The following is a 230,686-nucleotide window of genomic DNA, read 5'->3' as shown; positions in this document are numbered from 1 at the left end:
GATGAATTGATTGCAAGAGACGGATCCGGCGTTTCTCATATTAACGGCGTATCCGCCGGCCAAATCGGAGAGCTTTTGTATGCGGTTCAGAAAGAAAAGTGGTACCCGGCTTTCCTTCGTTCGCTCCCTGTCGCCGGTGCAAGCGACAGAATGACGGGAGGCACTCTTCGGAACCGGCTGAAGAATACTCCGGCAGAGGGCAAAATTAAAGCGAAAACCGGGTCACTAACATCAGTCAGTTCGATTGCCGGCTATGCAGACACAAAAACAGGAGATACGCTTATTTTTTCCGTGCTTCAAAACGGGCTGCTTGACGAAGATGACGGAAAAGACATTGAAGACAAAATCGCAGTCGTGCTGGCAAATCAATAAGAAGGGCCGGATCCTTAGAGGGTTCGGCTTTTTTTGATGTCTGTAAAACATTATATTGCGATTATGAATCAATCTTTTCAAAAAGTAATATCGCAATATACTTCCTTTTTTTTACATACTACTTTCTTACTTGTTCACCGATTTTTCATTTTCTAACATGAAACTTCTTTTCAGGAGGCAAAACCTTTTTAAAAGCGCAATTAATTATACATTTTATTCCTTATTATAGTGTTTAAGAACCAGTTTGCAGTGTGCATACATACCGTTTTACATGGTATAAAGATTATAGAAATGAAGAAATGAAGTGAGGAATATATACTATATTCTAAAAAATGTTAGAGAAAATTTAATTTTTTATTGTGATTTCTAAAATATGTTTTAAAATAATGCTTATATGGATGATTTAGTCATATGCTGTCGAAATTTAATTGTAATTATTTCACTTTCTTATCCTCTTAAATTGAAGCGGAGGGATTCCATTGAAGAACACTGTTTATTCTTTAACTCACGCACAAAGAAGAGTGTGGTTTACCGAGCTGCTCGAACCGGGCACAAGTATCTGCAATCTCGCGGCATGCGTCAAATTCAGGGGGGACATTGATTTTGACGTACTGCGCCATGCTTTAGATTTTTCTATCTCGCAAAATGATTCGCTCAGGTTTCAACTGACAGAAGGGGACGGATCAGAACCCCAGCTGTATCTGGCCGGGCATCGGCCGATTTCTCTAGAGACTGTTGATTTTACTCATACTGATAACTCAGAGCGGGACGCATGGATTGACACGCAGACCCGTGTTCCGTTCAAGCTGTTTCATTCACCTCTGTATCAATTTACTCTGCTTGTCATGTCAGACGAAGAAGTTTGGCTTTATTCAAAATTTCACCATATTATCATGGACGGCATCTCGCTCAACCTGCTCGGCAACCAGCTCATTGATATCTACCAAAAGATCATGCGGGGCGAGGATTTAGCTGAACATCACAGGCCTTCCTATCTCAGCTACATGGAAAAAGAACAGCAATACTTACAGTCTTCCCGTTTTCAAAAGGACCGTTCATTTTGGACTGAAACATACCGAACCGTTCCGGAACACCTTTCACTGGCGGAACGAACCTCTCATCTTAGACAAAGCACTGCGGCTTCCAGAGATACAATCACTCTTTCTCACTCCTTAGAACAATCTATCCGGCGTTTTTGCAAAGAAAATAATATCAGCATCATCTCTCTGTTTATGGCTTCGTTATACATATGCATCAGCCGTCTGACGGCTAAAAAAGATATTGCCATCGGCACTTATTATGGAAACCGGGGCTCCAGGCTCGAAAAGGATATGCTCGGCATGTTCGTCAGCACACTGCCGATCAGAATGACGGCAGATCCTGATGCGGAGTTCCTGTCCTTTGTCCGCAGCGTAGGAAAAGAGCAGCTGTCTGTTATGCGGCACCAGAAATATCCTTACAATCTTTTTGTCAATGAATTAAGGCAGGTTCATCACGATCTGCAAAATATCATCGGGATTTCGATGCAATACCAGCCTCTCGCGTGGCATCAGGCGGAGGGCTTCGATTATGAAACGGCGATGTTTTTCAGCGGGCATACGGCAAATGAGCTGTCCATTTTAATTAAGGAGCGGACAGATACGGGATTGATTGAGCTGAATTTTGATTATCAATCCGCTTTATTTACTGAAACATCGATTAAACGGATTCAAACTCATTTGCTGACGATCGTTGAAAATGCCGTTAGAAATCCAAACCGGCTGATTCGGCATATTGATATGGCGGATGAAAAAGAAAAGAAACGGGTGTTAACTGCGTTTAACCGTACAGAAACGGCTGAACCGCCGGCCCCGACGCTTCACGGGCTGTTCACCCGCCGCGCCGCGCTTTCGCCGCATTGTCCGGCGCTTCGTTTTCCCGACGGTATGCTGACGTACGCCGAGCTTGACCGGTACACAGACAGACTCGCTGTTCGGCTCCGCCAAAAAGGCGTCCGCAAAGAAAGCGTGGTCGGTGTGCTCGCTGAACGCTCGCCAGAGATGGTGATTTCAGTGCTTGCCGTGTTAAAAGCGGGCGGCGCCTACGTGCCGCTTGACCCGGAATATCCGGAGGACAGGCTGCGCTATATGCTTGACGACAGCGGCGCCTGTCTCCTGCTTCAACAGTCGGGGTTATCCGTTCCCGGTTTTTCCGGCGAAACGCTAGAAGTGTCTCTTTCTGCCCTTACAGGTGAGGCGGAGACAGGGGCTGTCTCTGACGAAGCGGATGCTGATTCGCTCGCTTATATCATTTATACGTCCGGTTCGACGGGAACACCGAAGGGAGTGGCTGTTGAACACCGTCAAGCCGCCGCCTTTTTATCAGGGATGCAAGGGCAGTTTCCGTTAACGGAAGAGGACATTATCGTGCTGAAATCATCCTTTTCATTCGACGCCTCCATCTGGCAATTGTTTTGGTGGACGATGTCAGGCGCCTCCGTGTATCTGCTTCCGGCCGGCTGGGAGAAAGATCCTGTGCGGATGATTGAAGCGTTTGCCTCAGAAAAGGTGACGACCGCGCATTTTATTCCGGCGATGGTCAACAGCTTTTTAGACGCGCTGGAAACGGAGCCTGAGGAAACAAGAACACGCCTCGGCAGAACCCTGACACGCGTGTTTGCCGGAGGGGAAGCTCTTTCCCCGCTTACGGCTGCCCGGTTTTCCGATCTTCTGCCGGAGACCGTGCTCATTCACGGCTATGGGCCGACGGAAGCGACGGTTGATGCGGCGTTTTACGTCTGTGACCGAAAACGGGACAGCGAACGGACGCGGCTTCCGATCGGAAAACCCGTTCCGGGTGCCCGTCTGTATGTATTAGATAGCGGAGGAGCCATCCAGCCTGCGGGCGTGGCAGGAGAGCTGTACATCGCGGGGACAGGGGTGGCCCGGGGCTATTTGAACCGTCCTGAACTGACGGCGGAACGTTTTCTCGATGATCCGTTTTATCCGGGAGAGCGCATGTATCAGACGGGCGATATCGCACGCTGGACTGAAGACGGGCTTGTCGAATGGCTCGGCCGGTCAGACGGACAGGTGAAAGTCCGCGGCTACCGGATTGAACCGGGAGAAATCGAAGCGGCGATCCGGCGAATTGACGGCATTCGTGAGGCGGCGGTCACCGCCCGGACCGAACACGGCGAAACCGCACTTTACGCCTATATTGAAGGACGAAAAAGCGATGACGTGCGGGCGGAGCTTGCGAAACGTCTTCCGGCCTACATGATGCCGGCTCAGTTTATAGAGATGAGCGAGTGGCCGGTCACACCGAGCGGAAAGCTTGACCGCCGCGCGCTGCCGGCTCCTGACGGAGCGGCAGGCAGACAAGCGTACACCGCCCCGCGGAACGTCACGGAAATGAAGCTTTGCGCCCTTTGGGAAGAGGTGCTGAAAAACGGACCCGTCGGCATCCGGGATCACTTTTTTGAGCGGGGCGGCCATTCGTTAAAAGCGACGGCTCTCGTCTCCCGCATCGCCAAGGAGTTCGGTGTTCAGGTGCCGTTACAGGACATCTTCGCCCGGCCGACGGTGGAAGAGCTCGCTTCGGTTATTCAGGACTTGGAAGAGAGCCCGTATGAAGCGATTCAGCCGGCGAAAACACAGGACACTTATCCGGTGTCTTCGGCGCAGAAACGGATGTATGTGCTCCAACAGCTTGAAGACGGCGGTGTCGGCTACAATATGCCGGCTGTGCTGGAACTGACGGGCCCGCTTGACCGTGTCCGGCTGGAGGAGACGTTCCGGCAGCTTGTGGAGCGGCATGAATCGCTCAGAACGTCCTTTGAAACGGGGCCTGACGGCGAACCGGTGCAGCGCATTCATGACAGCGTGCCGTTTCAGCTCGATGAGGCCGAGTCAGCTGACGCATTCGTCCGGCCGTTTTGTCTGGAGGAAGCGCCGCTCTTCCGTGCGGCCCTCGTGAAAGAATCGGAAGAACACCATCTTTTATTAACGGATATGCATCATATTATTTCTGACGGTGTGTCCGTCAACACCTTGATAAAAGAATTCGGCGAGCTGTACGCAGGCCGTTCGCTTGCGCCGATGCGCCTTCAATATAAAGACTATGCCGTCTGGCAGCGGTCGTTTCAGGAGAAAGAAGGGTATCAGAAGCAGGAAGCGTATTGGCTGAAGCGGCTAGAAGGAGAGCTTCCGGTGCTGGAGCTTCCGGCTGACAAGCCCCGTCCGGCTGTCAGAAGCTTTGCGGGCGGCAGCGTATCGTGCACGCTTGACGCTGAAACGGCATCCGGCCTTCACCGCATCGCCCGGGATCACGGCTCCACTTTGTATATGGTTCTTCTCGCCGCGTACAATACGCTGCTCGCGCGGTTGAGCGGACAGGAAGACATCATCGTCGGCTCGCCGATTGCCGGGCGTCCGCACAAAGACCTTGAACCGATTCTCGGCATGTTCGTCAACACGCTCGCCATCAGAACGGAGCCGAAAGGAGACAAACGGTTTACCGATTATTTGGCGGAAGTCCGCCAGGCGGCGCTTGAGGCGTATGAACATCAGGACTACCCGTTTGAAGAGCTGGTAGAACGGCTCGGCGTGCAGCGGGACATGAGCCGCAATCCGCTGTTTGACGCGATGTTTATTCTTCAGAATATGGAGCGGGAGGAGATAAATCTGGCCGGTCTGAAGGCGTCACGATCAGAGCATACCGAACATGATGTATCAAGTTTTGACCTGACCTTATCAGCGGCTGAATCCGATGGAAACATCCGCTTTGAGATGGAATTCAGCACCGAGCTTTTTATGAAAGAAACGATTGAACGCTGGATGGGCCACTTACTGAATCTCTTGCGCCATGTTGCCGCCGAACCGGAAGTCACACTATCGAAAGCTGACATTTTGGATGAAGAAGAAAAACAAAAGTTACTGATTGAGTTTAATAACACACAAACTGAATTCATGGAAAAACACAAACTGTTTCACCAGTTGTTTGAAGAGAAAGCAGAAGAAACGCCTCATCAGACCGCTGTTATTGAAGGAGCACAACAGATCAGCTATTCGCAGCTTAATGAGCGGGCAAATCGGCTTGCGCGAACATTACACAAAAATGGATTCGGTCCGGGAAAAAGAGCAGCTATATTGGCAAACCGTTCGATTGAAGCGATCGTCAGTGTTCTTGCCGTCATGAAATCAGGAGGGGCGTATATACCGGTTGACTCCCATTATCCTGAGGAACGGATTCGCTATTTATTAAAAGACAGCGCGGCATCCGTCTTGATGGTGCAGTCAGAATACAAAGAACTTGCTTCACAGCTGACGGATCACAATCTATTTCTCATTCAGCTTGATCATGAAGATCAATACGATATTTCTGCAAAGAATATTCAGCCGGCAGCGTCACCGGATGATACCGCATATATCATATATACTTCGGGAACAACGGGAACGCCGAAGGGAGTCGAAGTCAGAAATCGCAGCTTTACGCATGCAGCACTTGCATGGCGCAGGATTTATGAGCTTGATCTTATACCGGTCAGAGTGCTGCAGATGGCGAGTTTCTCATTTGATGTATTTTCAGGGGATCTTGCACGCGCCCTGCTGAACGGGGGAACGCTTGTCATTTGTCCGGATGACGTCCGGCTTGAGCCGCAACAGCTTTATCGGCTCATTGATCAGCACCGTATCACGTTTATGGAGTCGACACCCGCGCTGATTGTTCCGTTTATGGAATATATATACCGCCGGAAACTCGCGCTGCAAAGCGTAAAAATACTGGTACTTGGTTCAGATATGATCAAGTCGCAAGATTTTTATACGCTTCATGAACGCTTTGGGAAAGAAATGCGGATCATTAACAGCTACGGTGTAACAGAAGCGACAATTGATTCTTCGTATTATGAAGCCGGAATGAGCGAAGAGCCGCGGGAAGATGATGTGCCGATCGGTGTTCCGCTTCCGAATGTGCAAATGTACGTCTTAAACAAAGACAAACAGGTCCAGCCGATCGGCGTTTTCGGAGAGCTGTATATCGGAGGCGCCGGCGTCGCCAAAGGATATTGGGGACAGCCTGAGCTGACAGAGGACGCATTCAGTGACCCGTTACAAACGGGAGAAACACTTTACAGAACCGGAGATCAGGCTTGCTGGCTGCCGGATGGAACTCTTCGTTTTCAAGGGCGGATTGATAAGCAGGTGAAGATCAGGGGATACAGAATTGAGACGGGAGAAATAGAAAGTGTGCTTTTGAAACACGATCAAGTCAAAGAAGCGGCTGTTACCGTGATGAAAGATGCCGAAGGACAAGCCCGGTTAGCGGCATACATCGTTCCTAAAGAGGCCGATATCTCATCACTCCGCCAGTCTCTTATGCAGGAGCTTCCGGCTTATATGATGCCGTCTCATATTATCGGTTTAAACAGCATGCCCCTGACACTGAACGGCAAACTTGATAAATCGGCATTGCCGGCAGAAGAGATACATTCATCACAGGCATTTGTCGCGCCCGGCGATGAAAAACAGGCGATGTTATGCCGGATTTGGGAAGATGTGCTTCATATTCAGAAAGCGGGAATTCATCACTCTTTCTTTGAGCTTGGGGGAGATTCCATTAAGGCGCTTCAAGTGTCAGCCCGACTCGCCGGAGAAGGCTGGAACATGTCGATCCGCGATTTGTTTCAGTTCCCGACGATTGCAGAACTCGCGAAACACCTCACGCCGGCTGTTGCAACGGCTGATCAGGGCCCGATAGAAGGAAGCGCTCCGCTGACACCGATCCAGCAGAGATTTTTTGAGGAGCCGGGTGCATTTGAGCTTCATTATAACCAATCAGTCATGCTGTGCAGTGAAGAAAGCCTCGAAATAGATGCGCTGTATCAGGCGGTTTGCGCGCTGACAGAACATCATGATGCGCTGCGAATGACTTTCACTGAAAATGAGCATGGGGAAGTTGTTCAATATAACCGCGGAATCACAGAGCAGCATGAAGAAATCTTTACGCTTAACGTCATAGATCTTTCAGAAGAAACACAGCCGGAAAAACGGATAGCCGCTGAGGAAAAAGAAATACAGCAGGCTATGCGCCTTGATCAAGGCCCTCTGCTTCATCTCGGAGTGTTCAGGCTGAAAGAAGCCGACCATCTGCTTATCACGATTCATCACCTTATCACGGACGGCGTGTCATGGAGGATATTGCTTGAAGATCTGCAGACAGCTTATCAGCAGGCATTGGACGGCAAACAAATCGAACTGCCGCCGAAAAGCGATTCTTATATAAAGTATGCTGAAGAGCTTTTTGACATTTCCAAGAGCAAAGTATTGCTGGAGGAAGCCGCATACTGGGACAGCGTGATGTCTGGTGAAACAGCGCCGCTGCCGAAAATAACTGATGAAAACGCCGGACGATTGCAGGAAAACGCGCGCACTGCATCGTGGATATTAAGCAGCGAAGTCACGAAGCAGCTGCTGTTGGAAACACAGCAGGCATACGGAACGGATGTTCATGAATTGCTTTTAACGGCGCTTGGAATGGCGCTTCATGAGTGGACGGGTTCCGAACAGATGCTTATCAGCACTGAAGGACACGGACGGCAAGGGCATATTCCTGACATTGATATGTCAAGAACGGCAGGCTGGTTTACATCTGTTTACCCGGTGCTTTTGGATATAAGAGTGCCGGACGGCTCAGGCGAAAAAACCGCGCACCGCATAAAGACGGTAAAAGACATGATGAGACGGGTTCCTCATCACGGAACCGGCTACGGGCTGCTGAGATATTCGCGAAACATTCTTTATAAAGACCCAGAAATAAGCTTTAACTATCTCGGTGCGTTTGACGGTCTTGAGGGGACGCTGAAGATGTCACCCTTCAAGCCGCAGCATGATATAGCATCCGGGCGCATCCGCGAGTTTGATCTGGATATTAACGCGATGGTGGCGGCCGGGCAACTGGAGGTAAAAGCCGTTTATACCGATGTATTTGCACCGGGGGCAATCGAGTTCTTCATGAATCGTTTCCATACTCACCTCGAGGACATCATCGCCCATTGTTCCGGCAAGAAAGAGCGGGAAAAAACATTAACGGATTACAGCCATACAGAATTGACCGCTCAAGCACTATCAAGCATTGAAGATCTCGTAAAAGGACTTTAATTTCATAAAAAGGTGTGTGGCATTCGTGACACAAGCGACAGAAATTCAAGATATTTACCCTTTATCATATATGCAGGAAGGCATGCTGTTTCATTCGCTTCTGGATTCCGGATCAAACGCATATGTCGAGCAGATTTCGTTTACAGTCAGCGGGGATTTATGCATTGATACATTCCAAAAAAGTCTGGATATGCTTGTCAGCCGTTATGATATTTTCAGAACGATTTTCATAAAAGAAGTGCCTGACCTTGAAGGGCCGCAGCAGGTTGTCCTTTCACGCCGTGACACTGCCGTACAGACTGAGAACATTTCAGACTATTCGGAAGAACGGCAGCAAAGCATCATTGACGAATTTAAGGAAAACGACCGGCATAAGGGGTTTGATCTGCAAAAAGGCCCCTTAATGCGCCTGACTCTTTTTCAAACGGGAGAAAACCGCCATACATGCGTTTGGACTCATCATCACATTATGATGGACGGCTGGAGCTTGGGCATTGTACTGAAAGATTTCTTCAGCATGTATTATGCGATCCGGAACGGGCGGCCTGTAAACCTCGGCAGTCCGGCTCCTTACAGCACTTATATCAAATGGCTCCGAAGCCGGAATAAAGAAGAGACGTCAGCGTTCTGGTCGCGCTGCTTGGAAGATTACGGAGAAACCGTTTCCGTTCCGCAAACGAAGAATAAGCCGGCGCAAAACGGTTATGTATCTGAGCATTTTCAATTTTCCCTTGAGCCTGAAACCGTGCAAAAACTGACAGACATTGCCCGAGGCATCGGGGTCACGCTGAATACTATATTTACGGGCATTTGGGGTCTGCTTCTCCATCGTTACAACGGGACTGAAGATGCCGTCTTCGGTTCAGTTGTTTCCGGCAGGCCGTCAGCTATCAGCGGCATTGAATCCATGGCCGGACTGTTTATCAATACCGTGCCGGTAAGGGTGCGCGCGGCTGGTGATATGACTTTTTCTTCTCTTCTCAAAAAGGTGCAAAAAGAGTCACTCGCTGCGGAAGAGCACAGCTATTATCCGCTTTATGACATCCAAAACGAGAGCGGTCTGCAAAAAGATCTCTTGAACCATATCCTTGTCTTTGAAAATTATCCGGTTCAGATGCAGGCTGCGGTAAACGGCTGGCAGCAAACGGAAAGCAGTGCGCTCTCACTTGAAAACTTTTCGATGGCGGAAGAAACCAATTACGATCTTAACGTCGTCATCGTTCCGGGAGAAGAGTTTTATGTAAAATTCAGCTACAATGCGGGCATCTACGATCGGGAAGACATGAAACGGATCAAAGGGCATATTCTGGAGGTCATCTCCTGTGTAACGGAAGATCCGGACAGGCTTTTATCAAGCATCAGTCTCGTACCTCCGGAGGAAGAAGCCCTGATTCATTCGTTTAACGAAACGAACCGTCCGTACCCTGAGACAACCGTTCATGGGCTGTTTGAAGAACAGGCGGCAAAAACGCCTGACCAAGAGGCGTTGAGATATAACGGGGTAAGCTGGAGCTACAAAAAATTAAATCAGCGGGCGAATCAGATTGCCCATGCGTTAAGGGAAAAAGGCGCCCGTTCCGATCAGATCACCGCTGTTATGCTGCGCCGATCAATGAGTACAGTTGCCGCTCTGCTCGGAATTTGGAAGTCGGGCAGCGCCTATATGCCGATTGATGCGGAATTTCCGCCTGAACGGATTTCATTTTTACTGAGAGACAGTGAAGCCTCACTGCTCGTGACTGAAAAAGACCTGCTCCCCCTCATTCCGCCCCATTTCAAGGGCAGCGTCGTCATCATGGAGGAAACGGTTTCTCAGCAGACCGCACCGCTTCCGCCGGTGTCTGACAGCGGAAATTGGGCGTATGTCATTTACACCTCCGGAACGACAGGCCGGCCGAAAGGGGTGCTTGTACCACACAAAGCGATCAGCAATACATTGCAATGGCGGCGTGAAGAATACGGGATGACAGGAGGAGACATAGCGCTTCATCTTTTTTCATACGTATTTGACGGGTCATTAACGAGTCTTTTCACTCCGCTTCTGTCGGGCGCCTGTGTACTGTTAACTGATGAAGATGATGCGAAAGACGTCCTTTCAATAAAACAGAAAATCGCCCGCCACGGAGTGAGCCATCTTCTGATCGTTCCGTCTCTGTATCGCGTTCTGCTTGATTCGCTGACGAAAAAGGATGCGCAGACGCTTCGGGCGGTGACATTTGCCGGGGAAGCGGCCACCCCTGATATCGTGGAAGCGAGCCGCAACATATGCCCGAATGCCGAGCTGCTGAATGAATACGGCCCGACGGAAAACAGTGTGGCCACGACGATTCTGCGCAACCTGCAAAAAAGCAGCCGGATTACGATCGGGCGCCCGATTGCCAACACTTCTGTCTATATGATGCACGGAGATCGGCTGCAGCCGGTCGGAGCCGTCGGTGAACTGTGTATTTCCGGAAAAGGTCTGGCGGACGGATATTTTCAGCAAAAAGAGCTGACGGACAAAGTCTTTACCCCTCATCCGTTTCGTAAAGGTGAACGGCTGTACAGAACGGGAGATGCAGCCCGATTTTTACCGGACGGAACGATTGAATATATGGGACGCTTTGACGATCAGGTGAAGGTAAGAGGTTACAGAATTGAATTGGGAGAAATCGAAACGGCACTCAGAAGTCTGTCCGGGGTAAAAGAGGCGGCAGTCACCGTGCGCAGAACGGCGGACGGGGAACAGGAGCTTGCAGCTTATGTCGTACTGGAAAACGCGGGTGTGACATTTGATCCTCATGCCGAATTGGCCGGGAGATTACCTGCTTATATGATCCCGGGAAGCTTTACCAAATTGACGGAAATGCCGCTGTCTGTGAGCGGAAAACTTGACCGGGCCGCACTTCCTGAGCCGAAAGAAGCCGAGAGAACCGGTGATTATCAAGCTCCGCGCACAATGCTTGAGACTGAGCTGCTGTCTATTTGGCAAGAAGTGCTGAAACGGGAACACATCAGTATGAGAGATGATTTCTTCCAAATCGGCGGACAGTCGCTGAAAGCCGCGTCGCTTGTTTCAAACATACATAAACGGCTGCAAATTGAACTTGCCGTCCGCCATGTTTTTGAACATCCGACCATCGAGAGCATGGCCCGCTTCCTAGAACAGAGGAAAAGAGGAGAATATGCAGAAATCACGCCTGCGGAGGCAAAGGACTTGTACCCGCTATCTTTTGCGCAAAAAAGGCTCTATGCCCTTCATCAGCTTGCGGCGGACAGCACGGGCTATCATATGCCCGCTTGTCTGGAGCTGAGCGGCAGACTCAACCGGGATCGTCTGCACGAAGCCTTTTCAGCGCTGTTACAAAGGCATGAAGCGTTACGCACATCATTTGTTTTACGAAACGGGGAGCCGATGCAGCACATACATTCACATGTCGATCTCGATCTCACAGAGATTCACATGCCATCCGGGACACTTCTTCAAGAGACAATGGAAACTTTCGTCAAGCCGTTTGACGTGGAAAAAGCGCCGCTTTTGAGAGTGACTTTAGCCAAAGCCACTGAAGAACGTCATTTTCTGCTGCTTGATATGCATCATCTTATCGCAGACGGTGTGTCAATGAGCGTTCTGATTCAAGAATTGACGGATTTGTACAGAGGGAAAGAGCTGCGGCCGTTAAAACTTCAGTACAAAGATTTTTCCGTCTGGCAGCATGAGCGGTTCGCCGCTGAAGAATTCAAAAGACATGAGCGGTATTGGCTGGATGCGATCGGGGAAAACATTCCCGTTCTTGATCTGCCGCTCGATAAAAAGCGCCCGCAGCTTCCTGATTTCAGCGGGTCCGTTGTACGAACGCGCCTTCAAAAAGAAACGGCGGAGAATTTGCGCCGGCTTATGGATGAGACGGGTTCGACGCTGTATATGATTCTTTTGGCAGGCTACTCCTTGTTCCTTTCTAAATTGAGCGGGCAGGAAGACATTATCGTCGGTTCACCTGCGGCCGGCAGAAGCCGCGCTGAGCTTGATGGGGTCATCGGCATGTTTGTAAATACCGTGGCAATGAGAAGCAGGCCGAAAGGGGATAAGACATTCCGCGCTTATTTAGAAGAGGTGAAAATGCTTGCCCTCGGCGCAGCCGAACATCAGGACTTCCCGTTTGAGGAACTTGCCCAAAAGCTTGATACACACCGGGAAGTCAATCGCAATCCGCTGTTTGATGCCATGCTCGTTTTGCAAAACAGTGATGATTTCAAAGTGAACCTTCCGGGCTTATCCGTTTCTTCACATGCAGTGAAACATGACATTTCAAAATTCGACTTGACGCTTCATGCCGAGGAACAGCCGGACGGCTCACTGGATTTTCATTTTGAATACAGTACCGCGTTGTTTGAAAAAGATACGATCGAACGGTGGGCCGGTCATTTTAAAGAGCTTTTAGGACAAATCGCATCGGATGATGAGCGGAAGCTGTCTGACATTCATTTGCTGGATAAAAACGAGCGGCAGATGCTTCTTCAAGCGGAAAATCAAACAGCTGAGTATCCGAGGCATGAGACGATCGTCAGTTTATTTGAAGCACAGGCGGAAAAAATGCCGGATCAAATTGCAGCCGTTATGTCCGATGAGCGTCTCACATACCGCGAGCTCAATGAAAAGGCGGATCGAATCGCCGATATGCTGTCGGAAAACGGCATCCGCTCCGGACAGATTGTCGGAATTATGACCGAACGATCCCCGGATATGCTGATTGGGATTCTCGGTATTTTAAAAGCGGGAGGGGCTTATCTGCCGATTGATCCTGACTATCCGGACGAGCGGATTTCATTTATGCTGACTGACAGCGGCGCGCGTGTTCTGTTGACGCAATCGGGTCTTGGGATATCCGGAATGGACGGGCTGCCGGTATTATACATTGATAAGCCTGAATCCGTTTCAGCAGACAGAACGAAAGAAATGATAACGCCTGAACAGCCGGCTTACGTGATTTACACATCGGGCACAACCGGAAAACCGAAAGGCGTTATGACGGAACACCGCAATGTCATCAGCCTTATCACACATAGAGGACTGCCGTTTGATTTCGGCTCTGGAGACGTTTGGACGCTGTTCCACTCCTATTGCTTTGATTTTTCTGTCTGGGAAATATTCGGCGCGCTCTTATACGGCGGAAAGGTAGTTATCGTGCCGAAAGAAACTGCCCGTGATCCGCATTTGTACCGGCAGCTGCTGCAAAGTGAAGGCGTAACGGTGCTGAACCAAACGCCGACGGCTTTTTCCGGACTCATTCATGAAGAGGCCGGGCATACGGACAAGCTGAAGCTTCGATATGTCATTTTCGGCGGAGAAGCGCTTCAGCCCGGCATGCTGAAAAGCTGGAAAGAGAAGTACCCGGAGACGGAGCTTGTTAATATGTACGGCATTACGGAAACCACGGTTCACGTCACATGCAAAAAACTGAAGATGGATGATATTGAGAGAAATAAAAGCAATATCGGCAGACCGCTGGAAACCCTTCATGCTTTTGTCATGGACGCCTATATGAATCCGCAGCCGATCGGAATTCCAGGTGAGCTTTATATCGGCGGGGAAGGCGTCGCGAGGGGATATGTAAACAGGGATGATTTAACCGCCTCCCGGTTCATCACGAATCCGCACAATACCGGCATGCGGCTCTACCGGACGGGCGATATTGCCAAAAGACTCTCAAATGGCGAGCTGGAATATGTCGGGCGGAAAGATGCGCAAGTAAAAGTCAGAGGCCACAGAATTGAGCTGGGAGAAATAAAATCAGCGCTGCAGGAGCTTTCCTTCGTGAAAGAGGCCGCCGTGATCACACGTGCTGATCAGCACGGTCAGCACTCCATTTACGCATACGCGGTCTTACACGGGAATGAAAAAATAAAAGAAGCAGAGGTTCAGGCCTCTCTCAGAGCTTTTCTGCCGGAATATATGATTCCCGCACGCTTGATAGAGCTTGATGAACTGCCTTTGACGGCGAATGGGAAGCTGGACGAGAAGGCACTCCCGCAGCCTGAATTAAATGAAAGCCTTGGAGATGATATCAGCCTGAGAAATGAAACTGAAGAAATGATGGCTGACATCTGGGAAGAACTCTTAGGTGTTGAAGGACTCGGCCCCAATGCTCATTTCTTCCATCTCGGCGGGGATTCGATTAAAGCGCTGCAAGTATGTGCGAGGCTGAAACAGCAGGGCTATGAAACGACCGTCCGCGAGCTGTTCGAGCATCAGACACTGGGAGAAGTGTCGATGCGGCTCCGGAAAGTCCGCCGCGTGATTGATCAGTCTCCCGTCACGGGAGACGTGCCGCTGACGCCGATCCAGCACTGGTTCTTTTCGCAATCATTGCCGCATGATCATTTTAATCAGTCTGTTATGCTCCGCAGTGCGGACAGAATCAATGAATCTGCTATGAGAAAAGCGCTGGCACAGCTCGCGGTTCATCATGACGCATTACGGATGGTATGCGGCACGCAAAACGGATCGGTGATTCAATATAACAGAGCGGAAAACCTTTCTGAAGAAGAACTCTTTACGTTTGAAACGCATGACGTAAGAGAGAAAGGTTCATTACAAGAGGAGCACGCCGCAATTGAACAGGCGGCCGCCCGTATTCAAACTTCCATTCGGCTGGAGACGGGTCCGCTCGTAGCTGTCGGCTTATTTCATGCCGCTGATGGCGATCATCTGCTGCTTTCCATTCATCACCTTGTCATTGACGGAGTGTCATGGAGGATTTTATTTGAAGATCTCACCGCGTGCTACAGGCAGGCGCTCGAAGGAAAAGAAACCGCGCTTCCGGCGAAAACCGATTCCTATCAGACTTACGCAAAGCAAATCTCTGATTATGCAAAAAGCCGCCGGCTGTTACAGGAAGCAGACTACTGGTCCGAAAGAGAAAAAGCGGCGGTCAAACCGCTTCCGAAAGATGCCCGCATCTCTTCCAATCTTCTGAAAGATACAGATGTGATGACCGTTACATTGACAAAACAGGAGACCGAGCAGCTGTTAACGGAAGCGAACAGAGCATACACAACAGAGACGGGCGAATTATTGCTTGCCGCGTTAAGTCTTGCGCTGAACAGATGGACCGGAAACGAGGCATTCAAAATCAGCATAGAAGGCCACGGAAGGGAAGAGCACCTGGAGCATCTTGATATCAGCAGAACCATCGGCTGGTTTACGTCAATTTATCCGGTATTGGTTGACGCAAGTTTTCAAGATCAGCCTGATGACGGTGAGCGTCTCGGTTATCACATTAAGCGGACAAAAGACATGATGCGCCGCATACCGCATAAAGGAGCGGGATACGGGGTGCTGAAATATATAAGCAAACTCTGGGGAGAGACTGAATCTGATTCTCCTGAAATCAGTTTTAACTATCTGGGACAGTTTGACCGGGAAATCCGTTCCAGCGGCTTCGGTGTTTCTCCCGTAAAAGCGGGAAATGAAGTCAGCCCAGACTGGGAACGCCCGTACACACTTGATATCAGCGGCTCCGTATCGTCGGAATGTCTCAGCATGCATGTCGTGTACAACCGTTTTCAGTATCAAAAAGAAACGATTGAAGTTTTGACGGGATATTTTCATACCTTTCTCAAGCAGATCATCACGCATTGCACAGGCAAAGAGGAGCGTGAATGGAGCGCCGCTGATTTCAGTGACGAGGAGTTAACGCTGGAAGATCTGAATGACATTATGGGAGCCGTCAACAAACTATAGAAAAGGAGTGGCGCAATGGGGCAGCAACCGGAAATACAAGATATATATCCTTTGTCTTTTATGCAGGAGGGCATGCTTTTTCATTCTCTGTTGGATCATGACTCAAGAGCCTACTTCGAACAAGCGGTGTTTACGATCAGCGGACAGCTTGACCGGGAACGATTCCAAAAAAGTATAGATGCTGTTTTTGAACGATACGATATTTTCCGTACGACATTTATTCATAAGAATGTGGCGAAGCCCCGCCAAGTCGTGTTGAAAAACAGGCCGAGCCGCGTTCAGTTTCATGATATTTCTCATTTGGACGAGAAGGCGCAAGACAAATATGCCGACCGGTTCAGAAAAGAAGATAAAGATAAAGGCTTTGATTTGCAATCAGATCCTCTCATGAGAGTCTCCATTTTGAAAAAAGCGCCTGAACGCTATGTTTGTATATGGAGCCATCATCATATTGTCATGGATGGCTGGTGCTTCGGAATTGTCATGAAGGAATTTCTGATGATCTATCAATCTCTGGGAGACGGACGGCTTCCGTCTCTCGAGCCTGTTCAGCCATATGGGAAGTATATTAAATGGCTCATGAAGCAGGATCGTAAAGAAGCCGAGATTTTTTGGAAAACGAGACTTGCCGATCTTGAGCAATCGGCGTCTCTTCCGAAAAAATCCGCGGAACCAAACGGCGAACTTGAGCAGGCGGTTTTCACCATTTCTGAAGAGCAGACAAATGAGCTGAAGAACATTGCGGCAAGGGCTGGAGCAACGCTGAATACAGTGTTCCAGGCACTGTGGGGCATTTTGCTGCAGCGTGTCAGCCGCTGTGATGATGCCGTTTTCGGTTCTGTCATTTCCGGCCGGCCGTCGGATCTCGCAGGCGTGGAAAAAATGGTGGGACTGTTTATTAATACGATTCCCGTACGGGTGAAAAGCGGTTCATTTTCTTTTCTGGAGCTTGTCAGGCATTTGCAGCAGGAGACGCTGCAAGCAGAAGCTTACAGCTATTATCCGCTGTATGACATTCAGGCGCAAAGCCCTCTGAAGCAAGCGCTGTTTGACCATATTATCGTGTTTGAAAATGTGCCGGCCCAGCGTGAAATTGAAAATGTGAGTCAGGCCGGTTCATTTGATTTTGCGGTAGAGGATTTCACGATGGAAGAAGTCACAAACTACGGATGCAGCATAAAGGTGATTCCGGGAAATTCTCTTTATATCCGCTTAAACTTTGATACCGGTATATACGATCGTGTTTTTATGAAGAATATTGAAACATTTTTACGGCATATGGTGAACTCAGTCATTTCCGACCCTGAAATCGGCGCTTCCGAGATCGCATTGCTGGATGCGTGTGAAGCCAGAAGTATGATGGATGCATTTAACCATACAGAAGCGGTTGAACCGCCGGCCCCGACGCTTCACGGGCTGTTTACCCGCCGCGCCGCGCTTTCGCCGCATCGTCCGGCGCTCCGTTTTCCGGGCGGTATGCTGACGTACGCCGAGCTCGATCAGTACACGGACAGGCTTGCCGTCCGGCTCCGACAAAAAGGCGTCCGCAAAGAAAGCATGATCGGTGTGCTCGCTGAACGCTCGCCAGAGATGGTGATTTCAGTGCTTGCCGTGTTAAAAGCAGGCGGCGCCTACGTGCCGCTTGACCCGGAATATCCGGAGGACAGGCTGCACTATATGCTTGACGACAGCGGCGCCTGTCTCCTGCTTCAACAGTCGGGGTTATCCGTTCCCGGTTTTTCCGGCGAAACGCTAGAAGTGTCTCTTTCTGCCCTTACAGGTGAGGCGGAGACAGGGGCTGTCTCTGACGAAGCGGATGCTGATTCGCTCGCTTATATCATTTATACGTCCGGTTCGACGGGAACACCGAAGGGAGTGGCTGTTGAACACCGTCAAGCCGCCGCCTTTTTATCAGGGATGCAAGGGCAGTTTCCGTTAACGGAAGAGGATATTATCGTGCTGAAATCATCCTTTTCATTCGACGCCTCCATCTGGCAATTGTTTTGGTGGACGATGTCAGGCGCCTCCGTGTATCTGCTTCCGGCCGGCTGGGAGAAAGATCCTGTGCGGATGATTGAAGCGTTTGCCTCAGAAAAGGTGACGACCGCACATTTTATTCCGGCGATGGTCAACAGCTTTTTAGACGCGCTGGAAACTGAGCCAGCAGAAACAAGAACACGCCTCGGCAGAACACTGACACGCGTGTTTGCCGGAGGGGAAGCTCTTTCCCCGCTTACGGCTGCCCGGTTTGCCGATCTTCTGCCGGAGACCGTGCTTATTCACGGCTACGGGCCGACGGAAGCGACGGTCGATGCGGCCTTTTACGTCTGTGATCGAAAACGGGACAGCGGACGGACGCGGCTTCCGATCGGAAAACCCGTTCCTGGTGCCCGTCTGTATGTATTAGATAGCGGAGGAGCCATCCAGCCTGCGGGCGTGGCAGGAGAGCTGTACATCGCGGGGACCGGCGTGGCCCGGGGCTATCTGAACCGCCCTGAGCTGACGGAGGAGCGCTTTCTCGATGATCCGTTTTATCCGGGAGAACGTATGTATCAGACGGGCGATATCGCACGCTGGACAGAAGACGGCCTTGTCGAATGGCTCGGGCGTTCAGACGGACAAGTGAAAGTCCGCGGCTACCGGATTGAACCGGGGGAGATCGAAGCGGCGATCCGGCGCATTGACGGCATTCGTGAGGCGGCGGTCACTGCCCGGACCGAACACGGCGAGACCGCACTTTACGCCTATATTGAAGGACGAAAAAGCGATGACGTGCGGGCGGAGCTTGCGGCACGCCTTCCGGCCTACATGATGCCGGCTCAGTTTATAGAGATGAGCGAGTGGCCGGTCACACCGAGCGGAAAGCTTGACCGCCGCGCGCTGCCGGCTCCCGGCGGAGCGGCAGACAGACAGGTGTACACCGCACCGCGGAACGTCACGGAAATGAAGCTTTGCGCCCTTTGGGAAGAGGTGCTGAAAAACGGACCCGTCGGCATCCGGGATCACTTTTTTGAGCGGGGCGGCCATTCGTTAAAAGCGACGGCTCTCGTCTCCCGCATCGCCAAAGAATTCGGTGTTCAGGTGCCGTTACAGGACATCTTCGCCCGGCCGACGGTGGAAGAGCTCGCTTCGGTTATTCAGGACTTGGAAGAGAGCCCGTATGAAGCGATTCAGCCTGCGCAAACACAAGATACCTACCCGGTGTCTTCGGCGCAGAAACGGATGTATGTGCTCCAGCAGCTTGAAGACGGCGGTGTCGGCTACAATATGCCGGCTGTGCTGGAACTGACGGGCCCGCTTGACCGCGGCCGGCTGGAGGAGACGTTCCGGCAGCTTGTGGAGCGGCACGAATCGCTTAGAACGTCCTTTGAAACGGGGCCTGACGGCGAACCGGTGCAGCGCATCCATGACAGCGTACCGTTTCAGCTCGATGAGGCCGAGTCAGCAGACGCATTCGTCCGGCCGTTTTGTCTGGAGGAAGCGCCGCTCTTCCGTGCGGCCCTCGTGAAAGAATCGGACGAACGCCATCTTTTATTAACGGATATGCATCATATTATTTCCGATGGTGTGTCCGTCAACACCTTGATTAAAGAATTCGGCGAGCTGTACGCAGGCCGTTCGCTTGCGCCGATGCGCCTTCAATATAAAGACTATGCCGTCTGGCAGCGGTCGTTTCAGCAGAAAGAAGGGTATCAGAAGCAGGAAGCGTATTGGCTGAAGCGGCTAGAAGGAGAGCTTCCGGTGCTTGAGCTTCCGGCTGACAAGCCCCGTCCGGCTGTCAGAAGCTTTGCGGGCGGCAGCGTATCGTGCACGCTTGACGCTGAAACGGCATCCGGCCTTCACCGCATCGCCCGGGATCACGGCTCCACTTTGTATATGGTTCTTCTCGCCGCGTACAATACGTTACTCGCGCGATTGAGCGGGCAGGAAGACATCATCGTCGGCTCGCCGATTGCCGGGCGTCCGCACAAAGACCTTGAACCGATTCTCGGCATGTTCGTCAACACGCTGGCCATCAGAACGGAGCCGAAGGGGGACAAACGGTTTACCGATTATTTGGCGGAAGTCCGCCAGGCCGCACTGGAAGCGTATGAACATCAGGACTATCCGTTTGAAGAGCTGGTGGAACGGCTCGGCGTGCAGCGGGACACAAGCCGTAATCCGCTGTTTGACGTGATGTTTGTGCTCCAAAATATGGAGCGTGAATCCCTGAATTTAAATGAGCTGCATTTGACTCAAGCTGCGGGTACAAGTCATAAAACCGCAAAGTTTGATGCCACGCTTTACGCGGCGGAAGGGTCTGACGGTTCCATCAGCTTTGATTTTGAATTCAATACAGATATCTATCAAAAACAGACAATCGAAAAATGGCTTTCTTACTTTACCCGAATTCTTACAAAAGTAATTGAAGACCAAACAATACCGCTTGGTGACATTCACGTACTGGATGATGCTGAAACAAATCGCGTCATTTATCAGTTTAATCAGACGAAAAGCGATTACCCAAGACACGAAACCATCAGCCGTTTATTTGAGCGTCAGGCTGAAGAAACCCCCGATGCCCGGGCAGTTGTTTATGATGGACAAATCTTGACATACCGTGAGCTGAACGAACGGGCTAACAGAATAGCGGCGGCTCTCCGATCAAATGGCGTCGGTCCGGAAAGTGTTGTCGCCTTATTAACCGGACGCACAACAGAGCTTGCTTCCGGAATCCTCGGAATATTAAAAGCGGGAGGCGCCTACTTGCCTATCGGTGACGATGTGCCTCGGGAACGGGGTGAATGGATGCTTAAAGACTGTAAAGCTGATATTCTTCTCCAATCTGATAAACTTGACGGTCTGCCGCTTTCAGGAAAACGTTTATTCATAGAGGATATTCAAACAAAGGCCGGCTTGAGTTCGGAAAATCCCGAACCGCTCGGCGGACCTGAATCGTTGGCCTACATGATTTATACGTCCGGGTCAACAGGTGCGCCAAAAGGCGTCATGATTGAACAGCGAAGCGTGATCCGCCTTGTGAAAAACAGCAATTATATTGATTTTACGCCGGAAGACAGACTGTTGTTTACTTCATCATTAGGATTTGATGTAACGACATTTGAAATATTCGGTCCGCTTTTAAACGGCGCTTCTTTATATGTAAGTGACCAGGAAACCTATCTCGACTCTGATGTTCTGGACACATTTATACAGCAAAACGGCATTACGACACTGTGGCTGACATCGTCTTTGTTCAATCATCTATCAGAACAAAATGAATACGTGTTTTCCGGATTATCCCGATTGATTATCGGCGGGGAAGCACTGTCCCCAAGTCATGTAAACCGGGTTCGGAATGCGCTGCCGTATCTCTCGGTATGGAATGGATACGGGCCGACTGAAAACACGACGTTCTCGACTTGCTTTTTGATTGAACAATCATACGATCATTCAATCCCGATCGGCCGCCCTGTCGGAAATTCAACCGCATATATCATAAACAGCAGGGGAACACCGCAGCCGATCGGCGTCATCGGTGAATTATGCACAGGCGGAGACGGTGTGGCAAGAGGATATTTCGGCCGCCCTGAGCTGACGGAAGAAAAATTTGTCCCTAATCCTTTTGTTCCCGGAGAACGGATGTACCGCACCGGGGATTTAGCCCGCTGGCTGCCGGACGGAACGATTGAATATGCCGGACGGATGGATGATCAAGTGAAAATCCGCGGTTATCGGGTCGAGCTGGGAGAGATTGAAGCCGCACTGAGGAGCCTGGACGGCGTGAAAGAAGCTGCCGTGTCAGTCAGAACCGGGCAGTCCGGCAATAAAGAACTGATCGCATATATGAGTCTGCAGGCGGACATGGATACAGAAAAAGCGCGTTCTTTACTTTCTCGGCAACTGCCGAATTACATGGTTCCGGCCTATATGATGGAACTTGAGAAGCTGCCGCTTACGCCGAACGGTAAATTGGATCGGAAAAATCTGCCCGAACCGGAGCTCGCGCTTCAAACCGCGTACACAGCTCCCCGCAATGAGCTTGAAGAACAGCTTTCCGTGATCTGGCAGGAAGTGCTCGGCACAAAACAAGTCGGGATTGAGGATTCATTTTTTGAGTTGGGCGGCGATTCAATCAAAGCGCTGCAAGTTGCCGCACGGCTCGGACGCTATGGGTGGAAAATGACGGCAAGTGACTTATTCCGGCATCCGTCCATTAAGGAACTCGCGCCTCTTATCCGGAAAGCGGAAAGAGTCATCGATCAGCGGCCGGTGGAAGGAGACATACCTTGGACACCCGTTCAGCACTGGTTTTTATCACAGCGGATGGAAAACAGAAATCATTTCAATCAGTCTGTCATGATGTTCAGCTCTGACGCATTGCATAAACAGCCGCTCAAACAAGCTTTGGAGCATCTTGTCATTCATCATGATGCACTCCGGATCACCGTCAGTTCAGAAAACGAAAGTATCAGACAAATCAATCACGGTATTCAAAAAGATGAACTGTACAGCTTGGACATTTGGGATCTGTCTGAGACAGATACTTGGGAAAGAGAAATAGAAGATGAAGTGGCTGCGCTCCAACAGCGGATGGATATTGAAAAAGGGCCGTTATTAAAAGCCGGATGGTTCAAAACCCGGTCAGGGGATTATTTATTCATCACCGTACATCACCTGGCGGTTGACGGAGTGTCATGGCGTATTCTGCTGGAGGATTTATCTGCCGCTTACACTCAAGCCGTAAAAGGTCAGCCGGTCCAGCTTCCGCCAAAGACCGATTCGTTTAAGCAATACGCCGTAAGGCTTTCAGAATACGCAAAAAGCAGCAAGCTGATGCGTGAAGAAGAATATTGGCGTTTTATTGAAGAGGAAACAGCCGCCGAACTTCCTTATGAAAAACCGCAGTATCAGACGGGAGCCGACAGCATTCGGCAAACGGTAAGCTTTACGCTTACAGAAGAAGAAACGTCCGTTTTGCTTCAGCAGGTCAACCGGGCCTACCATACCGATACGCAAGATATTCTTCTGACTGCCGCAGCTTTGGCTTTACGGGACTGGACAGGGGGCGGCAGACTGCGCATCGCGATGGAAGGGCACGGGAGAGAGCACATCATGCCGGAGCTCGACATCAGCCGCACCGTAGGCTGGTTTACCTCCATGTACCCGGTGCTCATTGACTTGAACACAGCAGGCGCTGAGCTTGGAACGGCTGTAAAAACGGTCAAAGACACACTCGGAAGAATACCGGATAAAGGAATAGGCTACGGCATTTTAAAATACATGACACCGTCTGAACAAAAAACAATCCGCTTCAGACAAGCGCCTGAAATCAGCTTTAACTATTTAGGGCAATTCAATGATACAGAAGATCAGCACACATTCAGTTTATCTGGTCTTGCGAGCGGACACGACATCACGCCGACATGGCAGCGGGAACAAGCGGTGGAAATGAGCGCGATGGCCGCACAACATAAACTGCACTTCAGTTTGAGCTATCCGCCGAGCCGCTTCCGCAAAGAAACGATGGAACAGCTGCTGCAAACCTTACAGCAATATTTGCGTGATATTATGGCGCACTGCACCGGCAAAGAGGAAGCAGAAAAAACCGTTAGTGATTTTAGCAGCAAAACGTTAACATCTGATGATTTGGACAGCATAGCGAGTTTTGTCGAGGAACTGTAGAAAAAGGCGACGGGGAGATTATAACATGACAAAAAAGAATGCAATTCAGGATATTTATCCGCTGTCTTATATGCAGGAAGGAATGCTTTTTCATTCCCTCCTGCAAAAGGAATCACAAGCTTACGCCGAGCAGGCCTCTTTTTCAATAACAGGGAAGGTTGACACCCGCGTGTTTGAAGAGAGCGTTCATGCCCTTTTCGAAAGACATGATATTTTCAGAACGATCTTTATCAGCCAGAACGTGTCAGTGCCGCAGCAGGTCGTATTAAAAGAGCGGAACGTCAGCATCATTGAGGAAAATCTCACCAATTTAAACAAGGCTGATCAAATCAAGCATATTGAAGAAGCCAAACGAAGAGACCGAAAGAAAGGATTTCACCTGCAAAAAGACATGCTGATGCGGGTGACGCTGCTTCAAACCGGAGAATGTGAATATACGTGCATTTGGAGTTTTCATCACATTATTATGGATGGCTGGTGTCTCGGGATCGTGCTGAAAGAGTTCTTCCAGATATATGCCTCGCGGCTTCGCCGGACACCGTTAACGCTTGAGCCTGCTGTGCCGTACGGGACCTACATCAAGTGGCTGATGGAGCAAGATAAAGAAAAAGCCGCTTCGTACTGGGAGCGATACCTTGAAGGCTTTGAGCAGCAGACTGTTCTGCCGAAGCAGAAAAAAGCCGGCGAAAGCAGACAAGAGGAAGTGACGTTTTCCTTTTCAAAAGAGGACACGGCTAAGCTGAAAGATCTGGCCGTGAAAGAAGAGGTCACGCTGAGCACCATTTTCCACACGCTCTGGGGCATTTTGCTTCAGGCGTATAACCAGACAGAAGATGCGGTTTTTGGTTCTGTAATTTCCGGAAGGCCGTCTGAAATCGAAGGCATCGAGCGAATGATCGGCCTGTTCATTAATACCGTGCCTGTCCGGATCAGCGGGGCGGACATCCCGTTTCAAAAGCTGATCAAAAACGTGCAAAAGGACGCTTTGAAAGGACAGGCATACAGCTATCATCCGCTTTATGATATACAGGCGAATTCACAGGTAAAACAAGGCTTAATTGACCATATTCTCGTCTTTGAGAATTATCCGGTTGAACAGGAGCTTGATGTACTGAACAGCAAGGGGGACACGAAAGACCTTTTTCACATCCATGATTTCAGCATGGAAGACGAAACCAATTACAGTTTTTATCTTATGGTGGCGCCGGGTGACGAGATTCATTTGAAAATGAGATACGATTCAAGCGTGTATGACCGCCAATTTATCGAAAATATCAAAGGTCATTTGACACATATCGTTTCCCAGATTCTCGACAAACCTGATATCACGCCGGATAAGCTTGTAATCATCACTCCTGAGGAAAAAGAGCAGCTGCTTGCTCCGATTTCTGAAGAAACTGATAAGCCTGAGTATGACACGATTCATGCGATGTTTGAACGGCAGGCCGCACAAACGCCGGATCAAATCGCGATCCGGTATGAAGGCGGGTCAGTGACGTACAAAGAGCTGAATGAATCGGCTAATAAGCTGGCCCGTCTGCTGCAAAAACGCGGATTAAAGCGGGAGGAGCCGGTAGGCGTCATGCTCGGCCGTTCCCCTTCTTTAGCGGCGGCCGTTCTCGGTATTTTAAAAGCGGGCGGCGCCTTTGTCCCGATAGATCCCGGCAGTCCAAAGGAGCGTATCCGATATGTTATTGAAAACAGCGGCTGCATCCATGTTGTAACAGAGCGGCATCAGTCACTCCCCGCGGGACAAACGCTGCAGGTTACATATATAGAAGAGGCCGGGACGGAAGCGGACGGAAGCAATGTGCAATCCATTAATACGGCGGACGACCTCCTTTATATGATTTATACATCCGGTACGACAGGGAAACCGAAGGGCGTACTGCTCGAACATAAAAATATGGCCAACCTTCTTTCTGACCAATTGACGAACACAGACATTGATTTTTGCACAAATGTGCTGCAGTACGCATCTTTGGCGTTTGACGTCTGCTATCAGGAGTTATTTTCAGTACTCTTAAGCGGCGGCACCCTTTGTATCGTGCCCGAATCAATCAAACGGGATGTTTCTCAGCTGTATTCGTTTATCGATCAGCACAAAACAGAGGTGGTGTTTTTCCCGACTGCGTTTGTCAAGATGCTTTTCAATGAAGAAGGTTATGCACAGTCTTTTCCCCGCTGTGTGAAGCATGTCATTACGGCCGGGGAGCAGCTGACTATCTCACGTTTGTTCAGGCAGACGCTCCGTTTACACGGTATGCATTTGCATAATCATTACGGCCCGTCAGAAACCCATGTGGTTTCAACGTATACGATTTCTCCGGGAGATGACATACCTGAACATCCGCCGATCGGGAAACCGATCCATCATAACAAGATGTATATTCTCAGCAAAAACAGACAGCTTCAGCCTCTCGGAATTGCGGGAGAATTGTATATTTCCGGAGTGAATACAGGAAGAGGCTATGTGAACAATCCGGCGCTGACCGAAGAGAAATTTTTGCCGGATCCGTTCAGAACGGGCGCCGTCATGTACCGGACCGGAGATTTGGCAAGACTGCGTGCGGACGGCCAAATTGAATACATCGGCCGGACAGATGATCAAGTGAAGATCAGAGGGTACCGGATTGAACCAAAGGAAATTGAAACCGTCCTGGCAAATCATCATGCCGTGAAAGAAGCTGCCGTGCTGATTCAAACGAATGAGTCGGGCGAAAATGAATTATGCGCCTACTGCAGCGTCTCACAAGCGACTGATCCTTCTCAGCTGCGAAGTGATTTGGCCAAGGAGCTGCCTGATTATATGATTCCGGTCAAATGGGCTTTCGTTGACGCGATTCCGCTCACTGGAAACGGCAAAGTCGATCAGCGGGCCCTTCCGGAAGCTTCGGCGTACGCAGCGGGCCGTCGATATACAGCTCCACGGAATGTGACCGAGCTGAAGCTTACCCGCATATGGGAAGAAGTGCTTCAAACCGGCCCGATCGGCGTTCACGATCACTTTTTCGAGCTTGGCGGCCATTCATTAAAGGCGACGGCACTCGTTGCAAAAATAGCTAAAGAGTGCAGCGTGCAAATCCCGCTGAGTGATGTCTTCAGCTATCCGACTGTAGAAGAACTCGCCAAAATCATCGGTGAAGCAGAAGAGAATCCGTTCGCATCCATAGAAAAGACAGAAACAAAAGAAACTTATCCCGTCTCATCCGCTCAAAAACGGATGTATGTCCTTCACCAGCTTGAAAATGGCGGTGTCAGCTATAACATTCCAGCCGTATTAGAAATGAAGGGGCCGTTTGACCGAGACAGGATGGAAGCCGTGTTCAAGGAGCTGATCCGGCGGCATGAACCGCTCAGAACGTCCTTTGAAGAAAAAAACGGCCGGCCTGTGCAGAGGATTCATGATGAAGTGCCGTTTGCATTTACAAAAGAACAATCAGCCGAAGCGTTTATCCGGCCGTTCGATCTCGGTAAAGCGCCTCTTTTCCGGGCGGGATTTGTCCAAATAGAAAAAGACCGGCATCTGCTTTTAGCTGACATGCATCATATTATTTCAGACGGCGTATCCGTCAATCTTTTGATACGTGAATTCAGTGAGCTGTATGCCGAGAGAAGTCTGCCGCCGTTACGGATTCAATACAAAGATTATGCCGTCTGGCAGCAATCATTTATGGCGGGCGCCGCATATCGGAAACAAGAGGAGTACTGGCTGAACCGGCTTGCCGGGGAGATTCCCGTGCTTGAATTGCCGGCTGATAAGCCGCGTCCCCCGGTGCGGAGCTTTTCCGGTGACCGGGTGTCATTTGTCATCAGCGAAAAACATACAGCACAGTTGAAAAAGCTGGCGAAAGAAAACAAATGCACACTTTATATGACGCTGCTCGGTGTGTACACGGTTCTGTTAGCCCGTTTAAGCGGACAGGAAGATATGATTGTCGGGTCTCCGATTGCAGGAAGGCCTCATGCCGACCTTGACGCCGTTCTGGGCATGTTTGTCAATACGCTCGCTTTCAGGACGCGTCCCGACGGAAGCATGACGTTCAAAGAATATTTAAAGGAAATTCGCCAAACAGCGCTTGAGGCTTACGAACATCAGGATTACCCGTTAGAAGAGCTCGTCGATAAGCTCGGTGTGCCGCGGGACATGTCCCGAAATCCGCTGTTTGACACAACATTTGCGCTGCAAAATATGGAACAGCAGAAGCTAAGGGCAGCCGGACTTGAACTGCAGCCGGCAGACGTCAGCCTGCCGATTTCTAAATTTGACTTATCGCTGTACATCTCCGAAAACGCCGGTGAATTGTACTGCCAGTTTGAATACAGTACCGATTTGTTTGAGAGAAAAACGATTCGAAAATGGGCGGAATTTTTCACGACACTTGCCGAAAACGCCGCAGCTGATCCGGGTTTGGAATTAGACGATATTTCTGTTTTGTCAGAAAAAGAAGAAGTGTCTCTGCTTCAAGAATTCAGCCCCTTGCAGAAAACGGCGTTTCCGCTTCATCAGCCTCTTCATGATCTGCTGGAACAACAGGCGGAAAAAACGCCGGACCGTCCGGCGATTTTAACTGATGACATTTCGATTACGTATCAGGAGCTGAACGAAAGAGCGAATGAGCTTGCGCACCGGCTGATCAAGCGGGGAATAAGGCTGGAGGATAAAACTGCCATTATGGGCCGGCGTTCTCCTGACATGCTGATCGGCATTTACGCTGTCTTAAAAGCAGGCGGTGCATATCTGCCGATTGATCCGGATTATCCGGAAGAGCGGATTCGCTTTTTACTGAAAGACAGCGGCGTGAAATTCTTACTGGCAGAACCAGAACTTTTCGCACCAGATCTTTTTGAGGGAGAAACGATCTCTCTGAAAAGCGGGCAAACAGGAAACCCGGAAGCTGCGGCCAACCCCAATGTTCCGGTGAAACCTGATTCATTGGCTTATATCATCTATACATCCGGTTCTACGGGACGCCCAAAAGGCGTGCAGGTTGAACATCAGTCAGCCGTAAACTTTTTATACTCGCTGCAAACGCGTTATGGATTAAATGATTCCGACACCATTCTGCATAAAACATCATACTCTTTCGATGCTTCGATTTGGGAGCTGTTTTGGTGGCCGATCGCGGGAGCTTCTGTTTTTCTCCTTCCGCAAGGCGGCGAGAAAGACCCTGAAATGATACTGAACGCATTGGAGAAAAACCGCATAACGGCAGCTCATTTTGTGCCATCCATGCTTCATGCTTTCTTGGAATATATAAATTTCAGAAAACAGCCGATCAAAAAGACCTGCTTGAAAAGGGTTTTTTCCGGCGGCGAACAATTGGGCCCGCACTTGGTTTCCCGTTTTTATGACCTTCTGCCGGGAACGGAATTGACAAATTCCTACGGTCCGACGGAAGCGACGGTAGAAGCGGCGTACTTTGATTTGCCGCAAGGAAAGGAATTTCACAATGTTCCGATCGGCATTTCCGGACATAACATGCGGCTGTATATTTTAAATCAAAAGAGACAGCTTCTGCCGCCGGGCTGTATCGGAGAGCTGTATATCGCGGGGACAGGCGTGGCCCGGGGCTATCTGAACCGGCCTGAGCTGACGGAGGAGCGCTTTCTCGATGATCCGTTTTATCCGGGAGAACGCATGTATCAGACGGGTGATATCGCACGCTGGACAGAAGACGGCCTTGTTGAATGGCTCGGGCGTTCAGACGGACAAGTGAAAGTCCGCGGCTACCGGATTGAACCGGGGGAGATCGAAGCGGCGATCCGGCGCATCGACGGCATTCGTGAGGCGGCGGTCACCGCCCGGACCGAACACGGCGAAACCGCACTTTACGCCTATATTGAAGGACGAAAAAGCGATGACGTGCGGGCGGAGCTTGCGGCACGCCTTCCGGCCTACATGATGCCGGCTCAGTTTATAGAGATGAGCGAATGGCCGGTCACGCCGAGCGGAAAGCTTGACCGCCGCGCGCTGCCGGCTCCCGGCAGATCGGCAGACAGACGGGCGTACACAGCCCCGCGGAACGTCACGGAAATGAAGCTTTGCGCTCTTTGGGAAGAGGTGCTGAAAAACGGACCCGTCGGCATCCGGGATCACTTTTTTGAGCGGGGCGGCCATTCGTTAAAAGCGACGGCTCTCGTATCCCGCATCGCCAAGGAGTTCGGTGTTCAGGTGCCGTTACAGGACATCTTCGCCCGGCCGACGGTGGAAGAGCTCGCTTCGGTTATTCAGGAATTGGAAGAGAGCCCGTATGAAGCGATTCAGCCTGCGCAAACACAAGATACCTACCCGGTGTCTTCGGCGCAGAAACGGATGTATGTGCTCCAGCAGCTTGAAGACGGCGGTGTCGGCTACAATATGCCGGCTGTGCTGGAACTGACGGGCCCGCTTGACCGTGTCCGGCTGGAGGAGACGTTCCGGCAGCTTGTGGAGCGGCACGAGTCGCTCAGAACGTCCTTTGAAACGGGGCCTGACGGCGAACCGGTGCAGCGCATCCATGACAGCGTGCCGTTTAAGCTCGATGAGGCCGAGTCAGCTGACGCATTCGTCCGGCCGTTTTGTCTGGAGGAAGCGCCGCTCTTCCGTGCGGCCCTCGTGAAAGAATCGGACGAACGCCATCTTTTGTTAACGGATATGCATCATATTATTTCTGACGGTGTGTCCGTCAACACCTTGATTAAAGAATTCGGCGAGCTGTACGCAGGCCGTTCGCTTGCGCCGATGCGCCTTCAATATAAAGACTATGCCGTCTGGCAGCGGTCGTTTCAGGAGAAAGAAGGGTATCAGAAGCAGGAAGCGTATTGGCTAAAGCGGCTAGAAGGAGAGCTTCCGGTGCTTGAGCTTCCGGCTGACAAGCCCCGTCCGGCTGTCAGAAGCTTTGCGGGCGGCAGCGTATCGTGCACGCTTGATGCTGAAACGGCATTCGGCCTTCACCGCATCGCCCGGGATCACGGCTCCACTTTGTATATGGTGCTTCTCGCCGCGTACAATACGTTACTCGCGAGATTGAGCGGGCAGGAAGACATCATCGTCGGCTCGCCGATTGCCGGGCGTCCGCACAAAGACCTTGAACCGATTCTCGGCATGTTCGTCAACACGCTCGCCATCAGAACGGAGCCGAAAGGGGACAAACGGTTCACCGATTACTTGGCGGAAGTCCGCCAGGCGGCGCTTGAGGCGTATGAACATCAGGACTATCCGTTTGAAGAGCTGGTGGAACGGCTCGGCGTGCAGCGGGACACAAGCCGTAATCCGCTGTTTGATGCCATGCTTGTCGTTCAGAATATGGAGCATGAGGAATTGCTGTTGGACGGTTTGCATATTCAGCCTGCGGACGTGTCCCGTCCGGTTTCCAAATTTGATGTCACTTTGCAGGCTTCTGAAGGCGGGGGACAGATTCATTTTCTGTTTGAATATGCGGCGTCTTTATTCCGGAAAGAAACGATGCAGCGCTGGGCTTCCCACTTTATGACGATGCTTGAACACATTGTCCGTGAACCGGAAACTTCTATACAAGCGATCAGCATGCTGACTGCTCCGGAACGGGACCGAATTCTTTCGGACTTTAACGGCACGGCGGATAAACAGCTGCCTGAAAAAACAGTTCATGAACTGTTCATCACCCAGGCGCGAAAAACACCGGATGCGGCAGCCCTTATCAGCGGGGAAAGGTTGGTCACATATAAAGAATTAGATGAATGGTCGAATAAAATCGCCAGAGCTCTGCAAAAACGGCAGATCGGACCGGATGCCGCCGTCGGCATTGTAATACCAAGATCACCGGAACAAGTCGCCGCAGTCTTCGGGGTTTGGAAAGCCGGGGGCGCCTACGTCCCGATAGATCCTGAATATCCGGAGGAACGCAAGCAATATATCATCTCAGACAGCGGCACAGCGCTTCTCCTTACCGTACACGGCGCAATAGACCAAGTGCCTGATCATTTTAAAGGTGAAGTGCTCGCACTGGAGGATATCCAAGAACAAGACGCATCACCGGTTCAGCCATTATCAGCACCGGAAGATTTGGCTTACATCATTTACACGTCCGGGACGACAGGCAGGCCGAAAGGGGTTATGGTCGAACATCGTTCCGTCAGCCAAACCCTTCAATGGCGAAGCGGATTTTATGATCTGAATGAGAAAGATACGGTTCTTCAGCTTTTTTCATTTTCCTTTGACGGTTTTGTAACAAGTATGTTCACACCGCTGATTTCAGGTGCGAAGGCGGCCGTTCCAGCTGAAGATGAAGCAAGAGATATTCTTGCCATTAAACACTATCTTGCATCTTACCGCATCACTCATATGATCATTGTTCCCGTACTGTACCGTACACTGCTTGACGTACTGGAGCCGGGGGATGCAGAGTCTCTCAGAATTACCACATTAGCTGGAGAAGCTGTCGACCAAAACATTATCAGCCGCAGTTTATCAGTTTGTCCTCACACGGAGCTTGCCAATGAGTACGGCCCGACGGAAAACAGCGTCGCCACTACAGCGGCAAGACATATAGAACAAAGTGAGAACATTACGATCGGCCGTCCGATTGAGCATTCACACGTTTATATTTTAAACGGGGATCACCCGCAGCCGATCGGTGTAACGGGAGAACTTTGCATTTCGGGTTCCGGCCTTGCAAGAGGGTACCGCAATCTTCCTAAGCAAACGGCCCAAGCCTTTGTCCAAGATCCGTTCCACAAGAACCGGCGCATGTACCGCACGGGCGATCTGGCAAAATGGCTGCCGGACGGCACGCTGCAATATATCGGCCGAATGGACGAGCAAGTCAAAATCAGAGGCTACCGGGTGGAACTGAAAGAAATTGAATCAGCCTTAACAGGCATAAAAGGTGTCAAGGAAGCAGCCGTTACCGCTCTGTCCGCATCAGCAGGCCAAACGGAACTATGCGCTTATATCGTGACAGAAGAAGGAACAGAAAGTGAAACCGTGCAACAGGCACTCAGAAATGAAATGCCCGCTTATATGGTGCCGGCGTTCTTTGAAACACTTGAAGCCCTGCCTGTCACACCGAACGGGAAGCTTGACCGCCGCGCGCTTCCTGAGCCGCGGAAAAAAGCGCACACCGGACGGGCATTTACGGAGCCTGAAAGCGACTTGGAAAAAGAGCTTTCCGCGATTTGGAGCGAAGTGCTCGGAACTGAAAACATTGCCGCGGATCAATCATTTTTTGAACTGGGCGGCGATTCCATCAAAGCCCTGCAAGTATCAGCCCGATTACATCAGGCAGGAAAACAGATCGCCGTAAAAGATATTTTCAGCCGGCCGACAATTAGAGAGCTGGCTCCTTATGTCCGTACAGAGCGGCAGCCGGTCAGCCAAGCTCCCGCAGAAGGAGAAGTGAAGTGGTCGCCGGTTCACAAATGGTTCTTCACACAAGACATGAAGGAAGCAAATCATTTTAACCAGTCCGTCATGCTGACGAGAACAAATTCAATAGATGAAGAGGCTCTGAGGAAAACGTTAAAAGCCATTACCGTTCATCATGATGCCTTGCGCCTTGTCTGCAAAAAAGACGAAGAGAAAGGTCTTCTCCTCTTCAACAGACCGGCTGACCTCGCAGATGAGCAGCTTTACAACCTGACCATATTAGAAACGGAAGGCGATGAGCATGAGAAGGAACGTGTTATAAAACGCCGCGTCGCAGAGCTTCAGAGAAACATGGATTTGGAGAACGGGCCGTTGGTACAGGCGGGGCTGTTCCGATCTGAAGCAGAAGATTACTTGTTTCTGACCGTCCATCATCTCGCTGTCGACGGGATATCATGGCGGATTTTATTGGAAGACTTGGCTTCTGCTTATGAGCAGGCCGCCTCTGGTCAGGAAATCAAACTCCCTCCGAAAACCATGTCATTCAAAACATATACGGAGCAGCTGGCCGATTATGCCGAAAGCAGACAGCTTCTTCAGCAGGCGGAGTATTGGCGGGAGATTGAACACTATGAAACAGAAAGTCTTCCTTACGAGCAGGCAGATCTATCTCAAACTCCTGCAAAAAAACGGAACACGGTATCCTTCACTCTGACAGAAAGTGAAACGGACGCCCTGTTGAAAGATGTGCACAGCGCCTACAATACGGATACGCAAGATGTGCTGTTGGCTTCCGCCGTGCTTGCCGTTCAAAAGTGGTCGCCGCGGCACGCTTTGAAAATCGCCCTTGAAGGACACGGACGCCAATCGGAGCAGGCAGGTGCGGACATCAGCAGGACAGTGGGGTGGTTCACTTCCATTTACCCGGTGCTTGTCCGGAGCGGAGTTTATGAACCTCTTGAAGAATATGAAATTCGCACATTGAAAACCGTTAAAGACACATTGCGGCGCATTCCGGATAAAGGGAACGGATACGGCGTCCTCAAATATTTAACACCGCCGAAGCTTGCCGGGATGACTTTCGGGAAAGCACCGGAGATCAGCTTTAATTATCTCGGACAATTCGATGCGCCCGGCCGGAATTCGGCAGAAACGGAACAGCCTGACGCGTTTCAGTTTTCTCCTTTGGGAGGCGGAGATGATGTCACAGATACATGGAAACGGGAGCAGTCACTTGAAATCAGCGCGATTGCGGCAAAAGGCCGGATGACCGTCAGCATTTCCTATGAAACGGAACGCTTCCGGCAAGGTACGATCGAACGGCTGTCCGAAAGCTGCCGGTATTATCTCCTGAAACTGTCGGAACACTGCCTCAGCAAAACCGATACGGAGAAGACCGTCAGTGATTTTGATGATCGGGAGCTGACTGAGGAAGCATTGCAGGATATTGCCGACTTACTCAGCTTCCACTAAACCGAGCGGGAGGAACACATGGACAAAACAAAAAATATCCAAAATATTTATCCCCTCAGCCGAATGCAGGAAGGAATGCTTTTTCATTCCTTTCTGCAAAAGGAGGGGGCTGCATATATCGAGCAATCCGTCTTCACCATAAAAGGCCGGCTTCGTCCGGAATTGTTTGAGCAAAGCGTACAGTCTGTCATCAGCCGTCACGATATTTTCAGAACGGTTTTTTTACCTCATGTCGCTCAGCTGAACGGCCCCCGCCAAGTCGTGCTGCGTGAGCGGGAATTCCGGCTGCACCGCGAAGATCTTACACATTTGGATGAAGCGGAACAGAGCGCCTACTTACAGCGATTTAAGGAACGTGACCGCTTAAAAGGCTTTGACTTGCAAAAGGATATGCTGATGCGTGTGTCTTTGTTTAAAACGGCTGACGAAAAATATGTATGCGTCTGGAGCCACCATCACATCCTTATGGACGGCTGGTGCCTCGGCATCGTCCTTCAGGAATTCATGCATATGTACCGGGCGATTGAATCAGGCTCACCCGTCACACTGGCGCCCGCAAAGCCTTACAGCACGTATATTACATGGCTGACTGATCAGGACAAAGACGCGGCTTCTGAGTATTGGAAAGGATATTTAGCAGGCTGCGAGACACCCTCAGGACTCCCGAAAATATCGGCCCGTCCCCAGGAAAAAGGCTACCGTAAGAAAGAGCTCCTGTTTTCTTTAGATCAAAATCTGACAGACAGGCTGAAAACCATCGCCAAAGAAGAGGGCGCTACGCTCGCGGTTCTTATGCAGACTGTATGGGGCCTGATGCTGCAGCGCTACAACCGGATGGACGATGCCGTATTCGGCGCCGTCGTATCAGGGCGGCCTTCCGTCATTGACGGCGTGGAAAGCATGATCGGGCTGTTTATCAATACCGTGCCGGTACGCATTAAAACGGGTGACGAAAGCTTTAGAGAACTGCTGGGCCGCAGCCAGAAAGAAATGCTTGATTCAGAGGCGTTCAGTTATCATCCGCTTGCTGACATCCAATCTCAGACTGAGCTGAAACAGGATTTAATCGACCATATCATCGTGTTTGAAAATTATCCGATTCAGCAGCAGATGAGAGACGCGGAAAAGGAATCGGATGCACCGTTCCGGATCGGGAATGTCAATGTTTCGGAACAATCGGGCTACGATTTTAACCTCATCATAGCGCCCGGCGATGAGCTGATCATCAAATTCAGCTACAATGCGAACGTTTATGACGAAGTATGGATAGAGAGCGTAAAAGGACACTTGGAAGAAGCGCTGCGCGGCGCCGCCTTCAATCCCGATGTTCCCGCTGATCGGCTTCCGATGCTCGGACAAAAGGAAAAATCAAGAATAATCGGCGAATTTAATGACACGAAAACAATTTATGAAAGAGACGAAAGCATCATCAGCCTGTTCAGCCGACAGGTGAAGAAAACCCCGGATCATCAGGCGCTTCACGCCGGCGGGCTGACGATGACGTACCGGGAGCTCGATGAACGGTCAACTGCGTTCGCCCGCATCCTGCTGGAAAACGGTTTGGCGCCAAAAGGAATTGCCGGGATTCTTGCCGAACGCTCACCGGAATTTATCATCGCTGTTCTCGCTGTATTGAAAGCGGGAGGGACGTACCTTCCGCTCGATGCAGAACTGCCATCCGACAGGATCGCCGATATGCTCACTGAGAGCGGAGCACAGCTGTTAACGGTACAAAAAGGGATTGAGACTGACGTTGACTTTTCTCACATCATCTCTATCCCGGCTGCAGCTGAAAAACAAACAGCTGAGGCGGGAAAACTGAATACCGTAACGTCACCTGAGGACCTTGCCTATATTATGTATACATCCGGTTCAACAGGAAAACCGAAGGGCGTGATGATTTCCAACCGCAACGTCGTATCGCTCGTGTCAAACAGCAATTACACGTCAGCCGGCACGACGGACCGTCTCATTCTGACAGGGTCCATCGGTTTTGACGCAGTGACGTTTGAAATCTTCGGAGCGCTATTGAACGGAGCGTGCCTTCATGTGGTTGACCGCACGACAATGCTTGCCCCTGAGAGGTTCGGCAATTATCTTTGTTCCAATCGTATTACGATTCTGTTTTTGACGACGGCGCTCTTTAACCAGTTTGCCCAGGCGGATCCGGAGATGTTTTCCGGATTGCACACCTTATATGTCGGCGGAGAAGCATTGTCCCCGGCGCTCATCAATAAGGTCAGACACCGCTGTCCGAATCTCAGCCTTTATAACATATACGGGCCGACGGAAAATACGACATTTTCTACCTTTTACGAAATCAGGCACGATTTTTCTCAGCCGATCCCAATCGGAAAACCGATCAGCAATTCAACCGCGTATATCATTGATAAAAATGGCGGACTTGCGCCGATCGGCGTGCCCGGTGAGCTTTGTGTCGGCGGGGACGGGGTTGCCAAAGGCTATTTAAACAGGCCTGATTTAACAAGTGAAGCGTTTGTCAGCCATCCGGTTCATCCTGAAGAAAAGATCTACAGAACAGGGGATTTGGCACACTGGCTGCCTGATGGAAGCATCGGATACATCAGCCGTATCGACCGTCAATTCAAGATTCGCGGGAAGCGTATCGAGCCGGCCGAAATTGAAGCGCGGCTGACTGAAATTGATGGAATCAGGGAAGCGGCAGTCATCGTGTCAGACGAAGGACAAGAAGCAACCCTTTGTGCGTATTATACAGGCGCACATGCTGAAGAAAGAGCCATTCGATCCCTATTGGCCAGGTCGCTTCCCGACTATATGATTCCGCAGTATGTGATGAAGCTTGACCGTATGCCGCTTACCGCAAACGGCAAAGTGGACCGCCGCGGGCTGCCTGCGCCGGACCGGAAAAAAGCTTCATCAAAAGCCGTTCCGCCACGAAACTGGGTAGAGCGTGAGCTGATCGACATTTGGACGCCGATCCTCGGCTGCGGAGAGCTGGGCATACAGGATGACTTCTTTGAGCTGGGCGGCCATTCTTTGAAAGCATTGCAAGTGATTCATCAGCTGAAGACCAGGCAGCAGATGGACGTCCCGATTGAAATGATATTTGAATATCCGACAATTGAACAATTGGCTGAAAAGCTGTATTCAAACACACTGTCAGAAGCTGCCGAACAGCATATCAGCAGACTGAATCAGCCGAAAGGCCGCAATCTTTTCTGTTTTCCGCCAATCTCAGGTTTCGGCATTTTCTTTAAAGATCTGGCGGCGGCATTAAATGGACGGGCTGCTGTGTACGGTTTTAACTTTATTGAAGAAGACAGCAGAATGGAACAATACATTGATAAAATGCTGGAAATCCAGCCGGAAGGCCCTTATATCCTCTTCGGATATTCGGCAGGCGGCAATACGGCATTCGAGGCTGCAAAAGCGATGGAAAAGCGAGGCTTAGAAATCAGCGACGTCATTATCGCAGACGCGTACAGAAAGCTTGACGCACTGCCGCAGCAGCCAACAAACGCAACAGCCGAAAATGTCCCGGAAGCCGTCAGGGAAGCGGTCATCAGAAAAACAGAGCGCTATCAAACGTACTGGGCGGAACTGATAAATGACGGCCAAATCGCGGCAAACCTCCATTTTATCGAGGCCGGCTTAAAGGAAGAGCACAATGCTGAGTCTGAGCCGAAAAAATGGGAAGGCGCCACAACGGGACTCTACCAGGAATATCAGGGCGAGGGAGCCCATAAAGATATGTTTGAACCCGCCTTTGCACAGCAAAATGCTGAGGTCATACTGGACATCATTGCAAACAGCGGAAGACGCTTGGCGCGGAATCTGTAACATCCGGCAGAATGACTGAAGAAGACAAAGGGCAAGATAGGGGAATCAAACTCAGTTTTTTTGGAGGCTTTGAGATGACGAACCTATCTTGGCTTACGTATGTAATGATTATTCTTGCCAGCTACCGGCTGACCCATTTGATCGTATTTGATAAGATTACGGAATTCATAAGAAAACCCTTTATAAAGCAAGAAAAAACCGTCGATCAAAACGGGCGCGCCGTCCAAAAAAAAGTCCCTTCCTCCGCATTCGGTTATATGCTGCAATGTTATTGGTGTGCGGGCATCTGGTGCGCCATATTAATTGGCATCTGCTATTTGGTCTGGCCCCGCTATGCACATCCGGTTATTTTCATTTTGTCCATTGCCGGAGCGCAGGCCATTCTTGAAACATGCGTCGGCGTCGGAACGAAGGTCATTGACGTGCTCGCCGCCATAAAACATAAAAAGTCCTGAAGCGTGTTGATTCGCTTTAGGACTTTTTTCTTTCCCTTTTAGGCTGAGAGGAGCAAAGCAGGCTTTCTGATTCACCGCCCGGAATGCTTCGGAATACCGTAAAGCAGAGAGGGGGAAAAACATGAAAAGCTGCCGTTTTAGCATGATATGGTTTTTGGCCGTTGTACTGACAGCCGGCATCTTTACGTTCTCAGCATCCGCACAAGCAAGCGGCACTCAGCCGGAGAGAGAAATGAGAGCCGTCTGGATCGCGTCTGTCACTAATATCGACTGGCCCTCTAAAAAAGGGCTGTCACCGGAAGAGCAAAAAAGAGAATACAGCAAGCTGCTGGATGACGTTCAGGAGATGGGGATGAACGCCGTTATCGTCCAAATTAAGCCTGCGGCTGATGCTTTTTATCCATCAGATTACGGGCCTTGGTCAGAGTATCTGACAGGAACACAAGGCAAAAATCCCGGCTACGACCCGCTTGCTTTTTTAGTTGAAGAGACACATAAACGGAATCTTGAATTTCACGCTTGGTTCAATCCTTACCGGATCACGATGAATCACACAAATTTGAATGCGCTTTCAGACGATCATCCCGCGCGTTCTCATCCGGACTGGGTCGCTGCATACGGAAAACAGCTGTACTATAATCCTGGAATTCCGGAAGTAAGACAATTTATAACGGATGGAATCAAAGAAGTGGTCAGCCGTTATGACATTGATGCGGTTCATATGGATGATTATTTTTATCCTTATAAAATTGCCGGACAGGAATTCCCCGATCAGGCGGAATACGAACGGTACGGAAAAGCTCACTTTGCATCAATTGATGACTGGCGCAGGGATAACGTCAACCGGCTTGTAAAAGAAATCAACCTAACCATCAAACGAGAAAAACCTTATGTCAAATTCGGAATCAGCCCGTTCGGCGTATGGAGAAATGCCGCAGATGACCCGACAGGCTCCGAAACGGCCGCCGGGGTGCGGAACTACGATGACTTATATGCTGATACAAGAGAATGGATCCAAAAAGGATACATTGATTACATCGCACCGCAAATTTACTGGAGTATCGGATTTAAAGCGGCGGCATATGACGTCTTAGCAGATTGGTGGGGAAAAGAAGTGAATAATCGGCCGGTGCATTTATATATCGGGCAGGCAGCTTATAAAATCAACAACAATGCTGATCCGGCATGGGCCGACCCGGGGGAATACGGAAGACAGATTACGCTAAACAGGGGATCAGCTTGGATTAAAGGAAGCATGCATTTCAGTTTAAAGGATTTAAACCGAAATCCGCTCGATGTAAAAAACCGTTTGATCAAAGACATGTACAGCCGGCTCGCATTAATTCCCGAGATGCCTTGGCTCGGACATTCCGCTTTAAAAAAACCGTCTGTCAAACGGGCGGAGAAGAACGCTTCAGGCCATACACTCTATATCGAAGATGCGAAATCCAACGGTAAAAAAACGGCTTATTACGCCATTTACCGCGCAGAAAAGGGAAAGCAGCCTTATTTAGTGGATACAGTCAGAAAAACATTGTCACGGACTCAGACATTTTCAGATACTGATATTCGGGCGAAAGAAGCCTGCACCTATATCGTTACTTCCGTTGACAGGCTTCACCATGAGAGCCGTCCCTCCGCAAAACGGACGATTAAATAGCCATTATTAATAAAACTGACAGTTGCCGCGCTGTCAGTTTTTTTGCGATGGATGAGTCCGAATGTTCAGACTTTATTTGGATGGAATGAATAAAGACCCCCATTAATAAAATGTAGAAAGCAGCAGAAGGAGGAAGGTTAATGAATTTTCAACTGACAAAAGAACAACAGATGGTGCGCGAAATGGTCAGAGATTTCGCCAAAAATGAAATTGCCCCGAAAGCCCATGAGGTTGATCAATCAGCCGTCTTCCCGATAGACACATTTAAAAAAATAGGCGAACTCGGGCTGCTCGGAATTCCGTTTCCGGAAGAATACGGCGGGGCGGGCGGTGACACCATTTCATATGCAGCAGCGGTTGAAGAAATCGGAAAAGCCTGCGGCAGCACGGGGCTGAGCTACGCGGCAGCCGTGTCACTCGGCGCAAGCCCATTATACTATTTCGGTACTGAACAGCAAAAGCAAGAACATCTTATTCCGCTTGCTTCGGGAAAAGCGCTCGGATCATTCGGGCTGACAGAGCCGAATGCCGGTTCAGATGCCGGCGGTACCCAGACAAAAGCCGAGAAAAAGGACCATGACTATGTGATAAACGGAGAAAAATGCTGGATCACAAACGCAAATTACGCCCGCACGGTCATTGTCACCGCCGTTACGGGAAAGAACTCCGCCGGAAAACCGATCATTTCAGCTCTCATCGTCCCGACAGACACACCGGGATTTACGATCACAAATCCGTACGACAAGATGGGTGTGAGAGGGTCGGATACGGCCGAGCTTGTGCTGGAGGATGTCAGGGTGCCTGCCGATAACCTGCTCGGTGATCCTGAAAAAGGTTTTAAACAATTTTTATATACATTAGACGGCGGGCGGATCTCGATTGCGGCACTGGCTGTCGGTATCGCTCAAGGCGCACTGGAGGCGTCCCTGTCATATGCGAAGGAACGCAAGCAGTTCGGCAGTCCGATATCGTCATTTCAAGCCATTCAATTTAAGCTGGCCGATATGGCGATGGAAATTGACCTTGCCAGACAAATGGTGCTTAAAGCGGCATGGCTGAAGGATCAAAACCTGCCATTTACGAAAGAAGCGGCATTCGCCAAGCTTTATGCTTCAGAAATGGCCGTCAGAACCTGCCTTCAGGCCATCCAAATTCATGGCGGTTCCGGTTATATGAAGGAATGCGGTGTCGAACGTATGCTTCGTGACGCAAAGCTGATGGAGATTGGAGAAGGAACGTCAGAAATTCAAAGAATGGTCATCGCAAGACAGCTTTTGAAGTGAAATGAAAACGTTTACTAAGACAGGGATGGAAGGGGGCAGGTCATATGGCTGAACTTATCCATTTAACAGCCGGAAAGCTGCTTGAGCGGACCGCGGAGCTTTTTCCGGATCATGAAGCGGTTGTTTACCCTGAGCGCGGCCTTCGTTATACGTATGCCGAGTTTGACCGGTTATGCCGGCAAACCGCAAAAGGGCTGATGAAACTGGGAATTGAAAAAGGAGATCATGTGGCCATATGGGCATCCAACATACCGGAATGGCTCGCGGCGCAATTTGCAACGGCGAAAATCGGCGCCGTTCTGGTCACCATCAATACAAATTTTCAAATCGCAGAACTCGATTACCTGCTGGCGCATTCAGACGTCTCGGCCCTGATAATCATGGATTCCTACCGGCAGACATCTTATGTTGAGATGGTGAATAAGCTGATTCCGGAGCTGAAAACTTGTGAGCACGGCAGGCTGCGTTCGAAACGTTACCCCTTTTTACGGACGGTGTTATATATCGGTGATAAAAGCCCGCCCGGGATGCACCGCTGGGATTCTTTGCTGAAGGAAGGCGAAGCTTTAACGGATGCAGCGCTTGACGGAAGGATGGACAGCCTGAAAAAGGATGATTGCATTCATATGCAATATACATCAGGTACGACCGGATTTCCGAAAGGCGTCATGCTCTCACATTTTAATATCGTAAATAACGCGGCCAATATCGCAGAATGCATGAAGCTTACTTCAAGTGACCGTTTATGTATTCCCGTGCCGTTTTTCCACTGCTTCGGGTGTGTGCTCGGCGTGCTGGCATGTGTTTCCGCGGGTGCGGCGATGATTCCGATCGAACAGTTTTCTCCGCCGGCCGTTCTGAAAACGGTGGAGCAAGAAGCCTGCACGGCTCTGCACGGTGTACCGACGATGTTTATCGCCCTCCTAAATGACAGCCGTTTTTCTGAATATGATCTTTCCCACGTCCGAACCGGGATTATGGCAGGCTCGCCATGCCCGGCGGAAGTCATGAGAGAAGTGATCGGCAAAATGGGGATGACCGGCATTACCATTGCCTACGGACAGACCGAAGCATCACCTGTCATTACGCAGACAAGAACGGATGATTCATTTGAAAGAAGAGTGGAAACAGCGGGGCGCGCGCTTCCCCATATCGAAGTCAGAATCGTTCGGCCCGGAACATCCGGAGAAGCCGCCCGGGGCGAACAAGGAGAGCTCTGCACCCGCGGATATCATGTCATGAAAGGTTACTATAAAAATCAAGAAGCGACCGAAGAAGCGATAGACAAGGACGGCTGGCTGCATACCGGTGATTTGGCTGTCATGGACGAGGACGGGTACTGCAAAATCACGGGCCGTCTGAAAGACATGCTGATCAGGGGCGGCGAAAATATCTATCCGCGCGAAATTGAGGAAATGTTATATCGGCATCCCGCAGTGGCAGACGTTCAGGTCGTCGGCGTGCCTGATCCGAAATACGGAGAAGAGGCCGCGGCGTGGGTCAGGCTCAAAGACGGACAAACCGCTTCCGCAGAAGACATCAGAACCTTTTGCAAAGAACATATCGCCCGCTATAAAGTCCCCAGGTATGTTTTGTTTACAGATGAATATCCAATGACAGCCTCAGGAAAAATTCAGAAATTCAAGCTGCGGGGAAAAACGATTGAAGAGCTCAAATTAACTTAATGAAAAAGGAGTGCTTCACATTTGTTTAAAAAAGTCCTGATTGCCAACAGAGGAGAAATCGCCTTAAGAATTATCCGCACCTGCAAACGCCTCGGCATCCCCTCGGCAGCTGTGTATTCAGAAGCCGACCGGGACGCGCTGCATGTAAAAGAGGCTGATGAGGCCTATCCGATCGGTAAATCGAGAGTAAATGAAAGCTATTTACATATCGACAGAATCATAGAAGCCGCCAAATCCGCCGGAGCGGACGCCATTCATCCGGGCTACGGGCTGCTGTCAGAAAACAGCCTGTTCGCCGAACGCTGCCGGAAGGAACAAATCACATTTATCGGCCCGCCCGGTGATATCATCGCCAAGATGGGCAGCAAGATAGAAGCCCGAAAAACGATGCAAAAAGCAAAGGTCCCGATTGTTCCCGGTGTTTCAGAGCCATTGCCCGATGTTCACTCCGCCTTAGCCGAAGCCCGTGCCATCGGCTTTCCGGTCATGCTGAAAGCGTCTGCAGGGGGAGGCGGAATCGGCATGCAGATCGTACATTCAGAAGAAGAGCTGGCCAAAGCGTTCGAAGGCAATCAAAAGCGGGCCGCGTCCTTTTTTGGAGACGGCGCAATGTATATGGAAAAGGTCATTGAAAATGCCCGTCATATTGAAATTCAGATTCTCGCAGATTCTTTCGGAAACACCGTTCATCTGTTTGAACGTGACTGTTCAGTACAAAGGCGCCACCAAAAAGTGATAGAAGAAGCGCCGTCGCCGTTTGTTGACGATGAATTAAGACAAAGACTCGGTGAAACCGCCGTTAAAGCCGCTAAATCGATCGGCTACCAAAATGCAGGCACAATAGAATTTCTCGTCGACCAAAAGAAACAAATCTATTTTTTAGAGATGAACACAAGACTGCAGGTGGAGCATCCGGTGACAGAAGAAATTACAGGACTGGATCTTGTGGAAGAACAGCTGAAAATCGCCGCCGGGCAGGTGCTGACTTTCTCGCAGAAAGATATCAACCACCGCGGTCATGCGATAGAAGTGCGGATCTATGCGGAAGATCCGGTCACCTTTTACCCGTCACCCGGTGCCATCTCGTCTTTTTCCGTTTTAAGACACCCGTCAGTGCGACACGAATGCGCCGTCGAAAAGGGAAGCGTCATTTCTCCGTTTTACGATCCGATGATTGCTAAAATGATCGTCACGGCGAATACGAGAAAACAAGCCATTGAACAACTGAAAACCGCCCTTGGCGAATATCATGTAGAAGGGATTAAAACCAACATTCCGCTGCTGACAAAAATTGCCCATTCAGAAGTGTTTGAAAAGGGTGAGGCAACAACCGGTTTTTTACAAACAATGAACGAGGGGGCGTCAAAATGAGCGTCATAAAAATTCAGATGGCGGGAAACCTGTGGAAAATTCATGTGAAGCCCGGTGATGTCATTGAAGAAGGACAGGAAGTGGCCATCTTGGAATCTATGAAAATGGAAATTCCGATTATCGCTGATGCAGCGGGTACGGTGAAAGAAGTGAAAAAATCAGAAGGTGATTTCACTGATGAAGGAGAGGTCCTGATTGAACTTCAATAAAACGGGAGGTGCAGCATGAACTGTCCGAAACATGTCCGCATCAATGAAGTAGGACCGCGTGACGGCTTGCAGAATGAATCGGCGTGGGTGGATACAGAAGATAAGATTGAGTGGATCAATATGCTGTCAAAAACAGGACTTCCCTATATCGAAGTGACATCATTCGTGCATCCGAGATGGATTCCGGCTCTTCGTGACAGCCTGGACGTCGCAAAAGGCATTGCCAGATCTGAACATACGGTCTACGCGGCTCTCGTTCCGAACCTCATCGGACTGGAGCATGCTGCAGAAGGCGGAATCGATCAGGCCTGTGTATTTTTATCTGCAAGCGAAACCCATAACCAAAAAAACGTAAACAAACCGATTGACCGGACCGTTCAAGAGCTCAGGCGGGTTATTACTGAAGCAAAAGCTGAAAAAATGGCGACGAGAGCTTATCTGTCTACTGTGTTCGGCTGTCCGTACGAACAGAACGTGCCGGTCGAACAAGTCATCCGCCTGTCAGACACCCTGCTCGAAATGGATGTTGATGAAATATCGCTCGGCGACACAATCGGCGCGGCAAACCCCTTGCAGGTCATAGCCGTGCTTGAAGCCCTTTTGCCGAGAATTCCCGCCTCAAAAATCGCACTCCATTTCCATGATACAAGAGGAACGGCTCTAGCGAATATCATTCCCGCTCTTGATATGGGGATTACATCCTTCGATACTTCCTCAGGCGGGCTTGGCGGCTGTCCGTATGCTCCGGGATCAGCAGGAAACGCCGCCACAGAAGACGTCATTTATATGCTCGAACAAATGGGGATTGATACCGGGACGGACATGAATAAACTTCTTTATGCCGCCGGCTGGATCGCGGATAAAATAGGCAAAGATCTGCCAAGCAGAAACCTGCAGGCATTCAGAACGAAATGAGAAAGGAGAAGCCATGGGAGATTGCGTCTTGTATTCCGTCTGTCAAGGAACGATCGGTCTGATCACGCTGAACCGCCCGCATGCGGCCAACTCACTGTCTTCAGAAATGATTGATCATTTACAGCGTGTGATTGAAGACATCAAAAACTCGCCATCCATTCGCTGTGTCATTCTCACCGGCTCCGGAAACACATTTTGCGCCGGCGCTGATTTAAAAGAGAGAGCGGGGATGAATCATGAACAAGTTAAGCAAAGCGTCAGGCGTATCGGTGAAACGGCTGCATCCATTGAAGCTCTCCCGCAGCCGGTCATTGCAGCGCTGAACGGAACCGCTGTCGGAGGAGGCCTTGAACTCGCTCTCGCCTGCGATATCAGAACAGCCGTCAGCCGGGCGGGCCTCGGCCTTCCTGAAACAGGGCTTGCAATCATTCCCGGGGCGGGCGGAACGCAGAGACTGCCCCGGCTTATCGGCCCCGGCGCGGCAAAAGAATTGATCTATACCGGCCGAAGGCTTTCTGCCGAAGAGGGAAAAGACATGAAGCTGATCGAGCATGTTTGTGAAGCCGATGAACTTATGGAAAAAGCAAAAGCACTGGCCGGCCGCATCGCCGCTAATGGGCCGATCGCCGTCAGACAAGCAAAATCCGCGATAAACAAGGGTCTGGAGACAGATCTCAATACAGGGCTCGAAATCGAACGAAAAGCATATGAACAAGTCATCCCCACACTTGACAGAGAAGAGGGCCTGCGCGCTTTTAAAGAAAAAAGACCCCCTGAATACAAAGGAAAATAAAACATGGAGGGACTCGGATGGATTACGAAAAAGAACGGCAGACACGCAGCAAAACGATTGAAAAGGGAGGAGCCGCGAAATATCACGCAAGCAATGAAAAGAAGGGGAAACTTTTTGTAAGAGACAGGCTGAAGCTTTTATTCGATGACGGCATATCCGTTGAAGACGCTTTTTTCGCCGAGTGCATGTCAGACGGACTGCCGGCTGACGGGGTCGTTACCGGGATCGGAACCATCGGCGGCAGAACCGTTTGTGTGATGGCAAATGACTCAACCGTAAAGGCGGGCTCGTGGGGCGCGAAAACGGTGGAAAAAATCATCCGCATTCAGGAGACAGCGGAGAAGCTTCAGTGTCCGCTCTTGTACTTAGTCGATTCCGCAGGTGCGAGAATTACGGATCAGGTCGACATGTTCCCGGGCAGAAGGGGAGCCGGCCGCATCTTTTATAATCAAGTAAAGCTGTCGGGCCGCATTCCGCAAATCTGTTTATTGTTCGGTCCTTCCGCTGCAGGCGGCGCTTACATTCCGGCCTTTTGCGACATTGTCATTATGGTCGAAGGCAATGCATCCATGTACTTAGGTTCCCCGCGCATGGCAGAAATGGTGATCGGCGAGAAAGTATCGCTTGAAGAAATGGGCGGCGCCCGTATGCATTGTTCCGTATCAGGCTGCGGTGATCTCCTCGCCCCGACGGAACAGGAAGCAATCTTGATGGCGCAGACATATCTCAGCTACTTTCCGGCAAATTATACTGAAAAAGCGCCCGTCAACAAATCTAAGAACCCGAAAGCTTTTGAAAAACCGCTCTCAGATGTCATCCCGGCACATCAAAACGCACCGTTCAACATGATGGATTTAATTGAACGTGTTATTGATGAAGACTCATTTTTTGAGATCAAACCGTTATTTGCGCAGGAATTAATAACGGGGCTTGCGCGGATTCACGGACAGCCGGTCGGCATTATCGCCAATCAGCCGCGTGTCAAAGGCGGAGTTTTATTTCTCGATTCGGCGGATAAAGCCGCAAAATTTATCGCTTTGTGCGACGCATTCCATATTCCGCTTCTGTTTTTAGCAGACATTCCCGGATTCATGATCGGAACGAAGGTTGAGCAGGCGGGCATCATCAGGCATGGCGCAAAAATGATCTCCGCAATGGCGGAAGCGACTGTTCCGAAGCTTTCCGTTATCGTCAGAAAAGCCTACGGTGCCGGATTATACGCGATGGCGGGGCCTGCTTTTGAACCGGACTGCTGTTTAGCGCTTCCGACTGCGCAAATTGCCGTAATGGGTCCTGAAGCAGCGGTGAATGCGGTCTACGCAAACAAAATCAGCGAGCTGGCCCCTGAAGAAAGGCCGGCTTTTATTCAAGAAAAGCGTGATGAATATAAGGAAGACATTAACCTTTACCGGCTTGCCTCTGAAATGGTGATTGACGGCATTGTTCCTGCTGATTCCTTGCGGGAAGAACTCAATAAACGCCTCACTGCTTACATGTCCAAACAACTGACATTCACACACCGGAAACACCCCGTATACCCGGTATAAATAAAAAAAGACTGCATAGATCCGGCTCGGCAGCCGTTCTTATGCAGTCTTTTTTCACAGTCTTGATCTCATTTTCTTCACAACAAAATAAACAACAATAAATACGAGAGCCAATATAATGATCGGAGTTGTATACATTCCGGCATAGCTGTCTACGTCTTTCCACTGTCCCCCGAGCTGATACCCGAGATAAACGAAAATGACAGACCACGGAATAATGGCAAGCGTCGTCAATATGACAAACTTGGAAAGAGGCATTTTCGCAAGGCCGGCCGGGATGGAGATCGCATGTCTGACGACCGGGATAAAACGCGCCGAGAACACAACGCCGGCGCCGTAACGGCGAAACCAGTTTTCCGCAACATCAACATGATGCTTTTTCAGAAGTAAGTACTTGCCGTACTTGTCCAAAAACGGCCGTCCCCCATAACGGGCGATCCAGTAAATAAAGCACTGCGCGATCGTTCCCCCGATCACACCGGCGACAATGGCGCCGATAAAGCTGATCGTGCCTTCTGACACCATATAGCCTCCGTAAGCCAGAACGATTTCACTCGGAATGATTTCGATCATTAATCCGAGCGCAATCCCTAAATAGCCCATACTTGTCAGCCAGGATAATATTTCATTAATAAAATTGCCCACACTGTTCACAACCTCTTTATCTTTTTACCCAATTATATGACTGATTGACAAGCAAAATGGTTACAAATTATTTTTTAACGCACGATTTCTTCAGATTCTCTTTTTAACACCTCTTCTAAATAAGCTAAAAGTTTCGGTCTCATTTCTTCCCGCAGAAGCCCGATCTCCGTGCCGGCCTTAAAACAGCCGAACTTATCTCCTATATCAAACCGGCTTCCTTCAAGCTCCCGCGCGTAAATGCTTCGGGTGCGGCATACTTCGCGCAGCGCGTCTGTCAATTGGATTTCGCTGCCCGCGCCTCTTCCGATCGTCTTCAGCGCTTTAAAAATGGCAGGGGTTAATATGTAACGACCCAACACGGCAATATGAGAGGGCGCCTTTTCAACGGCCGGTTTCTCAATCAGATCCTCAACCCGGTACACATGACCGCTCTGCCGCCCCGTCTGTATAATACCATATTTGCTGACATCAGCAGGATCGACGGGCTGTACGCCGATCGTTTCTGTGCCGTGTTGGTTATAGACGTCTATGAGCTGTGAAAGAGCGGGAGTGTCAGATACCATAATATCATCACCTAAGAGAACGGCAAAAGGCTCATCTCCGATAAAATGCTCCGCACACAGCACCGCATGGCCTAGTCCGAGCGGTTCTTTCTGACGGATGTAATGAATATTGGCCAAATCGGCAATCCGCTGCATTTCCTTCAGCGTCTCTGACTTGCCTTTTTCCTCAAGATTGAATTCCAACTCCGCCGACCGGTCAAAATGATCTTCAATCGAGCGTTTGTTTCTCCCTGTAATAATCAGTATATCTTCAATTCCTGACGCTGCGGCCTCTTCGACAATATATTGGATTGCCGGTTTGTCGACGATCGGCAGCATTTCTTTCGGCTGCGCCTTTGTCGCCGGCAGAAATCTCGTTCCTAAACCCGCTGCGGGGATGACCGCTTTTCTCACTTTTTTTCTCATCCATCTTCACTCCTGATCCTGTATGTTTTTCAGCGAATCTCCAAATACCCAGATTCGGTTTCCGATAAAATTCATCATCATTCCGCCGATAGTGGCGGCGAGCTTACTCACCAAAAGCGAACAGCCGCCTTTTTGAAACGCGTACAGCAGCAAAAAGGTGATTCCCGACGCGGCAAGATTAATGATGAGAAAGCGCACGATCTCTTTCCCGCCAGCCTTGCGCTTTACACGAAACGTCCACTTCCGGTTCCACACATAGCTGTTGATGATCCCTGCCGAATAGGAGCAGATCTGCGCCGGCAGATAGGGGACATGGCAAGCGGTGAGAAGAAAGAAGACACCAAAATCGATCAGCGTATTGCCGGCGCCCACGGTGCAAAAACGGCCTGCTGTCTTTACTTTTTCTTTCAGCATAACGGCATCCGGTTTTGACCTCCCTTCATAAGTAAGATGCGGATCGCTGTCCTATTTGTTGATATGGATTACTTTAGCGGACAGTGTTGAATAAACAATTACTAAAATATGAACAAAACATGAAAACGTAATGAGGCTTTGTAAAACCCATTAAGTTAACAGTTTTATAGTTTAGGTTGACATATTACGTGCAAGACACTAATATTCTGTATGAGTGTTAACCTTTTATTATTTTGGTTAACATTAAATTTCGAAATAAAAGAAAGGAGGGAAATTTTCATGCGGGAAGAGACCTATTACAGCGTCAGAATGAGAGCTTCCCGAAACGCCCCCCATGAGCAGGGCGGAAAACATATTTCCGGCGGAGAACGGCTCATCACTTACAGCGGTTTACAGGAAGCGGTAGATGGCTTATTACATAAAGGCTTCTCACATTCAAGAGGGATACCTGATTTTATGCAGATTCAGCTTGAAAGCGTTCATGAACCGATCGAAACGATCCGCCCTTTGCCGGTTGCCCTCCATCAAACAGACACGCCGGAAAAAGGACAAGCAATTGCCCGCAAGCTTCTGCAAAAGGCGGGGATTCCTCCGCACATGATAGAGAAAGCGTACGAAAACATTACGGAATATGCAGAAGCAAGAGGAGCGGTCCTGTTTGATATCCGGGCAGGAAAACGCATTGACGGCAGAGGAAATAGAGGTGTGCGGGTATCCCGAGTGGATTGGCCGTCACATGATTTTCAAAAATGGGCTTTTACTCACAACATGCCGGAAAATTCACGAATAAAAGAAGCACATGCCATCGCGGCAAAAGTTTGCGCACATCCGGGAATTATTGCCGAATTGTGCTGGTCAGATGACCCTGATTACATAACAGGCTACGTTGCCGCAAAGAAGCTGGGATATCAGCGGATTGCCAAGATGAAGAATGCCGGAGATGAAAGGGGATGCCGGGTTTTCTTTACTGATGGCTCCATAGATACGGAGAGCTGTATCCATTTTTTAGAGAAGCAGCCTGTATTCATTCAGCGGGAGGAGAACATATGAAACAATCAATGATTGAAAAAAGCAAACAGCATCTTTGGCTGCCTTTCACACAAATGAAAGATTACGATGAAGATCCGTTAATCATTGAAAGCGGAAACGGGATCATGCTGAAAGACATCAGCGGCAAAGAATATTATGACGGCTTTTCTTCAGTATGGCTCAATGTACACGGCCACCGCAAAAAAGAAATGGATGAAGCGATTCAAAAACAGCTTGAAAAAATCGCTCATTCGACTTTGCTGGGTATGACAAACGTTCCCGCAACAGAACTTGCGGAGATGCTGACGGGCATCACACCGGAAAAGCTGACGCGCGTTTTTTACTCCGACAGCGGAGCGGAAGCAATGGAAATCGCTCTGAAAATGGCCTTTCAATACTGGAAAAACGTAGGGAGACCTAAGAAGCAGACGTTTATTTCGATGCAGAACGGCTATCACGGCGATACGATCGGAGCCGTCAGCGTCGGCTCCATTGAACTCTTCCACCATGTGTACGGCCCGCTGATGTTTGAAAGCTACAAAGCCCCGATTCCTTATGTATACAGATCTGAAAGCGGCGACCCCATACAGTGCCGGGATGAATGCCTTCACGCGCTCGAACAGCTGCTTGCAAAACACCACGAAGAGATTGCCGCACTTACGATTGAATCGATGGTGCAAGGCGCATCCGGGATGATCGTCATGCCTGAAGGCTTTCTGGCAGGCGTACGAAAGCTGTGTACGGCATATGCTGTGTTAATGATCGTTGACGAAGTGGCGACGGGGTTCGGCCGCACCGGAAAAATGTTTGCCTGCGAGCATGAAAATGTCCAGCCGGACTTGATGGCGGCAGGGAAAGGCATTACGGGAGGCTATTTGCCGATCGCTGTGACGTTTGCCACAGAAGCCATTTATGAAGCCTTCTACGATGACTACGACAAAATGAAAACATTTTTCCACGGCCATTCCTATACAGGAAATCAGCTTGGCTGTGCCGCGGCAATTGAAAATCTGCGTTTATTCGAATCAGAGCGCATCGTTGAACGAGTCGCCGAAAAATCAAAAACGGCTGCGAAATTTCTTCATGATCTGAAGCAGCTTCCTCATGTCGGCGATGTCCGCCAGCTCGGTTTGATGTGCGGCATAGAGCTTGTGCAGGATAAGGGGACAAAACAGCCTTATCCGCCTGAAAAGCGGATGGGATACAAGGTGTCCTTGAAAATGAGAGAGCTGGGTATGCTGACACGGCCGCTCGGTGACGTCATCGCCTTTCTTCCGCCGCTCGCCAGCACAACCGACCAGTTACAAGCCATGATCTCCATTATGAAAAAAGCGATAGCCGAGGTGACCGGCCGTGGATTTTGACGGATGGCTCCTCAAAAGGCTCGATGCGGTGAAAAGAGACGGGCTGTATCGGACGCTGCGAACACAGGAAACCGCTCTTAAAACCAAGGGGCAAAAGCGGCAGACCTGGGCGTCCAATGACTATTTAGGCCTGTCAAAAGATGAACGGCTGATCACAGCCGCGCAAACAGCGCTGAGCCGGTTCGGAGCGGGAAGCGGCGGCTCACGGTTAACGACAGGAAATACTGTGTGGCACGAAAAACTTGAACAAACAATCGCGGACTTTAAACAGACGGAAGCGGCTTTATTATTTTCAAGCGGTTACTTGGCGAATATCGGCGTGCTTGCCTCACTGCCTCAAAAAGGCGATGTCATTTTAAGCGATCAACTGAACCATGCGAGCATTGTTGACGGCTGCCGTTTATCAAAAGCGGAAACCATCGTGTACCGCCATATTGATATGGATGATCTTGAGAAAAAACTTGCCTCCATCCAGACGCGGAACCGCCGCTTTATCGTCACAGACGGCGTTTTCAGCATGGACGGCACAATTGCGCCTCTTGACCGCATAATGGCGCTTGCAAAGCAGTACCAGGCATTTGTGATAGCAGATGACGCGCATGCAACCGGTGTACTCGGGGAAAACGGCGGAGGAACCAGTGACTATTTCGGTGTTTGTCCTGATGTTGTCATCGGCACATTAAGCAAAGCTGTAGGAACGGAAGGCGGTTTTGCCGCGGGATCAAACATTTTCATTGATTTTTTGCTGAATCAGGCGAGGACGTTTATTTTTCAGACGGCCCTCCCTCCGTCAATTTGTGCGGCTTCGCATACGGCATTTGACCTCATATCAGATATGCACGATACGCGCCGTGAGCTGCAGTCGTCTGTCAAAAAGATAAAAACGCGTCTGGCCGATATGGGCTTTATCGTAAGAGGCGGGGATACACCGATTATCCCCGTTATCATCGGTGATGCAAAAACAGCGGTTTCAGCCGCTGCGCTGCTTGAGAAAAAGGGAATCTGCGCCCCGGCCATCCGCCCGCCCGCCGTTCCGGAAGGCGAAAGCAGAATCAGGCTGACCGTTACGGCGGATCGCAGCTTACAGGACATAGACGAGCTGACAGAAGCATTTGATTCCATTAGAAAAGAGCTGAATATAAACAAATGAGAAGTTTTTTTGTCACAGGAACAGATACCGGCGTCGGAAAAACCATCGTTTCTTGCGGACTTGCCGCGGCATTCAGGCAGAAACAGGCGGATATCGGAGTGTTTAAGCCGTTTTTAAGCGGCGTGCCGCGGACTCATCCGGAAAGTGACACCTCGCTGTTGAAAAACATGTCACAAACCGCACTGTCTCATGAAGAAATCACGCCATTTGAATGGAAAGAGCCGCTTGCGCCGTACACGGCCGCCATGCTTGAGGGGAAATCCGTGAGCATGGATGAAGTCATGGCCCACTGGAGTAAGATCAAAAATCGTCATGAGTGTTTCATCGTCGAGGGGGCAGGCGGCATTTCCGTTCCGCTTGGTGAAAATTACTTAGTCAGTGATTTGATAAAAGCCTTGGAATTACCGGCAGTGATTGTCGCCAGGCCTGATCTCGGAACCATCAATCACACATATTTAACCGTTGAATATGCGAAAAACATGGGAATAGAGGTTCTCGGCATTATGATCAACGGCGTAAAGAGCCGGCCGGGGCTGGACGAGAAGACAAACCCGAGCATGATTGAAACATTATGCAAAGTTCCGATTTTGGGAATCACACCGAAGCTGGATCTCGTTTCACCGGAAAACATTCAACACATGATTGAGAAACATATAGATGTTTCCTCTTTCATGAATCTGACACAAATGGGGAGATAAACATGAATCAATGGATGGATCTTGCAGAGAGAGTGCTGGACGGGGCGGAAGTAACGAATCAAGAAGCGCTGGCCATTTTAAATTGTCCTGATGAGGATCTTTTATTGCTGATGCATGCCGCTTTTCATATCAGAAAACGATTTTACGGAAAAAAAGTAAAGCTGAATATGATTATGAATGCAAAATCAGGCCTGTGTCCGGAAAATTGCGGGTACTGTTCACAATCTTCAATATCAAAAGCGCCGATCGAGTCTTATCGGATGGTGGATAAGCATATATTGCTTAAGGGGGCAAAACGCGCCCATGACCTGAATATAGGGACATACTGCATCGTCGCCAGCGGGCGGGGACCGTCGAACAGAGAAGTAGATCAAGTTGTTGATGCTGTCAAAGAAATTAAAGAAACGTACGGTTTAAAAATCTGCGCATGCCTCGGTCTGCTGAAGCCGGAACAGGCAGAGCGGCTGAAACAGGCAGGAGTAGACCGGTACAATCATAACATCAATACATCACAAAGGAATCACTCAAACATTACGACCTCCCACACGTATGACGACAGGGTCAATACGGTGGAAACGGCGAAACAATCGGGGATGTCGCCTTGTTCGGGTGTCATCGTCGGCATGAAAGAAACGAAACAGGACGTCATTGATATGGCGAACAGCTTAAAAGCGCTTGACGCCGACAGCATCCCGGTTAATTTTCTGCATGCGATTGACGGAACTCCGTTAGAAGGGGTAAGCGAATTACATCCGGTGTATTGCCTGAAAGTGCTGGCCTTGTTCCGTTTTATCAATCCGTCAAAAGAAATCCGTATCTCAGGAGGCCGGGAAGTCAACCTTCGTTCGCTGCAGCCGCTGGGACTTTACGCCGCAAATTCGATTTTCGTCGGAGATTACTTAACGACAGCAGGGCAGCATGAAACAGAGGATCATCAAATGCTCCATGATTTAGGGTTTGAAGTCGAATCCGTTGAAGAAATGAAAGCCGGCCTGCAATCCGCCTGCAATACGGAGGTATAAGATGACGGCTGGCCTATCAAGTGCACATCCGTCTCTCCATGCGGATTCGGATTTTTGGAATGACCCTTACCCGTTTTATGAAAAACTGCGATCCATTGATCCTGTTTATAAAGGAACCGTATTAAAACATCCGGGCTGGTATGTCACCGGGTACAAAGAGGCGGCATCGATTCTGAAAGACACCCGATTTAAAAACCGCATTCCTCTTCCGGAAGCTTCAACGAAATATCAAAATCTATCGCATATCCAGCACGATATGCTGTTATTTAAAAATCAATCAGACCATAAGCGGATGCGGATGCTTATAGGTAAAGAATTTACCGCAAAGACGGCGGAATCACTTCGCCCCTGTATAAAAGAAACGGTTCATGACTTGTTGGATCAAATCCAAAACAAAAAAACCGCAGACCTTGTTTCAGAGTTTGCCTTTCCATTGGCAAGCCTCATCATTGCGGAGATACTCGGAGTGCCGAAAGAGGAGAGATATCAATTCAGACAATGGACGGCAGACGTCATTCAGGCCATTGATCTTACCCGGTCAAGAAAGACGTTAGTCAGAGCAAGCGACACCGCAGGCAGGCTGACTGCATATTTCAGAGATTTGATTCACGAGCGGAAAGCACATCCTCAGGAAGACTTAATCAGCAGGTTTATCATGGGGAAACAGCTTTCAAAAGACGAAGTGCTCGCGACATGTATCTTACTTGTCATAGCCGGACACGAGACGACGGTAAACCTCATGAGCAACGGTGTGTTTACTTTATTGAAACACCCTGAACAGCTTAGCGCACTGAGAGAAAACCCCTCGCTTATTGAAACTGCTGTCGAGGAATGTCTGCGCTACGACAGCCCCGCGCAGCTGACGGCACGCACCGCTTCAGAAGACTGTGAAATAAATGGAAAAACCATAAAAAAAGGAGAGCAGGTATACATCTTTTTAGGAGCAGCCAATCGCGATCCAAGCATATTCGATCAGCCTCATAAAATGGACATCCAAAGAAAACCGAATCCGCATCTTGCATTCGGAAAGAACGCCCATTTTTGCATAGGCTCCTCATTAGCGCGCATCGAAGCACAAATTGCAATTCTCACACTGTTTGAGCGGATGCCTAAGCTTCGGCTGGCCGCACACCGCCTTGAATACCGCAAGCTCATTGGTTTTAGGTCGCTCAAAGAGCTTCCGGTTGTCCTTGGCTGAATGACCATGCAGGAGGGCCGGATTTTATCGGTTCCTCTTGCAGGAAATAAATGAAAGAAAAAAGAATACATATTTATAAAGCAAAAATCCTCTCTGATCCATCTCACTATCCCTAAAAAAACTCACTGCTCAGCCAATCAATATCATGAAGCAAGGGTCTCCTTTTTTTCGCCAAAACGGAAAATTCACCGTGATGCACATTTTTTCAGCCTCAGAAACTGTGCAAAACCGGCATGTTTTTTGCTTTATTTTCTCGATTTTTGTAAGCGCTTACTAATTTTGAGCAGAAAAGAGGGGGATTTGTGGACATTGTTATTATTTTATTGGCATTAGGCATGCTGATGTTTGCGGCTTACCGGGGCTTTTCAGTCATTTTATTCGCCCCGATTTGTGCGCTGTTTGCCGTGCTTCTTACAGATCCAAGCTTCGTACTTCCTTTCTTCTCGAATATATTTATGGAGAAGATGGTAGGATTTATTAAGCTGTATTTTCCCGTATTTCTTTTAGGGGCCGTTTTTGGCAAGGTTGTTGAAATATCCGGGCTCGCCGAGTCGATTGCAAAAACAATCGTCAGGCTTGTGGGAGCAAAAAGAGCCATTCTCGCCATCGTCTTAATGGGTGCGATTTTAACGTACAGCGGCGTCAGTCTCTTCGTAGCGGTGTTTGCCATTTATCCGTTTGCTAAAAACCTATTTATTAAAGCTGATATTCCCAAGCGTCTGATACCCGGTACGATTGCATTGGGCGCCTTTACTTTTACAATGGATGCGCTTCCCGGCACACCGCAAATTCAAAATGTCATTCCGACAGCTTTTTTTAAAACAAACATTTATGCCGCTCCCTGGCTCGGACTGATTGGTGCAGCATTTGTGCTTACGGCCGGAATGATTTATTTAGAATCACGGCGCAAAAAAGCGGCCAATGCCGGAGAAGGCTATGCTGGATTTCAATCTGAAGTTTCCGCTGCAGAGGAATCCTCAGGTCTGGCTAATGAAAAACATACGCCTGTTTTACCGCAGGAGGCAGAACCCAGCCCCGCGCGGCAAGTGCTCGCCTTTGTTCCGCTTATCCTTGTGGGAGTCATGAACAAATGCTTCACGATGTGGCTCCCGCATTGGTACCCTGACGGATTTGATTTTGCGCAGCTCGGTTTAGAAGCGTTCGGGAAGATTGACCTTTCCTCCGTCACTGCGATCTGGTCAGTAGAACTCGCACTATTCATCGGAATCATGACAACGATTTTGTTCGATTGGAAAAAAGTGCTCTTCAATTTGAAAGAAGGACTGAATGAGGGCATCGGGGGTGCCTTGCTGGCGTCGATGAATACAGGAGCCGAATACGGATTTGGCGGCATCATTGCGGCGCTTCCCGGCTTTAAAATGGTCAGCAGCGGCATATCGCAGACGTTTACTGATCCGCTCGTCAACGGAGCGGTGACGACCACTGCGCTTGCCGGGATTACAGGATCGGCATCAGGAGGAATGGGCATCGCTTTAAGCACGATGTCAGCAGCGTATACAGAAGCAATCAATACATTCCACATCCCGCCGGAGGTCATGCACCGGGTGATTTCGATGGCCTCCGGCGGGATGGACACTCTTCCGCATAATGGCGCCGTCATTACGCTGCTCGCGGTCACCGGGTTGACCCACCGCCAATCCTACAAGGATATCTTTGCCATTACCGTCATTAAAACAGCCGCTGTGTTTGTCATCATCGCCATTTACAGTCTGACGGGCCTTGTGTAGCCAAAACAGAAAGGGGAAACGAATATGGGAAAAGGAAAAGTGATGGACTCTTATAAAGATGCTGCTGCACTGATCAAGGACGGAGACACCCTCATCGCAGGAGGCTTCGGCCTGTGCGGCATTCCGGAACAATTAATTCTCGCGATCAGGGACAGCGGCGTGAAAAACTTGACCGTTGTCAGTAATAACTGCGGTGTTGATGATTGGGGGTTAGGCCTCTTGCTTGCAAACCGGCAGATCAAAAAAATGGTCGCATCCTATGTCGGAGAAAACAAAACCTTTGAACGGCAGTTTTTAAGCGGAGAGCTGGAAGTCGAATTGGTGCCCCAAGGAACGCTCGCAGAAAGAATTCGCGCGGGAGGGGCGGGCATTCCGGCGTTTTATACACCTGCGGGCGTCGGAACATCAGTAGCCGAGGGAAAAGAACATAAGACATTTGACGGGCGCACCTATCTTCTGGAGAAAGGGATTACAGGGAACGCCGCCATCGTAAAGGCCTGGAAAGCCGATCCTCTGGGCAACCTGATGTTCAGAAAGACGGCGAGAAATTTCAATCCGCTCGCTGCAATGGCAGGCAAAGTGACGATTGCAGAGGCTGAAGAAATCGTCGATGCCGGAGAGCTTGATCCCGATCAAATTCATACGCCGGGTATTTTTGTGCAGCACGTGCTGCTTGGCGGGATTCATGAAAAACGGATTGAACGCCGCACCGTCCGGCAAGCATGATAAAGGAGGCTGACAGAATGAGAGATAGCAGAAAACGAATGATCAAACGGGCTGTAAAGGAAATAAAGGACGGAATGAATGTGAACTTGGGGATAGGGATGCCGACGCTTGTAGCCAATGAGATACCGAATGATTATAACGTCCTGCTTCAGTCTGAAAACGGCTTGCTCGGGATCGGGCCTTATCCGGCGGAAGGAATGGAGGACCCCGATCTGATCAATGCGGGAAAAGAAACCATTACCGAGGTAAAGGGAGCCTCGTATTTTGACAGTGCCGAATCCTTTGCCATGATTCGCGGCGGCCACATTGATGTAGCGATTCTCGGCGGGATGGAAGTGTCCGAACGGGGAGATTTGGCGAACTGGATGATCCCCGGAAAAATGATCAAAGGAATGGGCGGCGCCATGGACCTGGTGCACGGAGCAAAACGGATTATTGTCATTATGGAGCATGTTAATAAATATGGGGAATCTAAAGTGAGAACGGAATGTACGCTGCCTTTAACCGGCAGGCAGGTGGTCGATCGGCTGATCACAGATTTGGCTGTATTCGATTTTCATGATGGCCGTATGACGCTCACCGAACTGCAGGAAGGTGTAACAATGGAGGAGGTCTTTGAGAAAACAGAAGGTCATTTTACTGTCAGCCAGTCGTTAAAAAACGGGGTCAGACCAAAATGAGGAGGTGCCGCCATGGATTCATTGCTTATTGAAAAAACAGCCGTTGTAACAGGAGCAGCCGGAGGAATCGGGCTTGAAATTGCAAGAGAATTCGCCCGTGAAGGAGCAGCCGTCATCATCTCTGATGTAAACGAACAAGCGGGGAAAGAAGCGGCGGCAGGACTTAAAGATGAAGGCTGTGAAGCAGTCAGCATCACATGCGATGTAACAAATGAAAAGCAAGTGGCCGACATGCTGCAGACGGTCGAGAAACAATTCGGACGTCTCGATATCCTTGTGAATAATGCGGGCATTCAGCATGTCGCGCCCATCGAGGAATTTCCCACCGAACAGTTTGAACGGCTCATTCGTGTCATGCTGACTGCGCCATTTATCGCAATGAAGCATGCATTCCCCATTATGAAAAAACAGCAATTCGGTCGAATCATTAATATGGCGTCTGTCAACGGGCTGATCGGTTTTCACGGGAAAGCGGCATATAACAGCGCCAAGCACGGCGTCATCGGTTTAACGAAAGTCGGCGCACTTGAAGGCGCGGCTGACGGCATTACCGTCAATGCGCTTTGTCCGGGATATGTGGACACTCAGCTTGTCCGCAATCAGTTAAAGGACATTTCCGCAACAAGGAATGTACCGTACGAGCGGGTGCTTGAGGACGTCATCTTTCCGCTCGTTCCCCAAAAACGGCTGCTGTCAGTGAAGGAAATCGCTGATTACGCTGTATTTTTGGCCAGCGACAAAGCAAAAGGGGTTACAGGTCAGGCCGTAGTCATGGATGGCGGGTATACCGCTCAATAGTTCTTATATTTTTTTAAAAACAGCCGCTCTGAACGGCTGTTTTTTTATGCCTGAAAAACTTGTTCACTCAATAGGCCGATTTACTGCCCAACCGGTATCCGGGCTGGGTCATTCACATGTTCTGCGGCGTATTTTGTCCTTGCAGATTTTTCTCATCCAGATCCATTTCTGCGCCGCATTTATAATCAAGCGCCATCAGTTTACAATCCTTCACAGATATACAAATGAATTTTTACAATAAACATAAAATATGTAATTTCTGACACAATAATGCCAATAGCCCTAAAACATATGAAACATGAAGAGCGCGACCTAAGTGATGAAGAGCCGGTAACAGGCTCCACTCCGGCTTTTCATCATCTCTCTTTAAGACTGATTTTCGGTGAAACCCCATGTTTTATTTTATGAATAAATATATCTAATTCGTTTGTAAAATCGAACAATAACTCCTCCGAAAGTATTCTATACACATTTGTTATAATCATGCTAGGATGTTAGATAAAGGGATAATTTGTAGGATATTGTATTTCTGTTCAATATGATCGGAGGAATCTCATGAACAATCTTGCCTTTTTATTTCCTGGACAAGGGTCTCAATTTGTAGGAATGGGCAAACAATTTTGGAATGATTTTGTGCTCGCAAAGAGATTGTTTGAAGAAGCGAGCGATGCGATCTCCTTGGATGTAAAAAAACTGTGTTTTAACGGAGATATGAATGAATTGACAAAGACAATGAACGCGCAGCCCGCTATTTTAACGGTCAGTGTTATTGCTTTTCAAGTGTATATGCAGGAAATAGGGGTGAAGCCCCGCTTCCTGGCAGGCCATAGCTTAGGTGAATATTCAGCGCTTGTCTGTGCCGGCGCCCTTTCTTTTCAGGATGCCGTTACACTTGTAAGGCAGCGGGGAATTCTTATGCAAAATGCGGATCCTCAGCAGCAGGGGACGATGGCCGCCGTGACTCACCTCTCTCTTCAAACGTTGCAGGAAATATGTTCGAAAGTGTCGACGGAAGACTTTCCGGCAGGAGTAGCCTGCATGAATTCAGAACAGCAGCATGTGATTTCCGGACACCGGCAAGCTGTGGAACGTGTCATCAAGATGGCGGAGGAAAAGGGAGCGGCATACACTTATTTGAATGTCAGTGCGCCTTTTCACAGTTCGCTGATACGATCAGCATCTGAACAATTCCAGACTGTATTACACCGGTATTCCTTCCGGGATGCCGCATGGCCGATCATTTCAAATGTCACTGCACGCCCTTACAGCAGCGGAAATTCGATCAGCGAACATCTCGAGCAGCACATGACGATGCCGGTAAGATGGACGGAATCGATGCATTACTTGCTTTTACACGGAGTGACGGAAGTCATCGAAATGGGTCCGAACAATGTCTTAGCCGGTCTGCTGAGAAAAACAACGAATCACATTGTACCTTATCCCTTAGGACAGACATCTGATGTTCACTTGCTTTCCAATTCAGCAGAAAGAAAGAAACATATTGTCCGTTTACGCAAAAAACAACTGAATAAATTGATGATTCAATCCGTCATTGCGCGAAATTACAACAAGGATTCAGCGGCTTATTCCAATATGACGACGGCATTATTTACGCAAATCCAAGAGCTGAAAGAGAGAATGGAAAGACATGAAAATGAGCTCTCAGAACAAGAGCTCGAACATTCGATCCATTTATGCAAATTAATTTGCGAGGCTAAACAGCTTCCGGATTGGGAAGAATTGCGGATTTTAAAATAAAGCGCCCAGGAGGGGACCTATGTATACCAGTCAATTCCAAACCTTAGTAGATGTCATTCGGGAAAGAAGCAATATCTCTGACCGCGGGATCCGTTTTATCGAATCCGATAAAAACGAGACGGTTGTCTCTTATCGCCAATTGTTTGAAGAGGCGCAAGGGTATCTTGGCTATTTACAGCATATCGGCATTCAGCCGAAGCAGGAAATCGTATTTCAAATCCAAGAAAACAAATCATTTGTCGTTGCTTTTTGGGCTTGTATATTAGGAGGAATGATCCCGGTGCCGGTCAGTATCGGAGAAGATGATGACCATAAGCTGAAGGTCTGGCGCATTTGGAACATATTAAATCACCCGTTTCTGATTGCCTCTGAAAAAGTATTGGACAAAATAAAGAAATACGCTGCAGAACACGATTTACAGGATTTCCATCATCAATTAAACGAAAAATCTGACATCATTCAAGATCAAACCTACGATTACCCCGCTTCGTTTTATGAACCTGATGCGGATGAACTCGCCTTTATCCAATTTTCTTCAGGATCGACAGGAGATCCAAAAGGAGTCATGTTAACGCATCACAACTTAATACATAACACGTGCGCCATTGGGAATGCCCTAGCCGTTCATTCGAAAGACTCTTTCTTATCATGGATGCCTTTAACGCATGATATGGGGCTCATCGCCTGCCACCTTGTTCCCTTCATAACCGGAATCAATCAAAATCTAATGCCTACAGAATTATTTATTCGCAGACCTATTCTTTGGATGAAAAAAGCTCATGAACATAAAGCCAGTATTCTATCCTCTCCAAATTTCGGGTACAACTACTTCCTTAAATTTCTGAAAAACGAACCAGACTGGGATTTATCCCACATCAAGGTCATCGCAAACGGTGCAGAACCGATATTGCCGGAGCTATGTGACGAATTTTTGAAAAGATGCGCAGCATTCAATCTGAAAAGATCCGCCATTTTGAATGTTTACGGTTTAGCGGAAGCTTCGGTCGGCGCAGCATTCTCTAAATTAGGTAAAGAATTCGTTCCCGTTTATTTGCATCGTGACTATTTAAATCTTGGTGAAAGAGCTGTAAAAGTAAGCAAAGAGGATCAAAATTGCGCTTCATTCGTCGAAGTGGGACAACCTATTGACTATTGTCAGCTTCGGATCTCCGATGGAGCAAATGAAAGAGTAGAAGACGGAATCATCGGCCATATCCAGATCAAAGGAGACAATGTGACACAAGGGTATTATAACAACCCCGAGAGTACGGAAAAAGCGCTGACTTCTGACGGCTGGGTAAAAACGGGGGACCTCGGATTCATTAGTGAAAGTGGTAACTTAGTCGTAACCGGAAGAGAAAAGGACATTATTTTCGTGAACGGAAAAAATATCTACCCGCACGATATTGAACGGGTCGCGATTGAAATGGAAGAGGTTGACTTAGGAAGAGTTGCCGCCTGCGGTGTATATGATCAAAAGACACAAAGCGGAGAAATCGTGCTCTTTGTTGTTTACAAAAAATCACCTGAAAAATTCGCACCGCTTGTCAAAGAGATAAAAAAGCATTTGCTCAAGCGGGGCGGCTGGAGCATAAAAGAAGTCCTTCCGATCCGAAAACTCCCTAAAACAACCAGCGGAAAGGTTAAACGCTACGAACTTGCCAGACAGTATGAGGCAGGGAATTTTTCAACAGAGTCTGCCGCTATCAATGAATGTTTGGAGAGCAGCCCGGAAACATCCGGACAGACTCCCATTCATGAAATTGAAACGGAATTACTGTCTATCTTTTCCGATGTGCTCAATGGGAAAAAGGTTCACCTCGCTGACAGTTATTTTGATATGGGAGCAAATTCATTACAGTTATCGCAGATTGCCGAGCGCATAGAACAGAAATTCGGACGCGAGCTTGCTGTTTCAGATCTCTTTACGTATCCTTCTATCACTGATTTAGCGGCATATCTGTCTGAAAGCCGGGCTGAAATCAAGCAGGACGCGGCAGAAAAACCAAGCCATGTGACACCGAAAGATATCGCCATTATCGGGATGTCGCTCAATGTCCCTGGAGCATCAACGAAAAGTGATTTTTGGAATCTGCTTGAAAAAGGTGAGCACAGCATTCGAGAATACCCTGCATCCCGGCTGAAAGATGCGGCGGATTATTTAAAGTCCATCCAAAGCGAAATCAATGAGAATCAGTTTGTGAAGGGCGGCTATTTAGATGAAATCGACCGCTTTGATTACTCGTTTTTCGGTTTAGCTCCTAAAACGGCTCAGTTTATGGACCCTAACCAAAGACTGTTTTTGCAGTCTGTATGGCATGCGATTGAAGATGCGGGCTATGCCGGCGGCAGCATGAACGGGAGCCGTGTCGGGGTATATGCAGGGTACTCGAAGGTGGGCTACGATTATGAACGTCTCCTTTCTGCGAATTATCCGGAGGAGCTTCATCAATATATCGTGGGCAATCTCCCTTCCGTGTTAGCCAGCCGAATCGCTTATTTCCTAAATTTAAAAGGGCCGGCGGTCACAGTGGATACGGCATGCTCCTCATCGCTTGCCGCGGTTCATATGGCATGTAAATCTTTAATATCCGGCGATTGTGAAATGGCTCTTGCCGGCGGTATCCGGACATCGCTCTTGCCGATCTGTATCGGACTTGATATGGAATCTTCGGACGGGTACACGAAAACGTTCAGCAAAGATTCAGACGGTACTGGCACAGGTGAAGGCGCGGCCGCAGTCCTGCTAAAACCTCTGCAGGATGCTGTTCGCGACGGAGACCATATTTACGGCGTAATCAAGGGAAGCGCGCTGAATCAAGACGGAACAACCGCCGGGATTACAGCACCGAATCCGGCAGCTCAGACTGAGGTCATTGAGACGGCTTGGAAAGACGCGGGCATTGCCCCTGAAACACTGTCTTTCATCGAAGCGCATGGCACCGGAACGAAGCTCGGCGATCCGGTTGAATTTAACGGGCTTTGTAAAGCGTTTGAAAAGTATACGGCAAAAAAACAATTTTGTGCGATTGGTTCTGTTAAATCGAACATCGGTCATTTGTTTGAAGCGGCAGGCATCGTCGGGCTGATCAAATCTGTCCTCATGCTGAATCACAAGAAAAATCCGCCGTTAGTGCACTTTAATGAACCTAATCCGCTCATTCATTTTCACTCTTCACCATTTTACGTAAACCAGGAAGCTGCAGCGTTCACATCCGGTGAAGAGCCGCTGCGAGGCGGAGTCAGCTCATTTGGCTTTAGCGGGACGAACGCTCATGTGGTATTGGAAGAATATATTTCTCAAAGTAAGTATGCGCCCGAGGATGAACATGGGCCGCACCTATTTGTTTTATCCGCTCATACTGAAAAATCACTCTATGAACTCGCACAGCAGTACCGGCAATATGTATCGGATGACAGCCAAGCTTCATTAAAGTCCATTTGCTATACAGCCAGTACGGGCAGGGCTCATTTGGATCATGGCATTGCCATGATTGTATCCGGTAAACAAGAACTATCGGATAAGCTGACCAGCCTGATTCAGGGAGACAGAAACCTTCCCGGTGTATACATCGGCTACAAGAATATGAAGGAAATGCTGCCCGCTCATAAAGAAGAGCTGAATCAACAAGCAGCCGCACTGATTAAGCAGCGTTTACGTACGCAAGATGAACGGATCATATGGCTGCATCGCGCCGCCGAATTATTTGTGCAAGGAGCCGTTATCGATTGGCGCGCGCTTTATTCCGGTGAAACTGTACAAAAGACGCCATTGCCCCTGTATCCGTTTGAACGGAGCCGATGCTGGGCTGAAGCTGACCAATTGCGCTTAAACGAGGACGAAAAGAGAGGAGAAGCGGCATTGAATATCAATCAATCGAAGTCGCACATTGAATCCTTCCTGAAAACTGTAATCAGCAATGCTTCGGGGATCAGAGCGGAGGAACTCGATCTGAATGCTCATTTTATCGGGCTCGGAATGGATTCTATCATGCTGTCACAGGTCAAAAAAGCCATCGCGGACGAATTTGGGGCAGACATCCCGATGGATCGTTTTTTTGATACGATGAACAACCTTCAAAGTGTCATAGATTACTTGGCTGAGACCGTTCCATCGTCCTTTGCATCCGCTCCGCCTCAAGAGAATGTTCCGGCGCAGGAAATGCAGGTCATTTCAGAAGCACAGTCTGAATCGGATCGCAGAGAAGGTCATCAAGAGCATATGCTCGAAAAAATAATCACTTCTCAGAATCAATTAATTCAGGATACCTTGCAAGCTCAATTAAATAGCTTTAATTTGTTGAGAAACAGCGGACATCATTCCGATGAGAAAGAATACGCTAAAGCGCAAGAGAAATCAATTCCTTCTGTCCAGCAGGGGCCTCCGGCCGTCACTGCAGAAAAGAAAGCGGCTCAAGAAGCGAAACCCTATGTTCCTTTCCAGCCTCAGAACCTGCATGAACAGGGACACTATACCGCACGGCAAAAACAATACTTAGAAGATTTCATCAAGAAATACGCAGATAAAACGAAAGGTTCCAAACAATATACGGACAACACCCGATTTGCTCATGCAAACAACCGCAACTTGTCCAGCTTCCGTTCATATTGGAAGGAAATCGTATACCCGATTATCGCCGAACGTTCTGACGGTTCTAAAATGTGGGATATTGACGGAAATGAATATATCGATGTCACCATGGGATTCGGGGTTAACCTTTTCGGGCATCATCCTTCCTTTATTACACAGGTTATCGATGATTCAGCCCGTTCATCATTGCCTCCGCTCGGCCCGATGTCAGATGTCGCCGGTGAAGTTGCCGACCGGATCCGCACATGTACCGGGGTGGAAAGGGTCGCTTTCTATAATTCCGGAACAGAGGCCGTCATGGTTGCCCTGCGTTTGGCGCGGGCGGCAACAGGAAGAAAGAAAGTCGTGGCGTTCTCGGGATCTTATCACGGCACGTTTGACGGCGTATTAGGGGTTGCCGGCACAAAAGGCGGAGCTGCGTCTGCGAATCCGCTGGCTCCGGGTATACTGCAGAGCTTTATGGATGATTTGATTATTTTACATTACAACAATCCCGATTCGCTGGACGTGATCCGCAGTCTTGGTGATGAATTGGCAGCCGTACTGGTGGAACCGGTACAAAGCCGCAGACCGGATTTGCAGCCGCGGGCATTTTTGAAAGAATTGCGGGCGATCACGCAGCAATCCGGAACAGCTCTGATTATGGATGAAATTATTACCGGATTTCGGATCGGTCTCGGCGGCGCACAGGAATGGTTCGGCATTCAGGCTGATTTAGTGACCTACGGAAAAATCATCGGCGGCGGACAGCCGTTAGGGGTAGTTGCCGGAAAAGCTGAGTTCATGAATGCGATCGACGGGGGTACCTGGCAGTATGGGGACGATTCCTACCCGCAAGACGAGGCGAAACGCACGTTTGTGGCCGGCACCTTCAATACTCATCCGCTTACCATGAGAATGTCATTAGCCGTCCTTCGTCATTTACAAACCGAGGGAGAACATCTGTATGAGCAGCTGAATCAAAAAACAGCCTACTTGGTCGATGAGCTGAATCGCTGCTTCGAACAAGCGCAAGTGCCTATCCGCATGGTTCGATTCGGTTCTTTATTCCGGTTTGTCTCATCGCTTGATAATGACTTGTTCTTTTACCATCTCAACTATAAAGGTGTCTATGTGTGGGAAGGACGCAACTGCTTCTTGTCCGTCGCGCATACCGCAGATGATATCGAAAATATTATTCAAGCGGTGAAAGACACGGTGGAGGATCTTCGCCGAGGCGGATTTATTCCGGAAGGCCCGGATTCCCCTGATGGCGGAGGCCGTAAAAAGTCCGGGACGCGCGAGCTTTCACCTGAACAAAAGCAGTTGGTTATGGCATCCCATTACGGGAATGAAGCTTCCGCCGCTTTAAACCAGTCCATTATGCTGAAAGTGGAGGGCGAACTGCAGCATACGCCATTAAAACAAGCCGTCCGGCATATCGTTGACCGTCATGAAGCTTTACGTACGGTGATTCATCCCGATGACGAGGTACAGCAAGTGCAGGAACGGATGAATATAGAAATACCAGTCATTGATTTTACCGGTCACCCGCATGAACATCGGGAGTCGGAAATTCAAAAATGGCTGACAGAAGATGCCAAGCGGCCGTTGCATTTCCATGAACAAAAGCCTTTGTTTAGAATCCATGTGCTTACTGCGGCTCACAATGAACATCTGATTGTGCTCACGTTCCATCATATCATTGCCGATGGATGGTCAATCGCCGTTTTTGTTCAAGAACTGGAGAGCAACTACGCGGCAATTGTACAAGGAAAGCCGATTTCACCGAAAGAGGCAGATGTTTCGTTTCGCCAATACTTAGACTGGCAGCAGGTACAGATTGACAGCGGCCATTATGAAGAAGGGGTCCGGTATTGGCGGCGTCATTTCTCTGAACCGATACAGCAGCCAATTCTGCCGAGCGCAGCTTCTGTCCGTTATCCGAACGGGTATGAGGGAGACCGGTGTACCGTCAGGCTTGGACGGCCATTGAGCGAGGCTTTAAGGTCATTAAGCATTCAGATGAAAAATAGCGTATTTGTGACGATGCTGGGTGCATTTCATCTTTTTCTGCACCGGCTTACCAAACAGTCAGGCCTTGTGATCGGGGTCCCCGCAGCAGGTCAATCGCATATGAAACAGCATGATCTGATTGGAAATTGCGTCAATATGATTCCGGTGAAGAACACGTCTTCTTCAGAAAGCACTTTATCCGGTTATCTTGGCAGTATGAAAGAAAGCGTGAATCTTGCAATGCAGCACCAAGCCGTCCCGATGACACTGGTGGCCAGAGAGCTTCCGCACGATCAAGTGCCGGATATGCGTATTATCTTTAATTTAGACAGGCCTTTTCGAAAGCTGCATTTCGGAAAGGCGGAAGCGGAGCCCGTTGCATACCCGGTAAAATGCACCCTGTATGATTTATTTCTTAACATAACAGACGCGCATCAAGAATATGTTCTTGATTTCGACTTTAATACGAACGTCATCAGTCCGGAAATCATGAAAAAGTGGGGAGCGGGTTTTACAAAATTGCTGCAAAAAATGGTTGAGGGAGATTCAATCCCTCTTGACGCCATGATGCTGTTTTCCGATGAAGAACAGCATGATTTACAAGCACTTTATGCCGAACACCAGAAGCGGGTCTCTTCAATAGGAAGCAATACAGCAAATTTCACTGAAGCCTACGAGGCGCCGGTAAATGAAACGGAGCGGCAGCTGGCGCGGATTTGGGAGGAACTTTTCGGCCTTGAACGGGTCGGCAGATCAGATCGCTTCCTGGCTCTGGGAGGAAACTCGCTCCAGGCGACGCTTATGCTTTCCAAAGTTCAGAAGACATTTCATCAAAAGGTTTCCATCGGACAATTTTTCAATCACCAGACTGTTAAGGAATTAGCACATTTCATTCAGAACGAAACAAAAGTCGTGCACCTCCCGATGAAGGCTGCCGAGAAAAAAGCGTATTACCCGACATCGCCGGCGCAGCAAAGAGTATATTTCCTGCACCAACTGGAACCGGATCAGCTGGCGCAAAATATGTTCGGCCAAATATCAATAACAGGGAAGTACGATGAGCAAGCCCTGATCTCATCTCTTCAACAAGTGATGCAGCGGCACGAAGCGTTTCGCACGTATTTCGACATTATAGATGGCGATATCGTTCAGAAACTTGAAAACGAAGTTGATTTTAACGTTCATGTCCGGACAATGAGCCGGGACGAATTTGATGCCTATTCAGACCGGTTTGTAAAACCGTTCCGCCTGGACCAAGCTCCGTTAGTTCGTGCGGAGCTGATCAAGATTGAAAACGAGCAGGCCGAACTGCTCATCGATATGCATCATATCATTTCGGACGGTTATTCCGTCAACATCCTTACAAATGAATTGCTGGCTTTATATCATCAGAAACCACTACCAGACATTGAATTTGAATATAAAGATTTCGCAGAATGGCAAAACCAACGGCTGAATGAGGATGCCATGAAGCGGCAGGAGACATATTGGCTGGAACAATTTCAAGACGAAATTCCCATCCTTGACCTGCCGACAGACGGCTCAAAAGCGGCAGAACGGTCTTCTGAGGGACAGCGTGTGACATGCTCCTTACAGCCGGATGTCATCCGCTCGCTTCAAGATTTGGCGCAAAAGGCGGAAACCACTCTCTATACGGTGCTTCTGGCCGCCTATAATGTGCTGCTTCATAAATATACGGGACAAGAAGACATTGTCGTTGGCACGCCTGCTTCAGGAAGAAATCATCCGGATATCGAAAAGATCATCGGTATTTTCATACAAACCATTGGAATCCGGACGAAGCCGCACGCCAATAGAACGTTTACGGATTATCTGGAAGAAGTAAAGCGGCAGACGCTTGACGCTTTCGAAAACCAAGACTATCCATTCGATCGGCTTGTGGAGAAATTAAATGTGCAACGGGAAACAACCGGACAGTCTATGTTTAACACGATGTTTGTGTTTCAAAACATTGAATTTCATGAAATCCGGCACAATGAATGTACATTTAAAGTGAAAGAACGAAATCCAGGGGTCTCTTTGTATGATTTGATGCTCACGATCGAAGATGCCGGTCAACAGATAGAGATGCATTTTGATTATAAACCGGGACGATTCACAAAAGACACCATTGAACAGATCACCAAACACTATACTGCCATTTTAAACAGTCTTGTTGAGCAGCCGGAGATGACATTGTCTTCCGTTCCTATGCTGTCTGAAACCGAACGGCATCAACTGCTGACGGAGTGTAATGGCACAAAGACGCCGTATCCGCATAACGAAACAGTAACCCGATGGTTTGAAATGCAAGCGGAACAGAGTCCCGATCATAAAGCCGTTATTTTTGGCAATGAGCGGTATACGTACAGACAGCTCAATGAACGGGCGAACCGATTGGCGCGGACGTTACGGACAAAAGGCGTACAAGCGGATCAATTCGTTGCCATCATCTGCCCGCATCGGATCGAACTGATTGTCGGAATTTTGGCTGTTCTGAAAGCCGGCGGCGCATACGTGCCCATTGATCCTGAATATCCGGAAGATCGGATCCAATATATGCTGAGAGATTCAAGGGCGGAGGTTGTGTTGACACAGCGCAGCCTGCTGGATCAATTACCGTATGATGGTGACGTTGTGCTTTTGGATGAGGAAAACTCATACCATGAGGATCACTCGAATCTTGAATCGGACAGCGATGCGCATGATTTGGCCTACATGATCTATACGTCAGGTTCCACGGGAAATCCAAAAGGTGTCCTCATTGAGCATCAGGGACTGGCTGATTATATTTGGTGGGCGAAAGAGGTTTATGTAAGAGGTGAGAAAACCAACTTCCCATTATACTCTTCCATCTCTTTCGATCTGACTGTGACCTCGATATTTACACCGCTGGTTACGGGAAATACCATCATTGTCTTTGACGGCGAAGACAAAAGCGCTGTGCTTTCTGAGATTATGCGGGACTCAAGAATAGACATGATCAAATTGACCCCGGCACATCTGCACGTCATCAAGGAGATGAATATCGCTGGCGGCACGGCAATACGGAAAATGATTGTCGGCGGAGAAAATTTAAGCACCCGTCTGGCCAAAAGTGTCAGCGAGCAGTTTAAAGGCCGGCTGGACATTTTCAATGAATACGGACCGACGGAAGCTGTCGTCGGATGTATGATTTATCACTTCGACGCAGAACGGGACAAGCGGGAATTTGTACCGATCGGCACTCCGGCTGCCAACACGGATATTTATGTGGCCGATGCAAGCAGAAACCTGGTTCCGATCGGGGTAATCGGCGAAATATATATCAGCGGACCGGGTGTTGCCAGAGGGTATTGGAACCGTCCGGATTTAACGGCAGAGAAATTTGTTGAAAACCCGTATGTCCCGGGAGCGAAGATGTACAAATCAGGGGATTTGGCTAAGCGGTTGAAGGACGGAAATCTTGTATATATCGGACGCGTTGATGAACAAGTCAAAATCAGGGGATACCGAATCGAGCTTGGTGAAATTGAAGCAGCAATGCATAACGCGGAAGCGGTGCAAAAAGCCGCAGTTACGGTGAAAGAAGAAGAAGACGGCTTAAAACAATTATGCGCGTATTACGTAAGCGACAAGCCTATAGCGGCTGCGCAGCTTAGGGAACAATTGTCATCGGAGCTTCCAGACTACATGGTTCCGTCCTATTTTGTCCATCTGGAGCATATGCCGTTAACGTCCAATGGGAAAATAAACCGCAAGGCACTGCCAGCACCAGAAGCGAGTCTTCAGCTGACAGCTGAATATGTTCCGCCGGGTAATGAGACGGAATCCAAACTGACAGATTTATGGAAGGAAGTGCTCGGAATAAGCCATGCGGGGATCAAACATAATTTCTTTGATCTCGGAGGCAACTCCATTCGAGCGGCTGCCTTAGCCGCCAGAATTCACAAAGAGCTGGATGTGAATCTGTCTCTCAAAGACATATTCAAGTTTCCTACCATTGAACAATTGGCTGACAAGGCGTTACACATGGACAAAAATCGATATGTACCGATTCCGGCTGCAAAGGAAATGCCATATTATCCGGTTTCTTCAGCTCAGAGGCGGATGTATTTGTTAAGTCACACAGAAGGCGGCGAGCTGACTTACAATATGACGGGTGCCATGAATGTGGAAGGGACGATCGATCCCGAACGGTTAAACGCCGCTTTCCGAAAATTAATCGCGCGTCATGAAGCGTTGCGGACCAGCTTTGATTTATATGAAGGCGAGCCGGCACAGCGTATTCATCAGAACGTCGACTTTACGATAGAACGGATTCAAGCAAGCGAAGAAGAAGCGGAAGACCGTGTGCTGGATTTCATCAAAGCGTTTGACTTAGCCAAACCGCCGCTGATGCGGGCCGGACTGATTGAAATTGAACCTGCGCGGCACGTGCTTGTGGTTGATATGCATCATATCATTTCTGACGGCGTGTCCGTCAATATTCTGATGAAAGATTTAAGCCGAATCTACGAGGGGAACGAACCGGACCCGCTCTCTATTCAATATAAAGACTTTGCAGTTTGGCAGCAATCGGACATTCAGAAACGGAACATCAAGAGCCAGGAAGCGTATTGGCTGGATCAGTTTCACGGTGATATTCCTGTACTGGATATGCCTGCGGATTATGAGAGACCTGCCATACGCGATTACGAAGGCGAATCATTTGAATTTCTTATACCAGAACACTTGAAACAGCGTTTAAGCCAAATGGAAGAAGACACAGGAGCAACACTGTATATGATTTTATTGGCAGCCTATACGATTCTTTTATCCAAATACAGCGGACAAGAAGATATTATCGTAGGAACGCCATCTGCCGGGCGGACTCATTTGGATGTAGAGCCGGTCGTGGGAATGTTCGTCAATACGTTAGTCATTCGCAATCACCCGGCGGGCCGTAAAACATTTGATGCCTACTTAAACGAAGTAAAAGAAAACATGCTGAACGCCTATAAAAATCAAGACTATCCGTTGGAAGAATTAATTCAGCATCTGCATCTTCCAAAAGATTCAAGCCGCAATCCTTTATTCGATACGATGTTTGTGCTGCAAAATCTCGATCATGCTGAATTGACTTTCGATTCTCTTCAACTCAAGCCGTATCCATTTCATCATCCGGTTGCGAAATTCGATTTGACCTTGTCGATTCAGGCGGACCGCGACAACTATCACGGACTGTTTGAATATTCGAAAAAACTGTTTAAGAAAAGCAGAATCGAGGTTTTATCAAACGACTACTTACACATCCTATCGGCGATTTTGGAACAGCCAAGCATTCTAATCGAACATATCGGATTGAGCGGCAGCAATGAGGAAGAAGAGAACGCGCTTGATTCTATTCAATTGAACTTTTAGGGAAAAGCATTATTTCTTTAAATTATATAAAATGAGGTGCTCCAATGTCGGTATTTAAAAACCAAGAAACGTACTGGGAAAACCTGTTTGATGAAGAAGACGGACTAAGCGCATTCCCTTACTTTAAAGCAGCGGATAAAGCGTCGTTGGCCCGTACCGGCTACCAGGAAAAATGCATCTGCCGTTCCTTATCTCCGGAAGTATCTCAAAGAATCATGACAATGGCGAATCATTCCGATATGGCGGCCTATCTGATTTTATTGGCGGGTATTGAATGCTTGTTATATAAATATACGGATCAAACGAGCCTGATTCTTGGCATTCCGACGGTATCGAAGCAAAAAGCCGGCCAGTCAGCCGTTAACAACATTGTCCTCTTAAAAAATACGCTTTCAAACGAGAGTACATTTAAAACCGTATTCGGACAGCTGAAAGAAGCCGTTAATGATTCTCTGAAAAATCAAAACCTGCCGTTTAGAAAAATGGTTCAGCATCTGAGCGTGCAATACAATGACGAGCATCTGCCGTTGATTCATACCGTCGTTTCGCTTAACGAAATTCATTCCTTGCAATTTAAAGAAGATACTGCAGCCGATACGCTGTTTCACTTTGATTTGGAGAACAACGGGATTCATTTGAAGCTTTTTTATAACGGCAACCTGTACGATGAGCGCTATATCAATCAAATTGTATCCCATTTGGATCAGCTGCTGTCTGTGATCCTGTTTCAGCCTCAAGCCGCGATCCATACGGCAGAGATCTTACCGGAAGCGGAAAAACAGAAGCTATTGTTTGATTTTAACGATACCGTCAGAGATTTCTCCGGGAGCAGAACAGTCTATCAATTATTTGAAGAGCAAACAGAAAGAACACCTGAGCATGCGGCCGTCAAGTTTAAAAACGACCATTTGACGTACAGGGAACTGAATGAGAAGGCGAACCGTTTGGCAAGAACATTGCGTAATTGCGGGGTTCAACCTGATACGTTAGTCGCCATTCTCGCCGATCGTTCATTAGAGATGATCGTATCCATTATAGCCGTTTGGAAGGCAGGGGGCGCTTATGTGCCCCTGGATCCTGAATATCCAAAAGAGCGGCTTCAATATTTGCTTCATGATGCGGATGCAGACGTTCTCCTTGTTCAGCGTCATTTAAAAAACAGTCTCACCTTTGACGGCCCGGTGATTGATTTGAATGATGAAACATCATACCATGCCGATAGCTCATTGTTATCACCAGTAGCGGGACACAGCCATTTAGCCTATGTCATTTATACGTCGGGTACAACAGGAAAGCCGAAAGGAGTCATGGTTGAACACGGCGGCATTGTGAATTCGCTCCAATGGAAGAAGGCGTTTTTTAAGCATTCTCCGGCGGATCGCGTGCTTGTCTTGTACCCGTATGTTTTTGATGCGTTCATTTTAAATTTCTTCGGCCCGCTCATCTCGGGGGCAACTTTGCACCTATTGCCTAATGAAGAGAATAAAGAAACTTTCGCCATTCAAAATGCCATAAAACAAGAGAGAATTACTCATTTCTCAACTTCTCCCCGTCTTCTGAAAACGATGATCGAACAGATGAACACAGAGGACTTCATCCATGTTCAGCATGTTGTTGTAGGCGGTGAGCAGCTGGAAACAGATACAGTTGAGAAGCTGCATTCTCTGCAGCCTCGCATTCGGATCAATAATGAATACGGACCGACAGAAAACAGCGTGGTATCTACATTTCACCCTGTTCAGTCCGCTGATGAACAGATCACAATCGGCAGCCCGGTGGCCAACCATCAAGCTTATATTTTAGGAGCGCACCATCAAATCCAGCCGATCGGCGTACCGGGAGAGCTGTATGTCGGAGGAGCGGGAGTGGCCCGCGGCTACCTCAATCGTCCTGAATTGACGGAGGAAAAATTTGTGGAGCATCTGCATGTCCCTAGTCAAAAGATGTATAAAACGGGTGATCTCGCCAGATGGCTGCCGGATGGAAGAATCGAATATTTAGGGCGGATTGATCATCAAGTGAAAATTCGCGGCTACCGGATTGAGATCGGCGAGGTAGAGGCAGCCATGTTCAATCTGGAAAACGTTCGTGAAGCCGCAGTCGTCGCGCGGGAAGACGCAGACGGGGCCAAACAATTGTATGCCTATTATGTCGGCGGGCCTTCTTTGACCGCTGCGCAGTTCAGAAAAGAATTATCCCGGGAACTGCCGAATTATATGATTCCCTCCCGCTTTATCCCATTGGAACGCATTCCGCTCACTTCCAATGGGAAGATTGATCTGAAAGCTTTGCCTGCTGCTGACGAAAATACGCGGGCGGAATACGAATACATAGCCCCGCGGAACACAATAGAAGAACTGCTGGCGTCTATCTGGCAAGAAGTATTAGGGGCAGAACGTATAGGAATTCTGGATAATTTCTTTGATTTTGGCGGAGATTCGATTAAGTCAATTCAGGTGTCATCCAGATTGTATCAAGCCGGATACAAGGTTGATATGAAGCATTTGTTTAAACACCCCTCGATTGCTGAACTTAGTCAGTTTGTAGCGCCGGTCAGCAGGGTGGCTGATCAAGGAGAAGTGAATGGCGGAACCAAGCTGACCCCGATTCAGCATTGGTTTTTTGAACAAAACATGCCGCATGCACACCATTACAATCAGGCCGTCATGTTATATTCGGCGGAAAGCTTTAAAGAGGCTCCGCTTCGCCGGACGATGGAACAGATCGCGTCGCATCACGATGCCTTGAGGATGATTTTTGAAAAAACGCCGGATGGATACGCTCCGCGAATTACAGGAACAGATGAAAGTGAACTATACCATCTGGAAGTGATGAATTATAAAGGGGAAACCGATCCGGCTCAAGCGATTGCCGATAAAGCGAATGAGATTCAAAGCAGCATGGTATTAGACAAAGGGCCATTGATGAAGCTCGGTTTGTTCCAATGTCCGGACGGAGATCATTTGCTGATTGCAATTCATCATTTGCTGATTGACGGAGTATCCTGGCGTATTTTGCTCGAAGATTTTGCAAGCGGTTATGAGCAGGCAGAACGCGGACAAACGATCCAGCTCCCGCAAAAAACAGATTCGTTTCCATTCTGGGCCGATCAATTGTCCAAATATGCGGCGGAAACCGACATGAAAGAGGAGATTGCTTATTGGACTGAGCTTTCAAGCATAAAGCCTCAGCCATTGCCTAAGGACACTATCAGCGAAGGATCGTTATTAAGTGACAGCGAAGAAGTGACGATTCAATGGACAAAAGAGGAAACGGAGCAATTATTAAAACAAGCGAACCGCGCCTACAACACGGATATCAACGATCTGCTGCTGACTTCGTTAGGGCTGGCTGTTCACAAGTGGACAGGCACGGAAGACATTGTCGTGAATTTGGAAGGCCACGGGAGAGAACCGATTATTCCGGATGCTGACATTTCCCGCACGATAGGATGGTTCACAAGCCAGTACCCTGTCGTCCTGAGGATGGAAGCCGGAAAAGACCTGTCGCAGCGGATCAAGATCGTAAAAGAAGGGCTGCGCCGCATCCCTGATAAAGGAATGAATTACAGCATCATCAAATATATATCCGGGCATCCGGAAGCCGACAGCCTGCAGCTGAATCCGGAGATATCGTTTAACTATTTGGGACAATTTGACCAAGACCTGAAGCATCAGGCTTTGCGCATATCGCCATATTCCACAGGGTTATCGATGAACGAAAACCAAGAGAGAACGGCCGTGCTTGATTTGAACGGCATGATTGCCGAAGGGACATTATCACTGACACTGAGCTACAGCAGCAAACAATACGAAAGATCTACTATGGCGCAATTTGCCCAAGGGTTGAAAGAAAGTCTGCAAGAAGTCATTGCGCATTGCGTAAGCCGGCAGCAGACTTCTCTCACACCAAGTGACATCCTGTTAAAAGATATCTCAATCGACGAACTGGAACAGCTTTTGGAGCAGACGCGTGAATTAGGCGAAGCGGAAAATATTTATCCATTAACGCCGATGCAGAAGGGCATGCTGTTTCACAGCTTATTTGATCCGAATTCAGGTGCTTATTTTCAGCAAACGATGTTTGATCTGCATGGAGATCTGGAGATTGATTCATTTTCAAAAAGCTTGGACGGCTTATCGCAAAAATATGATATTTTCCGCACGAATTTTTACAGAGGCTGGAAGGATCAGCCGCTCCAAATTATATTCAAAACGAAAAAAATCGGTTTTCAATTCAATGACATACGAGAGATGAAGGAATCACAAAAAGAAGCGATGATTCAGCAGTATGCCAGAGAAGATAAGATGCGGGGGTTCGACTTAGAAAAAGGCGCGTTAATGCGGCTATTCATCCTTCGTACGGATGAAAAGACATACCGTTTTATCTGGAGCTTCCACCATATTTTGATGGACGGCTGGTGCCTGCCGCTGATTACAAAAGAAATATTCGAGAATTACTTTGCCTTGCTTCAGCAAAAGCAGCCTGAACAATCATCAATTACTCCGTACAGTCAATATATTGAATGGCTCGGCCGGCAAGATGCGAAAAAGGCCACGGCTTATTGGGATCAATACTTGGAGGGATATGAGGAGCAAACCGGCCTTCCTAAGGATCACCATGCAGCGGAAGACGGACGATACGTTCCTGAAAAAGTGACGTGTGACATAAGCTCCGATCTCACTTCGAAAATGAAGCGGACGGCAGGCCAGCATCATGTCACGCTGAACACGCTGCTGCAGACGGCATGGGCGGTTTTGCTGCAGAAATATAACCGCAGCCGGGACGTTGTGTTTGGAAGTGTTGTATCCGGAAGACCTGCTGGAATTCCAAACGTGGAAACCATGATCGGCTTATTCATTAACACCATTCCCGTCCGGTTCCGGTGTGAAGCCGGAACAACGTTTGCCGAGCTTATGAAAGAGGCGCAAGAAAGGGCTGTAGCGTCTCAACAATTTGAGACGCACCCGCTGTACGATATTCAAGCGCGTACAACGCAAAAACAAGATTTAATTACACATTTAATGATATTCGAAAATTATCCGGTTGATCAGTATATGGAAAGCATAGGCCGCCAGAACGGAACATCCATCACGATCTCCAACGTACAAATGGAAGAACAGACCAACTACGATTTTAATTTGACCGTTATACCGGGCGACGAGATGACCATCTCTTTTGAATACAATGCAAATGTGTATGATCGGGCAAGCATAGAGCGGGTTCGGGAACATTTCATGCAAATCCTGCAACAAGTCGTGACAAATGCGGATATCCGGGTGGATCAAGCGGAATTGTTAACGGAAGGCGAAAGAAGAACCCTTCTGCAGACGCTTAACGACACGGCCGCGCCGTTTCCGCAGACGCCGGTTCATCAATTATTTGAAGAGCAATCGCAGCGTACGCCCGATCAAGCAGCCGTCATTGATAAGGACAGGCAGCTCACGTACGGAGAGCTCAATAAGCGGGCCAACCGACTGGCGCGAACGTTAAGAGCGAAAGGAGTCCAGACGGATCAGCCTGTAGCCATCATCACAAGAAACAGCATCGAATCGGTGGTCGGAATCCTTGCCGTTTTAAAATCAGGCGGAGCCTATGTCCCTATAGATCCGGAATATCCGCAAGACCGCATCCGGTATATGCTGGATGACTCCCAAGCCGGAATCGTTTTAATGCAGCGGGACGTCAGGAAACAGCTCGCCTACGAAGGCGTCACGGTTTTACTTGATGATGAAAGTTCTTATCACCAAGATGGCTCTGACCTTGCTCCGATAAATGATGTGAGCCATTTGGCATATGTCATTTATACGTCAGGTTCCACAGGCCGGCCAAAAGGCGTACTAATCGAGCACCGAGGCTTGACCAATTATATTTGGTGGGCGAAAGAGGTTTATGTAAAAGGCGAGAAAGCCAACTTCCCATTGTATTCGTCAATTTCTTTTGATCTGACGGTGACTTCTATTTTCACGCCGCTTGTCACAGGAAATGCAATCATCGTCTATGACGGAGAAGATAAAACAGCTCTGCTTGAATCGATTGTGCGGGACCCGAGGGTGGATATCATTAAATTGACTCCGGCCCATTTGCAGGTTTTGAAAGAAATGAACATTGCCGATCAAACGGCTGTCCGAAGAATGATTGTGGGCGGGGAAAACTTAAGCACCCGGTTAGCCCGCAGCATTCATGAACAGTTCGAAGGCCGGGTTGAAATATGCAATGAGTACGGACCGACGGAAACCGTTGTCGGCTGCATGATTTACCGTTATGATGCCGCAAAGGACAGACGGGAATCGGTACCGATCGGAACCGCTGCGGCAAACACGAGCATTTACGTTCTTGATGAGAATATGAAACCCGCACCGATCGGAGTGCCGGGAGAAATCTATATCAGCGGCGCCGGTGTGGCAAGAGGATATTTGAACCGTCCCGAATTAACGGCAGAGAAATTTGTCGATGACCCATTTGAACCCGGAGCGAAGATGTATAAGACCGGAGATTTGGCGAAGTGGCTGGCGGACGGAAACATTGAATATGCGGGCAGAATAGATGAACAAGTGAAAATCAGAGGCTATCGTATCGAATTAGGCGAGATCGAGGCGGCACTGCTTCAAGAAGAAGCGATCAAGGAAGCTGTCGTTACAGCCAGAGAGGATGTCCACGGGTTTAAACAATTGTGTGCATATTATGTAAGCGGCGGGCAAACAACGGCTGCCCGGCTCCGGAAACAATTGTCTCATACCCTTGCAAGTTATATGGTTCCGGCTTATTTTATCGAGCTTGATGAAATGCCTTTAACTTCTAACGGAAAAATAAACAAAAAAGGGCTGCCGGCTCCGGATTTCGAGCTGCAGGACAGAGCAGAGTATAAAGCTCCCCGAACAAAAGCGGAAGAAATATTAGTTTCTGCCTGGGAATCGGTATTAGGCGCTGAAAACGTCAGTATTCTTGATAATTTCTTTGACCTTGGCGGAGATTCCATTAAATCCATTCAAGTATCCTCCAGATTAAATCAGCAAGGATACAAAATGGAAATCAAAGACTTGTTTCAATATGCAACAATTGCAGAATTGAGTCCGCATATCAAGCAGAATCTGCGTATAGCCGATCAAGGTGAGGTCAAAGGAAAAGTCAGCCTGACTCCTATTCAGCATTGGTTCTTTGATCACATAACGACAGATCAGCATTATTATAATCAAGCCGTCATGCTGCATGCGCCGGAAGGTTTTCAGGAAACGCAGCTTCGTCAAACCCTGCAAAAGCTTGCTGAACATCACGATGCGCTCCGCATGACGTTCCGGACTACGGAAAATGGCTGCGAGGCACAGAATGAAGAAATCGCCCAAAGCGGACTGTACCGCTTAGAAGTCCTGAATCTGAAAGAAGATTCCGATCCGGGACGGACAATTGAAGCCAAAGCTGATGAGATACAAAGCAGTATGCGTTTAAGTGATGGGCCGTTAATGAAAGCCGGGTTGTTTCAATGCGCAAATGGAGATCATCTGCTCATTGCCATCCATCATTTGATTATAGACGGGATTTCATGGCGCATTTTACTGGAAGATATCGTTAGCGGCTACAAGCAAGCCGAGAACGGGCGAGTGATTCAACTGCCGCAAAAAACAGACTCTTTCCAATTATGGGCTAAGAGACTTTCAGAATATGCGCAAAGTGAAACCATAAAACAGGAACAGGAATATTGGACAAAGATCGAACAAACCGAAGTCAAACCGCTGCCTAAAGATTTTCATGAAACCCATACAACTGCAAAAGACAGTGAAACAGCAACTGTGGAATGGACGAAAGAGGAAACGGAGCTGCTATTAAAACAAGCGAATCGCGCTTATAACACGGAAATAAACGATTTGCTCTTAACTTCTCTGGGTCTTTCCATATCGCATTGGTCAGGACTGGAACAAATTCCGATTCATTTAGAGGGACACGGCCGAGAACAGATTATACAAGATATAGATATCTCCCGCACGGTCGGGTGGTTTACAAGTCTGTATCCGGTTGTGCTGCACGCGCATCCGGGCAAAGAGATCTCTGATTATATCAAGACGACCAAAGAAGGATTGCGCCAAATTCCGCATAAAGGGATCGGATATGGAATAGCAAGGTACTTAAGCGGCGGAATGCCATCGAAACTCAATCCTGAGATCAGCTTTAACTACCTGGGACAGTTTGACCAAGATTTACAGCAGCATGGGGTTCAATTATCTTCTTATTCTTGCGGTTCAGACTCAAGCGGAGATCAAGAAAGACCGTATGTATTGAATATAAACGGAATGATCACCGACGGCCGGCTGAAGCTTACGATCAGCTACAGCAGCAAACAGTACGCAAAAGAAACGATCATGCGGTTATCGGAAACGATTCAAAGCCGCCTGCGGACAATCATTACGCATTGCGTCCATAAAGAACAATCGGAACTGACGCCAAGCGATATTTTGTTAAAAGGCATGTCCATTGACGAATTGGATCAGCTCCTCATTCAACTGCCGCATGCAGGTGAGGTTAAAAACGTGTATCCGCTCACTCCGATGCAGAAAGGAATGCTCTTCCACAGCCTGCTGGACGAGGCCTCAAGTTCTTATTTTGAACAAGCATCGTTCGATTTGCAGGGAGAGTTAAAGATTGATTGGTTTAAAGCAAGCCTTGAACGATTATTTGAAACATACGCCGTACTCAGAACCCGTTTTTACAGCGGCTGGAACGATACTCCTTTACAAATTGTCTATAAAACGCAAACACCGCAAATTCATTTTGCAGATTTGCGTGACATAGAGGAGCACCTGCGAGAGGATGCAATCGCAGCCTATCAAAGAGAAGATAAGGCAAAAGGATTTGACTTGGCTCGGGATCCGCTGATGCGCATAGCGATTTTCCGTATGGAAGACCGCAAATATCATTTGATTTGGAGCTTCCATCATATTGTGATGGATGGCTGGTGCCTGTCTCTTATCACGAAGGAAGTGTTTGATCATTATCGCGCCTTACAGGAAGGCAGGGAACCAGAACCGTCATCGGCAGCTCCTTACAGCGACTATATCGAGTGGCTTGACCGCCAAGATCAGGGAGCGGCAAAGCGGTACTGGAGCGGGTATCTTGAAGGATATACAGGTGAAACCACGCTTCTTCATAAAATAGAGCAGCATGAACAAAAAGAATACGCCTATGCCAATGTGATCTGCCGATTTGATCACGAACAGACAAAACAATTACAGCAGATCGCAAATCAGCATCAGGTTACATTAAACACGTTGATCCAAACGTTATGGGGAGTTTTATTACAGAAATACAGCGGGTCAGCAGACGTTGTCTTCGGCAGTGTCGTGTCGGGAAGGCCGGCGGAAATTCCTGATGTAGAACAGATGATCGGCCTGTTCATCAATACCATTCCGGTTCGCATCCGCTGCGATGAGGACAGCACTTTTGCTGATACGATGCAAATGGTTCAACAAAACGCTCTGGCTTCCCAATCATACGATACCTATCCTTTATACGAAATTCAGGCCCAAACGGAACAAAAGCAAAACTTAATTGATCATATACTGATCTTTGAAAATTATCCGATAGAGCAGCAAGTCGAAAAGGGCCATGATGCTGCGGATTTAAATATCGTGAATTTCCATATAGAAGAACATACCCATTACGATTTTAATGTAGTTGTCATCCCTGGCGAACAACTCACCGTTCATTTTGATTTCAACCAAAATGAATATGGACAATCAGAGGCAGAGCGGATTCGCGGACATTTTGAACAGCTCATTCACCAAATTTTGCAGCAGCCGTCTGTCAAAATAGAAGAAATGGAACTTCTGACGCAGCAAGAAAAAGAACAGCTGCACAGCCGTTTTCAGTCTAACGAAATGCATTACCCACGTGAACAAACGATTCATCAGCTGTTCGAGGAACAAACACTCCGGACGCCGGACCATGAGGCGGTTATATTCGAGGAGCAGCGTATGACATACCTTGAGTTAAATGAACGGGCCAATCAACTAGCACGCACTTTACGAGCTGAAGGCCTACAGGCCGACCAGCTTGTTGCGATCATGACTGAGCGTTCTCTAGAAATGATGGTCGGGATTTATGCAATCCTGAAAGCGGGCGGCGCTTATGTGCCAATCGACCCGGATTACCCGGATGAACGCATCCGCTACATCCTTGAAGATTCAGGAGCGACCCTGCTGCTGTCACAGCGTCACGTGAAAGAACGGGTTGCTTTTGCAGGAACGGTCATCGATCTCGATGATACTTCCGTTTACGATGATGACGTTTCTAACTTGGAGCCGCTGTCCCGTGCGGACGATAGGGCATATGTAATTTACACGTCCGGATCGACCGGCAAGCCCAAGGGGGTTATGGTTGAACATCGTCCGGTTATAAACCGGTTGATGTGGATGCAAAAGGCTTATCCGATCGGCAGCGGCGATACGATTTTACAAAAGACAGCGATCACCTTCGACGTCTCGGTATGGGAGCTGTTCTGGTGGGCTTTGACCGGTGCGAAGGTGTGCCTGCTTCCGCTCGGCGGAGAGAAAGACCCCGAAGTGATTTGGAACACAATAGAAGAGCAAAGTATCACGACAATGCATTTCGTCCCGGCGATGCTGCACGCCTTCCTGAAGTTTGCGGAAGCACAGACGGCGAGCGTACAGACAAGCAAGCTGCGTACGTTGCGGCAAGTGTTTGCAAGCGGCGAGGCTTTAATGCCGGCACATACGGCAAGATTCCATAGCCTTATTACGCCTATGAACGGCGCCCGACTGATCAACCTGTACGGCCCGACGGAAGCAACGGTCGATGTGTCGTACTTCAACTGCGAAGCGAACCAAGCGTATGCATCGGTGCCGATCGGCAAGCCGATCTCGAATATACAGCTGTATATGATGGCACCGGGATCAATGCGTCTACAGCCAGTCGGAGTACCGGGAGAGCTTTGCATCGCAGGCGACGGACTGGCGAGGGGGTACCTGAACCGTCCGGAGCTGACTGCGGAGAAGTTCGTGGATCATCCGTTCGAACCCGGCAAACGGATGTACCGGACGGGCGATCTGGCGAGATGGCTGCCGGACGGTAACATCGAATATTTGGGCCGGATCGATCATCAGGTGAAAATTCGAGGATACAGGATCGAACTCGGCGAGGTGGAAGCTCAGCTCTTAAAGATAGAGTATGTACAGGAAGCAGTAGTCACCGCTCTTGAAGACGGAGCCGGAGAAAAGCAGCTATGCGCATACTTTTCAGCGAACACCGAGCTGATGGTGAGCGAGCTGCGAATAGCGCTGTCGCAGGAACTGCCGGGGTATATGATCCCGTCGTACTTTATCCAACTAGAGCGTTTGCCGCTCACGGCAAACGGAAAAGTCGACCGCAAAGCATTGCCAGCACCAGAAGGAGGCGTGCAAACAGGGGGCGAATACGTTGCTCCCCGTACAGCGGCGGAAGCGCAGGTGGCGCATATCTGGAAAGAGGTGCTTGGACTTCCGCGTATCGGCGTGAAAGATAACTTCTTCGACATCGGCGGTCACTCGCTGCGGGCAACGACTCTGACGGCGAAGCTGCACAAAGAGATGGGGGTCAGCCTGCCGCTGCGGGAAGTGTTCCGGTCGCCAACAATTGAAGAAATGGCAGAAACGATTACCGGAATGAAACACACAGCATATACATCTATCCCGGCCGTTGACGCAAAAGAATACTATGCCGTCTCCTCGGCGCAAAAACGGCTGTACATTTTGAATCAGCTGAAAGGCGGAGAGCTGAGCTACAACATGCCGAGTGTCATGAGGGCCGATGGAGCTCTGGATCGGGAACTTGTCGAGAAGGCGATCTGCAAGCTGATTCAGCGCCATGAAACGCTGCGTACCGGCTTTGAACTGATAGATGGAGAACCGGTGCAGCGGATCTATGACGACGTCCGATTTGCAGTGGAATTCACTCAGGCGAAAGAAGAACAGGCGGAAGCCCTCGTTCATGGGTTTGTGCGGGCATTTGACTTGGAGAAAGCACCGCTGCTGCGGGTAGGACTGATCGAGCTTGCAAAAGACCGCCATTTGCTGCTGTTTGACATGCATCATATCATTTCAGACGGCGTATCTATCAAGAATTTGATTGAAGAGTTCGTTTCATTATATGAAGGAAAAGAGTTGCCGCCATTGCGGATTCAATATAAAGATTATGCGGCGTGGCAGCTGGCGGATATGCAAAGCGAACGCATGAAGCAGCAGGAAGCATATTGGCTGGATGTGTTCAGCGGAGAGGTTCCGGTGCTGGATATGCCAACCGACTACGGAAGACCGGCTGCGCGGAGCTTTGAAGGAGGACAAATCGAGTTTGTTATCGGACCGGAGCTGACGGAACAGCTGAAAGGCTTGGCGGTGAAGAGCGAAAGCACGCTGTACATGGTGCTGCTGGCTGCTTATACAACCATGCTTGCCAAATACAGCGGGCAAGAAGACATCGTAGTAGGGAGCCCGATTGCCGGAAGAACCCATTCGGATTTGGAAAGCTTAATCGGCATGTTCGTGGGCACGCTGGCGATACGAACGAAACCGATCGGGGAAAAAACATTCCGGGAGTACGTGCAGGAAGTCAAAGAGCATACATTAAAAGCGTACGAAAACCAGGAGTATCCATTCGACGAACTGGTGGACAAGCTGAATGTGTCCCGGGATTTCAGCCGCCATCCGCTGTTTGACACGATGTTCATATGGCAAAACACAGAACGGGGAGAATTGAGCCTCGATGATGTGCGTTTTACCCCTTATCCGGACAACCATGTGATGGCGAAGTTCGACCTGACGTTCCAAGCGGCAGAAAATGAAGACGGGATTACAGGTATGATCAGTTACGCGGCAGCGCTGTACAAGCAGGAAACTGCGGAACGCATGGCAAAGCACTTTATCCAATTGATAGAGGCGATTGCGAATGATCCGCAGGCGCCGCTTTCATCGCTGGAGATGATCACCGCGAAGGAGAAAGAGCAGATTGTGGAGAGATGGGGCCAACCGGCGATAGACTGCCCAAGGGACAAAACAATTCACCAATTGTTCGAGGAGCAGGCGGAGCGTACGCCGGAACTTACGGCCGCAGTTTACGAGAAAAGCCGATTCACATACCGTGAGCTGAATGAGCGGGCCAACCGCCTGGCGCGGATTTTAAGAAGCGAAGGCGTGCAGCCTGACCAGCCTGTCGGTATTCTGGCAGAACGTTCTCTGGAAATGATCGTGGGGATTATGGCGATCCTGAAAGCCGGGGGCGCGTATGTGCCGATGGATCCGGACAGCCCGCAGGAACGCATCCGCTATATTCTGGAGGATTCAGGAGCAAAGGTTCTGCTGGCACAGCCCCATTTACAAGATCGTGTATCCTTTGCCGGAGAGATTTTACTGCTGAATGACGAACGAATGAACAGCGGGGATGGCTCGAATCTGGTGACGGCAGCCGGACCGGATCACTTGGCGTATGTGATTTACACATCAGGCACAACCGGCAAGCCAAAAGGCACGCTGATTGAGCATCGCCAGGTACTTCATTTGATGGAGGGGCTCCGCGGACAAGTGTACGGTGCTTATGATTCGGGATTGCGTGTGTCTCTGTTGGCACCGTACTATTTCGACGCATCGGTCAAGCAAATTTTCGCGGCACTGTTAGGGGGACATGCACTGTATATCGTCCCTAAAGCATCAGTATCAGACGGTTATGCCTTGTCAAACTATTATCGCACCCACCGCATTGACGTCACAGACGGAACACCGTCACATTTGCAATTGCTTATCGCTGCAGACAGCCTTCATGGGGTAACGATCCGGCACATGCTTATTGGAGGAGAGGCGCTCCCGCAGGCGACAGTGGCGCAATTGCTTGAATTGTTCGCTTCGAACGGGTCATCAATGCCGCTCATAACCAATGTATACGGTCCGACGGAAACTTGCGTGGATGCATCGGTCTTCCATATCGTACCGGAGACATTGGCATCCGCTGACGACGGCGGCTACGTGCCGATCGGCAAGCCGCTGGGCAACAACCGTGTGTATATTGTTGATTCCCATGACCGGATGCTGCCTATAGGTGTAAAGGGTGAGCTGTGCATCGCCGGAAACGGAGTAGGACGAGGGTATCTGAACTTGCCTGAATTAACGGGTGAAAAGTTTGTAGCCGATCCGTTTGTAATCGGAGAGCGGATGTATAAAACAGGCGATCTTGCCCGTTACCTGCCGGATGGAAACATTGAATATGCCGGAAGAAAGGATCATCAGGTGAAAATTCGCGGTTACCGGATCGAACTTGGCGAGGTGGAAGCCGCTCTTCTCAACATCGAGCATGTACAAGAAGCGGTGATCCTGGCCAGAGAAAATGCAGAGGGACAAAGCGATTTGTATGCCTATTTTACAGGGGAGAAGTCACTGCCGATCAATCAGCTTAAAGAAAAACTCTCCGATCAAATACCAGGCTACATGGTTCCTTCATACCTGATGCAACTGGAACAAATGCCGTTAACCTCCAATGGAAAAGTGAATCGCAGCGCGTTACCGCTGCCTGAAGCAGGCTTGCAGACCGGGATTGACTATGTTGCTCCAAGGACAAAACCGGAAGAGCAGCTGGTTCACATCTGGAAAGAAGTATTGAAGTTAGAACAAGTCGGCGTCAAAGATAACTTTTTCGATCTCGGCGGGCATTCGTTACGGGGGATGACGCTCGTTACCAAGATCCATAAGCAATTCAGCAAAAGCATTTCATTGAGAGAAGTGTTTCAATACCCGACGGTTGAAGAAATGGCGAGGGTCATTGCAGGCGCGGAAACCGGCGGACCGGATGAAATCCCTGTTGCAGAAGCCAAAGATGTTTATCCTGTATCTTCCGTACAAAAGATGGTTTACCTGTCTACACAAATTGAAGGCGGAGAACTAAGTTACAACATGCCGGGAATTTTGACATTGGAAGGCAGGATCGATATGAATCGTTTACAATCTGCGTTCCAAAGTCTGATCCAGCGCCATGAATCGCTACGAACCGGATTTGAAATGGTTCGGGGAGAGCTGGTGCAGGTGATCAAGCCGCAGGCGGATTTCTCTATAGAAAGGTACAAAGCAGCTGATGAGCAGGTCGAGGAGCTGTTCCGCAATTTCGTGCGGCCTTTCGATCTCAGTCAGGCTCCATTGCTTCGGGCCGGACTCATCGAATTAGAACAGGACAGACATGTTTTCATGTTTGACATGCATCATATCGTTTCAGACGGCGCTTCTATGAATATTTTCGTTGAAGAACTGATTCAATTGTATGACGGCAAAGAATTAACCCCGCTCCGGATTCAATACAAAGATTACACTGTATGGCAGCAGCAGGCGGAGCAGAGGGAACGCATCAAAAGGCAGGAGAACTATTGGCTGAATGTATTTCATGAGGAACTCCCGCCATTTGAACTGCCGAAAGATTTTGCCAGACCGCGAATTCGAAGCTTTGAAGGCAAGCGATACAATTTCGCTCTCGATGAGACTGTGGTCCAGGGGATTAAACAGATGGAAGAATTGACCGGATCGACCGCTTACATGATCTTGCTGTCAGCCTATAACATACTGCTGGCTAAATACAGCGGTCAGGAAGATATCGTCGTCGGTACGCCTATTGCGGGAAGAATGCATGAAGATTTACAGCATATTATCGGGATGTTTGTGAATACGCTGGCCATCCGTACGGCTCCGGCTGGAGAAAAGACCTTTATGGATTATGTAACGGAAACAAAAGAAACGATGCTGAAAGCTTATGAAAATCAAGAATATCCTTTTGAAGAATTAGTTGAGAAACTGGGAGTGAAACGGGACTTAAGCCGTAATCCGTTATTCGATACGATGTTTGTTCTGCAAAATACGGAACAAACGGATATCGAATTGGACTCTCTCGCGGTCAGACCATATGAACAAACAAATACGGCGGCCAAATTTGATTTACAGCTGACTTTCGTGATGAATCCGCACGAGATTCAAGGAAGCTTTGAGTACTGCACGAAGCTGTTTAAACAGAAAACCATCGCTACGCTGAGCAAGGATTACGCCATGATTCTGTCGGCGATCATAAAAGACCCATCGATTCCTTTAAAAGAAATTCAATTAAGTGAGAAAGTAAATAAAAGTGAACACTTTGCAAGCGAAATCGAATTGAATTTCTAAAAAAGGCCGGTACCGGCTGTCCCCGGCATGATGTTTTTACGGGGACAGCGGTCAGCCGGCTAAAACTCACTGGAGGGATATTAATGTCAGAATTCAAGCAACAGGAGTTGTTCTGGAGCAGCATGTTCGATGCGGAAGATCGTCCCAGTGCAATCCCTTCGTTTCAAATGTCGGACTCAACAATAGAGCACGATGCGCCGAGTGCACCCAACCGGATTCACAGTTCATTGAGCTCCGATGTATCCCTGCGCATCATGAAAATGACGAATAAATCGCCAATGGCCGTTTATATGGTTCTCCTGGTCGGAATCGAGTGTCTTTTGTACAAATATACGGGGGAAGAGGGCGTTATTGTAGGTGTACCGACCTTTGAAGACGAAACCGATGAAGACCTTCGTTTAGATCAAGTCATGTTAATCAAACAAAACATAAATGCTGACAGCACATTTAAATCCATATTTAATGAATTCAAGCATACGCTGAACGGAGCCATCTTAAATCAGCACGTTCCTTTCGATAAAATGGCCGGTCCATTAAATCTGAACTACGATTCAAATCATTTGCCAATGATCCATACGATCGTATCACTAGATCAGCTTCATCCCATTCGTTTTATAGAAACGGCTGCTGCTGATACGTTATTTCAGTTTTCCATCGAAAATGATTCGATTCATTTAAAGTTAACTTATAATGAACAAGCTTATGATCGCCAGTATATGATGCAAGTGATCGAACATGTAAACCGGGTCTTTTCAAGTTTGTTATTCCAACCCGACCTTATGATCCGACAGCTTAATATTCTGTCAGACTCAGAGACAAATCAACTCATCGCCTATAATCAAACGGCTGCAGAGTATCCAACAGAAAAAACGATTCATCAATTTTTGGAGGAACAAGCGGAACGCACCCCTGATCAAACGGCTGTTGTCTACGAGGATAGCCGTCTGACGTACCGGGAATTGAATGAAAAGGCGAATCAACTCGCTCGGACACTGCAATCTGAAGGCGTGCAGCCGGATCAGCCGGTCGGGATTATGGCCGAACGCTCCCTGGAAATGATTGTAGGGATCTTCGGGATCTTGAAAGCCGGCGGGGCGTATGTACCGATTGACCCGGGCTATCCCGAGGAACGCGTTCGATACATATTGAAGGATTCGGATACGACGTTGTTACTGGTGCAGAATCAATCGCGAGAGAGAGTACCTTTTACGGGAAAAGTGCTGGATATGAAAGATCCGCACAACTTTTGTGAAGACGGGTCGAATGTAGAGCCGGCTGCTGGTCCGGATCATCTGGCCTATGTTATTTATACATCGGGTTCAACGGGCAAGCCGAAAGGGGTTATGGTTGAGCACCGGTCGGTCATCAATCGGCTGGTGTGGATGCAGGAAAAATACCCTCTGGATGAGCGGGATGTGATTCTGCAAAAAACTGCGATCACCTTTGATGTATCAGTGTGGGAACTGTTCTGGTGGACGCTGGCAGGTTCTAAACTGGTGCTGCTGCCAAGCGGAGGAGAAAAGAATCCCGAGCTGATTTTAGATACAATTGCACAAAAAGGCGTCAGCACAATGCATTTTGTACCGGCGATGCTGCATGCCTTCCTGGAATCCATGGATCAGAAGCCAAGCGGGATGTTGAAACAAAAATTAGCGTCATTAAGACATGTGTTTGCAAGCGGTGAGGCTTTGAAGCCTGTACATGTCGCAGGCTTCAAACGCATCATCATGTCGGTGAGCCAGGCTCAAATCATCAATTTGTACGGACCGACTGAGGCAACAATTGATGTATCATACTTTGATTGCCAGATGGAAGAAACATATGCAACGATTCCGATAGGCAAACCGATTTCCAACATTCAATTGTATATATTACATGCTGATTTGGAACATATGCAGCCGATCGGTGTGGCGGGAGAACTGTGCATAGCGGGCGATGGGCTTGCAAGGGGCTACTTGAATCGTCCCGAACTGACGGCCGAGAAGTTTGTAAACCATCCGATTGCATCAGGAGAACGGATATACCGGACGGGAGACTTGGCAAGATGGCTGCCGGACGGCAATATCGAGTATTTGGGCCGGATTGATCACCAGGTGAAAATCCGCGGTTACCGCATTGAAATCGGCGAAGTCGAAGGCGCTTTTTTTCAGCTGCCGGCGATCAAAGAAGCCATCGTCATCGCCCGGGAAATCGATGGGGAAACATCCTTGTGCGCCTATTATACCGCACAACATGCTTTAACTGCAGGCGAGCTCCGTGAAGAGCTGTCCCGGCAGCTTCCATCCTATATGATACCTGCGTATTTCGTTCAGCTGGAAGAGATGCCGCTTACTTTCAACGGGAAAATAGACCGTAAATCCCTTCCTTCTCCAAGAGAGAATCTTACAGGTATGAACTATGAAGCTCCTCGAACAGAACTGGAAAAAATACTGGCCGCGGTGTGGGAGTCGGTCTTAGGCTTAGAACGGGTCGGAATCTCAGATCATTTCTTCGAATTGGGGGGCGATTCCATTAAGTCGATTCAAGTGTCCTCAAGATTATACCAAGCCGGGTATAAGTTTGAAATCAAACACTTGTTTAAATACCCAACCATCTCCGAGCTTGTTCCATACGTAGAGCCGGCAACCCGAATCGCAGAACAAGGAGAAATCAAAGGCCGTGCGCTGCTGACACCGATTCAGCATTGGTTTTTCGACCAGAAATACCCGGAATTACACCATTACAATCAAGCGATTATGCTTTATTGGAAAGAGGGACTGGATGAATCCAAGCTTCGGGAAGTCATGAAGAAGATCACAGAGCATCACGATGCTTTGCGCATGGTCTATGTTCCGACAGAAGATGGATATGAAGCCCGAAATCGGGGGATCGATGAAGGTGATCTGTTCAGCCTTGAAGTGATCTCATTACGCGAAGAAAAAAATGTGTCCCAGACGATAGAAACCATTTCCAATGAGATTCAGCAATCCATTCATTTAGCCGAAGGACCGCTCATGAAACTGGGATTGGTCCGGTGTCAAGAGGGAGATCATTTGCTGATTGCGGTTCATCATCTGGTCATCGACGGCGTATCGTGGAGGATTTTACTTGAGGATATAGCGGCAGCTTATGAGCAGCTTCAAAACGGCGAAGCGATCCGGCTTCCGAAGAAAACGGACTCTTATCTGTTATGGGCTGAACAGTTGAATCGTTATGCAGAAAGTCAGGAATTCGAAGTGGAAAATCAATACTGGTTCAGACAGAAACATAATCCGCAACATACATTGCCAAAGGACAATGGACAGGAGACCGGTCTGGCCAAAGACAAGGAAACGGTCATTGTTCAATGGACCGTCGAGGAAACCGAACGTTTATTAAAAAACGCTCACAGGGCTTATTCGACCGATATGAACGATTTATTACTGACCGGTCTGGGAATTGCTGTTCATCGTTGGACCGGATATGAAGACATTCTCATTCACCTTGAAGGACACGGCAGAGAGTCTATCATTCCGGATCTCGATATTTCGCGTACGGTGGGATGGTTCACAAGCCTATATCCGGTTTCGCTTCAAATCAAAGCTGATCAGGATATCCCGGAGCGGATTAAAACAGTGAAAGAAAATTTGCGTCAGATCCCCCAAAAAGGAATAGGTTACGGCCTGATCAAATATTTGTCCGATCACCCGAAGGCGAATGAATGGACCAGACATCCGGAAATACGTTTCAATTATTTGGGTCAATTTGATCAAGATGTCCGGAACGGCAGGATGGAAGTATCCCCTTACTCAAGCGGGAAAACAGCCAGTGACAATCGCCCCTTGACCTATACACTTGATATCAACGGCATGATTTCAGAAGGCCGATTGTCGCTGGCCATCAGCTATAGCAGTAAACAATATCAAAGAGAAACAATGGAAGCCTGTGCCGATCTCTTAAAAAGCAGCCTGCAGCAAGTCATCGCACATTGTGATGCTCAAGATCAAATTCACCTGACGCCAAGCGACATTTCGTTAAAAGGTATAACGATCGGTGAACTGGATCAATTTGTGCAGCAAACGAGTCATCTCGGTGACATTGAAAATATATACCCATTAACCCCGATGCAGAAAGGAATGTTGTTCCACAGCTTGATTGATTCGGCTTCCGAAGCTTACTTTGAACAAGCCGCTTTTGATCTGAAAGGTTTCTTGGATATCGATGCATTCAGGATGAGTTTAGCGCATCTGGCCGAAAAATATGACATTCTTCGGACTCTTTTTTATACAGAATGGAAAGATCAGCCTTTGCAGATTGTATTCCGGCAAAAGCCGATTGAAACGGCCGTTGAAGATATTCGCAGCATGAACAGTCATCAGCGCAGCGAGTTTATTGCCGATTTTGCTAGAAGAGATAAGGCGCGGGGATTCAATCTCACCCAGGATGCTTTAATGCGCGTATCGATCCTGCGGACAGAGGAAGACCAAGCGCGATTGATATGGAGCTTTCATCATATTTTAATGGATGGCTGGTGTTTGCCTCTTGTTACGAAAGAAGTGTTTGAAACCTATTATGCGATACTCGAGCAAAGGCAGCTGAAGCGGGGAGCCGTCACTCCATACAGCCGATATATCGAATGGCTCGATCAACAAGATCACAAGCAGGCGTCAGCCTATTGGCGTAATTACTTGGAAGGTTATGAAGGGCAAACTGTTTTGTTACAAGAACAATCTTCCGGCCAGACGAACCAGACGAAAGGATACGAAAAAGGAGAGCATACGTTTCATTTAGGAAAGCAGCTCTCAGACGAAATCAAACGGGCCGCAAGCCGCCAGCAAGTCACCGTCAATACATGGATACAAACCGCATGGGGCTTATTGCTGCAAAGATATAACGGAAGTCAGGATGTCGTCTTCGGCACGGTCGTATCCGGCAGACCGGCAGAAATTCCGGGAATTGAAACCATGGTCGGTTTATTTATCAATACCATTCCCGTACGTATTCATACGCAGCCTGAAATGACAGCTGCACAAGTATTGAAAGTGAACCAGGAGCAGGCACTGGCTTCTCAAAAATATGATACATTTCCGTTGTATGACATTCAGGCTCAAACTGAGCAAAAGCAGCAGTTGATCAATCATATTATGGTATTTGAGAATTACCCGGTTGAGAAACAAATAGAACATATGAAGCAGGATGACAACGCATTAGACATTCTCGATTTTCATATGGAAGAACATACACATTACGACTTTACTTTTATCGTGATGCCGGATGGAGAAATTGACATTCGTTTTGTATACAACCGCGATGTTTATGATCAAGCAAGTGTCGAACGGATGCAGACGCATTTCATGCAAATCATGAAGCAAATGGCGGACGATCAGGAAGTTCGCGTTCAAGACCTTGATATCGTAACAGCGGATGAGCGATCGCGTCTGATAGATAAGTTCAACGATACGGCGGCTGAGTATCCAAAGGAAAAGACGATTCATCAATTGTTTGAAGAACAAGCGGAGCGAACGCCGGAGCAAGCAGCGATTGTTTTTGAAGATAAGAAGCTGACATATCGGGTAGTAAATGAACGCGCCAATCAGCTGGCCCGAACCTTGGTTGCCAAAGGACTTCAGGCCGAGGAGCTTGTCGGCATTATGGCGGAGCGTTCACCGGAGATGGTGATAGGCATCCTTGCTATTTTGAAAGCCGGGGGCGTTTACGTACCGATCGATCCGGATTATCCGAAAGAACGCATCCATTATATGCTTGAGGATTCTAACGTCTCTATCTTATTATTGCAACATCATCTTCTGGAAGGTACCGATTATCAAAGTCATACTGTCTTCCTTGACGATCCGTCATCATACGACGCCGAACCATCTAATCTCAATCTGAGCGTGATGCCAAATCAATTAGCCTACGTGATTTATACATCAGGAACTACGGGGAATCCGAAAGGCACGCTCATTGAACATAAAAACGTGGTTCGTCTGTTATTTAACAACAAAAATGTTTTTGATTTTAACGCATCGGACACTTGGACTTTGTTTCATTCCTTCTGCTTTGATTTTTCAGTATGGGAAATGTACGGAGCGCTGCTGTATGGAGGCAAATTAGTGATTGTTCCGAAACAAATAGCCAAAAACCCGGAAAGGTATTTACAATTGTTAAAATCGGAAGCTGTGACCATTTTAAATCAAACGCCAAGTTATTTTTATCAACTGATGCAGGAGGAGAGAGCAGATCCCCAATCCAATTTAAACATCCGAAAAATCATATTTGGCGGAGAGGCGTTAAATCCATCCTTCTTGAAAGACTGGAAGCTTAAATATCCTTTAACACAATTAATCAATATGTACGGCATCACCGAAACCACCGTTCATGTCACATATAAAGAAATCACGGAACGGGAAATCAACGAGGGCAGAAGCAACATCGGACAACCTATTCCTACTCTGCAAGCGTATATTTTGGACGAATATCAACGCATTCAGGTCATGGGCATACCGGGCGAGCTCTATGTGGCAGGAGAGGGACTGGCCAGAGGATATTTGAACCGCCCGGAATTAACGGCTGAGAAATTTGTTGAACACCCGTTTGCCGCAGGCGAAAAAATGTACAAAACGGGAGATGTCGCCCGATGGCTGCCTGACGGCAATATCGAGTATTTGGGAAGAATTGATCATCAGGTGAAAATCCGGGGCTACCGGATTGAAATTGGCGAGGTCGAAGCGGCTTTATTGCAATCGGAATCTGTCAAAGAAGCGGTCGTCATCGCGATTGAAGAAGAGGGCTCAAAGCAGCTGTGCGCCTACTTGTCAGGAGACGATTCATTAAATACGGCGCAGCTGAAGCGTCATTTACTGAACAAACTGCCCGCTTATATGATACCGGCTTACTTTGTTCAAATGGAGAAGATGCCGATAACCGCAAATGGAAAAATCGATCGAAAAGCTTTGCCGGCTCCTGAGGGAAATAGGCTCACCGGAACCGAATACGAAGCGCCCGGAACGTTAATTGAAAAGCAGCTGGCCGAGATATGGAAGAACATTTTAGCTCTCAATGACCCGGGAATTAAAGATAACTTCTTTGACGTTGGCGGCCATTCGCTCAAAGTATTGCAAGTTATTCATCAAATCAACGACCGTATGGGAATCAAAATGCATTATCAAGCCGTATACGATTTTCCTACCATCGAAACAATGGCACGCGCCATTCAAGCGGCAGTTTTCGAGTCCAAGACGGATAACGTATTCGTCAAGATGAATCAGAACGGTTCAATCCCTTTGTTCTGTTTCCCGCCTTTAATCGGGTACGGGCTGGTCTATAATGAAATGGCGAAAAGACTAGACGGCCGCTGCACCGTCTATGCCGCTGATTTCTTAGAAGAGCCGTCTTACGAGCAAGAGATAGTCGACCGGTATGCAGAAAGCATGATAGGCATTCAGGAACAAGGGCCTTTTGTTTTACTCGGTTACTCCTCGGGGTCGAATTTGGCTTTTGAGGTTGCCAAAGCCTTGGAGAAGCGCGGACGCATCGTATCGGACATTATGATGCTTGATTCTAAAAGAGCCGTTTCGGTGAATTATTTTTCGGAAGAGGAAACCGAAGAGATCATTCATCGGAATCTGGATATCATTCCGGATTATTACAGAGAATTATTAACCATTCCTTCCATTAAGGTTAAAATCAGAAGCTATCTCACATATCACAATAAACTGATCAATTCCGGCGCGGTGAACGCCAACATTCATCATTTTCTATGCGGCGAGTTGACCGATAGAGGATGGAAGCAATCAACCGCACAGCATTACCTTGAGTACAAATTAAAAGGAGACCATGTGACGATCTTTGACCCTCACAATATTGAAGAAAATACGGATACAATTCGATCTCTTATCAAAAGGATTGAAGAACGGCATCATCACGGACTTGTTCTTGAAGAACAACTGTCAATAGGATCGTTTGCTGGCGACACGAAGTTTGACAAAATGTAAGTGATTCAGGGCAAAATGCCGCTGACTGCAATCGGCGGCATTTTTCATAAAAGAGGGTCAGATATTTGCAACGTTTTCACTCTGAAAATCATTCATTTTACGCATTCTTCATGACCTGTTGTTATCATATTTTTTAAAAACCTAATATGCGGAAACAGGAGGATGTTAAGCTGATGAAAAAGTGCAGTGTATGTTTATTGATTCTTGCTTTATTATTGAGCTGTTTACCTGGGGAATATGCGAATGCGGTAAGCACTCCAATTGCAAAACATGTTGGGAATTCAAATCCGCTTATCGACCATCATCTGGGCGCAGATCCGTTTGCGCTGACCTATAACGGAAGAGTCTACATCTATATGTCAAGCGATGACTATGAATATAACAGTGACGGATCAATTAAGGATAATTCATTTGCCAATTTGAATAAAATATCCGTCATATCTTCAGCGGATATGGTGAACTGGACAGATCACGGAGCGATTCCCGCAGCGGGTGCCAATGGGGTGAATGGCGGCCGGGGGATTGCCAAATGGGCAGGAGCATCATGGGCCCCGTCAGCCGCGGTGAAAAAGATCAACGGTAAGGATAAATTTTTCCTTTATTTCGCAAACGGCGGCGGAGGTATCGGGGTTCTCACCGCAGACAGCCCGACCGGCCCATGGACAGATCCGATCGGAAAACCGCTGGTGACGCCAAGTACACCAGGAATGTCCGGTGTTGTATGGCTTTTTGATCCGGCAGTATTCGTAGATGATGACGGTACCGGTTACCTATATGCCGGCGGAGGCGTTCCGGGCGGTTCAAATCCCACACAGGGGCAATGGGCCAATCCTAAAACAGCAAGAGTCATGAAATTAGGGCCTGATATGACCAGTGTTGCCGGAAGTGCATCTACGATTGATGCGCCTTTTATGTTTGAAGATTCGGGAATGCATAAGTATAACGGAAAATATTACTATTCCTATTGTATCAATTTCGGGGGCTCACACCCGGCCGATAAACCTCCAGGTGAGATCGGCTACATGACCAGCTCAAGTCCTATGAATTCTTTTTCGTATAGAGGGCACTTTCTGAAAAATCCGGGAGCATTTTTCGGAGGCGGCGGAAACAATCACCATGCTGTTTTCAATTTTAAAAACGAGTGGTATGTGGTGTATCATACTCAAACTGTCAGCTCCGCTCTTTACGGGGCCGGCAAAGGATACCGTTCTCCCCATATAAATAAGCTTGTGCATAATCCTGATGGCTCCCTGCAAGAGGTAGAGGCAAATTTTGCAGGTGTCAAACAGCTATCCAACTTGAATCCATATCACCGGGTAGAAGCGGAAACGTTTGCCTGGAACGGACGGATTTTGACCGAGAATTCCTCTGCACCCGGCGGGCCGGTCAATAATCAACATGTCACAAACATTCATAACGGAGACTGGATTGCTGTTGGAAATGCAGACTTCGGGTCAGGCGGTGCAAGGACGTTTAAAGCAAATGTAGCGTCCGCTCTTGGCGGAAAAATAGAAGTGCGACTAGACAGTGCAAACGGTAAGCTTGTCGGAACCTTGAATGTCCCTTCCACAGGCGGAACGCAATCCTGGAGAGAAATAGAAACTGCGGTAAGCGGCGCATCCGGTGTTCACAACGTATTCTTTGTATTTACCGGAACTGGTACAGGAAACTTGTTTAATGTTGATTACTGGCAGTTTACACAAAGATAAGCAAAGGTACGTTTTCTAAGTCTATAAAAGACAAATGAAGGAGAGGAAAAAAATGATGTCGAGCGTAAAAAAAACAATTTGTGTATTATTGGTATGTTTCACAATGCTGTCCGTCATGCTGTTAGGACCGGGAGTTACTGAAGTTTCAGCAGCAAGTGATGCAACAGTTAATATATCTGCAGAAAGACAAGTGATTCGCGGTTTTGGAGGAATGAACCACCCGGCTTGGATTGGAGACTTGACTGCGGCTCAACGGGAGACCGCTTTTGGCAATGGGCAGAATCAGTTAGGTTTTTCGGTCTTAAGAATTCATGTAGATGAAAATAGAAATAATTGGTACAAAGAAGTGGAGACTGCAAAGAGTGCGATCAAACATGGAGCAATCGTTTTTGCTTCCCCTTGGAATCCGCCAAACGATATGGTTGAGACTTTCAATCATAATGGTGACACATCAGCTAAGCGGCTGAGATACGATAAGTACGCTGCATACGCGCAGCATCTTAACGATTTCGTTAATTTCATGAAGAGTAATGGTGTGAATCTGTATGCGATTTCTATGCAGAACGAGCCTGATTACGCTCACGAATGGACATGGTGGACGCCTCAAGAAATCCTGCGTTTCATGAGAGAGAATGCCGGTTCCATTAATGCCCGTGTGATTGCGCCGGAATCATTTCAATACCTGAAAAATATATCGGACCCCATTTTGAACGATCCGCAGGCGCTTAGGAATATGGATATCCTCGGAACCCACCTGTACGGCACTCAGGTCAGTCAGTTTCCTTATCCTCTTTTCAAACAAAAAGGAGCGGGGAAGGACCTTTGGATGACGGAAGTATACTATCCGAACAGTGACAACAATTCAGCGGATCGCTGGCCTGAGGCTTTAGGTGTTTCAGAGCATATTCATCATTCAATGGTAGAGGGAGATTTTCAAGCTTATGTGTGGTGGTACATCCGCAGATCATACGGCCCTATGAAAGAAGATGGGATGATCAGCAAACGCGGATACAATATGGCTCATTTCTCAAAATTTGTGCGCCCTGGCTATGTAAGGATTGATGCAACGAAAAATCCTGAACCGAATGTTTACGTGTCAGCCTATAAAGGAGACAATAAAGTCGTGATTGTTGCCATTAATAAAAATAACACAGGGGTCAACCAAAACTTCGTGTTGCAGAATGGGTCTGCTTCGCAAGTATCCAGATGGATCACGAGCAGCAGCAGCAATCTTCAACCTGGAACGGATCTCAAAGTAACGGATAATCATTTTTGGGCCCATCTGCCGGCTCAAAGCGTGACAACATTTGTTGTAAAGCGTTAAAGGCATCAGCATTGCATTAAGCCAATTTTCTTACTCGAAAAAGAAAATTGGCTTATTTTCTGTGGGAGAGAAGTGTTGATTTTTTAACGATACACTGACATTGGGTATAATAATGACAATGACTTCAAGGAGTGATCAATATATGTCACGGCTTCACAGCAAAGTATTAATCATAGACGATGAAAAAGAAATTTCGGAACTGATCAAAACCGTATTAATAAGAGAGGGCATTGATCGCGTAGTGACCGCTTCAACTGCCCGTGACGGATTGGCTCAATTTCATCAAGAAAATCCCGATCTTGTGATATTGGATATCATGCTGCCAGACGGTGAAGGCTATGATATCTGCAAGCAAATAAGGGACATTTCACACATTCCTATCATCTTTTTGTCTGCAAAGGGGGAGGAAACGGATAAAATTGTAGGACTTGCCATCGGCGGGGACGACTACATTACAAAACCTTTCAGCCCTAAAGAAGTCGCATACCGGGTCAAAGCGCAGCTGAGACGGGTCTCTTACTTACAGCCTTCTCAAACCGGAACCGTGATAAAAAAAGGGCCATTTGAATTAAACCAACAACAAGCCGAGCTCACCAAAAATGGAGCGGCTATTGAGTTAACACCTAAAGAACTTATGCTTATGACCTATTTTCTGCAGCATCCCAATCGGGTGATCAGTAAAGAAACACTCTATCAAGCTGTATGGGGAGAAGACTTTTTCGGTTCTGACAACACGGTGATGGTTCATATACGCAGGCTCCGTGAGAAAATAGAAACTGTCCCATCAAAACCAGAATTTCTCGTCACTGTGAAAGGGTTAGGCTACAAATTTGTTGTAAAGGATGCGTAGGGATGAATTGGCGATTAACAGGCAGATACATGGTATCTGTCATCATAGTGACCATCATTACAGTCTTCATTAATTTATTTATTTTTATGTTTTGGCTCGTTTTCCAGGCGAACACCCAACATGACGAAGAAAGTACACCGGAAACTTTCACAAGATCATTCGGACAATATGTCACGTTATCGAACAATGGTATCACAGTAAACAAAGAGGGCCAAAAAGCTTTAAAAGAGCAGAATGCATGGATTCAAATATTAGATGAAAACGGACAGGATGTTTATCATGATAGAGAACCTAAAGGACTGAAGAAAAAATATACGCCTATTGAAATTGTAAATTTACATAAATATAAGGATGAACAATTATTATCAACCATTTACGCCGGCGGAAAAAAAGTAAACGGCAAGGAGTACAGTTACTTTATAGGGTTTAAAAATCCCTCTCTCGGAAAATTTGCCCTCTCATATGATACCAAGGAATTTGTGACGAAGTTCAATGCAGGAACCATCATATTATTATCAATAGATGCATTAATCGCGTTACTCATTGGCTATCTATTCAGCCGGCAGCTCACAAAACCGCTCGGCCGTGTCATTCAAGGAATCCAGCGGTTAGCTAATGGAGATTATACGATCAAAATGAAATCCAAAGGCATTTATAAAGATGTGTTCTATAATGTCAATCACTTATCGGAACAACTATCTTTAAGCAAAAAAGAAAAAGATAAATTAGAGCAAATGCGTGAAGAGTGGATCAGTCATATTTCTCATGACATTAAAACACCATTAGCATCTATTCAAGGCTATGCAGAAATCATCAAAGATCCGAATTATCATCTCACAGTCGAACAGATCAGAGATTACGCCCGGATCATTGAGAGTAAATCCCTCTATATGAAAGATGTGATGGAAGATTTAAATTTAACGACAAGGCTGAAAAACAACGATGTGATGTTAAATAAAGAACGGGTAAACCTTGTATCGCTTCTGCGGGAAACGTTAATTGATATTTTAAACGATTCCAGATATGCGGATAAGTCCATTGAGCTTCAAACGAACCTGGAAAAGCTGATGCTGGACCTTGATGCGATATTGATTCGGAGAGCGGTCACGAATCTCATTTTAAATGCCCTCGTTCACAATGATCCCGATGTGAAGATCGTTGTACAGCTTGAACAAAAAGAACGAACTCATGTGACAATTAAGGACAACGGCAAAGGGATAGAAGAAGAGGAGCTGGAAAAAGTGTTTGATCGCTATTACAGGGGGACAAATACAGGAACGACGCATGCAGGCTCTGGTCTTGGAATGGCCATAGCAAAGGATGTTATCCAAAAGCACGGAGGGGACATCACCATTCACAGCACCGCGGGAGAAGGGACAACGATAGATATACAATTATCATAATGGCTATACAAAAAACGGTTCTGCTGATTAATAACAGAACCGTTTTTTCCTATTATTCCGAAAACACTTTGATTCCTTTGACAATGTTCCAAATGAAAAAATAGATCGCCACAAGGAATGTAACAGCATAAGTCGCAAGCAGGAAAGGCCCGGCATGTCTGATATCATTCATACCAAGTAAACCTGAAGCGATGATGCCAATTCCAAAAATCAAATAAGGAATCAGATGCGTCCATAAAGATTTTTTCGCATGATCTTTCACATCGTCCCGGCTTAAGAAATAGACGATAATCGGAAACAGAAACGGTGCAAAAAATATACTGAAGTAACATAATGAAGACAAAATTTTATTTTCTCTCAAACCTTTTCACCTCTATGATTTATTGAAGGGGGAATTCTTCTGGCTGAAGCCCACACTGAAGTACAATCTTATTGTACAACTCCAACCTTAACCCGTATTAATCCGAACCTTACATCAACCTTAAATTAACAAGGACGGGCAAGGGCTCGTCTTTTTACAGCAATCATAAGATTCAATGCCATATTGAGACTCATCATATTTAGCGCGACTACGTTGGAAATACATTTAATTTTTCGATTCGATTGAAAAATAACGTGTAAAGTCCCGATTCAGTCCAGTTTTCTTTGTTCTATATGTGTCAGGTGTGTCTTATTCAATAGAGATAGAGCAAATTGACAGGCTTTTAAACCTCCCGAAAACAAGAAATTAGGTTGATAGACAATCACGAGAAAGATTTTTACAATGAGTTCGAGCTCATAAGAAGCGAAGAGCCAAAATGATGCGAAGGAGGAAAAGATCAGATATGAAACGGTCAATTTCTATTTTTATTACGTGTTTATTGATTACGGTATTGACAATGGGCGGCTTGCCGGCTTCGCCGGCATCTGCAGCAGGGACAAAAATGCCAGCAGCCAAGAATGGTCAGCTTAGCATAAAAGGAACACAGCTCGTAAACCGAGACGGCAAAGCGGTACAATTGAAAGGGATCAGTTCACATGGACTGCAATGGTATGGCGATTTCGTCAATAAAGACAGCTTAAAATGGCTGAGAGACGATTGGGGCATAACCGTTTTCCGCGCGGCGATGTATACGGCAGATGGCGGTTATATTGATAATCCGTCCGTGAAAAATAAAGTAAAAGAAGCGGTTGAAGCGGCAAAAGAACTTGGGATATATGTCATCATTGACTGGCATATCTTAAATGACGGCAACCCAAACCAACATAAAGAGAAGGCAAAAGAATTTTTTAAGGAAATGTCAAGTCTTTACGGAAACACGCCAAACGTCATTTATGAAATTGCAAACGAACCAAACGGTGATGTGAACTGGAAGCGTGATATTAAACCGTATGCGGAAGACGTGATTTCCGCTATCCGCAAAAATGATCCAGACAACATCATCATTGTCGGAACCGGTACATGGAGCCAAGATGTGAATGATGCTGCCGATGACCAGCTAAAAGATGCAAACGTCATGTACGCGCTTCATTTTTATGCCGGCACACACGGCCAATCTTTACAGGATAAAGCAAACTATGCACTCAGCAAAGGAGCGCCTATTTTCGTGACGGAATGGGGAACAAGCGACGCGTCTGGAAATGGCGGTGTATTCCTTGACCAGTCGCGGGAATGGCTGAATTATCTCGACAGCAAGAACATCAGCTGGGTGAACTGGAATCTTTCTGATAAGCAGGAATCATCTTCGGCTTTAAAGCCGGGAGCATCTAAAACAGGCGGCTGGCCGCTTACAGATTTAACTGCTTCAGGAACATTCGTAAGAGAAAACATTCGCGGCAGCAAAGATTCAACGAAGGACGCCCCTGAAACGCCAGCACAAGATAACCCCGCACAGGAAAAAGGCATTTCCGTACAATACAAAGCAGGGGATGGGAGCGTGAACAGCAACCAAATCCGCCCGCAGCTTCACATAAAAAATAACGGCAATGCGACGGTTGATTTAAAAGATGTCACTGCCCGTTACTGGTATAACGCGAAAAACAAAGGCCAAAACTATGACTGTGACTACGCGCAGATTGGATGCGGCAATCTGATCCACAAATTTGTGGCGCTGCATAAACCTAAGCAAGGTGCAGATACCTATCTGGAACTGGGGTTTAAAACAGGAACGCTGTCACCGGGAGCAAGCACAGGGAATATTCAGCTTCGTCTTCACAATGATGACTGGAGTAATTATGCACAAAGCGGCGATTATTCCTTTTTTCAATCAAATACGTTTAAAACAACGAAAAAAATTACATTATATCATCAAGGAAAACTGATTTGGGGAACAGAACCCAATTAGTTAAGCTTTAGGCGGACATCAGCAACGATGTCCGCTTTTATCATCTTAAACAGCAATACATGGAGGTTTACGTGACGGAGTAGATATGATTCACTGAACATATAATGTAATCGTTTCACAGTTTTGAAAAGCGTTTATCGCGCAATGTATGTATTTCACATCCGCCACTTTTATTACTTAAGGGGGAACAAGAGAATGAAAAGGTATGACGCATTTCCAGAGCCAATTGGCGGCTATACTGTCGGCCGCACCCAAATGGATTTTGAGTACACGGCATCAGATCATACAAAAAGAGAACTGACGGCGTTTGTGTACTATCCGTCCGACAGCAGCGAAGGGAAGACTACATCAACGTACATGTTTCCTGAAGTCTGCGAAATGCTTGATGAGCAGCCGATTCTCACTGCGTTGAAGGATGCTTACTCTATAGATATCAAGACCCAATGTTACGACGACCTTGCTCTCTCCGGGAAAGAAAAGCGTTATCCGGTGTTATTCTATGTTTGCGGCGGAGGCGGTTCTCCAGAATGGGGCACAGTGATCTGTACAGACTTGGCAAGCATGGGATATGTGGCGGTAAGCATCGGCCATCAGAATAGCACGATGTATAAGCGTAAAGATGGGCGCCTGTTTAATGTATCAAAGGATTTTTCTGCTGCCATTTTGGCGTTTTCTGAAGATCCGGAGATGCTGGCGTTGGCTGGTAAGATGGAGATGCGTCCTGACGATGAAACTGCCATTGAGATGTGCCATAACGTGTTTACACTGCCGATTCTTGGCAAGTTAACAAAGTATTGTGAATTACAGGCGGAAGATGTAAGGTATGCAGCCGATTATCTTGTCAAACTGGACTCTGGAGAGCTGAATTCCATCTTTGCGGAGCGTTCGGCCTTCAGGGCAGCGACCTTAAGAAACCCTTTTTGCTGCTGTTTTCTGAACCGAACTATAACATGAATGCGATCATTGGCGCTAACAATAGCATGGATACCTATTATTTCTCTGTTGATCGTGCTGCGCATTTAGATTACTGTGACATCGTGTTTACCAGTGTGAATGAGGAACTTAGAGGCGAACGGGATGCCACGGAGATGCGAAATCTTGTTACAGACTATACGAAGAACTTTTTTGATCATTACATCCTGCAGAAAGCTGCAAGTGTGGAAAGTCTGGCATACGATGGCGTGAACTTAAGACCAGCAACAAGTGACATAACCGATGAAAATACTCAAACTGAAAAACCTTTATGACCAATTTAATTTATTAAGGACGTAGAGGTTTTTTAATATTACCTTACAAAAAGGGGATGCTGTTAGAATATGGATTCGCTTTTATATTCTCTTTATAATTTCTAGTTTACATAATATATATTCTAGGAAGTTATACAGAGGAATGAATTATAAGTCTCATAAAACAAGTATACTTTAGTTATTGAGACAAAGAAGAGAAATTTATAACTGCAATAATCGCACATTGTGTTATTGCAGTTAGCGTTACACGTATAAAAATGTTTACAGCGTTAGTTTTGATTCAGCTGAAATAAAACCTAACGCAAATCGCAAGCTTGAACAGCCGCCAGCCAGAGCACTGCCGCGAAATAAAATCCGGCTCTGAGCCCAGCCAATCATTAAAAAATCCCGCAACAAAGGTCCCCCGAAAATACCGAGTGCATAAAGCGCCTGGTATGCCCCATCGATGTTGCTCTCATGCCCGCCGGAACAGACTCAATCGACATTCCAATATGCCGTCGTGAAGCCAAACATTGCCGTAAAAATCATGCCATGGGCTAAAATGGACAAAAACAAGATTTTCAGCAGGGACATCTGCCCGGCTGCCTTCATCATGCCGCTCAATGGATCTTTGCATGAGAAAAAGCCGCCTGATAAACAGACGGCTCTGCAGCTTAATATTTGCTTCGATTACCTGCGGAAGCGTGAGTGATCCGATAATGCACAGTTAAAAATTTCAGTCCGAACAGCCACATATGATGAACGGCCTTCAGGCTTGTTTCGCTCTGGGCTGAAATAAGAAATGTCTCTGCCAGCGGAAGATGACACGTTCCCCATTTCGTCTGGAGATAAATCCCTTCATCACCCGCTCCGCTTTTTCGCCGTCTGCTTGTCAAAACAAGATTCTGCTTACGTGCATAAGGCTTTAAAATGCCCGTCATTTGGCCGTACGGCAGCGGAAGAGAGATATTCATGTACCCTTCCCCTTTTGCCCTGTACGCTGAATACAGCGCAGTAAAAACGGTTTCCTGCTTTTCATTTGTTCTGATCCACGCACGGACATTTTTTCTGCCGTCTTTGTCAGAGTCAACTCCTATAATGTCACTGTGCATGATATACCAATCCGGATTCATGGACAGATGAATCTGCCCCGCTCTTCTGCTGAACGGCTCGTACACGCGCGCGAACGGACGAAACCATCCGCTCCACGTCACTTTTGCCATGATGTCATAATCAATTGTCTCTTCATAAAAGGAAATAACGGCCGGCGCCAGCTTTTCAGTTGAAAAGTCTTCAGAATGCAGTTCTCTCAGCTGATCCTGAAGGCCGGTATAATGGATGTCATTTGCTGCATGAATGTCAGTCAAAAAATCTTTGCCTATCGGTCCCTTCCCGTAAATTCTGCTGAACGTTCTTTCACTGTTCTCATCGAACGGTCTAGGATTTTCTATTCTCCACCCCGCCAAAGCCGGCAGGATAACGCCGAATGCATTGACGGCCCCGTGAATCCAAATCATCTGGCTGATCGTGAGCGTTGCCTCCTCGCGGTAGACACCGTACGAATATATCAAAGAAAAAGCAATTGTGATCATTAACACAGCCGAAGAACTCCTGATCAAGATCCTGCCTGTTTTCGTAACAAACGGCGCCTTAAAGACGAGATATGCATTTACATACAGACCCGCCAGGTACAGAGCGACAGCAATCACATCAAGTGTCTTTGAAAATGTAATCCCCAAGGCAATAAGGACCGGCGAAATCAAAATAATGACCGTGCTCCACCGGTAAAGTACGCGTTTCTCCCGTATGATCCTGCCGAGCAATCCGTTAAAGATCGGAATGAGAAAAGCGGAATAGTGAAAGTGCACCGCCGTCAGCAGAACGATAAGCGGGCCGAAATTCATGACGGGAATCTCAAGAACATATGCGAAGAACCAGAATCCGCCCCCGGCCAAATAAATGAAACCCGCCATAACAGACATCTCTTCTGTTCTGTGAATATTTGTTTTCATCAGCCGCCGGACAGCATACAGTGCCAGTCCAAGCGTATAAATGAGCCACACAAAGGCAAAAAAACTGAAGCCTGTGACAAGCGCAAGCGCCGCACCTATAGCGGCAACAGGATAACTCCGTAACAACACATTCTCTAAGGTCTTTGACGGCCGAAAAGCAAAGCAGAATACAGCGGGAACGAAAAAAAGTATGGATAATAAAACAAACGTCTCAGCAGCTGATATATACGGAGCTTCAGCCGCCGCAAATCCCAAAAAGCTAATCACGCTGACCATGAGATGACGCTTCAGCATGTTTCTCCCTCTGTTTCCCGGAAAGTCCCCCGGTAAGAGAAAAGCGTGCCGAGTATCCGGTTTTTCACATGAACCTTTATGCTGAAGCAATTCATTTCCTCATCATAAGCCTCATAAACGGTTGAATTCCCGCACAGCCATGCCGGAAGCGGGATTTTCTTTCCGCCTATCAGGAGCCACTGCCTTCCGGATGTAATAACAAGCCCTCCGTCTGAAGACGCTTCTAAATGCAGTTCAGACAGTAGGATGTGAGGTTTGCCGAAGTAATCAAGAATTCTGTTTTCCCGCTCATCATATTCCATGACCGCATCAAAAAAACGCGTTTTGCCTTTAAAGAAAAAGGTACGATTCCATTCCACGCCATTTTGCCTGTTTTTGTTTTCGATAGTGAAAGGGATATCGTTTCCCCTCTCTGAGAAAAAACATCTGAAAAAAACACCGGTCTTTAAAAGCATTCTGACAAGAAAAGAACCTCCCTTTATTTCTGACATAACGCCTTCTCCGCAAAACGTGCGTGATCTGTCAAATCTGTACCGTTTCTGCAGCATCGGGTGCAGTGATTGATAATGAGTAATCGCTTTTTCATACATTGAATCCGTCATTTCACTTCTCTCTTTCGTTTTGTATGCCAGGCGCTCGGCAGCTTGAGCTTAAGAATCATGCCGGCTATCGTAAGGACTCCTAAAGAGATCAAGAATCCGCCGCCGGAATATAACAGTGCCGTTATACAAAAGAAGACTGACTGCCCGGCGTGAATCAGCCACTTTCTCCGCATGGGAAGCAGCCATAATACCCCTAACCCTGTCTCCAGCGCTCCCCTCACGATCTCTGCATCGGCACAGCCATCATGAAATCCTTGAAAAAACCAATACAGACTGAATACGAGACACATACAGACATAGACAAATCCGAAACGGACTGATATCTTCGGATGTCTGTTTTGTTCTATCCAAAGCCGCAACGCATCAAAGCTCCATGCGGTAGCCCAGCTTAGCAGAGGACGAAATAAAAACCGGTCTATCCAACTTCCCGGCAGACCGCGGGCCGTTTCATATTGATATTGAGTCAAAAATGAGGTTTGTCCGTTATCCCGCTCTATATACTTCCAGTAGCCCCTGCCTTCTTTTATAAGTGACAGCGGATGATCAGAGACAAAAGCGAGCGAAGACACTCTTTCTGACGAGCGAGGCCTTATGTCACCTATTGATTCGCCTGTGCCGGATACCTTCAGCCCAAAACCGATTCGTGTTTCATATAGAAATCTCTGCGGTTCATCTGGCAGCCTATGAAGATATGTAATGTCAGAAAAACGCAGATCCCATTCCTTATGAAGATGCGGGTTTTGCGTATATTCCCAAAGCGTTTCTATATCAGATGCAATATTGATTTCGACATATATCGGCTTCTGTTTCATGCCCCCTCCTCTTCCCTTCTTTTGTAAACAATTCCTATATTATCATAGGAACAGATCAAGCGGCAGAACGAAAAGGCCATCCCGTTATCGGCAGGACAGCCTCAGTGGCTTTGATGACTTACGAATAAGGTATCGTATCTTTTTTATCTTCAGAAGCGGTTTGAATGATAATCGGGCGCACGAAACGGATTACCGCAGCCGAGGCCAAAACGGCTAATCCGCCTGCAAGCAAAAACGCCCCTGAGAATGATCCGCTTTTATCCGCGATAAAGCCGGTTAAAGCAGGCCCGATAATACCGGCCGTGTTTGCAAGAAAATGCATAAAGCCGCCGACTGACCCGACATTCCTTTGATCAACCACATCGTGAATCACCGCCCAATAGATAGAGCCCGTTATATATAAAAAGAAGACTGATAAAGCAACGAGAATAACGGCACTTACGGTAGTGGTAACAAGTCCGGCAAATCCGATCAGTACAGTGGAAGCGAACAGGCAAGTGACAAGAATGACTTTCCGTGAGAACAAAACCCCTTTTCCGGCGGTTTTTTTGTATACATAATCAGAAATCATTCCGCCTGCCGCCAAACCGATAAATCCAAGAATCCAGGGAATAACAGTCACCACGCTCATAAATTCAACACTTAAACCGCGTTCTTTCACCAGATAGCTCGGAAACCATGTTAAGAAGAAAAATAAGATGTAATTGTAGGCGAAAAAGGCAAAAGCCGTGAAGAGAACCGTTTTTTGTTTCAAATAAAAGGTCATCGGGATATGCTGCTCATGCGATTGAACCGCCGCTTTCATTGCCGGGGCGTCTTCCGTCTGTGCCGGCCGTTCTTTGACAAATTTAAACCAGATAAACGCCCAGACTAAACCCACGATCATGATCAGGACAAAGGAAACCTTCCAGCTGAATGCCACAGCAATCATCCCGACAATCGGGCCGGAAATCGCTCCGCCGAGCGGCGTGCCGCTGTTTGTCAGGCCGATGACCGTGGCGCGCTGAGACGGAGGAAACCAATTGTTGACCATTTTGCTTATGGCAGCCGACAGCGGCCCCTCGCCCATACCGAATAAAACACGGATAATCAAAAGACTTACAAATCCGAAAGCAAGCGCAACCGCCCCGCTGAAAAGAGACCAAACGATCATCGCCGTACACAATGTCAATTTAGCCCCGTACCGGTCAGATGCAACACCGCCGAGAAAGTTAAACACAGCGTATCCGACAGAAAAACTGCTGAAAATCAGCCCCATTTGGGTTGCAGACAATGTGAGATCCTGCTGTATGAACGGCGCTGCAATAGACAGCGCTGAGCGGTCTAAATAGTTAATCACCCCGGCTGAAAATAAAAGAAGAATAATAGGGAATCTATCCTTTGAGAACATAAAATCCCTCCCTCTTATTTCATAATATTCAGATATTTAAATTGCCGGAGTAAACCGGTTTATGCAATGAAACCGGTTATCCGGATTGCCTTGCGAGAAGCGCCGGTTTATAGCGGTGAATCCGTTTTTCACCGCTATCTTTTTCTTGTATCTGGCGAAGAAGAAGGCTTCCCGCTTTTCGCGCCATTTCTGCCGCAGGCTGGACGATCGTCGTAATCGGAGGAGTAAAAAACCCCGCAAAAGGAACTTCATCAATTCCGATGACGGCTGCCTTATCAGGAATTGTCATATCATGCTCCTTCATATACTTCAGCACCTCAACAAGAACAATATCGTTTGCCGCCAATATCGCTTTCGGAGGCTCCTGAAGGGAGAACAGCTCTGACAAAACATTGGAAATATCAGCCGCATTGGCTGTTTTGATATATTCGTTCCGCACCATCATTCCGTTGCGGTCAAGCGCCTTTTTATACCCTTCAATCCTTTCTACCCTCGGACTGATTTCCCGAATAATGGACGTCGTAATAATCGCGATTCTCTTAATGCCGCTCTCGATAAACCGGTCAACGGCAAGACCGGCTGCATGATGGTTATCAAGCATCACTGTCGGAATCCCGAGTTCTTCAATGGTTCTGTCCATAAACACAACCGGAAACGTATCGCGTTTCATCTTTTCATATAAAGAGAGATTTTCGCCCGTCGGAAAAATAATAATTCCGTCCACCTGCTTGGCCCTGAGCATTTCAATATATCTCTTTTCTTTTTCCGGTTCATCATCCGCATTGCAGACAATAATATGAAATCCTTGTTCATGAAAATAGTCTTCAACCGCCCTGATGACCTGAGTGGAAAAGGTGTGAAGAATATTAGCCACCACCACACCTACCGTAAATGTTGATTTCTGTTTTAAGCTGCGGGCGACGAAATTCGGCTGATAGTTCAGCTCTTGAATGGCCGCTTCTATTTTTTGTTTCGTTTTCTCGCTCATATAGTCATAGCGCTGATTTAAAAATTGAGATACGGTGCTTTTAGATACGTTTGCATATTTCGCCACATCAGAAATTGTAATGGTTTTCATAGACTCATCCCCGTCTGTCTTCATTTTTCACTAGTATAAGTCAGAAGTAAATCGTTTACAATCTGACAGGGACATGGATTCTGTCACACTCCGGAATAAGCCATAAAACCTCCGTCGACGGGAACGGTGACCCCGGTGACAAAGCCTGAGCATGAATCATCCGAAAGCCACAGGAGCGTTCCCAGAAGGTCTTCCGGTTTCCCGAAACGTTTCATCGGTGTATGTGCCATAATCTTATTGGATCGGTCTGTCAGACTTCCATCTTCCTGTAATAACAACTCACGGTTTTGCGCAGTCAAAAAGAAACCCGGAGCGATGGCATTCACCCGCAGCCCTTTTTTTGCGAAATGAACAGCCATCCACATCGTAAAATTCTGAACCGCCGCCTTAGCCGCGCTGTAGGCAGGCACCTTTGTCATCGGTGTATACGCGCTCATAGAAGAAACATTAATAATCGCGGGATATTCCGCCTTCAAAAGGTCTTTTCCAAACACTTGCGATGCCAGAAATGCACCGGTAAAGTTGCTTGAAAATACGCTGAAAAATCCCGTTTCGTCCATATCAAAAAATGATGGGCTCTGCTCATCCTCTTCATACGTCTCACTGGCAGTGATCGCATCCGGGTGGTTTCCCCCGGCTCCGTTAATTAAAAGATTGACAGAACCGAACCGGCTGATAATCTCGTCTTTTGCCTTTTCGAGCGAATCACGGGCTGAAACATCAGCCGGTACAGAAACCGCGGTTCCTCCAGCGTCAGCAATCTCGCCCGCCGCACGCTCTGCTTTATCAGCATTCCGGCTGACGATCGCAATTTTCATCCCCTGCCGTGAAAGCTCCTTTGCCATTGCTGAACAGAGAACACCGCTCCCGCCTGTTATGACAGCGGTTCTTCCTGATAAACGTTCATGAATCGGTCTCATCCTTCCACCTCTTTCTCATGAGACGAGAACGCATCCCACAGTCCGTTCAAGTACATAATTCCTAAGGCACGATCATATAAACCATAGCCCGGCCGGCATTGTTCGCCCCAGATATGACGGCCGTGATCAGGCCGTACATATCCTTTGTAGCCTTGGCCGTGCAATTCTTTTACCACACCGGTAATGTCAATGGACCCATCACTGGTAAGATGCGAAGTTTCCGTAAAATCACCGTTATCACAGATTTTCACATTTCGTATATGGGCAAACGGCGCAGCTCCCGCATAGTGTTTGGCGATCTTCACCATATCATTGGCGGGATCCGCTCCCATCGAACCCGTGCACAACGTAATACAGTTGGCGGGTGAATCTGAAATCTCTCGCAGCTTTTCATAACTTTTCTCACCGGTGATAATACGGGGCAGGCCAAAAATTGACCAGGGCGGATCATCCGGATGAATGGCCATTTGAATGCCGTGTTCCTCCGCTACAGGAAGGATTTCATGTAAAAAGAATTCTAGATTGGCCCAAAGCTGTTTTTCACCGACCGTTTGATAGGCCTCAAACAGTTCCTTGATCCGGGCCATTTTCTCCGGCTCCCACCCGGGAAGCGTCAAATCAGAAGATTTCTCAACCGTGCGGATCAGTTCCTCCGGAGGCAGACTTTCCACTTTCGCTTTTTCAAAAAACAAAGCGGTTGACCCATCCTCCAGCGCGCGGAACATATCGGTACGCGTCCAGTCAAATATCGGCATGAAATTGTAACAGATGACTTTCACGCCGAATTCGGACAGATTGCGAATGGTCTGTTTATAGTGTTCGATATATTGTCCGCGTTCTTCATGGCCGAGTTTAATGGCTTCATGAACATTCACGCTTTCCACGACCTCTGCATGAAACCCATAGGATTGAATGAATCTGACTTCCGCTTCAATGTCCTCCTTTTCCCATACTTCGCCCGCGGGCTTCTGGTGAAGAGCCCAGACGATGCCTTTGACCCCGGGAATTTGTCTGACATGTTCAAGAGTCACCGTATCATTACCTTGGCCATACCAGCGAAACGTGATATTCATGTTACACCCCCGTATATTCGTTTTTTCGGCAGACGTATTCTTTGCTGAGGGATACGGCAGCTTCATAGCCGCCCTTTTGATATGCTTTTATCAAGTCACTTCCCACTCCGACCGCGACCGCTCCGGCAGAAAGCCAGTCATTCATGCTGTTTAATGAGATACCCCCGGTCGGCATAATGCGGACATTCGGCAGAGGGCCATTGACCGACTTGATAAATGAGGGATTAAACGAATTAGCGGGGAACAGCTTTACCACATCACATCCGGCTTCGAGCGCCAAAGCCATATCAGACACGCTCATGCATCCCGGAAGATACGGTACGCTGTACTGGTTGCATAGAGATGCTATCTCTTTTACAAAATGAGAGCTGACGATAAATGAGGCGCCTGATAAAATGGCGTGTCTCGCTGTTTCGGTATCCATTACAGAACCGGCTCCAAGAAGAATATCTTGATGCCGGAGTTCCTTAAAGACATCTTCCACTTCAGGAGTTGTGTATGTAAGCTCAATGGCGCTGATACCTCCTGAAATGGCCGCTTTTGAAACTTCAAGCGCCTCTTGGCTGTTTTGTCCCCTTATGACAGCCACCACTTGTGCATGCAGAAGTTTTTCGTAAATGGCGTACTTAGGCAGCATTCTCGCTCCTCCTTTAATCAAACGTAATGATTGCTTTTCCCACCTTGCCCGGGTGCTGTTCGATCAACTGAAATGCTTGATGGACGTCATCTGCTGAAAATGTATGTGTAATAAGACCGCCGTGCGTTAACAGGCCTTTATTCAGTAAGTCTGTAATGTACGGAAACTGATTCGTCTGCAATCTTGAACCGGTGATCGTGACTTCCTTTTTTGTGATCGGAAGCTGAGAAATGCCGGCAGTCCTCTCATCAAAACCTAGCACAACCACATGACCGGCCGGAGACACCGCGTCAATGGACGTTTCAAACGTTGAGGGGAGACAGACAGCATCAATGACGACATTGGCGCCTTCATTTTTTGTCCATTCGTTCACCCGCAAAACGGGATCTTCTTTTTGCGCGTTGACAGTAACGTCCGCACCGTTTTTTTCAGCGAATGCTAAGCGTTCATCATTCAAGTCGGTTATCATGACGGAAGCGCCTTTGAACTTTGCCATTTTTAATATGCAGATTCCGATTGGCCCCGCTCCTTGAATCAAAACGGTATCTTCCTTCTCGACGCTGCCTCTCCAAACGGCCTGGGCGCCGATCGTATATGGTTCTGCCATGACCGCCTCCTCCCAGGGCAGATCGGGCGAAACGGCATACAGCTGCTTTTCCGGAAGCACGATATATTCCCGCATCCCGCCATCTTCATGAACGCCGAACACCGAAAGCGCTTTGCAGACGTTCGGACGTCCTTTCCGGCAGGCATAGCATGTTCCGCAATAAGATATCGGTTCAATCACTACCCGGTCACCCGGCTTGAAACGCCGGACATGAGAACCGGTCTTTGCGACTTCCCCTGTGACTTCATGTCCGATTACTCTCGGCAGGGACGCTAACGGATTTGTCCCATGATAAATATGCAAATCTGATCCGCAAATTCCGACCCGCTTCACCTTGACAAGAACATCATCCGCGTGGAGAACTGACGGTTTCTCACATTCGGTCACCATCAGATCAAATGCTTTCCGTACTTGAACCGCTTTCATTTTTTCACCCGCTTTTTAAGTTGTGCTTGCTACCGTTCAATCACAGTCTCTTTGTTTACGAATGACAGAACCTCTTCTAGGCAGGGAAGCCCTTCATTGTCACCGGAAACTGTGGTGACGAGCGCACCGACTGCATTTGCAAACTCCAGACGTTTTTCCGGTTCAAAACCATGCAGATAACTGTACAGGTAGCCGGCATTAAAGCCGTCACCCGCTCCTACCGTGTCGACAGGCGCAACCGGGAAAGCCTCTTTGTGAACCCACTTATGATCATGATACAGCGCAGAACCTGCTTCACCGTCTTTTATGACAAGCTGACTGATTGAATAGCTCTCTGCAAACCGGGCTAATGCTTCATTTTCTCCTATACCTGTCAGCTGTTTCATTTCGTCCCGGCCCGCCAGAAGAATATCAGTATGCGGAAAGATTTGATGAAATGCCGCACGCGCCTCCTCAATCGTCCACAGCTTCAGCCTGATATTCGGATCAAAAGATACGGGAATCTTTCTTGCTTTGGCGATGGAAAGCACCCTTTCAGCAATTTCAAGGTTTTTCTTATCAAGCGCGAGGAACACACCGGTAAGATGAACGATGTGAATGCCGTCAAACATATTCTCTGTTATATCTTCCGGTGCAAGAGTCAGAATTGGTGAATTGAAACGATAATAAAACGTCTTGCCTGAACCGTCATTTCTGATCTCTTTGACATTTAAAGATGTAGGAAAGCCTTCAACAAAGGAGACGTCAGTCACATCAATTCCTTCTCCTTTGGCAAACTGATAAATCACTCTGCCGAACTCATCCTTCCCCAGTCTGCTGACCCACTTTGAGTGCAGGTTCAATCTGGCGCATGCAATCGCAAAATTCAGTTCAGCTCCTCCTGCTTTTCGTTCAAAATGGGTAACAAAACGCAAAGGTCCTGTGCTTGCGGGATTTAAGGTGATCATCGCATCACCGATCGTAAAAATGCCATAATCAGAAGCCACATCAATACTCCTTTCCTTTAAGACTAAATCGGTTTGGTAAACCGGTTTAGTTAAACTTTATATGAAAGCCCTTACATACACAAGAGAAAAATACAATAAATTCAAAAAAATCTGTTTTCAGTAAAAGTAACCCGGTTTTTCACATAAAAAACCCCTCACAACAAAATGTAAGGGGTTTTTTTGAAAATTGTATGCATGTTTCCTCAGTTAGCAGTCTTACGTTCAGGGCTTGTACCTTCTTCTTCCGCCCATGTTTCAATATGCTGGAGCTCCGGGGTATTCTCGGCTTTGAATACAGGATCAAGACCTTTTTTGCGCTGAGCGGCATAATCCTTATAGATCTTGTAGGCTACATTACTCAGCAGTAAGATTGCCACTAAGTTAATGAGAGCCAAGAGTCCCATAAACAAGTTTGCCATGTCCCAGACGATCTGGAAGTCAGCCAAACATCCGTATACCACCATCACTACGACGAATACGCGGTAAATATTAAGCCAAGTTTTGCTTGTTTTAATAAATTCGATATTCGTTTCACCATAGTAATAGTTGCCGACGACTGAGCTGAATGCGAATAAAAACATCGCAATCGCAATAAATGTCGGCGCCCATCCGCCGAGATGGTGCTGCAGTGCGGCTTGCGTCACTTGGATGCCGTCGCCTTTAGGCGTAAAGCTGTACAATAAAATGATAAAAGCAGTCGATGTACAAACGATAAACGTATCAAAGAACACGCCGAGGGTCTGAATTAATCCCTGCTTAGCCGGATGCGACACATGTGCAGCTGCTGCGGCATTCGGCGCGCTTCCCATTCCCGCTTCGTTTGAAAACAGGCCGCGCTGCGCTCCGATAATAATGATGCTTCCTAAGCTTCCGCCGACGATCTGCTCAAAACCGAACGCATTTTTCACAATCGTAACAAGCAGCTCAGGTACCGCCGAGATATTTACAATCACGACATACAGCGCGATCAGGATATACATTCCCGCCATAACCGGAACGATTAATTGCGAGACGGAAACAACACGCTTCAGACCGCCGAATATAATGAAAGCCGTTAATACAGCTAAAATGATAGCGATAACTGTTTTATTCACATGGAATGCTTCGTCAAACGCCACAGAAATCGTATTTGACTGCACGGCGTTAAAGATAAGTCCGAAAGAAACGGTAATCAATACGGCGAATAAAATACCGAGCCAGCGGGCGCCCAGACCCTTTGCCATGTAATATGCCGGACCGCCGCGGAATTCGTCACCGGAACGCACTTTATACAGCTGCGCCAAAGTGCTTTCCACAAAGCTGGAAGCCATACCGACAATCGCTACGATCCACATCCAAAATACTGCGCCGGGACCGCCTGTTGCAATCGCCAGCGCGACGCCGGTCAAGTTTCCGGTTCCGACACGAGAAGCGGCTGAGATAAAGAATGCCTGCATTGAAGACACTCCTTTATTTCCTTGCGGCTTCTCCCCGACGATTCTGAACATTTCAAAAAAGTACTGGAATTGAATAAAGCGAAAACGGAACGTAAAGTACAATCCGATCCCGACTAAAATATAAACAAGATACTTCCAAATAAAATCATTTGGAACATTTATGATTTCACTGATGAAAGCCTCCATGTTTAACCTCCCTTTTACATATCTTTTACTGTCATTTTTGCTGCATATGTTAGATCTTTTAACACAACGGGTATTATTATATCACAACAACAGTGGTTGAGAAGTTTTTTTAAGAAAATGTTTCGGTTTCTTCATCACATCTTTTGCTGTCATGCCCCGTTTTTTATCTTACAGCCCGAAAAATGTTGTCACGTCATAAGGAATGCGTGCATATCATAACAAATAGGTCTTTAAGAAAAAAGAGATGAAAAGATGGATGGAATGGTATATACTTAACCAGGATAATAATTTTTTAAATTTAATAAATGTGTTTACTTTACATTTAAATTAGGGTATTATAATAAAAATATTCAGACTTATGAAGGGAGGAGAACATTTGAAAAAAATCTTGTTTTTAAAAGCTTCTATTTTATTTTTAGCGATTGCAAGCTTTCATTTGCTCTCCATTCCCCATGCGTTTGATACCGCTCATCATTTTAAAGCGGTAGCCGACCAGCAGGAAATGCACGAAATGAAGGCCGGCCAAAATGCTGATGATGAGAAAAAATCGCTGACGGGCTCATATATCTTGACGGCGCTTTTTGCCGCTTCTGTCTCACTGATCGTGATATCAGACAGGAGACGCCCCGCTTCCCGGAGAAGACAGCGAAAGAAAAGCTTTTTAATCGCTAAATTTTATCAGTCCTCGTATTTCGATGAGCTTCATGTTCAACATCGCCTATCTATGTAACATAAAATGAGGAGGTTGTTAAACATGTTGTTTATCTTACGAATGGTGATTTTAGGGTTGTTTTCATTCACTGCATTGAATTTATTTGTATGGCAGGGAATCGAAGTCATTCACGCTATCACTGACTTATTCGGCAGCCATGAAAGCTAAATAGTAAAACCTCCGCTCAATGAGCGGAGGTTTTTTATTTTAATTTTACTCTCAAACATCGTATGCAGGGATACGCCATACATCTGTTACCGGCCCTGTCTCATCTTCATCGGTAAAGAAGGAGCCGTTGCTGTATCGGTCATTCGACCGCAAGGACTTCACGGCGATTTCGATTCTCTCGCCTTTTTCTGTTTCCGCAGCGATCATGTCGGCTAAAGCGCACGCGAATACGCCGACTGCCCGATGCGGGTTCTTTTTAAGCTCTCGCAGCATGATGACACCGCGTTTCGCCCTGGATGTTTTTTCGAATTCAGATAGGTTCATCCGTTTGATCGCTCCCCGCTGTGTGACAAGGACGAGCGAATCTGTTTCATGCAGAATTTGCCCTGATACGACGGTATCACCGTCTTTTAAATTTATGCCCTTTACGCCGGCCGCACGGGCACCGACTACATTTACTTCATCTTCACCGAACCATAAACCGTACCCGAGACGGGTGGCGATAAACAGCTGGCTGCCGCCGTCTGTGACATGAACATCAATCAGCTCATCATCCCCTTTGAGGTTAAGGGCAACAAGCGCTTTCGAGTAACGCTGCGCTTTGTAATGCGTCATTTCAGTTCTCTTCACCATACCGTTTTTCGTCATGAACAATAAATATGAAGATGGATCAAATTCTTTTACCGGTATAGCTTTCACGATGGTTTCATCACGGTCAATCGTGATGATGTTCGTTACGTGCTGCCCCATGTCTTTCCACCTGATATCGGGAAGCTGGTGAACCGGACAATAAACATAGCTTCCCTTATTGGTAAAGAGCAGAAGAACATCCGTTGTATTCATTTCGAATTGGTGAATCAGCCTGTCAGTATCCTTCATACCGAAATCCTGGCCGTTAGAAGCAGCAAATGACCGCTGGCTTGTTCGTTTTACATAGCCGTCTTTTGTGACTGTCACATATACGTCCTCAGAGGCAACCATGACTTCAAGGTTGATTTTAATTTCCTCAATCTTTTCTTCGATGACAGACCGTCTGCTGTCAGCATAGGTCTTTTTCAATTTTTTCAGGCTGCTTGTAATGACTTTTAACAGCTTTTTATCATGACTTAAAATGGCTTCGAGCTCCTGAATTTTCTTGCTGAGCTCTTCCGCTTCCTCTTTTAGCGCCGTAATATCCGTGTTTGTCAGACGATACAGCTGCAAGGATACGATCGCTTCGGCCTGCGGCTCCGTAAATGCGAATTTAGAAATTAAGTTTTGTTTCGCATCTTTCTTGTCGCTGCTTGCCCGGATGACCGCTATGACCTCATCTAACACAGACAGCGCCTTCATCAGTCCTTCAACGATGTGATGCCGCTCTTTTGCTTTTTGCAATTCAAAGACGGAGCGGTTTGTCACCACTTCCTTCTGATGGGAAATATACGCATCCAGGATGGCCGTAAGACTCATCAGCATCGGCCGGCGGTTATGTATGGCGACCATATTAAAGTTATATGTTGTCTGCAGATCAGTGTTTTTATATAAGAAATTCAGGATGCCTTTTGCATCGGCTTCTTTCTTTAACTCAACGACCACCCGGAGCCCTGTGCGGTCAGTTTCATCCCTGACTTCAGAAATGCCTTCGACTTTTTTGTCTATGCGGTATTCGTCCATTTTCTTAACGAGATTGGCTTTGTTTACTTCAAACGGAATTTCTGTAATGACGATTTGCTCCCGTCCGCCTCTTACGGATTCGACTTCAGCCTTGCCGCGGATAATAATTTTGCCTTTACCGGTTTCATAAGCCTTCCGAATGCCATCGACTCCTTGAATAATGCCTCCTGTCGGAAAGTCAGGCCCTTTAATCACCTGCATCAAGTCATCGACGGTGCAATCCGGAGATTCAATCCGTTTAATGACGGCATCAATGACCTCACCCAGATGATGAGGGGGAATATCAGTCGCATAGCCCGCTGAAATCCCGGTTGATCCGTTGACAAGCAAGTTAGGGAACATGGCGGGCAAAACAACCGGCTCTTTACTGGTGTCATCAAAGTTCGGAACGAATTCAACCGTATTTTTATCAATATCACGCAAAAGCTCTGACGCGATAGAAGATAATCTCGCTTCCGTATAACGCATGGCAGCCGGCGGATCACCGTCAATGCTTCCGTTATTGCCGTGCATCTCAATCAGCACATTCCGCACTTTCCAATCCTGGCTCATCCGCACCATCGCTTCATAAACGGAGCTGTCACCGTGCGGATGATAATTACCGATAACGTTTCCGACCGTTTTCGCCGCTTTACGGAAATTTTTATCGAATGTATTTCCGTCTGCGTGCATGGCGTATAAAATTCTCCGCTGCACCGGCTTTAAACCGTCACGAGCGTCGGGCAGCGCCCTGTCTTGAATAATGTATTTACTGTAGCGTCCGAAACGGTCGCCGATTACTTCTTCTAACGGTAAATCATGAAATAATTCTGGCTGTGCCACTATTAAACCTCCTCAGCGACCGACAAGTTTTCATTTTCCAAAATATTGCTTTCCTCATCTAATCCGAAGGCAACATTCTTTTCAATCCATTTTCTTCTCGGTTCTACTTTGTCTCCCATTAATGTCGTTACACGGCGCTCTACCCGTGCCGCATCGTCGATTTTGACTCTGACGAGCGTTCGCGATTCGGGATTCATCGTCGTTTCCCAGAGCTGGTCTGCGTTCATTTCTCCCAGTCCTTTATAGCGCTGGATGGTATACCCTTTGCCGACTTTCTTTAAAACGCCGTCCATTTCTTCGTCGGACCAAGCATATTCAATAATCTCTTTCTTGCCGCTTCCTTTGCTCACTTTGTAAAGAGGCGGAAGGGCGATGAAGACTTTTCCGTGCTCGATTAAAGGTTTCATATAGCGGTAGAAAAACGTTAACAGCAAGACTTGAATGTGCGCGCCGTCGGTATCCGCGTCCGTCATGATGATGATCTTGTCATAGTTGATGTCGTCTATATCAAAATCTGCGCCGACACCGCCGCCGATCGCATGAATAATCGTATTGATTTCTTCATTTTTGAAGATGTCTGCAAGCTTTGCTTTCTCTGTATTGATGACCTTTCCGCGAAGGGGCAGCACGGCTTGGAATTTCCGGTCTCTTCCCTGTTTTGCAGAACCTCCCGCAGAGTCTCCCTCCACAAGATACAATTCATTCTTCGCCGGATTTCTGGAACCGGCCGGTGTAAGTTTTCCGCTCAGCGTCGCTTCTGATTTTTTGCGCTTTTTGCCGCTTCTCGCTTCTTCTCTCGCTTTACGGGCCGCTTCACGGGCCTGACTTGCTTTAATCGCTTTTTTGACAAGCAGGGTTGCCGTATCGCGGTTTTCTTCCAAGAAATAAGCAAGATTCTCAGAAATGACGGCATCCGCGGCGGATCTCGCCTCACTTGTGCCGAGCTTCCCTTTCGTCTGGCCTTCAAATTGCAGCAGTTCCTCCGGGATACGCACGGAAATGATTGCGGACAAACCTTCCCTGATATCGGCGCCTTCAAGGTTCTTGTCTTTCTCTTTTAAAAGGGCGACCTTTCGCGCATACTCGTTAAACGCTCTTGTCATTGCCGTTTTGGCTCCTGATTCGTGGGTGCCGCCGTCCTTTGTTCTGACGTTATTAACGAATGACAGCATATTTTCTGAATACCCGTCATTAAACTGAAACGCGAAATCGACTTCAATATCATGATGCTCGCCTTCAAAGGAAACGACTTCGCATAAAGCGTCTTTTTCCTCGTTTAAATAAGCGACAAATGCTTCAATTCCGTTCTCATAATAAAATACTTCTTTTACGCCGTTCCGTTCATCAATTAATTCTATTTTCAAACCTTTTAACAAGAAAGCCGATTCGCGCAGACGTTCTGACAGCGTGTCAAAATTATAAACCGTTGCGCTGAACATTGACGGATCAGGTTTAAAATGGGTAAGCGTTCCCGTTTTTTTGGTCGTTCCGATTTTTTCAAGTGAAGTCACGGGCTTGCCGCCGTTTTCAAACCGCTGTTTATAAACATATCCGTCACGCTCAATAGTAACTGTCAGCCACTCCGATAATGCGTTTACGACAGATGCGCCGACACCATGCAGACCGCCGCTTGTTTTATAGCCGCCCTGTCCGAATTTCCCCCCGGCATGCAGCACGGTGAAAATAACTTCCGGCGTCGGCTTTCCGAGCTTATGCATCCCGGTCGGCATTCCGCGTCCTCTGTCCTGTACAGAGATGCTGTTGTCCTTATGTATCGTTACGATAATATGATCTCCGTAGCCGGCAAGAACTTCATCGACGGAATTGTCGACGATCTCATATACCAGATGGTGCAGGCCGCGTGCGTCCGTCGAACCGATGTACATTCCCGGTCGTTTTCTGACGGCTTCCAGGCCTTCAAGCACCTGTATGGCATCTTCGTTGTAATCAAATTGCTGTTTTCTAGCCAAACGTACAAACCCCTTTCAAAAAACCTGCTCTTAATCATTCTCTTTTTTAAATGTTTTCATGTCTTTGTTTTTCAGTATGCGCAAGCTTCGGTCCAATTCTCCTCGGACTCACAATTATAACCAATATGCTTGATTTCGCAACATATTTAAGCGAATGGCTCGTTTTTTTAGGCCGCAAGACATACATTCGAACGGCTTTTCATCTTTTTGGTGCCCTTTTCGGCAGATAAGAACATGAGTTCGCTTTCTATTATATAGCTTTATGCCGGCCATCGCAAACAGACTGCAAACCCCTGTATAAAGGGGTTTCTAAAAAAGCTGTTCATGCTTTATTGTATCTGTTTCATCATCATACGCAAAGAGTATTCTTTCAATAAAAAAGCAAAAACCCCTGATTTGCCAAGGATTTTTGCCTTTTTTGTTCCTATTTTATAACAGCGCGGGCGACTTTTATACATAAATCCATAACAGCCGTCCGTCCTTTGTCTGTAATCATGCGATACGCTTCTTCATTTGCAAGGCCCTGCTGCGCCCAAAAAACGGGAGCGTCCGTCTGTAAAAATTCTTCAGCAACGCCGGGAAGCTGCTCAGAGCGTCTGAACACATTCACGATATCAATCGGCCCCTCCACGTCTTTTAATGAAGCAACGGCTTTAACGCCAAGCGCCTCATCAATCGTTGGGTTGACGGGAATAATTTCATACCCTTCATCCTGCATCGCTTTGGAAACCATGTAAGAAGTCCGGTCGGGACGGTCTGACAGCCCGACGACTGCGATCCGTTTGCTCCGGTCCAGAATTTCTTTAATCTCTGATTTTGAAGGATTTTGCATCTTTACCATCTCCTTTTGATATATTGTACATGACCGCTTCGCCGGAATCAAAAAAAGCGCTTTGTCAGCTTAATTCTCAAAAAACTTGTCATCAGACGGTAACAACTCGTGTTAAAATAGAGTGAAGGGACATTGAAAAGGAGAAATGTAGATGTTGATTGCTTTATTGATTATTTTGGCCTATGTAATAGGCAGCATCCCGTCAGGTTTAGTCGTAGGCAAACTTGCGAAAGGGATCGATATTAGAGAACACGGAAGCGGCAATTTGGGCGCTACAAATGCTTTTCGCACGCTTGGCGTTAAAGCGGGATCTGTCGTCGTCGCAGCCGATATTTTAAAAGGCACCCTGGCCGCAGCGCTCCCATATTTACTGCACGTCCCCATTCATCCTCTTCTCGCAGGGGTGGCAGCAGTGATCGGCCATGTATTCCCGGTGTTCGCAAAGTTTAAAGGAGGCAAAGCCGTAGCCACATCAGGGGGCGTCCTGCTGTTTTATGCTCCGCTGTTATTCGTTACGATGGTTGCAGTATTTTTCGTATTTTTATTCCTTACGAAATTTGTTTCTCTGTCTTCAATGTTAACAGGGATTTATACGATTATTTACTGTCTGTTTGTAAAAGACCCTTATTTATTAATCGTAGTGACGCTCTTGACCGCGTTTGTTATCTACAGACACAGGGCAAACATCAAACGGATTATAAACAAAACAGAACCGAAGATCAAATGGTTTTGATGAAACTTCAATTTTGACATCAAAATGCCATATGCGTTTATAATAGAGATAATTTCTTTATATGAGAAACAAAAAGGGAGTGTTCCGGATGAACATGAAAGTAACGAAAGGCGCGCTGGATTGGTACAAAGAAGAGCTCGATCTGGAAACAGGCGACCATGTCCGTTTCTTTGTCCGTTACGGGGGATGCAGCAACGTTCAGAAAGGCTTTTCTCTCGGCATTTTAAAAGACCGGCCGATGAACATCGGCACCAGCACGGAAGTTGAAGGCATTACCTTTTTTATTGAAGAAAGCGACTTATGGTACTTTGATAATCACGATTTGTCAGTCACATATTCAGATCAGGCAGAAGAGCCGGTATTTGATTACGTGTAAAAAAAAGAACGCAGCGGATGCGTTCTTTTTTTTACAGCCTGAACCTTTTGAGATGATCAGTCAGACGTTCTTTTTCTAATATGCTTCTTTGCGTTTCTCCGAGCAGGTCAAAGTGGGGAAATTCATTTTTATGGTGAATCCACTCCGGCTTCAGCCCGTACTCCGCTCCCCATCTGATCAGTTTATTGAGATCGCTTGAACCGGCCTTCGTCACGGTCTTAGCCTCCGGAAAGCGGTCGTCCAGCCAGTAATGCGTTAAAAAAGCGATTTTCCCTTCCGATACATCCCGCTTCCATCTTTCCAGTTCCTTACGCGTAATTCCAAATGCCATAACTGCAGCCGCTCCTTATTTTTTTGCCTTTTCGTAAGTGGCATGCCAATCAGGAAAAGCCTTGCGAAACTGAATCGGTTTGAAGCTCTCTTTATCAACGCATATATGAGAGGATGTCGCTTTGATGGCAAGTTCTTGATCCGGATTATAGATGTGGTAGCCGTAAACGGTTTTAAATCCGTTATATTCTTCAATCCAAGTATGTACGACAGCCGTTTCTCCGTAGCGGAGCGGCTTTTTATAAGAAATGCTGATATCCAATACAGGGGACAGCACTCCTCTATCTTCCATATCTTTGTAAAGGAATCCGAGTTCCTTAATCAGCGCCGTTCTGCCGACCTCCATCCAGACTAAGTAATTGGCATGATAGACGATGCCCATTTGATCTGTTTCCGCATAACGCACTTCTATTTCTTTTTTTGACACATGCAACGTTCTCTGCTCCCTTTTTATCAGATTAGCCCCATTTTATCACAACGAGCCTGAAAGAGAAAAAAACCAGGTTTCCCTGGTTTTTATTATGATTGATAGCCGTTTTCTCTTGCAGCCGATTCATCCTGAATTTCACTGCGGAACGATTCAATGCTTTCATTGCGTCTGGCATTCTTTTCTTGAATGCGCTGTTTTTCCTCATCTGTCGCAAATTCCATTGATTCTTTCGCTTCTTCTATATTTTCAATTGTATTCTGCACCATATCCTGCAGCTTTTCAACGTTATCGGAACGGTCATCCGGATTCGGTTTTTGATCATTGTTTGTCATAATGTCTGCTCTCCTTTGATGATGTTATTCGCCTTTCGTCTGCATGACAATCGGATGTCCGTTTGACTTGTCATGAAACTTTTCCCCTTTATTGCGTTTATATTTAACGGGTTTTGTCCCTAAGTGGCTCGGAGCGTATTGCGGCTGGCCGTCTTTCTTGTTTATGCCCATGTTCATCCCTCCTTAAGAGTATATTTTGCAAAAGGAGGTGTAAACATGACTGCAAATTAAAGGTTATTTTTGTTTGAACCGCTGCTCCAGCTTTTCTTCAAGCTGATTCAAATATTCCGTATTGGTCATCAGCTCACGTTTATTTTCCATAACCAATTCATGAAAAGAACGTTTTCGCATTTTTTTCAATCTTCTCACCTCCGTGTTTTCATTCATTTTTTCCAATTTTTCAAAACCTAAGCCCTTTACAATAAAAAAACTGAACCTCTATTTGAGATCCAGTTTTTCTTTCATTTCTTTTTTTGTCATCGTGCCTACGCGAATGTGCTGAATGGTTCCTTTTTCGTCTAATATGTATGTTGTCGGATAAGAAAGCACGTTGAAATCCCCGTTAATTCCGCTTTTGTCAATCAGAATAGGAAAGGTCAGCTGATAATGATCAGCAAATGATTTCACAGCCTGTATATTTTTTTCAGAGGATGTAAAATTAACGGCTGCTACCGCAATATCAGGATATTCTTTCTGCAGCTCCTGCATATCGGGCATTTCCATTCTGCACGGCTTGCACCACGTCGCCCAGAAATTGAGGAGCACTTTTTTTCCTTTATAATCAGAAAGGGAGATACTTTTTCCTGACAATGTATCAAGTGTAAAGTCAGGGGCTTTCATCCCTTCTTCTGTCCCTTCTTTCGGACTTTTTTGCACAGAATAAATATTCCAGCCCGCATACACTAACAACCCGATAAGTAACATTCCGCCCAGCCATTTCGCAAGCATCTTAAGGCCTCCCGCATAAAAAGAGAGAAAGCAGACTGCTTTCTCTCCTTTGTTCATTCTGCTACTGTTTCATTTTATCGCGAAGCACCATTTGTAAAATGCCGCCGTGGCGATAGTAATCAATTTCCACTTCACTGTCAAAACGGACAACGACTTCAAACGTTTTTACCGTACCGTCTTCACTGATTGCTCTGACAGTCAGCAAGTCGCGCGGACGTACAGATTCATCAACATCCACCTCAATGACTTCCTTACCGGTTAAGCCGAGTGTATCCGCGTTTTCACCCTGTTTGAACTGGAGCGGCAGCACACCCATGAAGACGAGGTTGCTTCTGTGAATTCTTTCAAAGCTTTCGGCAATAACTGTTCTGATGCCGAGCAGGTTTGTTCCTTTTGCAGCCCAGTCACGTGAAGAGCCCATTCCGTAATCTTTTCCGGCCAGGACAACAAGACCCGTTTTATCTTCTTTATACCGCATGCAGGCATCATAAATAGATGTCACTTCCCCGGTAGGCCAATGTGTTGTGTAGCCACCTTCTGTACCCGGTGCGATTTGGTTTTTAATGCGGATATTGGCGAATGTTCCTCTCATCATGACTTCATGGTTTCCGCGGCGTGAGCCGTAAGAGTTAAAGTCACGAGGAGAAACGCCTTTTTCCTGCAGGTATTTGCCCGCCGGTGTGTCTTTTCCGATCGCTCCGGCCGGAGAAATGTGGTCAGTCGTCACGGAATCGCCGAATTTGCCGACAACGCGAAGTCCTCTTAAAGGCTCAACTTTTCCCGGCTCTACAGACATTTCCTCAAAGAACGGCGGGTTTTGAATGTAAGTGGAATCCTGGTCCCACTTATACAGCGCTTCATCCGTCGTTTCGATTTCGTTCCAGCGCTGGTTGTCATCAAATACCGTTTCATACTCTTTGCGGAATAATTCCGGCGTAACAGTCTGTTTGACGAGAGAATTGATTTCATCCATGGACGGCCAGATGTCATCGAAATAAACATTTTGTCCGTCATTTCCGACACCGATCGGATCCGTTTTCAGGTTGATGTTTACAGTTCCTGCCAACGCGTATGCGACAACAAGCGGCGGTGACGCAAGGTAGTTTCCTTTGACAAGCGGATGGATCCGGCCTTCAAAGTTTCTGTTACCCGACAGGACAGAAGTGATCAGGAGATCATTTTTAGCAACCGCTTCTTCAATCTCTGGAGAAAGCGGGCCGGAGTTCCCGATACATGTCGTACAGCCATACCCTACAAGGTTAAAGCCGAGCTCCTTCATGTAAGGAAGCAGGCCTGAGTTGACTAAGTATCCAGTAACAACCTTAGACCCCGGTGCAAGTGAAGTTTTCACATAATTCGGCACTTTCAATCCTAATTCTACCGCTTTTTTGGCTACCAATCCGGCACCGATTAATACATAAGGGTTTGATGTATTCGTACAGCTTGTAATAGCAGCGATTGCAATCGCCCCTGTTTTCATAACCGCATCTTCACCGCTGTTAAGTTTAAATGAAATTTCTTTGTTCTCTTCAGCAGCATCCGCTCCGAACCCTTGGTTTCCGGCCGGGCTGACAAGATGTTTTTTAAACGTTTCCTGCATAACGGAAAGCGGGATTAAATCCTGCGGACGTTTCGGGCCTGAAAGGTTCGCTTCGATTTTAGACAGATCAATTTCCACAACGTCTGTAAAAATCGGCTCTTCCGCGTCAGGCGTATAGAATAAACCGTTGCTGCGGCAGTATGCTTCCACAACATCGATCTGCTCTTCTTCACGGCCGGTCAGACGCAGGTAAGAAAGTGCTTCCTCGTCAACCGGGAAGAATCCGCAAGTCGCTCCGTATTCCGGCGCCATATTGGCAATAGTCGCCCGATCCGCAAGCGGAAGCTCAGCAACACCAGGACCGAAGAATTCAACAAATTTATTGACTACGCCTTTTTCACGCAGCACTTGAGTGACTTTCAGCGCCAAGTCAGTCGCCGTCGTTCCGTTAGGCAATTTCCCGACAAGTTTCGCGCCGATGACCTCAGGAACAGGGAAATATGAAGGCTGGCCGAGCATTCCCGCTTCCGCCTCAATCCCGCCGACACCCCAGCCGAGAACGCCGATTCCGTTAATCATTGTTGTATGGGAATCAGTTCCCACCAAAGTATCAGGATAGGTCACAAGTTCTCCGTCTTCCTCTTTCGTATGGACAACACTTGCCAAAAACTCAAGGTTTACCTGGTGAACGATACCTGTTGCAGGCGGAACGGCCTGATAATTGTTAAACGCTTTCTTTGCCCAGCTTAAAAATTTATAACGTTCTGCATTTCTTTCGAATTCTAAGTCCATATTAATGGCTAACGCGTCTTCCGTACCGGCTTTGTCGACTTGTACGGAGTGGTCAATGACCAGGTCAACCGGAATTTCAGGATTGATTTTATCAGGGTCTCCGCCGACAGAGGCCATGGCTTTTCTTAAAGATGCCAGGTCAACTACGGCCGGAACGCCGGTAAAGTCCTGTAGAATAACCCGTGACGGTTTAAACGGCACATCGATATCTTTTAATTCAGCAGTACCCCATCTTGCCAAATTTTCAACATGTTCTTTTGTAATGACGCGTCCGTCTACCTGACGCAAAACGGATTCCAAAAGAACCTTAATAGAATAAGGAAGTTTTGAAACATTGCCGACCCCTGCGTCTTCCAATGCTTTTAATGAATAGTAGTTGTATGTTTTCCCATTTGAAGAAAATGTTTTTCTTGCTTGGAAAACGTCTTGTGTTGCGACTTTTTGCTGATTTGTCATTCTCCAAAATCCCCCTTCAATGATCAAGATCGTTCTTTAGATGAATGTTCACATTCCATCACAATTTTCTCACAATTTCATCTTAGTATAAAATCATACATAAGTAAATATCAATGTTTTTATTAAATACAATAAGATCGTCTTATCAGTATGATTTTCGGTAAATTTTGTCCGATTTTCCGCCTCATACAACGGGCTGTAAAGAGCCATATTAATGTTGAGGTGATGATCATGGTAAAACGGAAAGCCAATCATGTAATTAACGGCATGAATGATGCGAAAAGCCAAGGCAAAGGCGCGGGTTATATAGAAAATGACCAGCTCGTCCTGACGGAAGAAGAACGGCAGAACAATAAAAAAAGAAAAACAAACCAATAGCCGGAACACCTTAAAAAGGAGGCTTTAACATGACAAATAAAAACACAAGTAAAGATATGCATAAAAATGCTCCGAAGGGCCATAACCCCGGCCAGCCGGAACCGCTGAGCGGAAGCAAAAAAGTGAAAAACCGCAACCATACAAGACAAAAACATAATACAAGCCACGATATGTAAAACAGACCCCGGTGTCTGTTTTTTTGTGCCATTCACCCATTTAAAGCTTCTGCATACGTTATAGCAAGGCTTTTTAATATGGAGGAATGCTTCCATGAATCACTCAAAAAACGCTGAAGAATTTGATGATACGGAAGAATGGCTGCGGCAGTTTTACGATGACCCGTATGCTTGGTATGACGAGACGCTGCCGATCGATCTATATGAAACAAGCCGTCAATATATCATTGAAGCCGACCTGACGGCGCTGAAGCAGGTGCAGGCGATCACCGTCACTCTTTCGGGAAATGAGTTTATGCTCTCTGTTAAAACGCTTGAACGGACATTAAACAAACAAATGGTGCTTCCTTTTTATCTGAATGACAAACATATTTTCACTGATTTCACCAACCATATTCTGACCGTCTCCATGAACAAGGAGCCAAATGAGACTCCTGCCTCTTTTTCCTTTCAATTTCCTCTATAACATAAAAAAGCCGCTTTCATCCCTCAATGGAAGCGGCTTTTTTGTCCGGTCATATCAGTCATATACCCTAAAAGTGAATCTCCCATGGCCAAATAGCAGAATCACTATACGATAGAATATGTTCTAGCAACCGGAATGACTGGACATCTATCATTTTTTCTATTCTTTTTTTCATGTGTTCTTCTATTCTGTCTTCGTTTACAATATGGTTAAAGTAAGGAGGAGATAGAACAATGCTAGAAGGCTGGTTTATGTGGTTTATTTTATTTTGGGTCATCGTGATGATCGGATTGCTGTCTATCGGCGGGTTTTTTATGTTTCGAAAATTTTTAAAACGCTTACCGAAAGAAGACGGCCGGTCAGAACTGGATTGGCAGGACTATTATATTGAAAAAAGCAGGCACTTATGGAATGCGGGTGACAAGGCGTTTTTGGATGAATTGGTCGCTCCCGTGCCGGAGCTCTTTCGGGATGTAGCCAAAGCGAAAATCGCCGGAAAAATCGGTGAACTTTCCTTAGCGGAGGAAGCTGAACAAATAAACCGTGATTTAATCATCAGGGGTTACATACTCGCCACTCCTAAGCGTGATCATCAATTTTTAAAAAAGCATCTTCGCGAAAAACAGATTGATCTTACTCCTTATCAAGCCCTGCTCAAATAAAAAACCTTTCCGGCGGACGGAAAGGTTTTAATTCATCTGAATATCAGCGGTCTTCAGTTCATTAGAAAGTTTGCGGTAAGACATAAACATCGCGATGCGCCACGGGACAATCATTCCGAAAGCCAGAATCCAAAACATTCCGCTTAAAGCTCCGTAATCAATCGTCGTGCTCAAAATAGATTTCATAGCGATTCTGATAACCAGCAAACCAATCAGGATAAACACAAACGCTTTTGACCGTTTTAAATAGATTTCATTATTTTTAATCTCAAATTTAGATGTTTTAATCAGAAAAATAGAGAAGATCACGCCCAGCGTAATGGCCTCCAAAAATTCTTCGCCCGTCACTCTGAAAATCGGAAAAAGGAACATAAGCGCTCCCGTACTCATGAAAATCGGCGGGAGAATTATTTTTTTAGGTGAAGCGGGCTTGTCGGAGGCTTTAATCCTGACGATCATCACGGAAATTGCCATGGCCGCTGCAATAACGGATGAAATTATAATCATCATCTTTATCATTCCTTTGCTTGCACGGAGTTTGATACTATATACTATACTCCAAAAACATAAAAAAAACCAATTTGAAAAGAGAACACGTTTACGTTCCCGTTACCCGGCCTACGGCCTCCAGCACTTTAGATGCTTCAAACGGTTTAACGATAAAGTCTTTAGCGCCTAATTCAATCGCTTCCAGAACGATCCGCTGCTGCCGCATGGCGGTGCACATGATGATCCGGGCTTTCGGGTCAAAAGCTAAAATATCCTGCAGCGCCTGTATACCGTTTTTGACCGGCATGGTAATATCCATTGTCACCAGGTCGGGACGGATTTTTTGATATACTGCCAGGGCTTCCTCGCCGTCAGCCGCTTCCCCGGCCACTGTGTAATTTGCCGATTCCAGAATCTCTCTGATTTTCACCCTCATGAACTTGGCGTCATCTACAACTAAAACTCGTGTCATATTCCCCTCCACATATTTAACATTAACTAGTCTTATTGTACCAAAAACGAAAGGGTATATAATAGTTCAAAAGTTATTAATCCGTTACAGACCCGTAAATCCTCCGAAAAGATTTGACAGAACGATCAGAATGTAGCTCATCCAGTTAAAAAACAGCATAACTCCGATCAGAATCATAAGAATGCCGCCGATTTTCATGATAAGCAGCTGATGCTTGCGAATCCAATTCATTCTGGTAATAAAAAATGAAAGAACAAGAAAAGGAATCGCAAAACCGAGAACATATAAAAACATATACGGCACTGCTGAAGAAGGATTTGTATTTGCCAGCGAAAACACGGCTCCTAAAATAGGCCCGCTGCACGGCGACCATCCGGCTGCAAACGCAAGACCGATCAGAACCGAACCGATAAACCCCTCCGGACGGCGCTTAAAGTGAATGCGCCGCTCTTTCATCATGAATTTCGGCTGAAACACACCGGCAGTAATCAGCCCGAAAAGGATCAGCATGATAGCGCCAAACTGGCGGATCGCTTCATGATATTGGGTAAAAAAACTGCCGATAAACGAAGTTCCATATCCCAATGCGATAAAAATCACGGAGAAACCAAGCAAAAAACAAAGTGTATGCACGAGGCCGCGCTTTTGCAGCATCACCTTTTCTGTTTTCACCTCGTCCATACTGACACCAGTTATGTAAGATAAAAAGGCGGGGTACAGCGGCAGACAGCATGGAGAAATGAAAGACAGAAATCCGGCCCCAAACGTCAGAAAGTAATTAAAACTCACGATGACACACTCCCTTCGAGTTATGACAAAATCATTTCATTTTTTTAACACTTTCCCGAGAAGGATTACTTTTTATAGAAAAAGCTTATATAATTTAATTTGACATCGAGATATTATACTCCTTCTTATTTGAAAAACAGTATAAATGTGGATATAATAATAGCGACTCAGGTGAAAGATTTATGTATGAAAGGATATATCCCTGTGATTAGAGAGCATCTATTAAATGAAATTGAAAAAAAACGGGCAGAGCTGCTTAAAATCGTCATGACAAACGGAATGACATCAAACATTACGATAGAACTCAGCCAGGAGCTTGACCACCTTCTCATACAATACCAAAAAGAACTGCACACCGGCAGTTGGGGTGAAACATGACGCCAAAATAAAAAACCCTCTCCGGGTTTTTTATTTTTATAACCATGTATCTCTATATCATAATCTGTACGTATTATTTCGCTTGATTATTCATGGCTTTCATCATTTGATTAATTTTCTTTTGAGAAGGTTTCATTCCCATTTGCATCATCATCATGCGTAACATTTGTTCATTAATAGGCGGATTCTTTTTCAAATAGCTCATCATATATTTACGAGCAATAAAAAACCCGAGTGCAACACCTATGAGCAATGCGACAACGCCCACTAGGATGCCAACCCATAAAGTCATTTTATTTCCTCCTTCATGTTGTCTAGTTTAAAGTGTACTAAACCAAAGGCTATTATACAACATTTACATCTCTTTTTCCTCGTTTTTAGACAAAATTTCTTTCTCTGACCGGATTTAACCACCCGTAGCGCCGTGTCTTGAAATCCATTGCAAGAAAACAGGGGCTGATTTTACGCAGAATCTCAAAGAAAATCGTTTCCGCCTCATAATCTCCCGAAGCCGCAATCTCAATTAAACTGTCTTTCATCATGAAGGTGGCGCGGCCCTTTTCTCCGGGCAGTGTAAGCCGGTAAATGGAATCCAAACGGCTGTAACTCATTCGGTTTAAATGCAGCTGGAGCCGCTGATGCATATGTATCACCGGAATCGGTTCCGTTATATATTGAACTTGCTTTTCTGTCATTTGATATTCCTGGGGTGTCAGATCTGTCCAATGATAGTCTCGAAACAACTCAAACATAGCCGTTTCCCGCCCGAAGTAGTGGTTCGCAAACTCATCCTTTATCAGGTGCGTATAGTAATGACGTTCCATTTCCTCATCCCCTTTTAGAGCGCTTCGTTATTGCTTTCTATTATACAAAAGGAGAAAAGAAAGAATTGTCTATTACTGTTACGCCGCCCCTTCTATTTTTGTCGCATAAACAGGAAAAAGAGGATGATTTGACTCATCCTCTTTTGTCTCGTTATTTGTTTAGAAGTTTTTTCACGCGGTCAACTACGTTTTCTGCAGTAAACCCGTATTCTTTCATAATTGTTTCTCCCGGAGCTGAAGCACCGAAACGGTCAATTGCGAGAACGTCTCCTTCAAGACCGGTAAATTTGCCCCATCCGAAGCTTGAACCCATTTCGATCGCAAGACGTTTCGTCACATTCGGAGGAAGCACGCTGTTTTTGTACTCAGCCGATTGTTTTTCAAAGCGGTCCCAGCTCGGCATGCTGACTACAGATACGTGAATGTTTTCTTCAGCCAGTTTCGCTTGAGCTTCGATCGCAAGTCCGACTTCAGAACCTGTCGCTAAAAGAAGAGCGGCCGGTGATTCCGTTTGGGCTTTGGAAACGATATAAGCCCCTTTTTCCACGCCCGCATACGCTTCTTCAGCCTGCTGATCAATCGTCGGCAGGTTTTGGCGTGTCAATACAAGAGCTGTCGGATGATCTTGGCTTTGAACGGCAACCTTCCATGCAGCTGCGGTTTCATTTCCGTCAGCAGGTCTGATCACAGATAGGTTAGGAAGTGCGCGTAAAGAAGCAAGCTGCTCAATCGGTTCGTGAGTCGGCCCGTCTTCTCCTACGGCAATACTGTCATGCGTGAATACATAAGTGACAGGGAGTCCCATCAATGATGCCAGACGAATGGCAGGTCTTAAATAATCAGAGAATACAAAGAATGTGCCGCCAAATACGCGGAGGCCGCCGTGAAGCGCCATTCCGTTTAATGCAGCGCCCATCGCAAATTCACGGACACCGAACCAGAAGTTTTTCCCGGCGTAGTCTTTGGCCGTGAAGTCTCCTCCATTTTTGATTGTCGTTTTATTTGAACCCGCAAGGTCAGCAGATCCCCCGACAAAGAAAGGAATTTTCTTGGCGATCCCGTTCAGCACCTCACCTGAAGATGCGCGGGAAGCAAGGCTGCTGCCTTTTTCATAAACGGGAACTTCCTGATCCCAGTCTTTAGGAAGCTCGCCTTTTATGCCGAGTGACAGCTGTTCAGCAAGTTCAGGATATTTTTCTTTATAAGCCGCGAACAGTTCATTCCATTCCTGTTCTTTTTTCGAGCCGGCTTCTTTTACAGCTTGATTGAAATGCCCGTATACTTCTTCCGGAACATAAAAATCTTCTTCAAACGTCCAAGCATACGCTTCTTTTGTCAGCTTGCTCTCTTCTAGTCCTAACGGAGCACCGTGGACGCCGGATGTGCCCGCGCGGTTTGGAGAACCGAAACCGATCGTGGTTTTCACTTCAATCAAAGTCGGTTTTTTATCATTCTGGCGCGCTTTTTCAATGGCAGCCGTCAATTCAGCGATGTTGTTTCCGTCCTCAACATAAAGAACTTCCCAGTTCATTGCTTCAAAACGCTGCTTTACATTTTCAGAGAAAGAGCGGTCTAAATCGCCGTCTAAGGAAATGTCATTAGAATCGTATAATACGATCAGGCGGCCTAATTCAAGATGGCCTGCAAGAGAAGCGGCTTCGGAAGAAATGCCTTCCATTAAATCGCCGTCTCCGCAAATACTGTATGTATAATGATCAACTACGTTGAATGAATCACGGTTATATGTCTCAGCCAGATGGCATTCTGCAATTGCCATTCCCACTGCCATTGCAATACCCTGTCCAAGCGGCCCGGTCGTTGCGTCTACTCCGGCTGTATGCCCGAACTCCGGATGTCCCGGTGTTTTGCTTCCCCATTGACGGAACTGTTTCAAGTCTTCAATGCTGAGGTCATATCCGCTTAAATGCAGCATGCTGTATAAAAGCATTGAACCGTGGCCTGCTGATAAAACAAAGCGGTCGCGGTTAAACCAGCCCGGATTCTGCGGATTTACATTCATAAATTTCGTCCACAGCGTGTATGCCATCGGAGCGGCTCCCATCGGCATGCCCGGGTGTCCGGAATTCGCTTTTTCAATTGCGTCTATAGATAGTGTACGAATGGTGGCAACTGATTTCTTTTCAATTGTATCCATTATAATCCCCTTCCTTATTGTTGTACCTTTTCATCATAAAGCGATGCTGACTTTTTCTCAACTCTTTCAGCTTAAATTTGAGATAAACTTGTTGAAAATTGTCGTAAAGCACATCCTGATATTAGTATATACGAAAAAAGAATACGTATTGCCGTATTCTTTCTGTTTAGTGAAGATTATTTTTCTGTTGTTCTCTTTTTAATTTTTCAGGGGTGACATCGTTGCCTTCCGGATCAATCACTTTTACGCTCTTTAACGTATTTTTCATTGAGGAGCGGAATCCTTTCAAATACTCCTGGCGAAGCTTTTGCTGTTCAGCTTTTTCCTCATCCGTTATCGTGTTTGATTTAGCTTTTTGAGCCAATTCGTTAATTCTTGCGATTTTTTCTTTAGAAATCATAATAAGCTCCTTTGGTGCGTGTTGATTATATACTACTAAAACGCAGTCTTTTTTACAACTGATGCGCGTCAGCTGCCTTCTGTGTCTGCGGTATATTCCTGAAACCGCCGGTGAACCGTGGCTTTGGACACGTCATAGCCGAATCCTCTTAGGGTCGCTGCGATTTCTGCAAAGGTAAGCTTGTTGGCTCTCAGCCTGATAATTTCCGAAACCGGAACCTCTTTTTTTTCTTTTCCGCTGTTTTCATGTCTGTTTTTCAGATTCCGTTCAGGTTTGTAGCCGTTTTTCACGGCTCTTTTCATTCCCCGCCGGATTTTCATATTGTGAATTTTCCTTTGATATTCCTCAACAATACTGACGATTTCAAGTACCATCGAATCAGCTTCGGAAAGCTCCAGTTCACCTTTATGAGCCGTCGTATATATCTTTACGTTCTCCCTGTAAATACAATGCAAAAGCGCAATCTTGGCGTTTCCTCTTCCCAATCTCGTTTCGTCCTGCACCAATATCGCGTCAATATGTGATTTTTTAATTTCATCAAGCATTTCAAATACTCCGTCGCGATCCATTTCATAACCGCTGGCTTTCTCAGAAATGACTTTCACGACTTCCATGCCGTTTGCAGCAGCGATCTCACTGAGCTCTTCTTCCTGTCTTTTTAATGACGTTTGCTGCTGTTCTTTGTTTGTGCTTACGCGGGCATAAATGAGCGCCTTCATTTCTCTCTTTCCTCTCTAATTGACAATGGCCAGCTGATATACGGCCGGATGCTTCTTCTTAACCGGAAGAATAAGTTCGTCTCCGGGCTTTATATCAGCAGTTTGGAGATGATTATTCTCCGTCACCCACTCAATGAAATCTTCTTTATTAATGTGTTTCTTTTCTGCTACATGATCCGCAAGTGACCAGAGTGTATCGCCGTCCTGAACCTTTATTTTAACATATTGGCTGAGGGACTGATCATTTCCCGCACATGAGACAAGTAAAATAGCGGCACTTAAAATCGCAGTAAACAGCCCGACAAATATGATAGATTCTTTCGCCATGTAAATAACCTCCGATAAGAATGTTTGTTCGCTTTTTATATCTTTCAGTATATACGAACAAATGTTTCTGTCAATCGTTTTTTTCGAACCTATGTTTGTACTGTCAGGAAAATCATGCTATAATCTACTTAAAATCGACGTTTTGAGGTGCGAAATATGACGAAGCTATCAAAAAGGCAGCTTGATATCCTGCGTTTTATTAAAGAAGAGGTAAAAACGAAAGGATATCCGCCTTCTGTAAGAGAGATAGGAGAAGCAGTAGGACTGGCTTCCAGTTCAACCGTGCACGGCCATTTGGCGCGGCTGGAGACAAAAGGCCTGATCAGACGGGACCCTACTAAACCGAGGGCGATTGAGGTATTGGATGAAGAAGAAGTCCATATTCCGAAAAGCCAGGTCGTAAACGTTCCGGTCATCGGGAAAGTGACGGCGGGTATTCCGATTACGGCTGTTGAAAATATCGACGAGTATTTTCCGCTTCCTGACCGGATGGTTCCTCCGGGCGAACATGTCTTTATGTTAGAAATCATGGGAGAAAGTATGATTGACGCCGGCATTTTTGACAAAGATTACGTCATTGTCAAACAGCAGAACACGGCCAATAACGGAGAAATCGTCGTAGCTATGACCGAAGATGATGAAGCGACGGTTAAGCGCTTCTATAAAGAAGACAATTATGTGCGGCTGCAGCCGGAAAATCCGACGATGGAGCCGATTATCCTGCAAAACGTAAGCATTTTGGGGAAAGTGATCGGCGTATTCAGAGCCGTCCATTAATTCTATTAAACTTCATTTATCGTAAAAAACCCCTTACAGAGGGGTTTTTTTGCATAAAAAAAGCAGATTCGCCCTGGCTTAAGAAACGAACCTGCTAAGGAGGAAAAACTTACATTCTTATTATCCGACATCACACTTTTGAAGTCAACTAATAATGTTTCCCTCAAGAAACTTTTCATCCATTTTTCAACTTTTTATATATTTGTGCGTGATGAATTTGTTTTTTTATCTTTTCTTTGGGCGGGTACGTCAAAAATTTATGTATGAATATTTAGTACATAGTGCAATAAGTTAAATATAAATATAAAAAAACCCGCTGCCTTTAGCGAGTATCTATTTTCAATCAAAATGATAATATTCTACACCGTAAAACCCTTTAATATAGACGGGACCACAGACGTTTGAAGAACTTTCAACCAGAATCCTGTATTTGTGATACGGATCAATTGATTTTTTATCCTGGGCACTGAGGTTTAGCCAGCTGCCGCTGTAGTTTTTAGAACTTAATGTATAAAAATTTCCGTTCAGCGCCATCCGCTGGAGTTTCATGCTTAAACCGCACGAAGAGTTGTTCATTATGGTGAACTTATAGCCTAAAAAATAATCGTCGGCAGCTACAGTCCCCGGATTTTCAATATGAAACTCTTTTGCGTTTCCCTCCAAAGTGAAGCTTGTTTTTGATCCGAATTCAGTGGTAGCCGCTTTAGCTGAGTGTATTCCGCTAAAACATAATAAAAAAACAGCAATACATATCCAGTATTTTTTCATTTGCATCCCCCTTTTTACATATTTTAACTTGTGAATCCTGTGATGTCTATTCACATTTTACTTTATAACCACTATATACCAGTTTAAAAATTTGCGGATTGCTTACAATGAAGACTAAACGAAATAACGAAGGTGGTTCAAATGAAACACGTAATTGCTTTCGCTTCTAAAACGGCGCTCACACTTGCTTTACTGTACATTGTTCTGGATCTTATGTACCAAGTAACCTTTTTAAACGTTCTGTTTATTACAGTGATCTTAAGTTTAATCACTTATTTTGCGGGTGATTGCATGATTCTGCCGAGAACAAGCAATTTCACAGCCGTTGCAGCTGATTTCGGAATTTCATTCATTATATTATGGATATTCCTGATGAACATTGGCGGGTTTAATGTCTCTCCTGCCGCGGCATCGGTTATCTCTGCACTTTGCATTTCTGTTTTTGAGGCATTTTTTCACCGGTATTTGCAGCAATATGTACTTCCCGAAGATTATCAGGACACAACAGAGACGGATAGCACGCTATGGAGCTATCAAACCGAGGCGTCTGAAGAATTAGTGCCGGAAAAAGACCCTCAGGAAAAAACATAAAAAGGAGGCAATCGCCTCCTTCTCTATTTACTTTTGCTTCTGATCGTCCAGCGGCAGCTGCAGCAGTGAGTCTGTGCCTGTCGCTTTCGGCGTTTTTCCGTCCCATTTTTCAATCCATTTATATTTGATCATTTCATCGGACATTGATTTCTTTATGATTTCGTTATAGTCAGCGATCCCTTCCGCTTCAATTTTTTTCTTTTTCGCTTCGGCTTCGGCTATTTTAATTTCAGTTTGTGTCCGTTCAAGTTCCTGTGAAGACTTCACCCTTGCATCGATGGCTTCCTGTGTGGCTTTATCCGGCTTTGGTACGCCAAGCGTCAGATCATCAATTAAAAATCCAAGACTCTTCATATCATCAGCAAATCTCTTTTGAACATCGGCAGCGGCTTCTGCAGATTTTTGCCCGTATGTGTCAATAACCGAGTATTTGCTGATTGATTTTCGCGCCGCATCCCACAGCCTTGTTTTTAAATATGTATTTTCGATCGTTTCCACATCTACCGCCCCGAATTTGTTAAACAGATCGACTACTTTATCAGGCTGCACGACATAGTTGTAAGCGATATCCATTTCAATATTTTTACCGTCAGAGGTTGCCACTTTTATATTTTCATTATTCACTGTCTGCATACGCACCGGGTATTCCGTTACTTTATTAAATAATCCGACTAAGTGCCAGCCTTGGTCCAATGTGTCGGATTTTACCCCGCCATTCGGTGAGTATACAACCCCGACATAACCGTTCGGTATTTTTTCAATGAATAGTGACGCTGTGACGCCCGCAATTAAAAGGGCTGCACCTATAATCACACCGCCGAGAATTTTTTTTGTGTTTCCGCGCTTATTTTCGCTCATGCTGATCTTCTTCCTCCCATGACTTTTTTAATTTTTTGGCTCCGCTTCCCACTTGTTTAAAGATTGGACTAAGCATCAGCCATAAACCGAATCCGATGATGACAAGAAGAATGATAGACCCGATCATCACTTTCATTTGCCCACCTCTTTTCTTTCATCCTGTCAATTATGTATACGATCTTAAGAACTTAAAGTTTCATAAATTTCAAAAGAAAAAGCCCCGCCGACAAAATAGGCGTGCTTATTAATAATTGTCACTGATAAAATCAGAAATCGTTTTTGTGAATTGATAAAAGGTCTTATTTTGTGTGGATGCTCTGCTTTTCAGCGTAAAAGTGTCAAATAGTGATGTTCTGAAGCCGGTGCTCATTTCGATTTGGATACTCAATCCGGATGAAGATTGATTGGCAAGGTTGTTCGGACTGACGCCTGCATATTTATCATTTATACCAAGAAGAACGGCAGGATACCCGTGCCGTTTCAGCACATCGGTCAAAAGTTCGGCTCGTTCTCTGTCTGTACCGCCGATTTTTATCTTTTTATCATCACTGCCGTAACCGTGCAATGAAATGACATTAGAGTGCTCTTTCACCATTTGCACGGCCTTAGGTTCATCGAAATGCGAACTTGTCAAATGCAGAGCCGCATTACCGGCTGATTTTAACCCTTCAAATAAATATAAACTCCGGTTTTCGGCAATTTCTCTGGCTAACTCACTGGTCCCCGGCTCTATGCCTCCGCCGTGTATAGCTAATATGAGGACAGAAGGGTCATGCTCCCGCGTTGAAATGGAAAAATCGGAAGGATCTTCATTCAGCTTTAATTCCTCGAAACTGCCGTAAATATCTGAAGCGGCATCAGCCCGAAAGAACGGCAGAAGCAAAAACGGTAAAATTAAAACTAAAATTCCTTTTTTGGTTATTGATGGCATTTGTATGTTTATGTTACAATACAAATGCTTCAGCCTTTGAAGCGAACGGCAGAACAGGGTGACTTTGGACGGTTTCTTCTGCTCTGCCTCTTTGCCAGCTGCTTTACGGTCTACTCTTCTAACCCTTTTTTCCATAACATCATCCTTTCTTTTGTTTACACTTTTGTCACAATATTATATACGTTGGACAAAACCTCCGTTCATCTTGAAGAATAAAAACATCAAAACAACCTCTATCCTTTAACCTAAGAAAGTCTTTCTGTTCAAAGAGACGGAAAGCTTAAATGATAAAAATGAAACCCTTCTCCTTAGTTTTGTTTGATTTCCCAATTTAAGAATCCCCGAAACAAATTGAATGTAACTGTTGTTTCCATAAAAAAAGACTGCTGTTAAGCAGTCTTTTTTTTCGTTTTATTTCGTGCCTGTTGATCCCAGTCCGCCCCGGTCATTGTTTCCGAGTTTGTCTACTTCGATCAGCTCCACTTCAGGCATTTTCTTCATGATTCTGAATTGGCAGATCCGCTCCCCCTTGGAAATGTCGGTATCCCGAAGAGCGAATGCAGGAAAAAACCAGAAGTCATTGTCGCCTTTATATGATTCATCAATGACTCCCATTGAATTTGTCTGAATGATACCGAAATGCTTATATGTACTTGAACGCGGAACGACATGCGCCTCGTATCCTTCCGGCAGTTCCATCGCAACTCCAAGCGGGATAAGTTTGAATTCACCTTTTTTGAATGTTATATCTTCAGCTGCCCGCAGGTCAATCCAATCGCCCTGTTCAATTTTACTGATTCTCGTTTGCGTATCATCTGAATATTTAATTTTGATTTGTAAAGTCATGTTCGCTGCTCCTTTTACTTCCCTATTTCAGTCGTATTGATGACCAATCCGTGCCCCATTATACCATTTAACTGATAAGAATGTTGATTTTGGTGTATATGCAGCCGAAGAGGAAGCACGGCGAAGACAATGAGAATAAACCTAAAATGAGGACCCCTCCTATCAGTTTTTTCCTCCATTTTCACATGACAGTTTCAATTACAATAATGTAAAGCTTTATATCCTTCTTTCAACAGAGCTTTTTTTAAATTTCACCTTGGTTTCAAAAGGAATTTCGTTCTGAATAAAGAATTTGAAGAATAAGCGCTTAAAAGGGCGCGCGATTCTTTTCTGTCCCTTTCCTCAGGCGCTTATATCAAAAGAAAGAGGTGTCTTTAGAATGGTTCAATTTAAAAACTTTCCTGATCCGTCTTTAAACGCCCCATTGCAGTCTCGCCCTGCACAGCCCTCTGAATTGGAGCATCTCAAAGCAAGGATGCAGAATTTTATTAAGCATTCCGCAACGGATGATAATCTTGAGATCGCAGATGCCCGGGTGACGGCGGAAGGAATGGTCACCTCACTTTTAAAAGAACGGCTTGATACAGAATACGAAATGCTTATGAATAAAATCACCCGGGAAGTGAATGTGGAGGATTACGGAGCGGTCCCTGACGGCCGGGACAATACAGAAGCCTTTCGGAAAGCGATCGGGAACGGCCGGGTCAAAGTAAATGTTCCCGCAGGAGAATTTTTGGTTCAAGGGATAAAACTCCCCTCATGGACTACTATTTCCGGTGAGGGACAAGGGATTACCGTGCTTAAGCTTCATGAGGACACTCCCGCATACGAATGGGTCATTACTAACGATGATTACGAAAATGGAAACCGTAATATTTTTGTCCAGAACATGACTTTAGACTGGAATCCTGATCGTCAATGCGGAGTCAGGAACCCCGGAGGACAGTTTTCCAGCTGTTTAACGTTTGCTAATGTGCAATACGGCTGGATTAAGAATGTTGAAACGGTTAACGCGGGTCTGCATGGTATAGATATTACATCTCCGACTTACGATCATTTGCCTGAAACAGAATGGACGAAAGACGGCTGCCGTTATATATGGATTGATAACTGTGTGGCATACGGCGCCGGAGACGACGGCATTACCACCCATTACAGCGAATATATTTTCATTTCCAACTGCCATTCCGGAAACCCCCGCGGCACAGAGCATGCTGAGGGCAGCGCAAACTCGAACGGCATTGAAATTGACGACGGCTCTAAACATGTGTGGCTTTTAAATAACTATACGAGCGGAAATATCCGCGGGATTGAGGTAAAGGCGCACAGCCTGTGGCCGGCTTCTCAAAATGTTCATATTATCGGTCATGTTTCGTATCGTGATGTACGTTCATTTGATATTCGTCATATCGGCCATCATCAGGCCTCAGATCCCGAAAGCACGACGGCTTATGATGTTACTTTAACCGATTGCACCGCGATTGAACCGGTATTCAATGCTCTCTATGACGGTGTGACCCCGAGGGCGCTGGTCATCTCTGCCTATAAAAACGTTAATGTAAACGGATTCACAGCTATTGGTGATCCCTCATACGACTATGGCGGGAATCCAGTCGTGGCTCTTCAATACCGCAGTCAAAATATTACGATCAACGGCATTAAAATACGCGGCTTTACACAAGCCGGGGTTGACATCAATATATCCGGCGGATCTAATAAAACCGATTATGTTAAAATTTTAAATTTTGATATATACAAGTCTTCTCCTAAAGGCATCTCAATCGGCGGAGGCCAATATAACGTAAATATTATGAACGGCACGATGATCGGAGACGGCGGTTCCGTCGGAATTACGTCCCCTAACAGTCAGGCTGTCATTCTCGGGGTGCAAGCGGAAGGTTACAGCGCGGCCGCATCTATAAAAGGACAGACTTATGAGCAGATCCCCGTCAATTTAAAGGGAGGCGCACAGCTCGCGACCAGCTCCGGTTTTGCATTCAACCCGACAAGCGCCGTTATTGCGGGAACAGGCGATATTACGGCCAGGGGTGACAGAAATGCGATCATCAGCTCTTCCGGAGGTTCAAGTTCTGAAGGTTCAAGGGCATTTATCGCCGCTTCAAACAATGTCCATATTACGGGCGGCAAAGTCTCCAGAACGATTCTGTCATCAGAAAGCATTACATTGGAAGAACCATACACGGTTGCCGGAGGGCATCAGTCCATCAAATGGAAACTGGATTCAGCGGGCGGCCACGGTACGTTCGCCGGAGCTGTCACCTCTTCCCTGTCAGGGTACGGAGAATATTTTGAAAGTGTAACCGGCCAGACGATTTCCGCCGGGACGATCGTCACAGTGAAAGGCGAAAAAATTGAACCGGCTCACGTCGGAGATTATATGCTCGGCGTCATTTCAGAAACAGCCGCTTTTATCTCAGGAGCCGCAAGCTTCGGATGGCAAAACCGCTTTTTGACAAATGAGTTCGGCGGTTTCATATACGAAAATGTGACTGACGAAGAAACAGGAGAAACGGTACGCGTACCGAAACAAAACCCGGACTGCAGTCCGGCTCTTGAAGCTCACTATGAAGCACGCGCGGCCAGAGACGAATGGCATATTGTCGGACTCAACGGCCGGCATTACGTACGGGTCGACAGTACGGTCAGCCCGGGAGATTATATCACGGCTCATAACGGAATCGGGACTAAAGCCGCGGAAGGCTGGAAGGTATTGAAACTGACGGCCTTATACAGTGCTGAAAAAGGGTACGGCATTGCAATTGCGGTTATCAAATAGGGTCTCAATATCAGGATCATCTCCTCTCTTTTCTATCGGGCGGGTATGATCCTGTTTTTTATACCGAATGAAATGCCTCTTTTTCAGCATACCGTTTCATTTGTCCAAGCCATCCATGCTTTCTGTCATAGAATACTACCGTCAGATGAAAAAAGGAGGAATATGAGTATGGATATGGGTATGGATATGGGTATGGATATGGGTATGAACGGACATTATGATCACCAGCCAAAGCAGCCTAAACAAAAGAAGAAACAAGGTAAAAAGCATCTTGATTATGATTACATCGTTGTTTATAAAAGAAAATGCAAAAAATGTAAAAAATGCTGCTGACTTGACATATCCACACTTTTTACACCCGGTAAACCCCGGGTGTTTTTCTTATTATGGCGTTTCTCCGGGCTATTTTCACCCAAAATCCGGTCATTCTATCACAATACATAAAAAGACTCTATTATTTTCTTCCCTTTTCGCCTGATTAAAAGTATTTCATTTACAGAAAACAACATAAATAGAATGACATGACTTTTGAGAAAATCTGCTCTTTGCTTGGTCAATTTTTCTGCGATACCATGAATTTGCAACAATTTTTAAAAATTTCCTCAGGAGGTCATAGACATGAAAATCGCCAGAACAATAGTCGGATCATGCTTAGCTTTATCTCTAACAATTCCTTTCACAGCCAGTGCCTCAGCAGCCAGTCAGTCTGAACACCCGAATGCGCCTCACGTTTCACCCGTTGCAAATCCGTTAGAAAGTAAATTATCCCAAACAGCAGGCCAAAACGTAAAAGCAGCAGGTGTTGATGCCGGGCTGAACGTAAACGTAGATGTTCTCGGAATCGCAGATCGCATAGCTGAAGCAGTTAAGTCAGACCAAAACCGAACCGGCTGGGTAAAAAATGTCATGGAAACAACATTTTACGCATCAGGACAGAAGTACAACGTCATGGTGTTCAATTTAAATCAAGAATATGAAGACCGCTTTAACGGCGTTCAATTTTACGGATCAGCCGTTTATGACGGCATTACTTACGGAATCTGGGTCTTCGAAGACGGTTCCTTTGATAACAAAGGAGACGGGGGCTGGATCAATTGGGCATTCAGAGGATGGTTCGATCGTGATAATCAGCATATTGAATTCCACAGACCTTAATTCAGAGAAAACTTGCGGCAGCGCCCGCAAGTTTTTATTTTGATAACGGGATACTGTACATTTTTCACCGTTATAACGACTATACTTGAAGTGCGGGCTCCGATCGCAGCCCCGGTAAAGTCTTTCAAAGTGAGGGTATACCATGTCAAAGTCTTTAAAAATAGTGTTGTGGAGCATATTGGTTTTCATTATCTTGTTAGTGATGATCGGAATCGTTTCTTACAATCAAACTCCGTCTGCAGAAAGCGCAGCAAAAAGAATGCTTTACAGCGTCTAATCAATTTTAAGCCTTCATCGGCTTTTTTTATTTACCGCAGAACACTTGAAGTTCTTCTGTTTAGATCGTTACGTTCCCATTCGGAATGGAGTATACGCGTATATCACCAGGCAGTCCGTTTTGATACATGGTTCCGATTATGCCTTTCGCATCTTTTTTCTCTATTCCTCATCACATCCACTTTTTTCATGCTACTGCTCTTGAAACCAACCAATCATTTCTTCAGCCTGTTCCGTTGAATCAAAAGGGTCCAATCCTAATAGCGTGTGTTACATTTTCATTTTTAAAAAAACAAGCCAACTGCGCATCCTCTTCGCAACTGCTCAATATATGAGCCTATCCATTTCTATTACAGGAAGCAGTACGATTCCTGCTTACACTCATTTTAACGGATGGCCATGTGGAGGAAATATAGACTAAATAACCTTTTTTCAAAAAGTAAACTAGCATCCCTATCAAACTTTTCATTTCGGCATAGTATGTATTAATCCTCTTTAGGAGGTGAGATTATATGGGATTCTCAGGTGGTTATGGTAGCTCCTTTGCGTTAATCGTGGTGCTATTCATTTTATTAATCATCGTTGGGGCTTCTTTCCTCGGCGGTTATTAAGAATCCTCTTACCTCCGCATCCATGTCAGCAGCACCTCCATGATCGTACGGCGCCATAAATGAAATGTTTATGGCGCTCTGCTGTTTTTCCCCTTTTCATTCTCACATTAAAACTAAAAAGATCGGCCGATGAATCAACATGCAGCCGATCAGTAATTCATAGATTATTGTGTAAGATTTACATCGATGACGTTATAGAAGGCATTGGAAGTATCCGCAACGTCCCATACCCCCAAAATGACATGATACCCGCTTCGATCAGTCGGCACAAAAATCTTATGAGTCAGATTCGTATCTGCCTTGGAACCGTCGTGGTTTACCGTTCCGATTAATTCAAATTCATCTCTTGACAAAGGTTTATTCGGATTCCAGTTTTTCTTGGTGATATAATAGTGCCACTTTGATGTCGCATGAGGAGCCGTGTAGTACCAAGTAAAGGTGTTAAAACCGCCGCGGATGTTTTGTTTTACCCAATAATCTGCAGTCTGCTTGTCTAAACCGAAGTCAATTTGTCCCGATCCCCCATTTGCAGACGCAATTCTTCCATCCGGCGGACCTGCAGCCGGAAATCCTTTCGGCCCTTCTACAGACTGAGGATTATCAATGACGGAGCCATATTTCTGCGCAGCGGCCGTCCAGCCCAATGTTTGTTTCTCTAAAGCTCCCATGTACGCTCTGCTGACGGGCTCTTTTATATACCCGTGCGCAGATGCATCACTTGAATAGAAAGCGCCTCCAATCCCAAGAGTAACAGTTAAAACTGCAGCTTTGACTAAACCCTTCATTACTGCATCATCCTCCCTCTTTTGTTAATAAAAACCTTTCGGTATATACACTTCACGATAGAGGATGAAATGACCTTCCTTTTCTTGATAGGAAAAAGCAATGAGGTTCGCGCTTTCCCCTTTGTTTTTTATAATCATAAAGAAAAAGCCGAGCCGATTCTGTTGTCGAATCCGCGATTGCCAAAAACCGGCCCGCCCCTTTTGCTCAGAACTTCATTCGCTGGATTTGCCGGTTTCTTTTCGGATAACCGGTGCTACTTCCGCTGCTAATCGTTCGATGTTTTCCGCGGCTTTTTTAAACGGCATACCTCCTATATCGATTTGCGCGAGAAATCGCTGATGCCCGAACAACTCGTATTGATGCATGATTTTTTCAATGATCTGCTGTGAACTTCCCACAAATAAAGCTGTTTCTTTTCCGGACGCCCGCTCAAAATCTTCCTTCGTTAAAGGCTCATCGATCCCGTGATATGAATGAACGTGAGACCAGTAATTTGAATGATACGGGTAAAATTCTTGTATTGCCTGTTCATTCGTTTTTGAAATGAACATATGTCCGGTTACGGCAACCTTCCCATTTTCCGGAGGATGACCGGCTTTAGAAGCTGCTTCCCGATATTTCTCAACAAGCGGCTTAGATGACATCGGATCACCGCTCAGTACAGCTAATGCCAAGCCCGCACCTGCACGCCCGGCCCGTTCTGCGCTTTCCGGAGTCCCCGAAACACCTAACCATAGCGGAATGCTTCCGCGAAAAGGCCGAGGAGAAATTTCTGCCTCGCGCAGCGGCGGCCGGTAACGTCCTTTCCAGGTAACTGATTCTTCCCCCGAATTTAATTTTAAAAAAAGGTCAATGTGTTCTTCAAACAGTTCTTTATAATAGCCTACGTCATAACCGAAAAGAGGAAACGAGTCTAAAAATGCGCCCCGTCCCGCAATGATTTCCGCCCGGCCGTCTGAAATCAGATCAAGCGTTGCAAAATCCTCAAATAAACGGACAGGATCTGCGGTGGATAATACAGTCGTGGCACTGGTCAGCTTAATATTTTCAGTGATCTGTGAAATCGCTGATAAGATGGCCGGCGGCGAAGATACCGCATAATCAAGACGATGATGCTCGCCTACACCGAATACATCAAGCCCTGCGTCGTCAGCCAGTTTCGCCAGCTTCATCAATTCATCTATCCGCTGCTTTGCGCTGACTGTTTTCCCTGTCAGAGGATCGGGATATAATTCTGCAAATGAATAAATTCCAATTTCCATACAATCACGGTGTTCAGCCCTCACATTTCTCTCCTCCTGCACTGTGTAAAAAAGCTTTTATGTTATTCTATTCAGCCGTTTTATAAATAGGAATTCATTCAAAATAAATACAGAAGCTTAACATGCAGAAGGCCGATATAAGAGGAAAAAAAGTTTCTGGCGCCCTTCATTCTGCCCATTATACTCATGCAGCCGGACTAGGCAAGAACAAAGCCGGCACAAGCGGATTCGAATTCATGTGTTCATTTTCAGTCCAATTCAATCCAATCGTGATATTGATCATAAAGCTTTCGTATTCTTCCGGCATCAAGAGCGATGACTTCACACCCTCTGTCATCATACAGAAAGAAAATAATATCTTTTGTCATATTCACAAAGAAAACATCGGGATACCCAACGGAACAGCCCCCGAACCTTGGCTTCAGCGGAAAATCTTCGTGGACGGCTGCCTTAAGTAATTGAGGAATACGCAGATCTTTCCGTTTACATAATAAAGAAAACTGCTGCATTTCATATTCTTCTGCCATCTTCTTCAAATGGACAGGGGCAGGTCTTCAACTGGATCCGATATAAATCATCCTTACACTTTAGAAACGGCTGATAAACCTTTAATTTTCTCGCGTGATTACCTTGAGTTTTGTGCTTATATACGTTGGCAACAAGGAACATGTCATCACTATGTTCAAACAGCTCATTGAAAAGTGCGGCGGTTTGATGATGAACAAGCTGAAAATACTCAAGATTCAAAGCACCGCTTTCATTAAATTGATACATATTGCCGCCGAGAGAAAAATGAATTCCCACGTCCCATTGATGATAAATGCCGGGCACTAATTTTAAAGTCGGAAACCTTTCCTTCAGATAATCATTTATTTTCATTCAAACATCTCACTTTCCGTTTCCCGCTCCAGAGACAGAAGAAGCCGAAAACATTCCGCTTATTTCTTTTTCACCCTTGTAATATTATTCCGATTGGAATACAATGAAATAGAACACTGTGAACCCCATTGGTCAGGGTGGATGCTGGTCACATTCATCCTGATCCTTTCTTTTACACAAGATCGCCCCAACTTTGAACCCCTCCGTTTCCAACCTTATTCATTGATGTTACATATATTTCAATGGTATTATTTTCTTATACATAAGCATCAAGAGGTGTCAGCTTTGAACAGCATCAGAAGATGAAGAGAATATTTCCGGTCTCACCGTAAAATAGGTTGCCTCTGACCTGCTTTTCACATTTTGATTATCAACCACTTTTCCATCCTCAAGCGCTTCTTTAAATGCATCAAAATGAATTGAACATTGCTGATTCGATTACTTCCCGCTCCTTCTGTCGTTAAACTGCAAAATGTCCATCACAATCATCCTCTCTCTAATTTTACAACATTGCTATAATGATTTTCATGTTTTTCCCAACCTTCAGGCTGAATCTTTTTGATCGTTACTAGGTAACCTAAATACAAAAAAACCTGCTTTCAGCAGGGTTTTTTCAGTAAAGGAGAGGTTATTTCCCCACAAATTCTATTAACTATGTTTTTGTTTTAACCATTCTTTCTTTAGCAATGCGTATTGGTATGTGTTTTCATATTTAGGTGTTCCATCCTCGTGTGCAGTAAATGAAATAAATTCAAGAAAATAACCTTCTTTACGCATTCCTAATCTCTCACATAGTTTTTGTGACCTGCAGTTATCATCTTCAACATATGCATAAAGCCTTCTTGCTTCTTTTTGCATAAAGAGATACTCAAAGAAAGCCTTCGCACTTTCACTTGCGTATCCCATCCCTTCAAAACGGGCATTAAAATTCCAACAAACGGAATAGGTATCTGGCTCTTCTTTTAAATAAAATAGTTCTCCGACTAGATCATTACTGTCTTTTAAACAAACTGCAATATAAGAGTCATCTCGGCTTCTTTTTTGAACGTTTACGGCAGCTTCTTCTAACGTAGATATTCTGTCATCAAGAAAGCAATTCACTCTCGGATGTGCCGAATATTCCAACAGACCTTGCGCATCTTTCTCGGTAAAATTTCTTAAAATTAAGCGATGGGTTTCAATTTTTTGCATTTGCAGTCTCCTGTTTCATTGTTATCGACCTTTGAAAAGAACTTCTTCGTTTGTTGAAGAACTTATCACAATCTATTTTTACTATAATGATGGGTGTTATCATCTTTGTCAAAAACAATAATCATTCATTTGCCGCCCGCAATGTAAAGTACTGAACAATTTTCCTGAAAAACCCTCAGTATCGAATATAGAAACGAGCAATAGTAATAAAACAAAGTTAAGCCATTAAAAGCTTATTCAGTATTTTTTCAAACTTATTTACGCTCATCATCTCATGAGTGAGAAATGTCCCATTATAAAACACGCTGAAAGTCGTCCAAACTGCCGGGGATTTTTGCGCCATATCTTTTGACGTTATTCTCAGGGCCTGAAAATGAAGCCCTTTCTTTTCAGTCAGTTCCTTTAAATCCTTTAACACTCCGACTGCAAATGGGCATTGAGCTGTATAAAATATTATGATTCCCTCATCATTAACGGAATTACTTTTCACCTGTTTTTTAAATACAGGAGGATGTGCATGTTCCTTCCACGTCAGTGACACCAACTGAAAATAGGGTTCTGCTTCATCTTGCACAGCAAATCCCATATGCTCGAAGAAATGCTTATCACTTAAATAAGGGAGTTTTTTCTTCCCCACTATATGAACTATCCCATCCATACCGCGGGATTTTGCATCTGACACACATTTTTCTAACAAGTGTTTCGCATGTCCGTTATTCTTATATTTACCTGAGACCCAAAGGCAATTAATAAACATAAAATTAGGTGCGCTTACCGGGACCCACGCTTCTTCTGCAGGTAAATATTCAATAAAAATTTTGGCCCGTTCGTTTAGGCGGTAGAACACCAAGCCATCACTCATCCGATCTTTGAGCCAGCTCTTCTTTTCATTTACCGCATCCTCATATTGTTTCGTACCTAACGCACAGCAAATATGATTGTCATCAATATTGTCCCTAGTCAACTCAATGTATTCCATTTTTCCTCACCCGCTTTCTTTTGGGAACATCAGCTTTACTTCCGGTGAACATTGTAATTTCTCAGAAATATAGAGTCCCAGTACCAATATATGAACGCAGCAGCAATGCTCATTATGTAATAAATGAAACTTCTGAAAACCGTGAAATCAATTGGCGGATTACCTATGTGCCAGAACAAGAACACAGCTAAAAAAGCGACTGCGGTATAAATGAAAAGATGAACCAAACTAAACTTTTTAGGCTTCTTTCTTAGCCATAGTTGCACAGGAACAGCAAACAAAAGGTAAGTAATCAATGCGTAAAAAGCAATGATAACTACAGTAACTAATGCAATTGGCACAAAACCCGAGTATACAAACATATATATCCCGAAAATCAAACCATACGACAAACTTGAAAAAGCCAATGTGTAGGTATAGCTCTTTAATCTTGTTGAATTCAGCTTCAAGTCACCGCCCCGTTCATTTACTTCGCACTTACAATATCGTAGTTTTATTGTCTATTTGTCTGTTTTAATCACTATTTGACATTCAATTTTATAATCTGTTTCTCCTGTTTCAATCTTTGTATCATCGCGGTTAACTTTATATTTCCCTCCATACAAACTTGCTGATATCGGGTGACTTATACCACTCTTTAACTGATCGTAAATGTATTTCTTGCCTTCTTGAAAATTCTTTCGAGGAACATGTCCTACTTTGCAATCATTTACATAGACAGCTATAGCTTCCGGATCGTACTTGTTGTTCTCTTCTAACCGCAATTCACAATTTGAGAAAAGGGAATTATGATAAATAAATATCGGCTCATCAAAAGTTGATTCTAGAATCTCTTTATTTGTCATACCATCATATTTTTCATCGAAGAAAAAGCTGTCTTCATCCTCCGTCTTGATGGCTTTCTTAATATCTTTTTGATAGTGTGATGTTCCTGCAACCTTAAAGTCTATATACTCGAAAAATGCACAATTTTCTTCATATTTCCTTGAGAAGCCTGTCTCTTGAATCAAGATTGGGAAATTTTCTTTTTTCGATACCATCTCTGTTTCGTTATTAACGCCAACAGTGTTCATATTATTATTTTTATTCTCATTTTGTTCATTTTTAACTTTGTTCTTGAAAAAGTTGAGTATACCCAAATGTACCCCTCCATTTGAAATAAAAGATTGGTTTAATCAAAAAACTCATCATCAATAAAATCATTTTCTCTTGCAAGTTTATTCGAATCCTTTTTAAAAAACCTTTGCTTCAATTTTTCTTTAACTGTTAATTTTTTGTTTTTGTCCTGGCATATATGACATATATAATCTCCGTTGTTTGATAAATGAATAAGTAATTTATCGACACCTGACCTTTTGCAGATACACATCCTGTGCTGACCATCACTAAACGAAATATGACCGCAAGCATTTACGCTTGCATATATTCCTGAATGTTTTTTATGCATGTCCGGTTTTATGTAGTGCGCAGCCAATCTTCTGCATTTTAATGCATATTCATGCTCTTCGCCTTCTAAAGCTTTAAATTCCTTATCAGTTAAATCTAAGGAGCACTTTCCTGTTCTAACTTTATAACAGTCATGTTTACTTAGCCTAAAATAAAAAGAATGTTTCGTAGGATTTATTAACTGATCCAACCTGATCCCCTTCTCTTTAAAAGAATGATTTTATGCAACTCCTTAAAATTTGTATTTCGTTACTTTTATTGTAACTTTAGTATACTATGATTACTTTTAATTATCAGTATACCCATAAAAAAGGTCAAGGAAATACCTTGACTGTATATCGCTCACCAATCTGCATCCGGCTCATCGTGTTCGAATCCGTAAAAGTCTTTAATCCACACGTCTCCGCAGCCTGCTTCTTTTGTGATCAATAAGTAATGATTTCTGTTTGCATCACCATTCACCTTATCAGCCGTGCTCAAGTTCAAATGATTACCCGTAAAATTCTTTTCACTAAAGGTAAAATCATATCCTGCCAGTGTAATTCTCTGCAGTGCAAGTCAAATATCTATAGAAAGATTATGACCACAAAAGCAAAGCATTCTGTGCATTTGGAGATGACAAACCCCCATTTATACACCATTCGGATGACAAATCATCCGTAGAATCCTCCCTGCATAGCTCCCTCAATTTTTGTAGAGACACTTGTCCGCAAAAAAATGTAAGGGTTTTCAAAAGAAGAGCAGTGTGCTAAATTGTAAGATAAGTAAAAATTTTCTGCGAATATTTGAAAGGGGTGTATGATTTGAAAGCTGTAGTAGCAACAAAAGACAAAAGTATAGCGATCGTACAAAAAGAATTACGTCCTTTGCGACATGGTGAAGCCAAAGTTAAGATGGAATACTGCGGTGTATGTCATACTGACTTGCATGTTAAAAATGCTGATTTCGGGGATGTTACTGGCGTCACTTTAGGTCATGAGGGAATAGGCATTGTGACTGAGATTGGTGAAGGCGTAACAAGCCTGAAAAAAGGTGACCGCGTCTCTATTGCCTGGATGTTTGAAAGCTGCGGCTGCTGTGAATATTGCTTAACTGGCCGGGAAACCTTGTGCCGGGATGTAAAAAATGCCGGATATACAGTTGACGGCGCAATGGCTGAAGAAGCAATCGTAGCGGTTGATTATGCAATAAAGGTGCCGGAAAATTTAGATCCCGCAGCAGCAAGCAGCATTACTTGTGCAGGTGTAACAACTTATAAAGCGGTTAAAGTCAGTGAAATTAAACCAGGTCAATGGATCGGTGTATTTGGAGTCGGCGGTTTAGGCAACTTGGCTGTTCAATATGCAAAAAACGTCTTTAACGCTAAAGTGATTGCTTTCGACATTAGCGATGAAAAATTGAATTTTGCTAAGAGCTTAGGCGCTGATGCGGTTGTAAACAGTTTAAACGAAGACCCCGTCGCTAAGGCAAAAGAAGTGACTAACGATTTAGGGCTTGATGCTGTGGTCATCACGGCTGTCTCTAAAACCCCTTTCAATCAAGCGATTGATGTTGTAAAAGCAGGAGCCCGTGTAGTCGCAGTCGGTTTACCGGTGGACAAAATGGATTTAGATATTCCCCGTCTCGTGTTAGATGGAATTCAGGTAGTAGGTTCATTAGTAGGTACCAGAGAAGACCTGAAGGAAGCTTTTCAATTTGCTGCGGACGGTAAAGTTGTACCTAAAGTGACAAAGCGCCCGATCGAAGATGTGAATGATATTTTTGAAGAAATGGAGCAAGGTAAAGTGACCGGCCGCATGGTTATCGATTTTACTTCCTAATCATTAAGGCTGCCGGGAATGATACGGCAGCCTTTAATCTCTATTCTTGCTCAGCGCCCCACCCAGACTGAATAAGACTTTGTCATTTAGTTCAGAAAAGAAACTTTACAGACCATTCGGCGGACATACATTTTGCAAGTACTGCCTGGACTAACCCTGATACCAATATAATTCCAGGTCATTCATTGCCGAAGCGTAGCTGTTATGAGGAAACCCACCAGAGGTTCCTCATAACACTAAAAACCTACTCACTGCACTTTTTACAGCAGACCTTATCAGAGTGTTTGCTTAACACTTTGTCCATTCTACCCACAGGCATCTTCTTCTCACTCGGAAGTGTAAGATAAGCTGTTATCTCATCCCCTGATTTTAATGTTTTTCCGCAGATAGAGCATTTTAACTCAGTATTAAAGAAATTTTTTAATCCCATTCAGAAGCCTCCTTATTTACCTTTATAAAGTAATACGTTAATGCTTTATAAAAGTTTCACGTTAAAGAAATACTCCTTGCCTGGGAATATACTTCGTTTCAGTTGATCCGCAGCCGCCCTGGTCATCGTTATACCTCACTCAATCAGGCAGCTTCTTCCTTATATCCTCTACGACACTAAATGCGGGGAAAACGTTCATTCAAGAATTCAGCGTTAACCAAAAAGGAGAATACATCCTGAAATATGATAGCGGCACCGGTGATAGTGTCGATGGTTTCTTTAGATCTGTTGAGATCTAAATTCCGTTAGGAAAGTCGGCAGTTTTGCCGACTTTCTTTTCCAAGCATTCTGCAGAAATAAAAGTAAAGTGTCGAATAAACATATGACCTTTTTGAAACGGAAACTTTATCTGCACCACAAACCCGCAAGCAGCCTCCTTGTATCGTACCTTCTGTCCCTTTGTGATTTGTTTTGATTTGTCGTATACTGCGCTTGCCCGGGAAATGATGAATATTTTCGTTAACTATAATTTCCCTGTACCTCTTCGTATGTGGCTCTGCATGATGAAGTAACTTCATGGCTCACCACTTTCATACACAGTTTTATTGCATGTTGAGCCATATCCCTCCTCTTTAAACAGCAACCCGTCCCATCCATTTCTCTCTTTCCATTATTTCATATTCTTAGAAGCTCTTCATTTTAGGCTTAATATCCATTTTTTCTTATTTAGACTTAAATCTATGTCGAAATTTATCGTCCGGCATATTATGTACTATCCTAACAACAGGAGGTGGCAATAATATGGGGAACTACGGTGGAAATTACGGTGGAAGTTCTTTCGTATTGATCGTTGTGCTGTTCATTTTGTTAATCATTGTAGGTGCTGCATTCCTTTTCTAGCACATTGACGATTTATATTCGTCTCCCAAACATTGCATCCCTTAGTTCGGACAGACGCCATAAGAAGTTTTATGGCGTTTTTACTTTTTAAAAAAATCTATCTAAGATAAACATTTTTTATTTTCACTCTGGTAAGCGGGAGAGTTTTCTCCCCTGCCTGCGCCAATATTGCCGCTATGAAGAATAAGGCGAACAATTCAATTCAGAATAAAGACTTGTTCATGAACAAAACCCCTAAATAGTTGTTAAAAAACTAAGGCATTTTTAATTCATCAGGATTACAGAGGCTGTGAACTTAAAAAGGATATTACTCACCTTTATAAAATTGTCATCGTTAGATTTAGTCACTGAATCTTTTTTGTAAGGGTCCGCCCACAAAATGCGGTGTTCTCACATTAAATCATTTTCACATAAAAAACCGGATTCCTCTTCTGAAAGGTTCCGGCTTTTCTTTTTGTTCGGTATTTGTCAGTTAATATGCGGGAAATAGCTGGTGACGTGCACACACCCGCTATTATAATATTTCAATAGAGCCTTCTGTTCCATGAACGCGGATTCGCTGCCCATCTTTTATCAATTGGGTTGCATTTTCAACTCCAACAACTGCAGGTAAGCCGTATTCACGCGCGATAACCGCTCCATGGGTCATCAGTCCGCCAACTTCAGTGACCAGGCCTTTTATGGACACAAACAATGGTGTCCAGCTGGGATCAGTATAGGGGGTAACTAATATATCCCCATCTTCCAAATCGGCATCTTCCATGTTTAAAATAACCCGTGCCCGGCCCTCTATGACTCCCGAGGAAACGGGCAGCCCGGCAATCGCTCCGGCCGGGAGATTTTCTCGTTTGTACTCGCCTGTAACGATTTCACCGTCAGACGTGATAACACGCGGCGGAGATAGTTTTTCATATACTTTGTACTCGCCTTTTCGTGTGCTGATGATTTGGTAATCCAATTTATTTGTGCGTACGACTTCCTGAAGTTCTTCAAAAGTGAGATAGTATATGTCTTCTTTTTCATGAATAACCCCCGCTTTTGCGAGTTGTTCGGCTTCTTTCAGTAAAGCCTGCTTATAAACGAAGTAGCGGCTGATCATGCCGTATTTTGGATATTCTCTGAATCCGCTGAAGTTCCGGATGATTTGGATCATTCGTTTAGTTTCTCTGGCTTTTTGTTCACCGTCCGGTAATTGCTTCAATCGGTCTAATAACTCTTGTTCTTTCTTCAACGCCTCCTGCCGCCCCTGCTCAAATTTCCGCTGGCTGGCATTTGGCTCAAAGTTTTTGAGATTATTAAGAATCATAGGGACAAGTGCAATTGGTTTTTCGCTCCATCGAGTTCTTGTGATATCAATTTCTCCGGCACATCGCATTCCGTACTTGTTGAGATAAGCATAGATAGCGTCATGGGTTTCCCGCCCGCCTTCAAACTTCACCAGCCCATCCAAAAAGTGATCATCTTTTACATTCTCTAAATAGGCAATTACTTCTGGATAAGGACGGATCACATCGGCGACGTCCAATAGCGCAAGCCCCATTTCTGAAGTAATATTATGGGGTACAGATTGAGAAAGCGTATCTGCTGCGTTTTTTTCACCTAACCACTCGTTCATTTTTTCGTTAATCCATGATGAAGCATCCATTGCAGTTCGAATCAGCACCGAACTTTTTGGATTAAATAAAATATTCTTTAATTCCTGGATATCTTCCAAAATAAAACGAAATAAATCAGATCCTGATTTCGTCTGGATGTTTTGTTTTAACTCTTCTATCGATGCCTGACTGCTCTTAATCAAATCAGAAACAATTGCCGGATCGTTTTCAGCTTGATCCGGCATATCTGCATTGCCTTTGCCGGGAATCGGCGCCGTTTTATCATGTATCGGCTTAATGAAATCATGCCGCTCTATTATGGTCATAAGTGCGTCTTTTAAGAGCGGATCGTGCTGCCCCATGCCTTTTAAGAAAACTTCTCTGACATTAGGGGATGCCAGTTGATGTGTGACATCAACGAATAGCCTTCCGCCGGCTTTACGCATGGGTGCAGCAGTCGTCAACAGAAAAAAAGACAATCCAAGGGGTTTTATGGGATCCGTCATCATTTGCTGATGACCGACAGAGATATAGACGTGATTTTCTTGATCGTTCGCTTCAGGAACGGGGTATAACGTTGTGATCGGACGACTTTGGACAATATAAAAAGTATCGCGGTCCAAACACCATTCGATATCTAGCGGCTGGCCGAAATGAGCTTCGATCTGTCTCCCGATACGTGTCAGCTGTAAAATTTGTTCATCAGTCAGTGTTTGAATCTTTTGCTGGTCAAGAGCGATCTCCTGTGTTTCTGTTCCGCCTTCTTTTCGTCCATAGATAGCCAATTTTTTAGTTTCTATTCTCTTATCGACGATTTGCCCGTCCTGTACTTTATAACAATCGGCAGAGACTAAGCCGGAGACAAGTGCTTCACCAAGTCCAAAACCGGCATCAATGGATAGCAGCTTTCGGTTTCCGGTCATCGGATCAGCGGTAAATAAAATCCCCGAAGCCTGAGGGAACACCATCCTTTGGATGATAACGGATAAATAAACTTGGCTGTGATCAAATCCATTTTGCATACGGTAAATGACCGCGCGATCCGTAAATAGGGACGCCCAACATTTACTGATATGCTGCAAGATCGCATCGAGGCCGGTAATATTTAAATAGGTGTCTTGTTGACCGGCAAAAGAGGCATGCGGTAAATCCTCAGCTGTCGCACTGGAACGTACGGCATAGGCATGTTCTTCGCCGAACCGGGAGAGATGGCAAGCGACTGCTTTGACTACATCTGAAGGAATTTCTGCTTCCATAATGGTTTGCCGGATTTTTTTGCTGACTTCACTAATTTGATTGCGATTCTCCGCTTTCAGCATGGTCAGTTGATCCAACAGCGCTTGTAACGTTTCGTTTTGTTCAATGGCTTTTTGATATCCTGCGGTTGTGACACAAAATCCTTCCGGTACTTGTATTCCTTGAATTTTTGATAATTCCCCTAAATGTAACCCTTTTCCTCCAATGAGCAAAGGCTGTGTTTTTTCAATTTCGTGAATGCCGAGAACCAAAGAACTCATTCTATATCTCCCCTTCAAAAAAATTTGACAAGAGCTTTTCAGCATGATATAATCATAATATAAGATGGATAACTATGACCTTTCACACAAAAAGCGTGCGTGTTCTGATTATATCACCGTGTCTGTTTTTGTGCAATATAAAAAGAACCTGGCCAATTTGGCGAGGTTCTTTCTTCATTTTCTAAGGAACTCCTGAAGTTGAGTCCCTTCACGCAATGTGAGGGGATTATTTGTGTGTATACTTCTCAATTCATCGTCATATGAGTTTAGACTGATGCAGTCACAACTTACAAGAATGCTTATCAGTTTCCTTCAATAGCTAACACATTTGAAGTTACATTAGCGCTGCCGTTGCTTTGATATCCCTCAACTGACCTCCTGAAAATTAGGTTTGTCGAAATCTCTTTAAAGCTGTATTGAGATCTTTTGTGTGAGCGTAAATGTTCTTATACAACTCGAATAATGTTTTATATTTTTGAACATTTTGTTCTTTTGGATAAAATGCAGCTGCTTCATGAATGAACTGCTCTGCACATTCTTCAAGAGAGTCAAACCACCCGCTTCCGAAGGCGGCTAACATCGCAGCCCCCATGGCCGGACCTTGTTCATTTTCTAACTTAACCACCCTCGTATTGAAAATATCAGCCTGCATTTGAAGCCACGTTTCATTTTTAGCTCCCCCGCCAATAGAGACAACCGTATCAACTGATTTTCCCGCTTCGCGGAATAGCTCAATTGATTCATATAAAGAGAATGTGATGCCTTCCATTATCGCCCTCAAAAAGTGCTCTCTTTTATGGGCTCCGTCCATTCCGATCAAGCTTCCCCGAATAGATGAATCAGCATGCGGCGTTCTTTCACCGACCAAGTAAGGAGTGTACAGCAGTCCATTTGCTCCTATCGGAACAGATTCCACGCCCTGCAATAATTGTTCAAACGATTCGTTCGGCGCAAACGTTCTTTTAAACCAGTCCAAACTGTACCCTGCAGCGAGCGTAACTCCCATCGTATAAAAAGAATCCTTCTTTCCATGATTAAAAAAGTGCACTTTCCCTTTAAAGTCCCTTTCTTTGTCTTCTTCACAGGAAAGTATGACTCCTGACGTCCCGATACTGCATAATGTTTTTCCCGAAGAAAGAATACCGGCTCCGACAGCACCGCAAGCATTATCTGCTCCCCCAGCGTATACTTTTGTTTTTTCGAGCAGCCCTGTCTTCGCCGCAACGCTCGGAAGCAGCGATCCTACACAGTCATGGGATTCAACCAGCGGAGGACAAATTTCTGCTGAAATACCAAATTGATTGCAAATCTCATCGCTCCACTCTTTGCGGGTCATATGTAAAAGTAACGTTCCTGCCGCATCGGAGTATTCGGTGTGAACGGCGCCGGTCATGCGGAATCTCACATAGTCTTTCGGAAGCAGAAAAACAGCGGTTTTGTTAAAAAATTCAGGCTCATGTTCCTTTACCCATAACATTTTAGGTAATGTAAACCCTTCAAGGACACGATTTTTTGTGATATCAAGCAGATGATCGCCAAATGTCTCGGTTATCCTGCTGCATTGAGGCGCCGTTCTGGTATCATTCCAAAGAATCGCATGACGCAGCACCTGCCGATCTTGGTCAAGCAGGACTAACCCATGCATTTGTCCTGAATAGCTTATTCCGTCAATATCCTTAGCTTGAACGTTGGATTTAGAAACCAACTCAGCCAATGCTTCAATTGTTTGCTGCACCCAGTCTTCAGGATTTTGCTCACTATACCCCGCCTTCTCTTGGATGAGCGGATAACTTTTGGACGCTTCTGCACAAACCTTGCCGTTTTGATTGACTAAAATGGTTTTAACGGCACTCGTTCCAAGGTCTATTCCAATGACATACTTCATTTTTTCACTCCTTCCTCTCTAAATAGATCCCCATTGAAATGACCCGCCATAACAGTAACTTCATGACGGGCAATTGGGAACTTGGCTGCCTGCATCTTTTTACAGCGGGATCTGGAACTTCTTTTTTCATTTGTTATACCTGTAAAATGTATTGGTTTAATATCGCTTTTAACCGTTCCTGTCTCCCTGATTCGTTTTTAATTGGCTGATTGTTCAGCGCATATTGCTCAAGCGTCTTGAAATCAGCTCTTCCTTCTGCAATTTCAAGGCCAATCCCTTCAGTAAAGCTGCGGTAACGGTGTTGAATCACATCTTCAAACACACGATCTTCGATTAACTTGTGTGCGGCTTTCAATCCTCTTGCAAATGTATCCATCCCTGCAACATGGGCATATAGTAAATCATCAGGCTCAAAAGAAGATCTCCTGACCTTTGCGTCAAAGTTTAATCCTCCGCTTCCAAGACCGCCATTTTGCAGGATTTCGTACATTGCTAATGTCGCAGAATATAAATCTGTCGGAAATTCATCTGTGTCCCAGCCTAAAAGCGGATCACCCTGATTCGCGTCAACAGAGCCGAGAAGGCCATGCACTCTCGCCATGCGTAATTCATGTTCGAATGTATGCCCGGCTAATGTGGCATGATTGGCTTCGAGATTTAATTTAAAATGATTGTCTAAGCCGTATTGCTTTAAAAAGGCAATGGTTGTTGCTGCGTCCGTATCATATTGATGGGTGGTCGGCTCTTTTGGTTTTGGTTCAATCAAAAACTGCCCTGTATACCCGATTTCCTTCGCATAATCCACTGCCATATGCATAAATCTGGCCATATTATCAAGCTCAAATTTTAAATCTGTATTTAACAAAGTTTCGTACCCTTCACGTCCGCCCCAAAATACATAGTTCTCAGCGCCAAGCTCTTTTGCTGTTTCTAATCCTTTTTTTACTTGGGCTGCGGCATACGCAAATACATCTGCATTACAAGAAGTCGCGGCACCATGGACGAAACGGGGATTCGTGAACATATTTGCAGTATTCCATAATAGCTTAACGCCGCTTGTTCTCATGTAGTCTTTTATCATGTCCACGATTATATCCAGATTTTGATTCGTCTCTTTTAACGTACTTCCTTCCGGTGCGATATCCCGGTCATGAAAAGCAAAAAATGGCGCATCCAGTTTTTCAAACATCTCAAACGCTGCATCTACCCTCGCTCTCGCCAGATCCATGCCTTTATAGTGATCCCACGGTCTCTGCATCGTAGCTGCGCCAAACATATCTGTGCCGTAAGCGGTAAATGTATGCCAATAGGCAATAGAAAACCGCAAATGCTCTTTCATTGTCTTTCCGCCGATTACTTCTTGAGGATTATAATATTTAAATGCTAAAGGATTAGTGGAATCTTTCCCTTCGTAAATCACTTTGTTTACGCTTTCAAAATAGCCGACTGAACCAGAATGAGATTGAACCATGTGATTTCCCCCTTAAAATAAATTTACATTGTATATTAGTTTGTTGTCTAAACAAACTAACTTATTTTCATCTTATATAACCTCATCCGTATTTTCAATATTTTTTAGTTTTTTATGAACACATTCGCTATAATAAAGGTACGTTTCGCTATGTACTTTGTTTCATATTGAACACACAAAAATTTCAACTTAATTTAAAGGTTATACAAATGGAGTGGATGAAGTGGATATCGCAGATCAAACCTTTGTCAAAAAAGTAAATCAAAAGTTATTATTAAAAGAAATCCTTAAAAACTCACCTATTTCAAGAGCAAAATTATCTGAAATGACCGGATTAAATAAATCGACTGTTTCATCACAGGTAAACACGTTAATGAAAGAAAATCTTGTATTTGAAATCGGTCAGGGACAATCAAGCGGCGGCAGAAGACCTGTCATGCTTGTTTTTAATAAAAAGGCAGGATACTCCGTAGGAATAGATGTAGGTGTGGATTATATTAACGGCATTTTAACAGACCTTGAAGGGACAATTGTTCTTGATCAACACCACCATTTAGAATGCAATTCTCCAGAAATAACGAAAGACATTTTAATAGATATGATTCATCACTTTATTACACATATGCCACAATCTCCGTACGAGCTTATTGGTATAGGGATATGCGTGCCCGGGCTAATTGATGATAATCAAAAAATTGTTTTCACTCCGAACTCCAATTGGAGAAATATTGACTTAAAACCTTTCATCCAAGAGAAGTTCAATGTGCCTGTTTTTATTGAAAATGAGGCAAATGCCGGCGCATATGGAGAAAAAGTATTCGGCGCTGCAAAAAATCACGATAACATGATTTATGCAAGCATCAGTACTGGAATAGGAATCGGTGTTATTATCGACAACCATTTATATAGAGGGGTAAGCGGATTCTCTGGAGAAATGGGACATATGACAATAGACTTTAATGGTCCGAAATGCAGCTGCGGAAACCGAGGTTGCTGGGAATTGTATGCTTCAGAAAAGGCTTTATTAACATCTCTTCAGACGAAAGAGAAAAAAGTGTCCACTCAAGATATCATAGACCTCGCCCACCTGAATGATATTGAAACTTTACATGTGTTACAGAATTTTGGATTCTATTTAGGAATAGGCCTTACCAATATTTTGAATACATTCAATCCACAAGCCATCATTTTAAGAAACAGCATAATAGAATCGCATCCTATAGTTTTAAATTCAATTAAAAGCGAAGTGTCGTCCAGGGTTTATTCCCAATTGGGCAATAGCTATGAATTATTACCATCTTTCTTAGGAAAAAACGCACCCGCGTTAGGAATGTCCTCCATTGTTATTGATCATTTTCTTGATATGGTTAATCATTAAGTTTTACGCTGTTTTTTTAGTTTTTGTTATTTTTCATACTGAACAGGAGTCTTTCTGAAGGGATTTTTCACATAGGACACGATATGAAAAAGGAGTTCTAAAATAGAAGCTCCTTTTTCTTGTGCACATTATTTTTCTTTATAACGAAAATATCTGAAGTCGGCCGGAATATGATTACCGCTCGTATCTTGGCATTGCATCCCTACAAAAGCTCCTGTAAAGAATCCCCCGCCTCGGATATAATCATCTGATAATTTTTTCGATTCCAATGCAATGTCGATTTTGTGCCAATCTTCTTTGTTAAATGAATAGAAATAATAATATTTTTCGTTTTCAATATTCACTTTTAAATAGACATACTTGACTTCACGGGGAATTACAATTTTATTTTTTAACGGTTGTGAAAAAGAAAAGTTATCACATATCGTTAAATCAAGAATACGGCCAAGTTCTTCATCATGCGTGACTTGAAGAGCCGTCCAGTTCTCTGTATTGTAATAGTTCACCAAACCAGCGGCTTGCTGAAAATTTTCCGGATAAAACGCAACAGCCGTTTCCGCTTCAAAATGGAGACTTTGCCAGCGTCTGGCTACAAATGCCTGAGTAAACGTCGAAGTTAAGGATTCATGGCCATATAATCGTAAATGATTTGGCGCTTGAGTTAATGAACCTAATTTCTCCGTAAAAGGGATTCTTAATGTTTGAAAATTAATATTTAATGCTGCATCCTCAAATTCATCAACTTCCGGATACGTGTCTTCAAACATTGTTTCAGGTATAGAAGGTGCATCTACTTCCAAGCTCCCTTCTTTTCCGCCTTCTACATAAGGCCAGCCATCTTTCCAATAGAGCTTTTGAATAGCTGTTTCTCTGCCCAAAGGACAATAACCTCGCTGCTGAAAAATTGAATCATCGTCCGGATGAATAGGACGTCCCGTTAAATGAGCTAAATACCACTCATCTGTATGTGTTTGTACAATAGATGCATGCCCGCATTTTTGCAATGGGTTTTCCGGCGCATGCCATGACGTTAAGATTGGATTATCGGGATGAACTTCATATGGCCCCTCGATATTTGCAGAACGGGCAATTGTAGCAGCGTGTTCGAACCGCGTTCCTCCTTCTGCGGTTAATAAATAATAATAGTTCCCGATATGATAAAGGTGCGGCGCTTCCGTCAGCTTTCTTTCAGTTCCTTTAAATATCACTTTCGGTTTACCGATCAGTTTTTGCTCCTTATCAGAATATTCCTGCATGACAATGCCTCCAAAGGAGTGCCGATCAATACGCTGATCCCATAACATATTTAATAAATATTTTTTCCCATCCGTATCGTGGAACAAAGAAGCATCAAAACCCGAGCTGTTTAATGTGATCGGCTCCCCCCAATCACCATCAATCGTGTCACAAGTCACTAAATAATTGTGGCAATCTTTCCAGGCGCCATCTACGACCTTAACATCCGTATAGATAAGCCAAAACTTTCCGTCGCTGTAACTTAAACATGGCGCCCAGACCCCGCCTGAATTAGGATTTCCTTTCATGTCTAATTGCGAAACTCTCTGTAATGGATGTGCAACTAAGTGCCAATTGACTAAATCTTTTGAATGGTGTATCTGGACTCCCGGAAACCACTCAAATGTAGATACAGCGATATAATAATCCTCTCCCACCCTGCAAATACTCGGATCGGGGTTGAATCCTTTAAGTACTGGATTGATAATCTTCATTTTGAACTCCTCCTCAGCTATTTTCTGTTGACTCATCATGTTTTAAGCTTTGAAATCGTCAATATGATCCAAATAAACTTTGTCTCTATTCTCTAATTCTCGAACCATGTTTTTATATTTTTTCTCATCTAAGTTATAGAAATTAATATCAATCATGGCCAGAACCAGTAAGAACACGGGAATAATGGTTGCTGTAATTAAAATTCCCGTCAATGCCTCCGGCGTTTGCACCTGATTTGCCACATATCCAAACTGATCTAGAACCAAACCCGGTACAACCCCTCCCAAGGCCATGCCAAATTTAAAGAAAAATCCGATAATAGCGTATATGAGACCGCCCATTCTTTTCCCGGTCTTATACTCTCCATATTCGATTGTTTCAGGAATAAGCGCCCACATATATCCCCCGGCAGTGAGACTTCCTGCAGCGGCCAGCAATCGAAAGGAAAGTATCAGGAATACATTACTTGGCGGAACAAACAGTAAAGCTAAGAGGCCGATCATATTCAGTAATAATGCATAGTTTAGTAATTTCTTCTTCCCTAATAATTGATGAAGCTTTGGAATAAACGGTAAAATGACCAAAGCAGGCAAACTTCCCAACAAACCGTACCACTTCACTAAATCCGCTCTTTCTAAATTATACGTTACGTAATAGATGCCAACCGAATTACTGATTGAATTCACTCCAAAAATAATAATAAAGAAAATACTTAATACAACTAGAGGCCGATTAACACGAAATTGCTCAAATATATCCGATAATTTAATTTTTTCTTCAGATTTTTGAAGCGTGACACGCTCTTTTGTGCTTTTAAAACAAAAGATTAAAAGGCACCCGCCTATAACTCCCATAATACCCATGGTTAGCTGCCAGCCAAGAGATTCGCTGCCGGAAGTATCGCTTAAATAAGCAGCCAGCAAGGGAACAAAAAATGCAACGACAAGTCCCCCAAGATTCGCAAATAACATACGGACAGACGTTATACTAACAACTTCTTGATTATTTCGGGTCATTGCAGAGGTTAACGCGCCATATGGCACGTTTATCATTGTGTATGTAAGCGACAAGCCGACATAGGTGATATAAGCATATATTAATTTCCCCATATCCGAAAAATCCGGGGTTGTAAAACAGAGTATTGCCAATATGACAAATGGAAAAGCTCCGAATAAAAGATACGGTCTGAAGCGCCCAAACCTGCTATTTGTTCTGTCAACTATTGTTCCGATAAAAGGATCAGCGAGAGCGTCGATGATTCTAACCACTAAAAACATCGTACCGGCTGTTGCTGCCGGTAAACCAAATATATCTGTATAGAAGAACAAAAGATAAGTAGACACTGTTGCATAAATTAAATTACATGCAAAATCTCCAGACGCATATCCAACTTTTTCAACCATGCTGATCTTCTTTACATTTTCACTGAGCATGATTTCCTCCCCTTTTCGATCCTTTACATAAGGAACATTATGAAATGGTATAACATTTCTTCAATTTTATCGGCCAGTGAAGGCTTTATAAAAGCGCTTTCAAAAAAATGATAGCGATTTACTTTCACAGAGCATTTTCATCATAGTGAACAGGATAAAAGCTTGGCTTTCACTTTTTATATACCTCCAATTAAATCGAGCCTCTTATCCCCCTCCCATTTAAGACCTTTACATGATGGGCAATTAAAGTGGTTTTATTAGTTTGTTGATCGAACAAACTAACTTGATTTCATATTATAAAATCTTTTCTGCTTTTTCAACTCTTTTTTCAGAGAATTTAAAACCGACCAAAGGACGTACCATGTTGTAATTGCCGGCTGCTTCGACAGACGTTAAGTAAAAACCCCATGTGTCACCTGACTGATTTATTAAATGATAAGCACTTCCATCATCTTTTGTTTAGTAAAACTTATTAAGAAACATGCACTTGAAAAAATGCGAATCATATATAAGTGATATCCCGTTTAATTGGTTGAGGAGGATATTATGAAACCTATGCTGCCTTTTGAAAAATATTTTGGTGATTTAGAACTGGTTTATGCATTTTATGGAGCTATGCCTACCGGTGTTACTGTCTCAGAAACCGGTCGTATATTCATTTGTTTTCCGAAATGGGGAGACGATGTTAAATTTACGGTTGCGGAAATAATTGGGGATAAATTGCAGCCTTATCCTGATTTACAAACCAATTTGGTTAACCCTGAGAATATCAAAATGACTTTCATCAGTGTCCAAAGTGTAGTTGCTGATGGAAGAGGAACGCTTTGGATACTAGATACAGCGGCGCCCAATTTTTCTGAACCAATTAAAGGCGGGGCAAAATTAGTCGCTGTTGATTTAAAAACCAATACAATCAGAAGAGTGTATACCTTTACAGAAGATGTTGTCCTTCCAACAACTTACCTGAATGATGTCCGATTTGATTTTCGTGTTGGAACTGCAGGTTATGCCTATATAACGGATTCTTCTTCCAAAGGACCAGGAGCTATTATCGTCGTTGATTTAGAAACCGGAAACGCATTTAGACGGTTAAATGGAGCAAATCCAACTTCACCGGATTCCTCTTTTATACCGAAAGTAGAAGGCAAAATTTTGATGAATCGTAACAGGGATGGTTCAACTTCCCCATTTAGGCTGGCATCCGACGGTATTGCGATCTCTCCTGACGGAAAGGTATTATTTTTTTGTCCCCTGACCAGCCGCCATTTGTTCTCTATCTCAACAGAAGCCCTGAGAGATAGAAATATATCGGACATGGATTTACTTTATTATGTGGCGTATTGGGGAGAAAAAGGCGCGTCTGATGGAATGATTACAGATGCAAAAGGAGCCGTTTATGCCGGAGATTATGAGAACAATAGTATTCGAAAGATGCTGCCGAATGGCACAATGGAAACGATCGCACATGATCCGAGAATTTTATGGCCGGATACTTTTTCGATTGGTCCGGATGGATACTTATACGTCATCGTGAACCAATTACATCGGCAAGCTAGATTTCATTATGGAGAAGACTTACGACAGAAACCTTATAGTTTACTTCGTATCAAAATTGATGAATTTCCTGCTCCTGCTTTTTGAAAATAAAAATGGCCGGTTCAATTTTAGAGCATAATTGGCTTCATGTAGCCTTCATCCTAAACCGAATAAGGGATTACAATTAATACGTGGCCTCAATTATGGAGTTAGATTCATAACTTCAATTTTTTTTGGTCATATTTTGGTCAAGGACCAAAATATCGACCTCTTAATCTTATGACAAAATCAAAAAATCCCCTGACACCAATAGTGCCAAGGGATTGAGCGATTAATACTGAGACATGTACTGTTCGCGCTCCCAAGGGTGAACTTGCGTGCGGAACATATCCCATTCGATTTCTTTTGCTTCGATGAAGTGTTCGAACAGGTGCTCGCCGAGCGCTGCAACCATGACTTCGTTTGATTTGAATTCGTCGAGAGCTTCCGCCAGTGTCGCCGGAAGATCTACGATGCCGTTTTCCATGCGCTCTTCTTTGCTCATGACGTAGATGTTGCGGTCAATCGGAGCCGGTGCTTCAAGTTTGTTTTTGATTCCGTCAAGGCCTGCTGCAAGCAATACGCTTAACGCCAAGTACGGGTTTGCCGCCGGGTCTACGCTGCGGACTTCAACACGCGTGCTGATGCCGCGGGAAGCCGGGATACGGATCAGCGGGCTTCTGTTTTGTGCGCTCCATGCCACGTAGCAAGGTGCTTCATAGCCCGGAACAAGGCGTTTGTAAGAGTTCACTGTCGGGTTTGTGACAGCCGTAAAGCTTGTCGCGTGTTTTACGATACCGGCAATGAAATGTTTTGCTGTTTCACTCAGCTGAAGATCAGCGTCTTTATCAAAGAATGCGTTAACGTTATCTTTAAAGAGTGATAGGTTGCAGTGCATACCGGAACCGTTTACGCCGAACAGCGGTTTTGGCATGAATGTCGCATGCAGACCGTGTTTGCGGGCGATCGTTTTGACAACCAGTTTGAAAGTTTGGATGTCGTCACAAGAACGGATGGCACCGGCATATTTAAAATCGATTTCGTGCTGACCCGGAGCAACTTCATGGTGAGATGCTTCGATTTCAAAGCCCATTTCTTCAAGCTCAAGCACGATATCGCGGCGGCAGTTTTCTCCCAAGTCAGTCGGAGCCAGGTCGAAGTATCCGCCTTTATCGTTCAATTCAAGCGTCGGTTCGCCTTTTTCATCTAATTTAAACAGGAAGAATTCAGGCTCAGGTCCAAGATTGAAATCGCTGAAACCGAGTTCTTTCATTTCTTTCAGAATCCGTTTGAGGTTGTTACGCGGGTCACCTTCGAACGGCGTGCCGTCCGGATTGTAAATGTCACAGATGAAGCGTGCTACTTTACCTTTTTCAGCCGTCCACGGGAAGATTACAAAAGTGTTCAGATCAGGATATAAGTACATATCAGACTCTTCGATACGGACGAAACCTTCGATGGAAGAACCGTCGAACATGCATTTATTATCAAGTGCTTTTTCAAGCTGGCTCACAGGAATTTCCACGTTTTTAATCGTTCCGAGAATGTCTGTGAATTGAAGGCGGATATACTTTACGTTTTCCTCATTTACTAATTTTACGATGTCTTCTCTTGTGTACTTTGCCATTTCGTAAAACTCCTCCTCTAAAAGGTAAATGTATATAGCAAAACAGTTGCTAACGGATTAATGAAAGAATCGGGACATGTCACCTTGGCGGAAAGTATTTCCCCGCTGGAAACGGCCTGCCTGCATCAGTTCGTTTTTCAGAAGCTTTCTGAGTTCGTCATCAGACAGATTGTGCTTCATCGGTTTGGCGGTTTTTTCGGATTTTTCTTCCGGTTCGGCAGATGCCTTATCCAGAATTTGTTTGATCCCCGCCATATTGACGCCTTGTTCAATCAGATTTTTGATTTCTAACAGTTTATCTACATCATGGAATGAAAATAATCGTCTATTTCCTTCGCTTCTCGCTGGAAATATCAATCCATTTTCCTCATAATATCGAATTTGCCGGGCAGAAAGTTCTGTTAACTGCATGACAATCCCAATTGGAAATAAAGGCATTGAGCGGCGAATGTTATCACTCATCTCAATTTCCTCCTTTTCTTATCTTAGTCTCATTATAGGTGATGTTATATTTTGTGTCAATACAATGTGAGGAATCTTAACATCGAATTCTTTGAAAATTGCAACCGGCCTAAATCAGCTCTTTTTCCATTAAAGCATTTACGGCGCTGCAAATCGCATTTTTCACGTGCGCGTAGGTTAATCCTCCTTGGACATACGCGACATAAGGCGGTCTGATAGGTCCATCTGCTGATAATTCAATGCTTGCTCCCTGTACGAAAGTGCCCGCTGCCATAATGACATCGTCTTCATATCCCGGCATATAGCTCGGATAAGGCGTCACATGCGCATTAATCGGTGAAGCATATTGTATCGCCTGGCAAAAAGCGATCATCTTATCAGGGTCCTGAAACTCAACTGACTGAATCAGATCCGTTCTCGGCGCATTCCATGCAGGGTTTGACGTAAAGCCGAGCTTTTCAAGAAAACGGGCGGTAAATACCGCTCCCTTCAAGCTTTGCGCCACTACATGCGGAGCGAGAAAGAAACCTTGATACATTTCCTGCAGTGAATAAAGCGAAGCCCCGGCTTCACTTCCGATTCCCGGGGAGGTCATCCGGTAAGAGCAGGCCTCAATCCACTTGGCTTTCCCTACAAGATAGCCGCCCGTTTTAGCAAGGCCGCCGCCCGGGTTTTTAATCAGGGAGCCGGCCATAAGATCCGCTCCGACGTGGCAGGGTTCCCGCTCTTCTGCAAATTCTCCGTAGCAATTGTCCACAAAAACAATGACATCTTCTTTGATTTCCTTTACGAAACGAATCATCTCTTCAATTTCATTTATTCTGAAAGACGGACGATTCGCATATCCTTTTGAACGCTGGATGCCGATCACTTTTGTATTCGGTTGGATTGCAGCCCGGACTGCTTCAAAGTCCACTCTGCCTTCTGATGTTAAATCGACTGCATTGTATCCGATTTGAAATTCCTTAAGCGAGCCTGAATACTCCCCGCCTCTTACTCCGACGATTTCCTCGAGTGTATCGTAAGGCTTGCCTGTGATATAAAGCAATTCGTCCCCGGGTCTCAGCACGCCGAAGAGCGCGATTGAAATCGCATGCGTACCGGAAATGATTTGCGGCCGCACAAGTCCCGCCTCTCCTCCGAACACATCAGCATAGATCTTCTCCAGTGTATCTCGTCCGATATCATCATAACCGTATCCGGTTGAAGGCGTAAAATGCGTATCGCTTACTTTATGTTTTCTGTAGCTTTGCAGGACTCTCCATTCATTCCGTTCACTGATTTCTTCTATTCTTTTATGAACGGCGGAGATTTCCGCTTCTGTTTCTTCGGCGGTTTTTTGTAAAAGAGCGCCGTGGGTCAGTGTGTCAAACATGTTGTGTATACCTTCCTTACATGAATTTCTTCAATTCTCCGAGTATGCTTTGTTCTTCCTGTACATAACCTGAGACTTCGTAGCGTTCATTTTCTTCATTAAAATAAAGACTGTCGATCATGGTCTCTGATTTGATGCGTGACATCAATTTGCCTTCGGCGGCAGGCACATGAACTTCATACGGCGTCATCAGCTCCCGGCGCAAATAAGCTTCGATTTCCGCTTTTAGTTTCGCTTCATCCCCGGCGATTCGGGCGCTGATCATGATGTGGCCTTCTCCCGCTGTCGGGATGAAGTCAGGAAGTGTCTCATCACGTTTGTTATAAGCGGTCAGCACCGGAATATCATCTGCCTCAAGCTCTTTTAACAGTCCGAGGACAGTCTGTTCATGCCCGGCATAATCTTCATTGGATGAATCAATGACATGAATGATCAAGTCTGCTTCCTTCACTTCCTCAAGCGTTGAACGGAAAGCGGCAATCAGCGTCGTCGGCAGATCCTGAATGAAGCCGACCGTATCAGACAAAAGGACGCTGTAGCCGCTTGGGAGTGCCATCTTTCTCGTCATCGGATCAAGTGTTGCAAACAGCAGATCTTCTTCATAGCTGTCTGAGCTTGTTAATTGATTGAACCACGTTGATTTTCCTGCATTGGTATAACCGACGAGTGCAGCCTGAAGCACGCCGTTCTTTTTGCGTCTTTCCCGATAACGGCTTCTGTGGCGGATAACCGTTGACAGCTGCACGTTAATTTCGTGTATGCGGTTTCTAATGTGGCGCCGGTCTGTTTCAAGCTTTGTCTCACCGGGCCCTCTCGTCCCGATTCCGCCGCCTTGTCTTGAGAGATTGATTCCTTGTCCGCTCAGACGCGGCAGCGCGTATTGAAGCTGGGCCAATTCGATCTGAAGCTTTCCTTCTCTCGTCTTCGCCCTTTTTGCGAATATATCCAAAATAAGCTGCGTGCGGTCGATGATCTTCGCTTCAATTGCAGTGGCGAGTGATTTAAGCTGGCTCGGTGACAGTTCATCATTAAAAATAACCAGATCCGCTTCAAGCTCTTCACACAGCGCCTTCAGCTCGTCTACTTTCCCCTTGCCTATGTATGTAGCGGCATCCGCTCTGTTCCGTTTTTGCGTAATCCGGGTCAGCACCGTTCCGTCAGCCGTTTTTGTCAATGAAGCAAGCTCTTCCATGGAATGTTCAAAGTGCTCATCTGTCATGTGCGGAAGCTGGCAGCCGACCAAAATGACCGTTTCTTTTTTTCCTTCCTGTTCGTTCAAATGGATGTTCCTTTCTGTGTCGTATTGGGCAGTAGTACTATCATACCAAACCCGCAGGGCGTATACCACACATCCGGCGGGTTTTAAAGAGAGAAATAAAAAATAGACCCCTCAGACCGGCTGAGAGGTCTATTCGTGAGCTGCCGCCTCATCTTTTATAAGTAAATCCTGGCTCTTGATCGTCATTAAATCGTTTTTTAAGTATTGGTCTCCCATTAAAAGCCTCATGGCCTGAGCGCGGATTGATTTTTCAATCACGTTTCTGACAAAGCGCCCGTTGCTGAATTTAATGGGGCTTGTCGTGCTTTTTACTGTCATTAAGTAATCTTTTAACTTCCACTCGGCTTCCTGGCTTAATTGATACTCCCGCTCTGCTATCATGCGCTTTGCGATGTCCATCAGCTGAGTGACAGAGTAATCCGGAAAATCGATGCTGATAGGGAAACGCGATTGCAGGCCGGGATTTAATGACAGGAAATGTGTCATTTCTCTCGAGTACCCTGCCAGGATCAGAATAAATTCATGCTGTTTGTCTTCCATATGTTTGACAAGCGTATCAATCGCCTCTTTACCGAAATCCTTTTCTCCGCCTCTTGCAAGTGAGTATGCTTCATCAATGAATAAAATACCCCCAAGCGATTTTTTAATCAGATCTCTCGTTTTTTGCGCCGTGTGTCCGATGTATTCACCGACGAGATCGGCACGTTCCGCTTCGATCAGATGTCCTTTGGAAAGAACGTTCATTTCGAAGAAAAGCTTGCCGATCAGTCTCGCGACGGTGGTTTTCCCTGTGCCTGGGTTCCCTTTGAACATCATATGAAGAGCTTGTTTTCCGACTTTCAGCCCTTGTTCGGCCCGTTTTTGGTTGACGAATATCCAAGCGTAAATTTCTTTAATGTTGCGTTTCATTTCTTCCATACCCACTAATGTGTTCATTTCTTTTTCAATTTCTTTCAGAATGCTGTGCTTGGCTTCATTTTTTTGCAGGGCGGCCTGATATTCCGCCTCAGCTTCTGCATTTGTCAGCACTTGCTTTTGGCCATTAAGAATGATGTTAATTTGTCCGTTATTTTTATAGGTTACAGCGCGCTCCAACATGCTCACCTCTCTGTTCTCTCTTTATCTTACTCATGATGAAGAGGTTCGGTGACATCCGCCTATCATCATGAGGCCCGTTTTCCTCTTTATCTGTCACTTTTTCCGTTCTCTTCGGGAATGATGTTGAATCCTGCGCTTTCCCGAGAAATATTTTTCATTTCTTATTGTATTCAGCAGAAACGGGAGGACAAACCATTTATTTTTATTTTCCGGGAAATGTTGGGTGTATCTCTCATTTTTTTCATGAATGACAGCCGTACAAGCACCTTTTGAACATCATCATATGCTGTAATGAGGTGATGGAGAATGGTTAAAATTTTTATAGACCCCGGTCATGGCGGAACTGATTCAGGTGCAACCGGAAACGGACTTCAGGAAAAAGCGGTCACGCTGGAGATCGCACTGGCTTTGCGCACGATTCTGACGAATGAGTATGAAGGAGTTTCTGTCACGATGAGCAGGACAAGCGATAAGACGGTCAGCCTGACGGAAAGAACGGATGCCGCCAACAGCTGGGGCGCAGATTATTTTTTATCCATTCATATTAACTCAGGAGGCGGAACCGGATTCGAAAGCTATATTTACCCCGGTGTCGGAGCGCCGACCTCGACTTACCAATCAGCCGTCCACACGCAAGTAATTCAAGCATCGGGTTTTAATGACCGCGGAAAAAAAACAGCCAACTTCCATGTGCTGCGGGAGACAAGTATGCCGGCGATTTTGACGGAGAATGGTTTTGTTGATACGTCAGCTGATGCAAACAAACTGAAAACAGCCAGTTTTATTGAAAGCCTTGCAAGAGGACATGCCAAGGGCTTGGAGCAAGCTTTCGGTCTAAAAAAAAAGGCTGACTTATATAAAGTGCAAATCGGCGCATTCAACGTGAAAGCAAATGCTGATGCGCTTGCCGCAGACGCGGTGTCTAAAGGTTTTGACGCGATTGTGCTTCCAAAAGGAGGCTTCTTCAAAGTGCAGATCGGCGCATTCTCTTCCAGAGATTATGCTGAAGCGTTGGCAGCGCGGGCCGAAAAAGCCGGATTTGATGCCTTCATTGTGCAAGACTAAATGAAAAAACCCCTGCTCTCCCTTTTTTGGGACGAACGGGGGTTTTTTGTTATTGAAGTATATCGGCGACAAACTGAGACCAAGCTTCAAGACGCTGATACACATTTTCCTCTTTCAGTTCGCTCAGTTTCATCCAGCGCCCGGCGATTTGATCTTTTTCTTTCACTTCGACTTGTGCTGCAGGCGCTAACTGGAGCGCAGAAAGAATGCCGATATGCACCTTCCCTACATCGTTTTCATCATCATTGATCAAGCCGAGTGTGACAATGTTTTGTTTGTCCTCCTCGCGAATGTACAGTTCTTCCGCCAGCTCCCGGTCGGTGTTCTGTTTCAGCACTTCCGAAAATGAAGCCGCCCCTTCCATAGGGTTCATGTGTCCGCCGAAGCCGAGAGAAAGCTTATTATGGAGGCGCGATTCCCCTCCGCCCGCGAGCCGCTCATACACAAACACCTCATCATCACGGCGGATGACGACATACGGAATCGGCTGTTTAAATCGCGGGTCCTCTTCCGCGTCGCCTCTTCTGATTTCAAAAAAATGCGCCTCAATTTGAGCCATAATTTTTATGATACGTTCATCCTCGCTGTTGACTCCCTGAAATGTCAGCATTTCGTTTTGAAAGACGTCACTCCGCGGTGCAGCCAAGATGATTTCATCCATTTTATTCATGCCCGTTCCTCCTGTCTTACCTCTCCATTCAAGCCAAAAGAGCAGATATTATATCTGCTCTTCGTCTTGGCCAAAATAAAAATCTTCGTCCTTAATCGGTTCTACGGTCGCCTTTTTGTAGCCGTTCCCTTTCATGGAGAAGAAATCATGTGATTTTGTTTTGGTGTTTAATCCGTTTAATACGATCGGATTAATATCCTCTTCTTCAAAGTAAGGATCGAACCCTAAGTTCATCAAAGCTTTATTGGCGTTATAGCGGATGAATTTCTTTACGTCATGAGACAGCCCGACTTGGTCGTAGAGATCCTCTGTATATTCAAGCTCATTGTGATAAAGCTCTTCTAAAAGCTCAACCGCAAATTCGCGAAGTTCCGCTTTTTTCGCTTCTGTTTGTTTATTGTATATTTCCTGTGCCAGCAGTCCGACATATACACCGTGGATCGCTTCATCACGAAGAATCAGGTTGATGATCTCACCGCTTTGCATCAGTTTTCCCTGTCCGTAGAAATATAACGGATAATAGAAACCGCTGTAGAAAAGGAAGCTTTCTAAGTAAACCGATGCGACCATCGCTTTAAACAGTGAAATTTCATCATCTTTTTGAATGGCTTTGTAAAGCCCGACAATCATTTGCGCTTTTTTCTGCAAATATTTATTTTGTTTAACCCATTCAAATACTTCGTTGATCGTTTCAGTCGGAGCAAGCGTCATAAAAATATTTGAATATGATTTTGCGTGCACCGCGTTTTCCATCATCGCCATGAAATTAAGAACCGCTTTTCGCTGATGGCCCTCGACGTGCTCGGCCACAATCGGCATGCCTGTGTTCCCCTGCTCTGTATCAAGCAGTGTCAGGCCGGCGAGCACCTTCATGTACGTATCCTGCTCATTTTTACCCAAATACTTCCAAGTAAGAAGATCGCCGTTTAATGCGATCTCTTCCGGAAGCCAAAACTGCTTTACGTTTTGGTTGTAAAACATTTGGGTGAAATCATCTTCATGCTTTGACCAGTTTGCTGCGTCATAAATTTTTGTCACTGTTAACTCTCCTTTAATCAAACGACACAAGAAAGACAGCTGTCCTGCCCGGTATCTTTCGTTCTTGCATAGTAAATGGTTTTGATGCCTCTATGGTGGGCATACAGATCAATACGGTTCAGATCACGAGTTGTCATCGTATCTTTCAAAAACAGGGTAAAGCTGATTCCCTGATCGATATGCTGCTGGATTGTCGCGATCATATCCACCACTTTGAACATGTCCATATCATAAGCTTCTTTGTAGAAGAACCAGTTATTAGACGCTAACCCCGGCATCGGGTAATACGTTTTTGAATTTCCGTATGTTCTTTCTTCGATCCGTTCCATGATCGGCATAACGGACGCCGTGCTGGATTGGACGTAGGAAATGGAGCCTGTCGGCGCGATGCACAGTCTGTAGCTGTGGTACATGCCGTTTTCAGCGACAAACGCCTTCAGCTCTTTCCAGTCTTCGATTGTCGGGATGTGCATGCCTTCAAAGAGCGCAGCGATTTTTTCGTATGCCGGTGAGAACTCTTTTTCGATGTATTTATTGAAATATTCTCCCGTTGCATAAGTGGAGCCTTCATAATGCTCAAACGTTTCGCCTTTTTCTTTCGCAAGCTCAGCTGAACGCTGGATGGAATAAAAGTTCACCATCATAAAGAACGTATTCGCGAAATCTCTTGCTTCCGGGCTTTCATAAGCGATGCCGTTTTGGGCCAGGTAGCCGTGAAGGTTCATGGCGCCTAAACCGATCGACTTCATCGCTTTGTTCGCGCGTCTGACTGCCGGCGCGTTGCGGATATCCGTCGTCTCAGATACATGAGTCAGGGAATCCGTCGCGAGTTTCACCGTGCGCTCAATCGATTTATGTTTCATGACATTCAGTATATTTAATGAACCAAGGTTGCAGGAAATGTCCAAGCCGATTTCGTCTTCCTCGTCATAATCTGTGTAAGCCGAAACCTGTGACGCCTGAAGCACTTCAGAGCAAAGGTTCGAGAATTTCACTTTTGATACGTGGTTATTCGCATGCTCTTTGTTTACGTTGTCCTGGAACATAATGTATGGATAACCTGACTCAGAACGGAGAACGGCAAGCTTTTCAAGCAATTTGCGCGCATTCACTTTTTCTTTTTTGACACGCGGGTTGTCGACAAGTTCCTCATACATCGCCGTCATGTCCATCTCATCCATATGCTGGCCGTATTCTTTATAAATCGTGTGCGGATAGAATACATAAGCCGCTTTGTCCTCACGTGCAAGCTCAACGAACTTATCCGGAATGACGACACCGATAGAAAGCGTTTTGACACGCACATCTTCATCCGCAGAAATCTTTTTCGTATCAAGAAAGTCATTGATATCGCGGTGGAAAATGTTTAAGTACGCCGCGCCAGAGCCTTGTCTTTGCCCCATTTGGTCAGCGTAACGGAACGCGTTATCAAGAAGCTTCATGACGCCTACAACGCCTTTTGTGGCATTCTCAACATCTTTAATCGCTTCACCTTTCGCGCGGAGCTTGGACAGATTAAGAGAAACCCCGCCGCCCAATTTAGACAGCTGCATGGAAATATCGATCGCCCGTGAAATATCGTTTAAGGAATCATTGACTTCGAGCAAGAAACAGCTCACAAGTTCTCCGCGGCGTTTTCTGCCGGCATTCAAAAATGTCGGTGTGCTTGGCTGATATTCCTGATTGATCATCAAGTTCACATATTCTTTTGCTTTCTCAGTGTCGCCGTTTGCGAAGAACAGCGCGACGATTGAGATCCGGTCCTCATAACGCTCGAGGATTTTTTTCTTGTCATTCGTTTTCAAAGCATAGTCATTATAGAATTTAAACGCACTCATGAAGGAAGGAAAACGAAACTTCTTAGCGTAAGCTGTCTTAAACACTTCTTTAATGTCTTCAAAAGAATAAAGGCTTAAGAATTCCTCTTCGTAGTATTGGTTTTCAATCAAATAATCCAGCTTCTCTTTTAAATCGTGAAAGAAAACTGTGTTTTGATTGATATAGTCTACAAAATAGCTATGTACAGCCTCTTTATCTTTATCAAACTGGAATTTTCCATCTTGTTGGATCATGATTTCGTTATTTAACTGGATCCATTTTGGCACTTGATTTTGTGACAACTCTTTCTACCTCCTGAGTAAACAATTCAACGTCTTTAGATGTGCCGCTGAGTTCAAATTTGTGCAAGATCGGCACCTGATATTGTCTAGAGATGGTATCGGCGCTTTTTGCAAAGTTATCGCCCCATACTTTGTTGCCGCTCGCAGCGACTCCTAATAAGAGATGGGCGTATTTTTCGAGAAATGATTGTGTTGATGCCGGTACCTGACCGAAGTTTGTCGTGTAGGTGACCAAAACAAACGGAGTGTCCACGTGGTCCGTTTCGTCCACCTTGCGGATCAGCTGAAAGTCTGTTTTATTCACAAAACGCTGAACATTCCCTGTCTTTGAATCAAATATGATTTGAACCATACTTATCACGACCTATCAAAAATAATGAATCTCTTAACACTATATATAGTATACTAACCTCTGAGAAAAACACAACATATTGAGATCGATTTATAAAAAATTCATATTTTTGAAAGAGCGGACTTTGGCTCCGGCCCGATTAACGCCCAAAAAAGAGAGCAGAACGAGAATCATCTCTCATCCTACTCAAGGTGTCATGTGTAAGCCGATGTCTATCATAACATGAAAAAAAACTGCTTAGTAGTCTAGACTTTTATTCTTATTTTTTGTAAGAATCACATTTTTTTTCGCTTTCAACGGTTTCTTCAATCTCCACATCAGCACCGATTTCTTTCAGTACGGCTTTCAGAGCGCTTGTGATGGAAGCCTCTCTGATCAGTTCTTTGCCGTCAACGATGATGCTGGTTCCATATTCATAGCAGGAATCATCTTCACAAGTTTCTTCCCAATGGTTGATTATCACCTTGTGTTTCAATCGTCTCACCCTCTGCATGATCAATGTCAGTACTTAGTGTAGCTTGTGCGGCCCGCTTTGTAAATTCGAACGCTTGTGAAATTTATTCAAGCTCATCCAGCGCCGTTTCTTTTTTCAGTTCGATTTTATTCGTTTTTTCATCGTAGCGGTATATTTTTAAGTAACCGTCCTCGACAATGCCGAAACGATTATGTTCCAGCTGCACCATGCCTTCTGTCTGCGATTCGGCATCCGCCAAGCCGCCGTCATCATCCGTCACCACCGTCTCGTGATTGCTGCAAGCTCCAAACAGCAAAAAAACAGCGATCCAAACGAGCGTAATCCTGATTCTTCTCAGTTCATTTTCACTTTCGAACACGATTTTCCGTACCCCCTTTTATCTTTCCGATATACGGCCTGCAATATACAGACGCGCATAGAAAAAGACCATTGTTCATGGTCTTTGTCAAAAAGTCTATTCAAGCTCAAGCTGGACGTTTTTTTGCGGGGCGAACGTGGAGATGGCATGTTTATAAATAAGCTGCTGCTTCCCCTCCGTTTCGAGCAAAACGGTAAAGTTGTCAAAGCCTTTTACCTGGCCGCGAAGCTGAAAGCCGTTGAGTAAAAACACCGTGACGAACGTATTGTCTTTTCGGATTTGATTCAAAAACTGATCTTGAATATTAATCGGTTTCATGTTTCGTCCTCCTTGGTTCTCAATACAATACTGTTTCGATTAAATTTCCAGTTTTCCTGCTATGCACTCGAAAATTTCCTTTTTTTTCTGCTCAATATCAACAGGCGGCGTCATATCTGTCCATGAAACGGGCATTTTATTGCGAAACCAGGTCAGCTGGCGTTTCGCATATCGCCTTGAATTTTGTTTTAATTGCTCCACAGCCTGAGGGAGCGGCACTTTTCCATCAAGATATTCATACAGCTCTTTATAGCCGATTGCCTGAATCGATTGGCTGTCCCGGATATTCATATCATACAGCCGCTTTACTTCGTCAAGAAGGCCGGTTTCCAGCATCAGGTCAACGCGCTCGTTAATCCGGCCGTACAGCACTCCTCTGTCCATTGTAAGACCGATAAGAACCGCATTGTAAAGCAGCTCCCGTTTTTGGGTTTTAAGATGCTCTGACATTGTTTTTCCCGATACATGCAGGATTTCGAGCGCGCGGATGACTCTTCGCGTATTGTTTTGATGAATGGCTGCCGCCGCTTCCGGGTCGGCTGCCGCAAGCTTGGCATGAAGCGCTTCTGCCCCTTCTTCAGCCGCCAGTTTCTCCATGCGCTCCCGGAATACAGGGTCGCCGGAGTTTTCCGTGAACGTATAGTCATACAGCACGGACTGAATGTACAGACCAGTCCCCCCGACAATCATCGGCAGCTTTCCTCTACCGGCAATCTCGGTGATTTTTCCCCTTACCATTTTCTGATAATCCGCCGTTGAAAAAGTGTCGGACGGCTCCAAAATATCAATCAGGTGATGCGGCACGCCTTCTGTCTCTTCTTCGGTGACTTTGGCCGTTCCGATGTCCATCCCTTTATATACCTGCATGGAATCTCCGCTGATGATTTCCGCATTCAGCATTTTCGCGAGTCCGATGCTTAGTTTTGTTTTTCCGACTGCCGTCGGTCCGACGAGTATGACGACAGGCTGTTTTTTATTTTTCAATATGTATCACTCTCTTTTATAAATCTCCCCCTAATTATAGCATTCATTTCTTCAGGCACCTATCCATTTTGCCCTTTTTCCTGAGCGCTAAACATCCGCTACCACCCGATCGGCTCGTTTCCGACAACCTCTCTCGTTTTTCCTTTGAGCGTATGGCGGTGCGTTTTCCGTCCTTTCTCCCGTGGATCGTAAACGACGCCGCCGTGCTGGATCTGAATCGGCTCATTGTAGGCGGCAAAGGTGGTCTCTGAAAGCTCATGGTAATGTGTTCCGTCAACCCTCGGGATGGCAGGGCCGGAAATGCCGTAATACCTATGAAAATGGCCGTTTTCAAACGAGGTGATGCCCGTATAGAAATGTGTATGCTCATCTGTATTGCTGCCGTTCTCCGGCTGCGAAAAGCCTTCGATCACATGGTAATGCCCCTGCACTACATCCGTAACAGCCCGGTATGCGTGTGTGTGCGGAGGTTTTTTTGACCAATCGGACTGATACAGGCCCACAAAAGATCACTCCTTTATTTTTTGATAAACGCCCAATCAAAAATTGGTGGGCTGAATACTCTGTTATCATCTCAAATTTATTCTTGGAGGTACCTAAATTATGAATGAAGAATACACATACGAAGCAGATAGTGATATGAGACAGTTTGGACGGCCCGGATTTGGGTTTGGACGGCCGGGCTTCGGGTTCGGGCGTCCCGGATTCGGATTCGGCTTCGGGCGGCCGGGTTTTGGTTTTGGCCGGCCTTGGTTTGGCCGCCCTTGGTTTGGCGGGTTCGGACGGCCGTTTGGTTTTTACGGCGGACCGTTTGTCGGAGGGCTTGTCGGGGGGCTTGTCGGAAGCGCTTTGTTCAATCCGTATTTGTACGGAGGTTACGGCTACCCTTACTATCCGTATTACTACTAAGACAATCAAAAAGGGCTCCTTTCAGGGGCCTTTTTATATAGGCCTAATGTCTTGACTTGGCGGGCAAAGTTCGGATATTATTTTATTTTACTGCCTTAAACAAAAGGCATAAGGATTATGATGAGAGGGGGATTTGATATGATTCTGGGTTATATCTTCCTCACAATTGCTATTTTATCAGAGTCAATCGGCGCGGCCATGCTGAAGGTCTCCCGCGGATTTACGCGGTTTTTGCCGAGCGCGCTTGTAGTGGCAGGCTATTCATTGGCCTTTTATATGCTTTCACTGACACTGAATCTCATTCCGCTCAGCTTATCCTATGCAACATGGAGCGGAGCCGGAACGGTGCTCGCATCCATTATCGGAGCGAAATGGTTTCATGAAAAACTGGACAAGCAGGCCGTCATCGGACTTGTATTCTTATTGGCCGGTGTCATTCTGATGAATTGGTAGAAAGGAGAAGCATGATATGAAAGGATTACTCTGCCTGGCATTAGCCATTGTATCAGAAGTGTTTGGAAGCACGATGCTGAAGCTGTCGGACGGTTTTACGCACTTATGGCCCGCTCTCGGCGTCATTGCCGGAATCGGAGCCTCTTTTATGTTTTTGAGCTTCTCTTTGAAAAGCCTTGATTTATCCGCCGCATACGCGACATGGTCAGGTGTCGGCACGGCTTTAACGGCAATTGTCGGCTTTTTTGTTTTTAAGGAAGCCATGACAGCCAAAATGATGATCGGGCTTATTTTTGTCATCACGGGCGTCATCCTGCTGAACCGTTCCAAGTCTCAAAAAGCTAAAAAAAATCAAACGGCCCGGAGCTGACCGTTTGAACTCGTCAAGCGCGGGCAGCTTTTACTTCAACCTCAAGCTCCATCTCCACGTTTCCTTGGATCGCTCGTGAAATCATACAGGAGGACTCCGCTTTTTGCGCTAACTTCCTGGCGAGCGTAAAGTCCGTTTCGGCTGCATCCGGCTTTAATAATATAAACGGGCGGTGAATGATTTTCTGGTACGTGAACACACCGTTCGTGACGTCTACAATTCCTTCAGATTCCATATGTAGATCTTCTTTATCCAGACCGCTTCTTTCCATCATCGCCGCAAGCGTTATAATATAACAGGTCGCGGCCGCTCCAAGCAGCATTTCATCAGGATTTGTGCCTTCTCCGGGTCCGTCCATTTCCTTAGGAATGGACACAGCCGTTTCCAGCCGGCCGCTTTTAATATCGCCGACGTCATTGCGATTTCCGGGCCAATTTGCTTTTAAATAAAAGTGATGTTTTGCCAAGGGACAAACCTCCTTTTTTTTCAGTTTACTCACCTTTCACTGGTTTGTCTTTTTTTAAGCTCACGAATACTCTTGATTGATCACTCTTTTTATCGTACGGACAAACCGGTAAAATTCCTCCGTTTTTGTGAATTCCCTTTCGCGGTAATCAAAATTATCAAAAAACGCTTCCCGCTGTTCTCTGCTGATCTCAAGCTGTATACTCAGCCCGGTTTGCGCCTGGTTATTGATATTTTCGGTGTCAACCCCGGCCAGACCGGTTTTTGAGGTTGCCAATTCTGCAGGAAATCCGTTTCGTTTGAGAGCTCTCACCAATTTTTTCGCCCGCTTCCGGTCGCTTCCTCCGACAAGAGTATTTTTCTCGTCGCCTTTATAACCGTGAACTGCGATAACATAATGGTGCTGCTTAATGCTTTCGACTGCTGAAGGCTCATCGAACTTGGTGCTCGTAATATGAAGAGTCTGGTTATCATGCGCTTTTAATCCCTCAAACAGGTAGGTTGAATAATCATCCCTGAAAGAGCGGACGATCTCGCTCACCCCGCCCTCAATTCTCCCTCCGTGCGGCGACATGATCAATACGGGGCTCCCCTTTCGCTTATTGTATGATATATGATAATCATCGGGGTCTTCATGTTCAGCCAGATCTTTAAAATCTGTGTATGTATCAGAAGAATTCGAGGGATCAGGGTCTGACGCATAATGAGCACATCTTATTAGTAAGACCATTGCTACGATAATGATGACATTAAGTAAAATTCTTTTCATCAGCTCTCCTTCTTTGCTCCTTTCTGAAAAATGAAATATTCATTATATGGATTTTTGTCAATAGGTCTTATCTTAACATTCTATTAACATTATCATCAGTGAAAAACTTCCCGGTTTCGAAAAATCAATGGATTGTCACGGTTCAAGCGCTCAAATGCCGAGCATCAGTGAAAAAAGGTTGAGAGAGGGCAAAAAAAAAGGGAGGAACGCCCGAATTTTCAGGGGCGGGAGATTCACGGCCGGAAACGGACGGCATCAAGAATACGCTTTTAAAAATGAATATCCGCCTCCCGAAGCAAATGCACAGGACAGAATGGAGCCCGTCAAAAAAGTTCTCATCTGCCTTTTTGTACAGCAAAATGCCGTTACAGCCCGCTCATCCCCTTTTTTTATCATAATGGTCCGTTTTGAAACGGAGCCGTCTTTTTTCATATATATAATATCAATCGGAAGCTGTTTTTCCAAGGAATGTCCCAATATTATGTTCATGTGTATACCTCCTTCCGCCGGATTCATCATAAACGAACAAATGTTCCGATCCAACTCGATTTCTTCTCCTGAAAAAGCCGCAAGTAACCAGCTCTCCTGAAGGACAAACAAACTGACCGAACATACGGCCTGTTCATATGGTATAGAGAGAATCGCCAGAATGGGAGGAAAAGTATATATGTTTGGTTACTCAATGGTACAAATGGTGCGGTCAAATGCTCATAAGCTGGACTGGCCGCTCAGAGAAAACGTATTACAGTTATATAAACCTTTCAAATGGACACCTTGCTTTTTGCACAATTTTTTCGAAAAAAAGGTGAAAAACAGAAAGAAAATGTCAGTCATCATTGAATTTGAAGAGGGCTGCCATGAATCCGGTTTTCACAGCACAGGACAGGTCTTATCAAAAGAAAAACGCTGCACTATAAAAAAGCAGTTTCAAACAATCAATTGCTGCAGCGCCGAAGTCACTCCGTCCGCCCTTCACATGCTTCTTTCGCAATGCCGGGATATCCGTAAAATCTATTTAAACCGTGAAGTAAAAGCTCTCCTTGATACGGCAGCTGAATCGTCTCATGCAAAAGAAGTGACCCGTAACGGCACCGTATTAACAGGAAAAGGCATAACCGTCGCCGTTATTGATACCGGAATCTACCAGCATCCCGATTTAGAAGGCAGGATTATCGGATTTGCGGACTTTGTCAACCAAAAGACAGAACCGTATGATGACAACGGGCACGGCACCCATTGCGCCGGTGTTATCGCAAGCAGCGGCGCTTCATCTTCGGGTAAATATCAGGGGCCGGCGCCGGAAGCCGATCTGATCGGAGTCAAGGTTTTAAACAAATCAGGATCAGGAACCTTGGCTGATATCATTGAAGGTGTGGAATGGTGCATACAATATAATAAAGAACACACAAAGAATCCGATCAGAATCATCAGCATGTCACTGGGCGGAGATGCGCTCAGATATGATAAAGAAACGGACGACCCGCTCGTCAAGGCCGTTGAAGAGGCATGGAATGAAGGAATCGTCGTCTGCGTCGCCGCGGGCAACTCCGGTCCGGAAGCTCAAACGATTTCAAGCCCCGGTGTCAGCGAGAAGGTCATCACGGTAGGCGCCTATGATGACAATGATACAGCCAGCAATGAGGACGATACGGTCGCTTCTTTCTCAAGCCGCGGCCCGACGGTGTACAGAAAAGAGAAGCCTGACATTCTTGCGCCCGGGGTCGATATCGTATCTCTCCGTTCTCCGCGTTCATATCTTGACAAATTACAGAAATCAAACCGAGTAGGCTCCTTGTATTTCAGTCTTTCGGGCACGTCCATGGCCACTCCGATCTGTGCGGGCATCGCCGCCTTAATCCTTCAGCAAAACCCGCAGCTTTCGCCTGACGAAGTGAAAACATTGATCAAACAAAGTCCGGATCAATGGACAAATGAAGATCCGAACATTTACGGAGCGGGCGCAGTGAACGCCGAAAACGCCGTGCCGAAAGAGTAACCTTTTTATCATGAGAACGGGGTCGTCTGCACCGGCAGATGACTCCGTTTTTCAGGTGAATAGATGAAACATTTATAATGAAGGAACTCGGAACAGGTCAGAACCGGCTGTCAGAAAAAAAGATCAATGCAAGGCAGTGTATTTCTAAAAAAATAGGGAATAAGTATGGTGTAGATAAAAGGAGGAATCACAATGGCACTTACAAACACCGAATTGTCTGAATGGCTGCAAAAACAGATCGGACAAACGCTTGATATCAGAAAAGGAGAGCTGACAGACAGCCGAAACGAGATTTCTGATATGGATCAGATCATGCTTCACCTTGATGATGTTCTCGTCCGCCGGACAAACCATCCCGATGACTATGTAGCGGATGAAGAACTCGTCTTAAAAGGGCACGGCACAACCTATACGGAGGAAGGAAATGTCCCGCTTCCCCAAGATGCGTATGAAATTCCTCTGCTCGGCGACATTACCATCCAAAAGGAGCAAGACGGATTAAAGGTACATACAGATCGGGCCGTGTATACAATCGGGACCCGGAAAGAGCAATAAAAAGAAAAAACGCCCTGAATCAGCGGCGTTTTTTTATTGGTTTTTTTCTTCAGAATATCCGTGGAACATCGTGAATGCGCAAAGCATAATGCCTAAAATAATGATAATCGGGAGCCAGATCACGGCAAACTTATAATCCGGTTCGGCAAAAGCGCCTATGACCGCCCCAAAGCAATACAGAACCAAGGCAAGCGCGCGCAATACAGCATCTCTCGTAAACTGCTTCCGCTTGTCCGCTTTGTAAAACCTTGCGGTGAGATCTTCAAAAAAATTAGCGAGCGTTCCCGTTAATACGGTCGTGGAAATCCCCGCTACACCAAGTTTTCTCGCGGCTGTCGTCTGCATTCCCATTGCGAAGCTGAGCAGCATAATCAGCACATAAACAGAAATGGCATCTGCAAAAAAGCAAGAGAACAAAGCAAACAGCAGCAAAACAGCTCCTTCAATAGCTAAAGCGGCAGTTACCGCAGGGGGCCAGAATGATTTCTTTTTATTGCCCACAAGCAAGGCCGCGGCAATAACGCCGGCAATAAATCCGATTAACGAGGTTAACGATTTGAGTACGGCAAGGTGCCATGAGTTGCCGATCGCCAGGCCGAACAGAACGATATTCCCCGTCATATTGGCGGTAAAGATATGTCCCAGGCTTAAATAACCGATCACATCCACAATTCCCGCTGTTAAACAAAGAAGTAAAAGTGCAATATTTCGGTATGTAGTCACTGTCAATGTGATCCAATCCTTTCTTATGCTGATTCCAACATATAAGTTTACTCTTCGCCATTTCATATGTCCAGCCGGCGCGCCGCTTTTTCAAAGCATAAAAAAAACTCCGGCGAACCGGAGAAGTTACTGAACGATAAATAATACTCTCGTGCCGTCGGAATAGCCGCTCATTTGATTTCCAACCCATGAACCGGCCCCGCGGTTATCCGACGGGGTTACATATCTGATATCAGCCCCCGCCCCGCCTTCTGTGCAGACTGCCATGGGCCATTCATCACGGTCAAACCCGGGCTTTGTCGGAATTCCTTTCAATGATTCTTTCCTTCTATTCTCCGCTCCGCCCCGATCAATTGTACAAATCTCAGAATGACCTGCCGAAATGGCGTCTTTTATATGATTTCCCGTCTCTGGATATTTTGACAGCGGGAAATACAGCACCTGATCGTATCGGGATGCGGCACGAGCAGCACTGTCCGAATGGATGCCGGCGCCCGTAAGGCCGAACTGAAGAGAGATCACCAAAAGCAGACTTGCCGCCCATTTCATAAACGCATTCATTCACATCCTCCTTAAGAAGTTGATATGAAGCGTAAATATGTATATTAGCCGGATTTAACACACATGATGAATTGGCAAAAAAAGTTTGCTGTTTTGTTGATAATTAACGAAAATGGCGGCTTTACGATTTATCTATTGAACCGGCTTCTGTTTCCTTATATATTTTAGACATACTTATGAGCCGTTGTGATCAGTGTCTTCGGCAGATAAAAGGAGGAATGCCGTCCGGTCGGCAGGCACCGGCTGTTGGTTATGTCTTTTCAAAAACATGAAGGCGGGGAAATCCAGATGGAAAAAACAATGTTTCACCCACACTCACCCGAGTTTCACGAAGACCCTTTTGCGGTTTTAAGCAGATTCAGAGAGCAGGACCCCATACATAAATTCGAACTGCAGCGTTTCGGAGGCACCTTTCCGGCATGGCTCATCACGCGTTATGATGATTGTATGGCGTTTTTAAAAGACGGCAGAATTACGAGAGATGTAAGACGGGTCATGCCGAAGGAGCTGATCGCAAAGCTGAATGTCAGCGAAGATATCGATTTTGTCTCAGAGCATATGCTGGCAAAAGACCCTCCGGATCATTCACGTCTTCGATCTTTGGTGCATCAGGGGTTCACTCCCCGGATGATTGAGCAGCTTCGCACCGGGATAGAGCAGATCACAGAAGAGCTGCTGGATGAAATGGAAACAAAAGCAGACCCTGATATTATGAGAGATTTCGCGGCACCCCTTCCGTTTATCGTCATTTCCGAGCTGCTCGGAATTCCGAAAGAGGACCGCGCCAAATTTCAAGTGTGGACTAACGCGATGGTTGACACGTCAGAAAGCGGACAAGATGCGACCAACCAGGCTCTCAAAGAATTTAAACAATATATGAAAACACTGATCGAAGATAAAAGAAAACATCCGGCTGAAGATCTGACAACCAAGCTTATTTACGCTGAAGAGGACGGCCAAAAGCTGAGTGAATCAGAGCTGTATTCCATGCTGTTTTTGTTAGTCGTTGCCGGGCTTGAAACAACGGTTAACCTTCTCGGCTCCGGCACCCTGGCGCTTCTTCTGCACAAAGACCAGATGGAGAAGATAAAGCGGCAGCCCGAAAATATCCAGACGGCGGTCGAAGAGCTTTTGCGGTATACCTCTCCCGTCATCATGATGGCGAATCGATGGGCGCTTGAAGATTTCACCTATAAAGATGTTTCTATTAAAAAAGGCGATATGATATTTATCGGCATCGGTTCAGCCAATCGGGACCCGGAATATTTCGATGATCCTGATACATTAAATATAGCGAGAACACCGAACCGTCATATCTCTTTTGGATTCGGCATTCATTTTTGTCTCGGGGCTCCGCTCGCCCGGATGGAAGCATCCATTGCCTTTACTTCGCTTTTAAAACGGTTCCCGAATATAGAGCTGAAAGGCGCGCCCGAGGATGTAACATGGAGAAAAAACGTGTTTTTGAGAGGGCTTGAAACATTGCCTGTCAGATTTTAATATCGCCCCCTGTTTATCGGGGGTTTTTTTAATGTCTTATAAACAGGAAATCAATATAATAGTGAATATTTAGTACATAATGAATTTAGTTCTATGTATAAAAAAAACGGCCGGATTGCTCCGGCCGTTCTCTATTACCGTTTTACCAACTCATTTGTTTCGTCCAGCTTTTTTCTGAAAGATTTAAGGAAATTTGCGCTTATCGTTCCTTTGTTTGCGTACAGTTTTTCGCAGAATGCCTTAATGGCGTTTTGCGGCTTTGGTTCCGACAGCATTGTGACATGATTGGAGGAGTGGACGTCCAGCAGGTGAAAGTGTTTCATCTGGTGTTCCCATTCTTTCCAATACGCATCATGGTCTAACGGAATTTGTTCTTCTTCTGCTGTCAGATAACGTTCAAGATCTCCGAGGAACAAACCGCTTTTATTACGGAAGTAGTAGCATTGCAGCGCTTCCGGATGAGGCAGCGGCTTCATGTCATACTCTTCCATTCCGTAAGCGAGCTGCGTCTTCATCATTTGCTCCAGCTGCATCCGGATCGCTTCTTCGGATTTTGGCAGACCGCGCTTTTTGGCAAGGCCGATCAATTCTTTCAATACTTCTTCTTCCTCAGCCTGGACGGTAATGTCTTCTCTGCTGATTAATGCCTCTTCAAGGTTTTCAGGCTTAAGATATGCCGTAAGCATCGTATTGATCGTTTGCAGCATGACTGACTTAACAGATGGTTTTCTTTCTTTCCATTTTTCACTGTACGGGGTGTCGATCATGACGGCGCTTTTTACTGTATGACCTTCCTCCTGCAAGAGGCGCGCGGTTTCATATGCAAGCATTCCGCCCAAGGAATATCCGCCGAGGTCATAAGGGCCTTTCGGCTGTACCGCTTGGATGATTCTCATATAAGAAGCGGCCGTCTCTTCGATTCCTTGCAGCGGCTCTTTCCCTGTCAAACCTCTTGCCTGGATGCCGTAAAAAGGACGCTGACTCTTTTTGGCGAATGGCTGGTATGCTTCAACGCCTCCTGTTCCGCCGTGAAACCAAAAAACAGGACGGCCTTTTTCTCTTTCATTCAGCTTGACGAGTTCGGGAAAATTCCGGCCCGCCTCATGCGGTTGGTTCGTTTTTAACAGCATGCCGATCTCCTGAAGAGTGCTGCATTTCTGAAGAGCTTCCAGACTGATGCGGCTGTCTCCGTCCTCAAGTTTTTTCAGCAGCTGAATACAGGAGATTGAATCGAATCCGTATTCAGTCAGCGGCTTATTTTGATCAATTTCCGCTGCCTTCATCCCCAAAATGTCAGCCACAATGTCAGCTGCGCTCTCGCGGCGGAGCTGAGGGTCCTGGGAAACCGGTGCAAGGCTGATCTCTTCTGGCTGACCGCCGTTCCAATACTTGTGGTGTTCAAAAGGATATGTCGGAAGCGGCACTCTTTGAACAGATTTGCCTTGGTGGAGTCTGTCCCACGGTATATCCGCTCCTTTCACCCAGCAAAATGCAAGCTTTTCCAGATTGTTTTCAGCCAACAGCGTCTCCGTGACGACTGTACCGAGAGTCCCTTCCAGTAAAACGCCGATATCTCCTGATCCAGTCTGCTGACTGCCTGTAAAGAAGCTTTTCATTCCATTGCTTTCTTCGGAAAATGCTCTGTACTCTTTCAGTTTTTCCAGCAATTCATCTTGATTGCGGGCAACGAGTGCCAAGCGGCAGTTCATCGCCTCACGGCCGGTCTGAAGCGTATAAGCAATATCCCGCAATGACGGAGTATCTCCAGTTTGCACAAAATCAGCCAGCTGACCTGCGGCCGCCTTAAGACGCCCTTCGCTCTTAGCAGAAAGCACGATAAGCTGCGGGTCATGCTCAGATTCTTTGTCTTTATGGCTCGGGCTGTACTGTTCCAAGACGACATGCGCATTCATGCCGCCGAAGCCATAGCTGTTAATTGCGGCCCGGCGCGGGATCGGTCTGCCCGTATGGTCGGTGAGCTGTGTCCATTCCTGATTGTCTTCGGTGAAACGGAAGCGGCTTTTTTGAATAGCCATTTGCTCATTTGCAGATGTAAATCCGGGAATGCCCGGGATGGTATGATGCTTCATGGCCATCGCTACTTTTATAAGGGCGGCCAGTCCGGAAGCGAGTTCGCCGTGCCCGATGCAAGGTTTCACGGTGCTGATATAACAAGGCGTGCTTTCCTCTTGATTTGCAGACTCGCCGTAACCCGCTTTGATTGCATTAAACTCCAGCGCATCTGCCATTTCGGAGGCAATGCCGTGCGCTTCAATATAAGTGACGGTTTGCGGATCAACATCGGTGTCTTCGTACGCTTTTTTCATCGCGGCCTTCATTCCCGCCGGATTCGGTGCGTGAAGCGACATGCCTTTACCGCCGTGAGACACTCCTGTTCCTTTAATGACCATGTGAATATGATCGCCGTCTTCAATTGCCGCCTCAAGCGGTTTGATGATGATCACGCCCGCCCCTTCGCTTCTGACAAAGCCATCGGCATCTTTTTGGAACGATTTCGCCCGGCCGTTTTTGCTTAAATATCCCATTGAGTCAAAACCGATAAAACCTTTCGGCGATTGCAGAATATTGGCGGCGCCCACGACAGCCTGCTCACATTCGTTATGACGGATTGATTGAACCGCCCTGTGCAATGCCACCAGCGTTGACGTGCAGGCAGCCTCGTAATATTCACTCGGTCCTTGTAAATTCAAGGCATATGATATCCTGTTCGGAATGATGGACGGAATGGCTGTTCCATTGTTCGGATCGCTGTTGCCCGCGGCAACGAAAACGCCTGTCGTCCTGCTTGATAATGCCTTATTTGTCAGGCCCGCATCCTCCATTGCCTTCCATGTATGCATCAAAAGCAGATACTGCTCCGGCCCCATTTGTGATGCCTCTTTAGGAGAAATTCCGAAAAAGAGCGGGTCAAATTCGCCGACACCGTCAATAAAACCGCCCCATCTGAGACTCGTGTCATTCTCATCGCCGGCGTAACGGCGCCAGTCCCACCGGTCCGCCGGAATTTCGGTAATACAGTGATCCCCGTTTACGATGTGCCCCCAAAAAGACTGGATATCCGGGGATTGCGGAAACTGAGCTGACATACCGATAATCGCGATTCCTTGCTTGACATCGGCGTTATCACAAGGCGTATGCTGTTTCTTCGGTAAAGTGCGCTCTTCTGTTTCCGTGACCCCGGCCTCTTCTGAATGCTTATTATCGGCAAACAATTGAGAAAACTTGCTCTCATATGCTGACGCGAAGTGGCGGGTCAGCTCCTCCGCCGTCGGATACTCGAAAAACAATGTTGGATTCACATCGATGTCCGCCTCTTGGCCGATCTCTTTTGTCAGCCCGATCAGACTCGCTGAATCAAGTCCCAATTCCATGATATTCGCTTCAGAACGAAGAGAGGACGCGGGTTCATCCATCATCTTGGCGAGCTTGCCAAGGACGTAGCTGCGGATATCATCTGTCAGACTGCCGGCAGAAATCGGTGCTCCCGCATTCTTAACAGCCGTTCGGGCCGGCTGATTCATCTGTTCCGTTTTCGGGCGGAACCGTTTCAGGGCATAGCCTTCAAAACGCATCACCACTTCCGATCGGCTGCTGATGACATCTGCGTTAATCAGAATCATTTCCCCCGTTTGTTTGGCCAGCTTGATGTGCAGCCAGCAATCGGTAAGATTTTCCGGGCTGCTGAAGGTGACGGAATTAATGCCGAACGGCAGATAGCTTTCCGCCTCTGTTTGGTCCAATAAAGAAAGCGAGGCCAAGTAAGCACTGTTGGCGATTAATGGATTTATGGCATAATGATGCGCTTGTTGTGAGTCGCTATTGTTCAGGTTCACTTTCGCTAAAACGGCATCAGTGCCTTTGTACAGGCGGGTGATCGTTTTAAATTCTTCTCCCCACACGACGGTTCCCGTTCCATCTCCGTATAACTCATCTATCCGGCCCACTTCCCGGTATGAGCGCTGAATGGCCGCCAGATCCGCGTGCTGCTTTTGAAACGGATACGGGCTGCACTCGGCATACGCCGCTATGCTCCAATCAGGAGACGTGCGGCTGCGGTGCATTATGCTCAGTTCAAATCCATCCCCGTTTTGTTTCGATTCTGTTTTCAGCTCGATGCGATCGCCTTTTTTTACGGTAATGGGGCTGACGTAATTCAGTTTTTTAATATGTCCTCCCTCTGCTTCAGGAAAAAGATCACAAAAATGATCGACTGCCAGACTGTTATATGTAGCGCCGACGAGTACCGGTTCTCCGCTGAATTGATGCCCTTTCACGTATGGGTCGTCATCACTGTATACCGCCTGAACGCCGGCAGCGTTTTCTGATTCACCGAAATGAAAAGAAGTCCCGTGGTCAAAAGCGTAGGCCGGCAGATGAACGGCGTGCTCTTGCTGCAACTGATCAAACGTGATATTCTCTCCTTTTTCCCATTGCCGCGCACGCCGGCCGATATCAGAATCGGAGAAATTGAGATTCCGCTGATCCATGCGGTAAGCGGCCAGTTTTTCCGACAGTTCCTGAACGGAAGCAGCCGTAAATGCCGCCCGATACTCCGGATGATGCGTTCTTTTTTGCAGCGCGGATGCGATGGCGGCCGGATGAAGAGATGGCGTCTTTTCTAAAAAGGCCGCCAGTCTCTCAAGATAGGCTTCAAAACTCCATTTTGTTTTCGCTGACACAGGGAAAATATATTCCTCATTGCCGTGACGGGCATGATTAGAATTCGGATTGATATATTCTTCTACGATGAGATTTGCATATGCCCCGCCTGCCCCGAAGGAATTGATCATGCTTCTCCGCGGTATGATGTCTCCCGTCTCGGCATCCTTCAGACGCTCCCAATACTCGGTTTTCTCCTGCAGGTAAAAGGCCGTTTGTTCAAGCGCGATATTCGGATTTTGCGGTTTTGCATTAATGGTTGGAACTAATGTTTCCCGCTCCATTTGCAGCAGCACTTTCGCGAGCTGGGACATCCCGGAGGCCGCCTCTAAATGGCCGAGATTTGACTTGACGGATCCAAGCGCGCAAAATCGTTTTTTATCGGTATATTGCGAGAACGCGTTTGTCAGGGCAATGACCTCAATCGGATCTCCCAATACAGAGCCGTTTGCCGCTGATTCAACATAACTGATTGTTTCCGGATTGATTCCGGCCTTGTCAATGGAAGCCGCCATGAGCTTCGCCTGCTGTTTCGGATCCGGAGCCGTGTACATCTGCCTTCCGCCGCTATGGCACAACGCGCTGCTTTTAATGACCCCGTAAATATGGTCTTTGTCGGCAACCGCTTTGGAGAGCGGCTTCAAGAGCACTGCTCCGACTCCCTCTCCCGGCATCAGACCCGTGCCGGTTCCGAAGCTTTTGCTTTCACTTCCCTGCTCAAGCAAATTCGCCCGATCAAGCGCATCATATTTAGACGGTTCAAGCGTGAGATTGACCCCTCCGGCAATCGCCATGGAACAGCTGTTAAGCTTCAGGCTTTCACAGGCGAGATGAATGGCGCTCAGTGAGCTGGAGCATGCGGTCGTAACGCCCATGCTCGGACCCGTTAAATTGAAAAAGTGGGAAATGCGGTTGGCGATATGCCAATCCCCTCCGTTAGAGCTGAGCGCAGCTTTTTCCAATGACGGGATATTCCAGAAATATTGATTGTACATACTGCCCATAAATACACCGATTCCGCTGTCTGATTCCTGCCATTCGTTTACTCTTTCTAACGAGTAGCCGCCGTTTTCAAATGTTTCCCATACGGTTTCAAGGCTTAGACGGAGCTCAGGCGTCATCTCCATCACATGGTCTTCCCGGATGTCAAACAAGTGATGGTCAAAAGCGTCAATATGCTGCAGAAATCCGCCGTACCGTGTTTTGCCTTCTTCTTTTCGTGTTTCTTTTGCCATCGTTTTCAGAAGACCGGACTTCCATCTGTTTTCCGGAGCTTCCGTAATACAGCTGTCTCCGGCTTTTAAATGCTCCCACAGCTCATCGAGGGTTTCAGACTCGGGATAGCGGCCGCTGATGCCGATAATGGCAATGTCGTCACGATCTGAGCGATTATCGGTGACGTTTTCTGTTTCCGGCTTTGGCGCTTTTGGCTCTTTTTGTTCAGTGATAAATCGCCGCGTTTCCGTGACAAGCGGCACCGGTTCATTCATTGCAGGTTCCGGATGCTCCGTTTCAGGAGGCGCTTGATCGGCTCCGAATGCCTGTTGCAGCTTATCCGGGTAAGTTTCCAGCAAATACTCGGCAAGTTCTTTCGTATTCGTGTGTTCAAATAAGACCGTTTTCGGCAGCTCGCCCGTCAATGTTTCCAGTTCACGGATAAAATTCACCTGCAAAATGGAGTCGATGCCGTATTTTTCAAAGCTGGTTTCCGGCTGAATGCGCTCGGGAGCAAGCTTTATGGACTTGGCTAACGTTTCTTTTATGAATTGCACCGTCCGGTCTGTGACTGAGAAAGACGGTTCTGTGAAATCAGCCGGCTCTTTGGAAGCCGCAATTTCTTCAACCGCCTGCGCGTCCGGCTGCTTTTGCCTGATGACGCCGTCGCTTTCTGCCGCCACGATCTGCTGGCCGAGGTGATGTGACGATTCCGCCATAAATGTAACGTACCGATATCCCTCGCTTTCCAGCGCAGACTGCCACGCTTCAGGATACAGCCCAGGGCATCCGGGAATACGCAGTTTGGCGTCTTCATACAGCCACCAGCCTTCCAAAAGACCGAATGTCAGATGAGAATAAACCGAATGGCTGCTGATCTCATTTAATAGCAAAATCCCATTCTTTTTAAGCACCGCTTTGGCATTGCGAAGTGTCCGCCGAATATTTTTTGTCGCGTGAAGCACATTTGCCGCAATGACCGCGTCATATGCGCCCGCCTCTATACCCTGCAAAGCCGGGGGCTCTTCCACATTAAACCGCTTATAAGTCAAATACGGATTGTCGGGACCGTATTCTTTTTCAGCATGCATGAAAAAGGCCTTTGACAGATCGGTGTAGCAATATTCTTTCACATGAGGTTTGACCTCTTTTAATCTTTTGAAAACGGCCGCGCTCGTCCCGCCCGTCCCCGCTCCGATCTCTAATATCCGGATTTCCGCGTTCGGGTCTTCTTTCAGGCGTTCTTCAATGAAAGCCGTCAATGTGTCAGCGAGCACCTCATTAAAGTAGTCTGCCGTTTCATTGTTTTTATAGATTCCTTCAACCAATTCCATTGAGGAATCAGGAAACAGAACATCAGTGGCAGAAACTCTGCCGGATAAAATATCCGGCAAAGCTCTGAGAGCGGTCTCCACTAAGATGATCATCGCCCGTTTGCTGCTGTCCTTGAGTAAAGGAGCTTTCTTTTCATCCCATTCTTGCCACAGAACGTCCGCACGCTCTATCGGACCCGTTAACACATACGTACTGCCAGACTGTTTCAAAAAGCCTTTTTGCACCAAGATAGAGATGCTTTCTTCCAGCCACCTGCCGTAAAACCCCTGCATGACAGGCTGCGTTTCGTTTTCCGTAAAAAATCCGACAGATTTCAGCTGGCCTGCCAATAGTTTGTAAAGAAGATCTTCAGTGTTTTGCAAAGCCGTCCCCTCCTTAACTCAATTGTTGTACATGTCTTGTTACTTTAGGCTGATAGCTTCGCAGTTTTTGCATCGCCGAGCCGTGATGTTCAGGGTATACTTCTATCATTTCTTCCGGTTTTTCCTCCGGCTCTTCCGCCTGTTTCATCATGACGAACTGATTCAATGGGCCGCCGAGCAATCGTTCAAGCGCCGCCATTGCTTCGGGCGCTTCAATTGATCCGACTCCCGCCTGTTTCATCCGTTCTTGATAATCGGCAGATGATACGATTCCGACACTGCCCCAGTAGCTCCAATTCATCACTGCCGCCGAATACGGCCGGACTTGAGCCAAATGAGCGGCAAAGGCATCTTTGAAACTGCACCCGGCAGCATAATTGCTTTGTCCGGCCGCTCGTGCAAATGATTGAACAGATGAGAAGAACAAAGCAAAGTCCAGCGGCTCATTTTGGAACACGCGGGCCATATTCACGCTGACATTGACTTTTGCAGCGAGCACGCTTTTCAAACGGCTTTCCGGCATATTCGCCAGGCTCTGATCCTCTAAAACAATTGCGGAATGGATGATTCCGTTAATTTGCGGGTGCGTGCGTTTGATCGTTTCATACGCCCGTGTGAGCTCAACCGGATTTGCCGCGTCAGCTTCAATATAAATCGGCGCAGGCCCGAATTGGCTGAGTCTGTCGATTTTTTCCTGGATGGCGCTGTTATGTTTTCGTCTGCCGATCCAAACGACTCGCGCCTGATACGTTTTCACGGCATATTCGCTCCATGCCTCGCCGATGCCCCCCGCGCCGCCGATGACGACATAAACGCCGCCTTTTTGGTAAGCGGGCCGGCTTGACACCGGCTGCTGTACAGGAATAAGGCGCTGTTTGTACCAGTGATTGTTCCGGTACGCCCAAGTGTTGCCTTGCTCATCAAACGGCGCTGAGAACAGCTCCGCCTTTGAAACATCTTCCGGACATCCGGCATCAATCAGCCGTGTTTGCCAGTTCGGATACTCTTTTGCGAGCGAACCGATCAAACCGTGAATGCCTGCATGAGCCGGATCAATGATGTCCGCCGGCTGTACGGACTGTGTTTTTATTGTGACTGCAGTCAAGCTGATTCGCTTGCCTCCGTATCCTAAAGCAAGCATCGCCTTAATCACTCTGTACATCTGGATGACGCCCGCATCTTGAGCTTTCACCATGTCATCAGCGCTGTGAAAAGGAGCGATCCATACGATATGCCCGAAAGACCCTCTTGCTTTCAGTTCAGCCGCAACAGCCTCTATTTCATCCTCCGGGTTGATATGAAGCCGTTTCGCAGAAGGATGATGCAATTGAAAAGCCGTGCTTTCCTCATCCCCTGCGATAAAGACAACCTCTTCCGTCTTATATGCCGGGCTTGGGTCACGGAATTCCGCAAGATCCCATACCGGAGCCAGAAGGTTTGCTCCATTTAATGATGTTTCCGGCGCCGGGCCTTCCATCATTCTGGAAGAAATCCCTTTAATCCTGACACAGACGCGGCCTGTCTCATCGCATAAGTCAATGTCCAGCCGCTGTATTTTTTCATCCGTTCCCCGGGAGCTGACATACGCCCACATGCTTGTCGTGCACTGGCTGAAAATGTCCAGTTCCTCAAGGGCGAACGGCAGTGACAGCTGGTTATCATCTGCGTGAAGCTTCAGTCCGATTGTCGCTTGCAGAGCTGAATCAAGCATACACGGGTGAAGAACGTATTGATCTGCCGTTTCTTCGAGGAAGGAAGGCAGACGGAGCTCAGCTAATGCTTGATTGCTTCCGATATGAATGTGCTGAATTCCTTGTTGTCCGGGACCGTAGTCAATGCCGATTTTGCTGAATAAGCCGTAACACTGTTCAGAAGTCAGCATACTGCGGCCGCATTGAGCTTTCAGTGCGCCTATATCACGGTGCGGAGCCTCACCGGCGCTGAGAATGCCGGCAGCCCCCTGACAGTGTATCTGCCTGCCGCTTGCTTCTGTTTGTGAATCCGTGTAAATGTCATACACGATTTCACCGTTTTCCCTCGGAATCAGGCTGATTTGCGCTTCAATCGGGCGGGTTCCCGCTTCGATCGGCCGAACCCAAACGATGTTTTTCAGACGGATGACAGACGGAACTTCCTTTTGCCCTTTGACTGCCTGAGCAACCGCCGCCCTGGCCATTTCCAAGTAGGCAACGCCCGGCATAACCGGCTTGCCTTTAATAAGGTGATCGGTGAAAATCGTCTCTTGTCCCGTAAATTCGGATCGGTACCGCTGCTCTGTTAAATCCGATACATTCTCGTGAAGCAGCGGGTGCAGCACCCGCGCCGTCGGCACAGCTTGCGGTTTTTCTGCTTTCGGCCGGTTGTCCGTGATCCAGTACCGCTCTTTCGCAAACGGGTAAGCAGGAAGACTCATCCGTTGGGGCTTGATATCAGAATATAAGCCGTCCCATTTGATATCCGCGCCCTGCACCCATAATTCCGCAAGCTTGTCATTCTCCCGGCGGCTTATCAGCTCTTCGATATCCGCTTCGCCGTTTGCGCCTGCCAGAATGGATTTCAGCGGGGTTTTACCCGCTTTTCCTTTATAAATGCCCGCTTTGTCATAACGTCCTTTCGCACAGCTCTTTAGCTTGTCCCGCAGTTCTTCGGCCGAGGAAGCGATAATGGCCGCTCTTTCTTCCATCGCATCACGTCCCTGCTGAAGCGTGTAAGCAACATCGGCAAGATCCGCATCCGTAAAAGAAGCTTGCGCCAGCTGCTGCGCCTGTTCCTGCAGACGTTCTTCTTCTTTGGCCGACAGCACAAAGATTTGAGGGTGTGTGAAAACAGCTGTTTTTCTTTCTTCCTTCGGGATATATTCTTCAATGACGACATGGGCGTTTACGCCGCCGATGCCGAAAGAACTGATTCCCGCACGGCGCGGCAGATGATTGCCGTTTTCGTCTTTCAATGCCGTCCATTCTCTTTTTTCCTGTACGATGTAAAACGGACTGTCTTTCAGTTTGATATACGGGTTGATGACCTCGCTGTGGAGGCTTTTTGCAAGTGTTTTATGCTTCATCTGCATCAGCACTTTGATCACACCCGCGACACCGGCTGCCAGTGACAGGTGGCCGATATTGGTTTTAGCCGATCCCAGACCGCAGTGACTCGCGTAAACGGCGGGATCGCCTGTTTTTTCGTACAGCTTTTGAAAGGCGGATTTCAGGCCGTTGATTTCGACCGGATCGCCAAGCTCCGTTCCGGTTCCGTGCGCTTCTATATAAGTGACGGTTCTGGGATCAATGCCTGCTTTGTCATAAGCCGTTCTGACGACTTCCGCCTGGGCTTTCGGATTCGGTGTCGTCAAGGAGTTCGCGCGTCCGCCGTGGTTGACCGCGCTGCCTTTAATGACGCCGTAGATATGATCGCCCGCTTTTTCCGCTTCTGACAGCTTTTTCAAAAACAGAATTCCGGCACCTTCACTGACGGCAAATCCGTCCGCCCTGTCGGAGAACGTTTTGCATTTCCCTTCTTTGCTCAGCGCACCCGCTTTGTCATAAGCGATGTGGCCTTGCGGTGTGACGACAGTATTCACGCCGCCGGCGATCGCCATCTCGCAGTTCCCGTTTTCAATGGCGCATACGGCGTGATGAATCGCGACCAGCGAGCTGGAACAAGCCGTGTCGATCGGTTCACTCGGCCCGTGCAGATTGAGCATATAGCTGACGCGGTTCGGCCCTGCTGACGGACTCATATTTGCGGCTGACGCACCGCCGATATCCAGATCGGAAAACAGTGAGCCGTATCCGGTATTCCCCGTGCCGATATACAGGCCTGTTTTCGTGCCGGAAAGGCTTTTAGCGGAATATCCCGCATCTTCTATCGCCTTCCACGCATACATCATTAACAAGCGCTGCTGGGGATCCATCTGTTCGGCTTCCAGCGGTGAAATTCCGAAGAACAGCGGATCAAATTCCGCAACTCCGTCAATAAACCCGCCCCACTTTACATTTGTTTTGTTGGCTTCATTAAGCGGGTCACCGTAATACTCCCGCCAGTCCCAGCGATCCGCCGGCACCTCTGTTATACAGTCTTTTCCCTCTTCTAAATTGCGCCAATACTCATCAATATTTGCGGCCTTCGGAAACACTCCGCTCATGCCGACAATGGCGATCGGTTCCGGTTTATGTTCAGCCGCAGTCTGAACAGGCTGTACGGCAGTTTTTGCAAATCGTTTGTTCCCTGCCAGTCTGATGCCGCCATCATCTGTTACGCCGCTTTGTTTTTCTTCTTTCGGCTGTGTGCTGCCGGCAAATTGCGTTTGATAGTCTTCTGCTAAATGATGCGCCAAGGCTTGAATCGTCGCATATTCAAAAAATACGGTCGGTGTCAGATCAAGCTGATAAGTGTCATTCAGCTTGTTCGCGAATTCCGTCAGCGTAATGGAATCAAATCCGTATTGATTGAACTCCAATTCGATATCGATTTCTTCAATGTTTATTTTCAGAAGTCCGGAAACTTCTTTTGCCAGCAATTCCTGAAGTTTGGCCGTCAGGTCTTTCGGCGCAGGTGTTTCTTCCGTTTTCTTAACCGGTGCAAAAGCGGCTGCGGGAGTCTTTTGAAGCAGTTTTTCCCGCATTACGGCGCGGTTGCCTTCCATAACGAGCACGCTTGTTTTCCCCGTGCTCCATGCTTTGTAAAGAGCTTCTATTCCGGTTTCAGTGCGCATCGGCGTTACACCGGTTCTTTTTTCGGTGAGCTTCGCCATTTCTTCATTGACTTGCATTCCGCCGTCTTTCCAAAGCGGCCAATTGATTGACAATGTGTGACCGTGGCGGTACATTGCCGTAACCAGCGCGTTGCGGTATGCCGCATAGCTGTCCATAAATGCGTTTGCCGCCGCATAATCCGCCTGTCCCGCATTCCCGGTGACACCGGAAATGGATGAGAAAACGATGAAAAAGTCCAGCGCTAAATGCTCGGTTGCTTCATCAAGGTTGACAAATCCGTCCGTTTTAGGAGCCAATACACTGTAAAACTCTTCGGTTGTTTTCTTTGCGATATATTGATCTTTCATCACACCCGCGCTATGAATGATGCCGTGAAGGCCGCCATATTCCGTTTCAATTGTTTTGACCAGGTCTGCCGCAGTTTGAGCGTTTGTTACGTCAGCCTGTTTGTATTCCGCTTTTGCTCCGAGTGATTCAAGCGATTGCAGCTGCTTCCGCTGATTCTCGCTTAATGCGGAACGGCCTGTCAAAACCAGCGTCGGCTCTTTGACTTTCCGGGCGATTTCTTTTGCGAAAATAAAGCCGAGGCCCCCGGCTCCTCCGGTAATGAGATAAATCCCTCCGTCGTTCCACGGAATGCGTATTTTGCCGCCGGACACGGCCGTTTCTTTGACATCTGCGCTGTATCGGATGCCGTTTTCATATTTGATATGGCTGTCATCAGCCCTTGTTTTATTTTCTCTGATGATGTCTGTGATTCTGCCGTTTTCCGCTGGTTCTATTTCAATCAGCTGGGTTTTCAGTTTTTTATGTTCCAGGCCGGCTGTTTTTAACAGAGCTGAAATCCCTGAGAGCAGCTGATGCTTATCTGTTTTAGAGAGAACCGTCTGGATAAGGACGTCTCCTTCCGTCTCTTCCTTCAGCAGTTTTTGCAGCGTCTCCAATATCCGTCCTGTATAATCACGGAAGCGCGCCGCCGCTTTCCCGTGCGGGGAGGCCATTTCAATACATTCAGCTCCCGCGGCTTCAACCGCTTGCTTTAGTCCGGCGTCTGTGTCACAAAGCATTACGATATGCCGGGCAAAAACCGGTTCCGTTTGAGCAGCAGTTTCATCGCTTCGGGTCCATACCGGCTCAAGCATGAGCGTTTCCGGAGCTTTTTCTTTTTTCTCAGGTTCTTTTTCAGCTGTTCTGAATGACAAACCTTTCAGCCTTACGCACACCTTGCCGTTTTCATCACAAATATCAAGATCGCGTTTTTCAACCTGGCCGGCTTTGTGGTCTTCAGAAAGTCTGGCGTATACCCACATCTCGGCAGCGCATGCGCTGAATACTTCAAGCTCCTGAACCGCAAACGGAAGCATCAGTTGTTCATCATTTGTTCCGGTTAATATGCTTGATGCCTGCAATGCAGAGTCCATTAAGCCCGGATGCATGACATACTCCTGTACCGTGTCCGCACAAGCCGCGTCAAGAGACAGTCTGCCCAATACGAAATCATCACCTGTATAAATCGCTTTGACACCCCGGAAAGCCGGGCCGTAATCAAAACCGATTTTGCGGTACATATCGTACACTTCATCTGCAGAAAACGGTGTCTCGGCGGATTGTGATCTCAGTTTTTGAAGATCAATGACCGGAGCCTTTGCGTCAGGGCGGACTGATACTGCCCCTTGGCTGTAAACGGACGGCTGATCTGTTTCCCGGCCGCAGTAAATGTCGAATTGAACGTCATTTGCCGTTTCGGGAATGAGACGGATGTTGACATGAACCGGCTCGTCTTCAATGGTAATCGGCCGCACCCAAACCGTATTCTTAAGCTTGACGCTTCCTTGTCCGGCCGGAACTTCAGATGCCTGTTCCATTGCTGCGCGCGCCATTTCAAGATGTGCCACACCCGGTAAAATCGGCACGCCTTTTACAACATGATCCGCAAGGTAAAATTCTTCTCCTGTATAGATTGAGCTGAACCGCTGTTCTGCAAGGTTTGAAGTATTTCTGTGCAGAAGCGGATGAAGCGCGTCTTGTTTTCCGGCAGATACTGTGCTTGTTTTTTCGTGTTTTCCGGTGTGTTTCGCCGCCCAATAGCGGTCTTTTGCAAAAGGATACGACGGCAGGCTCATGCGTTTAGGCGGCCGGTCTCCATACAGCTTCGCCCAATCGACGTTCAGCCCTTTGACCCATAATTCAAGCAGCTTCGCGTATTTGCCGCGTGCCATCCATTTTTCAACGGCTTCTTGAATTTCTTCATCTTCCGTCAGCATTTGCAGCGTGCCTTTGTCTATTCTTCCTCTGTACAAATCCGCATGCTTATCTCCAGTGATAAACTGTGACAGTTTTTTCTGCAGTTCTTCTGCGGATCCGGCAATAACCGCCAGGCGTTCTTCCATGGCGTCCCTTCCGATTTGGAGAGTATATGCCATAGAAACGAGGCTGGAATGATCGTACCGTTTTTCAGTAAGCGCACGTTTCAGCTGTTTTGCCTGCTCTTTCAGGCGTTTTTCATTTTTGGCGGACAGAACGAAAAGACATGGGTCGATATGAGAATCATCTGCTTCCTCTCTGTCTTCTGGAATGTATTCTTCGATGACGACGTGGGCATTTACGCCTCCGATGCCGAATGAGCTGATGCCCGCGCGGCGCGGCTGTTCGTTTCCGCGTTCGTCCGTCTGCGTCTTCCATTCCATCGTCTCCCGCACCAGATAAAACGGGCTGTCTTCAAGCTGAATGTACGGATTTACCGTCTCACAGTGGAGACTTTTGACTAATGTCCGATGCTTCATCTGCAGCAAAATTTTAATAATGCCCGCTGCTCCCGCGGCAAGGGATAAATGGCCGATATTCGTTTTGACCGACCCTAAGCCGCAATAGCCGGCCGCTTTCTCTTTTCCGTCTGCAAACGAGCTGAACGCTTGTTTCAGGCCATTAATTTCAACGGGATCCCCCAATTCTGTTCCGGTGCCGTGCGCTTCGATATAAGAGACTGTTTTCGGATCAATGCCCGCTTTTTTGTATGCGGCTTTAATGACTTCCGCCTGTTGTTTCGGGTTAGGCGTTGTTAAAGATGCCGCACGGCCGCCGTGATTCACCGCGCTTCCTTTAATGACGCCGTAAATATGGTCCCCATCCGCCTCAGCGGCTTTCAGCTTTTTGAGGAAAAAGAGCCCGGCTCCTTCACCATGGGCAAAACCGTCAGCCTGATCGGAGAACGTCTTGCATCTTCCTTCTTTACTCAGCGCGCCCGCTTTGTCAAAGCTGATATACACATCCGGAAGAACAATCGTATTGATTCCTCCCGCCAAAGCCATGTCGCACGTCCCTTCTTCAATTGAAGAAACGGCATGGTGTATGGCAACGAGCGAGCTTGAGCAGGCGGTATCAATCGGCTCGCTCGGCCCGTGCAGATTGAGCGTATAGCTGACACGGTTCGGTCCGACAGACGGACTTGTATTCGCCGCGGATGACCCTTCAATCGCCGTATCGGCATTGGCTAAAAGAGAACCGTAGCCGGTATTTCCGGTCCCGATAAACACACCTGTCTTTGTGCCTGAGAGACTCTTTGATGCATATCCGGCATCTTCAATCGCTTTCCACGCATACGTCAGCAAGAGGCGCTGCTGAGGGTCCATTTGCTCCGCTTCCCGGGGTGAAATCCCGAAAAACAACGGATCAAATTCGGCAATTCCGTCAATAAACCCGCCTTGGTTGACGTTTGTTTTATTGGCTTCTTTTGCGGGATCCCCGTAATAGTCCCGCCAGTCCCAGCGGTCTTTCGGAATCTCGGTCATGCAGTCTTTGCCTTCTTTCAGGTTCTGCCAGAAAGCTTCAATGTCTTCTGCCATCGGGAAAATCCCGCTGATGCCTACGATTGCGATCGGTTCCGGCCCTTGGTCCCGCTGTACTGTCTGCGGAAGTGTCTCAGGCAGAGTGCGGCGCCGCTTAACGGCCTGGCGCGTGATTTGAGTCTCTTTTACCGGTCTTGCCGATTGAACCGTTTTTGTATTTACCGCAAACCGTCCGGCAAATTCCTCTTCGTATTCACTGATTAAATGAACGGCAAATTCATGGATTGTCGGATGATCAAAGAAAATCGTCGGCGTTAACGTAAGCCGGTACGTTTTGTTTAACTGGTTCGTAAACTCAGTCATCGAGATAGAATCCAGCCCGTATTTTGTCATTTCTTCGTGAGGATCAATTTTGTCAATGTTTACTTTTAACAGCGAGGCCGTCTGCTGTTTTAACAGATGCTTCACTTTTTCAAGCAGGCTGTCAGCATCAATGTCATGACGTACGCCGGTCTCTGCTTCCGGATGATCATTCTCTTTGCGGAACCGTTTTGCTTTCATGTTTTTCACATCTCCTTCAAGAACCGTCATCCGGGCTGTCCCGCTCATCAAGCCTTGATATAAAGCCTTGATGCCGGCATCTGTGCCGAGCGGTGCGATTCCCGCCTCCTGCATCAGCATATCTTCCGTCTGCTTTCCTGCCTGCATTCCGCCTTCTTTCCATAACGGCCAGCTGACAGAAAGCGTCTTTCCGTATCTTTGTCCTGCGGCTTGTAAAGAACGGCGGTACTCGGCATACATCTCCATAAAGACATTTGCAGACGCATAATCAGCCTGGCCGACGCTTCCAAGCACACCTGATAAGGATGAGAAGACAATAAAGACATCTAATTTCTCATGTTGTGACGCTTCATCAAGATACACAAGGCCCTTCACTTTCGGAGCGAGAACGTGTTGGAATTCCTCTGCCGTCTTCTTCACCATGTAGTTGTCTTTTATAATGCCGGCACTGTGAACAATCCCGTCCAGCTTGCCGTGCCGTTTGCGGATATGGCGGATCAATCGGTATACTTCTGCTTCGTCCGTGACATCGGTCTGCTCGTAGAAAACAGAAGCGCCGGCAGCACGTACTGTTTCCAGCATGTCTTTCTGCTTTTCTCTGAGAGCGGACCGGCCGGTTAGTATGATGACGGCGTCTTTTGTACGGTTTGCGATCTCTTTTGCAAAAATCAGACCTAAACCTCCGGCACCTCCTGTAATGAGATAAACGCCTTCGTCTTTCCACGGAATATCCGGCTCCGCTTGAGAAATATCCACCTCTTCCCAATCAGCGGCAAAGCGCTTGCCGTTTTCATATTTCACATGGACGCTTTCGGCATGCATACGGTTTTCCGCCGCTTTTTCCGCGATGCCTTCAGCACTTTCTTTCTCCTCGGCTTCGATCATTTGACAGATCAGCTTGGAATGTTCAAGGCATGCGGTTTTGAAGAGGCCGGTAATGCCTGAGAACACCTGCTGTAAGCCTGCTGACCGCGTAACAGCCTGAAAAAGAACCCGACCCTTCGGCTTGCTTTTCATTATGGTTTTGATATGGTCAAACAGCTGACCCGCATAAGAATGATACCGCTCTGCAATAGATGCGGGACGATCGTCCAAGATAATGACGCTTGCATGTTCAAGCTTTGCTTCGACAGCTTGTTTAACGGCTTCATCGTACTCACAAAGGAAAATGATATGCTGTTCATACGAAGGCGCATGATCGGCCTGTTCCGGCTGCTCTTTCCAGACCGGTTCAGCGAGCAATGTCTCGGTACGGCTGACGGGAACGCCGGCACCCGCGTTTTCTTCCATGATCCGCGTTGAGAAACCTCTCATCCGCACACAAAGCCCGCCGTTATTATCATATAAATCAATATCTGCTTTTTGGATAGGATCGCCGGCTTTATTGTTCGCGCTGAATGTGACGTGCACCCACATATCATCAGCGCACGGATTCAGAACGTCCAGCTCCTCTAAAGCAAACGGCAATGCGGCTTTGAATGGTTCCCCGCTTTCTGCCAGCAGCGCTCTCGTCACGTTTTGTAAATATTCGGCGGCCTGAAGCGCACCGTCCATCATACTCGGATGAAGGATATAATCAGCTTTCGTATGGGAGACGGATTCAGGAAGCTTCAATTTAGCAAGCAGACGGTCTTCGCCTTTGTATACAAGCTGTACACCTTTGTAGCCCGGCCCGTAATCAGCTCCGATCATTCCTTTGTAAAACGCTTGAGATTGGATTGTTCCCTGCGTGCACCGGCGCTTCAGCTGCTCAATATCCGCCGCTTCCTCCGGTTCCTTCCGGATGATTTCAGCGATGCCCTGATTATAAAGAGGAGCTTCTTCACCGATAGAATCGTTACCGCCGTACATTCTGTATTGAATCTGTCCGTCCTCTTCTTCATAAAGTCCGATATGGACACGGACAGCGTCCTGATCGACTATCACCGGGCGGACCCATACGATATTCTTTAAGCGCAGGCCGAGAGAATCCTCTGTTGCCCCGCCGATGCTTTTCTCCGCTGCGGCCCGTGCCATCTCAAGGGTAACGGCAGCCGGCACGATCGCCATTCCTTTAATGATATGCTCGGCAATAAAATACTCTTTTCCCGTGAATTCCGAACTGAACCGCTGCTCCTGCAAGACGGATGTATTCTGATGTACCAGCGGATGCAAAAACTTGGTATCCGTTTGCTTCACAGTTTCTTCCGGCCAGAAGCGCTCCTCTGCGAACGGGTAGGTCGGCGCACTGATTCTTCGCGGCGCGGAATCCTGATACAATAAGCCCCAATCAACACGCGCTCCTTCAATCCAGAGCGCCGCAAATGCTTTCAGCTTTTCATCACGTGTCTGACATGCCGCAAGCTCTTCCATCTCCTGAGCCGACACTTCTCTGCTTCTCACTTTTTCGCCCCGTAAGATGTTTTGGTCATTGCCGTTGATAAAATCCTGCAGCTGACGCTTCAAATCGTGATGATCATGACTGATAAAAACGGCTCTCTCTTCCATCGCTTCACGTCCGGTCTGATACGTAAATGCCAGATCATGCAAAGAAACATCGTTTTCGGCTTCATCCAGAAAGCCGGATAAACAAGATGCATAGGCAGTAAGACGCTGCTTATTTCTCGCTGACAGCGGAACGATATAAGGCGGCTGTCCGTCATTTAATCCGCTGATCGTTTTGTTTTCATACTGTTCAAAAATGGCGTGTGCGTTTGTTCCTCCGAGTCCGAATGAGCTTAACGCTGCCCGGTGCGGCGTCTCTCTCTCCGGAAGCGGTTTTCTCTTATCCGCCACATAAAACGGCGAACCGCTGAATTTGATATTCGGGTTCGGTGACGTGTAATTAATGGTAGGCGCCAGCTCCCGATGATATAAACTCATGGCGACTTTGATGCACCCGGCCAGACCTGCTGCTGTATCCAAATGTCCGATATTCGTTTTTACGGAGCCGATTCCGCAATACTGCTCCCGGTCCGTGTAACGTTTATACACTTGCTGCAGCGCGGACATTTCAATCGGATCACCCAATGTCGTTCCTGTGCCGTGCGCTTCGATATAGGAAATCGTCTCCGGGTGAATATTCGTGCTGTCTAAAACATGCTGGATGACGTCAGTCTGACCTTTTACACTCGGTGCGTAAAAGCCGACTTTATCCGCTCCGTCATTGTTCAGACCGACGCCTCTGAGCATGGCATATATGTGATCTCCGTCCTGAACGGCTTTCGACGCCTTTTTCAGCAGAATGACGGCAGCTCCTTCTCCGCCCGCCATACCGTCGGCTGAAGCGTCAAATGCCTTGACATGCCCGTCGCTTGAAAAATTCAATCCGTTTTGGTGCACATAGCCGATGCTTGTCGCTGCATGCAGCGTTGCTCCGCCGACGAGCGCGTATTCCGATTCTCCGTTCGTGATGCTTTTATAGGCTGAATAAAGACCGACTAATGATGATGAGCAATTGGAATGAACGAAATAGCTTGGCCCTTTTAATCCGAGCTTATGGGAAACCATCGTCGGAATCGTGCCGCTCTGCGCTAACACCCATGAGACATAGCCGTCAGGAGATTCATGGCCTTCTGTCGTTTTTTCCGGCAAAAGCGACCGATACGAATTATTGCTTGCCGACATATATACGCTTGTCTTCGGAATCTCTTTGGATACATATCCCGCGTCCTCGACGGCTTTCCAAGAATGTAGCAGCAGAAGCCGAAGCTGAGGATCCATAAATTCTGCGTCTTTCGGAGAAATGTGAAAGAACTCAGGGTCAAAGAGATCTTTTCCTTCTATCGTCGATAATGCCGGCACATAGTCGGGATTTTCGATCAAATCTTCAGGTACGCCGGCTTCCCGAAGTTCTTCTTCCGAGTAGAACCGGACGCTTTCCTTTCCTTCTCTTAACTGCTTCCAAAACTCATGATGATTTTTCGCGCCGGGGAACTGGCAGGAAATTCCCACAATCGCCACACTGTCGTCAAAGTAAGACGGCACCCCGTTTTGCGGTGTTTGTTCTCTTTCTCTTTCATCTTGGCCTGATGCCTCTGATTCAGCCGTCTGTTTAGTTTCAACAATAAATCGGCTGATCGCCTGAATGGTAGAGTGTTCGAATAAATCCGTGACGGTAAAATCGCATTCCAGCTCCTGTTTAATGCGTTCTGCCGCCGCAACAGCCAAAAGCGAGTCGCCTCCCACATCGAAAAAGCCGTCTTCGGTTTTGATGCCCGCCGTATTCAGCAGGTCTTCCCATATTGCGGTCACTTTCACTTCCGCTTCTGATAACGGCAGTCTGCCCGACTTTTCAGACCGGTGAACAATTACCTTGCGCTGTTTTAGGTCTTTGCGGTTCACTTTTCCGCTCGGTGTTAACGGCAGCGCATCCAGACGGATAAAATGAGCAGGCGCCATATAATCCGGCAGACTCGATAAAAGATGGTTGCGGAGCGCTTTTTCATCTGCCGTATGACCGGAGCGGGCCGTATAATAAGCAATCAGCTTTTTATGTCCGTTCTTTTCCTGAACAACAACCGCCTGATCAAGAATGTCCGGATGTTCGTTCAATTTCGTTTCAATCGCTCCCAATTCGATGCGGAAGCCGCGAATTTTCACCTGACTGTCAATCCGGCCGGCATATTCTATATTTCCGTCAGGCAGCCATCTGGCTAAATCACCTGTCTTGTAAAGTTTTTCTCCTTCACTAAACGGATTATCAATAAATGATGCCGCCGTCAGCTCAGGCTGATTGTAATAGCCTCTGGCCAGACCGGCGCCGGCCACGCAAAGCTCCCCGGCCACACCATCAGGGACGGGGCTGAGCTTTTCATCGACGATATAAAGCCGCGTATTGTGAATCGGTTTCCCGATCGGCGTATTCCTGCTTGTGATTTCCTTTTGGCCGCAGCTGTAGTAAGCGGCATAAATAGATGTTTCCGTCGGGCCGTATATGTTTTCAATTCTGGCATGTTTGAAGATGGAAACTGACTTTTTGACTAAATCTTTCGGAAACGCCTCACCGGCCACCATCACATATTTCACAGGGCCGTCTTCTGTAAATGCCGTATGCCGCTTTACCGTTTCCAGAAATACATTAAACACGGCGGGAGCAAAATTCAGGTGCGTGACCTGGTGGGTTTGGATGTATTCCATGCAAAGCTGCGGATTTTTTTCTGCACCAGGCGGCAAAATGACAAGCCGTCCGTTTCCGATAAACCAGCCGAATAATTCAGAAATCGAAACGTCAAATACGTAATTCGTTTTTAACAAATAGGCATCCTCTTGTGCGACCGGATACTCAGCTTCCAAAAACTGCAGCGTATTCATGATGGCCCTGTGCTCAACCATGACGCCTTTCGGTTTTCCCGTGCTTCCGGACGTATATAGAATATAAGCGAGATGATGCGGTTTTGAACGCGGCGTCAATTTTGCCCCGCTGACAGAACGTCCGCTCTTTTCAATTTCCACCGTGCTCACACCGCCGACGGCCAACTGTTCAATCATGCCGCGCGTCTTTGCTTGCGTTAATACGATTGAAACGCCGCTGTCAGTCAACACGTGCGCCATCCGTTCGTTTGGAAAAGCCGGGTCCAGCGGCACATACGCGCCTCCCGCTTTTAAAATGGCGAGGATGCCGATGACCATCTCAAAAGAACGCTCCGTACAAATGCCGACCGGGCATTCCGGTGTGACGCCCTTTTCTTGCAGGTACACAGCGAGCGCCGTGCTTCGTTCATCTAATTCACGATATGTAAGACTGTTTTCACCGAATGTGACGGCTTCTCTGTCAGGGTGGCGTCCGGCTTTTTCCGCAAACACTTCATGAATGCAGCGCTCATTCGGCTGATGGGATGAACGGCTTGCTTCACGTTTTTGATTGAGCAGGCCGGAACAGGCTTCAAAAGCGATCTCCGGATCAGAAAGCACCTTTTCTGCCAGTTTCATATAATGCTCCGCCATCCGTTCGATGAAAGAAGGGCTGTAGACATCCGGGTTGTACAGAAATTGCAGGACGGTTCCTGTTTCTTTTTTATAGACTTCAAGCGCAAGCTCAAATTCGCCTTCCTGATGAATGTCTTCTATCATTTCGATGCCGAGTGATTGATATAGTTCCGCCAGCTTTTCCGCTCCTTCTGTCCGGAAGAAGTTTTGATAGAAAAACGCGGTTTGAAAAACAGGCGAAACCGCAGGCGAGCGTTCCGTCTTCAATTCTTTGACAAGCGCGGGAAACGGATACGCGGCATGGTCCAGCCCTTCTGCCAGTGTCAGCTGCAGCTCCTTCAAAAACGCCGTAAAGGATTTGGCGCCCGTCTCCCTGCTTCTGACCGCGATCATATTAATAAAGTATCCGATGACAGACTCAAATTGAGCCTCAGAGCGCCCCATCGTCGGCATGCCGACGATGACATCTTCCTGATTCGTATATTGATAGAGCAGCCCTTTGAAAATAGCGAGATACACAACGGATTCATTGACATTATGTTTTTGGGCGCACACTTTAATCTGCCGGTTCAGTTCATCAGGAAGCAAGCGCTGATACGCCTGCCCTTTGCAAGTTTGAACCGATGATCTCGGATAATCCGACGGAAGCTCAAGCACCGGCAGCGGTCCTTCCAGCTGCTTTTTCCAATAAGAGAGATGCGTTTTTCCCGCTTCGCTTTCCAGCAGCTCTTTTTCCCATTTCACAAAATCATGATAATCTGCGGCCTGCTGAACCATGACAGGTTCTTTGCCTTCACTTGCTTTTACATAAGCGTCCAGCAGCGCCGACATAAACGTCATAAGAGAGACGCCGTCAAAAATGATATGGTGAATGGTGATTAACACAATCGGCTCCCGCTTCGCCCGCCGGAATATATGAACACGCAGGAGCGGCCCGGTTTCAAGCGCGAACGGTTCTTTTGCTTTTTCTTTAATAAACGAAAGAACGTCACGCCCGCTTAATTCAGAAAGATCCATTTCTTCAATCGGAAAATGCCGATCCGTATCTTCTATCTGATACGGAAGGCCGTTTTCCTCTTTTATCACACTGGTCAAAATAGGGTGCTGGCGCTGCACGGACAAAAGGGCGTTTTTGAATGTCTCGATATCCAGCTTTTGAAAACGAAAGCATAACGGAATGTTATATGCGCTCATCTCCGGAAACATTTTCTGAAGCATCCACAAACCTTTCTGGCCTTCAGAAAGCGGACGTTTTGCAGTTGTCCGCTTGAAAGCCTGAAGCTTTTGTTCTACTTCAGCGATGGTGAGCGTTCCTGATCTGTAGGCATCGAGAAGTTCTTTATGATTCATAGGTCTTACTCCCTTCTATGATGTCTTGCACTCTTTTAAAATCTAATGTCCCCTCAGAGACCTGTTTCATCATGGCGATGATCTCCTGATCCGTATACTCCTTGTTATCCGGAGCGGCGGCTTCTGTTTCGGTTTCTTCCGTTCGGTAAAACGTTTCGATCGTTTCTTTGTGTTCTGTCAGGTAATAGCTGATGACGTCTCCGAGCGTGGCATAGCTGTAAAATAACGCCGGAGTGACTTCAATGCCGTAATGACTCGACAAAAGAGCGGCAAATTTGGCTAAATAGATGGAATCAAATCCGAATTCCGCCCAGTTTTTATGCAGGACGAGTTTATCTTTAGATATTTTCAGCAGACTGTGTATCAGCTCTTTCAAATCCGCTTCGAGCCGTTTTTCCGTGCTTTCTTCCGGGATGCGGCGGCTCACGGTTTCCAAAAGCGCATCCGTTTTTGATGAATCGTCCCGCCGTATGCCTAAAAATCGTTCGGCACGGCTTCTTTTGCCGGCAATGACAAGGCACTGGGTGTTGTCTTGAGAAATGATGCGCTCAAACAGCTCAATGCCTTCATCTGTTTCTAACAGGCGCTGGCCGCTTGATTGCAGGTACATGCCCGTCGTCTCTTCACCGCCGACGGCCATTCCGCCGTTTTTCCAGACCGGCCAGTTTATGACAAAAGCGTTTCCGCTTTCGGATTGTTCGTTTTTATAGCGGGCATACGCCATTTGGAACCTGTTCGCGACCGCGTAATCACAGCAGCCGAAATCTCCTAAAACAGCCGATGTGGATGAAAAGTAACAGATGAAATCAGGCGTTTCGTTTTTCAGCCACTCGTCAAGAAGCAGGCTTCCGTTTATTTTCGGTTCAAGCGTACTGCGGAAATTCCCGATTTCATTTTCAAAGACGGATGTTCTGCTTTCGATGCCCGCCGCATGAATGACGCCGTGAATGGCTCCGAATCGTTCTTTCGCGCGCTTGATGCAGTCGCCCATTCCGATCGGATCACAAACATCGGCTTCGGCGTAAAGAACACCCGCACCGAGATTTTCCAGGTCTTTCATTTTTTCTTTCTTTTCTTCATTGATCGGCGACCGCCCCGTGAGAATGACATTTGCCTGATAGTTCCGGGCAAGATGGCGGGCAAATAAGTAGCCGAGCCCTCCTAATCCGCCTGTAATGAGATATGTTCCGCCGGTTCTGATCCTGCCGTTTTCTTTCGTTAGTCCGGTTGGTTCGGTGTGATAGACATATCGTTTTCCCTCTTCCAAGAAAACGGTATGGTCTGTTTCAGCTTTCAGCTCATCCCAAATGGTTCTCATCCAGTCCGTTATGGCCGCACCGGCTTTTCTGAAGTGGCCGGTAACACTTGTTTTCGGGAGAACAATGCCGAGCGAACGCTCAAAGCCGATCCATGATTCCAAGTAGCACCTTTCCAGACCGGATGCATATTCCCCCGCCAATAACAGCCTTTCCGGCTGCAGACCGGTCTCAGCCATTGCTTTGAGAATATGGATAATACATGAATAATCTTCGATGCAGCTTTTATCTTCAAGCGCCCATAAATACAAAATGGCAGAAGCTTCACCGTACTCTTTTTGAATATCCGCAAAAGCGTTCACATATGATTGCGGATCTTCCCGCACCACTTGGCAGCGGCCGGCGGACAAGGCCTCATACCGGTCTCCCTGAGCGATAAAAATAACGTCAACGTCACTGTCATACGATTTGATCACAGAGACGGCTTCCTGCTGCTTCTTCTGATCAGTTAAGAAAGAAATCACCGTTTTGACTTGCTTTTCTCCGGCAGCCGGCAGAGCCTGTTCTTTAAGAACTTCTCTAAAAGCCATTACTTCAAACTGCTCCGCCGGATCAGTTTCATCAGCCGGCGCCTTAACGGGCGCAGCCTTGCTTTGTACAGGCTGCTGATGCCAGAAGCGTTCTTTCGCAAACGGATAAGCAGGCAGGCTGATGCGGGCCGGAGGACGGTCTCCGTATAATTTCGCCCAATTGATGTCCAATCCTTTTACCCAAAGCTCAAGCAGCTTAGAATATTTTCTTTTGCTGATCCAAGCGTCTATGATTGTTTCCATATCATCATCCGCCGAAAATACGGCAAGCATCCGTTTGTTTTCTTCCGTGCCGTCACGGTGCAGTCCGGCGCTGTTTTGTCCGGCGATAAATCCATTCAGTTTTTCTTCAAGTTCATGAAGTGAATGAACGATAAAACCGAGACGCTCTTCCATCGGCACCCGGCCAGTCTGGAGAGTAAAGGCTATGCTCATAAGATCGCGGCCGCTGTATCTTTTTTCACGGATGGCGTCTCTGAGCTGTTTTGCTTTTTCAGTGAGCCGTTCGCTGTTTTTTGCGGACAGGACGATGATGGCGGGCTGATCTGCCGGCATCTCATCAGGCTCTTTATCTGCCGTATATTCTTCTATGATGAGGTGGGCGTTTGCTCCTCCCGCGCCGAAGCTGCTTAACCCCGCCCTTCTCGGAAGCTCTTTGCCGCCGATGACGGGACGTTTCCACTCACCGAGCTCCTGCTGAACGGCAAACGGCGTATACGCGAAATCAATATTTGGATTCAGCTGTTCCGCGTGCAGGGACGGCGCAATTTGGCGGTCTTTGAGCTGGAATAATATTTTTGTCAGACCCGCAATGCCCGCGGCGCTTTCACAATGGCCGATATTTGATTTTGCTGAGCCGATGGCGCAAAACTGTTTGTCTGTTGTATCCTCTTCAAATGCTTTCGTTAATCCGGCGATTTCAATCGGATCCCCTAATGCGGTCCCCGTGCCGTGGGCTTCAATATAACTGACGGTGCGCGCCGGGACATTTGCCCTTTCGAAAGCTTCTTTTATTAAGGCGGCCTGCGCATTCGGATTCGGAACGGTGTATCCGTTCGTTTTGCCTCCGCTGTTAATGGCGCTACCTTTAATCACACCGTAAATGTGATCGTTGTCGGCAATCGCTTGCTCCAACGGCTTTAATACGACCGCGCCCACCCCTTCTCCGTCTACAAAACCGTCCGCGCGGTCTCCGAATGATTTGCACGTGTCGCTTGCGGAAAGCATGTTCATGACTGACAGATTCATATAATGGATCGGGTCGGTCACTATGTTTACGCCCCCGGCAATCGCGCATTCGCTTGAACCGCTGTATATGCTCTCAAGCGCCAGATGAATGGCCGTCAAAGAAGAGGAGCAGGCTGTATCAACGGCAATGCTCGGCCCTTGGAAATCAAAAAGGTAAGATACCCTGTTGGCAATGGACCAGTAGCCGTAGCCTGTCGGGTAGTTTTTGTTCATCGCGCCGGCAAAAACACCGATTTTTCTGCTTTGGCACAGGTTGTCAGGCGTATAGCCGGCATCCTCGATACTCGCATACGCCGTTTCTAAAAATAATCGCTCCTGCGGGTCCATTCGCTCCGCTTCCAAAGGAGAAATCTGAAAGAACAGCGGATCAAACTTGTCCATATCCTCAATGAAGCCGCCCCATTTCGTATAAATAGAGCCTTCTTTACCTTTCTCTTCATCGTAGTAATCCTGCCAGTTCCAGCGTTCCCGCGGGATTTCTTCTATGCAGTTTTTTCCTTTTTTAATATTGGCCCAAAGCTCAGCCGCTGTTTTTGCCTGCGGGTAGCGTCCTGAAACACCGATGATGGCCACGTCGCGAACCGAACTTTGCCGGACGGGCTCTTTGGCTGCCCGCTTTTCCCTCCGCCGCCAGTCAGTGCGAAGCGGCTTAGCCGGCTGTACAGCCTGCGGTTCTGGTGTTGCCTTCTGTTCTTCCTGAACAGGCGTTTGTCCTGTCAGTTTGATCATCGCGTCTTTTTTCGTTTTGATTAAGTGAGCGACGAGCGCCTCGATCGTCTGATATTCAAAAAATAAAGTGCTGCTGACTTGGTCCAATACATTTCGTAACGCGTTTGTCAGCTGTACGACGACGATAGAATCAATTCCGTATTTTTCAAGCGGCGCTTTCGGATCAATTTGAGCCGGCGGAATTTTTAACGTTTCTCCGATTAACGTTTTCAAGTACTCGGTGCTTTTTTCTGTTAAAGACGTGTCGCCTTTTTGCACCGTTGTTTGCGGCGCCTTAAATTCCGGCGCTTGTGCTGCTTTTGGCGGAGCGGTCCGTTTTCCGGCCCCTGCTTTAAGCGTTTTTTGGCGGACAACGCCGTTGCTTTTTGCCGCTATAATCTGATGGCTTAATTCATGTGCCGCTTCTGCCGGGAAAAAGACAGAATGCCAGCCTTCACTTTCTAACACGCGCTTCCAGCTTTCCGGATACAAGCCCGGGCACCCCGGAATACGAAGGGCAGAATCTTCATGCAGCCACCAGCCTTCAAGCAGTCCGAAAGTAATATGCGGGAACAGGCTGTTTCCCGCCATTTCATTTAAGAGCAGCAAACCGTTGTCTTTTAAAACAGCTTTGGCGTTTCTAAGCGTCTGGCGGATGTCTTTCGTCGCGTGGAGCACATTGGCGGCAACGACGATGTCGTATGCGCCCGGCTCTATGTCCTGGCCGGCAAGCGGCGCTTCTGCGTTAAAAAGCTTATACGTCAAATAAGGATTCCGTTTGCCGTATTCCGTCTCCGCATGCACGAGAAAAGCTTTCGATACATCGGTGTAACAGTATTCTTTTATATGGTTTTGATACGGCCTAAGCTTTTCAAATATGCCTGCGCTTGTGCCGCCTGTGCCCGCTCCGATTTCCAGTATGCGGATCTCGGCTTTTGAATGTTTGCTGATGTTTTCTTTCACATACGCCGTTAATGTATCTGACAGGGCGCTGTTAAAGTAATCCGCGACTTGATTGTGCTTATAAATTCCTTCAACAAGTTCCATTGAAGAGTGCGGGAACATGATGTCAGTCGCCGGCACGTCTTCGCGCAGAATGTCCGGCAGTGCTTTAAGCATCGTCTCGGCTAAAACAGTCATCGCTTTTGTATCGGCGTTATTGAGCCATTCCTCTTTTTCCTGCTCCCATTTTTGCCATAGCGAGGCGGTTGTGTCTTCGGCTCGCACCGACAATTTATATGAATCCGCATTCCCTTCCAGATAGCCATGTTCCAGAAGGAAAGCGATCGTTTGATTGAGCCATTTTTTAAAGTATTCGTGTTCGGGCTTATACGTTTTAAGGCTTTGCGGCGTCAGCAAGTCTGCTTCTTTAAGCTGGGCGATCAAAAGCTGATACAGAAAATCATCGAGCTTCTGATGTTCAGCTTCTCTTACAAGACGTGCGCCGGGCGGAGCAGCCTTCAGCTGTTGTGAAGAGACAAGCGGCTGAGACGGATAAACGGAAATTTTTTCTGTTTCACTCATCCCTTCGACCGCGACCGGTTTTGTCGTATGAATGAAAGCCGCTTGATCAACCGGCAGCGTCATAAGGGTTTCAAGCGCCTCCATCGCAGCGTCCGGTTCGATCAATCCTAATCCGATCTGATCCATCAGCTGAATAAAATCGCCGTCTTCAGCCGCTTCGCTGTTGCCCCAATAGCCCCAATTCATGACTTTGACCGGACAATTCCACGTCTGATCAAGTTCTTTCGCAAATGCGTCACTGAAAGCGCACCCTGCGGCATAGTGGCTTTGTTTCACGTTATGGATAAATGCCACAAGCGAGGAGAAGAAGAGCGCAAAGTCAAGCGGCTCCTGTCCAAATACCTCCGCCATGGACACACTGACATCGGCTTTTGCCCGCAGCACCGATTTGAACTCTTCTGTCTTCATATTATTTAAGCTTTGCTCAGACAGATCCATTGCCGAGTGGATGATTCCGTTCATTTTTGTGTGACGCTCTTTTATAAACTGATAAGCCCGCTCTAAGGAAGCACTGTCAGCGGCATCGGCGGAAACATATTCAGGCGCCGGGCCGAATGCGCTGAGCCGGTCGAGTTTCGCCTGTATGGAATCATTCAGTGTGCTTCTTCCGATCCAAATGATATGTGCTTTGTAGCGGCGGATCATGTATTCACTCCATGCCTCGCCAAGATATCCGGCGCCTCCGATCACGGCATAAACTCCGCCTGTTTGGTACAGCGTGCCGTTTTTCGGCATATTGTCAAGCGGTATCAGCTGCCGCTCAAACAGCTGCTGATTGCGGTACGCCCAAATTTGACCGTTTTTTCCGGCAGAAAGACTGAGCGCCTCTTCGATCGGCCAGCTGCCGTCCGTTTCCGTGTCAATCATGCGGATATTCCAATGCGGATATTCTTTCGCCATTGTTCCGGCAAGTCCGCTGACTGCGGCTTGTGACGGGTCGGCGCTGTCTTGATCGGAAAACGGCTGGGCATTTGCTGTGACGATGCACCAGTCCAAATGTTTTTCTCCGTACCCCAAGGCAAGTAATGCTTTCATCAGCTTGAACACATGAAGAACGTTTCTTTCCTGTTCCTTGAGGCTGTCAGCACTCTCAGCCTGCGAAGCAAGCCAAATGATTTGCTCCAGTTCTTTTTGTCCTTCAAGCATGTGCGTAAGAGATGTGATATCATCCGTACCTCTGATCGGATAATAGGAAGCGTTCGGCAGATGTTCTTTTATGCGCGTATGCATTCTGTCAGTTTCACCGAAAACCGCAGTCTGCTTTTCCGCCGTTTTTGCTTTCTTCGTTTTTTTAAGTGCAACGGGCTCCCAAGCCGGAATCAGCATCGTATGGCCGACAGGCGCCTCCGGGGTTTCACCGCCTGCTGTTTGGCCTGTGTCAAGCGCCCGGACGGACGAGCCTTTCATCCGGACATAAACCGTACCGGCATCATCGCACATATCAATGTCAAATTTTCTTACGTTGTCATCTGCTTTGCTGCCTTCTGTGTAGCGGATATATGACCAGATATGTTCAGGACACGGCCCGAACACTTCCACTTCCTGCATTGCAAACGGCAGAGAAAGCTCGTGGCTGTCTGCATCGTCATGTATTGATCGGACAAGCAGACCGACGGAGGCGTGAAAAGCGGCGTCCATCATACTCGGGTGAAGCGTATACTGTTCTTTATTGTCATGTACGGCAGCCGGGAGTGAAATACGGGCCAATAATCGGTCTTCTCCGATCAGCAATTGCTGTACGCCTCTGTATGCCTCTCCGTAATCGAGACCGATCTTCTCAAAAGCACCGTAACATTCTTCCGCAGTCACGGTCCCTGAATTGCAGGAAGCTTTGACAGACTCGATATCAATCTGGGCGCTTCCCGGTTCGGTAATGACCGCTTCACCCTGGCTGTGAATAACCGGATCTTCGCCGTTTTCTGCCTCACTGTATATTTCATAGGTAATCTCACCATTATCTTCTGGGTAAAGGGCAATATGTATTTCCTTCGGTTTGTCTTCAATCATGACCGGCCGGACCCAAACAACCTGCCTGAGTGTGACGCTATAGCCTTTTTCCGTCACGGCAGCAGCCTTTTTGACCGCCTCTCTGGCCATTTCCAAATAGGCGACACCCGGCAGTATTTTTTGCCCGTTGACGACATGGTCAGATAGGAAAAATTCATCTCCAGTAAAAAGAGACGTGAAGCGCTGCTGCGAAAAATCTGACGTATTTTCTTGTAAAAGCGGATGCAGCACTGTGCCTGACACGCTTTTCTCCTGTTTTTTCTGCTGCGGAATCCAATAGCGTTCTTTTGCAAACGGATACGTCGGAACGCTTGTTTTACGCGGTTTACCCGAAGCGTACAGCCTATTCCAATCTATTATTTTCCCTTCTGCCCATAACTCGGCAAGCCGTATCGGATCATCCGTCTCAGGAGCGGTTTCGCTCAGTTCCGGCAGCTCGGCTTGTCCGCGCCAAAGACCGGGGATGTTTTCGTTTCCTTTTACGAAATCATTCAGCTTTTCTTTCAAGTCGCGGGTGTCATTTACAAGGAAGACAGCTCTCTCCTCCATTGCTTCACGTCCTGTCTGAAGTGTATAAGCCAGTTCAGACAGCACCGTCTTTTCTGAAAGCGATCGGGCTAATTTTTCCGCATAGGCCAGAAGCCTGTCTTTATTTCTTGCTGACAGCGGGATGAGTTTTGCTGCATCGTTCTCAGGTGCAGGCGCTTTTTGTTCAGGCTGAATGTATTCTTCTAAAATGATGTGGGCGTTCGAACCTGATGCACCGAAGGAACTGAGTCCGGCCCGGCGCGGATAATGTGTGACTTTTCCGTTTTCTTCGGCTGCCGGCTGCATCCACGGAGCAGTCTGCTGCTGTACATAAAAAGGAGATCCCTCAAATTTCAGGTAAGGATTTAATTCCGCAGAATGCAGTGATTTGACAAGCGTTTTGTGATGAAGCTGCAGCGCCGCTTTTGTTAACCCGCTGATTCCCGCCGCTGATTCTGCGTGACCGATATTTGATTTGACCGAACCGATGGAACAAAATTGCTGATCCTGCGTCCCTTGGCTGAACGCTTTTGACAGACCTTCAATTTCAATCGGGTCTCCTAACGAAGTACCCGTGCCGTGGGCTTCCACATAACTGACGGTCCGCGGGCTGATACCTGCTTTTTTCAGACAGGCCTTAATGACTTCTGCCTGTGCAGCAGGACTCGGGACGGTAATTCCGCTTACTTTCCCGACGTGGTTAACGGCGCTTCCTTTAATGACCGCGTAAATGCGGTCGCCGTCTCGTTCGGCTTTTTCCAGCGGCTTGAGCAAGACCGCACCGACTCCTTCTCCGGAAACGTAGCCGTCCCCGCCCTCGCCGAATGTACGGCAGCGGCCGTCACTTGAGTGCATGCCCACGCTTCCGTAGCTGAGATATTTCGCCGGGTGCAGCGACAAGTTCACCCCTCCCGCAAGCGCGGCTTCACATTCGCCGCGGCGGATGCTTTCAATGGCCAGATGGACGGCGGTCAATGATGATGAACAAACGGTATCCACCGCGATGCTCGGCCCGTGGAAGTCACAATAATAGGACACTCTGTTGGCGATCTGCGCATAATTCAGTGAAACCGGAAAAGGATCAGTTTCAGATAATTGTTCTGCGCCGATTAAGGAATAATCTTTATGCATCACCCCTGCAAATACGCCGATCGGATGCTGTTTCTCCCCTTTATTTCCCAGCGTTTCAGGCGTATACCCCGCATCTTCAATCGTTTCCCAGCATGTTTCTAAAAACAGGCGCTCCTGCGGATCCATCGTTTCCGCCTCACGCGGTGAGATTCTGAAAAACTGCGGATCGAAACAGTCGGCATCGTCAATGAAACCGCCCCATTTTGATACTGTTTTTCCAGACGGGGACGTTACGTTTTGATATGTTTTCCAATCCCATCGGGACTTCGGAACTTCAGTGATGCAATCCGTGCCTGCCTTAAGGTTTTCCCAAAACTCCGCCACACTTTTCGCTTTCGGATAGCGGCCGGCCATTCCGATAATCGCGATGTCTCCGGTGTTTTTATGAAGTTCTGGCGCGTCCGGCGCCTCAGCTTCAGACCGTGATGGTTCGGCTGCACGTTCCTCCGCATATTCAAATGAACCAGTCTTTTTCAGAAAGGCTGCGAGTTCTTTTATATTTGTAAATTCAAAGAGAAGAGTGGGCGCGAGGTCCGCACCCGTCTTTTTACTGATATCCTGTACAATCTCAAGCAAAGAAGATGAATCCAGTCCAAGCTCGTAGTAGCCTGCAAGAACGTCCAGCGTCTCCCAAGGCTGCCCAAGCTTATCAGCCAAAAGCTTCTTTAAAAACAGAATGATGTCTTTTTCATCTGCGCTTTCCGGCTCAGCTGCAGCCTGTTGATTCTGTTCGGCTGTATTCGCGTCTTCTTCGAGCCGAACCGCTTTTCCCGTAATGTTTTTAAGCTCCGCCACCTTTTGTCCGGATCGGCTGAAGTACTCGATCGTCATCGTTGTGAGTTCTTTTTCCTGACGGACGCCGGAAGCGTCGATACGCGCCGTGCACTCTGATTGAAGCCTGTCAGCGGCCGTGAACGATTCATAATATAAAGGCAGGTGAAGCCGGTTTGTTTCTGAAAGCAAACCGCTCCCCCCGATTCCGCTCGCATCCAAAAGGGCCGGATGGAATAAAAAGAAATCTTTTCCTTCTTCGCAAGAAAGCTCAGCCAGCATGCCGCCTTCTGTTTCGTACAATCGTCCATTCGATTTCATCATCCCGGAATGAACCAAGTCATGATCCAGACAGCGGTTATACATGTCATCAAGATTCAGAGACCTGGCTGACTGCTTCACATCGCCGAAATCAATGGTTTCGTCAAATGTGACAGCGTCTCTTTTCACCATTTCAGCCGTCGCATATTGTATATTGTCTGACAGCTCGTCACCTTGCTGTTTCTGCCCTGAAAGGGAGATGAGCCACTTTCCATCTCCGCTATCAGAACATTGAATGGTCAGAATGATTGCAGCCGTTTCACTGACGGTTAAAGGCTGATAAATCGTAACGTGCTTCAATTCAAGCTCATTGTATACATAACCGTGTTCCTGAAAAACCTGATAAATCAAATCGATATAAGCAAGACCGGGCAATACCGCTTCACCAAAGACCATATGGCCCTTCATGATGGGATGATCCAGTGAGATATTGATTTTTTCCGATATCATTCCTTCCCACTCCTCTCTTATTTAAATGCTTTCCAAAACATTTTTTTCGCAGGAAGCTCTTGTTTCTCCGCTCGTACGTCAGGTTCTTTTACCAGAGCCTTACGTCTTAATGACGGTACCGGCAGCGGCTTTCTTTTCATTCGGGTATCTTTTTCTTCCCAAGCTTCCAGAATGACGTGGGCGTTCGTTCCGCCGTCGGCAAAGCAGTTGATGGCTGCTGACGGTCTGGCTGCATCCCATTCGCCGGCTGTTTTATGAAAGTGAAAATCTGTCTTTGTTATATCAAAATGCGGCATCGGTTCGTCTCCTGAGAGAAACGGAACCGTTTGTTTATGCTTCAGCATTAATACGACTTTAATGAAGCTTGCGATGCCTTCCGCGCAAAGCGGATGCCCGATGTTCGGCTTGATTGACCCGATGCCGAGCGGAACATGCGGACCTGAGCGGTATACGGATTGAATCGCCTTCAGTTCAAGCAAATCAGTCACCGCGGAACCCGATCCGTTTGCTTCGATATAACTGATGTCTTCCGGCTTTTTGCCGCTTTTGAAAAGCGCGCTTTGCATGACATCTTTTTGCGCCTGCATATTCGGGGCTGACGGGCCTGCCGTTCTGCCGTCATTGTTCATGGCGGCGGCCTTAATGACCGCGTGTATCGTGTCGCCGTCTTTTTGCGCCTGTCTTACTGTTTTTAACAGCACCATGCCGACGCCTTCACCGAGGACAACTCCGCCGGAACGCTTGTCAAATACGTGAAATGCCGGTTTTTCGTTTAACAGCCCGCGCTCTTGGAACATCCGGTGCGCCGCATCCGTGTTCAGCAGGCTGACGCCGCCAACTACCGCCGCTTTGATATCACCGCTTCTCAGTGCCTGAACGGCCATGTTCATTCCTGTCAAAGCCGATGAACAAGCCGTATCAAGCACGATACTCGGCCCGCGCAGATCAAAAAATTGCGAAACGTTTGCCGCTAAATAATTCTGCCCGCCCGCAACAATCGGGTTGCGGGTATTCGCAAGACTTTCAGGATCGGGCTGATGCTGGCTGCGGCCTCCGATATACACACCGGCTTCTATGCCCTTGATTTCTTCACGGGTATAGCCGGCATGGCACCAAAGTTTCAAGCTCTCTTCCAGCACCGCCAACGCCTGAGGGTCCATCGCTTTCGCGTCATTTTCCGGAATGAAAAAGAATTCGGAATCAAAGTGATCCATATTGTCAATCAATCCCGCAACATATTGATTTGCATATCCGAAACGTTCCGCCGGGACGGAGCCGATTGCGGACCTGCCGCTTCTCAGCAAATCCCAATATTGTTCTAACGATTCCGCTCCCGGAAAACGGCAGCTCATTCCGACGACGGCAATGTCTTCAGTTACGGCATCACGCTTTTGTTCAGTGTGAACCGTTTGTACGGCAGCCGGAACCAACATTTCTGTATCAGGTTCCTCCCTTTCTGCAAGCAGCTGTTGACCATTGGATACAAGCCATTCGGCAAACGCGTCAATCGTCGGATGTTCATATAAAACAGACGGATCTAAGTCCTCTTTGAGCGCATGATTCATTTGCTGTAAAAGCTGCGCTAAAATGATCGAATCAACCCCGTAATCCTGAAACGGTTCGTCTGTTTCCAGTTCTTCCGGAGCGATTTTCAGCTCATCGGAAAACAGTTTCACAAGCCACGCCTTCGTATCAAGAAGCAGTTCTCTGTCTGAATGTTTTTCCGCGGCTTTGCCGTTTATTACGGCTTCAGTCTCTTTTTGTTTTTTCTCTTGACAGAGCAGCCTGTCAGGATGCCATTCGCTCCGATCAACGATAGCCGGCAGAACGGACGGGCGGATGTTTTCAGATAAAATGCGGTCCAGCAAGTCAAGTCCTTCCGCGTTGGACAGTCCCAGCAGCCCGGTCTGCTTCAGGTTTTCTGTGCGGACTTCACCCAATCCGGTTTCCTTCCAGTTCGGCCATTGAATGCTGACTAACGGATATTGATACTGATGAGCCGCCGCGAAATAATCCATGTACGCATTTGCCATCGCATAATCCGACTGTCCCGCCGCGAGCGCCGGAACGACTGCAGATACTGAAGAAAATAAGACAAAAAATTGCAAAGGATCATTTGTGAAAAGGCTGCTTAATGTTTGAAGCCCGGCGACTTTCGGTTCCAGCACTTCTTGTATATCGTCGGCAGTCTTTCTGATAAACGCCGGATTTACTGAATTAACCGATCCCGCACAGTGAATGACGCCGCCGATCGGTCCCATCGTGCGCCGAATCGTTTCAATTTCCGCTGCCGCCGCATCATGATCAGACAATTTCAGACTGATCACCGCCACTTGCACTCCTTTTGCTTCAAGCTCTTCAATCGCCCGTATCTTCTCTTTCAGCCTCGTATTAACGGCTGACCGTTCATGACGGGGAGGAATCGGCTCCCTGCCTGTCAGCACTACTTTTTTCACGCCGTGTTTTTCTGTGAAATGGCGGGCGC

General features: G+C 46.7%; 136 protein-coding genes and 2 pseudogenes (2 of these 138 running past the window's edge). 61 read left to right on the top strand and 77 right to left on the bottom strand.

Annotation, left to right across the window (positions count from 1 at the left end):
- From dacB to VP472_RS09180, 15 genes are all read left to right on the top strand, one after another.
- Window positions 1-372 carry the 3' portion of a D-alanyl-D-alanine carboxypeptidase/D-alanyl-D-alanine endopeptidase gene (gene dacB, locus VP472_RS09250; RefSeq protein ID WP_146276904.1) on the top strand. The gene continues 1,104 nt to the left of window position 1, outside the view, so only the last 372 of its 1,476 coding nucleotides appear in the window; its start codon lies off the left edge, out of view; its stop codon occupies window positions 370-372.
- 479 nt (window positions 373-851) lie between these two features.
- A complete protein-coding gene (locus VP472_RS09245) occupies window positions 852-8,510 on the top strand; it encodes a non-ribosomal peptide synthetase (protein WP_153986666.1) in 7,659 nt (2,552 codons plus the stop codon).
- A 25-nt stretch (window positions 8,511-8,535) separates the two neighbouring features.
- Window positions 8,536-16,233 carry a non-ribosomal peptide synthetase gene (locus VP472_RS09240; protein ID WP_146276902.1) on the top strand — a complete coding sequence of 2,566 codons (7,698 nt, stop codon included), beginning with the start codon at window positions 8,536-8,538 and terminating at the stop codon, window positions 16,231-16,233.
- 15 nt (window positions 16,234-16,248) lie between these two features.
- Window positions 16,249-23,898: a non-ribosomal peptide synthetase gene (locus VP472_RS09235; protein ID WP_153986665.1), complete on the top strand. Its 7,650-nt coding sequence runs from the start codon at window positions 16,249-16,251 to the stop codon at window positions 23,896-23,898.
- 25 nt (window positions 23,899-23,923) lie between these two features.
- Window positions 23,924-34,699, top strand: a complete 10,776-nt coding sequence (locus VP472_RS09230) for a non-ribosomal peptide synthetase (RefSeq protein WP_153986664.1) — start codon at window positions 23,924-23,926, stop codon at window positions 34,697-34,699.
- 18 nt (window positions 34,700-34,717) lie between these two features.
- A complete protein-coding gene (locus tag VP472_RS09225; protein ID WP_146276900.1) occupies window positions 34,718-38,521 on the top strand; it encodes a non-ribosomal peptide synthetase in 3,804 nt (1,267 codons plus the stop codon).
- 74 nt (window positions 38,522-38,595) lie between these two features.
- Window positions 38,596-38,976 (top strand): DUF1360 domain-containing protein, encoded by a 381-nt coding sequence (locus VP472_RS09220; RefSeq protein ID WP_058906078.1) that lies wholly within the window; start codon window positions 38,596-38,598, stop codon window positions 38,974-38,976.
- A 121-nt stretch (window positions 38,977-39,097) separates the two neighbouring features.
- Entirely contained in the window at window positions 39,098-40,636 is a 1,539-nt protein-coding gene (locus VP472_RS09215) for a glycoside hydrolase family 10-like protein (protein ID WP_146276898.1), read from the top strand.
- A gap of 140 nt (window positions 40,637-40,776) precedes the next feature.
- On the top strand, window positions 40,777-41,919 hold the full coding sequence (locus VP472_RS09210) for an acyl-CoA dehydrogenase family protein (RefSeq protein WP_058906076.1): 1,143 nt from the start codon (window positions 40,777-40,779) through the stop codon (window positions 41,917-41,919).
- A 44-nt stretch (window positions 41,920-41,963) separates the two neighbouring features.
- Window positions 41,964-43,604 (top strand): AMP-binding protein, encoded by a 1,641-nt coding sequence (locus VP472_RS09205; RefSeq protein ID WP_146276896.1) that lies wholly within the window; start codon window positions 41,964-41,966, stop codon window positions 43,602-43,604.
- A gap of 21 nt (window positions 43,605-43,625) precedes the next feature.
- Window positions 43,626-44,975 (top strand): acetyl-CoA carboxylase biotin carboxylase subunit, encoded by a 1,350-nt coding sequence (locus VP472_RS09200; RefSeq protein WP_146276894.1) that lies wholly within the window; start codon window positions 43,626-43,628, stop codon window positions 44,973-44,975.
- A complete protein-coding gene (locus tag VP472_RS09195; protein ID WP_007410121.1) occupies window positions 44,972-45,184 on the top strand; it encodes an acetyl-CoA carboxylase biotin carboxyl carrier protein subunit in 213 nt (70 codons plus the stop codon). The genes VP472_RS09200 and VP472_RS09195 overlap by 4 nt, the downstream gene beginning before the upstream one ends.
- A 15-nt stretch (window positions 45,185-45,199) precedes the next feature.
- Window positions 45,200-46,099, top strand: a complete 900-nt coding sequence (locus tag VP472_RS09190) for a hydroxymethylglutaryl-CoA lyase (RefSeq protein ID WP_094246878.1) — start codon at window positions 45,200-45,202, stop codon at window positions 46,097-46,099.
- Between the two features lie 13 nt (window positions 46,100-46,112).
- On the top strand, window positions 46,113-46,892 hold the full coding sequence (locus VP472_RS09185; protein WP_003153902.1) for an enoyl-CoA hydratase: 780 nt from the start codon (window positions 46,113-46,115) through the stop codon (window positions 46,890-46,892).
- Between the two features lie 17 nt (window positions 46,893-46,909).
- On the top strand, window positions 46,910-48,439 hold the full coding sequence (locus tag VP472_RS09180) for an acyl-CoA carboxylase subunit beta (protein WP_058906071.1): 1,530 nt from the start codon (window positions 46,910-46,912) through the stop codon (window positions 48,437-48,439).
- Between the two features lie 54 nt (window positions 48,440-48,493).
- Here the strand turns inward: VP472_RS09180 and VP472_RS09175 are convergent, their stop codons facing one another.
- From VP472_RS09175 to VP472_RS09165, 3 genes are all read right to left on the bottom strand, one after another.
- Window positions 48,494-49,084, bottom strand: a complete 591-nt coding sequence (locus VP472_RS09175) for an undecaprenyl phosphate transporter UptA (protein WP_003153904.1) — start codon at window positions 49,082-49,084, stop codon at window positions 48,494-48,496.
- A gap of 74 nt (window positions 49,085-49,158) precedes the next feature.
- On the bottom strand, window positions 49,159-50,052 hold the full coding sequence (gene galU, locus VP472_RS09170; protein ID WP_146276890.1) for a UTP--glucose-1-phosphate uridylyltransferase GalU: 894 nt from the start codon (window positions 50,050-50,052) through the stop codon (window positions 49,159-49,161).
- Window positions 50,053-50,058: 6 nt separating this feature from the next.
- A complete protein-coding gene (locus VP472_RS09165; RefSeq protein WP_102422655.1) occupies window positions 50,059-50,466 on the bottom strand; it encodes a GtrA family protein in 408 nt (135 codons plus the stop codon).
- A gap of 279 nt (window positions 50,467-50,745) precedes the next feature.
- Here VP472_RS09165 and VP472_RS09160 point away from each other — a divergent pair, with 279 nt between their 5' ends.
- The 18 genes from VP472_RS09160 to VP472_RS09075 all read left to right on the top strand — a co-directional run bounded on the left by VP472_RS09160 (window position 50,746) and on the right by VP472_RS09075 (window position 104,012).
- A complete protein-coding gene (locus tag VP472_RS09160; protein WP_146276888.1) occupies window positions 50,746-51,516 on the top strand; it encodes a 6-carboxyhexanoate--CoA ligase in 771 nt (256 codons plus the stop codon).
- The gene (bioA, locus tag VP472_RS09155; RefSeq protein ID WP_146276886.1) at window positions 51,513-52,859 is read left to right on the top strand and encodes an adenosylmethionine--8-amino-7-oxononanoate transaminase; all 1,347 of its coding nucleotides are present in this window, start codon (window positions 51,513-51,515) and stop codon (window positions 52,857-52,859) included. The genes VP472_RS09160 and bioA overlap by 4 nt, the downstream gene beginning before the upstream one ends.
- A complete protein-coding gene (bioF, locus tag VP472_RS09150; protein ID WP_153986663.1) occupies window positions 52,849-54,009 on the top strand; it encodes an 8-amino-7-oxononanoate synthase in 1,161 nt (386 codons plus the stop codon). Before bioA ends, bioF begins: the two co-directional genes overlap by 11 nt.
- Window positions 54,006-54,707 (top strand): dethiobiotin synthase, encoded by a 702-nt coding sequence (gene bioD, locus VP472_RS09145; protein WP_146276882.1) that lies wholly within the window; start codon window positions 54,006-54,008, stop codon window positions 54,705-54,707. The genes bioF and bioD overlap by 4 nt, the downstream gene beginning before the upstream one ends.
- A gap of 2 nt (window positions 54,708-54,709) precedes the next feature.
- Entirely contained in the window at window positions 54,710-55,729 is a 1,020-nt protein-coding gene (gene bioB, locus VP472_RS09140) for a biotin synthase BioB (RefSeq protein ID WP_003153914.1), read from the top strand.
- A gap of 1 nt (window position 55,730) precedes the next feature.
- Complete coding sequence (locus tag VP472_RS09135) at window positions 55,731-56,927, top strand: cytochrome P450 (protein ID WP_094246885.1); 1,197 nt, start codon at window positions 55,731-55,733, stop codon at window positions 56,925-56,927.
- Window positions 56,928-57,229: 302 nt separating this feature from the next.
- A complete protein-coding gene (locus VP472_RS09130) occupies window positions 57,230-58,675 on the top strand; it encodes a GntP family permease (protein WP_070081907.1) in 1,446 nt (481 codons plus the stop codon).
- A 24-nt stretch (window positions 58,676-58,699) separates the two neighbouring features.
- Window positions 58,700-59,401, top strand: coding sequence for a CoA transferase subunit A (locus VP472_RS09125; RefSeq protein ID WP_003153920.1), 702 nt, complete (start codon window positions 58,700-58,702; stop codon window positions 59,399-59,401).
- 17 nt (window positions 59,402-59,418) lie between these two features.
- Entirely contained in the window at window positions 59,419-60,081 is a 663-nt protein-coding gene (locus VP472_RS09120; RefSeq protein WP_070081906.1) for a CoA transferase subunit B, read from the top strand.
- A 12-nt stretch (window positions 60,082-60,093) separates the two neighbouring features.
- Complete coding sequence (locus VP472_RS09115; protein WP_070081905.1) at window positions 60,094-60,879, top strand: 3-hydroxybutyrate dehydrogenase; 786 nt, start codon at window positions 60,094-60,096, stop codon at window positions 60,877-60,879.
- A 555-nt stretch (window positions 60,880-61,434) separates the two neighbouring features.
- Window positions 61,435-62,637, top strand: coding sequence for a bacillomycin D biosynthesis malonyl-CoA transacylase BamD (bamD, locus tag VP472_RS09110; protein ID WP_014305096.1), 1,203 nt, complete (start codon window positions 61,435-61,437; stop codon window positions 62,635-62,637).
- 19 nt (window positions 62,638-62,656) lie between these two features.
- Complete coding sequence (gene bamA / locus VP472_RS09105; RefSeq protein WP_146276880.1) at window positions 62,657-74,605, top strand: bacillomycin D hybrid PKS/NRPS BamA; 11,949 nt, start codon at window positions 62,657-62,659, stop codon at window positions 74,603-74,605.
- A gap of 44 nt (window positions 74,606-74,649) precedes the next feature.
- Window positions 74,650-90,774 carry a non-ribosomal peptide synthase/polyketide synthase gene (locus tag VP472_RS09100; RefSeq protein WP_146276878.1) on the top strand — a complete coding sequence of 5,375 codons (16,125 nt, stop codon included), beginning with the start codon at window positions 74,650-74,652 and terminating at the stop codon, window positions 90,772-90,774.
- Window positions 90,775-90,857: 83 nt separating this feature from the next.
- Window positions 90,858-98,726 carry a bacillomycin D non-ribosomal peptide synthetase BamC gene (gene bamC, locus VP472_RS09095; RefSeq protein WP_146276876.1) on the top strand — a complete coding sequence of 2,623 codons (7,869 nt, stop codon included), beginning with the start codon at window positions 90,858-90,860 and terminating at the stop codon, window positions 98,724-98,726.
- Between the two features lie 170 nt (window positions 98,727-98,896).
- Entirely contained in the window at window positions 98,897-100,435 is a 1,539-nt protein-coding gene (locus VP472_RS09090) for a glycoside hydrolase family 43 protein (RefSeq protein WP_146277470.1), read from the top strand.
- A gap of 52 nt (window positions 100,436-100,487) precedes the next feature.
- The gene (locus VP472_RS09085; RefSeq protein ID WP_146276874.1) at window positions 100,488-101,759 is read left to right on the top strand and encodes a glucuronoarabinoxylan endo-1,4-beta-xylanase XynC; all 1,272 of its coding nucleotides are present in this window, start codon (window positions 100,488-100,490) and stop codon (window positions 101,757-101,759) included.
- Window positions 101,760-101,901: 142 nt separating this feature from the next.
- Window positions 101,902-102,609, top strand: coding sequence for a response regulator transcription factor (locus tag VP472_RS09080; RefSeq protein WP_146276872.1), 708 nt, complete (start codon window positions 101,902-101,904; stop codon window positions 102,607-102,609).
- 2 nt (window positions 102,610-102,611) lie between these two features.
- Window positions 102,612-104,012 carry a sensor histidine kinase gene (locus tag VP472_RS09075; RefSeq protein WP_146276870.1) on the top strand — a complete coding sequence of 467 codons (1,401 nt, stop codon included), beginning with the start codon at window positions 102,612-102,614 and terminating at the stop codon, window positions 104,010-104,012.
- Between the two features lie 52 nt (window positions 104,013-104,064).
- Here the strand turns inward: VP472_RS09075 and VP472_RS09070 are convergent, their stop codons facing one another.
- Window positions 104,065-104,373 (bottom strand): magnetosome magnetite crystal formation protein family, encoded by a 309-nt coding sequence (locus VP472_RS09070; RefSeq protein WP_094246893.1) that lies wholly within the window; start codon window positions 104,371-104,373, stop codon window positions 104,065-104,067.
- 463 nt (window positions 104,374-104,836) lie between these two features.
- Between VP472_RS09070 and VP472_RS09065 the strand changes: the two genes are divergently transcribed.
- Together VP472_RS09065 and VP472_RS09060 are read left to right on the top strand one after the other, a co-directional pair.
- Window positions 104,837-106,336 carry a cellulase family glycosylhydrolase gene (locus VP472_RS09065; protein WP_146276868.1) on the top strand — a complete coding sequence of 500 codons (1,500 nt, stop codon included), beginning with the start codon at window positions 104,837-104,839 and terminating at the stop codon, window positions 106,334-106,336.
- 195 nt (window positions 106,337-106,531) lie between these two features.
- Window positions 106,532-107,583, top strand: a pseudogene (locus tag VP472_RS09060) (alpha/beta hydrolase).
- Between the two features lie 653 nt (window positions 107,584-108,236).
- On the opposite strand, the gene VP472_RS09055 reads toward VP472_RS09060, so the two are convergent.
- The 11 genes from VP472_RS09055 to VP472_RS09005 all read right to left on the bottom strand — a co-directional run bounded on the left by VP472_RS09055 (window position 108,237) and on the right by VP472_RS09005 (window position 120,021).
- Entirely contained in the window at window positions 108,237-109,868 is a 1,632-nt protein-coding gene (locus tag VP472_RS09055) for a YndJ family protein (RefSeq protein ID WP_146276866.1), read from the bottom strand.
- On the bottom strand, window positions 109,862-110,470 hold the full coding sequence (locus VP472_RS09050; RefSeq protein ID WP_146276864.1) for a DUF4166 domain-containing protein: 609 nt from the start codon (window positions 110,468-110,470) through the stop codon (window positions 109,862-109,864). Before VP472_RS09050 ends, VP472_RS09055 begins: the two co-directional genes overlap by 7 nt.
- Window positions 110,467-111,282, bottom strand: a complete 816-nt coding sequence (locus tag VP472_RS09045) for a hypothetical protein (RefSeq protein ID WP_146276862.1) — start codon at window positions 111,280-111,282, stop codon at window positions 110,467-110,469. Before VP472_RS09045 ends, VP472_RS09050 begins: the two co-directional genes overlap by 4 nt.
- Before the next feature lie 118 nt (window positions 111,283-111,400).
- Window positions 111,401-112,672 carry an MFS transporter gene (locus VP472_RS09040; protein ID WP_146276860.1) on the bottom strand — a complete coding sequence of 424 codons (1,272 nt, stop codon included), beginning with the start codon at window positions 112,670-112,672 and terminating at the stop codon, window positions 111,401-111,403.
- Window positions 112,673-112,748: 76 nt separating this feature from the next.
- Window positions 112,749-113,750 carry a substrate-binding domain-containing protein gene (locus VP472_RS09035; protein ID WP_146276858.1) on the bottom strand — a complete coding sequence of 334 codons (1,002 nt, stop codon included), beginning with the start codon at window positions 113,748-113,750 and terminating at the stop codon, window positions 112,749-112,751.
- An 83-nt stretch (window positions 113,751-113,833) separates the two neighbouring features.
- On the bottom strand, window positions 113,834-114,670 hold the full coding sequence (locus VP472_RS09030; protein WP_146276855.1) for an SDR family oxidoreductase: 837 nt from the start codon (window positions 114,668-114,670) through the stop codon (window positions 113,834-113,836).
- Complete coding sequence (gene uxuA / locus VP472_RS09025; protein WP_146276854.1) at window positions 114,667-115,743, bottom strand: mannonate dehydratase; 1,077 nt, start codon at window positions 115,741-115,743, stop codon at window positions 114,667-114,669. The genes VP472_RS09030 and uxuA overlap by 4 nt, the downstream gene beginning before the upstream one ends.
- 1 nt (window position 115,744) lies before the next feature.
- The gene (locus VP472_RS09020) at window positions 115,745-116,380 is read right to left on the bottom strand and encodes a bifunctional 2-keto-4-hydroxyglutarate aldolase/2-keto-3-deoxy-6-phosphogluconate aldolase (RefSeq protein ID WP_076851242.1); all 636 of its coding nucleotides are present in this window, start codon (window positions 116,378-116,380) and stop codon (window positions 115,745-115,747) included.
- A gap of 13 nt (window positions 116,381-116,393) precedes the next feature.
- Window positions 116,394-117,413, bottom strand: a complete 1,020-nt coding sequence (locus VP472_RS09015; RefSeq protein ID WP_102422672.1) for a zinc-binding alcohol dehydrogenase family protein — start codon at window positions 117,411-117,413, stop codon at window positions 116,394-116,396.
- Between the two features lie 29 nt (window positions 117,414-117,442).
- Complete coding sequence (locus VP472_RS09010) at window positions 117,443-118,399, bottom strand: sugar kinase (RefSeq protein WP_057080740.1); 957 nt, start codon at window positions 118,397-118,399, stop codon at window positions 117,443-117,445.
- A 203-nt stretch (window positions 118,400-118,602) separates the two neighbouring features.
- Complete coding sequence (locus tag VP472_RS09005) at window positions 118,603-120,021, bottom strand: alanine/glycine:cation symporter family protein (protein WP_071391774.1); 1,419 nt, start codon at window positions 120,019-120,021, stop codon at window positions 118,603-118,605.
- 376 nt (window positions 120,022-120,397) lie between these two features.
- Between VP472_RS09005 and VP472_RS09000 the strand changes: the two genes are divergently transcribed.
- Complete coding sequence (locus VP472_RS09000) at window positions 120,398-120,751, top strand: hypothetical protein (protein ID WP_003153956.1); 354 nt, start codon at window positions 120,398-120,400, stop codon at window positions 120,749-120,751.
- Window positions 120,752-120,775: 24 nt separating this feature from the next.
- Window positions 120,776-120,901, top strand: a complete 126-nt coding sequence (locus VP472_RS08995; protein WP_003153957.1) for a hypothetical protein — start codon at window positions 120,776-120,778, stop codon at window positions 120,899-120,901.
- Between the two features lie 51 nt (window positions 120,902-120,952).
- Here VP472_RS08995 and parC read toward each other — a convergent pair whose 3' ends face one another.
- From parC to VP472_RS08980, 3 genes are all read right to left on the bottom strand, one after another.
- Window positions 120,953-123,376, bottom strand: a complete 2,424-nt coding sequence (gene parC, locus VP472_RS08990; RefSeq protein ID WP_077722388.1) for a DNA topoisomerase IV subunit A — start codon at window positions 123,374-123,376, stop codon at window positions 120,953-120,955.
- A 2-nt stretch (window positions 123,377-123,378) separates the two neighbouring features.
- Window positions 123,379-125,346, bottom strand: a complete 1,968-nt coding sequence (gene parE, locus VP472_RS08985; protein WP_014305073.1) for a DNA topoisomerase IV subunit B — start codon at window positions 125,344-125,346, stop codon at window positions 123,379-123,381.
- 424 nt (window positions 125,347-125,770) lie between these two features.
- Window positions 125,771-126,178, bottom strand: coding sequence for a CoA-binding protein (locus VP472_RS08980; protein WP_007410316.1), 408 nt, complete (start codon window positions 126,176-126,178; stop codon window positions 125,771-125,773).
- Between the two features lie 151 nt (window positions 126,179-126,329).
- Between VP472_RS08980 and plsY the strand changes: the two genes are divergently transcribed.
- The gene (gene plsY, locus VP472_RS08975; protein WP_065180807.1) at window positions 126,330-126,911 is read left to right on the top strand and encodes a glycerol-3-phosphate 1-O-acyltransferase PlsY; all 582 of its coding nucleotides are present in this window, start codon (window positions 126,330-126,332) and stop codon (window positions 126,909-126,911) included.
- An 88-nt stretch (window positions 126,912-126,999) separates the two neighbouring features.
- Window positions 127,000-127,287, top strand: coding sequence for a HesB/YadR/YfhF family protein (locus VP472_RS08970; RefSeq protein WP_007410318.1), 288 nt, complete (start codon window positions 127,000-127,002; stop codon window positions 127,285-127,287).
- A 31-nt stretch (window positions 127,288-127,318) separates the two neighbouring features.
- On the opposite strand, the gene VP472_RS08965 is transcribed toward VP472_RS08970, so the two are convergent.
- The 7 genes from VP472_RS08965 to acnA all read right to left on the bottom strand — a co-directional run bounded on the left by VP472_RS08965 (window position 127,319) and on the right by acnA (window position 132,115).
- Window positions 127,319-127,618, bottom strand: coding sequence for a hypothetical protein (locus VP472_RS08965; RefSeq protein ID WP_003153968.1), 300 nt, complete (start codon window positions 127,616-127,618; stop codon window positions 127,319-127,321).
- 15 nt (window positions 127,619-127,633) lie between these two features.
- Complete coding sequence (locus VP472_RS08960) at window positions 127,634-128,050, bottom strand: YbgC/FadM family acyl-CoA thioesterase (protein WP_146276851.1); 417 nt, start codon at window positions 128,048-128,050, stop codon at window positions 127,634-127,636.
- Between the two features lie 86 nt (window positions 128,051-128,136).
- Window positions 128,137-128,379, bottom strand: coding sequence for a small acid-soluble spore protein Tlp (gene tlp / locus VP472_RS08955; protein WP_003153975.1), 243 nt, complete (start codon window positions 128,377-128,379; stop codon window positions 128,137-128,139).
- Between the two features lie 24 nt (window positions 128,380-128,403).
- Window positions 128,404-128,550: an acid-soluble spore protein N gene (locus tag VP472_RS08950; RefSeq protein WP_003153977.1), complete on the bottom strand. Its 147-nt coding sequence runs from the start codon at window positions 128,548-128,550 to the stop codon at window positions 128,404-128,406.
- Between the two features lie 63 nt (window positions 128,551-128,613).
- Window positions 128,614-128,739: an FbpB family small basic protein gene (locus tag VP472_RS08945; protein WP_012117651.1), complete on the bottom strand. Its 126-nt coding sequence runs from the start codon at window positions 128,737-128,739 to the stop codon at window positions 128,614-128,616.
- Window positions 128,740-128,817: 78 nt separating this feature from the next.
- Window positions 128,818-129,327: a TlpA family protein disulfide reductase gene (locus VP472_RS08940; protein ID WP_003153980.1), complete on the bottom strand. Its 510-nt coding sequence runs from the start codon at window positions 129,325-129,327 to the stop codon at window positions 128,818-128,820.
- 61 nt (window positions 129,328-129,388) lie between these two features.
- Window positions 129,389-132,115, bottom strand: coding sequence for an aconitate hydratase AcnA (gene acnA, locus VP472_RS08935; RefSeq protein WP_146276849.1), 2,727 nt, complete (start codon window positions 132,113-132,115; stop codon window positions 129,389-129,391).
- A 231-nt stretch (window positions 132,116-132,346) separates the two neighbouring features.
- On the opposite strand from acnA, the gene sspO reads away from it, so the two are divergent.
- From sspO to VP472_RS08915, 4 genes are all read left to right on the top strand, one after another.
- On the top strand, window positions 132,347-132,493 hold the full coding sequence (gene sspO, locus VP472_RS08930; RefSeq protein WP_003153982.1) for an acid-soluble spore protein SspO: 147 nt from the start codon (window positions 132,347-132,349) through the stop codon (window positions 132,491-132,493).
- 29 nt (window positions 132,494-132,522) lie between these two features.
- On the top strand, window positions 132,523-132,669 hold the full coding sequence (locus VP472_RS08925) for a small acid-soluble spore protein P (RefSeq protein ID WP_003153984.1): 147 nt from the start codon (window positions 132,523-132,525) through the stop codon (window positions 132,667-132,669).
- 94 nt (window positions 132,670-132,763) lie between these two features.
- The gene (locus VP472_RS08920; RefSeq protein WP_146276848.1) at window positions 132,764-133,135 is read left to right on the top strand and encodes an Hsp20/alpha crystallin family protein; all 372 of its coding nucleotides are present in this window, start codon (window positions 132,764-132,766) and stop codon (window positions 133,133-133,135) included.
- A 233-nt stretch (window positions 133,136-133,368) separates the two neighbouring features.
- Complete coding sequence (locus tag VP472_RS08915) at window positions 133,369-133,797, top strand: DUF2621 domain-containing protein (RefSeq protein ID WP_003153987.1); 429 nt, start codon at window positions 133,369-133,371, stop codon at window positions 133,795-133,797.
- 27 nt (window positions 133,798-133,824) lie between these two features.
- On the opposite strand, the gene VP472_RS08910 is transcribed toward VP472_RS08915, so the two are convergent.
- The 3 genes from VP472_RS08910 to VP472_RS08900 form a co-directional block, all read right to left on the bottom strand.
- A complete protein-coding gene (locus tag VP472_RS08910) occupies window positions 133,825-134,316 on the bottom strand; it encodes a CcdC family protein (RefSeq protein ID WP_088005392.1) in 492 nt (163 codons plus the stop codon).
- Window positions 134,317-134,395: 79 nt separating this feature from the next.
- Window positions 134,396-134,758 carry a response regulator gene (locus VP472_RS08905; RefSeq protein WP_007410327.1) on the bottom strand — a complete coding sequence of 121 codons (363 nt, stop codon included), beginning with the start codon at window positions 134,756-134,758 and terminating at the stop codon, window positions 134,396-134,398.
- Between the two features lie 84 nt (window positions 134,759-134,842).
- Entirely contained in the window at window positions 134,843-135,550 is a 708-nt protein-coding gene (locus VP472_RS08900) for a cytochrome c biogenesis protein CcdA (RefSeq protein ID WP_088056486.1), read from the bottom strand.
- Window positions 135,551-135,751: 201 nt separating this feature from the next.
- Here VP472_RS08900 and VP472_RS08895 point away from each other — a divergent pair, with 201 nt between their 5' ends.
- Window positions 135,752-135,925 (top strand): aspartyl-phosphate phosphatase Spo0E family protein, encoded by a 174-nt coding sequence (locus VP472_RS08895; protein ID WP_012117647.1) that lies wholly within the window; start codon window positions 135,752-135,754, stop codon window positions 135,923-135,925.
- Window positions 135,926-135,998: 73 nt separating this feature from the next.
- Here VP472_RS08895 and VP472_RS08890 read toward each other — a convergent pair whose 3' ends face one another.
- From VP472_RS08890 to yneA, 6 genes are all read right to left on the bottom strand, one after another.
- A complete protein-coding gene (locus tag VP472_RS08890; RefSeq protein ID WP_003153994.1) occupies window positions 135,999-136,217 on the bottom strand; it encodes a YneF family protein in 219 nt (72 codons plus the stop codon).
- Between the two features lie 85 nt (window positions 136,218-136,302).
- The gene (gene sirA, locus VP472_RS08885) at window positions 136,303-136,749 is read right to left on the bottom strand and encodes a sporulation inhibitor of replication protein SirA (RefSeq protein WP_003153995.1); all 447 of its coding nucleotides are present in this window, start codon (window positions 136,747-136,749) and stop codon (window positions 136,303-136,305) included.
- A 151-nt stretch (window positions 136,750-136,900) separates the two neighbouring features.
- Complete coding sequence (gene tkt, locus VP472_RS08880; RefSeq protein WP_146276846.1) at window positions 136,901-138,904, bottom strand: transketolase; 2,004 nt, start codon at window positions 138,902-138,904, stop codon at window positions 136,901-136,903.
- Window positions 138,905-139,070: 166 nt separating this feature from the next.
- Window positions 139,071-139,304 (bottom strand): DUF896 domain-containing protein, encoded by a 234-nt coding sequence (locus VP472_RS08875; RefSeq protein ID WP_003153997.1) that lies wholly within the window; start codon window positions 139,302-139,304, stop codon window positions 139,071-139,073.
- Window positions 139,305-139,372: 68 nt separating this feature from the next.
- The gene (locus VP472_RS08870) at window positions 139,373-140,023 is read right to left on the bottom strand and encodes a YneB family resolvase-like protein (protein ID WP_003153998.1); all 651 of its coding nucleotides are present in this window, start codon (window positions 140,021-140,023) and stop codon (window positions 139,373-139,375) included.
- 15 nt (window positions 140,024-140,038) lie between these two features.
- Window positions 140,039-140,350, bottom strand: a complete 312-nt coding sequence (gene yneA / locus VP472_RS08865; protein ID WP_003154001.1) for a cell division suppressor protein YneA — start codon at window positions 140,348-140,350, stop codon at window positions 140,039-140,041.
- Between the two features lie 156 nt (window positions 140,351-140,506).
- On the opposite strand from yneA, the gene lexA reads away from it, so the two are divergent.
- The gene (lexA, locus tag VP472_RS08860) at window positions 140,507-141,127 is read left to right on the top strand and encodes a transcriptional repressor LexA (RefSeq protein ID WP_003154004.1); all 621 of its coding nucleotides are present in this window, start codon (window positions 140,507-140,509) and stop codon (window positions 141,125-141,127) included.
- Between the two features lie 339 nt (window positions 141,128-141,466).
- Here the strand turns inward: lexA and VP472_RS08855 are convergent, their stop codons facing one another.
- Entirely contained in the window at window positions 141,467-141,895 is a 429-nt protein-coding gene (locus VP472_RS08855) for a hypothetical protein (protein WP_070081879.1), read from the bottom strand.
- Window positions 141,896-142,036: 141 nt separating this feature from the next.
- Here VP472_RS08855 and VP472_RS08850 point away from each other — a divergent pair, with 141 nt between their 5' ends.
- Entirely contained in the window at window positions 142,037-142,486 is a 450-nt protein-coding gene (locus VP472_RS08850) for a YndM family protein (protein ID WP_003154009.1), read from the top strand.
- 27 nt (window positions 142,487-142,513) lie between these two features.
- Here the strand turns inward: VP472_RS08850 and VP472_RS08845 are convergent, their stop codons facing one another.
- The 4 genes from VP472_RS08845 to VP472_RS08830 form a co-directional block, all read right to left on the bottom strand.
- The gene (locus VP472_RS08845; RefSeq protein WP_003154011.1) at window positions 142,514-143,344 is read right to left on the bottom strand and encodes a prohibitin family protein; all 831 of its coding nucleotides are present in this window, start codon (window positions 143,342-143,344) and stop codon (window positions 142,514-142,516) included.
- On the bottom strand, window positions 143,331-143,480 hold the full coding sequence (locus VP472_RS08840) for a hypothetical protein (RefSeq protein WP_003154013.1): 150 nt from the start codon (window positions 143,478-143,480) through the stop codon (window positions 143,331-143,333). The genes VP472_RS08845 and VP472_RS08840 overlap by 14 nt, the downstream gene beginning before the upstream one ends.
- A gap of 108 nt (window positions 143,481-143,588) precedes the next feature.
- Window positions 143,589-144,410: a poly-gamma-glutamate hydrolase family protein gene (locus VP472_RS08835; protein ID WP_102422678.1), complete on the bottom strand. Its 822-nt coding sequence runs from the start codon at window positions 144,408-144,410 to the stop codon at window positions 143,589-143,591.
- A 276-nt stretch (window positions 144,411-144,686) separates the two neighbouring features.
- Complete coding sequence (locus VP472_RS08830; RefSeq protein WP_102422679.1) at window positions 144,687-145,121, bottom strand: dUTP diphosphatase; 435 nt, start codon at window positions 145,119-145,121, stop codon at window positions 144,687-144,689.
- A gap of 379 nt (window positions 145,122-145,500) precedes the next feature.
- On the opposite strand from VP472_RS08830, the gene VP472_RS08825 reads away from it, so the two are divergent.
- The 4 genes from VP472_RS08825 (at window position 145,501) to VP472_RS08810 (ending at window position 149,960) form a co-directional block, all read left to right on the top strand.
- Window positions 145,501-147,918: a peptidase G2 autoproteolytic cleavage domain-containing protein gene (locus VP472_RS08825; RefSeq protein ID WP_146276843.1), complete on the top strand. Its 2,418-nt coding sequence runs from the start codon at window positions 145,501-145,503 to the stop codon at window positions 147,916-147,918.
- A gap of 168 nt (window positions 147,919-148,086) precedes the next feature.
- Entirely contained in the window at window positions 148,087-148,251 is a 165-nt protein-coding gene (locus tag VP472_RS08820; protein WP_153986662.1) for a hypothetical protein, read from the top strand.
- Window positions 148,252-148,536: 285 nt separating this feature from the next.
- Window positions 148,537-149,073 (top strand): stress protein, encoded by a 537-nt coding sequence (locus tag VP472_RS08815; protein ID WP_146276841.1) that lies wholly within the window; start codon window positions 148,537-148,539, stop codon window positions 149,071-149,073.
- A 788-nt stretch (window positions 149,074-149,861) separates the two neighbouring features.
- Window positions 149,862-149,960 (top strand): YjcZ family sporulation protein, encoded by a 99-nt coding sequence (locus tag VP472_RS08810; RefSeq protein ID WP_003154022.1) that lies wholly within the window; start codon window positions 149,862-149,864, stop codon window positions 149,958-149,960.
- A gap of 164 nt (window positions 149,961-150,124) precedes the next feature.
- Here the strand turns inward: VP472_RS08810 and VP472_RS08805 are convergent, their stop codons facing one another.
- The 9 genes and pseudogenes from VP472_RS08805 to VP472_RS08765 form a co-directional block, all read right to left on the bottom strand.
- Window positions 150,125-150,745 (bottom strand): lytic polysaccharide monooxygenase auxiliary activity family 9 protein, encoded by a 621-nt coding sequence (locus tag VP472_RS08805; RefSeq protein WP_003154023.1) that lies wholly within the window; start codon window positions 150,743-150,745, stop codon window positions 150,125-150,127.
- Window positions 150,746-150,958: 213 nt separating this feature from the next.
- Window positions 150,959-152,032, bottom strand: coding sequence for an LLM class flavin-dependent oxidoreductase (locus VP472_RS08800; RefSeq protein WP_146276839.1), 1,074 nt, complete (start codon window positions 152,030-152,032; stop codon window positions 150,959-150,961).
- Window positions 152,033-152,256: 224 nt separating this feature from the next.
- Window positions 152,257-152,887 (bottom strand): annotated as a pseudogene (locus tag VP472_RS08795) (DUF3885 domain-containing protein).
- A gap of 648 nt (window positions 152,888-153,535) precedes the next feature.
- Complete coding sequence (locus VP472_RS08790) at window positions 153,536-154,078, bottom strand: GNAT family N-acetyltransferase (protein ID WP_077722376.1); 543 nt, start codon at window positions 154,076-154,078, stop codon at window positions 153,536-153,538.
- A 217-nt stretch (window positions 154,079-154,295) separates the two neighbouring features.
- Window positions 154,296-155,057 (bottom strand): N-acetyltransferase, encoded by a 762-nt coding sequence (locus VP472_RS08785; RefSeq protein ID WP_153986661.1) that lies wholly within the window; start codon window positions 155,055-155,057, stop codon window positions 154,296-154,298.
- 35 nt (window positions 155,058-155,092) lie between these two features.
- The gene (locus VP472_RS08780; RefSeq protein WP_146276834.1) at window positions 155,093-155,506 is read right to left on the bottom strand and encodes a UPF0715 family protein; all 414 of its coding nucleotides are present in this window, start codon (window positions 155,504-155,506) and stop codon (window positions 155,093-155,095) included.
- Between the two features lie 51 nt (window positions 155,507-155,557).
- A complete protein-coding gene (locus tag VP472_RS08775) occupies window positions 155,558-156,196 on the bottom strand; it encodes an HIRAN domain-containing protein (protein ID WP_146276832.1) in 639 nt (212 codons plus the stop codon).
- A gap of 32 nt (window positions 156,197-156,228) precedes the next feature.
- Window positions 156,229-156,693: a hypothetical protein gene (locus tag VP472_RS08770; protein WP_077722372.1), complete on the bottom strand. Its 465-nt coding sequence runs from the start codon at window positions 156,691-156,693 to the stop codon at window positions 156,229-156,231.
- A gap of 152 nt (window positions 156,694-156,845) precedes the next feature.
- Window positions 156,846-156,989, bottom strand: coding sequence for a hypothetical protein (locus tag VP472_RS08765; RefSeq protein WP_165698139.1), 144 nt, complete (start codon window positions 156,987-156,989; stop codon window positions 156,846-156,848).
- Between the two features lie 317 nt (window positions 156,990-157,306).
- Here VP472_RS08765 and adhP point away from each other — a divergent pair, with 317 nt between their 5' ends.
- Window positions 157,307-158,323, top strand: a complete 1,017-nt coding sequence (gene adhP / locus VP472_RS08760) for an alcohol dehydrogenase AdhP (protein WP_020955863.1) — start codon at window positions 157,307-157,309, stop codon at window positions 158,321-158,323.
- A 244-nt stretch (window positions 158,324-158,567) separates the two neighbouring features.
- Here the strand turns inward: adhP and VP472_RS08755 are convergent, their stop codons facing one another.
- Window positions 158,568-158,753, bottom strand: coding sequence for a hypothetical protein (locus VP472_RS08755; RefSeq protein WP_003154035.1), 186 nt, complete (start codon window positions 158,751-158,753; stop codon window positions 158,568-158,570).
- A gap of 801 nt (window positions 158,754-159,554) precedes the next feature.
- Between VP472_RS08755 and VP472_RS08750 the strand changes: the two genes are divergently transcribed.
- Window positions 159,555-159,653, top strand: coding sequence for a YjcZ family sporulation protein (locus VP472_RS08750; protein ID WP_003154037.1), 99 nt, complete (start codon window positions 159,555-159,557; stop codon window positions 159,651-159,653).
- A gap of 514 nt (window positions 159,654-160,167) precedes the next feature.
- On the opposite strand, the gene ppsA is transcribed toward VP472_RS08750, so the two are convergent.
- The 3 genes from ppsA to xylA form a co-directional block, all read right to left on the bottom strand.
- Window positions 160,168-162,765 (bottom strand): phosphoenolpyruvate synthase, encoded by a 2,598-nt coding sequence (gene ppsA / locus VP472_RS08745; RefSeq protein WP_146276830.1) that lies wholly within the window; start codon window positions 162,763-162,765, stop codon window positions 160,168-160,170.
- 385 nt (window positions 162,766-163,150) lie between these two features.
- Window positions 163,151-164,650 carry a xylulokinase gene (xylB, locus tag VP472_RS08740; protein ID WP_146276828.1) on the bottom strand — a complete coding sequence of 500 codons (1,500 nt, stop codon included), beginning with the start codon at window positions 164,648-164,650 and terminating at the stop codon, window positions 163,151-163,153.
- Between the two features lie 133 nt (window positions 164,651-164,783).
- Window positions 164,784-166,121 (bottom strand): xylose isomerase, encoded by a 1,338-nt coding sequence (gene xylA / locus VP472_RS08735; protein WP_077722367.1) that lies wholly within the window; start codon window positions 166,119-166,121, stop codon window positions 164,784-164,786.
- A gap of 223 nt (window positions 166,122-166,344) precedes the next feature.
- Here xylA and xylR point away from each other — a divergent pair, with 223 nt between their 5' ends.
- The gene (gene xylR, locus VP472_RS08730) at window positions 166,345-167,499 is read left to right on the top strand and encodes a transcriptional repressor XylR (protein ID WP_146276826.1); all 1,155 of its coding nucleotides are present in this window, start codon (window positions 166,345-166,347) and stop codon (window positions 167,497-167,499) included.
- A gap of 128 nt (window positions 167,500-167,627) precedes the next feature.
- Here the strand turns inward: xylR and xynB are convergent, their stop codons facing one another.
- Window positions 167,628-169,229 (bottom strand): xylan 1,4-beta-xylosidase, encoded by a 1,602-nt coding sequence (xynB, locus tag VP472_RS08725; RefSeq protein WP_077722365.1) that lies wholly within the window; start codon window positions 169,227-169,229, stop codon window positions 167,628-167,630.
- Window positions 169,230-169,271: 42 nt separating this feature from the next.
- Complete coding sequence (locus tag VP472_RS08720; RefSeq protein WP_060386956.1) at window positions 169,272-170,663, bottom strand: MFS transporter; 1,392 nt, start codon at window positions 170,661-170,663, stop codon at window positions 169,272-169,274.
- A 546-nt stretch (window positions 170,664-171,209) separates the two neighbouring features.
- On the opposite strand from VP472_RS08720, the gene VP472_RS08715 reads away from it, so the two are divergent.
- A complete protein-coding gene (locus VP472_RS08715; RefSeq protein ID WP_146276824.1) occupies window positions 171,210-172,304 on the top strand; it encodes an L-dopachrome tautomerase-related protein in 1,095 nt (364 codons plus the stop codon).
- A gap of 226 nt (window positions 172,305-172,530) precedes the next feature.
- On the opposite strand, the gene glnA is transcribed toward VP472_RS08715, so the two are convergent.
- The 5 genes from glnA to spoVK form a co-directional block, all read right to left on the bottom strand.
- A complete protein-coding gene (glnA, locus tag VP472_RS08710; RefSeq protein WP_003154048.1) occupies window positions 172,531-173,865 on the bottom strand; it encodes a type I glutamate--ammonia ligase in 1,335 nt (444 codons plus the stop codon).
- Between the two features lie 57 nt (window positions 173,866-173,922).
- Window positions 173,923-174,327: a MerR family transcriptional regulator gene (locus VP472_RS08705; protein WP_007410366.1), complete on the bottom strand. Its 405-nt coding sequence runs from the start codon at window positions 174,325-174,327 to the stop codon at window positions 173,923-173,925.
- A 109-nt stretch (window positions 174,328-174,436) separates the two neighbouring features.
- The gene (locus VP472_RS08700; protein ID WP_012117612.1) at window positions 174,437-175,702 is read right to left on the bottom strand and encodes a methionine gamma-lyase family protein; all 1,266 of its coding nucleotides are present in this window, start codon (window positions 175,700-175,702) and stop codon (window positions 174,437-174,439) included.
- Window positions 175,703-175,718: 16 nt separating this feature from the next.
- On the bottom strand, window positions 175,719-176,981 hold the full coding sequence (gene hflX / locus VP472_RS08695) for a GTPase HflX (protein ID WP_015239904.1): 1,263 nt from the start codon (window positions 176,979-176,981) through the stop codon (window positions 175,719-175,721).
- A 129-nt stretch (window positions 176,982-177,110) separates the two neighbouring features.
- Window positions 177,111-178,079: a stage V sporulation protein K gene (spoVK, locus tag VP472_RS08690; RefSeq protein ID WP_015417523.1), complete on the bottom strand. Its 969-nt coding sequence runs from the start codon at window positions 178,077-178,079 to the stop codon at window positions 177,111-177,113.
- Between the two features lie 306 nt (window positions 178,080-178,385).
- Between spoVK and VP472_RS08685 the strand changes: the two genes are divergently transcribed.
- Window positions 178,386-179,144 (top strand): N-acetylmuramoyl-L-alanine amidase, encoded by a 759-nt coding sequence (locus VP472_RS08685; RefSeq protein ID WP_146276822.1) that lies wholly within the window; start codon window positions 178,386-178,388, stop codon window positions 179,142-179,144.
- A gap of 49 nt (window positions 179,145-179,193) precedes the next feature.
- Here the strand turns inward: VP472_RS08685 and VP472_RS08680 are convergent, their stop codons facing one another.
- The 9 genes from VP472_RS08680 to VP472_RS08640 all read right to left on the bottom strand — a co-directional run bounded on the left by VP472_RS08680 (window position 179,194) and on the right by VP472_RS08640 (window position 185,962).
- The gene (locus VP472_RS08680; protein WP_044053225.1) at window positions 179,194-179,814 is read right to left on the bottom strand and encodes a hypothetical protein; all 621 of its coding nucleotides are present in this window, start codon (window positions 179,812-179,814) and stop codon (window positions 179,194-179,196) included.
- Window positions 179,815-179,862: 48 nt separating this feature from the next.
- Window positions 179,863-180,852 (bottom strand): class 1b ribonucleoside-diphosphate reductase subunit beta, encoded by a 990-nt coding sequence (gene nrdF / locus VP472_RS08675; RefSeq protein ID WP_024085331.1) that lies wholly within the window; start codon window positions 180,850-180,852, stop codon window positions 179,863-179,865.
- A gap of 17 nt (window positions 180,853-180,869) precedes the next feature.
- Window positions 180,870-182,972 carry a class 1b ribonucleoside-diphosphate reductase subunit alpha gene (gene nrdE, locus VP472_RS08670; RefSeq protein WP_003154060.1) on the bottom strand — a complete coding sequence of 701 codons (2,103 nt, stop codon included), beginning with the start codon at window positions 182,970-182,972 and terminating at the stop codon, window positions 180,870-180,872.
- Complete coding sequence (nrdI, locus tag VP472_RS08665) at window positions 182,932-183,324, bottom strand: class Ib ribonucleoside-diphosphate reductase assembly flavoprotein NrdI (protein ID WP_003154061.1); 393 nt, start codon at window positions 183,322-183,324, stop codon at window positions 182,932-182,934. The genes nrdE and nrdI overlap by 41 nt, the downstream gene beginning before the upstream one ends.
- 259 nt (window positions 183,325-183,583) lie before the next feature.
- Window positions 183,584-183,799: a hypothetical protein gene (locus VP472_RS08660; protein WP_003154062.1), complete on the bottom strand. Its 216-nt coding sequence runs from the start codon at window positions 183,797-183,799 to the stop codon at window positions 183,584-183,586.
- Window positions 183,800-183,881: 82 nt separating this feature from the next.
- Window positions 183,882-184,157 carry a YmzC family protein gene (locus VP472_RS08655; RefSeq protein ID WP_003154063.1) on the bottom strand — a complete coding sequence of 92 codons (276 nt, stop codon included), beginning with the start codon at window positions 184,155-184,157 and terminating at the stop codon, window positions 183,882-183,884.
- A 96-nt stretch (window positions 184,158-184,253) separates the two neighbouring features.
- Window positions 184,254-184,475 (bottom strand): RNA chaperone Hfq, encoded by a 222-nt coding sequence (hfq, locus tag VP472_RS08650; protein ID WP_003154064.1) that lies wholly within the window; start codon window positions 184,473-184,475, stop codon window positions 184,254-184,256.
- Between the two features lie 39 nt (window positions 184,476-184,514).
- The gene (gene miaA, locus VP472_RS08645) at window positions 184,515-185,459 is read right to left on the bottom strand and encodes a tRNA (adenosine(37)-N6)-dimethylallyltransferase MiaA (RefSeq protein WP_146276820.1); all 945 of its coding nucleotides are present in this window, start codon (window positions 185,457-185,459) and stop codon (window positions 184,515-184,517) included.
- 98 nt (window positions 185,460-185,557) lie between these two features.
- Entirely contained in the window at window positions 185,558-185,962 is a 405-nt protein-coding gene (locus VP472_RS08640; protein WP_070081859.1) for a YmaF family protein, read from the bottom strand.
- 100 nt (window positions 185,963-186,062) lie between these two features.
- Between VP472_RS08640 and VP472_RS08635 the strand changes: the two genes are divergently transcribed.
- From VP472_RS08635 to erbB, 3 genes are all read left to right on the top strand, one after another.
- Window positions 186,063-186,368 (top strand): hypothetical protein, encoded by a 306-nt coding sequence (locus VP472_RS08635; RefSeq protein WP_015239898.1) that lies wholly within the window; start codon window positions 186,063-186,065, stop codon window positions 186,366-186,368.
- 138 nt (window positions 186,369-186,506) lie between these two features.
- Window positions 186,507-186,821 carry an SMR family multidrug efflux transporter EbrA gene (gene erbA / locus VP472_RS08630; RefSeq protein ID WP_003154071.1) on the top strand — a complete coding sequence of 105 codons (315 nt, stop codon included), beginning with the start codon at window positions 186,507-186,509 and terminating at the stop codon, window positions 186,819-186,821.
- A gap of 16 nt (window positions 186,822-186,837) precedes the next feature.
- Complete coding sequence (gene erbB, locus VP472_RS08625) at window positions 186,838-187,191, top strand: SMR family multidrug efflux transporter EbrB (RefSeq protein ID WP_003154073.1); 354 nt, start codon at window positions 186,838-186,840, stop codon at window positions 187,189-187,191.
- 13 nt (window positions 187,192-187,204) lie between these two features.
- Here erbB and VP472_RS08620 read toward each other — a convergent pair whose 3' ends face one another.
- The 3 genes from VP472_RS08620 to VP472_RS08610 form a co-directional block, all read right to left on the bottom strand.
- The gene (locus VP472_RS08620) at window positions 187,205-187,657 is read right to left on the bottom strand and encodes an OsmC family protein (protein WP_070081858.1); all 453 of its coding nucleotides are present in this window, start codon (window positions 187,655-187,657) and stop codon (window positions 187,205-187,207) included.
- A 60-nt stretch (window positions 187,658-187,717) separates the two neighbouring features.
- Window positions 187,718-188,425, bottom strand: a complete 708-nt coding sequence (locus VP472_RS08615; RefSeq protein WP_003154076.1) for a poly-gamma-glutamate hydrolase family protein — start codon at window positions 188,423-188,425, stop codon at window positions 187,718-187,720.
- A gap of 255 nt (window positions 188,426-188,680) precedes the next feature.
- The gene (locus VP472_RS08610) at window positions 188,681-188,914 is read right to left on the bottom strand and encodes a hypothetical protein (RefSeq protein ID WP_058906034.1); all 234 of its coding nucleotides are present in this window, start codon (window positions 188,912-188,914) and stop codon (window positions 188,681-188,683) included.
- 178 nt (window positions 188,915-189,092) lie between these two features.
- Here VP472_RS08610 and VP472_RS08605 point away from each other — a divergent pair, with 178 nt between their 5' ends.
- Together VP472_RS08605 and VP472_RS08600 are read left to right on the top strand one after the other, a co-directional pair.
- The gene (locus VP472_RS08605) at window positions 189,093-190,421 is read left to right on the top strand and encodes a serine protease AprX (RefSeq protein WP_146276818.1); all 1,329 of its coding nucleotides are present in this window, start codon (window positions 189,093-189,095) and stop codon (window positions 190,419-190,421) included.
- 192 nt (window positions 190,422-190,613) lie between these two features.
- Window positions 190,614-190,976, top strand: coding sequence for a protein YmzB (locus tag VP472_RS08600; protein WP_007410383.1), 363 nt, complete (start codon window positions 190,614-190,616; stop codon window positions 190,974-190,976).
- Between the two features lie 33 nt (window positions 190,977-191,009).
- On the opposite strand, the gene VP472_RS08595 is transcribed toward VP472_RS08600, so the two are convergent.
- Both VP472_RS08595 and VP472_RS08590 read right to left on the bottom strand, forming a co-directional pair.
- On the bottom strand, window positions 191,010-191,765 hold the full coding sequence (locus tag VP472_RS08595; protein WP_146276816.1) for a YoaK family protein: 756 nt from the start codon (window positions 191,763-191,765) through the stop codon (window positions 191,010-191,012).
- Between the two features lie 60 nt (window positions 191,766-191,825).
- The gene (locus VP472_RS08590; RefSeq protein WP_007611576.1) at window positions 191,826-192,260 is read right to left on the bottom strand and encodes a NucA/NucB deoxyribonuclease domain-containing protein; all 435 of its coding nucleotides are present in this window, start codon (window positions 192,258-192,260) and stop codon (window positions 191,826-191,828) included.
- Window positions 192,261-192,548: 288 nt separating this feature from the next.
- Here VP472_RS08590 and VP472_RS08585 point away from each other — a divergent pair, with 288 nt between their 5' ends.
- A complete protein-coding gene (locus VP472_RS08585) occupies window positions 192,549-193,760 on the top strand; it encodes a cytochrome P450 family protein (protein WP_102422503.1) in 1,212 nt (403 codons plus the stop codon).
- A gap of 134 nt (window positions 193,761-193,894) precedes the next feature.
- Here the strand turns inward: VP472_RS08585 and VP472_RS08580 are convergent, their stop codons facing one another.
- The 4 genes in view from VP472_RS08580 to VP472_RS08565 are tightly spaced (at most 17 nt apart) and all read right to left on the bottom strand, a layout consistent with a single transcriptional unit that may run on beyond the window.
- On the bottom strand, window positions 193,895-201,352 hold the full coding sequence (locus tag VP472_RS08580; protein ID WP_146276814.1) for a beta-ketoacyl synthase N-terminal-like domain-containing protein: 7,458 nt from the start codon (window positions 201,350-201,352) through the stop codon (window positions 193,895-193,897).
- Between the two features lie 13 nt (window positions 201,353-201,365).
- A complete protein-coding gene (locus tag VP472_RS08575) occupies window positions 201,366-217,667 on the bottom strand; it encodes a non-ribosomal peptide synthetase (RefSeq protein WP_146276812.1) in 16,302 nt (5,433 codons plus the stop codon).
- Window positions 217,657-228,201 (bottom strand): type I polyketide synthase, encoded by a 10,545-nt coding sequence (locus VP472_RS08570; protein ID WP_146276810.1) that lies wholly within the window; start codon window positions 228,199-228,201, stop codon window positions 217,657-217,659. The genes VP472_RS08575 and VP472_RS08570 overlap by 11 nt, the downstream gene beginning before the upstream one ends.
- A gap of 17 nt (window positions 228,202-228,218) precedes the next feature.
- Window positions 228,219-230,686, bottom strand: the 3' portion of a protein-coding gene (locus VP472_RS08565) for a type I polyketide synthase (RefSeq protein ID WP_146276808.1). Its footprint extends 10,960 nt past the window's final position; 2,468 of the gene's 13,428 nt are visible here — the last part of the coding sequence; the start codon falls outside the window, past its right edge; the stop codon is at window positions 228,219-228,221.

Origin of the sequence: Bacillus sp. MT(2024) (assembly GCF_036362845.1) — a bacterium.
Lineage (GTDB): Bacteria > Bacillota > Bacilli > Bacillales > Bacillaceae > Bacillus > Bacillus velezensis.
This window is presented reverse-complemented; position numbering and strand designations above follow the sequence as displayed.

Excerpts from the sequence above, each read along its gene's own strand:
- VP472_RS08915 (WP_003153987.1), top strand. The coding sequence starts at position 133,369 with ATGCTAGAAGGCTGGTTTATGTGGTTTATTTTATTTTGGGTCATCGTG.
- VP472_RS08705 (WP_007410366.1), bottom strand. The coding sequence starts at position 174,327 with ATGAGTGATAACATTCGCCGCTCAATGCCTTTATTTCCAATTGGGATT.
- VP472_RS09085 (WP_146276874.1), top strand. The coding sequence starts at position 100,488 with ATGATGTCGAGCGTAAAAAAAACAATTTGTGTATTATTGGTATGTTTC.
- VP472_RS08875 (WP_003153997.1), bottom strand. The coding sequence starts at position 139,304 with ATGATTTCTAAAGAAAAAATCGCAAGAATTAACGAATTGGCTCAAAAA.
- VP472_RS09030 (WP_146276855.1), bottom strand. The coding sequence starts at position 114,670 with ATGAGACCGATTCATGAACGTTTATCAGGAAGAACCGCTGTCATAACA.
- bioA (WP_146276886.1), top strand. The coding sequence starts at position 51,513 with ATGAAACAATCAATGATTGAAAAAAGCAAACAGCATCTTTGGCTGCCT.
- VP472_RS08600 (WP_007410383.1), top strand. The coding sequence starts at position 190,614 with ATGGCACTTACAAACACCGAATTGTCTGAATGGCTGCAAAAACAGATC.
- VP472_RS08785 (WP_153986661.1), bottom strand. The coding sequence starts at position 155,057 with ATGGAATACATTGAGTTGACTAGGGACAATATTGATGACAATCATATT.
- VP472_RS08890 (WP_003153994.1), bottom strand. The coding sequence starts at position 136,217 with ATGACTTTATGGGTTGGCATCCTAGTGGGCGTTGTCGCATTGCTCATA.
- galU (WP_146276890.1), bottom strand. The coding sequence starts at position 50,052 with ATGAGAAAAAAAGTGAGAAAAGCGGTCATCCCCGCAGCGGGTTTAGGA.
- VP472_RS09035 (WP_146276858.1), bottom strand. The coding sequence starts at position 113,750 with ATGAAAACCATTACAATTTCTGATGTGGCGAAATATGCAAACGTATCT.
- VP472_RS08605 (WP_146276818.1), top strand. The coding sequence starts at position 189,093 with ATGTTTGGTTACTCAATGGTACAAATGGTGCGGTCAAATGCTCATAAG.
- VP472_RS09190 (WP_094246878.1), top strand. The coding sequence starts at position 45,200 with ATGAACTGTCCGAAACATGTCCGCATCAATGAAGTAGGACCGCGTGAC.
- VP472_RS08950 (WP_003153977.1), bottom strand. The coding sequence starts at position 128,550 with ATGGGCATAAACAAGAAAGACGGCCAGCCGCAATACGCTCCGAGCCAC.
- lexA (WP_003154004.1), top strand. The coding sequence starts at position 140,507 with ATGACGAAGCTATCAAAAAGGCAGCTTGATATCCTGCGTTTTATTAAA.
- VP472_RS08585 (WP_102422503.1), top strand. The coding sequence starts at position 192,549 with ATGGAAAAAACAATGTTTCACCCACACTCACCCGAGTTTCACGAAGAC.
- VP472_RS09120 (WP_070081906.1), top strand. The coding sequence starts at position 59,419 with ATGAGAGATAGCAGAAAACGAATGATCAAACGGGCTGTAAAGGAAATA.
- VP472_RS08870 (WP_003153998.1), bottom strand. The coding sequence starts at position 140,023 with ATGAAGGCGCTCATTTATGCCCGCGTAAGCACAAACAAAGAACAGCAG.
- VP472_RS09080 (WP_146276872.1), top strand. The coding sequence starts at position 101,902 with ATGTCACGGCTTCACAGCAAAGTATTAATCATAGACGATGAAAAAGAA.
- yneA (WP_003154001.1), bottom strand. The coding sequence starts at position 140,350 with ATGGCGAAAGAATCTATCATATTTGTCGGGCTGTTTACTGCGATTTTA.
- VP472_RS08980 (WP_007410316.1), bottom strand. The coding sequence starts at position 126,178 with ATGCAAAATCCTTCAAAATCAGAGATTAAAGAAATTCTGGACCGGAGC.
- VP472_RS08575 (WP_146276812.1), bottom strand. The coding sequence starts at position 217,667 with ATGAATCATAAAGAACTTCTCGATGCCTACAGATCAGGAACGCTCACC.
- VP472_RS09185 (WP_003153902.1), top strand. The coding sequence starts at position 46,113 with ATGGGAGATTGCGTCTTGTATTCCGTCTGTCAAGGAACGATCGGTCTG.
- erbA (WP_003154071.1), top strand. The coding sequence starts at position 186,507 with ATGATTCTGGGTTATATCTTCCTCACAATTGCTATTTTATCAGAGTCA.
- VP472_RS08790 (WP_077722376.1), bottom strand. The coding sequence starts at position 154,078 with ATGCAAAAAATTGAAACCCATCGCTTAATTTTAAGAAATTTTACCGAG.
- VP472_RS08995 (WP_003153957.1), top strand. The coding sequence starts at position 120,776 with ATGTTGTTTATCTTACGAATGGTGATTTTAGGGTTGTTTTCATTCACT.
- VP472_RS09100 (WP_146276878.1), top strand. The coding sequence starts at position 74,650 with ATGTCGGTATTTAAAAACCAAGAAACGTACTGGGAAAACCTGTTTGAT.
- VP472_RS08840 (WP_003154013.1), bottom strand. The coding sequence starts at position 143,480 with ATGAAAGTGATGATCGGGTCTATCATTCTTCTTGTCATCATCGGATTC.
- VP472_RS09040 (WP_146276860.1), bottom strand. The coding sequence starts at position 112,672 with ATGTTCTCAAAGGATAGATTCCCTATTATTCTTCTTTTATTTTCAGCC.
- VP472_RS09230 (WP_153986664.1), top strand. The coding sequence starts at position 23,924 with ATGACAAAAAAGAATGCAATTCAGGATATTTATCCGCTGTCTTATATG.
- VP472_RS09050 (WP_146276864.1), bottom strand. The coding sequence starts at position 110,470 with ATGACGGATTCAATGTATGAAAAAGCGATTACTCATTATCAATCACTG.
- VP472_RS08750 (WP_003154037.1), top strand. The coding sequence starts at position 159,555 with ATGGGGAACTACGGTGGAAATTACGGTGGAAGTTCTTTCGTATTGATC.
- VP472_RS08940 (WP_003153980.1), bottom strand. The coding sequence starts at position 129,327 with ATGCTTGCGAAATGGCTGGGCGGAATGTTACTTATCGGGTTGTTAGTG.
- glnA (WP_003154048.1), bottom strand. The coding sequence starts at position 173,865 with ATGGCAAAGTACACAAGAGAAGACATCGTAAAATTAGTAAATGAGGAA.
- spoVK (WP_015417523.1), bottom strand. The coding sequence starts at position 178,079 with ATGTTGGAGCGCGCTGTAACCTATAAAAATAACGGACAAATTAACATC.
- bioD (WP_146276882.1), top strand. The coding sequence starts at position 54,006 with ATGAGAAGTTTTTTTGTCACAGGAACAGATACCGGCGTCGGAAAAACC.
- sspO (WP_003153982.1), top strand. The coding sequence starts at position 132,347 with ATGGTAAAACGGAAAGCCAATCATGTAATTAACGGCATGAATGATGCG.
- bamA (WP_146276880.1), top strand. The coding sequence starts at position 62,657 with ATGTATACCAGTCAATTCCAAACCTTAGTAGATGTCATTCGGGAAAGA.
- hfq (WP_003154064.1), bottom strand. The coding sequence starts at position 184,475 with ATGAAACCGATTAATATTCAAGATCAGTTTTTGAATCAAATCCGAAAA.
- VP472_RS08850 (WP_003154009.1), top strand. The coding sequence starts at position 142,037 with ATGAAACACGTAATTGCTTTCGCTTCTAAAACGGCGCTCACACTTGCT.
- VP472_RS08720 (WP_060386956.1), bottom strand. The coding sequence starts at position 170,663 with ATGCTCAGTGAAAATGTAAAGAAGATCAGCATGGTTGAAAAAGTTGGA.
- nrdI (WP_003154061.1), bottom strand. The coding sequence starts at position 183,324 with ATGGTTCAAATCATATTTGATTCAAAGACAGGGAATGTTCAGCGTTTT.
- VP472_RS09115 (WP_070081905.1), top strand. The coding sequence starts at position 60,094 with ATGGATTCATTGCTTATTGAAAAAACAGCCGTTGTAACAGGAGCAGCC.
- sirA (WP_003153995.1), bottom strand. The coding sequence starts at position 136,749 with ATGGAACGTCATTACTATACGCACCTGATAAAGGATGAGTTTGCGAAC.
- VP472_RS09225 (WP_146276900.1), top strand. The coding sequence starts at position 34,718 with ATGGACAAAACAAAAAATATCCAAAATATTTATCCCCTCAGCCGAATG.
- VP472_RS09220 (WP_058906078.1), top strand. The coding sequence starts at position 38,596 with ATGACGAACCTATCTTGGCTTACGTATGTAATGATTATTCTTGCCAGC.
- xynB (WP_077722365.1), bottom strand. The coding sequence starts at position 169,229 with ATGAAGATTATCAATCCAGTACTTAAAGGATTCAACCCCGATCCGAGT.
- VP472_RS08805 (WP_003154023.1), bottom strand. The coding sequence starts at position 150,745 with ATGAAGGGTTTAGTCAAAGCTGCAGTTTTAACTGTTACTCTTGGGATT.
- VP472_RS08905 (WP_007410327.1), bottom strand. The coding sequence starts at position 134,758 with ATGACACGAGTTTTAGTTGTAGATGACGCCAAGTTCATGAGGGTGAAA.
- VP472_RS08970 (WP_007410318.1), top strand. The coding sequence starts at position 127,000 with ATGAACATGAAAGTAACGAAAGGCGCGCTGGATTGGTACAAAGAAGAG.
- VP472_RS09065 (WP_146276868.1), top strand. The coding sequence starts at position 104,837 with ATGAAACGGTCAATTTCTATTTTTATTACGTGTTTATTGATTACGGTA.
- VP472_RS09045 (WP_146276862.1), bottom strand. The coding sequence starts at position 111,282 with ATGAAACAGAAGCCGATATATGTCGAAATCAATATTGCATCTGATATA.
- VP472_RS09055 (WP_146276866.1), bottom strand. The coding sequence starts at position 109,868 with ATGCTGAAGCGTCATCTCATGGTCAGCGTGATTAGCTTTTTGGGATTT.
- acnA (WP_146276849.1), bottom strand. The coding sequence starts at position 132,115 with ATGACAAATCAGCAAAAAGTCGCAACACAAGACGTTTTCCAAGCAAGA.
- VP472_RS08825 (WP_146276843.1), top strand. The coding sequence starts at position 145,501 with ATGGTTCAATTTAAAAACTTTCCTGATCCGTCTTTAAACGCCCCATTG.
- VP472_RS09215 (WP_146276898.1), top strand. The coding sequence starts at position 39,098 with ATGAAAAGCTGCCGTTTTAGCATGATATGGTTTTTGGCCGTTGTACTG.
- VP472_RS08595 (WP_146276816.1), bottom strand. The coding sequence starts at position 191,765 with ATGAAATGGCGAAGAGTAAACTTATATGTTGGAATCAGCATAAGAAAG.
- ppsA (WP_146276830.1), bottom strand. The coding sequence starts at position 162,765 with ATGAGTTCTTTGGTTCTCGGCATTCACGAAATTGAAAAAACACAGCCT.
- VP472_RS08835 (WP_102422678.1), bottom strand. The coding sequence starts at position 144,410 with ATGGAAAAAAGGGTTAGAAGAGTAGACCGTAAAGCAGCTGGCAAAGAG.
- VP472_RS08820 (WP_153986662.1), top strand. The coding sequence starts at position 148,087 with ATGGATATGGGTATGGATATGGGTATGGATATGGGTATGAACGGACAT.
- VP472_RS08920 (WP_146276848.1), top strand. The coding sequence starts at position 132,764 with ATGAATCACTCAAAAAACGCTGAAGAATTTGATGATACGGAAGAATGG.
- xylB (WP_146276828.1), bottom strand. The coding sequence starts at position 164,650 with ATGAAGTATGTCATTGGAATAGACCTTGGAACGAGTGCCGTTAAAACC.
- VP472_RS08925 (WP_003153984.1), top strand. The coding sequence starts at position 132,523 with ATGACAAATAAAAACACAAGTAAAGATATGCATAAAAATGCTCCGAAG.
- VP472_RS09180 (WP_058906071.1), top strand. The coding sequence starts at position 46,910 with ATGGATTACGAAAAAGAACGGCAGACACGCAGCAAAACGATTGAAAAG.
- VP472_RS09075 (WP_146276870.1), top strand. The coding sequence starts at position 102,612 with ATGAATTGGCGATTAACAGGCAGATACATGGTATCTGTCATCATAGTG.
- xylA (WP_077722367.1), bottom strand. The coding sequence starts at position 166,121 with ATGGTTCAATCTCATTCTGGTTCAGTCGGCTATTTTGAAAGCGTAAAC.
- VP472_RS09015 (WP_102422672.1), bottom strand. The coding sequence starts at position 117,413 with ATGAAAGCGGTTCAAGTACGGAAAGCATTTGATCTGATGGTGACCGAA.
- VP472_RS08855 (WP_070081879.1), bottom strand. The coding sequence starts at position 141,895 with ATGAAAAAATACTGGATATGTATTGCTGTTTTTTTATTATGTTTTAGC.
- VP472_RS09160 (WP_146276888.1), top strand. The coding sequence starts at position 50,746 with ATGCGGGAAGAGACCTATTACAGCGTCAGAATGAGAGCTTCCCGAAAC.
- VP472_RS09005 (WP_071391774.1), bottom strand. The coding sequence starts at position 120,021 with ATGGAGGCTTTCATCAGTGAAATCATAAATGTTCCAAATGATTTTATT.
- VP472_RS08680 (WP_044053225.1), bottom strand. The coding sequence starts at position 179,814 with ATGAATAAAATGGATGAAATCATCTTGGCTGCACCGCGGAGTGACGTC.
- VP472_RS09125 (WP_003153920.1), top strand. The coding sequence starts at position 58,700 with ATGGGAAAAGGAAAAGTGATGGACTCTTATAAAGATGCTGCTGCACTG.
- VP472_RS09205 (WP_146276896.1), top strand. The coding sequence starts at position 41,964 with ATGGCTGAACTTATCCATTTAACAGCCGGAAAGCTGCTTGAGCGGACC.
- VP472_RS08830 (WP_102422679.1), bottom strand. The coding sequence starts at position 145,121 with ATGACTTTACAAATCAAAATTAAATATTCAGATGATACGCAAACGAGA.
- bamC (WP_146276876.1), top strand. The coding sequence starts at position 90,858 with ATGTCAGAATTCAAGCAACAGGAGTTGTTCTGGAGCAGCATGTTCGAT.
- VP472_RS09210 (WP_058906076.1), top strand. The coding sequence starts at position 40,777 with ATGAATTTTCAACTGACAAAAGAACAACAGATGGTGCGCGAAATGGTC.
- VP472_RS08615 (WP_003154076.1), bottom strand. The coding sequence starts at position 188,425 with ATGAAAAGAATTTTACTTAATGTCATCATTATCGTAGCAATGGTCTTA.
- VP472_RS08570 (WP_146276810.1), bottom strand. The coding sequence starts at position 228,201 with ATGATATCGGAAAAAATCAATATCTCACTGGATCATCCCATCATGAAG.
- VP472_RS08700 (WP_012117612.1), bottom strand. The coding sequence starts at position 175,702 with ATGTTTGACACACTGACCCACGGCGCTCTTTTACAAAAAACCGCCGAA.
- uxuA (WP_146276854.1), bottom strand. The coding sequence starts at position 115,743 with ATGAATATCACGTTTCGCTGGTATGGCCAAGGTAATGATACGGTGACT.
- VP472_RS08755 (WP_003154035.1), bottom strand. The coding sequence starts at position 158,753 with ATGGGATTAAAAAATTTCTTTAATACTGAGTTAAAATGCTCTATCTGC.
- VP472_RS09135 (WP_094246885.1), top strand. The coding sequence starts at position 55,731 with ATGACGGCTGGCCTATCAAGTGCACATCCGTCTCTCCATGCGGATTCG.
- VP472_RS09195 (WP_007410121.1), top strand. The coding sequence starts at position 44,972 with ATGAGCGTCATAAAAATTCAGATGGCGGGAAACCTGTGGAAAATTCAT.
- VP472_RS08610 (WP_058906034.1), bottom strand. The coding sequence starts at position 188,914 with ATGAACATAATATTGGGACATTCCTTGGAAAAACAGCTTCCGATTGAT.
- tkt (WP_146276846.1), bottom strand. The coding sequence starts at position 138,904 with ATGGATACAATTGAAAAGAAATCAGTTGCCACCATTCGTACACTATCT.
- VP472_RS08685 (WP_146276822.1), top strand. The coding sequence starts at position 178,386 with ATGGTTAAAATTTTTATAGACCCCGGTCATGGCGGAACTGATTCAGGT.
- erbB (WP_003154073.1), top strand. The coding sequence starts at position 186,838 with ATGAAAGGATTACTCTGCCTGGCATTAGCCATTGTATCAGAAGTGTTT.
- VP472_RS09235 (WP_153986665.1), top strand. The coding sequence starts at position 16,249 with ATGGGGCAGCAACCGGAAATACAAGATATATATCCTTTGTCTTTTATG.
- VP472_RS08715 (WP_146276824.1), top strand. The coding sequence starts at position 171,210 with ATGAAACCTATGCTGCCTTTTGAAAAATATTTTGGTGATTTAGAACTG.
- VP472_RS08965 (WP_003153968.1), bottom strand. The coding sequence starts at position 127,618 with ATGGCATTTGGAATTACGCGTAAGGAACTGGAAAGATGGAAGCGGGAT.
- bamD (WP_014305096.1), top strand. The coding sequence starts at position 61,435 with ATGAACAATCTTGCCTTTTTATTTCCTGGACAAGGGTCTCAATTTGTA.
- VP472_RS09165 (WP_102422655.1), bottom strand. The coding sequence starts at position 50,466 with ATGCTGAAAGAAAAAGTAAAGACAGCAGGCCGTTTTTGCACCGTGGGC.
- VP472_RS08845 (WP_003154011.1), bottom strand. The coding sequence starts at position 143,344 with ATGAGCGAAAATAAGCGCGGAAACACAAAAAAAATTCTCGGCGGTGTG.
- VP472_RS08810 (WP_003154022.1), top strand. The coding sequence starts at position 149,862 with ATGGGATTCTCAGGTGGTTATGGTAGCTCCTTTGCGTTAATCGTGGTG.
- VP472_RS08815 (WP_146276841.1), top strand. The coding sequence starts at position 148,537 with ATGAAAATCGCCAGAACAATAGTCGGATCATGCTTAGCTTTATCTCTA.
- bioB (WP_003153914.1), top strand. The coding sequence starts at position 54,710 with ATGAATCAATGGATGGATCTTGCAGAGAGAGTGCTGGACGGGGCGGAA.
- VP472_RS08590 (WP_007611576.1), bottom strand. The coding sequence starts at position 192,260 with ATGAATGCGTTTATGAAATGGGCGGCAAGTCTGCTTTTGGTGATCTCT.
- tlp (WP_003153975.1), bottom strand. The coding sequence starts at position 128,379 with ATGACAAACAATGATCAAAAACCGAATCCGGATGACCGTTCCGATAAC.
- VP472_RS08910 (WP_088005392.1), bottom strand. The coding sequence starts at position 134,316 with ATGATAAAGATGATGATTATAATTTCATCCGTTATTGCAGCGGCCATG.
- plsY (WP_065180807.1), top strand. The coding sequence starts at position 126,330 with ATGTTGATTGCTTTATTGATTATTTTGGCCTATGTAATAGGCAGCATC.
- VP472_RS09020 (WP_076851242.1), bottom strand. The coding sequence starts at position 116,380 with ATGCTGCCTAAGTACGCCATTTACGAAAAACTTCTGCATGCACAAGTG.
- VP472_RS08635 (WP_015239898.1), top strand. The coding sequence starts at position 186,063 with ATGAATGAAGAATACACATACGAAGCAGATAGTGATATGAGACAGTTT.